The following is a 225,203-nucleotide window of genomic DNA, read 5'->3' on the forward strand; positions in this document are numbered from 1 at the left end:
GGCGCGGGTGACGCGTTCGTGGCGGGCTACCTCAGCGCGCGACTCGAGGGGCAGGGCATCGCCGACAGCCTCCGGCGCGCCAACGCCTGCGGTGCGATCGCCTGCCTCGTGCCGGGCGACTGGGAGGCCGCTCCCACGATGCGCGACCTCGCGCGATTCCTCGACGGCGGGGGCGACCCGGTACGTCGCTGAGCGGACCTCCGCCCGCGAGCGACTCTCAGTTCTGCGGCGTCTCGGGCGTTTCGGGCGTCTCGGGCGTCTCGAGCATCTCGTCGACGAGGCTGATGCCGCCCGAGGAGTTCGCCGACATCATCAGCTGCTCGATCCACTTCAGGTTTAGCTGCGGCGCCTCGGGGTCGTCGAACGTGAAGCGCAGCGGAATCGAGGGGTGCAGCCAGATCGTCGACCGCCCGTTCTCGTCGCCGTCGCTGTGCCGCCACGACAGCGTGAAGCTCTCGTTGCGGCGCAGCTTCGTGGCGATCGCCACCTTGAGGTGCGCGAGCGCGCGGTCCTCGATGCGGATCGGGGAATCGGAGCCGCCGTAGTGCAATGAACCCATGGTCGAAACGATAGTCGCGGTCGCACGACGTCGGCCGGAGCGACGGCTACCAACGGCATCCGAGTCGCGCAACCCCCTCAGGATCGGCCGGGATCGGGTCTACCGTCGAGCGCATGGACGAGCCGAGGACGAACACGAGAGCACGCATCGACATCGATGGCCGCGAGTTCCTCCTGGACGGCGACCGCGACCTGTTGGAACTCATGGGGCGTATCGAAGCCGCGGCCCGATCGGAGCCTACGTTCGTCGACATCTCCGACCGCAACGGGCTGGTGAGCGTGCTGGTCTCGCCGGGCGCTCGCGTCGTCATCTCGGTCGAGCACGTGAGCTCGGTCGCACTCGTGGAGGAGGCTCCCGTGCACCCGATCGCCGACTGGGATCTCTGAGATCAGTTGATGATCTCGGCGCGCTCGTCGCCCTGCAGCGCCGCGAGCTTGCGCCGCCACTCGGCGAGCGCCTCGGGCGCCGACCGCACCCAGTCGTCGACCTCGCGCACGACCCGCAACGGGGCGGCGCTGCGATAGGAGCGGGTGGGGTTGCCCGGGAACTTCTTGTCGGTGACGTTGGGGTCGTTCTCGAACTCCCCGGTCGGCTCGACCTCGTACACACGGGGAGCACGGTCGCCGGGGGCGAGCTCGGCTGCAAGACCCGCGCCGTTCGGCATCGCCGTGAAGTAGATGTGGTTCATGACGATCTCGGGGCGATAGTTCGAGGGGAACCCCGCGGTCAGCAGATCGCCCGGCCGCAGATCGGCCTTCGTGCCGTGGAAGAACGGTCCGTCGTCGAGTGCGTCGCTCACACCGACAGCCTATGCCGGAGCTCTCGCCCACCGATCGTGACAACCGTCAGCGCCCGACGGCGACGATGACGGCTCCGATCGCGACGGCCGCGCCGACGACGACCGCGCCGAGGGGGAGCACGTGCGAGAACCTCTCGCCGCGCCCGACCGAGCCCGGATAACGACGCGTCGCCTCGGGTGGGGTGAGCGGATCCGCGATCGTGACGGGAGCCCATCCGCACCTCGCGAGGTCCGCGACGACGGTCGCATCACGCGGGGTGAACGTCGCGACCACCGCACCCTCCCTCCGCAGGACGACCCGTGGTCTCGGCGCCGTCGCCACGCGTGACGGCAGGATCAGGTCGGCGAGCACCACGACCTCGTCCACGTCCGCGATCTCCACGACCCTGCGACGACCCCACACCCGCCGGATCACGAGGCCGTGCGCATCGACCGTCGCCTCGACGAAGGGCACGGTGAGGACGGCACCGACGACCCACAGCACGGCGGCGATGCCGCCGATCGCCAGAAGGATGCCCAGCCCACCGGCATCCGATCCCGTGCTCCGCCACGCCACACCTGCCCCGACGAGCGCGGCGACGCACACCGCCCCCGTGATCGCGAGGAAGACACGACCAGCCAGCACCGACACGGGCACCGTCCTCTCTGCGGACGACCCGATCGCCGAGGCATCCGTCCTCACCAGCATGACGGATGCCCCGCACTCATCGCTGCGGCAGCTCGACCGTCTCGTTCTCGCCCTCGTAGGGCTCGCCGGTGATCTTGGACTTCACGAAGCTGAACAGCGAGGCGATCTTCCCGCCCGGGCTGTCCCAGTACTCGGCGGATTCGGCAGTGAACTTCAGCAGGCCCACCTCGGGGTCGTCCGGCCCGTTCGTGAACCAGGCTTCGACCGTGGGGCTCCAGAGCTCGCGCACCTTCGCCGGGTCGTCGACCAGCTCCGCGGTGCCCGAGAGCGACACCCACGAGTCGTTCGAGCTGAGCGAGACGCCCACCCGCTCGTCGGCCTGCGCGTCGAGTACGAGCGTGGCGCTCTTCGACACGAGGAACCACAGGTCGCCGTCGAACTCGGCCTCCTGCACGGTGAGCGGATGCGAGACGAGTCGCCCCTCGGCGTTGCGCGTGGTGAACATCGCGAAGCGGAAGTCCTTGAGGAGCTCGGCGACCCGCTGGACGGGTGTGGTGTCGGTCATGAGAGTGTCCCTTCTGCGCCACGATTCGCGCGGCGTCCCGGCCATCCTGCGACGAGCGGATGCCGGCGCCGAGGGGGTTGCGATTCCGACCGGGAGGGCATACCGCGACGCGCGATGGTTGCGCAATCAGCGCGCGTCGCTTCTGCCAGACTGGGATGGTCGAGGGGAACGACGAGGGAGAGATCGATTCGATGACTGCAGGAGCCGCCGAAGACCTCGAACGGTCACTCGCCTCCGCGCGGGACGACGACGACTGGACCGGGGTGATCGGCATCCTGGGCTCGCGCTGGAGCGACCTCTATCAGGACCATCCGCAGCTGCTGATCCGCACGATCGAGTCCCTGCCCCCGGCCGTTCTCGAGGCGCACCCGCGCCTGCGCTTCGCCGAGGAGCACCTGCGCCGACGGTCGAACCGGATTCCCGAGCGGCGCGCCTACCCCGACATCCTCTCGGACGACCCGGATGCGCCGCCGCTCGACCGGCTCGCCGCCCTCACCGGCCGCATCGCGACCGCGCGCGGCGACGGACGCCTGGCCGACGCCGCCGCGTCCGCCGACCAGGCCGTGGAGGCCCTGCGCGCCGTCCCCGTCGAGATGGTGCCCAGCTTCGCGAACGCCCTTCCCGAGCTCCACTACCACTGGGCCGTGACGTACTTCCTCGCCAGTCGGTTCGACGATGCGCTCGAGCAGTTCGCGCGCAGCTACGACTGGGCCGAGTCGGTCGACAACCGTCTCGTGCGCACCACGTCCGGGGGCGCGAGCGCCCTCATCCACGCGCTGCACGGTCGCGGGCGCGACGCAGCTCGATGGCTCAGCCGGCTTCCGGAGGTTCCGGCCGATGCCTGGTGGGCCGCGGATGCCCCGGCCGCCGGCCGCATGGCCGATGCGGTGCTGCACATGGACCGCCTCGAAATGGACGCCGCGCGCGGCATCCTCGACGGGATCGACATCACGCTGTCGCTCGATTTCTGGGGCCCGTACTTCGCGCTGCGCGCCTACAGCACCCCGCCGGATCGGCGCGACGAGGCCCAGGTGCTGCTGTCGGAGTTCGACTCCTTCGTCTCGGGCCTCGCCCCGGAGTACGCCCAGGTTCCCGTGAACGCCGAGTACACGGCCATGGTGCGCTATCTGCTGCTTCTGCTGCTGCACCAGCCCGACCGCGCGGCCCGAGAACTCGGGAGCACCGCGCCCGATGCCGATGCGAGCGTCGTGGCGCAGACCGGTACCGCTCTGCTCGCGCGCCGTCTGCTGCAGCGCGAACAGCCCGCCGCCGCGCGCCGCCTGATCGCTCCGCTCCTGCAGGCGTCGAGCGCTCGGCCTCGCGTGATCATCCCGGCCCTCGTCATCGCCGCCGAGACGGGCTCGCCCTCGCAGCGCGACGACCTGTTGCAGCGCGCCGCGGCGCTCGCCACCTGGAACGGCCTCTACTCCGCCTTCCCTTCGGCGTCGACCGCCGCACGCCGGACGCTCGCCGACCTGATCGAGGAGCGCGGCGAGCCCGGGATCGCCGACCTCCTGCGCGGGCTGTCGGAGACGACGGCCGTCGCCGGGACCGAGGCCCTCACCCGCCGTGAAGCCGCGGTCGTGGCGTCGGCGCTGGCCGGACTCTCGAACACCGAGATCGCCGCGAAGCAGCACGTGAGCGTCAACACGGTCAAGTCGCAGCTGCGCGGCGCGTTCCGCAAGCTCGAGGTCTCGAGCCGTCAGGAGCTGATCGAGCTGTTCCAGCTCGGACGCTGAGCCGGGACGGACGCTGAGCCGGGACGGACGCTGAGCCGGGACTCAGGTGCACGGGATAGCGTCGACGGGTACGACCACCGCGATCCCCGACACCTGAGGACACGATGAGCCGCATCGCCCCCGCCCTGGAAGCATCCGCCCCCGCCTACGACGGTTTCGTCGGGTGGGTGCTGAGCCTCATCGAATCGCTCGGGGAGGTGGGCGTCGGCATCGCGATCCTCATCGAGACGTTCGTGCCGCCGATCCCCTCGGAGGCGATCCTGCCGGTCGCCGGGTTCCTCGCCTACGAGGGCCGGATGAGCGCGTGGGGCGCGTGGGCGGCGGCCACTCTCGGCGTGCTCGTCGGCGCACTGATCTGGTACGCGATCGGCGCCGCGGTCGGGCGCGACCGCACGCGTCGGATCGTCGGGCGCATCCCCCTGCTCGACTACGAGGACTTCGACAAGGCCGAGGCGTTCTTCGCCCGCTGGGGCGGCGGGGCGGTGCTCTTCGGACGCTGCGTGCCGCTCGTGCGGTCGTTCATCTCGATCCCCGCGGGCATCGAGCGCATGCCGCTGTGGAAATTCACGCTCTACACGCTGATCGGCTCGGGCATCTGGAACGCGATCTGGATCGGTCTCGGCTTCGCATTCGGCCCGGCCATCAAGCCGGTGCTCGAGGAGTGGAGCGGGCTCATCTCGAACATCGCGGTCGGGGCGATCGCGCTGCTGGTGCTGGCCTTCATCGCCGTGCGCATCCGGCGGCGGCTGCGCGAGGGCTCGACGCGACGGATGCCGCAGCCCGACGCCGAGTGACCCCTCCCCGAGCGCACCCTCCCCGCGTGCATCGATCGGTGCGAAATGTCGGTCATGGCGCCTCTTCGCCGACGTTTCGCACCGATCGATGCACGACGGGTCAGGCCTCGGCGGCGCGGGCGGCGCGCTTCGCGTCCTGGAACACCCGGATCGCCTCGTAGCGCTCCGCCGAGCGCGCCTGGCGCTTGGCGGCCTGCTCCTGACGGTTCTTCGGTGGCGCCGAGGTGACGAGTCCGTCGAGCAGACTCCGCACCGACCGCTCGATCTCGGCGATCGCCCGGTCGAACACCTCCTGGTTGGCTCGCGACGGAGCGTTCGTCCCCGAGATCTTGCGCACGAACTGCAGGGCGGCGTCGTGGCATTCGTCGTCGGATGCCGGGGGCTCGAGGTTGTTCAGGGGGATGATGTTGCGGCACATGCCAGCCAGGCTAGATCGCTGAGCGGCGGAGTCAAGGGGTGGCGGCGCGGCCACGGCATCCCGCGCATCCGACGCGCCCACCCGTTCGCACGGGTCCGCCCCTCCGAACGGGTGGTCAGCCGCGCGCGATCGCCGCGAGCTCGACCCGCGAGGTGGCCCCGGACTTGCGCAGCAGGTTCGAGACGTGGAACTTCACGGTGTTCTCGCTGACGCTGAGCGTGTGAGCGATCTCGCGGTTGCGTCGACCGGCGGCGATCAGCCGCAGAACGTCGCGCTCACGGGGACTGGCGTCGATCGCGGCGGGCAGGTCGCCGGCATCCGCGGGTGGGTCGAGGGGCAGGCGGATGCCGACCTCCGACCCCCAGCCCGGGGTCGCCGACACCGAGAAATCGCCGGAGAGGGCCGACACCTGCTCGCCGATCGAGCGCAGCGTGTCGTCGTGGGTGGTGAGGTCGCCGCGGCCGTCGTCACGGATGCCGATGAGCAGGTTGAGGCCGTCGCAGTCCCACTGGATACGCACGCGCCGGGTGTCGCCGCGGTCGACGATCGCCAGCACGGTGCTGCGCACGATGGCTCGTGCGGAGTGCGCGATGTCGCCGGGGAGAGCACGCCCGTTGGCGGGCGGCTCGACGAACTGCACGTCGAGCTCGCTGTACCGCACGAGCGGGCGCAGGTCTCCACGCAACCGTTCGAACGCCCCGGTCACCGGCTCGAGGCCCGCACCCTGCTCGTCGTTCAGGGTGCGCAGCCCCACGAGGGCACCGGCGGCGACGTCGACAGCGATCGTGCGCGCCGCCCGGTCGTCGAGGCGGGTCGAGCGGAGCGTCGCGAGCAGGGACTCCAGCGTGAGCGCGTACCGATCGCGCTGCTCGGCGAGCGCGCGGGAGTGGTCGGCGGTCAGGCGGCGCGACGTGGTCTGCGCGGTGCGGTCGGTGTGGTCGGTGGCGCTCATGGGCACCCACTCTATCCCGCCCCCTCCTTTCGGGTAGGGGGAACGGTCCCGAGGCAGGAGCGCCCCACGGTCGGATGCTGGCGAGGCTGGGTACATGCCCCTCACCGCCACCATCTCCCCGGGAGCGGCGATCTCCCTCGTCGCCAACGAGCTCCTGCACGCCGCCGAGCGCACGAGCGTCGCGAACGCACGACAGCTCGACGACCTCGCCGCCCTCCTCACCGACGCCGACCGCGTCTTCGTGATGGGCGCGGGCCGCTCGGGACTCGCTCTGCGCATGACGGCGATGCGCCTCATGCACCTGGGCCTCGAGGTGCACGTGGTCGGCGACACCACCACGCCGGCCATCGCGGCGGGCGACGTGCTGCTCACCGCGAGCGGCTCGGGCACCACGGAGTCCATCGTGCGCGCGGCCACCCGCGCCTCCGAGATCGGCGCACGCGTCGGCGTGATCACCACCGCCGAGTCGTCGCCCCTCTCCGACCTCGCCGACGTGCGCGTGCGGGTGCCCGCGGCGCAGAAGCTCGACCGCAGCGCCGAGGCGTCCGCTCAGTACGCGGGCGGCCTGTTCGAGCAGATCGTCGTCGTGATCGGCGACGGGCTCTTCCACGCGCTCTGGCAGCGCCAGGGATCGAGCGCCGACGAGCTGTGGCCGCGGCACGCGAACCTCGAGTGACCCGCACCGCCCCTCACCCCTCGAACCATCCCCAGAAGAACGGAACACCCATGAAACTGCAGTTCGCCATCGACACCCTCAGCACCGAGAAGGCCCTGGAGCTGGCCGCGGCCGCCGCGGCGCACGTCGACATCCTCGAGCTCGGCACGCCCCTCATCAAGAGCGAGGGCCTGTCGGCGATCACCGCGCTCAAGGAGGCGCACCCCGACAAGGTCATCTTCGCCGACCTCAAGACGATGGATGCCGGTGAGCTCGAGGCCGACATCGCCTTCGGCGCGGGCGCCGACCTCGTGACCGTGCTCGGCGCCGCCGACGACAGCACCATCGCCGGCGCCGTGAAGGCCGCGAAGAAGCACGGAAAGGGCATCGTCGTCGACCTGATCGGCGTCGCCGACAAGGCCGCCCGCGCCCAGCAGGTCATCGGCCTCGGCGCGGAGTTCGTCGAGATGCACGCCGGCCTCGACGAGCAGGCGCAGGAGGGCTACTCCCTCGACAGCCTCCTCACCGACGGCGCGGCATCCGGCGTCGCGTTCTCGGTCGCGGGTGGCGTGAATGCGTCGAGCATCGCCGCGGTGCAGGCATCCGGTGCGCAGGTCGCCGTCGCCGGCAGCGCGATCTACAGTGCCGACAACGTCGGTGACGCGGCGGCAGCGCTGCGCGCGGCGATCGTCTGACGGTCTCCCCACCCCTCGCGCGCCCTCTTCGGAGCGCATCGATTGGTGCGAAATGTCGACTTCCAGTCCCCAGAATCGACGTTTCGCACCGATCGATGCATTTCCGGATGCCGTCGGGCCCCGAAACAGCGAGCGGATGCCGCCGGGCCTCGACGTGCGCGCGTCAGGCCTCCGAGCGCGAGTCCTCGAGCGACGGGTAGTCGGTGTAGCCCTCGGCGGTCGAACCGTAGAACAGCTCGGGACGGGGCTCGTTGAGCTCGGCGCGCGTGCGCCAGCGCTCGACGAGGTCGGGGTTGGCGATCACGGGGCGCCCGGCGGCGACGGCATCCGCCCAGCCCTCGTCGACGAGTTCCACGGCCTCCTCACGGGTGGTCGGGGTCGCGAAACCGGAGTTGACGATGAGCGGGGCCTTCGACGCCGCCCGGATCGCCTGCACCAGATCGGCGCGCGGGTCGGCGTTGAGCACGTCGACGAACGCGAGTCCGAGGGCGGCGAGACCGTTCGCGACGGCGGTGTAGGTCGCCCGCACGTCGGCGTCGTCCTCTTCGAGCACGCCCTGGATGTTGTGCTGGGGAGAAAGACGGATGCCGGTGCGCTCCGCGCCCACCGCCGCGGCGACGGCGCGAGTCACCTCGACGGCGAAGCGCGCACGGTTCTCGGGGGATCCGCCGTAGGAGTCGTCGCGGACGTTCGACACCGGCGAGAGGAACTCGTGCACGAGGTAGCCGTTGGCGCCGTGCACCTCGACCCCGTCGAAGCCGGCCGCGATCGCGTTGCGCGCCGCCTGGGCGAACTGCTCGATCACCACGGGGATCTCGTCGAGGGTCAGCGCGTGCGCGACGGGCAGGTCGACCTTGCCCTCGGGCGTGCGGGTCTGGCCCGGAGCGGCGAGCGCACTGGGGCCGACGACACGGTCCTCACCCGAGATGAGCGGGTGCGAGACGCGTCCGCCGTGCATGAGCTGCATGACGATCGTTCCCCCGGCCGCGTGCACGGCGTCGGCGACCCGACGCCAGCCCTCGATCTGGGCGGGGGTGACGATGCCCGGCTGACCGGGGTACGACTTGCCCTCGGCCGCGGGCCACACACCCTCACTGATGATCAGGCCCTGGCCCGCGCGCTGGCGGTAGTACTCCACCATCGTGTCGGTGGGCACGCCGGCGTCGTCTGCGCGCGTGCGGGTCAGCGGCGCCATGACGACGCGGTTGGACAGGTTCAGGGCACCGAAGACGGCGGGATCGAAAAGACTCACACCGGGAGTCAAGAGGCGTCGACCCTTCCGTATTCCCGATGGCGGTTCCCGATGGCGGTGCCCGATAGCGGCGGGATCGACGGGCGTCAACCCGATGCGCCACTCCGCGCCGCCCGCCTACCGTGGGACGAGACGATCACGCCGAGGATCTCGACGACGATCGGCACCACGGGAGACGGGAACCGATGCATCCGCCGCGCACGCTGACCACCTCGATCGTGATCCCGGTGAAGGACGACGCGGATCTCCTCGCCCTCTGCCTCGCCGCGCTCGCCGGTCAGACGACGCAGGCGGACGAGATCGTCGTGGTTGACAACGCATCCAGCGACGCATCCGCCGTCGTCGCCCGCGCGGCCGGTGCCCGCGTGATCACCTGCGCCGACCCCGGCATCGGCGCCGCCGCGGCCGCCGGGTACGATGCGGCGCACGGCGATCTGATCCTTCGCCTGGATGCCGACTGCGTCCCGGGCGCGGGATGGGTGGACGAGGTCTCGCGCGCTTTCGCCGCCGCGCACGACGTCGCCGCGTTCACCGGTCGGGCGCACTTCACCGACGGCCCGAGCGCTCTCCGCGCTCCCCTGGCCGCGCTGTACCTCGGCGCCTACGCGGCCGTGACCGGGCTGGCGCTCGGACACCGTCCCCTGTTCGGCTCGAACCTCGCATTCCGCCGCGACGCCTGGCTCGCGGTGCGTGACGAGGTGCACCGCCAGGACCCCGAGGTGCACGATGACCTCGACCTCGCCTTCCACCTCGGCGAGAGACACCGCATCCGCGCGCTCCCCGGACTGTCGATGGGCATGTCGATGCGCCCGTTCACCGGCGGCCACTTCGGCCGGCGCGTGCACCGCGGCATGCGCAGCGTGCTCGTGCACTGGCCGCGCGACTTCCCGCCGCTGCGGTGGGGACGGATGCTCGCCCATCGCACCCGCCGACGCACGTCGTCGCCCCGCGGGAGCCGCCGATGAACGCCGACGCGACGCTCATCGGCCCGGCCGCCCCGCCGGAGCTGCACGTGATGACACTGAACGTGCGCCGCGCGATGGAGGGGCCGCTGATCGCGCGCGCCGATCGCTGGAGCACGCGTGCTCCCGCCGTGCATGCGCTCCTCGCCTCGGAGCGCCCGACGCTGCTGGGGCTGCAGGAGGCGCTGCCCCGCGTGATGCCGTCGATCCGGAGAGCGCTCGGCGACGGCTACCGGTCGCTGGGACGCGGACGCGGACGCGGGGGCACGGGAGAGGGCACTCCGCTGCTCTACGACGGCACGCGCCTGCAGCTCGTCGACGGCGGCCAGCGGGCGCTGTCCGACCGCCCCGACGTGCCGGGGTCGACCGGGTGGGGCAACGCCATCCCGCGCATCGCCGTGTGGGCCGAGTTCGTCGACCGCTCGACCGGGGCGCGCCTGCTCGCCGTGAACACGCACCTCGACCCGTTCTCGCGGCGATCGCGGCGCCGATCGGCCGCGGACATCGCCGCCTTCGTCCGGGAGCGGGGCATCCCCGCCGTCGTAACGGGTGATCTCAACGCCGATGTCCGCTCGGCCTCGGTGCGCGCGCTGTTCGACGGAGAACGGCTGACCGATGCCCGGGCCGTCGCCGACGTGCACCTCTCCCCGCAGTGGGGGACCTACACGCATTACCGACGCCCCCGGGTCGGGGGCCGCTGCATCGACGCGATCGCGGTCACTCCCGGCGTGCAGGTGCGCGCGGTGGGGGCGAATGCGCGCACCTTCGACGGGGTGCATCCGTCCGACCACCTCGCGGTGCAGGCGGTGATCCGCGTCGGCGCCGTCGACGCGAGCAGTGCGAGGAGAACGACACGATGAAAGAAGACTTCCTGCGCCCGCCGCGCACCGCGGCGGAATGGGCGGCCGACGGCCTGCGCGTCGTGGGGGTGCTGGCGGTGATCGCCGCGGCGGTGTGGCTGAAGCCCACCGATGCGGGCATCGCCGCCCTCGCGCTGCCCGCGCTCATGCTGCCGCGGATGCTCGGGCTGCGGCCCTGGTTCGACGTCGTCACGTGCGCCGTGGTGCTGGTCGCCGCGTGGAGCAACGTCCTCGACCTCTACCGCACGATCACGGGGTGGGATCTGCTCCTGCACTGCGTGTGCACCGGCGTGCTCGCGATCGTGCTGGCCGTCGTGATCGAGCGCACCGGGGTCGCCGCCCTCACCCGCGACGCCGGGGTGCGACCGCGCACGCCGCTCGTGATGCTGCCCCTGCTCGCCCTCGCCATCAGCGCGGTGTGGGAGATGATCGAGTGGGTGGGATGGGCCTTCCTCAGCGACGACATCTTCGTCACCTACCAGGACACGATCGGCGACATGGTCCTCGGCGGAGTCGGCGGCGTCCTCGCCGGCGCGCTTCTCGCCTGGACTCGGGTGGAGCGGAGGGGCGCGCCGACCGACGCAGTGTGAGGAACCACCGCAGTGTCGTCAGGACCCCCCGCACCGCGCCGCTGCGCACGTGAGGATCGTCCCCTCGAACGAGCCCGGCGCGGTCGACGCCGACCGACGCGCGCCGACCGCGAGGAGCGGACGATCCCGGTCGTCGACGGAGAGAGCGAATCCGCCGGTGGATCCGGCGCCCGAGGGAGCGAGGCCCGTGAGCGGGACCGCCGTGCGATCACGGCACGCCTCGTCGTCGCACGAGACGAGCGCGACGTTCGCGTCGCGGTCGATCGTGCCGATGAGCGGGCGCCCGCTCGTGTCGATCACGAAGGCGGGAATGTGCAGGAAGGCGAGGTGCTGCGCGACTTCCGTGACCACGGCATCGGCACACACTTCGTCCGCGCACGAGAAGAGCCGCAACACGTCACTCCCCCGGGCACGCGACAGGATCACGGGGGATCCATCGGCTCCCCGCTCCACCTGGGCGCCGTAGGCGAAGTCGAGGTCGTTCTGGGCCTGATCCGCCGTGGCATCCCCACCCGACGCATCCAGCGTCTCGACGGTCCACGCGCCGTCGACCGTCGCCGTCAGGAGACGGAGCGGACTCCCGTATCCGTCGGCCTCGCGCTGCACGAGCGTCACGGCGGCGGACCCGCCGTCCTCCGCGGCCACGACGTCGAGCGTGGTCGCATTCGTCGTGCTCAGGGCCCACTCGATCGAGAGCTCGGTACGGGCACTGCTCGAGCATTCGGCATCCGCGCAGAAGTCCAGCGCCAGCGTCGCGTCGTCGCCACTCCCCGGCGGGCGGATGACCGAGGCGATCACGGGCAGCGCACCGCGAGAGTCGATGGCCACCGCCATGCGGGACTCGTTGCTGCGCGCGAAGACGGAGTCCCCACCCTCGAACATGGCCTCGACGCTCGAGAGCGTCCGCACCTCACCCGGCAGACCGCGCTCCGGTGCGTCGTCCGATCCGCTCGACCCGGACATCGTCGACCATTCCGCGAGTTGCTCCGTGGAGCTGTGGGTCACGCGCAGTTCGAAGCTGCCGGAGGAATCGTCGGCCCCCTCGACCGGTATCCACGACGCCGAAAGGACCCCGCCGTCAGCGGCGCTCGCGATCGCGGACGGGAGGATCGACGCCATCTCCCGAACGGGACCGCACGCGTCGTCGTCGCACGCACGCACCGTCGCGTCCTCGCCGCCGAGACGCGAGAGCAGGACGCTGCCGCCCTGCCACCCGACGATCTGCGGCGACGTCCACACACGGTGCACGTCGGCGGCGGCGAACGCCGGGACCTGCCACGGATTCAGCGCGACCAGCGCACCCGCGAGGACCGCGGGTGCCAGGAGGACGGCCACGCCGGGCAGCATCCCGCCGCGGCCGGTGCGCGCGGGTGACCGCTCCGCACCCACCGACTCCTCGTCCGGGGTGAGCGGCGCGTCGGAGCGCAGCGCGGCCCCGCGCACCGCGACCGCAGACAGGAGCACCTGGACCACGGCGGTGGAGACCAGCGCCAGCCCCGCGGTCACGACCGGAGTCCACCAGCCGGGCGGGAGCGTCGACGCCAGCCACCCGATGACCAGCACGATGATCCCGGTCGACACGGCGGTGAAGACGAGGGCGAAGCGCGGACTGCCGAGCGGCTCGGCCGCGCGCCCCTGGAACGCCCGCGGTGACCGCCATCCTGCCGCGAGGGCGGCGCCGATCGGATGCGTGCCCGCGACGAGCAGCGGCCACGCGAGCGCCAGCGGGGCGAGCACGATGACGGCGATGAGCAGCACGATCGCGGCGCCGATGCCCAGCACGGGCTGGACGCTCAGGAGGATCGAGACCAGCAGGAGCACGCTCGCCGCGACGAGGGAGACCGCCGCTGCGATCGCCACGGCGCCCGGACGCCGAGCGGCGCGAGCCCACGCCGCTCGCGCCGGGAGACGGCGACCGTCGACGCGGGCGAGAAGCGCGGAGGTCGCGGCGGTGAGGCCGAAGGCCTGGGCGAGAGCCAGGACGACGGTGAACGCGGCAGCGCCCACGAACGCACTCGGGCTCGCGGCCACGAGGGCGGGAGCGTGGTTCACGATCGACAGGTCATCGGCCGCCACCGTGGTCGCGACGCCTCCGGCGACCGCGGCGGCCAGTGCCGACGGCACAGCGTATGCGAGCAGCGGAGAGGGATCTCCGAACGCGAGAGACACCGCCCGCGCGGGCCCGAACATCCGCCTCGTCGTCGATGAGTCCTGCATGTCGCCCCCGCTTCGTCACCGCTCACCGCGTCGGGCGAGCCTCCGAGAACCGTATCGGCGGGCCGATTCCCGCGCGATGGAGAGGAATGCCCATACGCTGGAGGATTCGGGAGGCCTCCGGAAGATCCAGGAGGCCTCCCGAACGGATGCCGCGGCTACGGCACGAGCGTGAACCTCACCTCCGTCGCGTTGCCCGCCACGTCGTGCACGGTGAGCACGTTCTCGCCGAGCACCGCTCCGAACGACCCGGGCTTCACGTTGTTCAGATCCGACCAGACGTTGTCGCTCAGGTCGGTGGAGGTGTCGTTCACCGTCACGCGGTCGATCTTGAAGGCGTCGTTCAGTTTGAACGACACCTTCGAGAAGACGCCGTCGGCGCCGATCGTGAACGCGGAGCCGGTCTTGGCCGTGACGGTGGGCGGCGTGACGTCGAGCGTGAACCGCACGGTCGTCTCGTTGCCCGCCGCGTCGCGCACGACCAGGGTGTTCGCGCCCTCCACCGCGCCGAACACCCCGGGCTTCACACCGTTGAGGTCGGACCAGACGGCATCCGTCACGTCCTTCTCGACGCCGTTGAGCGCGAGGCCTGCGACCAGCCCCTCGTCGTGCAGCTTGAACGAGACCTTCGAGTAGACGCCGTCACGGCCCACCGTCGCCCCGGCATCCGTCTTGACCGTCACGGCCGGAGCCGTGGTGTCGGTCGCAGCCGCCGTGACCGTCAGGTCGCGCAGGCGCCCGAAGTTGTCGAACGAGCCGAAGCCCACCCGCCCCTCGGGGAACGTGGTGTCGGTCGCGGTGAGCAGCGGGGTGTCGAGTCCGTCGAGGTAGACGGCCACCTCACCCGTGTCGCAGCGCACCACGCGCACGTCGTGCCACTCCTCGTCGGTGATCGCCGGCGGGGCGCCGACCGTGCCGTCCCACTGATCGTCGACCCGCACGCGGTCGGCGTTGTTCACGGTGAAGATGCCGTTGTGCGGGTAGATCGTGTTGTCCTTCGACAGGTGCACGTACGAGTACTCCGTGTCGGACTTCCACCCGAACACGATGATGACGTCGCGGTTGTTGACCGACGCCTTCTCGTCGATGCGCACCTGGGCCGAGAGGTCGAACGACCCGAGCTCGGGCCCCTCGTTCAGCACGGCGTATTCGAAGGGACGACGGATGCCGTCGTTCGGGTTCGTGCCCGCCTCGGTGAGCACGATCTGATCGCCGGGGAAGTCCCACTTCGCCGGCGTGCGCGGTGCCCAGTTCTCCTCACCCATCACGTCGGTGATCACCTGCCCGTCCGGCGTGCAGGCGGCGGGTGCCGGAGGTTCGACGGGCGGAACCGCGTAGAGCGCGTACTGCGCCGCGATCTGCTCGGCGGTCGGCACCGTGTCGAGCAGCATCACGTCGTCCATGCGACCGTGGAACGGGTTGGCCTCGCGCGTGTTCTGCGGAAAGCTGCCGCCGATCTTGATGCCCGCGGGCGTGGTGTCGCTCGTCGCGCCCCCACCCCACGGGTTCGCCGCGGTGTACCGCCCGGCGAGTTCCTCGCCGTTCATGTACAGCTTCATCTCGCCGCCGGCGAAGTCGAAGGTGGCGGCGAGATGCACCCACTGCCCCTTCTTCAGGATCTCGTCCCACGGCAGGTCGGCCGCGAACGTCCACGACCCCGCCCCGTCGACCCGGCGACCGAGGGCGACGAGCTTGAGCTCGCCGTCGACCGTGATGACCTCGAGCAGCGCGCGCACCGCATGGCCGTCGGAAGTGCCGGTGAGCACGCCCGCGAGACCGATCGCGTTGTAGACGTCGTCGGGGTTGGCGGTGCCGGAGTTCAGCGCCGGATGATCGCCGGTGGGCTTGAACCAGCCCATCACCGAGATCTCCTCGGCACCGGCGAAGTCACCGAGCGTGTCGACGCCCGCGGCGTCGTAGACCCCGGCCTTCCAGTCGTCGTTCGAGGCCGTGGTCGGGCTCATCTGCTGCGTCTGCAGCGCCTTGCCCGCCCCCGGGTACGCCCGGTCGGCGACCCGCTGCTCGACGCCGCCGTTGATCAGCGCGATGTCGGTGCCCGAGCGCCCCTGGTCGACCTCGACCGTCGGGTCGGCGCCCGGGTGGTCGAAGTCGTGGTGGGTGACGACGTTCGGCGCCAGCTCCGGCAGCACGAACGGCGACGACGGGCCCGCCTCGCGGGCGCCCGTCACCTTCCAGATCTTGCCGTTCGCCTTCGAGACGAGGTACAGCTCGCCGTCGGCATCCGATCCGAAGCGCAGGTCGACGCGCGTGTCGCCCACCAGCTCCTGGAAGGTGGTCTCCTCGCCGTCCTCGAACACGCGCAGCTGCTCGATCGTGGCGAGATCGTCGATGTCGCCCGCGTTGCGGACCATCTCGTCGGCCTGCGTCGAGAGCACCCATCCGCGCACCAGATCGGTGAACAGGTACCGGCCCTGCAGCGCCTCGATGTCACCGCGGTAGACGAAGCCGCCGTTCACGGCCACGCCCGCGTCACCGGTCTGGCCGGGGTCGCGGTTGTGGTCGTAGGCGGCGACCGGGTAGGTGAAGCCGAACTCGGCGTCGTTCTCGGGCAGCGGGAAGATCTGCCGGTTCTCGGCGAGGAACGAGCCCTCGCGCACCGACCAGCCGAAGTTGTCGCCCGGCTCGACGGCGTAGATCGACTCGACCTGCCACTCGCCGATGTGGGCGAGGTACATGGTGTGGTCGCCCTCGGGATCCCAGCTGATGCGGTGCGGGTCGCGCAGACCCACCGCGTAGATCTCGGGCAGCGCGTCCGCGTCGTCGAGGAACGGATTGTCGGCGGGGATGCCGTACGCGCCGTTCTCGCTGTCGTCACCGGTCGGGTCGATGCGCAGCACCTTGCCCTGCGGGGTGGCGAGATCCTGCGGGTTGCCGTTGCCGACGCCGTTACCGCCGTCGCCGACGAGGATGTACAGGATGCCGTGCTCGGCGGTGCCTTCGGCAGCCGTCGGGTTGAACGCGATCTGCTGCACCGTGTGCACGCGTCCGCCGAAGGGGATGCGCATGACCTCGCGGTGCGTGCCGGAGAACGTCTCCGCCGAGGGGTCGGATGCCGTCCACTCGGTGATCACGCTGTGGAACTGCGTGTTGCCGTAGGCCGGGAAGTCCGGGGTGTCCTCGGTGAGTGCCGTGCCGCCCTCGGTGTGCACGGTGTAGAAGAGCCCGTTCTCGGCGAAGTCCGGGTGGAACTCGGCCGCGCCGAGTCCGGTGCCCAGCCCTGCGCTGTTGTGGAAGTTGTCGACGAACTCGTCGCGCACATTGAGGTACGGCACGTACTCGCCCGACGCCTTGTCGACGAGGTACAGGATCGCGTTGTTGTCGGGCACCATCAGGCGGCCCGAGTCGTCGGGGACCTCGTCGAGGTGCGTGATGCGGTTGTGCCGCACCAGACGCGGGTCCTGTGTGGCCGGGGTCGTCGTCGACTCGGGCAGCTGGGCGAGCTCGGTGACCTCGATGCCCAGGCTCGAGAGCTCGGGGTCGGGCAGCGGGTTCAGCAGCGGCTCGGCGGGGGTCTCCCCGGGAGCACAGTCGCCCTCGTTGCCGGTGGCGATCGCGAGGTTCTCGCCCGTCGTGTCGACCGCGACGTCGTCGAGCAGCAGACGCCCGGTGCTGGTGGCGCCGTTCTTCCAGAAGAAGCGGTCGAGGTCGCCGTTCACGGCCTGACGGAAGCCGAACTGCTGCTCGGTGCCCTCGGGCAGGCGGGTGATCTCGTCGTAGGCCCCGCCCTGGCTGTAGACGGCGACCTTGTCGGTGGCGTTGTCGGCGACGATCCAGACGCACTGCCAGGCGTCACGCGACCAGACGCCGGCGGACTTGAACGCGTTGCCGTCGCGGACGCGCAGCACGTCGTCGTTCTGGTTGTTCACGTATGCGCGGCTGTGCGTGTAATCGTTCGGGGCGTCGACGTCGGTCAGGCCGAACGAGGTGTCGACGCTGCCCGTGCGCAGGAAGCGGAAGAACAGCGTGCCGGTCGTTCCCTCGGCGATCGCCGGGATCTCGCGGAAGGCCTGCTGCCCGCCGCCGACCGACTCGACGACCTGGTTGTTGCCGTTGAGCGGATCGGCCACGACGCGGGGAGCAGCGGATGCCGTCCACCCGTCCTGCCCGTTCAGCGCCGTGCGCTCGTAGCCCTCGAAGTCGATCACCTCGGGGAACGTGGCATCGGCCGTCGCGGGGGTGGCGGCGAGCAGGGTGCCGATCATGGCCGCGGCGATGGCGGCCGCCCCGGCTCTGCGGTGGCGCCTCCCGCCCGGTGGCACGGCATCCGTTCGCCGGTGCGCGCTCGTCGACCGTGTGTTTCGCTTCTGCATCAGAGACCTCTCAACGTCATCGTCGTGTGGTGTCGTGCCGGTGTGGTGTCGCGCTCCTCCCCGGGGCGGCACTGCAGAGGGGAGGGCGATCAGCGGTACGGAAGCGCATGCGTAAGCGCTTTCGCAACCGCTTTCGTCGAGGCTAGCGCGCAGGAGTGGGGGAGGCAAGGGCCATCTGCCGGAGACGGCGGCCCTTCGTCTCGTCGCTGCGCTCCTCGTTCAGGAACCGGTGGAAGACACCCGGTTCCTGCGCGAGCGAAGCGAGACGAAGGGCCCCACCCCGCGGTCAGCCCAGCGAGCGCGCGAGCAACGCCCCGGCGGTGTGCAGCCAGCGCGCCGGGTCCTGCATCGCGGCCTCCCCCGACCCCGCGAGCTCGGTCAGCGAGGCGTGCGCGGCGAACACCGAGGTGTCGGCATCCGCGTCGATCCGCCCGGCCACGAGGAGAGCATCGGCCCCGGCGCCGAGCGCAGTGGCCGCGACGTACGAGGGCACCTTGCCGGCGCCCGACTGCCCGTCGAACGCGCCCTCGCCGGTGATCACGACGGTGGGACCGACAGCGGATGCCTCGGCCAGCGCACCCGGGAGGCCCACGAGTTCGCCGACCTCGGCCGAACCGGCCACGAGTCGCGCACCCCAGGCCAGCAGGCCGAAGCCGGTGCCTCCGGCCGCGCCGGCACCCGGGGTTTCGGGATCAACGGGCAGCAGGGAGGCGAGTCGCGCGAGCCCCGCATCGGCGCGCGCGATCGCGTCGCCCGTGAGCCCCTTCTGCGGGCCGAACACCGCCGCCGCCCCGAGCGGACCCACCAGTGGATTCGTCACGTCGCTGAGCACGAGAACGCCACCCGGGGGCAGAGCGTGCAGCCCGGTCGGATCGACGGACGCGAGCTCGGCGAGCCCGCGGGCACCGACCGCGATCGGCGCCCCGGACGCGTCCAGGAACCGCGCGCCCAGCGCCGTCAGCATCCCGGTCCCGCCGTCGGTCGACGCACTCGACCCGATCCCGAGCACGAGGCGCGAGACCCCGGCGTCGAGGGCGGCGGCGATCGCCTGTCCGAATCCGAGCGTGTGCGCCTCCTCCCCGATGCGCCGCTCGCCGAGCAGTTCGATGCCGCTCGTGGAGGCGAGCTCGACGACACCCGTGCCGCCCGGGGCGTCGGGCGTCGCCGGCAGCCTCAGCCACGCGGCATCCGTGGGCGCACCGTCCGGACCCGTCACCCGTACCGGCACGCGCACAGCGCCATCGACCGCGGCGGCGAAGGCATCGACCGTGCCCTCTCCCCCGTCGGCCATCGGCCGCAGCACGACACGATCGTTGGGGCGCACCGAGCCCCACCCCGCCACGAGCGCGGCGGCGACGTCGGCGGCACCGATCGTGCCCTTGAAGCTGTCGGGGGCGAGGACGACGGTGTGCACGCTCTCGACCCTATGCCGGTCGAGAAGGGGCCGGTCGAGAAGGGGCCGGTCGAGAAGGGGCCGGTCGAGAAGGGGCGGCGCGAGAGTCCGCCGGCGCGAGGAACGGCGAGACGCTGCGCCCGAAGGTCTCGGCCGTGCGGCGCACGACGGCGGCCGGGTCGTCGGCCCAGATGTCGGCGTGGAAGATCTCGACCTCGATGTCGCGGTCGTACCCGGTGGCGACCACGGCCTCGGTGAGGGTGCGCAGGTCGATCACGCCCTCGCCCGGATAGTGCCGGCTGAGCAGCACGTCGGCGGGCAGCGGGGTCTTCCAGTCGCACACCTGATAGGTCGCGATGCGCCCCTCGCGTCCGGCGCGGGCGATCTGCGCGAGCACGTCGGGGTCCCAGAAGATGTGGAACGTGTCGACGGCGGCACCCACCACCTGCGCGTCGAAGTCGGCGGCGATGTCGAGCGCCAGTCCGAGCGTCGAGACCACGCACCGGTCGGTCGCGTACATCGGATGCAGCGGCTCGATCGCGAGCGTCACCCCCGCTTCTGCGGCGTAGGGCGCGAGATCGCCGATCGCGTCGCGCACCCGCTCGCGGGCTCCCGCGATGTCGCGCAAGCCCTCGGGCAGCCCGCCGGCGACGAGCACCAGCACGGCGGTCGATCCGGCAGCACCGGCAGCGGCGAGCGCCGCGGTCTCGTCGATCGCGACGCGGTTGTCGTCGAGCGAAGCACGCCGGGCGTCGCCATCGGGCACCGTGAAGAACCCGCCGCGGCAGTGCGTCGTGAAGCGCAGTCCCGAGTCGGCGAGCATCGCCGCCGCGGTCTCGAGCCCCACGGCCTGCACGGGCTCGCGCCACAGACCGATCGCCTCGATGCCGGCGTCGCGCGTGACGTCGAGAGCGGTGCGGAGGTCGGCGTGCTTGATGGTGGCCTGGTTGATCGACAGACGGGGATCGGGCGCGGTCATGCGAGCACTCCATTCATGCGAGAACACCGTTCAGCTTCAGCAGCGCTTGCCAGCGCCCGGCCGCGAGGTCGGGGTTCTCCAGCGCGCGCGCCTCGTTCGCGAGCTCGACGATGCGCGACAGGTGCGGCAGGCTGCGCGCCGAGTGCAGGCCGCCGACCATCTGGAACGCGGACTGGTGACCGTTCAACCACGACACGAACGCGACGCCTGTCTTGTAGTAGAAGGTCGGCGCTGCGAAGATCTGCCGGCTCAGCGCCTCGGTCGGGCCGAGGATCTCGAGGTAGCGGCCGGGGTCGCCGGCATCCAGCGCCTGGATCGCCGCCGAGGCCGACGTCGTCAGCGCCGCGAAGGCTCCGAGCAGCGCGTCGGAGTGCCGACGCGGCTCGGCCGCCTCGCTCACGGGCTGCGCGGCATCCGGCACGTCCGCTCCGCCGATGAGGCCGACGTAGTTGAAGTCGTCGCCGGTGAACATGCGCACGCCGTCCGGCAGGCGGTCGCGCACGGCGACCTCGGATGCCGCGTCGAGCAGGCTCATCTTGACGCCCGACACCTTGTCGGGGTTCTCGCCGATGATCTCGATCAGCACATCGGCTGCCGCGCGCCAGTCGTCCGAGCCGAAATACCCCTGCAGCACGGGGTCGAAGGCGGTGCCGAGCCAGTGCAGCACGACCGGGGTCGTCGCCGCCCCCAGCACCTCGCGGTACACCCGGCGGTAGTCGTCGGCCGACCGGGCGGCGCGGGCCAGGTGGCGCGACGCCATGATCACGGGGCCGGCGCCCTGCTCCTCGGTGAAGTGCAGCTGCGTCTTGTAGGCGTCGATGACGGCATCCACCGTGATCTGCTCGTCGTCGACGTGGTCGGTGTTGACCCCGACGACGACCGCGCCACCCTCCTCTCGGGCGACCGCGGCCGAGCGCGAGATCAGCTCGCGGGTGGCCGCGGCATCCAATCCCATGTTGCGCTGGGCGGTGTCCATCGCGTCGGCCACGCCCAGCCCCCACGCGTAGGCGTGGCGGCGGAAGGCGAGCGTCGCATCCCAGTCGATCTCGGCGGGACGCCCCGGGGTGTTGTCTCCCGCGACCTTCGGCACGACGTGCGCCGCGGCGTAGGCCACGCGGCTCCGCAACGGGCCGTCGGGGCGGGTGTAGGCGGGCGCCTCGGACAGCTCGACCTGCGAGGTCGAGCCGTCCGGGGCGAGCAGGGTGAGCGCGCCCATGGTCGTCACCCCTCGGTGAGCGGGGTCAGTTCGATCTTGCGCCCCTCGCGCGACGACGCGAGTCCGGCCTCGGCCAGCTGCACGCCGCGGGCACCCGCGAGCAGGTCGAACGCGTAGTCGGTGCCGAGAACGTACGACTCCAGGAACTCCTCCCACTGCTGCCGGAAACCGTTCTGGAAGACCTCGTTCGTCGGCACGCCGGCCCAGTCGGCCGCGTAGTCGTGGTCGTCGGCGAGGTCGGGGTTCCACACCGGCTTCGGGGTGGCGTTGCGGTGCTGGATCTTGGCACCGAAGAGCCCGACGACCGCCGAGCCGAGCGTGCCGTCGACGTGGAACTCGACGAGCTCGTCGCGGTTGACGCGCACGGTCCACGAGGAGTTGATCTGCGCGATCGCCCCGCCCTCGAGCTCGAAGATGCCGTACGCCGCGTCCTCCGCGGTGGCGATGTAGCGCTCGCCGTGCTCGTCCCAGCGGTCGGGGATGTGCACGGCCGCCTGCGCGTAGACGCTCTCGACCGTACCGAACAGGTTCTCGAGCACGTAGTTCCAGTGCGGGAACATGTCGACGATGATGCCGCCGCCGTCCTCGGTGCGGTAGTTCCAGCTCGGGCGCTGCGCGGGCTGCCAGTCGCCCTCGAAGACCCAGTAGCCGAACTCGCCGCGCACCGAGAGGATGCGCCCGAAGAAGCCCGAGTCGATCAGTCGCTTGAGCTTCTGCAGACCGGGGAGGTAGAGCTTGTCGTGCACGACACCGGTCTTGACGCCGGCCTCGCGGGCGAGGCGGGCGAGTTCGAGCGACTCCTCGAGCGACTCGGCGGTCGGCTTCTCGGTGTAGATCGTCTTGCCGGCCGCGATCGCCTTGCGCAGCGCCGTGGCGCGCGCCTTCGTCACGAGGAAGTCGGCGTAGATCTCCCACTGCGGATCGGCGAGCGCCGCATCGAGATCCGTCGTGTAGTCGGCGATGCCGTGGCGCTCCGCGAGTTCGGCGAGCTTCGTCTCGCTGCGGCCGACGAGGAGCGGCCGCACCGTCACCCTCGTGCCGTCGGAGAGTTCGATGCCGCCCTCGTCGCGGATCGCGAGGATCGAGCGCACGAGGTGCTGGCGGTAGCCCATGCGTCCCGAGACGCCGTTCATGATGATGCCGATCTCGCGCGTCTTCGCGGGAGTGGATGCGGGAGCCTCGGGAGAGGCGGTGGTGGTGAGTGACATCTCGTTCCGTTCTTCCGTCAGGGTGCTGTTCATGCGAGTCAGTTGCCGGCCGCGGCGGGCTTGCCGCCGAGGTAGAGCGCGGCGAGAGTGGGGTCGGCGAGCAGTTCGGATGCCGGGCCAGAGATGTGCACGCGACCGAGGTCGAGCACACAGCCGATGTCGGCGGTCTCGAGCGCCCGTCGCGCGTTCTGCTCGACGAGCAGCACCGCGGTTCCGGCATCGCGCATGCGCACGATCTGCTCGAACACCTTCTCGGTGGTCTTGGGGTCGAGGCCCATCGACGGCTCGTCGAGGAGCACGACCTTGGGGCTCACCATGAGCGACCGGGCGAACTCGACCTGCTTCTGCTGGCCGCCCGAGAGGAGCCCGGCGAGCTGCTTCCACCGCTCCCCCACGATGGGGAAGAGGTTCTGCACGAACTCCACGCGCTCGTGGATCACCTTCTGGTCCTTGAGGGTGAAGGCGCCGAGCATCACGTTCTCGCCGACCGTCATCTCGCGGAAGACGCTGTGGCCTTGCAGCACGTGAGCGAGGCCGTGGCGCAGCATCGACTGCGGGCCCTCGCCGGTGATGTCGCGGCCGTCGACCTCGATCTTCCCCGAGCGCGGCTTGAGCATGCCGCTCGCGACCTTCAGCACGGTCGACTTGCCGGCGCCGTTCGGCCCCACGAGGCAGACCACCGATCCCGGCGGCACCTCGACGGTCAGACCGCGCAGCACGAGCGCCGCCCGGCCGTACCCGGCCTCGATGTCGCGCAGCTCGAGCAGGTTCTTCGCTTCAGACTCCAAGGTAGGCCTCCAGGACTCGCGGGTCTTGCTGGATGATCTCGGGGGTGCCCGCGGCGATCGGACGCCCGCGGTCGAACACGATCACGTGGTCGCACAGGCTCATGACCATCTCCATGTTGTGCTCGACGATGATGAAGGTCTTGCCCTCCTCGTTGAGCTCGCGCACGAGGGTCGCGATGCGCCCGATGAGGGCGGGGTTCACGCCACCGGCGGGCTCGTCGAGCATGATCGTGTCGGGCTCGCCCATGAGCACTCCCGCCAGCTCCAACAGCTTCTGCTGGCCGTAGCTGAGGTTGCGGGCCTCGGCGTGCTCGAGGTGATCGATGCCGACGCGCCGTAGCCAACCGCGGGCCCGCTCCAGCTCCTCCGGATCGTGCGCCGAGCGCAGCTGCTGGCGGATGCTCGTGCTGCGCACCGCGACCAGCAGGTTCTCCATCACCGTCATGCGCGGGAACACCCGGCACAGCTGGAAGCTGCGGCCGATGCCCGCACGGGCGATGCGGTCGGGCGACTTGCGGGTGATCGCCTGCCCCCGGTACCGCACCTCGCCGGAGTCCGGCTTGATCATGCCGGTCACGCAGTTGAAGAAGGTCGTCTTGCCCGAGCCGTTCGGCCCGATCAGCCCGTTGACCTTGCCCTCCTGGAAGGTGACCGTGGCGGCGTCGACCGCGGTCACGCCGCCGAACCTCTTGGTCATCTCGACGGTGCTGAGGCTGTCGAGCGTGGTGGTGGCGGCGTTCATGCTGACGTCTCCTTCGCCGCGGCATCCGCTGTTCGCTTCTCGTTCTGCTCGAGGAGTTCGCCGGCGGTCACCTCGCGGATCGAGGCCTGGTCGGATTTGCGGGTGACGAGGTTGCGCACCGCGGGGATGACGCCGTCGGGCATGAAGAGCACGACGATGCCGAGCAGGATGCCGGTGGCGATGAGGTGGAACTGCGTGTCACCGAACTCGAGCTTGAAGTACTCGAGGGCGACACCCACGACGACGGCTCCGAGGAGCGGGCCGAAGAGGTTGCGCACCCCGCCGAGCAGCGCCATGAGCACCATGTACGAACCGATGAGGATCGAGAACTGGAAGATCGGGTCGAGGTCGCCGAACCACAGGGCGTAGAGCCCGCCGCCCAGCGACACGAACAGCGCCGAGAGGATGTAGGCGATGAGCTTGTAGCGGGTGGTCGGCACGCCCAGCGACTGCGCCTTGTCCTCGTCCTCGCGGATGGACTTGAGCGCGGTGCCGAACTTCGACCGGTCGATGATCCACCACACCAGCAGCGCGAACGCGAGCAGGGCGACGAACAGGTAGAAGAACACGCGGTGGTGCTCGGGGCGCAGCATGCCGGGGAACGGACGGGGGACGTTGAGTCCCTCGGAGCCGCCGGTCACCTCGCGCCAGCTCTGGAAGACCAGCAGCATGATGAGCACGAAGGCGATCGAGACGATCACGAACGACGCTCCGCGCACCCGGAGGGCGGCGATGCCGATCGGGATCGCGATGACCGCGACGAGCAGAGCGGCGAGGATCCAGGCGACGAAGCCCGGCAGCGCCAGGTACTTGATCAGGAGCGCGGTGCCGTAGGCCCCGAGCCCGAAGTACGCGGCGTGCCCCAGGGAGATGTACCCCGTGAACCCGCCCATGAAGTTCCACCCCGTCGACAGCACGGCGTAGTTGAGGATGACGACGCCGGCCGACAGGATGTACGGGTTCGGGGCGATGGTCGGGAACGAGAGGATGAGCGCCGCGCCGATGACGAGAGCGGCGAGCTTGATCCACGTCGTCGAACGACGACGGGTGGGAGCGGGCGGAGCGATGACGACCGTCTCGGTCGCGATCGGTTCGCGGCTAGAAACGCTGGGCAAGACGACCTCCGAAGAATCCTTGCGGGCGGAACATCAGCGTGGCGAACAGGGCGACGTAGAAGATCGTCTGCGCCCACGTGGGTCCGAGGGGGAGCTGCAGCAGGCTCTGCGCGACTCCGAGGACGAGCGCCGCGATGGCCGCGCCCGGGATGCTGCCGAGACCGCCGACGACGATGATCGCCATGAGCGGTCCGATCCAGTGCCAGTGCAGCGACGGGTAGATCGTGGCGTCGAGCGAGAGCGCCGTGCCGCCGATCGCGGCGGTCGCGAGGCCGAGGCCGAAGCCGTAGCCCGCGACGCGGTCGGTGTTGATGCCGACCAGCCGCGCCGCCTCCGGGTGCTGGATCGTGGCGCGCAGCGCCTGCCCGAACCGCGTGTACTTCAGCAGCACGAAGAGGCCGGCGAGCGCCACGGCCGCGAGACCGAACGCGATGAGCTTGACGACCGGCACCTGGGCGCCGAAGAAGTCGAGGCTCGCGCTGGCGTACGGCAGCGGGATGCGCCGCTGGGTGCCCGAGAAGAAGAACCCGAGCGCCCCCTCGATGATCAGCGCCACCGCGAAGGTGAGCAGCACCGACATCATGGTGAGCGTCAGCGGCTTGAGCCGCGACACCAGCAGACGCTGCATCACGACGCCGGTCACGAAGAACAGCGGCACGGTGACGACCAGCGAGATGAGCGGGTCGAGCCCGGTCTCGCGGTTGAACCACCAGGCGAGGTACGCGGCGAGGATGAGGAACGCGGAGTGCGCGATCATCACGACGCGCATGATGCCGAAGTAGAGGGTGAGGCCTGCGGCCAGGAGGGCGTAGAGCCCTCCCAGCAGCACACCGAGGATCAGGCTTTGAAGTAGCAGTGCTCCACTCACGATGTGCGGATCACCACGTCGGCTTCGGGAAGAGGAAGTCGGTCTCCTTGACGTCCTCGGGGAGGACGATGCGGATCTCGCCGCCGACCCACTGCTGGATGAGGTGGGCGCCGGTGGGCTTGCCCGTCTCGTCCCAGCTCAGGGGGCCGACCACGGTCTCCACCTCGTTGTCACGGAGCCAGTCGATGAGCTGCTGCTGGCACTCGCCCTGTTCGGCGCAGCCGACGGCCTCGACGGCCGCGGCTACGACCTGGCCGGTCGTGTAGGCGTTCGCCTCATCCTCGGCCGGCGGGTTGCCGTGCATCTCGGTGTACTTCTCGACGAACTCGATGTTGCTGGGGAACTGCGAGTCGGGCGAGTAGCCGGTGGGAGCGAGGATGCCCTCGGTCGCCCCGCCGATCGCCGCGGCGAACTCGGGGTTGGTCGGGGCGGTCGAGAACGCCGCGAGCTCGGGCTGGTAGTTCAGCTGCTGCAGCGCGATGATCAGGTTGACCGCGTCCTGGTACTGGGTGCCGCCGATCACGATGTCGGCATCCGACTGCGCGATCTTCGCCGCGATCGTCGAGAAGTCGGTCGTGTTGGGCGGGTAGACCTCGTCGACGAGGATCTCGACGCCGGCCTCTTCGAGCTTGTCGCGAAGACCGTAGGCGGTGCCCTGCGCGAAGGGGTCGTCCATCGCGGCGACGGCCGCGGTCTCGGGACGCTGGTCCTCGGGAAGGGCGAGCAGGTAGTCGGCGAGGTTGTTGTAGTGATCGTTCGCGATCGCGGGGGCGGCGTAGAAGAGGTTGTCGAAGCCCTGCTCGAACACCTCGGCCGCGGCTCCCGCCGGCTCGACGAAGAGCATGCCGTACTCCTGCGCGACACGCGCCGAGGGCACGACCAGGCGGGTCGAGAACGGGCCGAAGACCAGGTCGACGCCGTCCTGGGCGATGAGCGACTCGTAGTCCGAGACGACGCGGTCGGCGTTGGACTGGTCGTCGAGGATCTTCAGCTCGACCTGGCGACCGAGCAGTCCGCCGTTCTCGTTGATGATGTCTCGCCAGGCCTCGTAGCCCCGCTCGACGCCCTTGCCCGGCTCCGAGAAGTCGCCGGTGAGCGGCAGCGAGATGCCGATGACGATGGGGTCGTCCGATCCACCCCCTTCCGACTGGTCACCGGTTCCGGAACAGGCCGAAACCGTGAGGGCGGCGATCGTCAACGATCCGATCGCTGCGGCAATCCGTCGACCTTGGCGGCGTGCAGTCATGCGGGTGTCTCCTACGTCATCGTAAGCGAAAGCGCTTTCGTAAGCGCTTCCGCCACTATACTTGCGTGGAAGAACGAGAGCAACCCACAGCGCGATCAGCGTCGATTTTGCTCCAGGGGGAGGTTTTCGTGAAGCGTACAGGTACGCCGCGACTCGTGGACGTCGCCGAGGCGGCCGGGGTCTCCCTGGCGAGCGCCTCCCGCGCCATGAGCGGGGGTTCGGGCATCTCACCCGAGGTCGCCGCCCACGTGCGACGCGTCGCGCAGGAGCTCGGCTACGAACCCAACCTGCACGCTCGCGGCCTCGCGGGCGGGCTCGTGCCGACCATCGGACTGCTGGTGCACGAGATCGGCGACCCCTACTTCTCCGAGATCGCCAGCGGCGTCATCCGCAGCGCCACCCTCGAGAACCGCTCCGTGCAGATCGCCCAGGCCGACCGCACCCCCGAGAGCGAGCTCGCCCAGGTGCAGGCGCTGCTCCGGCAGCGCGTGGGGTCGATCATCATCGCCGGCTCCGGGTACGCCGACCCCGAGCACGAGCAGAAGATGACCGCCGCCCTCGCCGAGTTCGCGCTCGCCGGCGGCCGCGCTGCCGTCATCGGCCGCCACTACCTGCCGATCGACGCCGTACTGCCCGACAACCACCGCGCCGGCGTCTCGGTCGGCGCGCACCTCGCCGCGCTCGGGCACCGCCGCATCGGCGTCGTCGCCGGCCCGCTCGAGCTCAACACCGTCGCCGATCGCATCGCCGGACTCCGCGAGGGCATCGCGGATGCCGAGGTCGAACTCACCGTGGTGTCGAAGGAGTTCACGCGCGAGGGCGGTATCGCCGGCGCCCGCGAACTCGTCGACGGCGAATTCCGGGGCCGCGACCTCACCGCGATCGTCGGCCTCAACGACGCCATGGCCATCGGCATCCTGAGCGAACTGCGCCAGCAGGGCATCCGCGTTCCCGACGATCTGTCGGTCGTCGGCTTCGACGACATCGCGGTCGCCGCCGACGTCGCCCCCGCGCTCACCACCGCCCGCATCCCGATGTTCGAGATGGGGCAGCACGCCGTCGCACTCATCCTGCGGCCCGCGAGCGACGAGGCCCGCACCGTCAGCACCTCGCACGAGCTGATCGTGCGCGCGTCGACGGCGCCGCCGCGCGGCTGACGCCCCTCGCCGAGGAGTCACGACACGCCGCGCCTCGGCATCCGCTCGCGGCGTGTCGTGACCCCTCGCGCCGGGGAACTCAGCCGTGCGGCCAGCGCGGCACGACCAGCGGGCTCCCCGACTCGGGATCGGCGATCACCCGGGCGTCGAGCCCGAACACGTCGGCCACCAGCGCCTCGGTGATCACCTCGCCGGGGGCGCCGGTCGCGACGACCTCGCCGTCCTTCATCGCGATCACGTGATCGGCATAGCGCGCGGCCTGGTTGAGGTCGTGCAGCACGGCGACGAGCGTGTGCCCCTGCGTGCGGTTGAGCGTGCGGCACAGTTCGAGCAGCTCGATCTGATGACTGACGTCGAGGTAGGTCGTCGGCTCGTCGAGCAGCAGGATCGGCGTCTGCTGCGCCAGCGCCACCGCCATCCACACGCGCTGCCGCTGCCCGCCCGAGAGCTCGTCGACCATCCGGCCCGACAGATGACGGATGCCGGTGGCGTCCATCGCCTCGGCGACGGCGGCCTCGTCCTCGGGCGACCAGGGCGCGAACAGGCGCTGGTGCGGGTACCGCCCCCGCGTGACCAGATCGACGACGCGGATGCCGTCCGGCGCCACCGGTCCCTGCGGGAGGAGGCCGACCTCGCGCGCCACGTGCTTGGTGGGCAGATCGTGCAGGCTCTTGCCGTCGAGCAGCACGCTCCCCCGGGTCGGGGGCAGGAGCCGCGTCAGGCTCTTGAGCAGCGTCGACTTGCCGCAGGCGTTCGGCCCCACGATCACGGTGAACGCGCCGTCAGGGATCTCGACGGACACATCGGCGCACACGAGCTTGTCGGCGTAGCCGAGTGCGGCGCCATCGACCATCAGTCGGGTCATCTCTTCTTTCCCTCTCGCAGGAGCAGCCACAGGAAGTACAGTCCGCCGATCGACACCGTGACGATGCCGACGGGCAGGGGGGAATCGGGATGGATGCGCTGCGCCACGACATCGGCGAGGAGCAGCAGCAGCGCCCCCACGGCGGCGGTCGGGCCGAGCGCGAGGCCGTCGGAGCGCACCACCCGGCGCGCGATCTGCGGGGCCGCGAGCGCGATGAACGAGATCGGTCCGACGGTCGCCGTGGCGAGGGCGGTGAGTCCGACGCCGATCACGATCGCCGCCACCTGCACCGCGCGCACGTTCTGGCCGAGGGCGGTGGCGAACGGCATCCCGATCTGCATCAATCGCATCGGTCTGCTCAACGCCATCGCGGCGATCAGGAAGACCGCGGATCCGCCGAACGCCCCCAGGAACGTCGCCCACGAGACGCCCGACAGGTTGCCGGCACCCCACAGGCTCGCCATGATCGCGTCTTCGACGGTCGCCGTCAGCAGGATCCACACGTTCACCGAGGCGAGCATCGCGCTGACCGCGATCCCCACGATGATGAGCCGCACCCCGCGCACCGCCCCGCGCTTCGACGAGAGCAGGAACACGAGGAACGCGGTCGCCACACCCCCGGCGAGCGCCCCGGCCATGGTCTCGACCGAGCCGCCGCCGAGCAGCAGCATCACGACGATCGCGCCGGTGTACGACCCGGTCTGGAATCCGATCACGTCCGGCGAGCCCAGCGGGTTGCCGGTGAGGTTCTGGAAGATCGCGCCGCTCATCGCCAGGCACGCGCCGAGCAGCACCGCCATGAGGATGCGCGGCGCGCGCCACTCGAGCACGACCATCGAGGTGTAGGCGTCGCCCTGGCCGACGAGCGCCGTGAGCGCCTCGATCGGGGTGATCTGCGCGGAGCCCGAGAACACGGCGAAGACGGCGAGCAGCACGATCGCGATCCAGAGTCCTGCGCAGATGCGGGCCGAGCGCGCGTCGACGAGCAGGAACGGGCGGGAGCGCGGACCGATGCGGTGCACGCGTCGGCCGAAGTCGAGATCGGTCATCGCCTCACACCTCCGAGACGCGGAAGCGCCGCACCATGTAGATGAGCACGGGCGCTCCGATGAACGCGGTCACCACACCCACCGGCACCTCACCCGCGGTGATGACGCGGCCGAGCACATCGGCGAACCCCATGACGGTCGGCGCGATGAGCACCGAGTACGCGAGGATCCACCCCTGGTGCGGGCCGACGATCATGCGCGCGAGATGCGGGGCGAGCAACCCCAGGAACCCGATGGGCCCGGCCGCGGCCGTCGCGCCGCCCGCGAGCAGGGCGATCGCGACGAGCACGACGAGACGGATGCGGTTCGGATGCGCCCCCATCGCCACGGCGGATGCCTCACCCAACGACAGCACGTCGAGGGAGCGCGAGCTGAGCAGGGCGATGACGAGGCCCACGACGATGAACGGCACGATCGCGAGCGTCGCCTCGAGCGGCTGCGAGGCCGTGGTGCCCGCCGACCACCCGCGCATCTTCTCGAGGATCTCGGAGTGCGTCAGCAGCACGGCCGATGAGAACCCCATGAGCACCGCGCCGAGCGCGACGCCCGACAGGGTCATGCGCACGGGGTTGCCGCGGGCGGTGCCGGTGTTGCCGATCACGAAGACGAGCACCGAGGTGATCATCGCCCCCGCGAACGACCACCACATGTACTGCGAGATGTCGGTCGTGCCGAAGAACGCGAGTCCCACGACGACGGCGAGCGACGCCCCCGCGTTCACACCCAGGATGCCGGGGTCGGTCATGGGGTTGCGGGTGACGGCCTGCATGAGCGCCCCGGCGACGCCGAGCGCGGCACCGGCGACGAGGATGAGCACGGTGCGCGGAACGCGCGAGAACCAGACGGTCTGCGAGATCGCATCAGCGGGGTCGGGATGCAGGAGGGCCTGGATCACCTCGGCCGTCGGAACGGCGCGCGAGCCGACGAGCATGCTGGCGGCGAGGGCTGCGACGCAGAGGATCGCGAGCGGTACGAGCCCGACCCAGCGCCGCCCGGCGGAGGAGCGGGCGGCGGAGACGGGCGAAGAACGGGGCGAGGGCGGGCGCGGGTCCGCCCCGGACACGAGGGTGTTCGGGGCGAGCCCGGATGCCGCGGGCTGCGGGTTCATCCGACGGTCAGGAGACCTTCGTCGACGCCGAGACGAGGTCGGCGACGTCGTTCAGCCAGGCCGCGTACGTCGTGGCCGTCATGGCGCCCTTCGAGCTCCAGGCGCCGAGCTGGTCGGCCTGCACGGCGGGCAGCGCGTCCCAGAGGTCGGCGGTGAAGGAGAAGTCGTCGCCGTAGCCCTCGATGAGCAGGATGTCGGCCGGGTAGGTCGAGGCATCCTCCCAGGCGACCTGCCCCCACGGGTTGCCGGTCTCGGGGGCGTCGGCGCCGACGATGGTCGCGCCGAGCTCTTCGAGCAGCTCGGCCTGGGCGAAGCCGACGCCGGTGTACAGCATCTCCTTCGCGGGGCTGGTGAGCATGATGTTCAGTCCGCTGCCGGTGATCGCCGCACTGAAGGCATCCTTCGCGTCTTCGAGGTCGGCGTCGGACTGCACGATGGCGTCGGAGGTGACGTCGGCACCGAAGAACGCGGCGATCGTGCGGGTGTCGGCGATGCGACCGTCGATCGTCTCACTGCCCGGCAGCGGCACGAACGGGGCGACGCGGGTGATCTGCGCGTTCACGTCCTCATCGAACCACTGCCAGCCGTCGGCGGTGCCCTGACCGATGATCGCGTCGGGGCGCAGCTCGGCGAGCTTCTCGACGTCGATCTCGCCGTCGGTCCCGATCTTCGGGATGTCGGAGATGTCGGCATCGCCCATCACGAAGGGGTTGTCGCACTCGTAGCCGAAGAGGGCGACGGGCTCGATGCCGTACTCGTGCAGCGAGCTGTAGGCGTAGCAGTCCATCACGATGCTCTCGGGCTGCGCGGCGAAGTCGATCGACAGCCCCTCGAGCGAGGGGTGTTCGAGCGTGACGCCCTCCCCCGATTCCGGTTGTTCCGCGGTGTCTCCGGTCGAGGCGCAGGAGGCGAGGAGCAGGGCGGAGGCGGCGACGAGGGCAGCGAGAGAGGACCGGCGGAGCACGGCGAAGACCAATCTGTCGGTGGAAGGGGGAGCCCTTCGACCGTAACAAGAATTTAGTTAGGGTAGGTAATCCTAACTAGATCCTCGGGCGTGTCCCCTCGGCATCGCGCAGGCGGCCGTCCCGCCCGGGAGGCGGTGCCGGAAGCGGGCGACGAGTGCGTAGCCGAGCGCCGCCGCCCACGCGAACGGCGGGGTCACCAGCATCCGTCCGAGGAATCGCATCCACCGGCCGGGCTGCATCCGCAGCAGTGCAGCGAAGGCCGCGTGCCCGCGGAACCGCTGCTCCCCCACGACCAGCCAGACGTAGTGCGTGACGTCGTGGTTGCTCAGGCGGAGCGCATCGAGGTCGAGCCACTGCCAGGGCTCGGCGTCGGGGAAACGCGCGAGCCGTTTCTCGAGCACGCTCACCGCGGTCGTGCAGAACCCGCAGTCGCCGTCGAAGACGAGCAGGGGTCGCGAGCGCATGCCTCCGACCCCATCACAGCCCCCGCGGGTTCTCAACCCCCTGGCCTGCGAACCACCGGGCAGCGGATGGTGAGGTATGAGCCACAACCCCGATGACATCAAGCAGCCCCTCGACCATCTGCCCCCGCTCGATGAGCGCGATAAGGCCGTCGAGATCGACGAGCCCAGCTACCCGACTTCGAGCGAGCCCGCCGAGCACGGGAGCGTGTCGCCCGACACGGCCGCCGAGCCCGGCAAACCGAACCGGCACGGCGTCGACAAACTGCCGCCGACCTCGCGCTGAGACCCCCGCGATGGGCGGAGTTCTCGGTGTCGGGCGGATGTTTGTTCCCGGAATCTCCGCCCGACACGGAGTTCTCCGCCCAACGGGGAGGCGGGGCTGAGGCGGCGCGGAGGCGAGCAGCTCCGCCTCAGGCGTCGATCACGAGCGTCGGCGACAGCGCCCGCGAGACGCACGGGTACATCGTCATCGACGCGTCGTCACCGGTGAGCGAGTCCCGATGCTCGGGGATGCCGTCGAGCACGGTCACCGCGCAGGAGCCGCAGATGCCCCGCAGACACGAGCCCTCGACCGGCACGCCCGCACCCTGCAGCGCGCCGAGCATCGAACGCTCAGCCGGCACCTCGACCGTGACGTCACTGCCCGCGCAGACCACGGTGAACGCCTCGTTCGGCCGGAACTCGCGCGGCTTCGGCTCGAAGCGCTCCACGTGCAGACTCGCACCGCCGGGCAGGGCACCCGCGAGGTCGTCGAGCGCATCGACGAAGCGCTGCGGTCCGCAAGCGTAGACCGCGGTGCCGGGCGCGAGGCCCGCGTAGAGCTCGGCCAGATCCATCCGCCCGGCCTCGGCGCCGACATGGATCGTGACGCGATCGCCGAGGGCAGCGAGATCGTCCGCGAAAGCCACGTCCTCGCGCCGACGCACCAGATACGTCATCCGCCAGTCGGCATCCTCGGCGGCCAGATGCCGCGCCATCGCCAGGATCGGCGTGATGCCGATGCCCGCCGCGAGCAGGTGGTACGCCGGAGCATCCGACAGGGTGAAGAGGTTGCGGGGCGGGCGCACCCACACCCGGCTCCCCACCCGCAGGAACGAGTGGATGTAGTGCGAGCCCCCGCGCGAGAACTCCTCGCGCAGCACGGCGATCCGATAGCCGTGCGCATCGGCGGGGTCGCCGCACAGCGAGTACTGGCGCTCGTGCCGCGTGATGAGCTGCACGTCGACGTGCGCCCCCGGCTGCCACGGCGGCAGCGCGGTGCCGTCGGGCGCGGCGAGACGGATGCTGACGATCGAGGGCGTCTCACGGACGATCTCGCTCACGACGAGGGGGAGCATCCCCGCACGGGACCGCATTCAGTACAGGTTCCGGTAGGCGCCGGCCATCGCGTCGTCGATCACGTCGCCGACCGAGGGATCGAAGCCCGACATGCTCGCCCAGATCGTGCCCGAGGTCGGCACCTCCTCGGCGAGGTCCTGCATCTCGGCGTCCCAGAGACCCGCCCGCACGAGCGCGCGCCCGCAGTGCAGGTACACCTGCTCGGTGCGCACGACGATCGCGAGATCGGGAACCGCATGGTCCTGCTCGAGCATCGCCAGCAGCGAGGGGTCGTTCGTGACGGTCGCCGTGCCGTTGATGCGCAGCGTCTCGGTCATGCCCGGCACGAAGCACAGCAGTCCGATGTGCCCGTTGTCGATGATGTTGGTCATCGAGTCGGCGATCTTGTTGCCGAGCCGGTCGGGGATCACCAGGGTGCGCGGATCGAGCGCCCGCACGAAACCGGGATAGTCGCCGCGCGGCGAGCTGTCGCAATTGCCCGCGGCATCCGCGGTCGCCAGGCTGCAGAACGGCGAGTGCGCGAGGAAGGTCAGGCAGTTCTCATCGAGGAAGTTCGTGATCTTCTGCGTGGTCGGTGCCTCGGGTTCGCCGAGCGTCGACCTGAGGTACGCCAGATCGACGGAGGGGAAGTCGAAGCTCTCCATTCCTCCAGGCTAGCCAGGCGGATGCCGGTCGTCACCGTCGCGACGCCACAGCGTCGCCCCCACCGGCTGTGCTGAGCGCCCACCCCGATAGCGGACGAGACGGGCCTCAGTCGCCGAAGGCGGCCAGCAGTTCCGAGAACCGATCGAGGTCTTCGGCCGACCAGCGGCTCAACCGCTCGGCGAGGCGCGCCTCGTAGCGGGAGCGGGCGAGCGCGACCCGCTCCTGCGCGAGATCGGTGGCGACCAGCACACGGGCCCGGCGATCGTCGGGGTCGGGAACGCTCTCGACCAGTCCCAGCTGCTCGAGCTGGCGCACGTGACGGCTGACGGCCGACTTGTCGGTCTGCAGGCGCTCGATGATCGCGCCGGCCGAGGTCGCCTTGCCCGTCGCGATCGACGTGAGCACCTGGTAGCCGAGGGGCTGCAGATCCGGATGCACGGTGGTCGCCGCCTCGCGCCAGCTCACCCGGATGCGCGCGAACAGCCGACCCAGCTCGTGCTCGACGCGCGAGACCGCCTGGTCGATGTCGACGCTGCCGGACTGCGTGCCGGACTGCACGGCGGACTGCGCGGCGGGCGCGCCCTCGCGGGCGGGTTCGTCGGTCGAGGCGCTCATGATCGCCAGCCTAACGGCGGCGCACGACGAAGCCCCGCCGTCGACCGCCCGGCGGGGCTTCGTGCGTCACACCTCCGACAGCAGCCGGAAGACCTTGGATGCCGCGTGGATCTCCTCGGGCGTGAGCTCGGCGACCACCGCGCGCAGCCGCACGCCGTGGTCGCGGCGCAGCTCGGCGAGCGCCGCACAGGCCGACGGCGTCGCCGTCAGCACCCGCAGGCGCCCGTCGCGCTCGTCCGGACGGGACTCGATCAGACCGAGATCTTCGAGCATCCGCACCTGGCGGCTCACCACCGACTTGTCCATCTCGAACCGCTCCGCCAACTCGTGCGCGCTGACGGAGCCGGCTCGATCGATGAAGGTCAGCAGCTTGTACCCACCCACCTGCAGCTCGGGCGAGATGCGGGCGGCGGACTCCCGCCACAGCGTCCGCGTGCGGGCGAAGATGAGGTTGAGGTGCGTCTGCAGGTCACCCAGCGCGGTCTCCGCGTCGGGCGATGCGACGGCATCCGAGCCGATCATCTCAGCCCCTCGACTCCCGGCCGTCGCGTTCGAGAACGGTCGTCACCGAACCGGTCGACGGAGCAGACGGAGAGGAGGGAGAAGCGGATGCCGTGCCCGCGATGCGGATCGCACCGGTCGACATCGTCGCACCGACCTCGGCCTCGGAGACCTCGAGCACCGACTCCTCGGCCTGCTCGCGCAGCTGCTCGGCGGCATTCTTGGTCGACAGCGGCTTGTTCTTGAGGAACGCGATCGCGATGACGGCGATGACCGCGAGCGGGATGGCGATGATGAAGGCATCCGCGATGCCGTGGCCGTAGGCCCCCTCGACGATCGCGCGGATCGTGTCGGGCAGCTGACCGACCTTCGGCACGTCACCCGAGGCGAGGTGCTGCAGCGCGTCGATCTCGTCCTGCGTCGACGGCACGAAGTCCTTCAGCGAGTCGGTCATGTACCCGGCGACGCTCGTCGAGAGCAGCGAGCCCATGACGGTGACGCCGATGGTGCCGGCGATCGTGCGGAAGAAGTTCACGTTCGACGAGGCCGCACCCAGCTGCTGCGGGGCGGTGTCGTTCTGCACGATGAGCGTGAGGTTCTGCATGACCATGCCGAGACCCGCGCCGAGCACGAACATGTACACGGCCACCAGCGGGAACGGGGTGTCGTAGCGCAGCGTCGACATCAGGCTCACGCCGATCGTGGTGAGCACGGAGCCCGTGAGCATCCATCCCTTCCACTTGCCGAAGCGGCTGACGAGCTGGCCGATGATGATCGACGCGCCCATCTGGCCGATGATCATCGGGATCGTCATGAGACCCGACTCGGTCGGCGTGGCGCCACGGGCCAGCTGGAAGTACTGGGCGAGGAACACCGAGGTGGCGAACATGGAGACGCCGATCGCGATCGACGCGATGACCGAGAGCGTGAAGGTGCGGTTGCGGAAGAGCGACATCGGCACGATCGGTTCCTTGACGAAGAACTCGACGGTGATGAACGCGGCGATCGCGACGCCGGCGATGACGGCGAGCATGATGCTGGTCGACGAGTCCCACTCGAACTGGCTGCCGCCCATCGAGACCCAGATGAGGAGGGTCGAGACGCCGACCGCGAGCAGCACGATTCCGAAGTAGTCGATCGAGACCTTGCTGTCTCGCTGCGGCTTGGGCAGGTGCAGCGTGAACTGCAGGAGCACGAGGGCGAGGAGGGCGAACGGCACGCCGACGAAGAAGTTCGAGCGCCAGCCCCACACGTCGGTGAGGAGTCCGCCGAGCAGCGGGCCGCCGATGGTGCCGAGGGCCATGATGCCGCCGACGACGCCCATGTACTTACCGCGCTCACGCGGCGAGATGATGAGGGCGACCGCGATCATGACGAGCGACATGAGGCCGCCGACGCCGATTCCCTGGATGACGCGCACCGCGATGAGCATGTTCGTGTCGGTCGAGAATCCGGCGATCACGGTGCCGGCCGTGAAGAGGATGAGCGAGATCTGCACGAGGATCTTGCGGTCGACGAGGTCGGCCAGCTTGCCCCAGATCGGGGTGGAGACGGCGGTGGCGAGCAGGCTCGCGGTGATGACCCAGGTGTACTGGGACTGCGTGCCGCCGAGGTCGGCGATGATGACCGGCATCGAGGTCGACACGACGGTGCCCGAGAGCACGGCGACGAACATGCCGACGACGAGCCCGGAGATCGCGGTGAAGACCTCGCGCGGTGAGCGCACGGTGTCGTGCGCGGGTGAAGAGATGGTTGTCACAGGGGAACGCTCCAGCGTAGAAAGTTGATAAGTGTCAACCATACGCCGTTAGTTGCAAAAGTGCAACTGTTGACGGGATGCAACCACCCGCCCTGCGATCTACCCCGCGGCCACCCCCAGGATCCGCTGCAGCGTGTCGGCGGTGACCCGACGCCGTACCGGGCCGTCCTCCACGGCGAGCTCCGCGATCGTCGTGCGTCCGCAGCCCGTCGCCGCCGCGATCCGCCGCAACGACCAGCCGCGCGAGCGCAGGTCGCGGATGCGCGCGGCCGCCGCCTCGGAGTCGAGGGTCTCGGCACGCGGCGCGACTCCGGCCGCTCGGGCGAGGCTGCGTCGATGCTCGGCCCGCGCCTCGGCGCACGAGACGCCGTCATCGCCGCGCGGGCACAGGCGCCGGTCACGGCACCCCATGAAGTAACCGTTCGGGGTGCCGTGATCGATCGGCGCCCCCTCCCCCGCCGCCCGGCGCGAGACGTAGTCGTGCACGTAGCGACGACGCGACTCGGCGCAGGTCACCGCGCCCAGACGCCGGTTCGGGCACGACTGCGGGTCGCGGCATCCGCGGGCATAGCCCCAGGGCGTGCCGTGCACCTCGCGCACACCGCCCGGCGAGACGACGACCTCGTCGACGTCGCCCGAGCGCGGCACGGGCTGATCGAGCGGCATGCGCGCCAACCGGTAGTCGCCGCGCCGCCGCAGCGCCGCCTCGGCGCACGTGAGGATGTCGGAGTCGGGCCCCATCGGGCACATCGCCCGGGTACGGCATCCCGCCTCGTAACCGGCGACGCTGCCGTGCGGCGCCGACACCCAGACCGCGCGCCCGCTCATGACCGACGGGCGGCCGGTTCGGCTCGGAGCACCCGTTCTGCCGCACCGATGATCTCGTCGACGCTGCGCCGCGCGTCGATCGCGAATCCGTTCTCATCGCCCGCGAGAGGCTCGAGGGTGTCGAGCTGCGAGTCGAGGAGCGCGAGCGGCATGAAGTGCTCGGAGCGCACCAGCATCCGCTGGGCGAGCACGCGCTTGGTGGTCTCGAGGTGCAGGAAGAACACCTCGGGCGCGTGCGCGCGCAGCACGTCGCGGTAGGCGACCTTGAGCGCGGAGCAGGCGATCACGAGCCCCGGCACGCGATGCCGGGCGATCTCCTCGCCGACGGCGTCGAGCCAGGGGGCGCGATCCTCGTCGGTGAGCGGGACGCCCTGCGACATCTTCTCGACGTTGGCAGACGGATGCAGGTCGTCGGCGTCTCCGAACGGCAGCCGCAGCCGGTCGGCCAGGGCGGCACCGACCGTCGACTTGCCGGAGCCGGCGACGCCCATCACCACGACGAGCGGACGGGAGGCGGTCAGCACGGTCATCACGCCTTCCCGAACTGCAGCAGCACCTTGCTCGACACCGTCGGATCGGCGGCGGTCGCGAAGGCGTCGGCGGCGGACCGCCAGCGCTTGACGTGACTGATCACGGGCGCGATGCGCAGCGTCCCGTCGGCGAGCGCCGCGATCACCTCGTCGATCTCGTCGTTGAAGCGGAAGGAGCCGAGCAGATCGAGCTCGCGGGCGATCGCGAGCGCGACCTGCACGGGCTGCGGACCGCTGGGCAACAGCCCCACCATCGCGACCACGCCGCCACGGGCGGCCCCACGGATCGCGGTGTCGAGTCCCTGCGGACTGCCGGACGACTCGATCACCACGTCGGCGTCGATCGCCGCGACGTCGGCAGCATCGGGCTGTTGCAGCACGACATCGGCCCCGAGCTCCCGGGCGATGCGCAACGGGCGCTCGTGCAGATCGACGGCGGTGATGTGCCGCGCGCCTCGGGCCTTGAGCACCGCGACCGCGAGCAGTCCGATCGGACCGCATCCGACGACGAGCGCCGAGAGGTCGGAGACGTCGCCGATCCGGTTGACGGCGTGCCAGGCGACGCTGGCGGGCTCGATGAGCGCCGCCTCCTGCAGGTCGATCCCCTCGGGGAGGGTGCGCAGCATCCGCGTGGGCATCGCGACCCGGTGGGCGAACGCGCCGTCGCGGTGCGGGAAGCGCGCGGCCGAGCCGAGGTACCCGCCGCCCGCGATGTTGGGGCGGTCGATCGGATGCCGGACCTGCTCCTGCGCCGGGGTCGCGGGGTGCACGGCGACGCGTGCGCCCTCCCACGGCCCGCTGCCGTCGGCGGCGGCCCGCCGGACCACGCCGACCACCTCGTGCCCGAGCACCATCGGCGCGCGCAGGATCGACTCCCCCGCGGCTCCGTGCTTCCAGTAGTGCAGGTCGGACCCGCAGATGCCGCCGTAGACGATGTCGATCACGGCCTCGTCGGGGGCGGGCACGGGCTCGGCGATCGGGTCGATGCGCAGGTCGCCGGCCTCGTGGATCACGACGGCGTGGAGCGCGGCGGCCATCAGACGACCGCCGTCATTCCGCCGTCGACGAAGACGACCTGGCCCGACACGAAACGCGAGGCGTCCGACGAGAGCCACACCACGGCACCACCGATGTCCTCCGGCTCGCCCCAGCGCCCGACCGGGGTGCGTCCGAGCACCCAGGAGTTGAACGCGGGGTCGTCGACGAGCGCCTGCGTGAGCTCGGTGCGGATGTACCCGGGGGCCACGCCGTTGACGCGCACGCCGCTGCCCGCCCACTCCGCCGTCATCGCCTTGGTGAGGTTGCGCAGCCCGCCCTTCGCGGCGGTGTACGCCCCGATCGTCGGGCGGGCGAGGTCGGTCTGCACCGAGCAGATGTTGACGATCGCACCGCTCCCCCGCGCCACCATCGCACGGGCGGCCGTGCGCCCGACGAGGAAGGCGCTGGTGAGGTCGGTGCGGATGACGCGCTCCCAGTTCTCGAGGCTCACCTCCAGCAGCGGCTCGCGGTGCTGCAGGCCCGCGTTGTTGACGAGGATGTCGAGGGGGCCGGCGGCCTCGATCCCGCGGATGCCGTCGATCACGGCCTCCTCGGAGGTGACGTCGAAGACCGCCGTGGAGACGGCATCCGCTCCGAAGTCCCGGGCGAGGGCGTCCGCCGTCTCGCCCACCGTGGAGGCGTCGCGCCCGTGCACGACGACGTGGGCGCCGGCCTCGAGCAGCGAGCGCGCGATCGCGAGCCCGATTCCGCGGCTGGAACCGGTGACCAGGGCGCGACGCCCGGTGAGGTCGAAGGGGGTGCTCATGGATGCTCCGTCCCGATCAGTAGAACTCGATGGTGTCGACGACGTTGCGCTGTGGCGTGCCGTCGAGGAGGCGGGTGGCGTTGTCGGCGAACAGCTCGGCGATGCGCCCGTCTTCTCGGGCGTCGAGCGCCGCGGTGTGCGGGCTCACCAGCACGTCGGGGTGCGACCACAGGGGGCTGTCCGACGGCAACGGCTCGACCTCGAACACGTCGAGCGCGGCGAAACCCACGGTTCCGGCGTCGAGCGCCTCGAGCAGGGCGGCCTCGTCGATGACCGTGCCGCGTCCGACGTTGACGAGCGTCGCGCCCGGGCGGAGCGCGGCGAAGAAGTCGCGGCCGACGAGGTGGTGCGTGGCATCGGTGCCGGGCAGGGTCGCCACGACCGCGTCGACCTCGGGCAGCACCTCGGCGACGTCGTCCGGGTGGATGACGCGCGAGACACCCGGAACGGATGCCCCGCTGCGCGAGGTGCCGATCACCGTCGTGCCGAGGGCGGCGAGCTGGCGTGCGACGGCCTGCCCGATGCCGCCGAGACCGAGCACGAGCACCGTCTGGTCGGCGACCTGCGACATGACCCAGCGGCCGCTCCACTCGCGCTCGCGCTGCTGGCGCTGCAGCCGGGGCAGGTGCTTGGCGCCGGCGAAGACGCCGAACACCGCGAACTCGGCGAGCGCATCGCCGTGCACACCGGCCGAGGTCGTGAAGGTCACCCGCCGCAGCTCGTCGTCGGTGAGCTGCGCGGCGCGCACCTGACCGCCGCCACCGGCCGCCATCGTGTGCACCCAGCGCAGTGCCGGGTTGGCGCGCACCGTGCGGGCGAGGGCGGCGGGGTCGACGTCGGGGATGCCGTACAGCGCCTCGGCCGAGTCGATCAGCGCCTCGTAGGCGGCCTGCTGCTCGGGCGTGCGACGGAACGACGGGTCGCCGGAGAAGTCGGCGGGATGCCGCATCGGCGGCAGCAGCGTCTGATCGACGACGAGGTCGATGCGCGGCTCGCGGGCGACCAGCAGGTCGCACAGCTCGGGGGCGAGGGGCGCGGCGACGACGACGCGCAGGCGGTCGCTGGCCGTGGCGTCGCTCATCGCAGCGCCGCCACGGCTTCGGCGATCTTCTCGACCGCGGCGGTGATGGTGCCGAGGTCGGTCGCGAACGAGATGCGGAAGAAGGGCGAGCTGCCGTAGGCGGAACCCTGGATCACGGCGACGCCGGCTTGATCGAGCAGGTAGAACGTCACGTCCTGGTCGTCGGCGAGCACCTTTCCCTCCGGCGAGGTGCGCCCGATGAGTCCTGCGCAGTCGACGTAGAGGTAGAACGCGCCGTCGGGCACGAGCGGGGTGAGTCCGTCGATCGCGCGGAGACCCGCCACCGCGGCGTCGCGACGCTCGCGGTACACCGGCACCGACTCGGCGATGAAGTCCTGCGGCCCCTCGAGCGCCGCGGCCGCGGCGGCCTGGCTGATCGACGACGGGCACGAGGAGGTCTGCGACTGCAGCGTGTTGATGGCACCGACGAGGGCGGGGTCGCCCGCCGCATAGCCGAGGCGCCAGCCCGTCATCGCGTACGACTTCGAGACGCCCGACACCACGAGCACGCGGTGGCGCAGGTCGGGGGCGACCGCGGCGAGGCTCGGGGCGGGGGTGCCCGTGAACGAGATCTCGCTGTAGATCTCGTCGGAGAGCACCGACACCGCGGGGTGGCGGCGCAGCACCTCGGCGAGGGCCGACAGCTCCTCCTCGGTGTGGATCGCACCGCTCGGGTTGCCCGGGCTGTTCAGGATCAGCCAGGTCGTGCGGTCGGTGATCGAGGCCTCGAGCTGCGCGGCCGTGACCTTGTAGCCGTTCTCGGCCGACGTCGGCACGATCACGGGGGTTCCCTCGTTCGCGCGCACCATGTCGGGGTACGACACCCAGTACGGCGCGGGGATGAGCACCTCGTCGCCGGCATCCACCGTCGCCATGAGCGCGAGGAAGATGACCTGCTTGCCTCCGCCGCCGACCGTGATCTCGGCATCCGAGTACTCGATGCCGTGCGTGCGCTGCAGCGCGCCGCGGATCGCCTGGCGCAGCCGTGGCGTGCCGTTCACGGGCGTGTACTTGGTCTCGCCTGCCTCGATGGCCGCGATCGCGGCCTGCTTGATGTGCGCGGGGGTGTCGAAGTCGGGCTCGCCGACGGTGAGGTCGAGGATGCTTCGCCCCTGACCCTTCAGTTCGCGCACGCGTGCCGCGGCCGCCGTGCTGGGCGAGGGCTTGATGCGTCCGAGGCGCTCAGCGGCGCGGAACGACGACGCGGGGGTCTCGGTGCTGGCGGTCACGATGCGTCCTCGATGTCGGAGGTGAGGCCCTTGGCCTTGAGCACCTCGGTGAGGTTGCACAGCTCGATGGTCGTGCCGCCGGCCCAGTACTTCGTGATGAGCTCGGCCTCGTGCGCGTCGCGCGCCGCCGACAGCTCGGCCGCCTCGCGCACCTCTTCGCGGCGCACGACGACGATGCCGTCGGCGTCGCCCTTGACGATGTCGCCGGGGCGGATCAGCTCGCCCGCGAAGACGACGGGCTGGTTGAGCGCCCCGAGGGTCTCCTTGACCGTGCCCTTGATCGAGACGCTGCCCGAGAAGACGGGCAGGCCCAGCTCGCGCAGCTCCTGCGTGTCGCGCACACCGGCGTCGGTCACCAGCGCCGCGATGCCCTTGGCCTTGCAGGCGTTGCCGAGCACGTCGCCGAACATGCCGGCCTCGGCGAACTCGCCCGCCGAGACGATGAGCACGTCGCCGGGCTGCGCGTAGTGGATGGCGACCTGCAGCATGAGGTTGTCGCGCGGGGCGCAGACGACCGTGAACGCCGAGCCGACGAACGACATGTCGCGGTCGATGGGCGTGATGTTCGAGTTCAGTGCGCCGCGGCGACCCTGGGCCTCGTGGATGGTCGCGGCGGTGAATTCGCCCAGACGGGCGATGTCGGATGCCTCGGCGCGCTCGATCTTGGTGGTGACGTGAACCATGGTCTCGTTCCTCTTTACTCTGCGTTCTCGTTTACTCGGCGCTCGCGGCGGTCGCTGCGGACTCCACGAGCTCGGCGTCGCGGCGGTCGAAGGTGAGTCCTCCGGGCACCTGGAAGGTGGGCATGAGCTCGATGAGCCCGATGTTCACGTGCGAGGGGGCGTCGACCGCGTAGTCGATGGCCGCGACGATGTCGTCGACCGTGAGCGACTCGAAGCCCTCGTAGTAGGTCGCCCAGGCGGCGGCATCCGTCTCGGGCGTGCCGCCCAGGTTGCGCGAGAAGATCTCGGTCTCGATGCGGCCCGGGCTCAGCTCGGTGACGCGCACCCGCTTGCCGAGGGCGTCGTTGCGCAGCTGGCGCGACAGCTGGTGCACGGCGGCCTTGGTCGCGTGATAGGCCGTGTGGCCGAAGAAGTTGTAGTGCCCAGCGATCGACGAGATGTTGAGCACGTGGCCGCGGTCGCGCTCGACCATGCCCGGGTAGAGCAGGCGCAGGATCTGCATGACCGCCGTGAGGTTGACCTCGACGAGGTCGTCGAGGTCGTCGGCCGAGGCGTCGAGGATGTTGCCCGCGCGGCTGACACCGGCGCTGTTGAGCACGATGTCGGCTTCGACCCCGTCGAGCGCACGCGTGAGGGCGGCGGTGTCGCGCACGTCGAGCGCGTGGGTGATCACGCCCTTCTCGGCGAGGGCCGCCAGCCTCTGCTCGTCGCGGGCGATCGCGTGCACGGTGAGACCCTTCGCGAGGAAGAGGTCGATCGCGCCGCGGCCCACGCCGCTCGTCGCGCCGGTGACGACGGCGGTGCGGTAGTCGGAGAAAGTCATAGGAGGGTCCTTCCGGTGGTGGCTGTGGAGAGGGCGTCCAGCGCGTCGAAGACGGAGCGGACGCGAAGGCGGAGCGCTTCGAGCTCGACGAGCTCGGCGCGGGCACGGGCCGCGGCATCGGATGCCGAGAGCCGCCGGAAGCGGAGGTGCTGCCCCGGGCGCACCTGGGCGAGCACATCGAGCGAGCCGGAGGTGACGACCGCGAGCACCGGGTACCCGGCGGTGACGCCCCGCCCGCGGTGCAGCACGAGCAGTTCATCGCCCGGCGGAACCTCGACCGCCCCCACGGGAACGCCGCGCGAGAGCACCTCGCCCTGCGTCCGCCGCTCGGGCAGCGGCCCCGTCATGCGCAGCCCGATGTGGTTGCTCTTCGGGGTGACGAGATAGGGCTGGGCGAACAGTCGGTCGGCGGTACCCGCGAAGTCGTCGAGGTCGGGGCCGTCGGTGACGTCGACGATGAAGCCCGTGGGCAGTCGCGGCACGTCGAGGTCGTAGAGCTCGGCCGTGAAGTGCGCGTTGAAGACCGGTGCCGTGGCGGTGCGCAACGCGATCCGCTCGCCGACCACGAGGCGCCCGCCGAAGCCGAGCACCGAGTCGGGAGCGCAGCTGCCGAGCAGCTGCGGCACGTCGAACGACCCGCGCACCGCGAGGTAGGAGCGCAACCCGCCCTGGATCTGCCGCAGGGCGATCGCCTCGCCCGCGCGCACCGAGACCGGCTGGTTCGTGGGCCGGCCGACGCCGTCGACGGTGAGGTGCCCGTCGGCGCCGGAGACCGCGATGAGGATGTCGATGTCGGCGACGAACTCGGCGTCGAGGGCGGTGATCTCGAGCACCGGGGCGGTCTCGGGGTTGCCGACGAGGATGTTCGCGATCCGGGCCGAGCGCTGATCGAGAGCGCCGTTGACCGGCACGCCGAAGCGGGGACCCCGGCGCCGCCCGAGGTCGGTGACCTGGGTGGATCCGGCCTCGATGACCGTCAGCGCGCCGGCGTTCACCGCATGCGCGTTCCCCGCCCCGGCGTTCACAGCGCCACCATCCGGGTGCCGAGCAGGGCGTCGTACTCCGCCTGGTCGATCGCGCGGAAGCGGATCAGGTCGCCGGGCTCGTAGGGCGCGAACGGTTCCGCCGCGAGGTCGAGCACGACGAGCGGCGTGCGCCCGATGAGCGGCCAGCCGCCGGGGGCCGCGGCCGGGGTGATCGTCGCTTGGCGTCCGGCGACCGACACCACGCCCTGCGGCACGTGCGCCCGCGGGCTCGCGAGACGCGGAACGGGCAGGGGGAACGGCGGGCCGTCGAGCATGGGCGAGCCGCCGGGAGCACCGAGGCAGCGCACCACGTAGGTCGGTTCGGAGTGCAGGCGGATGACGTCGGCGACGCTGAGGCCCTGGGCATCGGCGACGGTGCGGAGGTCGAGCTCGCCGTCGGTGTCGTAGAGCACCGGCACGTCGAAGGTGCGCGGGCTGTCGGTGAGCGGGCGGTCGTGATCGAGGCCGTCGACCACGTGCGCGAGGTACTCGCCGAGACGCTCGAGCGACACCTCGGCGGGATCGATCTCGATCAGCGCCGCGTCGTAGGTGGGGATGACGCACTCGACGCCGGGCACGTGGGCCTCGTCGACGAAACGGGCCAGGTGGTGCACGAGGCGCCAGCCCGCTTCGCGGTCGGCGAGGGTGCTGGCGACGCGCAGCGCGGAGTTGCCGCTGGGCGAGATGACGACGGATGCCGATGACATGGGGTCGCTCACTCCAGCCAGTCCGCGAGCGGGGCGATCTCGACGCCCGCCGATTCGAGGCCCGCACGGATCCGGCGGGCGAGCTCCACCGCGCCGGCGGTGTCTCCGTGCACGAGCACCGTGTCGCAGGCGACGGGGATGAGCACGCCGTTACGGCTCTCGATCACGCCGTCGACGACCATCCGCACGGTGCGCCGACGGATCTCCTCGGCGTCGTGGATCACGGCGCCGGGCTCGGTGCGGCGCACCAGGGTGCCGTCGTCCTCGTAGGCGCGGTCGGCGATGCCGACGATGCCCACGCGCAGACCCGCGGCCCGGGCGGCGTCGGCGAGCTTGCCGTCCTGGGCGAGCACGATGAGCTCGGGGTCGAGGCGCGCGGCGGCGGTGGCGACGGCATCCGCGTAGTCCTCGCGCACCGCGACGAGGTTGCCGAGCCGGCCGTGCGGGGCGAGGTGGGTGACCTGTGTGCCGTGGAAGGCGGCGATCGCCTGCAGCGCACCGAACTGGTAGAGCACGTCGGTGCGCACCTCGTCGGCCGTGAGGCCCATGTCGCGACGCCCGAAGCCCTGCAGATCCGGGAAGGAGGGGTGGGCGCCGATGCCGACGCCGCGCTGCACGCAGGCGCGGACGGTCTCGTCCATGATCTGCGAGTCGCCGGCGTGGAAGCCGCACGCGATGTTGGCCGAGGTGAGCACGTCGAGGAGGGCGGCGTTGTCGCCCATCCGCCACGGGCCGAAGCCCTCACCCAGGTCAGCGACCAGGTCGATCCTGCGGGTCATCGCCAGCTCCTCTCGTCGTCGATTCCGCCGTCGGGAAAAGGCTAGGACGGTCGGCACCGGAGGGTGCAGGATCGTGCCGCTTCCGTGCCGGATACCTCGCTCAAATCCCGTGTTTCTCCGACATTCGGTTCGGTCGGTTGGCAAAATCCGTGCCAGCAATGGGTACCGATGACGGCGCCGCTTCGCTACCATCGAGCCATGGCCGTTCCCGCCCGCCGCGTGCAGCGCCGCGTCACCCTCACCGAGATCGCCGAGGCGCTCGGCGTCGCCCCCTCGACGGTCTCGCGCGCCCTCTCGAACCCCAACCGCGTGAGCCCGGCGATGTACGTGCGCATCACCAGCAAGGCGCAGGAGATGGGCTACACCTCGGCGCTCCTGCCCGCCGCCGAGAACCGCCTCGCGCGCGGCACGATCGCGCTCGTGCTCCCGAACCTCACCAACCCGTTCAACCTCGACGTGACCCGGGGCGCTCAGGCGCAGATCCGGGCGGCGAGCTACCTGCACCTTCTCGTCAGCACCGAGGAGTCGCTGCCGATGGAGGAGCAGTGGCTGCGCGAGCTCGCCCGCACCGTCGACGGCATCGTCGTGTCGTCGCCGCGCATCGATGACGAGGCCCTGCGCGCGGTCGCGCAGATCGCGCCGACCGTGGTGATCAACCGCCAGTCCCCCGGGCTCTCCGGCGTCGTGATCGACACCCCCGCCGGCCTCGCGCAGGCGGTGCACTACCTGCACTCGCTCGGACACACCCGCATCGCCTACGTGCGCGGCCCGCACGGCTCCTGGACCGACGGCACGCGCTTCGACGCGATCACGGCTGCCGCCGAGGAGGACGGCGTCGACCTCGTCGCCGTCGGCCGCTACCACGTGACCCTCGCGAACGGGGCGGCCGCAGCGGATGCCGTCGTGCTCACCCGCGCGACCGCCTGCATCTTCTTCAACGACGTGCTCGCGATCGGGGCGCTCGACCGATTCCGCCAGCTCGGCGTCTCGATCCCCGACGACCTCAGCGTGGTCGGCTGCGACGACATCTTCGGCTCGTCGTTCTCGCATCCGCCGCTGACCACCGTCACCTCGCCGGGTGAGAGCGCCGGTCGCGCCGCGGTCGACATGCTGATCGGCCGCTTCGCGACCCGCGATCGCTCCGACCGCATCGACCACATCTCGGCGCACCTCACGGTGCGGGCATCCACCGGCCCCCGCAAAGCCTGACGCCCGCTCCCTCCGTCGTTCCTCCGTGAGGGGTCAAGACACGCCCTGAACGGATGCCGCGTTGCGGCGTGTCCTGACCCCTCACGACTTCCCGGGCGCTCGAAGGGCCCGGGATGCCGAAGCTTCCCGGGCCCTCGAGGCATCCGTCGTCAGGGGACGAGGATCGACGCGGTGACCGCGTCCTTCTCCTTCTGGGTCTGCTGCACGTCGTCGACCTCGTCGAGCGAGTAGCGACGGGTCTCCTTCGCGGTGAGCGCCGCGATCACGGCGATCGCCATGAGTCCGAGCCCGAGGAGGGCCGGTCCGAACCAGTTCTGCAGGTCTTCTCCGGCGAGCGCCGTGGAGGCCACCGGGCCGATGGCACCGGCGATCGCGAAGCCGATCTGCGTGCCGACCGCGAGACCCGAGACGCGGACGCGGTTCGGGAACATCTCGGCGAAGAACGCCGGCCACGCGGCGTTGGCCGTGGAGTAGAAGAACCCGTTGCAGAGGATGCCGAGGGTGAAGATCAGCGGCCAGTTGCCCTCGCTGATCGCCCACAGGTACGGCACGGTCGTGGCACCGGCGCCCACGGCTCCGATGATGAAGACCGTCTTGCGGCCGATGAGGTCGGAGATGTACCCGGCGAACGGCGTGTAGAGCAGGGCGAGCAGGCTGGCGAGCACGGGCACCCAGAGCATGGTCGACTTGTCGAGGCCGTATCCGGTGGTCGCGAAGGCGACCGAGAACGTGGCGAACAGGTAGCTGACGCCGGCGATCATGGCGCAGGCGGCGACGCGGATGATCGTGCGCCAGTGGAAGCGCAGCACCTGCTTGATCGGCGGCAGCTGCGCCTTGATCGCCTGGGTCTCGACGAACGACGGCGGCTCTTCGAGGTTGCGGCGGATGAGGTACGCGACCACGACGACGACGGCCGAGAGCCAGAACGGGATGCGCCAGGCCCAGCCGAGCAGGTCCTCGGTCGGCAGTGCCGCGAAGGGGATGAAGACGGCGGTCGCGAGCAGGCCACCCGAGGCGGAACCGCTCGTGACGAAGCTCGTCGTGAAGCCGCGGCGGTTGTCGGAGGCGTGCTCGAGGCTCATCGAGATCGCGCTGGCCTGCTCGCCCGAGACCGACAGGCCCTGGATGATGCGGATGACCACCAGCAGGATCGGGGCGAGGACGCCGATCTGCTCGAAGGTCGGCAGGCAGCCGATGATGAACGTGCAGATGCCGATGCCGAACAGCGTCAGCATCATGACGAACTTGCGGCCGAAGCGGTCGCCGAGCGGGCCGAGGATGAAGGCGCCGAGCGGGCGGACCACGTAGCCGACCGCGAGCGTCATCATGCTGAGCAGCACGCGCACACCCTCGGGGAGCTCAGGGGGGAAGAACAGCTGATTGAGCACGAGCGCTGCGGCCGTGCCGTAGACGGCGAAGTCGTAGTACTCCAGGGTCGTGCCGACCCAGGAAGCGATGGCCGCCTTCGCGGGCGTCTTCTTGGGAATTGCAGTATTCGTCATTTCGCCTCCATTGGCGGACTCTCAACAGGTACCACGATCGAGCGTCAGGCGCCGATGTCGGGGGTGCGCGGGTCCGCTAGCTGATTCATGGGCGGCGCTTTCGCTCGCTTGAGGGAACTGTATGGATCGCCGATCCGGCAAGACAAGCGATGTGCCACAGATGTGCCACGCGACCCTTGTGATACCGCGCTTTTTCGATGGGTGCGTCATGTGATCGTCACGAACTTGCCACGAGATTTGCCAAGGATTGCCCGCTCTCGGCCCCGCATCAGAGGCGGCCGCGCGAGCCGAGACGTTACGCTCGAACCGCTACAGCCGACGGGGAGGGTCGCTTCATGAACGCAGCACCGGGATGGTACGACGCGGGCACGCCGGGGCGTGTGCGCTGGTGGGACGGCACGCAGTGGACGGCGCACGAGGCGGATGCTCCGGCTGCGGTCGCGGCATCCGCACCGCCCGTCGGCCCGACGTCGACGATCGCTGCCGGCCCCCTGCCCGGCTGGTACGTCACCCCCGCCGGCCCCGCCCGCTGGTGGGACGGGAAGAAGTGGACGGCGATGCGCACGAAGAGCGACGGCTCGCACGGCACGGACTGGGCGAGCACCGAGCAGGTGGGTTTCGCCTGGGCGTTGGGGGCCGTCTTCGCCTCGCTGGGCGCCGTGCAGTTCGTGCTCGGCACGCTCGCTCCCGGTGTCTCGTTCGCCGGAATCCCGATGCTGCTCGTGGCCGCCCTGTGGTTCGGCATCGCGATCCAGACGACCGCCGTACTGCGCATCCCGGTGCCGACCTCCGCCCCGCTGATGGCCGAGGCGTTCCGCCCGCTTCCCGGCGAGCAGGAGGGGCCCGGGGCCGGCTGGTACCCGATCACCGGCACCACCGGTCGCTGGTGGACGGGCGCGCGATGGAGTCAGTACACGAACTCGAAGTTCGGCATCCGCCCGACGTTCCACGCTCCGCAGGCTCAAGCCGCCCTGCGCTGGGTCGGCATCGGGGTGTTCGCCCTCGCGGCGATCGCTCTCACCATCGGGGTGTTCTTCATCATCGTCGGGGCGAACGATCCGTCCGACTATGCGTCGTCGGTCATCGGCTGGGTCACAGCGGTCGGTGCCGTGGTCTTCGCCGGTCTCGGGGCCGTCGTCTTCGCGATGACCCGCTACCAGACGCGCCTGCTCTTCCCGCCGAGCGAGCCGCCTCGGGTGTGACCCCCACCCGCGACGCCGGGCGCGGTCACCGTGCGTTCGCGGACAGCTCGTCGCGGAGCAGCGCCGCCCCCGCGCTGAGCGCGCTGAGCTTGCCGAGGGCGACGTCTCGCGGCAGGGGCGCCATGCCGCAGTTCGTGCTCGGCACGAGCTTGTCGGCGTCGACGAACGCGAGCGCGTCGCGCAGCGTGTCGGCGACCTGCTCGGGCGTCTCGACCGTCGTGCTCGACACATCGATCGCGCCGAGCATGACCTTCTTACCGCGGATGAGCTCGATGAGGTCGAGCGGCACGTGCGAGTTCGCCCGCTCGAGCGACACCGTGTCGATGATCGACTGCTGCAGCAGCGGGAACGACTCCTCGTACTGGCGCCACTCCGATCCGAGCGTCGCCTTCCAGTCGTTGTTCGCCTTGATGCCGTAGCCGTAGCAGATGTGCACGACGGTCTCGGCGCGCAGTCCCTCGGCGGCCCGCTCGAGCGTCGCGACGCCCCAGTCCTTGAGCTCGTCGAAGAACACGTTGAAGGCGGGCTCGTCGAACTGGATGACGTCGACACCGGCGGCCTCGAGCTCCCGCGCCTCCTGGTTGAGGATCGTCGCGAACTCCCAGGCCAGCTTCTCTCGGCTCCGGTAGTGGCGGTCCGAGAGCGTGTCGATCATCGTCATCGGGCCAGGCAGGGCCCACTTGATCGGCTGATCGGTCTGCTGGCGGAGGAAGCGCGCGTCGTCGACGAACACCGGCTTCTCGCGCCTCACGGCACCGACGACGGTCGGCACGCTCGCGTCGTAGCGATCGCGGATGCGGACCGTCTCGCGCTGATCGAAGTCGACGCCGCTGAGGTGCTCGATGAACGTCGTGACGAAGTGCTGGCGGGTCTGCTCGCCGTCGCTGATCACGTCGATGCCGCGTCGGGTCTGCTCCTGCACGGCGCTGCGCAGGGCGTCCTGCTTGCCCTCGGCCAGGGCATCGCCCTCGAGCTTCCAGGGCGACCAGAGGGTTTCGGGCTGCGCGAGCCAGGAGGGCTTCGGAAGGCTGCCGACGATCGAGGTGGGGAGAAGCGTGTTCATATCGGGTGATGCTCCGCGGCTCACGCGGCCGCGACCGGGTAGCCGGCGGCCCACTGGGCGAGCACCTCGCCATGCGGCTTCATGAAGTGCTCCTCGGTGTGCTTGCCCTGCGCGAGCGCGAGCTGGCTGCGCTCCTCGCGGTCGTAGGCGATCTGCGTCGACGAGTAGTCGTTCTGGCCGAGGCTCGGCCGGTAGATGCTCGCCGCCGCCGAGTTGGCGTTGTAGATCTCCGGGCGGTAGATCTTCTGGAACGTCTCCATCGTGGCGATCGTCCCGATCAGCTGCAGGTCGGTGTAGTCGTTCAGCAGGTCGCCCTCGAAGTAGAACGCCAGCGGCGCCACGCTTCCGGGAGGCATGAAGTACCGCACCTGCAGACCCATCCGCCCGAAGTACTCGTCGGTCAGGGAGTGGTCGTCCTGCAGGTATTCGACGCCGAGCACCGGGTGGTGGTTCTCGGAGCGGCGGTACTCCTTGCTCGTCGAGACGCTGATGCAGATGACCGGGGAGGTCGTGAAGCGCTCCCGGTAGGCATCCGAGGCGAGGAAGCGGCGGAAGAGCTTGCCGTGCAGGCCGCCGAAGTCGTCGGGCAGCGTGAACGTGCCCGCCGCCTCGGTCACGGCCGGCAGCAGCACGCTGAAGTCGTAGTCGCGCACGTAGGACGAGAAGTTGTTGCCCACGATCCCGTGGTGACGGCGGCCGGTGAGGCGATCGACGATCTGGATGTCGAGCACCTCGAGCAGCGGGAACCGCTGGTCCTCTCCCTCGGCCTCGAACTCCAGCCCGGCCGAGATGATCTCGAGCTCGAGCGTGTAGCGGTCGCGGGCCGGGTTGTCCCAGTGGGCGAGGTCGTTGAAACGTCGGTCGATCATCGTGAGCGCGTTGCGCAGGTTCTGCTGACGGTGCTCGCCGCGCGCGAGGTTCGCGAAGTTCGTCGTGATGCGCGAGTCGTCCGACGGCGAGTAGTCCTCGTCGAAGCGCGTGGTGGTGATGTGGAACGTGAAGTCGTTCGCCATGAGAGGCCCATCTGCTGGATGATCGGCCGAGAGGCCGGGGAAGTCTGTAGCTCCATCGTGCAACCAGACACCGGTTATCAGGTAACTTGCCTGGCCTATGCATCCATATAGGCTCTCCCTATGGCTCGCTCGTCCAGCGGAATCACCCTCCAGCAGCTCCAGTACTTCGTCGAGGTCGCGGCGGAGGGCTCGATCAGTGCGGCCGCCGACCTGCTCTACGTCTCGCAGCCCACCATGTCGGCCGCGATGAAAGACCTCGAGTCGCGGGCGGGGCGCACGCTCCTGCTGCGATCGGCGCGCGGCGTGACGCTCACCACCGACGGCGCGGAGTTCCTCGGTTACGCACGGCAGGTCACCGAGCAGGTGGAACTGCTCGAGCAGCGCTACCTCGGCCGACCGCCGTCCCGGCGCCTGCTCGGCGTCTCGGCGCAGCACTACTCGTTCGTGATCGACGCGTTCGTGCGGATGGTGAAGACCAGCGGCGCCGCGGAATACGAGTTCTCGCTGCGCGAGACGCGCACGTGGGACATCATCGAAGACGTCCGCACGCTGCGCAGCGAGATCGGCATCCTGTATCGCAACGACTTCAACCGCAGCGTCATCGACAAGCTGCTGCGCGACTCGGGGCTCGCGTTCCGCCCGCTCTTCCTCGCCGACCCGCACATCTTCATCTCGCGCAAGAACCCGCTGGCCGCCCGCGAGCGCGTCACGCTCGACGACCTCGCCGGGTTCCCGCGGCTCACCTTCGACCAGGGCGCGAACAACTCGTTCTACTTCGCGGAGGAGATCCTCTCCACCCTGTCGACCCCGCAGGAGATCCGCGTCTCGGATCGCGCCACCATCTTCAACCTCATGATCGGCCTCGACGGCTACACGATCTCGACCGGAATCATCAGCGACGACCTCGACCCCTCCATCGCCGCGATCCCCCTCGACGTCGACGAGCGCATCGAGATCGGGTGGATCGGCCAGTCCGCGATCCCCCTCACCGAGCAGGCGCAGCGGTATCTGGAAGAACTGCGCGCCGTGGTCTCGGACTTCGGGGTGGAGTTGATCGACTAGGCGCTCGAAGACGGGTCCGCTCGGACACGACGATGGCCAGGACCCTCATCGGGTTCCTGGCCACCGTCGCCCGGGGGGGTCTATCAGCCGACGCCGTCCATCGCCGACGTCTCGGTGTTGCCGATGCGGGCGATCACCTCGGGGCGACGCGCCTGGAGGAACCAGTAGCGGCTGAGGGCGGCGAGCACGCAGACCACGAACACGTAGGGGATGACGTTGAACGGGAAAGCGGGCACGGGGAACACGTTCGCGAAGAACACGTAGGCCATCGTGACCACGGCGATCGTGGCGCAGACCCAGACGAGGCCGTTGCGCATGCCGGCGCGCTGCGTGTAGACGACGCAGGCGATCGCGACGAGCGCGTACGCGACCATGTAGCCGTAGGTGCCCCAGGTGTTGACCCACACGAGGATCTCCATGGGGTCGGCTCCCGCGACGAGGAACACGATGTCGACGACGACGGCGAGCGCCCCCGCGGCGAGCAGCACCCGGTGCGGCGTCAGGTGGCGGTCGTGCGTGCGACCGAACCGCTCGTGCACCACGCCCTCCTTGCCCATCACGTAGACGATGCGCCCGATCACGTTCAGCGGCGCGACGACGACGGCGAAGAACGACGCCGCGACGCCGAAGGTCAGCACCGGCGCGAACCACAGCGGCATGCCGATGAGCTCAGACATGCTCTCGAGCGGGCTCGCCGCGGTGGCCAGGTCGTCGCCGAGGACGGCGATCTGCGTGTACGCCGCGAAGACGTAGAGGATGCCGACGGTCAGCGCGCTCCACATGATCGCGCGGGGAATCGCCTTGTAGGGGTTCTTCGCCTCACGTCCGAGCGCATCGGCGGACGAGAACCCGACGAACCCGAGGATGCCGAGCACCATGCCGGCCGCGATGCCCTGGAACGACGACCCCTCGGCGATCAGCTGGGCCGGATCCCAGGCCGCGGGCCCGGCCCACACGAGCGCCGAGATCAGCAGCACGAGGATGATCGCGACCGACAGAAGCTCCAGCACCAGCGAGACGCGTGCCGACAGTCGGATGCCGCGGATCGTGAACAGCGTCGCGAGCCCGCCGAGCACGACGGCGAGCCCGATGCTCCACCCCAGGCCCGAGGCGGGGATGCCGAGGAGGGTGAGGAACTGACTCATGTACGACACCGAACCCATGAGGGAGGCGGCGGCGATGCCGAAGCATCCGATCAGGAGCGTCGCGCCGGCGAGGTACGCGCCGGCCGGACCGAGGCCCTTCGACACGTAGGTGTAGAGCGATCCGGCCGAAGCGTGCTTGCGCGCGAACACCACGACGCAGTAGCCGACGCAGAGGATCACGATCGTGGCGAGGGCGAAGGCGTAGATGGTGCCGTTGCCGGCGCCGAGGAAGATCGCCGCGGCGGTGAACGCGATGACCGCGCTGGGGGCGATGTTGGCGATCGCCTGGGCGGCGAGCTCCGGTCCGCTCATCACGCCGCGGCGCAGCCCGGCATCGATCGGGACGCCGGCGGCGGGGCCGGGCGGGCTCTGGGGGGTGGTCGTGGTCACGGGGTCTCCTTCGTATCGGGGTCGGCGGAGTAGTGCAGGGAGGGGAGGGAAGAGGTCAGGGGATGAGGAGCGTGCGCAGGGCCTGGCCGGACTCGAGCTCTTCGAACGCCTCGGCGGCTTCGGCGAGCGGTCGGCGCGAGGAGATGAGCGGATCGAGGATCAGCTGACCGTCCATGTACCGGTCGACGAGCGCGGGGATGTCGATGGCCGGGCGCACCGAGCCGTAGTTCGAGCCCAGGATGCGCTGGTCGGCCTCGGCCAGTACCAGCGGCTCGAACGAGGCGCGCGCACCGGTCGGGGGAAGCCCCACGATCACCGCGGCTCCGCCGAGGCCCAGCATCTCGATGGACTGCTCGGTGGTGACGGTGCGACCGATCGCGTCGAAGGCGTAGTCGACGCCGTCGGGCAGCAGCGCACGCAGCTGGGCGACGGCGTCGCCGTCGGGTGCGACGATCTGGTCGGTGGCGCCGAACTGCGCCGCGAGGCGGGTCTTGTCCTCGCGCACGTCGATCGCGACGATGCGCTCGGCCCCGGCGAGCCGCGCACCCTGGATGACGTTGAGGCCCACGCCGCCGCATCCGATCACGGCGACGAGCGCTCCGGGTTCGACGCCCGCGGTGTTCATCACCGCGCCGACGCCGGTCGCGACCGCGCATCCGACGACGGCGATGACGTCGAGCGGTGCGTCATCGCGCACCTTGATCGCGCCGGATGCCGGAACCACGACCTCCTCGGCGAACGACGAGACGCCCAGGTAGTGGTGCACCGTCTCGCCGTCCTTGCTGAGACGGGAGGTGCCGTCGAACAGCACGCCGAGCGGCGCGACCACCGTGGCGACCTTCTGGCACCGCGCCTCGTGGCCCGAGCGGCAGTACCGGCACTCGCCGCACGGCGGCACCCAGCTGAGCACCACGTGGTCGCCGACGGCGAGCGAGGTGACGCCCTCGCCGAGCTCGGTGACGATGCCGGAGCCTTCGTGGCCCATCACCATCGGTGCCGGGGCGGCCCACTCGCCCCGCTTCACGTGCAGGTCGGAGTGGCAGACCCCGGCGGCGGCGATCTTCACCCGCACCTCTCCGGCAGACGGAGGAGCGAGCTGCACCTCGGTGTGCTCGATCGGGCTGTCGCTGTCGCGGAAGACGATGGCCTGCATGGGGCCCCTTTCGTTCGTGTGGGTCGCGCCTCATCGTAGGAACAGCGGCGCAGCGGTGTCATTCACAAAAATGACGAGTGGCGAGCATCTGAATCGACATTCCTTATACTTCGGATATGGCACGAGACCTGGCATCGATCGCTCGGCTCCTCGGCGCGACGCTCGTCGCCGGCGGCGCTCTCGGCCCGAAGGCCACTGTGGCGAGCGCCGTGCCGGTGGGCGACTTCGCCGTCGTGCCGCATCCACAGTTCGCGACGCTCGTGGTCGGCAGCCCCGACGAGATCGCGCGGGGACTCGACGACCCGGAGCGCGGCGATCTGCTGCGGCTCGCCGTGGTCGTGGCGACCGGGCCTCTCTCCGCCGTGCCGGACGGGGTCACCGCGCTGATCGCGCCCACGGTCGACCCGCCCGTCGTTCTGCCCACGCTGCAGGCGGTGCTCGCGACGGATGCCGCTGCCGAGGACCGCGCCGTTCTCGCGGCGACGAAGGTGCTCGCGCTCGCCGCCCGCCGCAGCGGAGTGGCGGGGGTGGTCGCCGAGCTGGCCCGACGTCTCGACGGGTGGGCCGTGCTGCTCGACCGCGACGCGCAGCCGATCGCCTCGGCGGGTGCCGGCGCGCTGCACATCGGGGATGCGGTCGCCGTGGCCTTCAATCGCCCGGTCCGCGTGCGCAGTCGGGCGCTGCAGGTGCATCCCGTCGGCACCGACGAGGACATGTCCGCGTTCCTCGTGGTGACCGCCCGCAGCGGCTCGACCAGCCGCGCCCGCGACCTCAGCTCGCAGGCGGCGGCGCTGCTCGATCTGCTCCTGCGCACGCACGACGGCAGCAGGACCGAACGCCTCGGACGCGCCACGATGATGCGCGTGCTGGAGGACGGCGGACCGAACGCCGTCGCGCTGGCGAAGGAGTGGGGCGTGCGCGACCGCGCCCTGGCCGCGTTCACCCTCTCGGCCCGCTCGTCAAGCGTCGACGCCGAGCGCGCCGTCATCCACTGGCTCGAAGACCTCGGCGCGCCGCATCTGCTGACCGCCGCGCAGGGGGTGGTGACGGGCTTCGTGCGCGCGGAGCACATCGACGAGATCGCGGATCGCGCGACGACGTTCTCCGTCCCCCTGCATCTGGGGCTCGGCTCCCCGTCGGCACTCGACGCCCTCGCGCGGTCCGTCGAAGAGGCGCGTCGCGCACACCGCGTCGCCGCGACCGAGGGGCGCTCCGTCGTGCACTACCGCGCGATGCCGACCGTCGACCTCGTGCTCGACCGCCTCGCACCCGGTGACGCACGCACGCTGGCCGCACTGGTCGATCCGCTCGACGACGACCTCGTCGACACCCTGCACACGTTCCTCGCCGAGAACGGCGCCTGGGGAGCCGCGGCCGCACGCCTGGGCGTCCATCGCCAGACCCTGGCGGCACGGGTGCGACGGATCGAGCACGTCACCGGGCTGTCGATGTCGAGCGCCGACGACCGTGCCGCGGCCTGGCTGGCGCTGCGCGCACGCCGCTGAAGGAACGCGACCCCTCAGCCGTCCGAGCGGCGGCGGCGCAGGCGACCGTATGCCCGACGCAGGATCCGCGCGTGGCGTTCCTTGGCGCGTTCGACGCCCGCCTCATCGCGGCGCAGCGCGCTCACCCATTCCGACACGCGCGCCGTGAACGCTCCCCAGACCAGCCGCGCATCGACGTGCAGGGGCGGCGGGGTCACGGCATCCTCGTCGTCGAGACGCCCCCTCCGCCGCAGCCGGTCGTCGACGTGCGCGAGCGTGAGCTGGGCGACCCCCACCGCGTGGCCGTTGATGATCGAGTGCGAGGCGCCCTCGATCTCCCAGCGTCGCGCCGACGCCGCCGCCGCGACGAGACGGGAGTGGAACCGGCGCGGCGAGGTCGTGTCGAACTCGCCGCGGATCAGCAGCAGGACAGCGTCGGCATCCGCGATCCGCTCGGTGATCCGGTAGCGCAGCACGTGCGGGAACACACGGACGAAATAGACCGGTCCGCACAGAAGATACGCCGACACCGCGATCATCGCGAGGTGCACCGACTCCCGCGTCGCCGACTGCGCGAATCGCACGGCCTGCCGGAAGACCGTCGCCTCCGCCTCGTTGACGACCGGGCTCACGAGCACCGCGTGCGAGAGGCCCGACCTGCGTCCCAGCACCTCGGTGACGATCTGGGACCCCATCGAGTGCCCGATCAGCACGGGGTCGTCGAGCCGGTAGTGGTCGAGCACCGCCTCGACCTGATCCGCGAAGAACGCGACGTCGGGTGTGCGCCCGGGCGCGGCCGACATCCCGGCGAAGCCGGGAAGATCGAGGGCGTAGACGTCGCCCCTCTCGGCGAGGGTCGGCGCGAGGAACTCGAAGTAGCTGGCCGCCACCCCGAGGCCGGCGACGAGCACGAATGCGCGCGACGACGCGGGATCGGCGGCCTCGACGCGCGTCACCCGGGTGACGACGCCGTCGCAGGAGACGTGATCGACCGAGAGGTCGATCGGGTCGTCGGCGTCGTGCCGGGCGTCGCTAGCGGGCATCGATCCATTCTCGTCTCCTCCGCCGCCGATCGATCACAGGCCCGCCAGCATCCGGTCGGCCGTGCGCAGCGACAGGGCCATCTGCGTCAACCCCGGATTCGCCGTCAGCGCGCTCGGGTAGGTCGAGTTGTCGCACACCCAGAGGTTGTCGATGTCGTGGGAACGACCCGAACCGTCGACCACGCCCTCCGCGGGATCGTCGCTCATCCGGCAGGTGCCGAGGGTGTGCGCCGACCGCGTGAGCACGCGGGTGCTGCGCGCGCCCGCCGCCCTCAGCAGGTCGGTCATAGTCGCGATCGCGTGATCGTCGATGGCCTTCTCGTTGGCCCCCGGCGAGAACGTGATCGTCGCCCGCGGCAGCCCCCACTCGTCCGTCTCCGACGAGAGCTCGATGCGGTTCTCGTCGGACGGCAGGCATTCCGCGTTCATCCCGATGCCGGCGCTGTACCTCGCGGCCTCCAGCTCGTCGACGAGATCGGTGCCCCATGCCCCTCCCCCGCGCACGAGCGAGGTGGCGTACGTGAAGGGCATGACCCCGAGACTCTGCAGCAGGTAGCCGCCGGCGAAGTCCGCGCCGGCGGGGCGCACGAAGTCCTCGGTGATGACCGCCGAGGGGTAGCCGCGGTATCCGCGGATCTGCTCGTCGAAACGCCCCCAGACCTGCACGGCGCCGTGGGCGAGGAAATTGCGCCCGACCTGTCCGCTCGAGTTCGCGATCCCGTTGTGCAGCAGCAGCCGGGGAGTCTCCACACCGCCGCCCGCGAGCACGAGCGCGGCGCACCGCTGCCGCCGGTCCTCGCCGTCCTCGCGGTACACGACACCGGTCACCCGCCCGCGCGCATCGCGCTCGATCGTGTGCACGACCGCATCCGGGCGGATCTCGGCGCCCGCGGCGACCGCGGCCGGAAGGTAGGTGATCGCGGTGGTCGCTTTGGCGCCGTGGCGTTCGCCCTGGTGGATCGACCCGACGTCGGTGGTGGCGTGCCGCAGACCGTGGTGGGGCTGCAGACGATCCCGCGTGAGGATCGCCGCCGGGGCGTCGGCCGCGCGGATGCCGAGAGCCGCCGCACCCGCGAGCATGAGGTCTGCCGGGGCGTTGCGCCGGGGCGGAGGGTACAGGTAGGTGCGCGAAGGGTCCCACGGGTACGGCGTGGGACCCGATACGCCGATGTCGGCCTCGACCTGCGCGACGTAGCGGATGAGCTCGTCGTGGTCGATCGGCCAGTCCGCGCCCTCACCGGTCTCGGTCCGCAGCCGCAGATCGCGGGCATCCGGACGGGGAGTGAACGCTCCCCAGTGCACGGTTCCTCCGCCGACACCGAACCCGCTGTTGTTCGGGCCGAACGCGGTCGGAGCGTCTCCGCCGCTGAATCGGCTCGACATCCAGTTGATCGCGGTCGCCTCGACCTCGTCGGGGGTGTAGTCGGCGGGATCGTGATTCGGCCCGGCTTCGAGCGCGACCACGCGCAGCCCCCGCTCCGCCAGTCTCGCCAGCAGCGGCGCGCCCCCCGCGCCGGTGCCGACCACCACGACGTCCACGATCTCGTCGCGGTCGAACGTGCGCATGCCGTCGAGGTTCATGCCGCCTCCTCCGGGTCGTCCACGACCGCACCGAGATCGGAGGGCTCCCACCCGTCGCGCAAGCCGGCTCCCAAGGCGAGATACCCGGCGAAGGAGACTTCCTCCGCACCCGTGGCGAACCCGTCGTAGCCGACCCGGGCGAGGGAGGCGGGATGACACAGCCACTCGCGCACGAGGTCGACGCGCACGTCTTCGAACCAGCGGCGCAGGTCGTCGGCATCCGCGGTGATGCCCGGAATCGCGGTGCCGGCGATCACCTCTCGGAGCACCCCGTCCCGCGCCTCGGCCCCCTCGGGCCACACCCGGGCGAGCTGGTCGAGGCCGGCGCGATACGCCTCGTCGTCCGGCAGCGCTCCGGCCGGACGCCAGCCGTCTCCGCCGCCGGCGGCGAGATCGGCGTCGACGCGCGCCGCCAGATCGATGCTCCCGCCGGGCGGCTGAGGCACCACGCGTGCGGCGACGGCGCGCAGGAGGTCCAGCTGTTCCGAGGAGAGCACCCGTGGTCGGTACGCGGGATCGTCGGGCAGTGCACGGCGCGCGAGCGTGCTCCGCACGCGCGCCGAGACCCGCGGCGAGGCGAGCAGCGTCCCCCATTCCGCGGGCACTCGCACGCTGTGCTCCGCGATCTCGTCCCACAGGTCGGTGATCGCCGCCGCCACCTCGCCGGGGCGCTCCTGCAGGAGCAGGTGCCCCGCTCCGGGCAGGGCGATGAACCGGGCGCGTGGATACACGTCGGCGAGCAGGTCCGGCTGCGCGTCAGCGCCGAGTGCCTCGTCTTCGACGCCGGCGAGCACGCGGCAGGGGAGGTCGAGCGTCCCGACGGACGCCGTGATGTCCTCGACGCTCCCCTCCTCGAGCCACCGCCGCCAGGCGAGGGGCGACATCCGGGCCACCGCGTCGACGGTCTCGCGCTGCCGCTCGGGCGGAAGCCCGCCGCCGACGTTGTCGTCGACGAAGGTCTGCGCGTCGCTCTCGGAGATGCCGCCCTCGGCGACCCAGGAGAGCATCTGCCGCCTCTTCTCGGCGGGCATCGGCTCGGGGGACGGTGGCGACGGCGCCAGCAGGACCGTGCCGAGCAGGCCGAAGATCTCGGGCTCGCCGTCGCGGATACGGGCGGCGACGGCCGCGGCGATCTTGCCTCCCATGCTGTGCCCGCACATCATCCAGGGTCCTCCGTCGGCGGCTTCCCGGATCACGGCCAGGGCGGCGTCGACCTGGGCGGCGACCGATCCCTCGGGCGCATCCGGAGCGGATCCCTGACCCGGGAGCTCCACCGCGATCACGCGGAAACGCTCGTCCAGCTCGGCCTGCAGCGGCAGGGCGGAACGGGCGTCGAGCCCCAGGCCGGGCAGCACGAACACCGTGCACCTCTCGGCGGTCACGGGGTGACCATGCCGCCGTTGACGTTCAGCGTCGCGCCCGACACGTAGCCCGACTCCTCCGAGGCGAGGAAGACGTAGGCGGGCGCGAGCTCCGCGGGCTGCCCCGCGCGCTGATACGTGTTCTCGTCGTCGAAGTGCAGCATCTGCTCGTCGGAGACGCCGTCCGACACCTGCAGAGCCGTCCAGACCGGGCCGGGCGCCACGACGTTCACGCGGATGCCGCGCTCGGCGAGCTGTAGCGCGAGTCCCTTCGCGAGGTTGTTGACGGCGGCCTTCGTCGCCGCGTAGTCGAGCCGGTCGGGCGAGGGCTTGTACGCCTCGAGGGATGCCGTGCTGATGATGCTGGCGCCGGGCCCGAGGTGCGCGAGAGCCGCCTTCGTGATCCAGAAGTTGGCGAACACGTTCGTACGGAAGGTGGCCTCGAACTGCTCGTCGCTGAGGTCTTCGACCCGCTCGACCGCGATCTGCCGGCCGGCGTTGTTGACGACGACGTCGAGGCCCCCGAGGAAGTCCACCGCCTCCGCGACCAGCCGGCGGCACTCCGCGGCCTCCGAGATGTCGGCGACCACGGCGCGTCCGCGGCGCCCGGCGTCGGCGATGAGCGCGAGCACGTGCTCGGCGTCCTCCTCCTCACCGGGCAGGTGCGCGATCACGACGTCGGCACCCTCGCGGGCGAAGGCGATGGCCGTCGCCGCTCCGATGCCCGAATCCCCGCCGGTGATGAGCGCCCGCCGGCCGGTCAACCGGGCGGTGCCGCGATAGGACTCCTCGCCGAGATCGGGGACGGGGGTCATGCGCGCCTGGATGCCGGGCTCGGGCTGATGCTGCAACGGCGGCTCGACGCGGGCGTAGCGGGTCACGGGGTTCGTCGGGGAGTGCTCATCCGATTCAGGCATGCCGCCACGTTAGGCGAACCGGCTCTCTCGTGAGGAGGGCTTGCGCTCGACCCCTCCGATAGGCCAGGGCGTCGGGTCAGATGAAGGCAGACGGTCCACCCCAGCCGCCGACCCACGCCTCCACGCGCGGATCCGAGCGCATCCGGTGCACGCCGTCGACCACCCTGCGCTCGGTGGCGAAGGCGGCCTCCGTGTCCCAGCGCTGCGCGCGACGAGCCGCGCGTCGGGAGCGCAGAACGCCGAGCGGTGCGCCGTCGACGTCCACGAGCTCCACCGTCCCCACGTCGCCGACCCCGCAACGACCGAGGAGATCCGTGATTCCCCGCGGGTCGAGGACCACCAGCGGCGCATCGACCTCCCACGTCACCCGGGCGTCGGCATCCGCTCCGTCGACACCCACGCGCGGATCGTCGATCGTGCCGGCGGCACCGGGATCGAGCACCACCCGGCTGCGCGGCAACGCCGCGAGCAGCGAATCCACCGCGATGAAGAGCGCGGCCGGCGCATGCGATCCGCGCAGCCGCAGCACGACATCGGCCGCCGCCGCCCACAGCGCCCGTGGCGCGGAGCCCGGCACGGGAATGGCCGAGACCAGACGCAGCGTCTGAGCGTTCGCTCGTTCGAGGCCGGCTCCATCGCGCTCGGCCCATTCCGGCCCGTCGTGCCACGCCACGGCCTCGGGAACATGCGCGAGGAGAGCACCGGCCCGCCACATCCGATGCGCCCATTCCCAGTCCTCCCCGCCGTAAGCGGTGAACGACTCGTCGAACCCGCCCACCTCGTCGTACAGCATCCGCGAGCAGGCGATCACCGCCCCGATCACGAAGCGGTACGACCGGTCGTCGGCGTCACGAAGATCGGCGGTGCGGGCGTACTCCTCGGCGAGCCAGGACGGCTCCGACAGCTCACGACCGACGGCGGCCTCGGCGACGGCGACCGTGGCCGGGATGCCGGAGAAGTCGGCATGGCGCCGCCGCCCCACCGTGACCGCCTCGGGCAGCAGCGCCGGGAGGCGGGTGAGCGCCCGAACGTACCCCGGTTCCGGCGAGGTGTCGGCATCGAGGAAGCAGAGGATGTCGCCGCTGCTCGCCCGCGCACCGAGATTGCGCACGGCGGAGAGGCGGAAGCCCCGGTCGTCCTGGCGGACGACGGTCACGCCCTCCGGCACATCGACGGGGTGTGGAGACCCATCGTCGGCGACGACGATCTCGAGCAGCTCCGGCGGGTAGTCCTGCGCGCCCAGCGCGTGCAGGGTGCGGGCGAGTTCGTCCGGCTGGTCGTAGTGCGCGATGATCTCCGAGACACGGGGAAGCGGATCGGGATGCACGCCGTCGCGCTCGTGCCACCGGTTGCCGACCACGTACGGCGCCCTCATGCGCCCCGCTCCGCCCACCAGCGCGTGTACGCGTCGACCGCGTCGTCCCACGACCCCGGCACCCGATCGCGACCGTGCCGGGTCGACGCCGGGTCCGCAGCCGCTCGGCGCACCGCAGCGGCGAGATCGCTCTCGTCGGCGACCGTGAGGGTTCCCGGGCGCAGCGCCGCCATCTCGTCGATGTACCGGTTGCGCATCGCCACGGGGCGACGCCCCCACCCGATCCACGAGGCCAGAGAGCCGGAGGCCGAGACGTGCCGATGTGCGATCAGCGGCACCGAGATCGCCCGCCCGCGCCGTGCGATCTCGGCGTCGTCGAGCCACCCGGTCACGTCGACGGCGACGCCCTGCGAACGGGCACGGCGGACGAACGCGGCGAGATCCTCGGCGTGCCCCTCCGAGGCGCGGCCGAGCACCGTCATCCGCTGCAGCCCCGCCGCGGCGGCCGCGCTCGCCGCCTCGTCGTGCCCCTTACCGGGGTAGAAGTACCCGAGCACGCCCACCGTGCCGTCGAGCTCGGCTCGCTCGTCGGTCGAGGATGCGAGCACCTCGACGGGCAGCGGCACCCGCGCGACCGGCCCCGCCCAGACGTCCTCCTCCCGCAGCAGCGCGCTCTCGTGCGCGCTGTTGACGACGACTCCCCGGGCCGAGCGCGCGACGAGCGCGTACGCGTCGCGGCGCCGGACGCGGTTGCGCGGACCATCCGACTCCTGCGGCACGTCGTGCAGCGTCACGCTGATCCGCAACCGCGCGGCGAGCTCGGTGAAGAGCTGGGAGGCCTCCTCCGGCGAGTCCGCCCACAGGCGATCGGTGAACTGGGCGTGCACCGTCGTGCCCGGATCGAGTCGGAGGAGGTCGGCGGGTTCGACGACCTCGACCTCGGGGTGCGCGGCGGTGACCGCGACGGCGAGGTCCCGCGAGTACACGGCGACGCCGTGGGTTCCCGGATGCGCGAGCAGGAGCGGTCTCGCGCTCACGCGGCGCGCCAGACGGCGAGAAGCGGAGCGAGCCGTTCGACGGCCGCCCGCACGAACTCCGGACGGGCGGCGTACCACTCGCGGTGCGCGGCCTCCACCTCGTCGGCGTCGAGGTCCGTCCCGTCGACGATCCAGTTCGCGCGCGGCTCCTCGGGGAGCGACCACGCCTCGACGACCTCGGGCTCGAGGGGGGCGCGCACGGCGGCGAGCAGTGGACGCCCCGGGTCGGTCGGTCCGCCGGCGACGCCCAGGACGCGCAGCACGCGTTCGCCGAGCGGGAGCCAGACGGCGTTCCCGGGATGGTTGACGGTGCGCATGTGATCGGCGGTGACATCGTCGAACAGATCGGAGATCGGGACATCGCAGCGCGTCTCGCGGGTGCGCAGGACGTCGATCGAGGTCTCTCCGACGGAGCGCACCCTCGTCGGCGGCAGCGCGGCGGCGACCGGGACGCCCGCGGCTCCCGCCAGGGTGCGGATGTCGTGGTACGGCACGAGCGGCGGATCCTCATCGATCCCGGGCACCCGGATCGCGGCCTGGAACGGATGCAGACCGGCGAACCGCACGGGCGGCAGGGTGACCACGCGAGCAGTGGTGGCCGCGGCGATCTGACGCGTCCCGAGGGGCAGGCCGCGATAGTCGTCGCGGATCGGCTGAGTGACCACCGTGTGCGCGGCGGCCACCAGCGTGTGCAGGCGCTCGGCCTCATCGCCGCTCAGGTCGTGCACGGGTGGGACGCGCACGAATCGACGACCCGGCGCGTCCATCACCCAGCGCAGGGACTCTGCCTGGCAGTTGCCCACGACGACCCCGAACGCCTCGGGCAGCGGCTCGAGGCCGAAGAACTCCGCGTAGTGCCGGCGACGCGCTAGCACCGCGGACCCGGCGGGCGCAACGGGCGTGCCCTTCTCGGCGAAGTCGATCATCATACGAACGTATACCTTCGCCCCCCCTGCTTCCTCCCCCCGGCTCTCACGGTCTCCGTGCGTGTGAGACACCTCGGTCCGGAGCATCCGCACCCCCCGAGGAAGACCTCCATCTCCACCACGACCGAGCGCATCCGCGTCGCATCGATCCCCGCCGCCCACCCCTACGTGCACGCCATCAGCGACCCGCTCCGCGTTCAGGTCCTCCCGGACCCTCCGGTACCCGGAGCCCCCTCCGGTCAGTGGTGGCCGCCGGTCGCGATGACACCCGACTGGATCGACGACAACGCCGATGCCTTCGATGTGCTGCACGTGCACTTCGGCCTCGAATCCTTCTCTCCCGCCGAACTGAGCGCGGCGCTCGACGCCGCCCGCCGGGCCGGGCGCGCGGTGGTGTACACCGTGCACGACCTCGACAACCCGCAGCTCGAGGCGCAGGGGCACCACCGGGCGCTGCTCGACGTGATCGTCCCTGCAGCCGACCGCCTCCTCACGCTCACGGTGCCGGCTGCGTCCGGGATCGAGCACCGCTGGGGCCGCGCCAGCACGGTACTCCCCCACCCGACCCTGCTCACCGGCATCCCCTCGGCGAGCGCCGCAGCCTCCGACTCGCTCGCCGATGCCGTCCGCGTCGGCATGCACCTGCGCGATCTGCGCCCCAACATCGACGCCGAGAGGGCCGTCCGCGCCGCGGTGCGCGCGGTGCGCCTGCTCGGTGACCACCGCGCAGTGCACGTCGACGTGCTGCTCAACGAGAGGGTCCGCGACGAGGCGACCGCCTTGCGGATCGCCGCCGCGATCGACGCTCCCCGCGTCGACCTGCGGCGCACGCCGCGGCTGTCGGATGCCGGGATCGAGCAGTGGCTGCGCGGCCTCGACGTGTTCGTGCTGCCCTATCGGCACGGCACGCACTCGGGGTGGGTGGAACTCTGCCACGACCTGGGCGTGCGCGTCGCCGGCACCGATGTCGGACACGTCGGAGCACAGCATCCGGCCGGTTTCTCGGTCATCGATCTCGACGACCCGCTCACGCTGGCGGATGCCGTGCGGAACACCCCGCTCACACGCGGTCACGAACGGGAGGCTCTCCTGCGTACACGCCGCCGCGAGCGCCTGGCAGAGCGCGATGCCGTGCGCGCGGCGCACGTCGCGCTCTACGCGTCCGCCATCGCGGAGGTCTCGGCATGACGCCGGTGAGCCCCCTGCGCATCCTGGTCGTCGCACCCGAGCGCCACGCGCTGCGCCAACCCCATCCCGGCGGTCTCGAGGCGGCGGTCTGGAATCGTGTGCGCTGGCTGCGGCGCCGCGGACACCGGGTCGAACTCTGCGCGGCTGCAGGGTCGGACTTCCTCGACGGCGTCCCGGAACTGCAGCTGCCGACCCCATGCTGGCGACGCGAGTCCGACGTCTCCGACACCGACTACCCCGAAGGCCACCGGCGGCGGATGGCCGAGGCGTTCGACAGGATCCGCGTGCGACTCGAGCACGCGATGACGCGGGTCGACGTCGTCGACAACCACAGCCTGCACGGCGCTCCGATCCTGTGGAGCCACGCCCCGGGCGTACCGGTGGTGACCACGCTGCACACTCCCCCGCTGCCCGAGATGGTGATCGCGGCGAATGCGCTGCCGGCATCCGCTCCGCACCGCTTCCTGGCCGTGAGCCAGTACACCGCGCGCTCCTGGTCGAGCGAGGGCGTCGACGCCTTCGTGTTCCCCAACGGGGTCGACACGACCCAGTGGAGACTCGGACCGGGCGGCGAGGACTGGGTGTGGTTCGGTCGGATCGTTCCCGAGAAGGCGCCGCACCTCGCGATCCTCGCCGCCCGCCGGGCGGGTGCGCGCATCCGACTGGCCGGCCGCATCGGCGACGAGGGCTACTTCGCCCGCGAGGTCGAGCCGCTGCTCGGCGCGGATGCGCTCTTCGTGGGTGCGCTGCGGCAGCAGGAGCTGTGCGACCTGGTCGGTTCGGCGGCGGTCGCCCTGGTCACCCCGATGTGGTCGGAACCGTTCGGCCTCGTCATGGCCGAGGCCCTCGTGACCGGTACCCCCGTGGCGGCTTTCGACTCGGGCGGGGCGAGCGAGGTGCTCGCCGGCCTGCCCGGCACGGCGGTCGTGCCCGCCGGTGACGTCGACGCCCTGGCCGACGCGGCCTCGGCTCTCGCACGGAGCTCGCGCCGGGACACCGTGCGCCGTCGCGTGCGCGAGGCGGCGACCGACCGCCACTCCCTCGCGCGGCGGCATCGCGAGGTGGAGCGGGCGATCTCGGTCGCCGCGCACAGCATTCCCGTCCCCGCAGTCCTGCCGAGTGCGCCGGCTGCGCTCGGGCTCGGCACCGTCGGCGCTGCCGTCGAGGCGGTGGGCGCATGATCGGCTGGTACGTGCATCACCACGGCTGGGGGCACGTGGCCCGTCTCCTCGCCGTGCGTCCGCACCTCGCCGATCCGGTCACCGTGTTCTCGAGCATGCCGCGGCCCGCGTCGCTCGACGATCGCACGAACTGGGTGCAGCTCCCCTCCGACGCCGATCCGGTCGTCGACGCCGATGGCGTCGAGCGTCCGGCGCACGAGCTCGGCGACGTCACCGCGGGCGGAGCGCTGCACTGGGCCCCGGTGGGGCATCCGGGGCATCGGCAGCGCCTCGCGATCATCGCCGACTGGATCGCGCGCACCGACGTGGCCGCATTCGTGGTCGACGTCAGCGCCGAGATGACCGCATTCGTGCGGCTGCTCGGTGTGCCGACCGTGGTCTTCGCCCAGCCGGGCGATCGGACGGATGCTCCGCACCGGCTCGCCTACGACCTCGCCGATCGCATCGTGGCGCCGTGGGCCGCGGACACGATCCCGGCACCGGGGCTCGTCCCTCACGAGGAACGGGTGCGCCGCGTGGGCGGCATCTCCCGTCATGCGGGTCGCTCGCGGCCCACGGGTATGGCGCCGAGCGGGGAGCGACGCGTGCTGTTCCTCAGCCGCACGCTCGACGACGAGCGCCTGCGCACGGTGATCGATCTCCTCGTCGCGGACGGATGGCGGGTCGAAACCGCCGGGGCGCGCGAGGACGACCGGGTCGACGACGTCTGGCCGCCGCTCTCGCGCGCGTCCGTCGTCGTGAGCGCCGCCGGACAGAACGGGGTCGCCGACCTCGCGGCGGCGGGTGCGCGCGCCGTGGTCGTCGTGCAGGAGCGTCCGTTCGCGGAGCAGGAGCACACCGGCCGTACCCTGCGCTCCCGGGGGCTCGCCCAGGTCGCGGGCCACGATGCCGCCCCGGAGCACCTCGTCGAGCTCGTCCGCCGCGCGCTCGCATCGACGCCGGACTGGGGCGCCTGGCAGGTGGACGGAGCGGCGGCACGGGCAGCCGCCGTGATCGAGGAGGCACGCGCGTGAGCATCCTCGTGGCCGTGATCACCCCGGCATCCGTCGACCGCCTCGCCCATCTGCACCGACTGCGACGGTTCCTGCGCGACGCGGTCGCGCCCGGCATCGAGTTGCTGCCCATCGAGGTCGGCTTGGATGCCGAGGCGCCGGGGCGGTACGACGGCGCCGTGCAGGTGCACGTGCCCCCGGGGCGTCACGGCCTGCGCGTCGGCGCCGCGCGCAACGCCGCGGCGGAGGAGGCCCTCGCCCGCGGGGCCGAGCTGCTGGTCTTCCTCGACGTCGACTGCCTGCCCTCGCCGGGCCTGCTGCACCGGTACGCCGAGGCCGCCGCTTCCCTTCCGGACGGCATCCTGTGCGGGCCCGTCACCTACCTGCGCAGCGTCGAGCGCCCGCGCGAGCCCGACGAGCTGGCCGCGCACACGCGCCCGCACCCCGGCCGTCCCGCCCCGCCGCCAGGGGAGATCGCCACGGCCCACCCCGCGGAATACGACCTGTTCTGGTCGCTGTCGTTCGCGGTGACGCCGGCGACCTGGCGTCGGCTGGGCGGCTTCGACGAACGGTACGAGGGCTACGGCGCCGAGGACACCGACCTCGGTCGGCGCGCCCGCGAGGGTGGCATCGCGCTGCACTGGGTCGGCGGGGCCGATGCCTACCACCAGTGGCACCCGGCGGGCACCCCGCCGTGGCGGCACCTCGACGACATCCTCCGCAACGGGGCGCTGTTCGCCGAGCGCTGGGGCGAATGGCCCATGCGCGGGTGGATCGAGGAGTTCGTACGGGCGGGAGCCGTCGAGGAGCACGCGGGCGGATACCGTCGCACGTCGCGGGCCTGATCCTCAAGAACGGGCGTCACCCGGGCTGGTGCACGGCGCATCCGAAGCGCAGTATCGAAGAAGGAGACACCCGGAACCGAGGAGAGGACGCCATGGCCACCGCAGCACCGCACCCGCCCGCACCCGACGCGCTGCTCGCCGACCTCGACGAGGCCGAGTGCTGGCGGCTTCTCGAAGCGACCGAACTGTGCCGGCTGGCGTTCGTCGCCCCCGACGGGCGTCCCGACATCCGCCCCGTCAACCACCTCGCCACGGGCCGCAGCATCTACGTCCGCTCGGCCTTCGATGCGAAGTTCCTGGCGATCACGGCGCGCTCCGCGGTCGCTCTCGAGGTCGACGGCGAGAGCGACGACGCGTATTGGAGCGTCGTGGTGCGCGGCGAGGCCGAGCAGGTGACCAGCGAGGCGGAGCTGCACCACGTCGGGGTCGAGCACCTCGCCTCGTGGACGCCGACGCCGAAGCAGTTCGTCGTGAAGATCGTCGCCGCGACGGTGACCGGCCGCGTTTTCCCGAAGCGACCGCGCGTCTCGCTCCCCGTCTACGCCGTGCCCCTCACGGATGCGGCCCGGGCGAAGCACCGCACCGAACGCGGCGAGCGCCCCTCCCCCATCCCGCATTTCGAGCCGCCGACGTCGTGAGCGGGGCGTGACCTCCCGGTCGTCCGGAGACGCAGAAGGCCCCCGATCTCTCGGGGGCCTTCCGGTGACGGGTCTCAGGGCACGATGACGGCGCGACCCCGGATGCTGTTCGAGGCGAGATCCTCGTAGGCCTTCGGGCCGTCGTCGAGCGAGTACGACTCGGTCTGCACGTGGATCTTGCCGGCGCGGGCGAGGTCGAGCACCTCGATCAGCTCGGAGCGCGAACCCCAGTAAGGCACGCGCACGGCGGCGTCGTAGGCGATCGAGCCGAAGCCGAGCGTCATGTTCCCGCCACCGATACCGACGATCGTGATGTCGGCCTCGAGCGCGGCGACGCTCTGCGCGAGGGCGATCGTCGGGTTCGCTCCGACGAAGTCGAACACGGCGTTGGCGCCGAGGCCGCCGGTGATCTCGCGGATCTTCTCCGTGGCGGAGGCGTCGCTGATCAGCACGTGATCCGCGCCGACCTCGGTGGCGAGGCGCAGCTTCTCGTCGTTCACGTCGAGGGCGATGACGGTGGCGCCCGAGACCGACTTCAGGATCTGGATGCCGACGTGGCCGAGCCCGCCCGTGCCGATGACGACCGCGAAGGTGCCGGCGCCGAGCTTCGGGAGCGAGTTCTTGATCGCGTGGTACGGGGTGAGCCCGGCATCCGTCAGCGAGACGTTCTGCACGGGGTCGAGGTCGCCCAGCGGCACGAGATGGCGGGCGTCGTCGACGATCATGTACTCGGCCATCGATCCCTGGCTGCCGAGACCCGGAGGACGGATGCCTTCGGCGGCGGCGTTCGTGCAGTAGTTCTCCTTGCCCATCGAGCAGTTGTGGCAGCGACCGCAGCCCCAGGGCCCGTAGACGGCGACGGCATCCCCGACCTTGAGCGTCGAGTCGACACCCTCGCCGATCTCGTGCACGATGCCGGCGCCCTCGTGACCGAGCGTCAGCGGCAGCGGGTAGCCCTGCTCGAGGTAGTCCTTCTCGGGGAGTCCCATGACGTAGTCGTCGGAGTGGCAGACGCCACCCGCGGTGATCTTGAGCAGCACCTGACCGGGGCCGGGCTTCGGAATCGGGATGTCGACGACCACCGGGGGCTTGCCGATCTCGACGTAACGGAGGGCTTTCATGTACTTCTTCTTCCTGGCATCCGAGAGGTCTGCCGCGCGGTGCGGAGGCGTGGGCTCTCGAAACCGTCCCTTCCAGTATCCGCCCGTTATGCGTCGATCCAGTCGCGCATGTCGCTCCACACCGACGTCAGAGCATCCTCGAGCGGGCTGTCCTCCGGCCCCTCGAGCCATCTGTCCATCGCGAGGTCGAAGCAGGTCACGGCGACGGCCGCCAACGTGTGCGACTGCTGAGCGTCGATGCCGCGCGCGGTCAGGGACTCTTCGATCGCCCGCCCGAGGTAGTGGCTCCGCAGGAGGTCGCGCTCGCGCAGCGCGGGTTCGCTGCGGACGATGTTGCGCCGACGCGCGATCGGCTCCCGCCAGTCGTGGATGCCGCGGCACGCCGCCGTCAGCCCCGCCCGCACCATGGCGGCACCGCTGCTCCCCGGCGGGACGGACTCCATGAAGTCGCTCACGGCCTGGGGAAGCTCGCGATCCCGGAGGAACAGGACATCGCGCTTGTCGGCGAAGTGGCGGAAGAAGGTACGGGTGGTCAGCCCCGCTGCGGCGGCGATCTGCGGGACCGTGGTTCCCGCGAAACCCTGGCGCTCGAACAGCGACATCGCGGCGGCTTCGAGCCGCAGCGCAGCATCCGGTGACCATCGGGGCATGCAGCCATGATGTCATGCCATGCCATCAGGTGTACTGTGATGACACGAGATGTCATCAATCGCGGAGAGCGGATGGGTATGAGCAAGAACACGGCGGCGTGGATCGATTCCCCGTATGCGGATCTGACGGTTCGAGAGGCCCCGATGCCCGCACCCGGGCCGGACCAGTTGCTGATCGAGGTGCGCGCGCTGGCGGTTAACCCCCTGGATGCGATCATCCAGTCCAACGGGACCGTCATGTACGGCTGGCTGCAGTACCCGGTGATCCTCGGCGAAGACGTCGCGGGCATCGTCGTCGAGACCGGAGCGAACGTCGACGGCTTCGCCCCCGGCGATCGCGTCGTGGCGTACGCGATGGGCTTGGAGAAGGGACGAGACGCCGTATCCGAGAGCGGGTTCCAGAAGTACGTCGCCGTCGACGCGAGCCTCGCCGCCGCCCTGCCGGATGCGATGGTCTTCGCGGAGGCGGCCGTTCTCCCGTTGGCGCTGTCCACGGCGGCGGCGGGTCTCTTCGAGGCCGGCCAGCTCGCGCTGGACCACTCGCACCTCGGCGACGCCGCCCGCCGCGAGGAGGTCGTCGTGGTGTGGGGCGGCGCGACCGCCGTCGGCGGCAACGCGATCCAACTCGCCCGAGCGGCCGGCTACCGCGTCATCACGACGGCATCCGCCCATAACCACGACCGGATGAAGCGATTGGGTGCAGAGGCTGTCTTCGACTATCGAGACCCGGATGCCGTCGATCGGATCATCGAAGCCGTGAACGGGTCGGTCGTGGCGGGTGTCCTCGCGATCGCCGTGGGGTCGGCCGAACCCTGCCTGAAGATCGCGCGCGCGACCGGTGCCCGGAGGATCGCGATGGCGAGCCCGCCGGTCTCGTTCTACGAACAGCCGCGCAGAGGCGGCCTCTCACTGGCGCGGATCCGCCTGTTCGCGCGCCTGGGAACGCGCACGGCTCTCCTGCAGTTGCGGAGCCGCTTGCGCGGGATCAGAGCCACGTTCATCTGGGGAAGCGCCATCGCCGCCTCCCCCGTCGGACCGGCGGTGTGGGGCGCCTATCTGCCCACGGCTCTCGCGTCGGGTGCTCATCTCCCCTACCCGGAGGCTCGCATCGCCGGGGACGACCTGTCCGCGATCCAGGGAGCGATCGATGCGCTCCGCCTCGGAGTGTCCGCGAAGAAGCTCGTCGTCTCCCTCGGTCCGACGGCGACGGGGTCCTGACCGGCAGGTCGCCCAGCAACATCACCCCGCCGGAGATCCTCTCCGACGACCTTCGCCCGCTCGTCGGCGCGAACGGCCCGGACCTGACGTCCGCCTTTTTCGCCATCAGCACCTGGGGTAACTCGACCCAGTTCCGCGAGAGCCTGATCCAGGATTCGGAGTTCCCCTTCCCCGACGACCTCCCCGGGTTCCTTCTGATCAACCAGCTCGTCTACCGCGGATCATGCAGGCCCACCGACATCGCCGATGCCATCGGCACCGGACGATCCAACGTCAGCCGCGTCGTGAACCGCCTCGAAGCAGCCGACCTGGTGCGCCGAGTAGCCGACCCCACTGACGACCGGGCTCTCATGATCGCTCTCACCCGCGACGGGCGAGAGGTGGGCCATCGCATCGTCGACGCAGCGCAGCGCCTCAACACCCCGACAGGCGAACGGTGGACCGAGCAAGACCAGACAGATCTCGGCCGACTCCTCGTCAAGCTCGCCGCAGCCCTGGACGCTTCCCCGCTACATCCACTGACGGCTGCGGCCGGAGTGCGGTTTTCCAGCTAGCCCCCGAGGACAGGCACGCCTTAGCCCGAATGGAGCCGCGCTCAGTTCCGTGTCCGCCGCTATGCTCCGCTTCGGCATGTCGCTCGACTGTGCAGCGCAAGGGTGGCCGACAAGGAGCCTGTCCCGAGATGCGAACCGAGTCCGGTCGCGGCTCCGACAGACTGGCTAATCGGCAGCGAGCAGCGCACCCATCTGCTTCGCGATCATGGTCGTCGCGAACTTGGGGTTGAGGCGCGACAGGCGATCCATGGTCGCGGCATCCGAGCCGATCGTCGCGCGGAAGCGGTCCTTGCGGATCGCGTCGACGATCACTCGGCCGGCCTCTTCCGGCGTGGTCGTCTTGTAGGCGCTGGTCTCGGCTGACGCATCGCCCGCGAGATCGACGCCCGAGTTCGCGGCGATACCGGTGCTGATCGCTCCCGGGAAGATCACCGTGACGTGCACGTTCGTGTCGAGCAGCTCGGCGTAGAGGGCTTCGGTCAAGAGCTTCACCGCCGCCTTGGACGCGCCGTAGACCGCCTGACCGGGCACCGGGGCATACGATCCCATGCTCGCGACATTGAGCAGCGACGCCTCCGGTCGGGCGAGAAGGTGAGGCAGGAAGGCCTTGCACACGTTCATCACTCCCCAAAAGTTGACGTTCATCACCTTCTCGATCTCGGAGAACGGCAAGTCGTTGACCTTGACGAACTTCTGGATCACGCCCGCGATGTTCGCGACGCCGTCGATCTGGCCGTGAGCCGCGATCACGGCGTCGGGAAGCGCCTCGATCGCATCCCGGTCGGTGATGTTCACCGCGTGCTGAGTGAATCGCGTGCCGACAGCCGCGAGTGCCGCCGTCGCGTCGAGGCCTGCGGCGTTCAGGTCGACTCCGGCGACCGAGGCACCTTGCGAGAGCAGGCGGAGAGTCACCTCGCGTCCGATGCCGTTCCCTGCTCCCGTGACGACGAAGACCTTGCCTGAGATGTCCATGTTTTCCTTCTGGGTGGGTCGGGCCGCGATCAGCGCGACTCGGAGGAGATGTCCGCGAGGATGCGGTCGAGGGTGCGGGTGATCGAGATCGTCGTCGCCGCATCGTGCCAAGGGTGCTCACCCAGGCCGGATCCGATCGCCGTGGTCACGGCCTCGAGCATCGCGCCGTAACCGTTGCCCACTCGCGGATGCCGCACCTCTTCCGGCTCGCGGAAGATGCGCTCCGCCGACCCTGCATGAACTCGGGCATCGCTGCCTGCCCAGAACATGGGATCCAGCGTGATCCAGCCACGCTCCCCGCTGATCGCTGCCGAGAGATCGAGAAAGTCCACTCCTGACCAGGCGAGCTGCGCGAAGGCACCGTCGGCGCGCTCGAGCGTGGCATGCCCCGCGAGATCCACCTCCTCGGAGAGGACTCCTCGCGCCTGCACTACGTCGGGCGCACCGAGGAACCAATGGGCCAGCGTGACCGGGTAGATCCCCCTGTCGCGCAGGATGCTTCCGCCGTCCTCCGGCCGCTCTTTGCCCGGGCGCGGGAAGAACGGGGTGCCGAAGCTCGCCCGCACGTTTCTGATCGCACCGAGCTCTCCCGCGGCGATCCGATCGATGATCTCGACGTGCAGCGGGTTGAACCGCATCCACATCGCCTCCATGAGAAATCGGTCCACCTGAGCCGCGCGGGCGAAGAGCAATTCGGCGTCAGCGGCCGAGGTCGCGATCGGCTTCTCGACCAGCACATGCTTACCCGCGTCGAGGGCCTCGAGCGTGATCGCAGTATGCGTGACGGCAGGGGTGGCGATGTAGACGATGTCGACGTCGTCGCGAGCGAACAGCGCTGCCCGATCGTCGGTCGACGACGGGATGCCGTGCCGCGTCGCGAAGTCCGACGCGCGGTCTGCGGTTCGCCCCCAGACAGCGCTGATGTCCCCGCCGATGGCGAGCAGATCGGAGACGAGGCGATCGGAGATGTCGCCGGTGCCGATGATGCCCCACCTAGGCATCGACGGCCTTCCGCTCGCGGATCGGCGCCACGGTGAGCGTCGCGAGGGCAACGAGCACGAGTGCGGCTCCCCAGACGAGCTGATACCCGCCGGTCGCTGAGACCACGACCGCAGCGAGCGCCGGTGCCAGCGCCTGACCGAGGTTCATGGCGACGATCGCGAGACCGAGATCCCGCCCTGCGCGCGCCGGATCAGGGAGCACGTCGATGAACATCGCGTTGTCGACCGGCAGGTAGATGCCGAAGGCGAGGCCAGTGATGATCACCTGGGCGAAGAGGGCCGGGAGCGTCGGCGAGATCAGCGGGATCGCCATCGACACCGCCATGAGCAGCGACGCAACGACGATGAAGGGCTTGCGACGGCCGACACGGTCGGAGAGCCGCCCCGAGATCGCCACGGCGATGAGCGTGAAGGGGATGCCCGCGAGCCCGAGGATCGGCACCATCGCCGATGCCTCAGCGGCGCTCAGCGCGGGGCGCACGTAGCTCTGCAGCATGTAGAGATTGAGCACCGTCGACGTGCTGTAGCCGAAGAAGAAGAGCACGCGCGAGATCCACAGCCACCGGTAGTTGCGGGCTTTGAGAGCACTCGCGTAGCCGAGCAGGAACGGCTTCCAGGCGAAGGGCTCACGCTCGACATCGACGGATGACGCGTCACGGTTCCGGGTGACGAAGAGCACTGTGGCGATCGCCACGAGCAGGCCGAGGATCAGATAGAAGTCCAGCCCGACGAGTCCGAACAGTGCACCGGCGCCGATTCCACCCAGGATTCCACCGATGATCGAGCCCATGCTCGTCCACGACGTCACGCGGCCGCGTCGGTCGCGCGGCACTCTGTCGGCGACCGTGGCCTGCAGCGGGTTTCCTGCGACGTTCAGCGCGAGTTCGGCGGCAGACCACAGCACGACGAGCACCACGAGCGAAGGCGCGTACCGGACAGCGACCAACAGAACGGCGCCGATCAGTCCGGCGTAGAGGATCCACGGCGCCCGGCGTCCGAGGCGGGAGCGTGTACGGTCGGACAGCACGCCGATCACCGGCTGGAGGATCATCACGATGATGGCGCTGGTCGTCGTGACGAGCGCCAGCCCGTTCGCTCGCGCTGCTTCGAAGTCAGAGAGCAGGGCGAGCTGTCTGGTCTGATCCGTCGTAGGAGTGACCTCGCCGGCAGCGACGGCGCGACCCAACTCGGTGAGAGCCTGCAGGTCGACGCCGGCGTCTGCCCCATTGAAGAAGGATCCGAACTCCAGCAGTTGGATCTGGTTCGGCATGAGGATGCCGTTCGTCGCCGCCCACACTGCCGAGACAGCCAGCGAGAGCAGCAGGTACCAGCGGATGTATCGGGAGAGCGGCTTCTTCGCGTCGTAGTGCACCCCGATGTTCGAGGTCCATCGGGATTCCTCACCGGCGCGATGCGTGATCTGCTCGCTCATGACCGAGCTCCCTGCAGCTGTGCATTCGTCATCGAAATCTCCAGACCGCCTCACTGTTGAGCCTCTTACATCAAATCAGAGATCGACGCATTCGGCAACCGATTGCCACGTTCACGGAAAGACGTCAGCGCACCGCACGGCACTCAGCTCCGAGCAGCGCGCCCTGTACTTCCCCGCACCACCAGGGTCGTCGCGAGAGGATCGTCGCTGACCGGTTCGGTCGCATCGCCCAGAGCTTCGAGGACCTTACCGACCGCGCGCTCCCCTGCGAGCTGCAACTGGGCGCGCACGGTGGTCAGCGCAGGGACGATGAGTTCGCTGCCGAAGATGTCGTCGAACCCCGCGATGCTCAGTCCGTCGGGCACGAGGATGCCGGCGGCGGACGCAGCCTGGATCAGGCCGATCGCCATGAGGTCGTTGAACGCGATGACGGCGGTCGCCCGCGATGCCTGCACTCGACGAAGAGCTTCGCGACCGCCGTCGATCGTCGGCATGTGCGGGCCGATCTCGACGACTGCCAGGCCGAGGCGCTCGGCGGCGTCGAGCATAGCTTCCCACCGTCGTCGGCTGATCCACGATGTCTCGGGGCCGGAGAGATACGCGATCGAGCGGTGACCGAGGTCGGCGAGATGGGCGACAAGGTCCGCGACACCCTGCTCCACCTCGGGGAGGACGCCGACCACGCCGTCGACCTGCCGGTTGATCAGGATGACGGGCTTGCGCTCCGCCAGCCGCAGGATCCGCTCGTCAGCCAGACGGGTGGTCGCCAGGATCAGCCCGTCGACGCTCGGCAGCAGCCGCGAGACCGCCTCGGCCTCCGCTTCACCGGACTCCTGCGATTCGGCGATCACCAGCGTGTATCCGGCCGCGGCTGCCGTGTGCTCCGCGCCGCGGACGATGCCGAAGATCACGGGGTTGGTGATGTCCGCGACCATCAACCCGATCGTGTGGCTGCGTCCGGTCGGCAGGGCACGCGCCATCGGGTTGAACTGGAAGTCCAGGCGGTCGGCGGCGAGACGGATCCTCTCCTCCGTCTTCTTGCTGATGCGACCGGGCTTGCTGAGCGCGCGCGACACCGTCGACGGGTTCACACCCGCGAGTTCCGCGATGTCGTAGATGGTCGCGGCGCCGCCGCGACGCCGGATGCGCTCCGCGAGTTCACCGGGCAGATCGTCGTCCATGGTTCCTCCCAGCTCCCAGCGTGTCATGACCGGTGCGATTCGAGCCATTCGACGGCGGCGCGGGCGAGTTCCGCGGGCGGGCGACCGACGTCGACGACGACCGCGACCTCGTCGGCGTCGAGCGCTTCGAGGGTGTCGAGTTGCGATCGAAGCAGGGAAGGAGGCATGAAGTGATCGGTTCGGCCGGCCGCGCGCTCGGCGAGCAGCTCGTCGCTGCCGTGCAGGTGCACGAACACGACACCCGGCACCCGCTCGCGGATCCGATCCCGATAGACCCGCCGGAGCGCCGAGCACGCGATCACTGACCCCGATGCCGACCGTGCGGCGAGTTCATCGCTGATGCGGTCGAGCCACGGCATCCGGTCCTCATCCGTCAACGGTGTGCCCGCGCTCATCTTCGCCCGGTTGGATGCGGGATGCAGGTCGTCCGCGTCGAGGAACTCGACGCCCAGATCGGTCGCGAGCAGGCGCCCCACTGTCGACTTGCCGGCGGCCGAGACCCCCATCACCACGACCGGGGGCGATGCGTGTGCGCTCACCAGTCGTGGACGGTGCCGTCGAGCAGCCGGTTGTAGGGCAGGTAGGCCTGCTCGTACGGGTACTTGCCCGCCTCGTCGACGTCGAGGTCGACACCCAGACCGGGCTTGTCGCCGGGGTGCAGGTAGCCGTCGGTCCAGGTGAACGACTGCTGGAACACCTGGTCGGTGCGCGACCCGTGCTGCATGTACTCCTGGATGCCGAAGTTGTGGATCGCGAGACCGAGGTGCATCGCCGCCGCCATGCCCACCGGCGAGATGTCGGTCGGCCCGTGCATGCCCGACTTGATCTGGTACATCGCCGCGTAGTCGAGAGTCTTCTTCAGGGCGCTGATGCCACCCATGTGGGTGACGGCTCCACGCACGTAGTCGATGAGCTGATCGCGGATGATGTCCTTGAAATCCCAGACCGTGTTGAAGATCTCGCCGATCGCCAGCGGCGTCGTGGTGTGCTGGCGCACGAGGCGCAGCGCCTCCTGGTTCTCGGCGGGAGTGCAGTCCTCGAGCCAGAAAAGATCGTAGGGCTCGAGATCCTTGCCGAGCCGCGCGGCCTGGATCGGCGTCATCCGGTGGTGGCCGTCGTGCAGCAGCGGGATGTCGGGGCCGAACTCGTTGCGCACCGCTTCGAACACACCGGGGAGGTGGTTCAGGTAGGCGCGGGTGTCCCAGTCCTCCTCGACCGGCTTGGCACCGCGGCGGGCGGGCTCGTGGTCGTACCGAGCCTCTCCGCCCCCGGTGTCGGCCGACTGCGAGGCGATGCCGTAGATCGCCTTGAGCGTGGGGACTCCGGTCTGTACCCGGATCGCCTTGTAGCCCTGCTCCTGATGAGCCCGGATGGAGTCGAAGAGCTCGGGCAGCTCCTTGCCCGAAGCGTGCCCGTACGCCATCAGACCCTTGCGGCTGGCACCGCCCAGCAGCTGGTAGACCGGGAGGCCGGCAACCTTGCCCTTGATGTCCCACAGCGCCATGTCGACGGCTGCGATGGCCGCCATCGTCACGGGTCCGCGACGCCAATATGCGCTGCGGTACAGGAACTGCCAGGTGTCTTCGATGCGAGACTCGTCGGCGCCGATCAGCAACGGCACCACGTGCTCGGTGAGGTAGGCGACGACCGCGAGCTCACGCCCGTTCAGCGTCGCATCACCGAGTCCGGTCACGCCGTCTGCGGTCGTGATCTTGAGCGTGACGAAGTTGCGGTCGGGACTCGTGACGATGACGTCGGCCCTGTCGATGGTCATGTGCTTCTCCTCTGCGTGAAGGCGGTAGGTCAGGCGTCCGCGCCGGGCTTGCGTCCGTCGAGCCCACGCCAGCGCTGGCGCAGAGCGAATGCGGCGGACTTCGGCCGGCGCTCGCGGGTGAAGATGCCCTTCTTGTTGCCACCGACGCGGTGCAGGCCGTTGGTCGTGGCGAAGTCGGCGAAGTTCCAGATCTGCTCACCGACGAACTGCGGGAAGCGATCGAAGACACGGTGGTACATCGCGAGCAGGTCGGTCTGGTACTCCTCGGTCCACACCTGGTCCCACACCGAATGCAGGCCCGGCATCGTGTCGGCGCCGTACTCGAGCATCATGATCGGTTTGCCCGTGCGGTCGATCCAGCCCTGGATGTCGCCCTGCAGATACATCTCGGCCGTCGCGAGGTCGCCCGCGTTGATGTACCACCCGTAGTAGCGGTTGAGGCTCACGACGTCGAACAGGTCGATGATCTGGTCGTTCTTGAAGGTCGCGAACATCACCATCGAATAGGTGATCGGGCGCGTCGGGTCGAGCTCGCGCACCAGGTTCACCAGCGGCTCGAAGTACTCGCGTGCACCGTCTTCGTTCGACGCGGGCTCGTTGGCGATGCACCACAGCACGACGGACGGGTGGTTCTTGTCGCGTCCGATCAGCTCACGCAGGTGCTGCGCGTGCGCCGCGTGCGTCTCCGCCCCGGCATACTGCTCCGAGAAGGTGGGGAACGGCGGGGTACCAGTCAATCCGCCCACGACACCCATGTTGAGCCCCACGGCCGCGGTCTCGTCGATGACCAGGATGCCGTGGCGGTCGGCGAAGTCCAGCACGTCCTCGGCGTAGGGGTAGTGCGAGGTGCGGAACGAGTTGGCGCCCGTCCACTCCATCAGCTGGAAGTCGTGCACCATGTAGGCGTCATCGTGACCCTTGCCACGGACGAACGTGTCTTCGTGCTTGCCGAATCCGGTGAAGTAGAACGGCTCGCCGTTCACGAGGAACTCCTCGCCTCGCACCGCGACCGTTCGCACACCGACTGCCACGGAGTACGTGTCGAGCACGTCGTCTCCGTCGACGGCCTCGACCGTCAGCTCGTAGAGGTACGCGGCGCCCGGCTTCCAGAGCACGACGTCGGCGATCTCGAGACGGCCCTCCGGGCCGGACGACGTCGCCACGACACTGCCCGCGGCATCCGCCAGGCTCACCCGCACGGCAGCAACGCCGACGGTCTCGACGCGGTAGTCGACGAATCCGGTCGAGCCCTCGAACGTCGTCACGACCGTGACGTCGTCGACATGCACCTGCGGCAGCGAGTACAGCGACACCGAGCGCGCGAGCCCCGCGTAGTTGTAGAAGTCGTGGAAGTACGTCTGGGTCTTGGCGCCGGTCATGCCGACTTCGATCTTTCCCGGCGGGATGGTGGTGTTCGTGAGGTCAGGGCTCACGGCCACCGTGAGCCGGAACGCGGTGCCCGGCTTCACGGCATCCGTGATGTCGATGTCGAACGGCGTGTAGCCGCCGATGTGCTCGCCGACCAGCCGGTCGTCGACGTAGACCTTCGCCGAATGGGTCGCCGCATCGAAGCGTAGGAGGATGCGCTCCCCTGCCCAGCCGCGTGGTACCTGCACCGACCGCTGGTAATAGACCCAGCCCACGTGGTCGCGGATGGCGGGATCCGTGAAGAGGTCGTTGTAACTGGCGGGGACTGCGGCCTCGAGAGGCGTGTCGAGGCGGGCGAGCCACGGCTCCTCCGGCAGGCGGGAATCGATCCCGAACTTCCACACCCCGTCGAGCTTGACGAGGTCGCGGGTCGCGGTGGCGATGGGCTTGAGCATCAAGGGCCTTTCGTGCGCTTCTTTGCGTTCTTGGTTTCAGTACAGCAGAGTTCGGAAGAAATGGCAACCGATTGCCATTCAGATGGTCTCTCCGGCGTCCGCAAGCAGCGTGCTGCCGGTCATCACCACCGACAGGTCACTGGCGCAGAACAGCACCACCCGCGCGATGTCGTCGGGCGTGCCCTGACGACCGATCAGACTCTGCGACATCGCCGAGGGCATGGTCGAGGGGTCGATGCCGGCTGCTGCCATCTGCTCCATCGCCGCAGCTGCCATCGCCATGTTCCCCTCGGTCGGCACGTAGCTGGGAGCGACACCGAGAACGCGGATCCCCTGGGGAGCGAGCTCCAGAGCGAGCTGCTTCGTGAGCCCCCGCACCGCATGCTTCGACGACACATAGGCCGACAGACCGGGCGCAGTCCCCCGGAAGCCTGCGGTCGAGACGACATTGACGATCACGCCGCCCTGCGGCATCCGACGGGCCGCCTCGCGAGCACCGTTGCGCACACCTCGGGTGTTGACGGCGAACACCTGCTCCCAGGTCTCGTCGCTCATCTCGAGCAGGGACTGGCTGGGGAAGATTCCGGCATTGTTCACCCAGACATCCGGAGCACCGACCTCAGCCGCCGCGGCGTCGGTCGCCGCAGCCACCGACGCCGAGTCGGTCACATCCATGCGCACGCCCACCGTCCGCACCGAGAAGCGCTCGCCGATCTCGTCTGCCGCCGCTCGCGAACGGCCCTCGTCGAGGTCGGCGATCACGATGCTCGCACCGGCCTCGGCGAGCCGATCCGCGATGGCACGGCCGAGGCCCTGAGCGCCTCCCGTGATGAGCGCGGTGCGTCCTGTCAGATCGATCAGCGAGCCGAGGGGGGTCGACGAGACGTCGGGGAAGGGAAAGGACATCATTGCTCCGTTTCGAATGGGTGATGCTCAGCGGACGCTGCGCACCGAGAGGGTGATGAGGAGACCGCCGGCGAAGGCGAGCGCGGCAGCGAGGAGATACAGCGCGGTGAAGTTCTCGGCGCCGGCACCGATGGCCAGCACCGCCCCGCCGAGCACCGGCGCGAAGACGCCGGGTATCTTCTGCGCGAACAGGGCGATGGCCATGTAGCGACCCGCTTCCCTCTCGCGATCGGGCAGCACGTCGAGCAGAAGGGCTTGAGCCACAGCCGAGAAGGTGGCGATGCCGAGGGAGTTCAGCAGGGTGCCCACCATGAGCGTCGGCAGGTCGTGGGCGAACGCCGAGACGCTGCATCCCGCCGCGAAGAGAGCGGCACCCGCGAGGATGAACGGCTTGCGCCTGCCTACCCGGTCACTCAGCCATCCGCCCCCGAGGGAGCCAACGGTGGCCGTCACGATGCTGGACGCCGAGACGATCGCGAGCACTCCGGCGACATCGGGCACGCGCAGCTCGAGGCGCTGGGCGACGAAGAACACGGTGAAGCTGGTGGTGAGGGTCAGCCCGGAGAAGAAGATGAAGCGCCCGAGCCAGTTCCATGCGAAGTCCGGGGCATCACGCGGATCGAAGCCGTAGCTCCGCAGCAGTCCGCCGACGGTCAGCCGCCGCTCGATCAGCATCCCCCTGCTGTCGGGGTCGTGCACCACCGCGAGGAATGCGATCACCAGTACGACACCGATCGCCGCAGGGAGCGCGAACACGAGGATGACCTGATCGCGGAAGAGTCCGACGAGGATGATGCCGACAACGGGCGCGACCTGCATGGTGACGCCGGTGAGGCCGGACACGCGGCCGCGTTGGTGCGGCGGCAGACGATCCGCCTGCCAGTTGCCGAGCGACGCAGCCGCCGTTCCCCACCCCACGGTCGAGAGCGTCCAGCCGATGGTGAGGGCGGTGAGATTCGGGGCGAGGGCCATGACCGGCACGGAGGCCGCGCCGATCAGCAGACCGATCACCGTGAACGGACGCCGCCGCCCCCAGCGGCTGCGCAGGCGATCGCTGAGGATGCCGGTGAGAGGCGCGAGCACGAGTGTGGCCGCCGAGCCGACGGCGAGGACGATGCCGAGCGCTTCGGTGCGCCCGGGCGCAAGCTGGTCGAGTCGCACGGCCAGCGAATAGGCCATCGGCACGATCATCGCCATGCCGGCCCCGAAGGTCGCGGCGACGAGCAGAGCGATCGACCACCCCGAGACATACCCCGCCGCATCCCCACCGGAGGACTCCGGAAGGGGCGCGGCGGGAGGCTGCGGGAGCGCGAGGTTGCCCTCGGGAACGCGCCCTGCAGCCTCCGCAGGGCCTTCGCCCTGTGGATCGTCGACGTCGACGGTCATCTGCCCGGCCTCTGTCTGCGGCTCCGGTCAGGCCAGACCGTTGCGCTTCGCGACCTCGCCCAGCCAACCGAGACTCGGCTTGGGGGTGCGCACGAACGTCTCCCGATCCACGGCGATCAGACCGAAGGTCGGAGCCCAGTGACCCCACTCGAAGTTGTCGAGCAACGTCCAGTGCAGGTAACCGCGCACGTCGATGCCCTCCTCGATCGTGTCGGCGAGTCCGCGCAGCGCGGCATCCGTGTACCGGATCCGCTGGGTGTCGTCGGCCGTGGCGATGCCGTTCTCGGTCACGATCACGGTGACGCCCTCGGAGACCTCCCACGCGTGACGCACGGCCATGGCGAGCGAGTCGGGGCGGAACGCGGTGCCGACCAGCGTGTTGTCGGGGTGCGGCGGGTGCGGCACGAGCCCGTCCGCATCGACCTCTTGCGACGAGTACGCCTGCACGCCGACGAAGTCGTCGCCGCGGGATCCCTCCCAGTAGACGTCTTCCTTGCCGTAGCGGATCTGCTTCAGCTTCTCCTCACCGCCGGGTGCGGCGGTGAGCGCGCCTGCGGCGATGGTCCAGCCGACCTTGGCGTTCGTCTTGGCGCGCACGATCTCGCGGGCGGCATGGTGGATCTCGACGAACGCGCGCCCGATCTCGGGGTCTGCGTCCTGCAGGAAGGAGCCGTGCTGCTTCTTCTCCTCCTTCTTCTCCGCAGGTGCGTCGCTCTCGACTGCATCCGCCTCGACCGTGGGGCTCTGCCACTGTCCGCCCTGAGCGGCCATGCGACGCATCGCTGTCATGATGGCGGCCTGCATGTTCGGCTCGTTCATGGTCGCGACCCACTCGACGCCGTCGAGGATCGTGGTGGCCTGGGTCACGAAGCTGAGGAACCGATCCTTGGCCTTCGGCGACGTCCACCCGCCGTCGTTCGCGAACCACCGCGGCGTCGTGAAGTGCTGCAGCGTGACGAAGGGCGTGACACCGCGCGACAGGCAGTAGTCGATCACGCGACGGTAGTGCGCGAGCTCTGCGCGAGAGAACTGGCCTTCGACCGGCTCGATGCGCGACCACTCGAGGCTGAACCGGTAGGTGTCGAGGCCGGCGTCGGCGAGCAGGTCGATGTCCTCGCGGAAGCGGTGATAGCTGTCGACGGCGTCGCCTGAGGGCTCCATGCCGGGCATGGTCAGCTCGCGCTCCCACCAGTCGCTGTTGACGTTGTTGCCTTCGATCTGGTGTCCGGCGGTGGCGGCGCCCCAGAGGAAGCCGGTGGGGAAGTTCGTCATTGAGGGATCCTCTCGATCGGAGCAATCGTGACAACCGATTGCCAGCCAAAGGTAACATAAAATTAGAAAGCTCTCACTATTTTGATCGTCGGAGGTATCGATGGCCCAGTACGCCAAGACCGCGGCCGTCCGCCGCGGCATCCTCGACGCCTGCTTCTCGATCTTCGGGGAGTCGGGGTTCCATGGAGCATCGATGGCCGAGATCGCCCGCCGCGCAGGCATCAGCCACACCGGGCTCCTGCACCACTTCCCCCGCAAAGAGGATCTGCTCATGGCCGTTCTCGCACTGCAGGACGAGCGCAGCGCCGACTATCTGGCCCGCAATGAGGCCTTGAGCACAGGAGCCGATCCGCTCGATGTGCTCCGCGGCATGGCCACGACATGATCGAACGGGACCAGCGGGTCGGCCTCGTAGAGCTGAGCGCCGTCCTCACCGGCGAGGCCACAGCGCCGGCCCACCCGGCCCACGACTACTTCGAGACGCGATACCGCAACATCCGCTCGTTCATGACCCGCCTGTTCACCCGACTCCGAGACGAGGGGCGCCTGTCGACCGACCTGCCCCCGACACACCTCGCAGCGATCACGATCGGCGCGATGGACGGGCTGCACACGCAGTGGCTCTTCGACCGTTCGGCGATCGACGTCGATGCCTGTGTCACGTCGCTGATGTCGACCTTCGTGCCTGAGCTGCGGTCCCGCCCGCGGGACTGATCACTCCGCAGCGGCACCCGATTCGTACTCGAACCGACTGACGACGACCTGGTCTCCGAGAGCCTCGACACCGATGACCCTGCCCGTGAATCCACCGGCGACCTCGGTCGACAGATAGCGGCCGTCGAGCGCGGCCAGCTCGATGAAGCCCTCCGCCGAAGAGAGACCGGCGCGCAGCAGATCGGGACCGCGACGCGCGCCGCGCTCAGCTTCGAACTCCGTGGCTCGGATCTCGAGCACCGCATCTGCCGGAGCCTCTGCCCGCGCGACCACGTCGCTCAGCGGCCCGATGACGATGCGTGCGCGCACCTCTGCGCCGAGGCGTTCGATCAGCAGCTGGTGCGCGTCGTCCATGCGCACCGAGAGCGCGACGTCGCCCGTAGCGTGCAGGCGGGCCGACCAGAGTTCGTCTTCGGCACGCACCGCGAGCAGCCGCTCGGCAGTCTCGGCGGGCGCATCTCTCCCCCGCTCGAGGACCAACCCGTCGGTGCTTGTGCGGGCGAACGACGACGGCGAGATTCCCGGCGAGATCCACCGCGGATGCAGTTCCTCGCCTCGGAACTCCTCGACGAACGAGGTCTCGGCGAGCGGGACGTCGTAGCGCTCCTCGTCGATCACCGGCCAATCCTCGACCCAGTCCACCCCCGCGAGGAACGTCTCCCGCCCGTTGGTGTGCCAGCGAGGGAATGTTCCCCGCGGCCGTGTCGCGAGGAACACGAGCGCCCAGGATCCGTCGGCGAGCTCGACGAGATCGGAGTGCCCCGTCGACTGCACGGCCGCGCTCGTGCTGCGATGAGTGAGGATCGGGTTCGTCGGCGCAGGCTCGAAGGGTCCGCTGATGCTCGAGGATCGCGCGATCGTCACCATATGGCCGGGCCCCGTGCCGCCCTCGGCGACGAGCAGGTACCACCACTCTCCTCGGCGGATCAGGTGAGGCCCTTCGGCGTGCGCGCCGCCGGTTCCCGCCCACAGCGGCCGCGGCTCCGACAGCACCTCGCCCGTCAGCGGATCGATGACCGCCTGCGAGATGCCGCCGCGCATCACGTCGCTCCACGTCACGAAGCAGGTGCCGTCGTCATCCCAGGCGATGTCGGGGTCGATGCCGATGAGACCGGCGACGTAGACGGGATCGCTCCACGGGCCTGAGGGGTCGTCGGCATGAGTCAGGATGTGACCGCGGCCGACCTCGTGGATGTTCGTCGTGATCATCCAGAACCGCCCGTCGTGATGCCTCAGCGTCGGGGCGTAGATCCCGCCGCTGGCGCCCGCGAGTCCGGCGCGCACTTCGAGGTGCTCGGGCCGATCGAGGATGTTGCCGATCTGCGTCCACGAGACCAGATCACGGGAGTGGAACAGCGGCACGCCCGGCGAGTACTCGAAGCTCGAGTTCGCGAGGTAGTAGTCGTCGCCGACGCGGCAGATCGACGGATCCGGGTGGTAACCGGGGATGATCGGATTCTGGATCATGATGCCTCCATGATGCGGCGGCGCTCGAGGCGCCGCTCCCGCTGACGGGAGGGGTCGGCGACCGGCGCCGCGAGCAGCAGCTTCTGCGTGTAGGGATGGTCGGGGGTCGAGGTCACATGCTCGGCCGCTCCGGTCTCTACCAAGTCTCCGCGGTACAGCACTGCCACCCGGTGACTGATGTGGCGGACGACCGAGAGGTCGTGCGACACGAAGAGATAGGCGACCCCGGTCGCCCGCTGGATCTCGACGAACAGATCGAGCACGCGCGCCTGGGTCGAGAGATCCAGAGCAGACACCGGCTCGTCGCACACGATCAGGCGAGGCTCAGGAGCCAGCGCGCGCGCGATGGCGACACGCTGACGCTGACCGCCCGAGAACTCCCGGGGCAGTCGCTCGACGGCATCCGAGGGCAACCCGACCTGGTCGAGCAGGGTCTTGACCCGCGAGCGGGCATCCTTCGCCGTCGCGCCCTGGATCACCAGCGGCTCGGCGAGGATGTCGCCGATGGTCATCGACGGGTTGAGCGACGTGTACGGGTCTTGGAACACCACCTGGATGTCACGAGACAGGCGACGACGATCGCGAGGTGAGATTCCGGCGATCGACGTCCCGTCGAACCGGATGTCGCCGCCGGACGGCTTCACCAGGCCCAGCACCGCGCGTCCGATCGTGGTCTTGCCCGATCCGGATTCGCCGACAAGCCCCAGGGTCTCCCCCGGCGCGACGCTGAGCGAGACGCCGTGCAGCACCTCGACCGGCTTGGCCCGCCATCCCCGTCCGGGGAAGGCGACACGAAGCTCATCGACCTCGAGAAGGCTCATCGGTCTGTCCTTTCATCGGAGGCCGCGACGGGCGGATCGGTGCGGACCGTGCTCTCGTCGAGGATCGCACCGAGCAGCATCTTCGTGTACTCGTGCGTCGGGTGCGAGAACACCTCCGCAGCGGTGCCGGACTCGACGATCACGCCATTCTGCATGACCGCGATGCGATCGCAGAGGTCGGCGACGACGCCGAAGTTGTGGGTCACCAGGAGGATCGCCATGTCGAGCTCGGACTGCAGGTCTCGCAGCAGGTCGAGGATCTCGGCCTGCACCGTGACGTCCAGCGCGGTCGTCGGCTCGTCGGCGATCAGCAGCTTCGGCCGGCTCGCGACGGCGCCGGCGATCAGCACACGCTGCGCCATGCCGCCCGAGATCTGATGGGGGTACGAATCGAAGGTGCGCTGCGGGTCGGCGATGCCCACCCTCTCGAGCAGCGCGAGCACGCGGGCGGATGCCTCCGCGCGGGTCACGCCGAGCGCCGACCGCACGCCCTCGACGAGCTGTGCTCCGACCTTGTACGACGGATCGAGGTTCGACATGGGTTCCTGGGGGATGTACGCGATCTCCTTGCCCCGGAGCGGACGCATCTGCGCATCCGTGAGTCCGACGAGCTCGCGTCCGTCGAAGCGGATCGATCCGCGGGTGATGACGGCCTCGTTGGGCAGCACCCCCAGCGAGGCGAATGCGGTCTGCGACTTGCCCGACCCGGATTCGCCGACCAGCCCCACGATCTGCCCGCGGGCGATCGACAGATCGACACCGCGCACGACTTCGTTCAGCCCGCCGCTCGGACGTGGATAGGCGATGGCGAGGTCGTTGATCTCGAGGAGTCCCGTCCTCGCGGCTGTCGCCTCTCCCGCGCTGTCGAGCACGCGCTGACCGCGTCCGACCTTGGCGGGTTTCGGCATGGAGCCCTCGAGGATGTCGCGGAGAGCGTTGCCGAGCAGCACGAGCGACGCCGTGATGACGCCGAGCAGGAGACTCGGCCAGAGGAACTGCGTGGGGGCGATGTAGAGGTTGCGGAAACCCGAGGAGATCATCGATCCGAAGCTCGGGATCTGCAGCGATCCGACGCCGAGGAAGGCGAGACCGGACTGCACGGCGATCGCAGAACCGGCCATGAAGGCGGCGGCGATGATGATCGGCCCTCTCACGACGAAGAGCACGTGGCGACCGAGGATGCGCAGGTTGCCGAGTCCCGACACCCGGGCGGCATCGACGTAGAGCTCGTTCTTCACCCCGAGCACGAGGTTGCGGACGATGCGGTAGATGCCCGGAGACAGCAGCACGCCGAAGATCAGCATCGTGAAGCGGTAGTCGCCGCCGGTGACCGGCATCAGGATGATCAGCAGCAGGATGCCGGGGAACGTCATGATGAGGTTGAACAGCCACTCGGTGGTGGCTCGCGTGACGGTACCGAAGTAGCCGCCGATGAGGCCGGCGACCACTCCGACGAGCAGAGCCACACCGGCTCCGATCAGAGCCGAGATCGCTGCCGTGTTGATCGAGTGGAGCAGCCGCGACAGGATGTCGCGCCCGGCCTCGTCGGCACCGAGCAGGTACCCGGGGGTGCCGACCGGCGCATTGATCATCGAGAGCTCGGCGTCGTTCGGGCCGTGCGGCGCGAGCCACGGCGTGAGCAGCCCGAGCAGGAAGATCACGGCGAGAAGCCCGAGCGTCACGACGGCCTGCGGGTCGCGCAGAATGCGGCGCCAGGTCGACGTGCGGGTCTTCGCCGCGTTCTCGAGGGTGACGAGCAGCTCGGTGCTGGGAGGCGTCACTGTGCCGGTGGTGGTCTGGGGTGGGCGTTCGTCGCTCAATGGACTCTCGCTTTCGGGTTCAGCCAACCGTTGGCCAGGTCGGTGAGGAGGTTGACGACGGTGACGAGCAGCACGCCGAAGGCGGTGATGCCCATGATCACGGGGATGTCGCCCTGCAGGGAGGCGTTGAACGCGAAGCTTCCGTAGCCGGGTAGCGCGAACACGTTCTCGATGATGAGTGCACCGCCGAACATCTGGATGAACTCCAGCGACATCACCGTGAGCGCGGGGCTCGCGGCGTTGCGCAGAGCGTGCTTGATGACGATCGAGGTCGTCGACGATCCCCGTGTGCGCAGGGTTCGGATGTAGTCGCGACGGAGCTCGTCGATCATCCTGCCTCGCACCTGGGCCGCCATGTTGGCGACTCCGCCGATGGTCAGCACGATGACGGGGATCGTGATGCTGCGCACCCATGCCCCCGGGTCCTCGGCGAACGGCGTGAACCCGGTGGCCGGAAGCCACTTGAGCTGCACCGCGAACACGACGACGAGGACGATCGCCAGCAGCAGGCCGGGAACGATGTAACCGATCAGGGAGATCCCCTGGGCGATGCGGTCGACGACTCCGCCGCGCGATGCCGCCCAGACACCGAGGAACACGGAGAGGATCACCGTGAGGATCAGGGCGGGAACGATGATCGAGAGAGTGACCGCGAGCCGCTGGAGCACCGACGGACCGACCGGCAGCGATGTGTACACCGAGACGCCGAAGTCGCCCTGCACCGCGTGGATCAGCCAGTCGAAGTACTGCACGAGGACGGGTCGATCCCATCCCTTGGCAGCGATCAGATCGTCGACCACCTCGGGCGTCGCCGACGTGCCGAGGATGGCCTGAGCCACGTCGCGGAACGAGGTGCTGAGGAGGAGGAAGGTGATGAGGGTGACCAGTATCGCGAGTACGACGCCGGCGCCGAGTCGGCGGAGGATATAGCTGAGCATCAAGAGACTCCCGGTGTGTGGTGGGGATGCGGCACGCCGCATCCCCACCCGTCACTCACTCGGTGACGTCGAACTGTCGGATCGTGGAAAGGGTGTTCGCCTTGCCGACGTACGTGATCCCGTCAGCGGTCGCCCACGTCGCGCCGATGTAGGCGATCGGAGCGACGAGCGCCTGATCGACGACGTATTCGTTCAGTTCCTTGTAAACGGGGAGAGCATCCGCGAAATCGACGGTGTTGTCGATCTCGTTGAAGTAGCCGTCGAGCGTCGAATCGGTGTACCCGGTGGGGTTGCCGAATCCGGCAGCACCGATCGTGGTGGCGAGATCGGCGGAGTCCGAGTTGAATCCGAGGATCTGGTAGTACAGCCCGTAGTCACCGGAGCGAGCAGCTGCCTGCGCCTGCTGCGGCGGCACGGTCACCCACTCGAGGCTCAGACCGATGTCGGCGAACGCCTGGGTCAGCACGGGCTCGATCGTGGTGCTGAGGAAGGTGCTCGGGATCTGGAAGCTCTCTCCGGCGTAGCCTGCCTCTTCGACGAGCTCCTTGCCCTTCTCGGGGTCGTACTCGTACGCGTCGTTGAGCTTCTCGTCGTAGATCTCGCCGAACGGGCTGACCAGTTGCGTCGTGGCGATGCCCACTCCGCTGAAGATGCCCTTGAGCACGCCCTCGCGGTCGATCGCCATGTTGATCGCCTGACGCACCTTCACGTCGCCGAGAGCCGGGAACTTCTCGCCCGCGCGGTCGAGGATGTTCAGGTAGCCCACGGCCACCGCATCGTTCACCGTGATGGTGAACTTGCTCGTGTCGAGCTGCGAGACGACCTGCGACTGCACGGTCGCCGCGTTGAGCTCACCGGCCTGCAGCGCGTTGAGAGAGGCGGTCGGGTCCTGCAGCACCTTGACGGTCAGCGTCTTGAACGGCACGTTGTCGGCGTCCCAGTAGTCGTCGCGCTTGACCAGGACGTAGCTGCTGCCGGGGACCGTCTTCTCGACGTCGAGCGTGAACGGGCCCGAGCCGACCGGATCTGTGGCCGTGCGCTCCTCGTCCATCGTCGCCGGGTCGCCGATGGCACCAGGACCCTGGGCGAGGTTGTCGAGGAACTGGGGGTCGAACGCCGAGAAGCTGATGACGGCGGTCATGTCGTCTTCGGCCACGACGTCGGTGACAGCCGCGAGTCGACTCTGCACGGCGCCCGGAGTCGCCTTGGAACGCAGGAGCGTCGCGGCGACGGCGGCAGCATCCACCGGGTCTCCGGAACTGAACGTCATGCCCTCTCGGAGCGTGAGCGTCAGCTGTGTGCCGTCTTCGTTGTACTCCCACTTCTCAGCGGCGCCCGGAAGCAGCTCTCCCGTCTCCGGGTCTTTGCGCAGCAGGGTGTCGAGGACCGACGACCAGACGAACATCTGCTGCCCGTCGACGATCTGTGCCGGGTCGAGCGAGTTGGGCGCGGACACCGCGGCGACCGCGAGGTCCTTCTCCACGACGGTCGACGACGAGTCGTCCGGCGCGGGCTCGCTGCCTGCGGCGCAGCCTGTCGCTACGAGCGCGGTGATGAGCAGCGCGGCGGGTAGAGCCACGCGGCGACGATGCTTACGGGTATTCCACATTGTTCATACTCCTTTGGATGAAACGACTTGATGCGCAATCGCTTGTCACTACGGGTGAAGCGGACGAGGACGGCGGCGTCTGCTGTCAGTAAAGCAGGGTTTCAGCAAGATGACAACCGATTGCCAACTTGTTACCGAAGCGTAAGATCCGCAAGAGACCGGCGGCCCGCGAGCACCGCATCGACGAACACCTCATCGGCACCGAGCGCAGGGCTGAGGTCGGCGACCGCGCGTTCCACCCCTGCACGGTCCGATGCCCCGCCGTCGATCGCCAGCCACGCAGCGACGACCGCCGCGCACGCAGCAGCGGTTCGGCCCGCCGCGCGTTCACGCTCGGCCACCGGAGCGATGCGCACTCGCATCTTGGTGTCTGCGTCAAGTGCGATCTGCGCGAGAAGGTGCCGGATGCGGGGGTTCCGGAACCGCTCGAGCAGCGCCGTACGGTACTCGGGCAGCTCGAGCTCTGCCGGAAGATGCCGGCAGGCCTCATCCCAGTACGCGTCGACGGCACCGAGACACTCTGCGTCGGCTATCGCCTCGGAGACGGTGAGATGCCCCCGAAGCCGACCGAGCGACGCGAGCAGGGTATGAGCACCGTTCAGCAGCCAGAGCTTCCGTGCCTCCCACGGTTCGAGGTCGCCGGTGAATCGGGCTCCCGCCGACTCCCACTGCGGTCTGCCGGAGGGGAACTCCCCGGCGATGACCCAGTCAGAGAACGGTTCTGCGACGACCGGCGCCCGATCCCCATAACGCTGCGAGAGCTCGGTCGTCTCCTCGTCCGAGAGCCGAGGGGTGATCCGATCCACCGAGCTCGACACGAACGACACGTGCGCATCGATCCAGTCGACGAGCCCCGGCACCTCGGTCGCGACCGAGTGGACCGCCTGGCGCAGAACGCCACCGTTCTCGGGGAGGTTGTCGCAGGACACCAGCGCAAGCGCGCCCGACCCCGCGCGGCGGCGCGCCTCGAGACCGAGCACCAGACGACCGATAGCGGTGGACGGACGGGTGTCGGAGAGATCGGTGTCCTTCGACTCTGAGAGGAGCGTCCGATCGAGGGGCAGCGCCTGATCTGCGTACGCGGCCTCGGTGATCGTCAGGCTGACGACTGCCGTCGCTGGAGCGGCGACGTCAGTCAGGAACCCGGAGATGTCGGTGCCAGGATGCGCGCGGACGATGCTGCCGATCCGCTCGGCCTCGTCCCCTGCCGTCGAGCGCACGACCAGCGTGTACAGACCGTCCTGCGCCGAGAGATCCTCTGCGAGTCCGGCGCTTCGCCCGGTGTACGCCGCGATCCCCCATTCAGACGCGTCCGACGCATGGGCCGTGTACCAGGCCAGATGAGAGCGATGGAAGGCCCCGAGACCCATGTGGACGATCCGCACGGGCGGGGCCGGCGACGTACGCACCCCGAGTGTCCCCCCGCTCACAGCTTGAACACCCGCTTCGGCTGCGGGCCGACGATGTCGTCGATGATCGCGGCGGCCGATTCCTCGTCCACACGTCCCTCGACCACCAGCCGCGCGAGGAACGCGGCATCCGCTCGGCGAGCGGTGTCGTGCCGCGCGGGGATCGACAGGAACGCTCGGGTGTCGTCGATGAAACCCGACCCGCGTGAGAATCCCGCTGTCTCGGTCACCGCAGAGCGGAACCGCGCCATCGCATCGGGAGCGTCGAGGAACCACCAGGGCGCGCCGATATAGACGCTCGGATAGAAGCCGGCCAGCGGAGCGATCTCCCGCGAGTAGACGGTCTCGTCGACCGCGAACAGCACGAGGTGCAGATCGCGCTCGAGCCCGAACCGCTCGAGCAGGGGCCGCAGGCCGCCGACGAAGTCTGTTCGTCGGGGGATGTCATGCCCGGTGTCGGCGCCGAAGCGTCGGAATGTCTCGCTGCTGTGATTGCGCACCACCCCCGCATGCACCGTCATGACCAGGCCGTCGTCGACACTCATCCGGGCCATCTGCAGCAGCATGTGCGCGCGGAACGCCTGACGATCTGCGGCGTCCGCATCTCCCGACATGACCCGGGCGAACAGCGCCTGCCCCTCGGCTGCGTCGAGTTCGAGGGTGTCGGGCACCTCGACGCCATGGTCGGCCGATACGGCGCCGTGCTCGATGAAGTACTGCCTCCGCCGTTCGAGCGCTGCGAGGTAGCCGGCGAACGTACTTGGCTCGCCCGTCACGTCGAGAAGTCGCCGCACGTTCTCGGCGAACCCCACCGCATCCGGATCGAGATAGCGATCGGGACGGAACGTGGGCACGACCCTGCCGACCTCGCCCTCTGCGGCGAGCGCCGCATGCCCCGCCAGATCGTCGAGGGGATCGTCGGTCGTCGCAAGCACCTCGATGCCGAAACGGTCGAAGAGTCCGCGGGGGCGCATGCCCGGCTCGAGGAGCTTCGCCGCGATGTGGTCGTAGGTGTCGTCCGCGGTCGCGGCCGTGAGCGGCATCCGCAGATCGAGCACGTTCTCGAGCGACTCGCTCAGCCAGTACCCCGACGCGGTGCCGACGAAGAGGTGCCAGCGCTCGGCGAACAGCCGCCACACCTCGCGCGGGTCGGCGGGCGACCCGCCTACGCCGAGCTCATCGAGCCCGACGCCCGAGGCATTCAGGAGGCGCGTGACGTAGTGGTCGTGCGTGATCAGCAACGATGCGGGATCGGCGAAAGGACGATCGTCGACGAGCCACTCCACCGGCACGTGGCCGTGTGGCGAGACGATGGGCGCGGACGAGACGCGCTCATACAGGGACCGGGCGACGGACCGCGTCGCCGGGTCGGCAGGAAGAAGGCGGTCGCGGTCGCGACCCACCAGGGATACGTTGGGCATGTCAGTTCCTCTCAACCGTGCCAGCGAGTACGAAGGGCGTGAGCTGCGGCTTTCGGCCGTCGGTCACGGGTGAAGATGCCTTTCTTGTTGCCGTCGACGCGGAAAGCGCTCCCGGGCGTGTGGAAGTCAGCGAAGTTCCAGACCTGCTCGCCGACGACCGCCGGAACGCGGTCGAAGACTCGGTGGTACATCTCCAGCAACCGGAGCTGATACTCCTCTGTCCAGGGCTGGTCGTAGACCGAATGCGTGCCGGCTACCGTGTCTGCACCGTATTCCGTCATCACCAACGGCTTGCCGTAGGTGCTCTCCCATCCGCGCAGCTCGGCCTCGAGGTGACGCTCTGCACTGCGCAGATCCCCTCCGTCGGTGTACCACCCGTAATACCTGTTCAGGCAGATGACATCGAAGAGGTCAGCGATGCGGTCCGTAGCGGGAGTGGCCCGAATGAGGTTCGCGAAAGTCACGGGGCGATGCGGGTCGAGCTCGCGCGTGAGCGACACGAGCGGCTCGAAGTACGGACGAGCCCCCTCCTCGAACGACGCGGGTTCGTTGGTGATGCACCACATGACCACACTCGGGTGATTCTTGTCCCTCGCGATCAGTTCCCGGATCGCTTGCGCGTGAACCTCTCGCGTCTCGTCCCCGAATCCCTCGGGTCCGAAGGTGGACCTCGTGGCCCCGGTGCCCATGCCCGCGCCGATGGCGAGATTCAGACCGACGGCCGCCGTCTCGTCGATCACGACGATGCCGTGGCGATCGGCATACTCCAGCACGTCCTCGGCATACGGATAGTGCGACGTGCGGAAAGAGTTCGCCCCCGCCCAGCGCATCAGATGGAAGTCGTGGACCATGTACGCGGGATCGTGCCCTTTTCCGCGCACCGGAGAATCCTCGTGCTTGCCGAATCCTCGGAAGTAGAACGGCTCGCCATTGATGAGGAACTCTATTCCCCTCACTTCGACGGTGCGGATGCCGACGGGGAGGGTATAGACATCCCGAACACCGCTGGTGCTCACCGCCTCGACGACGACGTCGTAGAGGTACCCTGCTCCCGGCCGCCAGAGGTTCGCGTCCGGGACGCGGATCTCGCCGGAGGACCCTCGCCCCTCCGCCACCTGGTGCCCGTCCGCATCGCGCACCAGCACCGTGACCGCTGCGGCGGCATCCGACGTGACTGTCTCGTACCGCAGGATGCCGTCAGTCCCGTCCACGTCGGGAATCACAGTGATGTCCTCGACGTGCTCGGACGGAACTGCCGCAAGCCACACCGAACGCGGGAGACCTCCGTAGTTGTAGAAGTCGTGCAGGTAGCGCTGCTCTCGGCGCCCATCTTCGGCGATCGTCACGAAGCCTGGGGGCAAGGTCGCCCGCGAAAGCTCGTTGTCGACGCCGATCGTCAGGCGGAACTCTTCCCCGGCCCTCACCTGATCGGTCACGTCGGCATCGAAAGGAGTGAACCCGCCTTCGTGGGTGGCGACCAATGCGTCCCCCGCGTAGACCCGAGCTCGGTGCGATGCTGCCTCGACGCGGACCAGAATGCGCGCATCACCCCAGCCCTGCGGTACACGAACCACGCGCTGATACCAGACCCAGCCGACGTGGTCGCGAATCGCCTGATCGGCGAAGAGGTCGTCATAGCTGGATGGCACTGGCGCCTCGAGGTCGGTCACCAACGGCGTCGACCACGGCTCGGGCACCTGAGCATCGGCCACAGCGAAACGCCACAGACCATCCAGATTGACCAGTTCTCGAGTGGGGACCACTGGGGTCGCAGCATCTCTCGCATCCTCTCCGGGGCGTCCGCCCTGACGTCTCCGATAGACAATCACGGTTCGGCGCATTTGGCAAGCGGTTGCCAAATGCGCCGGCGCGGCGAGCGCGCGCGTGGCGCGTCCCCTGCCCTACGATCGGGGAACCGGATGCCGGTCTAGCGAGGAGAACCGCACACCATGTCGATGGACGACCCGACCACACCCGATGAATCGCCTGGCAGCGGCGGCACCTCTCCCCGCCGAGCCACCATCTACGACATCGCGCAGCGGGTGGGCCTCAATCCCTCGACCGTGTCGCGCGCCCTGAACAAGCCGGGTCGCACGAACGCGGCGACCGAGGAAAAGATCCGCGCGGCAGCCGCTGAGCTCGGCTACCGCGCCAACCCGATGGCGAGAGCTCTCCCCACCGGCCGGTCAGGCACCTTCGCTGTCGTGCTCCCCGACATCACGAACCCGGTGCACTTCGACCTGATCCGCGGCGCGGAGCAGGTCGCCCGCGCCGGCGGCTTCACCCTCGTCGTGTCGGAGACCGAGGCCGCAGCAGACATCGAACGGGAGACCATCGAGGCTCTGCAGTCGTCCGTCGACGGTCTGCTCGTCGTCGCCTCGCGACTCGACGATGCAGCCCTCGCAGACCTGGCTCGCGTGAAGCCGATCGTGGCGGCCAACCACTCGGCGCCCTCGCTGCCGAGCGTGATCCCCGACCTGGCGATGGGGCTGACCGCTGCCATGGATCACCTCCGCGATCTCGGACATCGATCCGTGGCGTACCTCGGCCTGAGCGGCCTGCAGATCAATCGCTCCCGGTGGGAGCTCACGCTCGACCTGGCGATGTCGCGCGACATCTCTCTGGTGGAGATCGCCGTGGAGGCCCCGGCCGTAGAGGCAGGTGCGGATGCGCTCCGGCGCGTGCGCGCCAGCGGCGTGACCGCCGTTCTGGCCTACAACGACCTGGTCGCTCACGGTCTGCTCCGAGCAGCCCGTGGCGCCGGCCTCACTCTGCCCGAAGCGTTCAGTGTGATCGGGTTCGACGACATCTTCAGCGCCGAACTCGCCGTTCCGGCGCTGACGACGCTCCGCTCGCCGCTGCGCGAGATCGGCACACGGGCGATGGAGACACTGATCGACCCCGAGCGGAATCGCATCCCGTCGAAGGTCGTGCTGCCGCTCGATCTCGTCGTGCGCGAGTCGACCGCGCGACCCGTCGAGTGAGGCCCTACTCCACCGAATGCCCTGCGGTCAGGCCGCGGGAGCGGCAGAAGGCACGGCGAGCTCCCCGGTGAGGTACTGCGCGCGCCCGAAACCGAACGACCAGTCCTGAGGGCCGTTCTCGACGTACCCGATGAAGACGTCCTCGCCCGCGACGCCCACCGCAGCGAGTCGGGCTGCGATCTCGGCGTACAGGTTCTGCTTCATCTGGTCGCTGCGCCCGCGCTGGGTGAAGATCTGGATGATCACGGGATCGGTCCGATCGAAGCCGAGGCCGGCGTCCTCCGCGATGATGGTGGTCGCCGATCGCGAGGTGACCACCTGGAATCGGTCGCGAACCGGAATGCCGTACACCTCGACGATCGCGTCGTGGATCGCTTCCGAGATCTCCTGGGAGTTCGAACGGGCGTCGCTGTGGTCGATGCGTACGAGTGGCATAGTTCCTCCTGAGTATATGTCCTGACATTCTCACATGTCTCGAATCGGTCCGTCAAACTCTTGCGCCCGGTCTTCCCTCCATGCAAGAATGTCTTTACATGGAACCCCGTGTTGTGTTCCTCACCTTCACTCGCCGAAGCCCACCGCTCGGCGATTCCACGCAAAGGAGCGTCCTCGTGTCGAATGCCCGCATCACCAGACCGTCGTCGGTTGTGACCGGCGGCACCGCAGGGCGGGGGTTCCTCGCTCGCCTCACGGTGATCTCCACCCTCGGCGGCCTGCTCTTCGGTTACGACACCGGAGTCATCTCCGGTGCGCTGCTGTACATGCGCGACGACCTCGCGATGTCGACCGGAGAAGAGGCCTGGGTCGTCAGCGCACTCCTCTTCCCCGGTGCCGCATTCGGCGCGCTGCTGGGTGGGCGCATCGCCGATGCGCTCGGACGCAAGCGCAGCCTTCTCGTCTGCGCCGTGATCTTCCTCATCGGAGCCATCGCCTGCGCGATCGCCCCGAACGTCACGATCATGGTCATCGCGCGCATCTTCCTCGGGTTCGGAGTCGGCGCGGCCGCCGTGGCGTGCCCCCTCTACCTCGCCGAGATGGCGCCGGCCGACAAGCGCGGCCGCATGGTGACGATCAACGAGCTGATGATCGTCACAGGTCAGCTGCTCGCCTTCGCGATCAACGCACTGCTGGCTGTCTTGATCAGTGACACGCACGTCTGGCGCATCATGCTGGCGGTGGCGTCGATCCCGGCGTTCATCCTCCTGATCGGAATGCTGGTACTCCCGGAGTCTCCCCGCTGGTTCGGCGCCCGAGCCCGCCTCGACGAGGCACGACTCGTGCTCAGCAAGAGTCGTACGCCTGACGAGGTCGAGACAGAACTCGCCGAGATCGCGCAGAACGCGAGCGTCGAGGGCGATCAGCGTCGCCACGCATGGCGGGCACTGCGCGACAACCGCTGGATGCGACGGCTCTTGTACGTCGGCTTCGGTCTCGCCACGGTGCAGCAGGCTACCGGCATCAACACGGTCAACTACTACGCCCCCAGCATCCTCACCCAGACGGGCCTCGGCGATCAGGCCGCCCTCATCGCGACGATCGGCGTCGGGCTCACCAGCGTCATCATGACGATCGTCGGAATCTGGTTGATCGGATTCATCGGACGACGCAGGATGCTGGCCATCGGATTCAGCGGTGTGGTCGGCTCACAGGTCGTGCTCTCCCTGGTCTTCCTGCTGCCCCAGTCAGACGGGGTCAGCTACCTGATCCTCGCGGCGATGATGCTCTTCGTCGCCTTCGTGCAGGGCTTCATCGGCACCGTCGTCTGGCTGCTGCTGAGCGAGATCTTCCCACTCGCGATCCGAGGCCTCGCCATGGGCCTCGCCGTGTTCGTGCTGTGGACGGTGAACGCGTTCATCTCCTTCGTCTTCCCGCAGATCGTCGAGGGCATCGGATCCACCTGGACCTTCGCGCTGTTCGCGGCGATCAATGCGGTGTCACTCTGGTTCGTGCTGACTCAGGTGCCTGAGACCAAGGGGCGCTCGCTCGAAACGCTCGAGACCGACTTCCGCACCCAGGCGATCCGCACGATCCCTCGCCGAGAGCGCCTCGCAGGGCGCTGATGCGTCGCCTCTGAGAGGGGGTGGGGAGCCTGACCGGCTCCCCACCCCCTCTCTTCGTGCGCCGGCCACAGAGAAGCCCCCTCCTCGAGATCGAGAAGGGGGCTTGTCGGCGCGACGCGACTCGTGCGCGGGACCTCAGCCGATCAGTTCGCGCAGCCTCTGCAGCTGGAAGCGTGAGACCTCGTCTGCCCGCTCATCCTCGGCGAAGACGTTCGAGACCAACAGCGCATCGGGGCGATCGAGATAGCCGGTCGCCCGCAGCGCGTCGAACAGCTCGATCCAGTTCACGTCGCCGTCGCCGATCTGCAGGTGCTGGTGCACGCGGACCGCGTTGCCGGGTGGGTTCGAGATGTAGCGCAGGCCGTGTGACCGATGGTGGTCGAAGGTGTCGGCCGCGTAGACCGCGCCCAGTCGCTCACCGATCTCGGGAAGCAGGGTCGCCGCCCGGTCGCCGTAGTGGAACGTGTGAGACGCGACGTACACGAATCCGACGGCCGCCGAGTTCAGCCCGCGGATGACCCGCCAGGCCTCGAGCCCGTCCTCGACGAAGTCGTCGGGATGCGGGTCGATGTTCAGGCGCACCCCCTCACGCTCGAGCAGGGGCAGCAGCTCTTCCATCGAGCGGTAGAACGCGTCCTCACTCTCCTCCTGGAGCTCCGGTCGACCCGAGAACTCCGTATTCAGCACCGGGGCGTCCAGAGCGACGGCCAGCTCGATGATGCGCCGCATGTTGCGCACGGCCGCCGTGCGCTCCCCCTCGACGGGAGACGAGATGCGCTGCACCGGGAGCAGCGCGGGGATCGCCACACCGGCGTCCGCCGCGCGCTTCTTGAGCGCGGCGGCGAGCGCGTCATCCGCCTTCGGATGCCGGAAGAACGGAGCGAAATCGGCGTGCGGCGTGAGGTGCAGATGCTCGTACCCGAGACGCGCGGCGACGTCCGGGAAGTCGAGGAGCGCGTGATCGTGGTGGTACGGCGTGGGGTCGAGTGCGATGCGGACCATGTCGGTTCCTCTCCGGCTCAGGCGTAGAACGCAGGACGCTCAGCAGCCTCGACGGGAACGATACCGCCGTCGAGCGCCTTGACCCCCGCCTCGCACGCGAGCGCGACCAGGTATCCGTCCCAGGCATTCGGACCGTCGACGAGGCGGCCGTCCTTGACGGCGTTCACCCACCGCTGGATCTGGCGGTCGTACGCCTCCGCGAAGCGCGTCGTGAAGCTCGTGTGGTCCTTGATCGAGAACTGCCCGTCGCGCCACTGCTGCAGGCCCGACGGCTGCCCGATGCGGGCGATGCCCTTCTCGAACACCGCCTCGGTGCCGACCTGGTAGCCGAACTGCACGCTCACGTTCATCTCGACATCGACGAGCACACCGTTCTCGAGCTCCATGATGACGAGGATGGGCTCGCGCAGGTGCTCGGGAGTGAGGGTGTTGCGCCGCGGGAACTTGATCTCGACCGACTTCACAGCGGACCCGGCCAACCACGGGATGACGTCGAACTCATGCACGACCGAGTCGGTGATGAGCATCGTCTGCGAGTAGCTGTCGGGCACGGAGGGGTTGCGGTGCACGCCGCGCACCATGACCAGATCGCCGGCGTCGCCCGAGGCGATCAGTTCGCGCAGGGCCGCGTACTCAGGGTCGAAGCGGCGCATGAAGCCGATCTGGATGTGCGGCTTGTCGAGCTTCTGCTCGCGCTGGATAATGTCCCACGACGTGGCGGAGTCGGGCGTGAGCGGCTTCTCGCACAGGATCGGAAGACCGGCCTCGAGTGCCGGCACCAGAACCGGCTCGTGGAACTGACCCGGGGTCGCGATCAGCACGGCGTCGAGTGCCCCTGCGGCGATCGCGTCTTCGACACGGCTGAAGGTCGCGGCTCCCGGAGCCTTCTCCGCGGCCGCCGCCGCGCGCCCGGGATCGGGCTCGACGATCGCCGAGACGACGGCGCCCGAGATGCGATGGGTGATGCGCGCGATGTGATCGGCGCCCATGAGTCCGGCGCCGACGACGCCGATACGGAGGTCAGAGGTCATGAGTTCAGTGCTCCAGAAGAGAAGGGATCAGTGGATGCGGGCGAGATGGGTGCATCCGAAGATGTGCTCGCGTGTGCGCTGGGCGATGGGGAACGGGTAGTCGACGTCGCAGCCGTACATGTCCTGCTCGACGATGGCGAAGATCTCGGAATCGATCGCGGCGACCGCGTCGATGATCGGCCCGAGATCGGGCACACCGTGCGGCGGCTCGATCATGATGCCCTGCGTGACGGCATCAGCGAAAGGAACGTCGTTCTTCAGCACGTCGAAGAGCAGCGAGGTGTCGACCTGCTTGAGATGCAGGTAGCCGATGCGCTCGGGGCGCTCCTGGATGAGCTTGACGTTGTCGCCGCCGTAGTAGGCGAAGTGGCCGGTGTCGAGGCACAGGTTGGTGTACCGCTCGTCGGTCTCGTCGAGGAAGCGCACGACCTCACGCGTGGTGCCCACGTGGCTGTCCGCGTGCGAGTGGAACTGCTGCTTGACACCGAATTCCTCGAGCAGAGCCTTGCCCAGGCGGTCGTGGCCTGCGGCGAGCTTCTTCCACTGCTCGTCGGTGAGGGTGCGCGCCTCGAGCACCTCGCTGGTCGCATCGCTGCGCCACAGGTCGGGGATGACGACGAGATGCTCGGCGCCCAGCTTCGATGCGAGTCCGGCGACGGCGAGCGCCTGGTCCCAGGCGCGCTGCCACTGGTCGTCGCCCTTGTGGAATCCGGTGAAGACGGTGCCCGCAGACAGCTTGAGTCCCCGCGAGCCGAGTTCGTCCTCGAGCTGATGCGGGTCGGTCGGCAGGTACCCGTACGGGCCCAGCTCGATCCACGAGTACCCGGCGGCGACGACCTCGTCGAGGAAGCGCTGCCAGGGCACCTGCTTCGGGTCGTCCGGGAACCAGACGCCCCAGGAATCGGGAGCGGTGCCGATGCGCAGACCCGGGTTGGCGCCTGCGGCCGCGGATGCGGTCGGGGTGGTGTCAGTCATGTCAGTTCTCCGTTGAAGTCAGCCGAGGAGCGGACGCTGGTGCGCCTGCTGTGCGAGGTACTCGGTGCGCGCCTGCTGCGTGCTGGCGAGCGTGGAGACCTCGGGGACGGGCACGTCCCACCATCCGTCGCCGTCCGGCGCATAGATGAGCGGGTCGCTGTTGATGTGGATGAAGGTCGATGTCGCCGACGCCTTCGCCTCGGCGACAGCTGCCGACAGCGCGTCGATGGCCCCGGCGCCCGGCTCGATCTCGATCACGTCGAGTCCGTAGCTGCGGGCGTTCGCGGCGAGATCGATCGGCAGGGTCTGCTCGCCCTGGAAATTACGCGCCTGAGGGTCGTACTCGCGATACCAGGTGCCGAAACGGTCGGAGCCGACCGTCTCGGAGAGGTGCCCGATCGACGCGTAGCCGTGGTTCTGGATGAGGACGAAGATCACCTTGATGCCCTCGGCGACGGCCGTCACGAGTTCGGTGTTGAGCATCAGGTACGAGCCGTCGCCCACCATGACGATGACGTCTCGGTCGTCGCCGTCGGCGACCAGCCCGCGCTTCGCGCCGATTCCGCCCGCGATCTCGTACCCCATGCACGAGAACGCGTACTCGACGTGATATCCGAGGGGATCGCGCACTCGCCACAGCTTGTGCAGGTCTCCGGGCAGCGAGCCTGCGGCCTGGACGATGACGTCTTCCGGTGCGGAAGCCGACTGCACGGCGCCGATGATCTCGGGCTGGCCGGGCAGCGCGAGTCCTGACGGCGCGAATGCCGCGTCGACGCTGGCGTCCCAGGCTGCCTTCTCGCGGGCGATGCGCTCGGTGTACTCCGGAGAGATCTCCCATCCCTCGAGCTCGATGGCGATTTCGCTCAGCGCCTCGCGAGCATCGGCGATGACCGGCAGCTGCGAACCGTGCTTGTAGGCGTCGAAGGATGCGATGTTGATGTTGACGAACACGACGTCGGGGTTCTGGAAAGCGGTGCGGGAGGCGGTCGTGAAATCGCTGTAACGCGTGCCGATGCCGATCACGACGTCGGCATCCGCCGCGATGCGGTTCGCCGCCAGAGTGCCGGTCGCACCGACGCCGCCGAGGTACTGCGGGTGATCCCAGGCGAGGGAACCGCCGCCGGCCTGCGAGGTGCCGACGGGGATGCCGGTCACCTCGACGAGTGTGCGCAGGTGATCTTCGGCACCGGAGTAGAGCACGCCTCCTCCGGCGACGATGAACGGACGCTTCGCCGAGCGGATGGCGGCGACTGCCCGAGCGAGCGCCGCGCGCTCGGGCAGCGGCCGGCGCAGGTGCCATTCGCGATCCTGCAGGAACTCGAGCGGCACGTCGATGCGCTCGGCCTGGACGTCCTCCGGCAGCGCGATCGTGACCGCTCCGGTCTGCACCGGGTCGGTCAGAGCACGCATCGCGCCGAGCGCGATCGAGTACAGCTGCTCAGGGCGCTGAACCCGGTCGAAGAACACCGACAGCGGCCGGAAGGCATCGGTCACCTGGATGCCGGGGTCATGCGGGTGCTCGAGCTGCTGGAGAACGGGATCGGCCACGCGGGTGGCGAACGTGTCGCTCGGCAGCAGCAGCGCGGGAAGCCGGTTCGAGGTCGCCAGGGCTGCCGCGGTCAGCATGTTCGCCGCACCCGGTCCGACGGAGGCCGCGGAGGCGAGAGTGCCTCTGCGCCGGTGCATCCGGGCGTAGCCGACGGACTGGTGGACCATCGCCTGCTCGTTGCGCGCCTGGTAATAGGGCATCAGGTCGGGCTGCTCCACATTGAACTGCTTGAGCGCCTGGCCGATGCCGGCGACGTTGCCGTGTCCGAAGATGCCGAACATGCCCGCGACCGTGCGCTCGCGGATGTCGCCGTCGACGGTCCACTGGTGTCCGAGGAACTCGACCAGCGCCTGGCTGACGGTCATCGTCTTCGTGTTCGCCATCAGGGCTGGCCTTCCTTGTCGTTCTCGTGCTCGTAGGGCAGCCGGGAGTCGAACTCCTGACCGTCCCAGGTGTCGCGAACCCACGCATGAGCGGGATCGTCGCTGATCAGCCACGTGCGTTCCGGGTCGGGACCCGCCATGACGTTGAGGTAGTAGAGGTCGTACCCTGGGGCCGCGACCGCAGGGCCGTGATAGCCATAGGGCACGAGCGCGATGTCACCGGTGCCGACCATCGCGTTGATCTCGATCTCACCCGCGGGCGAGGAGTAGGTGCTGAACATCCCGAAGGCGCCGTCAGCGGCATCCTGGCGTCCGCCCGAGCGCGACGGGGCGCTTTCGAAGTAATAGATCTCCTCGAGTCGCGACTCGTGACCCGGCTTGTGCTCGTCGTGCTTGTGCGGAGGGTACGACGACCAGTTCTCGGCCGGGGTGATGACCTCGCAGACGATCAGCCGAGCGGCGTCCAGCGCCTGCGGAGTGCCGAAGTTGTGCACCTGACGGCTGGAGCGCCCCGCCCCGCGGAGCTCCACGGGCGTCTCCTCAGCCGCGATGTACTGCCAATCGCGACGCTCGGTGGTCGGCGCTTCGGTGACCGCGACGCGGCCTTCTCCACTGATGGTCGCCGTCGTGCCGATCGACAGATACAGCACGTCGGTCGGCCCGTCGAACACCGACGCACGACCGTGCAGTCGAGTGTGCCACTCACCGGGGTGATGGTGGTGCGCGATGCGGAACGATCCGGCCAGCGGCACGATGATCCGCTCGACGTCGAGGGCCGTAAGCTCGAGCTCGTCGCCCTCCGTCAGTTCGGCGATGCGGATGCCGGTGTGCTGCCACCCGGCGAGCGAGGCGTCGACCACGCTCTGCCATCCGTCGCGCGCGAGCTCGCCCCGACGGTGGAACCAACGTTCTTCTGCAGTGCTCATCTTCGTGCTCTCAGAGACTGGGATGCCGCCTCGCTCCCCCGCGGGGCGGCATCCGGATCGTGTCAGTTGTTCTGCGGGAATCCGAGGTTGATCCCGCCGTGCGTGGCCGGGTCGAGCCAGCGGCTGGTGATCGCCTTCTCCCGCGTGAAGAAGTCGAACCCGTGCACACCGTACGCCTTCGCGTCGCCGAAGAGCGAGGCCTTCCAGCCGCCGAAGGAGTGGTACGCGACCGGCACCGGGATCGGCACGTTGATGCCGATCATCCCGACCTCCACCTCGCTCTGGAAGCGCCGGGCGGCGCCTCCGTCGTTGGTGAAGATGGCGGTGCCGTTGCCGAACTCGCCCGAGTTGATCAGGTCGAGACCCTCCTGGAAGGTCTGCACCCTCACGACCGAGAGCACCGGGCCGAAGATCTCCTCGGTGTAGGCGCGCGAGGTGATGGGGATGTCGTCGATGAGGGTCGGCCCGAAGAAGAAGCCGTCCTCGTGGCCGTCGATCTTCAGGCCACGGCCGTCGACGACGATCTTCGCGCCGTCGGCTTCTGCGATGTCGACGTACGAGGCGACCTTGTCGCGGTGCACATCGGTGATCAGGGGGCCCATATCGGGCTCGACGCCGTCGACACCCGCCCCGTTGCCGATGCGCAGGTTCGCGATGCGCTCCGAGACCTTGGCGATCAGTTCATCGGCGACGGGCTCGACGGCCAGCACGACCGAGATCGCCATGCAGCGCTCGCCGGCGGCGCCGTATCCGGCGTTGACGGCCTGGTCGGCGACCAGGTCGAGGTCGGCGTCGGGCAGCACCAGCATGTGGTTCTTCGCGCCGCCGAGAGCCTGCACCCGCTTGCCGTTCTTCGACGCCGTCTCGTAGATGTACTGCGCGATCGGCGTCGAGCCCACGAATGAGATCGACTGCACGACCGGGCTGTTGAGCAGACCGTCGACAGCGAGCTTGTCGCCCTGCAGAACCGTGAACACGCCGTCGGGAAGACCCGCTTCCTTCCAGAGCTGAGCGAGCCAGAGGGCAGCCGAGGGGTCCTTCTCGCTCGGCTTGAGTACGACCGCGTTGCCTGCGGCGATCGCGACCGGGAAGAACCACATCGGCACCATGGCGGGAAAGTTGAACGGGCTGATGATGCCGACCACGCCGAGGGGCTGCTTGAGCGAGTAGACATCGACTCCGGTCGAGGCGTTCTCGCTGAATGCGCCCTTGATGAGGTGCGGGAATCCCGTGGCGAGTTCGACGACCTCCTGGCCGCGGAGGATCTCGCCCATGGCGTCGGAGACGACCTTGCCGTGCTCGGCCGTGATGATCTCGGCGAGCTCGCGCTTGCGGGCGTTCAGCAGCTCGCGGAACGCGAAGATGACGGTCTGACGCTTCGCGATCGAGTAGGTCTTCCAGACCTGGTACCCGCGCTGGGCGGACTCGATGGCGGCATCGATCTCGGCCTGGTCGGCCAGCGCGACGTGCGCCTGCACTGCTCCGGTGGCGGGATTGTAGACGGGCGCGGTGCGCCCGCTGCTCGACGGGCTGTCGGCGCCGTCGATCCAGTGGGAGATGGTGCGAGTTTCAATGGTGCTCATGGCTGTTCCTTCGTGGATGGGGAGTTCAGCGGGCGGAGGCGGCGACGCCGCGGACGAGGCCGGCCGCGGCGTCGACGGCGGAGACGACGTCGCCGTCCGGCGGATACAGGAGGGTGCGGCCGACGGTGAGCCCGCGCACGCCGGGGAGAGTCAGAGCGTCCTCCCACGCGGCGAACGTCTGGTCGGGATCGGCACCGGAGTCGCCGCCGAGAAGCAGCGTCGGCATGGTGGTCGCCGCCATCACGCGCTCCATGTCCTCGACGACGGGGAGCTTCATCCACGTGTACGCAGACGACGCGCCAAGGCCGGCCGCGATGGCGATCGAGGCGATGACGGCATCCGTCGAGAGGTCGTTGACGATGTGGCCGTCTTTCCAGCGGCTGAGGAACGGCTCGAGCATGATCGGCAGCCGAGCTCTCGCCGCCGCGGTGACGGCGTCGGCCGTCGCCTGCAGCGTGGGTGCGGTTCCGGCATCGTCGAGGTTGATCCGGATCAGGGTCTTCGCGAAATCTGCGCCGATCGCTGCGAGCTCGTCGACCGTATATGCGCCGTAGCGGTCGTCCATCTCGAACGTCGCGCCGCGCAGACCGCCTCGGTTCATCGACCCGACGACGATCTTGTCGTCGAGCAGTCCGAGGGCAGCCAGGTCGTCGATGATGTCCGGAGTGCCGAGCACTCCGTCGACACCCGGGCGCTTCAACGCCGTGGCGAGCCGATCGAGCAGGTCGTACCGATCGGCCATCGCCATGGGGTCGGAGCCCACGGCGAGAGCGCCACGGGCGGGGTGGTCAGCGGCGACGATGAACAGCTTTCCGTCGACCCCGAGCAGGTCGCGGCGGCGGCGGTCGCGCAGTCGCGTCGCGATCTCGTGCGGCGCTGAGGCGCGCAGATCACGGAGACGGGAGAAGTCGTCTGCCGAGAGGGTGATGCCGGTCATCCTCGGGCTCCTTCGAGTAGTTGCTGCACCTCGGACGCGGTGGGCATGGCGGTCGAGCATTCCAGTCTGGAGGCGACGATCGCCCCGGCGACGTTGGCGAATCGGAGGATCTCCTCGAGGCCCCACCCGGAGAGGAGCCCGTGACACAGTGCCCCGCCGAATGCGTCGCCTGCGCCGAGACCGTTGACGACGTCGACGAAGTGGGGCGGCACCTCGACCGTCTCGTCGGCCGTCTTGGCGAGCACGCCCTTCGGTCCCTGTTTGACGATGGCGAGGCGCACGCCGCGTTCCAGAAGAGCATCCGCGGCTCGGAGAGGCTCGGTCTCGCCGACGGCGACCTCGCACTCCTCCCGATTGCCGACGGCCACGGTGACGTGCTCGAGAGCGCGCCCCACCTGAGCGGTCGCCTCAGTCGGGTCGGCCCAGAACATGGGCCGGTAGTCGAGATCGAGTACCGTGTGGTCTGCGCGACCGCGCATCGCCCACGCATCGAAGTGCGTCTGGCGGCTGGGCTCCTGCGAGAGACCTGTCACCGTCGCCCAGAGGACGCCGGCTGCACGGATGGCATCGGCGTCGAGCTGATCGGACGTGATGTTGAGGTCCGGTGCCTTCGGCTCGCGGTAGAAGTACAGCGGGAAATCGTCGGGAGGGAAGATCTCGCAGAAGGTGATGGGCGTCTTCAGATCCGGATCGACGGCGACGGCCGAGTCGTCGACACCAAGTCGCGTGAGCTCTCGATGCAGATAGCGACCGAAGGGGTCGTCGCCCGTCCGGGAGACGAGCTGCACGGCCCGGCCATAACGAGCGGCGGCCACGGCGACGTTCGCCGCGCTTCCGCCGAGGTACTTGCCGAACGTCGCCACGTCCTCGAGACCGACGCCGCTTTCGAGGGGGTAGATGTCGACGCCGAGGCGCCCGAGGGCGACGACGTCGAAGGTCTTTTCTCCGGTCATACTCCTGTGTACAACTTTCCTGATCGCGATGGACGGGATATGTCCTAACAATAACACAAGGCTCGATTCTCGCAAGGGCCCGCGCGCCTGGCTCTCGCGCTCTGAGGTGACAAAGTCCGCGGGAGGTAATATTGTCGCGACAAACGAGGGAGACCACGAGATGGCGACGACGGACGGCGTATGGCCGGACCACCTGTTCCACGATCTGGACCGCACAGGGCCGATTCCCCTGTACTTCCAGGTGTCGAGCAGGCTCGAGGCGGCGATCCGATCGGGCGAGATCCCGCCGGGTGCGCGCCTCGAGAACGAGATCGCGATCGGTGAGCGCCTGGGACTCTCTCGCCCGACCGTTCGGCGGGCGATCCAGGAGCTCGTGGATCGGGGCCTCCTCGTACGTCGCCGCGGAATCGGCACGCAGGTGGTGCAGGGGCAGGTGACCCGCCAGGTCGAGCTGACCAGCCTCTTCGATGACCTGCAGAGCACGAAGCACAGCCCCGGAACGACGGTGCTGCTGCACGAGCTCTCCCCCGCCCCCGAGAACGTCGCCGAGCACCTGAGCGTCCCAGCGGGCGCCGAGGTGCTGCACATCCGCCGCCGTCGCACCTCCGACGGCAGCCCCGTGGCGATCCTCGAGAACTGGTTCCCCGCCGATATCGCCGAGATCACCCGGGAGCAGCTGGAGGATCAGGGCCTCTACCAGATTCTGCGCAGTCGAGGCGTGACGATCCGCGTCGCGAAGCAGCGGATCGGCGCCCGACGGGCTCACGACGATGAGGGCAAGCTGCTCGACATCGATCGCGACGGGCCGGTGCTGCAGATGGAGCGCACCTCGTTCGACGGCGCCGGCCGCGCGATCGAGTTCGGAGTGCACATCTACCGACCCGATCTGTACAGCTTCGAGACCACGCTGGTCGCCAAGTAGCGCGACCGGCTCGCCCTCACCGCAGCAGCATGCTGATGGTGTTGCGGAGCGTCGAGGCGACGAGCTCATCGTCGAGCTCCGCGACCTTGTCGCAGAAGATCTCCGAGCAGTACCAGCTGTCGTACCCGGTGGAGCGGACAGCGTCCACCCATTCCTGCAGCGGGATGTCGCCCGCACCGGTCCATACGTTGCGAGAGACTCCCTGATCGGGGATCTCCCCCGCGGGCACATGCAGGCCGTCGCAGACGTGCACGGCCGCGATCAGATCGGCGGGCAGCGCCGCGACGTCCTCCGGCGCGTCGCCCGATGCCCAGAAGTGCCAGAAGTCCACACACAGCCTCACGTTCGCCCGGTCGATCCGCTCGAAGATCTCGAGTGCCTGCGACACGCGGTTGATCGGCGACCACGCCAACGGCTCCAGATACAGACCCACCCCGTGATCGGCTGCGATGTCCGCGGCGAGCGCGACCCGGTGAGCCGTCTCGGCCAGCGACTCGGCGTCCGTCAGGCCGAGCGAGCCGCGATAGCGCAGGTCGCCGGGCGTCAGCGTCCCTGCGCGAAAGTCCTTGACGACCTGCACGTCGACCGGCCCCGTGCACATCTGCACGAAGGGAGCGCCGATCACTTCGGCCACCTCGGCCAGCCGAGTGGCATCGCGGACGAACCGGTCGTGAGGTGCCTCCTGGATCGCTCCCACTCCCGAGACGGCGAACCCGTCGAGCGGACCCACGAGGTCGCGCGCCGTGTAGCCGGCGTCGAGGAACCGGAACAGCTTCGGCGTCTGCAACTCCACCGCATCGAATCCGGCCGACTTCGCGACGGCGATGTCTCGCAGGGTGGTGCCGTGGAAAGAAGCGGTGGAATTCATCGAGATCTTCACTTGCCCACCCTATAGGTCCGAATGTCAGAACATTCTATTGACTTCTTGCTAGGTGCTGGATACGCTCAGCGCACCAATGACGGTAGCCGGAACCCGCCGGCGCAAGAAAGGATCACGACGTCGTGACACTCACACACAGCTCCCGCACCGGGATGGCCCTCGTCGCCGTCGCCGTGTCGGCCCTCGCCCTGGCGGGTTGCTCCGCCGCCGCCTCCGACGGCTCGACCGACGCATCCAGCGGTCTCGAGAGCGGCTACGGCTCTCTCGCCGAGAACCGCAACGCCTACTTCTTCACCTACTACAACCCGGCGGGCGATCCCTTTTGGGCCCAGATCCTGCAGGGCGGCGAGGATGCCGCCGAACTCGGAGATCTGACGCTCACGCACCAGACCGCAGAGGGCGACCCCGACAAGATGGTCGACCTCGTACAGACGGCGATCGCCACCGACCCCTCCCTGATCTTCATGCCCTTCAACGAGGGCGAGAAGTGGGTGGGCGTCGCCTGCGACGCCGCCGAGGCGGGCATCACCGTGGTCGCCTACAACGTGCCGGCGCCCGAGTCGGCCGCAGACTGCGTCTCAGGCTTCGTCGGTCAGGACTTCTTCGAGGTCGGGGAGATCGTCGGCGAACGGCTCGTCGAAGAGGCAGGCCTCGGAAGCGGAGACAAGGTCCTGCTCCCGGCCGAAGAGCCCGAGCAGGCCTACGCGATCAACCGGGGCGGCGGCGTGCAGTCCTCGCTCGACGAGGTCGGCGCGAAGGGCGAGTTCCTGCGCACCTCGGGCAACGACGAGGAAGCGCTCAACTCCCTGACCGCCTGGCTCACGGCCAACCCGGATGTCGCCGCGATCGCTCCTCTCGGCGGCACCCCGCACCGGAACATCGTCGCCGCTATGGAGGCGGCCGGAGTGAAGGTGCCGGTCGTCGGCTTCGACACCTCGCCTCAGGTCGTCGCGGGCATCAAGAGCGGCGACATCATCGCGACCGCCGACCAGCAGGGGTACGTGCAGGGGTTCCAGTCCGTCACGCAGGGAATCCTCTACATCGACTTCGGCCTCTCCCCCGCCAACATCAACTCCGGCGGGCGCGGCCTGATCGACGAGTCCAACGTCGATCTGCTCGAGAACGACAAGCTCAAGGGCGTCCGTTTCTGAGAGCTCGACTCGCGGGGGCCGCAGCCTGGGGTGCGGCCCCCGCCTCCTTCTTCCTCACTTCCCGAAAGGCATGAGATGTCTCAGCCCACAGAAAGACCGCGCGAGCACGTCCTGACTGCTCCCGCCCCGACCGAGACCATCGTCACCGGGCGGATGCTCGGCGACAGCACCCCGCGGACGTTCGGCGATTCCCTCCGCGAGAGCATCCGCTACAGCCGAGGCCGCGGCGCACTCGAGATCGGCGTGATCGTCGCCCTGGTGCTCATCGGCTTCATCATCGCCGGCTCGGTGGCCCCCGCCGCCTTCCCCTTCCTCTCTGCGAGCAATCTGTCTGGAGTCATCTCGCAGAGCATCCCCGTGCTCGCGCTGCTCGGCCTCGGCGCCGGCATCCTGATGGTGGCCGGCGAGTTCGACCTCTCGCTCGGCGCGAACGTCGGCTTCACCGCGATCGTCTTCATCAACGTCTCCGAGAGTGTCGGCTGGGGCTGGGGCATCGTCGCCGGCCTCGCCACCTCCACCTCCATCGCCCTGATCAACGGACTCATCGTGGTGCTCACCCGCATCCCGTCCTTCATCGCCACACTCGGCATGGGGTTCTTCTGGGTGGGCGCGAGCATCTTCGTCAACGGCACCTCTCCCGCCATCCTCGTCGACGGCAAGGATGACGTTCTCGTCACAGTGTTCGCCGGCGACTTCGGCTTCTTCCGGTCGCAGTTGGTCTGGCTGGTCCTGATCGGCCTCGCCGCGTGGGCGTTCCTGCATCGCCACAAGCTCGGCAACCACATCTTCGCGGTGGGCGGCAACGCGTCTGCGGCCAAGGCGATCTCGATCAAGCCCAACTCCGTGCGCCTGCTGGCCTTCGGAGTCTTCGGCCTGCTCGTCGGTTTCGCGTCGATCCTGATCTCCGTCCGCACCGGCTCCATGCAGCCGGGCAGCACCGATGACTACACGCTCATGGCGATCGCTGCCGCCGTCGTCGGCGGCACCTCGCTCAACGGCGGTCGCGGGTCGGTCATCGGCATGATCATCGGCGCCGCCCTGATCCGACTCATCGAGAACGGCCTGATCCTCGCCAAGGCACCGGGCTTCTACATCCAGCTCTTCGTCGGCCTCATCATCGTGATCGCCGCCGTCTTCAACAAGCTCATGGAAGGCAAGGCATCATGACCTCCGATTACCTGCTGCGTCTCGAGGGCGTGACCAAGAAGTACGGTGCGAACACCGTGCTGAAAGACGTCTCGTTCGACATCGGCCGCGGCGAGGTCGTCGGCCTGCTCGGCGACAACGGCGCAGGCAAGTCGACCCTCGTGAAGATCATGTCGGGTGTCGTGCCGATGACCTCGGGGGCCTACTACTGGGACGGCGCCGCCGTGCCGACCGTCAACCGACCGACCACCGAGTCGCTGGGCGTCGAGACGATCTTCCAGGACTCCGCCCTCGTCGATCAGATGTCGATCACCCGCAACATCTTCATGGGCAGAGAGATCACGAACCCTCTGGGCTTCATGAAGCTGAAGCAGATGGACGCCATCGCGACGAACATCCTCGACACCGTCGTCACGATCGAAGGCATCAAGAGTTCGAAGCAGCTCGTCTCGTCGCTCTCAGGAGGACAGGCCCAGGCCGTCGCGATCGCGCGTGCGGTGCACTTCAAACGGAGCCTGCTCATCCTCGACGAGCCGACGTCGGCCCTGGCCGTGCGTGCGACCGAGGCTCTGCTCGACTACCTCCGTCACCTCAAGACCGAGGGCGTGAGCTCGGTTCTCGTCACCCACAACCTGCACCACGCCTACAAGGTCTGCGATCGGCACATCGTGATGAATCACGGCAGGAAGATCCTCGATGTGCGCCGCGAGGACACCAGTGTCGAAGAGCTGACCGCGGCGGTGGTCGAGGGGCAGATCGGGGTCGACCGCTTCCGCGCCGGAGTGGGCATCTGACCGGCATCTCAGAGGTGAGGCCCCGCACTGCAGTGCGGGGCCTCATTGCATCTCGATGACGTGCGACGCTATCTGAGGATCACCCGCCGTTGGACTGCCGGATGCCCTCCCCGTAGGCCTCGAAGGTGTGCACGAACCCACCGGCTGGGCCGCTGACCACCACGTAGCCATCCGTCGTTCCCGGCGCGATGGCGATGTTCGTCGCCGACTCGAGGCCCTCACCCGGCACGCGGATCGTACCGATCTGCTCTCCGGTCTTCGCGAACACCACGATCTCGGCCTTCTCGTGGAACATCTGATAGATGTTCCCCTCGGCGTCGACCGCGGTCGAGTCGATGCGTCCGATCCCGCCGTCGACGTGGATCGCGGGATACGCCGAGACGACGCGGGTGCGCGTCTCATCGAGGGCGAAGTAGTCGATCCGGTTCGCGTTGTACTGCGCGACCCAGAGCCCCGCATCCTCTTCGTCGAAGACGACGCCGTTCGGGGAAGGAAGGTCGCCCGCGAGGGTCGACGCCTGCCCGTCGGCGCCGATCCTCACCACACGCCCCGGGGTCTCCCACCCTGGACCGTCCATGCCGCGGGTGTCGGTCACGAACATCGTGCCGTCGGGATGGAACGTGATGTCGTCGGGCAACATCGCGATGCCGTCGACGTCGCCCGAGAAGTGCACCTGCGGGTCTTCTCCCTCCGCCGTGATGCTCACGACACCACCGCCGAGGAAGTCGGTGAGATACAGGCGCCCGTCGTTCGGATGGAACTGCGCCGAGGTGAACGCGCTCGTCTCATCGGTGAAGACCTGGTCGACGTCGCGCTCGTCGACGTCGACGCGCAGGACTTTCGCCTCCCCGGCGGGCGCCATCACGTCGACCATGAACAGCGACCCGTCTTCGTGAAAGGTCGGCCCCTCGAGCAGCGTCCCTCCGGTGAGCTCATGCGGCTCCGTCACCTGGAGCAGCTCTTCCGAGCGCTGTTCCGCAGCGGGCCCGTCCGATGGAGCGTCGGTCTGCGCCGCATCCGGAGCCGCCGGCGCGCACCCGACGAGCAGAGCCACCACACCGATCGCACCTGCCGCGGCCGCCAGCGCCGCCCTCACGCCGACACCCCGATCTCCGACGACTCGCGCACGCATTCGTCCGCATCGTCGACCACGAGCAGCTCCGCCATGTCTCCCGCACGCCACTCGCGCAGGAGTCGATGGAAGGCCACCGGCCCCGGGGAGTACGTGAGTCCGCCGATCGTGCGTGAGCCCTCACCGTTGTAGTAGCCCGGCGTGCACTGGGCCTGGAAGTCCGAGACGTCCCTCGAGGTCTCGGCAACAGTGCGGCACCAGGCATCCTCGGCCTCAGCGGTCGGCTCGATGCGGCGAGCGCCGACCCGCTCGGCCCGCTCGATCACCGCGGCGATGTGCGTCGCCTGCTCCTGAAGGATGTGCACGAAGTTCACCGAGTTCGCGTTCTGCATCGGTCCGAGCTGGAACAGATTCGGGAAGCCATGGGTGGTGAATCCGTGCAGCGTGCGCGGGCCCATCCCCCAGGCTTCGAGAAGGGCTCGACCTCCCCGCCCGGACACGGGCAGGGTGCCCGACACCACGCCCGAGACTCCGACATCGAATCCGGTGGCGAAGATGATGCAGTCGACCTCGTATTCTGCGTCGCCGACCACGATCGACGTCTCCGTGAGCGCCGTGATGCCGTGCGTGTCGGCCGTGTCGACGAGGGTCACGTTCGGGCGGTTGAACGCCTGCAGGTAGAGATCGCTGAACCCCGGCCGCTTGCACATGTACCGGTACCAGGGCTTGAGGGCGTCTGCGGTGGCGGGGTCATCGACGGTCGCATCCACTCGAGCTCGCAGAGAATCCATCTTCGCCGCATCGTCGAGCTCCTCCTGCAGCAGGCGGTCCTGCTCCGATACAGCACCGTCGACACTGCCGGAGAGGATGCTCCGTTGCAGCCGGTTCGTCGAGGTCCACCCGTCCTGCACGAGCGATTCGACGGGCTCGCCGGCCAGCACCTCGAGGAAGTTGTCCATCCGCTCGCGCTGCCAGCCCGGCGCGAGGGTGTGCGCCCAGTCGGGATCCGTCGGACGGTTGTCGCGCACATCGACGGTCGAGGGCGTGCGCTGGAACACCAGGAGCTCGCGTGCATGCTCGGCAAGGTGCGGGATCACCTGCAGCCCGGTCGCACCGGTGCCGACGACCGCGACGCGCTTGTCGGCGAGCTTCGTGAGATCCCCGTCGGCGGAGCCGCCGGTATAGGCGTAGTCCCAGCGGCTGGTGTGGAAGGTGTGCCCGGTGAAGCGCTCGATCCCCGGGATGCCGGGGAGCTTCGGCTGCGTCAGGGTTCCCGAGGAGGTGATCACGTAGCGCGCGCGGAAGACATCACCGCGGTCGGTCTCGACGACCCACTCGGATGCATCCTCATCCCAGGTCAGCCCGGTCGCGCGCGTGTGGCCGACGAAATCGCGGTAGAGGTCGTAGTGTTCCGCGATGCGCACGGCGTGCTGACGGATCTCCTCGCCCGGCGCATAGCGCCTGCTCGGGATGTATCCGGTCTCTTCGAGGAGCGGCATGTAGACATACGATTCGATGTCGCAGTGGATGCCGGGGTAGCGGTTCCAGTACCAGGTTCCACCGACGTCACCCGCCTCGTCCATGAGGCGAACCGAGCCGATGCCGGCGTCTCGCAGCCCCGCACCGGTGAGCAGCCCGCCGAAGCCCGCCCCGATGACCAGTGCCTCGACGCGATCCCGCAGCGGCTCGCGCTCCACGCGTGGCGTGTACGGGTCCTTGGCGTAGTAGCCGTACTCGCCGAGAGTCGACCGGTACTGGGTCGCCCCGTCGGGGCGGATGCGCCGATCGCGCTCCTGCGCGTACTTCTCCCGCAGTGCCCGCAGACGCGCGACCTGCTCCTGGGTGGCCTGTGCCTGGTCGGTCATGGTTCCGTCCTCCTGTCGCCGGGGCTCGGGCGCAGGTCGACGCGAACTGGGGACGGCGTGAACCTGAACCCGACACGACCCCGGATCGGTTCCTTCCCAGAAGGTTAGCTCGAAGCTAAGTAAATATCCCTGGGAATCGCCTCGGAGCGCGTTACGGTACTGAGGTGAGCGATGACCGGAGGCGTGCGGAGGCATTGGAGAACATCGATGCCCTCACGCTTGCGGTATCGGTGCGCTCGCTTCCCCGCATGATCGGCTCCCTGCTGAGCACGCAGCTGACGATCCAGCAGCTCAAGGTGCTGACATCCATCGTCGTGTCCGACCACAGCACGATCAGTGGCCTCGCATCGACGTTCGAGGTCTCTCTGGCCACGATGTCGAAGCTCGTCGAGCGGCTCGTCGACCAGGGGCTCGTCGAACGACTGACGGATGCAGTCGATCAGCGTGTGCGGCGCCTGGTGCCCACGGCTCTCGGGCGTGACGTCATCGGGAAGATCATGGCGGCGCGCCCCGAGATGGGCGCCGACATCCTCGACGGGCTGACGATCGACGAGCTGGAATCCCTCGCCCTCGGCCTGCGCGCGATCAATCGGGAGCTGCAGGCCGCGGCGACGCACGACGATTGATCCACGCCGTCAGCGGGCGCCGGAGAACCCGCCCGCGCCGGCGAAGGATCCGGGTCCTGCTGCCCGCGTCGTCCCGTCGGGGAAGACCACGGTCGCGCGACTCCCTGCCGGGATGTCCGCCTCGACCACCAGCTCGTCCCCCTCGACGCGCCACTCCACGCGGATCCGCCCCTGCGGAGTGTCGAGATGTCCCTTCGCCCAGCTGACGCCGCCGCCGGGGAGCGGCGCGATCGTGAACGCCTCCCACGCGGCCGAGTCCGCATCCTGACGCAGCCCGAGGGTGTGCGTGTGGAGGAAACGGATCACCGCACCCTTGCTGTAGTGGTTCAGCGACTCGTGGGCGACGCCCTCGTCGTCGATCCCCTCCCAGTCCTCCCAGATGGTCGTCGCTCCCCTGTCGATCATGTACATCCACGAGGGAGCGCTGCGCTGGAAGAGCAATTCGTAGGCGACGTCGGCGTGCCCGCTGTCGGCGAGAACCGGCAGCAGGTCTCCCGTCGAGAGGAATCCGGTGCCGAGATGGGTGCCGGCGTCGCGGATGAGTTCGACGAGGCGCTGCGCAGCGGTGGCACGAAGCGATTCCGGGATGAGACCGAACGAGAGCGCCCGCACATAGGCGGCCTGGGTGTCCTGCGCCGTACGCCCGTCGTCCGTGACGAACTCGGAGCGCCACGCGTCGAGCACGCGCTCGGCGATCGCGGCATACTTCTCCGATTCGCCCGTGCGACCGAGTACGGCCGCGGCATCCGCCAGGATCCGAGTCGAGCGATACAGGTAGGCGGTGCCCACCTCTCCCTTGTCGGCCATGAACCAGGCCATCGGGTTCATCTTGATCGGATCCAGGCGCGAGCCGTCCTCCGCCTTGGCGACGGGCTCGGTCCATTCCCCCCAGTGGAACGTGCCGTCCCACAGATACTCCTCGTGCGACTGCGGCTCGGCCGAACGCTCGACGCGGGAATGATGCCGATTCGCGCGCGCGGCCCCGAGCTCCCACTCCACCCACCGCACCATCGCGTCCCAGTTCTCTTCGAGAACGCGAACGTCGCCGTATGCGGTGTACATCTCCCAGGGGACGAAGGTGATCGCGTCACCCCACCCGGAGGAACCCGTCATCATGGCGAACTGGTCGTCGAGCTTGTGCTTGATGCGACGGCCGTCGGGCGAGAAGTTCGCGATCCGACCGTCGTCGAGCTGATCATCACGCACCGACTGCAGCCACTTGCGAGTGAACCCGAGCACGTCGTACAGGCGCGCAGCGGTCGGCGCGAACACCTGGTAGTCGCCCGTCCACGCCAGGCGCTCACGGGTCGGGCAGTCGGTCGGCACATCCACCGCGTTGCCGCGGAAGCTCCAGTCGGCGATGTCGTGCAGCCGGTTGAGGTCGGGATCACTCGACTCGAAAGATGCGGTGCGACGCAGATCCGTCTGCACGATGCGCATCTGCGCCGTCGTCGGGTCGAACGGAGCGCCTTCGCGCGTGACCCGCGCGTACTGGAAACCGTGAACCGTATGACGCGGCTCGAAGATCTCTCCGCCTCCCGCGGAGACCACTTCGTCGTGCTGCACGAACACCACGTCAGGCTCGCCCGGCTTGGTGGAATCGAGGTGTGCGGTGCTCACGTCACCGTCGGGCCCGACGTACTCGCCGTAGTCGATAACCGTGCGCGTTCCCACCGGGCCGAGATCGGTGAGCCGCAGCCAGCCCGAGGCGTTCTGACCGAAGTCGAGCACCCAGGTGTCGTCCGCGACATGATTCGCGATCACCGCGTCGCGCGTCTCGACGACCCGGATGGGCGGAGCCGGCGACCACGAGATCGACGGACCTTCGACCGCGCCGACGATCACGGCTTCCGCAGACCCGGCATCCGCACGGAAGTCGGTCGTCTGCCCGTCCATCAGGTCGGCGCGGATCACTCTGGACCGAGCGCTGGTCCAGTCTCCGTCGGTGCGGATCACCGGTCGCGAGCCGTCGGAGAGCTCGAGGTGCAGTTCAGCTCGCGCTGCGAGAGTGGTGCCCCACCCGGCCGGCAGACGGAACGCCCCGACCTGCCCGCGGTACCAGCCGTCGGAGAGCTCGATCTCGAGCGAGTTCGCGCCATCGGTCAGCAGGCGTGTCACGTCGGCAGCCTGGGCGTAGAGGGTGCGGTCGTAGGACGTCGACCCCGGCGACAGCTCGGCCGTGCCGACCCGCTCGCCGTTGATGCGAGCGTCGTAGACGCCGAGTGCGGTCGAGTACAGCCGCGCCGAGACGATGCCACTGGCGTCGAACGCGTGAGCGAGCGCGTGTGCACCCCGCGCGCCGTATCCGGGATCGTCGAGCTCGACCGGGCTGATCCACTCGGCGGTCCAGTCCGCGTCGAGCAGTCCGCACTCGAAGGATGCCCAGTCCGACGATTCCGAGACTGTGTCGCCGCCCACAGCGCGCACCCGCCATCGCACCCGCTGACCGCTGGACAAGGGGCGCCATGGCCACTCGATGAAGAGGTGTGCGCCGGACTCGAGGGACACCGGGGCCTGACGTTCGCCGTCGACGACCGCCTCGAGCTCGAACCCGGTCTCCGCGCCCGCCCCGATCGGAACGGTGAACGACAGCCGGGGCGTTGCCTCCGAGACGGTGAACTCGTCGCCCCCGCTGTCAATCCGCAGGTCATACGGCGCAGTGGGCACGGATGACGGGTTCGATGCGAGCGTCATCTCAGCGCACTCCCTTGACCTTGAACATGATGATGAGACCGCCGACGAGCGCGAACACCGCGCCGATCAGATACAGCAGCGTGTAGTTCTTCTCGGCTCCCACCGCCCCGATCGTGATGATCAGCGGCGCGATCAGCGGAGCGATCGCACTGGGGATCTTCTGGGCGAAAGCGACGACCGCCATGTAGCGGCCGGACTCGGCGCGATCGGGGATGATCGCGTAGACGATGGCCTGGTCGACGGTGGCGAACACCGCGATCGCGAGCTGCATGAGCACGGCGCCGATGATCAGCTGCGGCAGCGACCATGCGAAGGCCTCGGCGAGCGCACCGCCGATGAAGATGAACGCGGCGATCAGCACGAAGAGTCGACGTCGCTTGAGCTTGTCCGAGAGGAAGCCTCCGAGCAGCGCACCACCGGCCGCGGCGACGACTCCGAGCATGCCGACGGTGGCGACGACGCCCGCGACCTCGCGCACCGGCAGGTCGAGACGCTGGGCGTAGAAGAACGTGCCGAAGGTCGTGTTGAAGTAGAGGCCGATGAAGAACACCATGCGGCCGACCCAGTTCCAGGCGAAGTCCGGGTACTTGCGAGCGTTGAAGCCGTAGCCCGCGATGACCTTCTTGAGCGTGACGCTCGAGTCGACGACCAGGTCCTTCGAGCTGCCCTCCTTCTTGAAGGTCGGGAGCAGGACGAGCAGGACCACGCCGATCACGGCGGGAACGAAGAACACGAGGAAGGTGCTGTACGACACGGCGTAGGCGATGCCGATGCCGAGCACCGGCGCGACCTGCGTCATCAGACCGGTCAGGGCCGAGACCTTGCCGCGCTGCTCCTCGGGCAGCTTGTCGGCCTGCAGAGTCTGGATCGCCGCGCCAGCGGTCGACCAGCCGGTCATGGCGACGACCCAGCCGGCACCGACGAGCAGCAGGTTGGGGGCGAAGCCGATGATGACCGCGCCGACGATGCCGAGCGCAGCACCGAGGAACAGGAACGGCGTGCGTCGACCGAAGCGCGACCGGGTGCGGTCGCTCCAGATGCCGATCATGGGGCTGAGCACGAGGAAGATGAGTTGCGCCGTGCCGGTCACGTAGCCGAGCACCTCTTCATGACCGGGGGCGAGCTCGGTGATGCGCAGCGCGAGGCCGTAAGCCAGCGGCACCATCATTGCGATGGATGCACCGAAGTTGGCCAGCATCAGGCAGAAGATGTATCCGCCACTGACCTTGGCGGTCGGCTCGGAGCCGACGGGGGTTCCTTCCAGCGGAGCGCCGTCAGGCGTGTTCCCGCCTATCGGCTGTGCCGCAGCGATCGAGTCGATCGTGTCGCTGCGGTCGAATTCACTCTTGGTCACCTGGACTCCTTCATCGTTCAGTGATCCGCGGCGCCCGTCAGTGGGCGTCCTTCGCGAGATGTGGTCGAAATCCGTTTGGCAACCGATTGCGATCCTGAGCGATAGTAACCACTTTGGTAACAGAAGGCAAAAGTGAGAGAGTGAGAACATGACGTCGCCGCTGACAGCCGAGCCCTCCCCGCGCCGCCGAGGACAGAGTGCTTCCACCCCGGCGAGACGCGCCGAGATCGTCGAGGCCGCACTCGCGAGCTTCGCCGAACACGGCTACGAACGGGCGTCACTGCGCGACATCGCCAGTCGCGCCGGCCTCACCCACGCGGCGCTGCTTCGCCATTTCTCCGGCAAGGAGGAACTGCTGCCGGCGGCCCTCGCCCAGCGGGAGGAGCACGAGGAAGACCTCGCCGCTCGGATGATGACGACACGTGTTCCCGGTGAGCAGATACTCAGCGCCGTGCTGGCCGACGAGTTCGCGCACCCCGACTTCCAGCGCAATTGGATGGCGCTCACTGTGGCCGCCACGAATCCCGAGCACCCGGCCCATGAGTTCTTCCTCGGACGACGCGAGCGCATGCGTTCTCGCTTCACGGACGGCCCCCTGCCCACCAAGGAGGACGAGCTGCTGACAGCGGACGAGAAGATCACCCTCGTCCTCGCGATGGTCGACGGTCTCCGTATTCAGGCGCTGCTCGACCCGTCGCGAGATGCCCTCGGGCTGCTGGCGACCTTCATGAAGCTCATCGCCGCCCAGCCGCCGGCCGAGTCGTCGAAGAGCGGCCAGTGAGCGAGCGCCCGCTCAAGGCGATCCAGCAGATCCAACTCGGCACTGTGCTGTCGACCGAGCAGCAGGCACGCGAGACGCTGGGGCTGCTCGAGCGTGCCGGGTTCGAGGGCATCGAGCTGAACGGCTTCATGACCCGCCCGACGCCCCTGTTCGTTCGGGCGCTGACGAGAGCATCCGGGATGCCGGTCGGCCGCGGCGGCCGACTCGATTGGCCGGAGCTCATTCGCAGCACATCACTGAAGGTCATCGGCCTCCACGAAGACCTCGGCGCTGTCGAGCGCGAGCCGGACGCCGTGATCTCCAGAGCGTCGAGGTTCGACACCTCTCACGTCGTCATCACCGGGATGCATCGGTTCGACTACACCGACGAGGCACAGGTGCGAGATCTCGCCCTGCGCCTCAACGCTGCGGGGCGAGTACTCGCCGCCGGCGGCGTCTCCCTGCTCTACCACAATCACAATGTCGAGTTCCGTCGTCTGCCCTCGGGCCGCACGGCATTCTCCGCCCTCATCGCAGAGACCGATCCGGCCGCCGTCAACTTCGAATTCGACTGCTATTGGCCGACCGCGGCAGGTGTAGACGCCCTCGCTCTCATGCGTGAGCTCGGCGAGCGTGTCGTGCTGTGCCACATCACCGACCGCGGCACCCGCCGCCGAGGATCATCGCTGACCCCGATCGACAAGGCGGATGCCGTCGAGCTCGGCCTCGGGAACATGGACATCCCCGCGTTCATCGAGCAGGCGAAACGCGCGGGAACCCGGGCTGTGATCCTCGAGACGCACCGCAATTGGATCGAGGGGTCGCCGATCAGGAGCTTCGAGACGAGCGCGAAGGTGCTCAATCGCCATCTCGGACAGCGTTCGCCCCATTGACCGACAGCGTCACCGATTCCGCCGAGGCAGGATCATCGGTCGCCGGGGATGGCTGAGTGATCCTCGCCGAACCAGGGAAATCTGCACCAGAAATGCACCACGCCCCGCCCGGGATACGGAAAAACCCCCGATTTCTCGGGGGTTTCCATGGCGGTGACGGTGGGATTTGAACCCACGGTAGGGGGTTACCCTACACAACTTTTCGAGAGTTGCACCTTCGGCCGCTCGGACACGTCACCGCGGACAAGCTTACGACACCGCGCGCCCGCGCGCGAATCGAGACGACTCACCGGCACCCTCACCAGGCCGCGGCGACCTCCGCGTGCGTGCGCAGGATGCCCTCGGTCGATCCGGCCGGCGCGCGGCCGATGCCGCACTCGGTCGCGACGCCGAACGTCGGAACGTACGTCCGGGCCGCGGCGATGCGGCGCTCCGCGCCCTCGGCGCCGTCTTCACGGTGCACGAGTCCGAGGTACAGCTCGTTCACCGGCAGCAGGTCGGCGAGCGGGGCGAAGTACCCCTCGTCGTCTCGGTCGATCGGCACCGGCAGGTGCAGCCACGTGAACGCGCGATCGGATGCCTCGGCCACCGCGTTCGCATACGCCACGAGGTGCGAGGTGTCGGTCGGCTCGAAGAAGTGGTGCTCGCCCGCATCGCCGTAACAGAGGTGCACGCCCACCTCGACGTCGGCCGGCACGGCGTCGACGAGCGTCGCCAGCCGCGCGACGAGACCGGTGAAGACGTCGCCGTCCCACCAGGCATCCATCAGCGCGCCGTATCCCGACGCACCCTCGATGATTCCCATCTCGCTCGCGACGTCCCACTGGATCGCGAGGTCGCCGTGCGGGATGGCCTCGGCGATCTCGTCGAGTTCGCGCAGCATCGCGGCGGTGTAGTAGACCTCGAACGCCTCGCGATCGGCGCCCTGGAAGAACGACGAGATGACCGCGAGCGGCGTCGGCAGCGCGACCTCGAAGCGCGTGCCCTCGGCGATCACGCCCTCCTCGCGCAGACGGCGGAACACCTCGTACGACTCGATCGCCGCCGACGCATAGCCGAGCGGAGGGATCGCGATGGTCGACGGGTCCACGCCCTCGGCGAGGCGCAGCCCGCGAGCGTCGATCCCCGCACCGAACGGGATCGGCTCGTCACCCACACGCTCGATGCCCTCGGCCTCGCCGAGCACGTCGGGCTGGAACATGATCCAGTGGAACCGCTTGCCGACCTCGCCGTCGGGAATGCGCCGGAGGCGATCCCCGAGCAGCTCCGATGCCGTGCGCATCGTCGTCTCGGCGTCGTCGAAGTTCACACTGCCCACGAGAAGGGCGCCCTGTGGCTGCGTCATGACCTCAGGGTAGCCGCGGCATCCGACATCGGTCCCGTCCGGTTAAGCACGGTGACGTCCCCGGCGGGCACCGGACCGCCAAGTTAGGATGGCCTCAGGGAAACCGAAGGAAGGATGCACCATGGCATTCATCACCTCCGATGCTCTGGCCGAGACCGGATACGTCGTGCTCGACGACCACGATCAGGCCGCCGACCCCGCCGAGTGGCTCGACCTCGAGTACATCCCCTGGCGGTCCTCCGGCATCACCCGCTTCGCCCCGCTGGCCAGCTACGCCGGCGACCTCGAGTGCAACGGCTTCTGGAACCACACTCCCCCGCGCACCGACAAGCACGGCGTGTGGGTCGAGCCGCAGGTCGCGCTCGCCCCGACCCTGCAGGCGCGGGCGCTCGAGCCCGGTGCCGCGGTCGGCCGCTGCCGCGTGATCGAGCTGCAGCCCAACGAGTACCCCGACGCGGTCTACAACCTCCACCAGGACGACAACAACCGCCTCAACGACGAGGGCACCGGCTGGGTCGTGCGCGGGTACTACAACCTCACCGACGACCCCGACTCGATGCTCATCCTGCGCAGCGACCGCTTCGACCCGGCCACCGAGATCCGGCTGCCCCTCGGTGCGGGCTCGCGCATCATCGTCGACACCCAGCGCTTCTGGCACGCGGTGTGGCACCGCGGCAGCGCCCCGCGCTACGCCCTCATCACCTCGTGGACCTCGGGTCCCGAACTCGACGCCTACATCGCCGCGAACCACGGCGATCCGCACCCCGCGACCGTCGACCTCGACCCCGCGTTCGTGGACGCCGCGCAGGTCGAACTGCACCGCCGCATCGAGGAGCGCCGCCGCGCCTTCGAGGCGCAGGGCATCGTCATGGAACCCCCGACGCCCCTGCACATCTGACGCTGCGCCCTTCGTCACCTCGGTTCCTGAGCGAGCGCAGCGAGACGACGGGCCGCCCATCCGCTCATCTGCACGGACAGGCCCCGTCTGCACGACCGTATGCCGCATCTCGCCGTGCAGACGTGATCACTCCGTGCACGTGAGCGCGGCATCCGCTCGCCCCCCGCTCATCGCGGCATCCCCCGCATCCGCAGGGAGAAATGACACGTGCAGGAAGATCGGCCGATTCGCCCTGCACATGTCACTTCTCCCTGCAGGTGGCCGGCCCGACCGGTCGACGGACGGATGCCGCGGCGCCCGCGCACGCGCGAACCCGTCAGACCGTGCGCCCACCCTCGAGCCGCACGACCCGGTCGACCGACCCGGCGGGCGGCGCGATGTGCGAGATCAGCAGCACCGACTGCTCGCCCGCGGCACCGAGCAGGTCTCGCAGCAGGGCGTCGGAGGCATCCGGATCGACGCCGGCGGTCGGCTCGTCGAGCACGAGCACCGGGAATCCCCGCAGGAGCGCGCGCGCCAACGCCAGCCGCTGCGCCTGCCCGCCCGACACGAGCGCGCCGCGGTCGCCGACGCGGGCATCGAGTCCTCCGCGCTCCTGCACCCACTCCGCCAGCCCGACCCGTGCGAGCACGGCGAGCAGTTCGTCGTCGGTCGCGGTGTCGCGGGCGAACAGGAGATTCTGACGGATGTCCTCGTCGAACAGCTGCGGGCTCTGCTCGCACAGCCCGACCACGCTCCGCAGCGCGGGCCCCGCGAGCGACGACGCATCGACATCGCCGACGAGGTACGAACCCTCCGCCCGCAGGAAACCCACGAGCACCGCGGCGAGCGAGCTCTTGCCCGCGCCGCTGGGGCCCGCGACGAGCACACGCTCCCCCGGCTCCAGGTCGAGAGACACCCCGCGCAGCGCCGGAGCACCGCCGGGCCAGGATGCCGCCACATCACGCAGCCGCAGCGCGGGGACGCCCGTCGGCGCCGCGTCGTCTCCCGCGTCGGAGCGCAGCTCGTCCGGCATCCGCTCGGGCAGCACGTCGACGATGCGCGCCGCGCTCGACCGCACGCTCCGCCACGATGCCGCGGCGATCGGCACCGCCCCGAACACCTCGAAGACGACCATCGGCACGAGCACGACGACCGCCAACCAGGGACCGTCGATCGCGCCGGTCGCCAGGCCCGGCGAGGCGGCGGCGACGGCCCAGACGGATGCCGCGCCCGCAACGGCCGAGACGACACCGGCGGCTGTGGCCTGCGCGAGCGAGGCGCGGGTCACGACGCGGCGGAGCGCGGCATCCGCTGCCGTCACCCGTTCGCGCGCCTGCGGCTCGGCCCCGTAGGCGAGGAGCACGTCGAGGCTGCCGAAGTAGTCGACGAGCGCGGCCGAGAGGTCGGCGCGACGATCCGAGACGAGGGCCTCGGCGCGCGAGCCGAACAGCCACCCCATCCCGATCGCGGCGGCGCCCGCGACGATCAGGCAGGCGAGCAGGGTGAGGGCGGCGATCGGCGAGACGAACGCGATGAACACGACCGCGCCGACGGCCACGAGCCCGGAAACGCCCAGCGGCTGCACGACGCGCAGGGGCAGGTTCTGCAGGTTCTCGACGTCGTCGACGAGCGCCGAGAGCACCTTGCCGCGGTCGGTGCGGCCGAGTCCCGCGGGCGAGAGCGGGATGAGGCGGCGCACCATGTCGGCGCGGGTGGTGGCGAGCTGGCGGAGCGCGGCGTCGTGCCCGCTGAGACGCTCGAGGTAGCGGGTGACGGCACGCGAGACCGCAAAGAACCGCACCCCGACCACGGCGATCGACAGCGGAACGAGCGAGTCGACGATCGAGGCGCTGACGATCAGCCAGCCGCTCACGGCGAGCAGGCTCACGGCCGCGGCGGCCGACAGCATGCCCCAGATCAGACCGGGGGTGAAGCGGCCGAGCGGCGGCTGCGCGAGACGCAGCACCTCGCGGATGCGCGCGGCGCGGCCGGCATCCGGGCGGCCGGCGTCCGGGCGACTCGTGTCGGGGTGAACGGCGGCGCTCATGCGTGCACCCCCAGTGCGACGACGAGATCGGAGATCTCGCGGGCCGTGCGACGGTGCGAGACGAGGAGGATCGTGGCCCCGGCATCCGCCCGCTCGCGCAGCGACGACCACAGGCGCTGCTCGGTGTCGGGATCGAGGGCGCTGGACGGCTCGTCGAGCAGGAGCACTCGACGAAGGTCGCCGGCCTGCCGGTAGAGAGCGCGAGCGACGGCGACGCGCTGCGCCTGTCCGCCCGAGAGGCCGTTGCCCTGCACGCCGAGCTCGAGTTCCGGATCGAGGTCGGCGCACGCCGCGTCGAGCGCGCCGCGCACGCGGGCCTCATCGGGCTCGGCATCGCCGAGCGACACGTTCGCGGCGATCGTGCCCTGCATCAGACCGGGTGTCTGGCCGGCCCACGCCGTCCAATCCGCCGGCGACAGCTCCCGCACGTCCACCCCGCCGAGCGTGGCCGCGCCCTCGAACGCCACTGCTCCGCGCAGCGCCGCGAGCAGACTGGTCTTGCCCGACCCGCTCGGCCCCTCGATCAGAGTGATCGTGCCGGGTTCGGCGGCGAACGACACCGGCGGCAGATCGCGCACGCGCAGGTTCTCTACGGTCAGGCCGGGCGCGGCGTCCGTACCCAACTCAGGAAGAATGCCGGAAACGGGCCCCGAAACCCCGGAATCGGCGCTGCGCCGCTCCGTTGTTCCTGAGTTGGGTACGGCCCCCGCCCGGTCCCCCGCCTCGTCGAGCACCGCGAAGATGTCCTCGGTCGCCGCGACCCCCTCGGATGCGGCGTGGAACTGCACCCCGACCTGCCGGATCGGCAGGAACGCCTCGGGCGCCAGCAGCAGGACGAAAAGTCCGATCTCGAGCGACAGGTCGCCCGACAGCAACCGGAACCCGACCGCCACCGCGATCAGCGCGACCGCGAGCGAGGCCAGAAGCTCCATCGCGAAACCCGACAGGAACGAGAACCGCAGCACCTTCATGGTCTCGCGGCGGTAGTCGTCGGCCGTGGACTCGATGCGGTCGGCGGCGCGGCGCTCGCGCCCGAACAGCCGCAGCGTCGAGAGCCCCTGCACGGTGTCGGCGAAGCGCACCGCGAGCCGCTGCAGCGTCTGCCATTGCTTCTGCTGCACGGTGCGCGTCGCGATGCCGATGAGGATGAGGAACAGGGGGATCAGCGGCAGGGTGACGGTGGCGATCAGCCCGCTCTCCCAGTCGAACCACCACATGATCGCGAGCAGCACGGGCGTCGCGATCGCGGTCATCACGAGCTGCGGGATGTACCGCGCGAAGTACGAGTCGAGCGCTTCGAGTCCGTGCCCCGCGGTCACCGCGAGCCCGGCCTGGTTGCGCTGCGCGAGCCACGACGGCCCGAGCTTCCCGACGGCGCGGATGAGGGCGCCGCGCAGCTGCATCCCGGTCTTCGCCGCGGCCCGCGTGCCCGCGGCATCCGAGGCGGCGATCAGCAGCCCGCGCAGCAGGGCGGTGCCGAGCAGGGCGAGGAGGGATGCCGAGACGTCGCGGCCCGCGATGGCCCCGGTGACGGCATCCGTCAGCAGCCAGGCGAAGACGATCACGACCGCCGTCTGGACGACGCCGATCAGCGCGGATGCCGCGAGGAATCCCCTCGCGGCACCCGCGTAACGCAGCAGTCTCGGGTCGACGGGTTTCACGCGTGCGCCGGAGCCCCCTCGATGGACGAGCGCGTGACGCGCTTGCGGAAGACCCAGTACGTCCAGGCCTGGTAGGCGATGACGAGCGGGGTGGCGATCAGCGCCGTCCAGCTCATGATCTCCAGCGTATATTGCGTGCTCGAGGCGTTCGCGATCGTCAGGCTGTAGGCCGGGTCGATCGTCGAGGGCATCACGAACGGGAACAGCGCGGAGAACAGCATGACCACCGCGAACAGCACCGTCAGCATGCCGCCGATGAACGCCCAGCCGTCGCGGCGCACGAGCGAGAATCCGACGGCGGCGATCAGGCTGACGGCGGCGAGCGCCCCCGCGCCGATCACGAGCCACAGCAGCGGAGCCTCGCGGTTCATCGCGATCAGCACGGTCCACACCACGGTCGCCGCGGCGGCGAGGATCGTGGGTCCGGCGGCGAGCTTCGCGAGTCGGTGGGCGTCCTCGCGCACGGGGCCGTCGGTCTTGAGGGCGACGAACAGCACGCCGTGCAGGAAGAACAGCAGCAGCGTGGTCACACCGACCATCAGCGCGTACGGGTTCAGCAGCGAGAAGAAGCCGCCCACGAAGATGTGGTTCTCGTCGAGCGCGACGCCCTGCACGATGTTGCCGAACGCGACGCCCCAGAGCAGGGCCGGCACGACCGAGCCGATCACGATCATCCGGTCGAAGCCCTGCTTCCACTTCTTGCTCTCGCGCTGGTGGCGGTACTCGAACGAGACGCCGCGCAGGATGAGCGCGAGCAGGATGAGCAGCAGCGGCAGGTAGAACCCGCTGAACAACGTCGCGTACCACTCGGGGAACGACGCGAACAGTACGGCACCGGCGACGATCACCCAGGTCTCGTTGAGGTCCCAGACCGGACCGATGGTGTTGATGACCTGACGGCGCGAGACGTCGTCCTTGCCGAGGAAGGGCAGTGACATGCCGACGCCGAAGTCGAAGCCGTCGAGCACGAAGTAGCCGACGAAGAAGAAGGCGACGATGAAGAACCAGAGCGTTGCGAGATCCATGGTGTTCCTTCCTCTCAGTACACGACCGACGGCAGCTGGGCCGTCTCCTCGTGGGGTTCTTCGGTGGTGTCGGGCCCCTTCTGGGCGGCCCGGATGATGAGGCGGATCTCGACGACCGCCAGCGAGGCGTAGATCGCGGTGAAGGCGATGAGCGAGATGAGCACCTCGAGTCCGCTCACGCCCGGCGAGACGCCGTCCTGCGTGGTCATGAGTCCGAACACGATCCAGGGTTGGCGCCCCATCTCGGTGAAGACCCAGCCCATGATGTTGGCGGCGAGGGCGAGCGGGAACGACCAGATCGCGATCTTCCACATCCACGGCGCGGGCTCGCGCTTGGCGTTCTTGCGGGTGATCCAGAGGCCGACGAGAGCGACGAGGGCGGCGGCGATGCCGAGGCCGATCATCCAGCGGAACGCCCAGTAGGTGACCCAGAGGATCGGGGCGAAGTCGGTGATGCCGGTGTCGGCGAACGTCGTCAGGTACTCGGCGTTCAGGTCGTTGATGCCGTGCACGCACGCGTCGAAGGAGTGCGTCGACAGCAGCGACAGCAGGTACGGCACGCGGATCGAGAACAGCTCCGAGCTGCCGTCGGGTGTGCCGAGCGTGAAGATGCTGAACGAGGCGTCGTAGCCGCAGACGGTGTTGAACGTCGCCTCCGCCGCAGCCATCTTCATGGGTTGCGCCGCGTACATCGCGAGGCCGAGCTGGTCACCGGTGAGCACGACGCCGGCGGTCGAGACGATCATCGCCCAGAGGCCGAACTTCAGCGAGATGCGCATGGTGTCGAAGTGCTGGCGACGGGCGAGGTGCCAGGCCGAGACCGAGATGACGACACCGGCGGCGAACATCAGCGCGCCGAAGATCGTGTGCGGGAAGGCCGCGAGCGCGACGGGGTTGGTCAGCAGCGCCCAGAAGTCGGTGAGCTCGGCGCGGTTCGTCTCGGGGTTGTAGACGTAGCCGACCGGGTTCTGCATGAACGCGTTGGCGGCGATGATGAAGTACGCCGAGAGGATGCTGCCGATCGAGACGCACCAGATGGTCGCGAGGTGCAGCTTCTGCGGGAGCTTGTCCCACCCGAAGATCCAGAGGCCGATGAACGTCGCCTCGAAGAAGAAGGCGAGCAGACCCTCGAAGGCGAGCGGTGCGCCGAAGACGTCGCCGACGAAGCGGGAGTAGTCCGACCAGTTCATGCCGAACTGGAACTCCTGCACGATGCCGGTGACGACGCCCATGGCGAAGTTGATGAGGAAGATCTTGCCGAAGAAGCGCGTGAGGTGCAGGTACTGCACCTTGCCGGTGCGCACCCATGCGGTCTGGAAGATCGCCGCCACGAGCGCCATGCCGATCGTGAGCGGCACGAACAGGTAGTGGTAGACGGTCGTCAATCCGAACTGCCATCGTGACAGGACCAGGGGGTCGAGCCATTCCATGGAGCACTCCTCTTTCTCAGCCTGCTGCCACGCTAACGACGGGCCTGCCGCCCTCGCGGGGCTGCGGGCCGTGAATAAAACGGATGCTCGCCTAGGCGGCGGACATCTCCGTCAGACGCAGCTGCACGGTGCAGTCCGCCGGGAGGGCGGACGTGCGCACGGCATCCGCAGAGATCGGCCCACCCGCTTCGGTGAGCACCCCCTGCATGAGGCCGAGGTGCACGCTGCAGAGCATCGGACGGTCTTCCGCGCGGCCCGCGGCATGCGGGCACGGGCTGAGATCGACGGTGAGCTGCACGTCGTCGACGACGGGCTCGAAGCCGCTCTCTTCCAGGTGTTCGATGAGTGCATCGAGTTGATAGGTCGCGTCGCGACCGAGATCGGACGCCGCGCCCGGCATGACCCGGCGCAGGAGGTCTCCACGGCGGGCCGCGGCGCTGACCTTGTCGCGCGCGATGGGGCTGGAGGCATCCGCCATCCCGGTCGCGGCGCTGTAGAGGGTGCGGGGGCGTCCGCGGGTGGTGCGGTGCTCGGTGGCCGCGATCACGTATCCGCCCTCGATGAGGCGCTGCAGGTGCTCGCGCACGGTGTTGGCGTGCAGGCCCGTGGCCTCGCACAGTTCACCGATCGTGCGCTGCGCACGCGTCTGCACGAGGTGCAGGAGCTGCACTCGCGAGTACGTGGAGATCGGCCCGCAAATGGGCCCGGCGCTGGCCATGACTCCAGTATGGCCCGCGGGGATCGGCGGATGAAGCCGTTCGCGATAGGGATGTCGGATGCCCGCGATAGCCCGGTCGCATGGGTGTCCGAGGCCCTCGCGACCGACGCGTGCGCCGCGATGTCGGATGCCGCGGCTAGCCTGGCTGAATGGCCACCCGTCGTCCCGCCCCGCCCGCGTACGTCTGCACCGAGTGCGGGTGGACGACCGCCAAGTGGGTGGGCCGCTGCGGCGAGTGCCAGCAGTGGGGAACGGTGCAGGAGCAGGCGACGCAGACCGGCATCGTGCAGCGTGTGAGCGCGCAGGCTCCCCTGGCGGCGAAGGCCGCGCGTCCGATCACGCAGATCACCACGACCGATGCCCCTCGCCGCACGAGCGGGGTCGGCGAGTTCGACCGCGTGCTCGGCGGCGGCATCGTGCCCGGGGCGGCGATCCTGCTCAGCGGCGAGCCGGGAGTGGGCAAGTCCACGCTGCTGCTCGAGGTCGCGGCGAAGGCCGCGCACGCCGGGCGGCGGGTGCTCTACGCGAGCGCCGAGGAGTCCCCCGCGCAGGTGCGTCTGCGCGCCGAGCGCACCGGGGCGCTGCACGACGAGCTGTACCTGGCGAGCGAGACCGATCTCGCCACGATCCTGGGCCACATCGACGAGGTGCAGCCGCAGCTGGTGATCGTCGACTCGGTGCAGACCGTCTCCTCGGCGATGATCGACGGCGCGGCCGGGCAACCCAGCCAGGTGCGCGAGGTGGCCTCGACGCTCATCCGCGTCGCGAAGGACCGTGGACTGCCGATCATCATCGTCGGGCATGTCACGAAAGACGGTCAGGTCGCCGGGCCCCGTGTGCTCGAGCACCTGGTCGATGTCGTGTGCCACTTCGAGGGCGACCGGCAGACGTCGCTCCGCTTCATCCGCGCGCTCAAGAACCGGTTCGGCCCCACCGACGAGGTCGGATGCTTCGAGATGACCGGCGACGGCATCGCCGAGGTTCCCGACCCCTCCGGGCTGTTCCTCTCGCAGGGGGCGACCGAGCCCGGCACGTGCGTGGCCATCTCGCTCGAGGGGCGCCGCGCCCTCCCCGTCGAGGTGCAGGCGCTCACCGTGCCCACGCAGGCCCCGAACCCGCGGCGCGTCGTGCAGGGCGTCGATGCGGCGCGGGTCGCGATGGTGCTCGCGATCCTCGAGCGGCGCGCGGGAGTACCGACCAGCAACCTCGACGTGTACGTCTCGACCGTGGGCGGAGTGCGCTTCACCGAGCCGGCCGCCGACCTGGCGATCGCGATCGCGGTGGCCGGGTCGATCCGTCAGATCTCGGTGCCGCGCACGGTGGCGGCCGTCGGCGAGCTCAGTCTGGCCGGCGAGATCCGCCCCGTGACCCAGTCGGCGCAGCGCCGATCAGAGGCCGCGCGCCTGGGCTACGAGCAGGTCGTCGACGACCGGTCGAAGACGCTGCGCGCCGCCCTCACCGATGTGAAGGCGCGCAGCGGCGGGGGCGGTCGACGCGACGAGCGCGACATTCCGCCGTTCTGAGGACAGTGCGGCGGGAAGCCGTCGGGAAGCCGTCAACGGCGCGGTGTCGCGCGGCTCAGGCCTCGAGCGCCTTGAGCAGCTCCTGCGGCGAGGCCTGCATCGGGTGAGGACCGGCGATGTCGAGGAACACGGTCGTGATCGGATGCGTGCCGAGGAACTTCCGCAGCCACTCGGCCGTGTAGATGCCGACGCCCGGAGGCAGGTTGTCGGGCTTGTTCTTCGCGTCGCTGAACAGCAGCAGGGCGAGGTCGCCGCTGTTCGGATCGCGGTAGGTCCACACCTCGCCGGTGTCGAGCGGGTTGTCGCGTGCGCCGGGCTTCACCAGCGGCACGACCGTCGTGCCGTTGCGCAGCGCGAGGGCGACCGCCGCGACGTCCTGCTTCTCGAGCGCCAGTGCCAGGGCATCCGATCGGAAGTCCTCGGGTGCCGGCTTCTGCTTCGCGCTCTTCGCCTTCTTCGCTGCCATGCCTCCAGCCTAGGCGCGCGAGAAACCACATTCGCCGCGAAACATCACGTCTGGCGTGGTGTCTCGCGGCGAAAGCGACGTCTCGACGCGGGCGAAGCCTGCGGAAACGATTGGGGCCCTCTCGAGTCCCACATTGGGGACTGGGGTACTCGAGAGGGCCCTCGGATTCTCGAGCGGCGGTGTCGAAGCGCTGGGGACGCTGTAAGTCGACGCCACTGGGGATGGCATGGTGCCGCATGAATCAGAGAATCGACTTCAATGGTATCCCAAAGAACCAGCCCTGTCAGCCGTTACCGATGCATCAGAGCTTTTCGGAACAATAAACCGGGACTTATACGCTTTTCGAAGCGTTCCGAGCCGAAGACGGTCGGAATCGACTCAGTAGAGCAGGATCTGCTGCGTGGATACGCTGGCGAATCCACCGATCGACACGGCGACGTGATACGACGCGCCGCCGCCCGGAGCCCGCTGGCGGTTCTCCTGCTCGCAGGTCTCGACGCTCGATCGCGTGCGATCCCAGGTGACCGGATCCTTGCTCGTGACGGTCGTTCCCGCGGTGAGCGTCGCGATCATGCTGCTCGGGTTCTGCTGGCAGTCGGTCGAGCGCCACCACACGTCGGAGCCGCTCGAGACCGTGATCGACTGCATGGTCGAACCGACGTCGAGCGTGCAGTCGCTCGAGCCTTTGTTGGTGAGCGAGATCGACAGCTTCGGCAGCACACCGTCGGTGTACGATTCGGCGTCGGCGACGGCCTTCACCTCGATGTCCTTCGCCTGGCACGCCACGATCGCGGGCGCCTGCGATGCGTCCGGCACATCCTCCGGAGCCTCGTCCGGCGGAAGCTGCGGGTTGGACGCCTCGGCATCCGGACTCGCGACCGTGCCGGGGGTCGGGGTCGACGCGGTCGACGAGGTCGTCGGGGTGGGCTTCGGGGTGCTCTCGGACGCGGCCGAGGCCCACGGCTGGGCGAGCAGCAGCCACACGCCGATACCGATCGCCGCGAGCACGAGGATCAGCCCGCCGAGCAACACGATGCGCCGACGACGATAGACGGCTGCGGACTGACGGGGCATGGGTTCCAGGCTAGTTCAGGTGCTTCAGCATCCGCGTGTTGCCGAGCGTGTTGGGCTTGACGTGCGCGAGATCGAGGAATTCCTCGACACCCGCGTCGCCGCTGCGCAGGAGCTGCGAGTACACGTCGGGATCGACGACCTGCTCGCCGATGGTCGTGAAGCCGCGGCGCGTGAAGAACTCGACCTCGAACGTCAGGCAGAACAGCCGCGAGAGTCCGAGCGTGACCGCGTTCTGCTCGAGGCGGTCGACGATCGCTCGCCCCACCCCGTGGTGCAGCCAGGCATCGCTGACGAGCAGCGTACGCACCTCGCCGAGGTCTTCCCAGAAGACGTGGAGCGCGCCGCAGCCGATCAGCTCGCCGTCGGCCTCGGCCACGACGAACTCCTGCACGGCGCCGTAGAGCACGGCGAGGTCCTTGCCCAGGAGGATGCGCTGCTCGACCATCGGCTGCAGCAGATTGCGGATGCCGACGATGTCGGCGCTCCGCGCCGGCCGGACGATGTAGTCGCTCACCCCTCCAGCCTAGAACCGCCGCCTGCCTGCGACCTTGAAGCGGGCACAGGAAAGGGGGCGGATGCCGAAGCATCCGCCCCCTCCTTCGTCTCGCTCCGCTCGCTCAGGAGCCGAGGTCGACGATCAGGTCACTCCCCGCTGGCGATCGCCAGGTCGGGGGTGCCGGAGATGTCGCCGCCGGTGTTGACGCCGACCGAGACCGGGCCACCCTCGCGCGGGCCGTGCTCGAACAGGAACTCCCCGTCCTTCGCGTCGACCTTCACGTGGTCGCCCGAGTCGAGCTCGCCGTGCAGGATCTTCTCCGACAGGCGGTCTTCGACCTCGTGCTGCATCGCGCGACGCAGCGGGCGGGCACCGAGCGACGGGTCGAACCCGATCTCGATGAGACGCTCCTTGGCGGCCTGCGACAGCTCGATCGTCATGTCGCGGTCGAGCAGCCGCTCGCTGAGGCGCTTGGTGAACAGATCGACGATCTGCACCAGCTCCTCCTTGTTGAGCTGCGGGAACACGATGATGTCGTCGACACGGTTCAGGAACTCGGGCTTGAAGTGCCGCTTGAGCTCTTCGTTCACCTTGCCCTTCATCCGCTCGTAGGTCGTGGCGTTGCTGCCCTCGATCTGGAAGCCGACGGGACCACCGGCGATGTCGCGCGCACCGAGGTTCGTGGTCATGATGATGACGGTGTTCTTGAAGTCCACCACGCGACCCTGGCCGTCGGTGAGCCGACCCTCTTCGAGGATCTGCAGCAGCGAGTTGAAGATGTCGGGGTGGGCCTTCTCGATCTCGTCGAAGAGCACCACGCTGAACGGCTTGCGACGCACCTTCTCGGTGAGCTGGCCACCCTCTTCGAATCCGACGAACCCGGGAGGGGCACCGAACAGACGCGAGACGGTGTGCTTCTCGCCGAACTCGCTCATGTCGAGCGAGATGAGGGCGGCTTCGTCGTCGAACAGGAACTCGGCGAGCGCCTTGGCCAGCTCGGTCTTTCCGACACCCGTGGGGCCGGCGAAGATGAACGAGCCCGAGGGACGCTTCGGGTCCTTGAGGCCGGCGCGCTGACGACGGATCGTCTTCGACAGGGCGGCGATGGCCTCTTCCTGACCGATGACGCGCTGGTGCAGGGCCTTCTCCATGAAGACGAGTCGCGAGGACTCCTCTTCCGTCAGCTTGAAGACGGGGATGCCGGTGGCCTGTGCGAGCACCTCGGCGATCAGACCTTCGTCGACCACCGCGGAGGTGGCGACGTCGCCCGCACGCCACTGCTTCTCGAGGCGCAGACGCTCGGCGAGGAGGCTCTTCTCCTCGTCGCGGAGGGCGGCGGCCTTCTCGAAGTCCTGCTCTTCGCTGGCGACTTCCTTCTGCTCGCGCACCTTGGCGATCTTCTCGTCGAACTCGCGCAGCTCGGGTGGGCTCGACAGGATCGACAGACGCAGGCGTGCGCCGGCCTCGTCGATCAGGTCGATGGCCTTGTCGGGCAGGAAGCGGTCGGAGACGTAGCGGTCGGCGAGGTTCGCCGCCGCGACGATCGCGCCGTCCGTGATCTGCACCTTGTGGTGCGCCTCGTAGCGGTCGCGCAGACCCTTGAGGATGTTGATCGCGTGCGGCAGGCTCGGCTCGTTGACCTGCACCGGCTGGAAGCGGCGCTCGAGGGCGGCATCCTTCTCGAAGTGCTTGCGGTACTCGTCGAGCGTGGTGGCGCCGATGGTCTGGAGCTCACCGCGGGCGAGCAGCGGCTTGAGGATGCTGGCCGCGTCGATCGCGCCCTCGGCAGCACCCGCACCCACGAGGGTGTGGATCTCGTCGATGAAGACGATGATGTCGCCGCGCGTGCGGATCTCCTTGGTGACCTTCTTCAGGCGCTCCTCGAAGTCACCGCGGTAGCGGGAACCGGCGATGAGCGAGCCGAGGTCGAGCGAGTACAGCTGCTTGTCCTTCAGCGTCTCGGGCACATCGCCCTTGACGATGGCCTGCGCGAGGCCCTCGACGACGGCGGTCTTGCCGACGCCGGGCTCACCGATCAGCACGGGGTTGTTCTTGGAACGGCGGGAGAGGATCTGCATGACCCGCTCCGCCTCCTTCTCGCGCCCGATGACCGGGTCGAGCTTGTTGTCGCGCGCGGCCTGCGTCAGGTTACGACCGAACTGGTCGAGAACCTGCGAGCCGCCCTGCGCGCTCGGGGTGTCGTTGCTCTGCGCGCCGACGGCGGCCGGCTCGCGGCCCGGGGCGCCCGAGAGCAGCTGGATGACCTGCTGGCGCACCTTGTTGAGGTCGGCGCCCAGCTTGACGAGCACCTGCGCGGCGACGCCCTCACCCTCGCGGATGAGACCGAGCAGGATGTGCTCGGTGCCGATGTAGTTGTGGCCGAGCTGCAGGGCCTCGCGGAGGCTGAGCTCGAGCACCTTCTTGGCGCGGGGGGTGAAGGGGATGTGGCCGGTCGGCTGCTGCTGACCCTGGCCGATGATGTCCTGCACCTGCTCGCGCACCGCGTCGAGGGAGATGCCAAGGGACTCCAGCGCCTTGGCGGCGACGCCCTCGCCTTCGTGGATGAGACCGAGCAGGATGTGCTCGGTACCGATGTAGTTGTGGTTGAGCATCTTCGCCTCTTCTTGGGCGAGGACGACCACACGACGGGCTCGGTCCGTGAATCTCTCGAACATTGTCAACTCCTTGGTTCGCACGTTCCCTGTGGGTGCGAGCGCTTGTATACCGAGAGTAACGACCGCGGATGCCGTGTATGCCCGTGTTCGCCGTCGGCATAGTGCGGTGACGCCCCGCTACGGCGCCGATGGGACGGAAGGGTTGACGTCTTTATCGAGAGTCGATATGTTAACGGGAATCGATAACAACGATCATCGATAAGGAGTGGACATGAGCATCTCGCATCAGAACCGACCGTCGCGCGGAGACCGCTGGTCGATCGCCGCCTTCTCGCTCGCCGGCGGCGCGATCGCCGCGTGGATCGGCGTCAGCGCCGTGATGCGCATCATCGTGCTGGCGGGCGGCACGAACGTGCCGGTGACGCTCGAGTTCGTCGACGGGGTCGCCGACGTCGCTCTCACCGACGGCTCGGCGACGGTGCCGATGGAGCTCGACCGCGGCATCCTCGTCGCCCCGCAGCTCACGCCGATCGCGATCGTTCCCGGCATCCTGGGCCAGCTCGTGCTGATCATCACGGTCGTGACGGTGGTCGGATGCCTGCTGCTGCTCGCGCGCAGCATCCTGAGCGGTCACGTCTTCAGCCGCCGCAACTCCGCCCTCGTCTCCATCGCCGGCATCACCGGTCTGATCGGCTTCGCGGCCGTGCGGTTCTTCGACAACATGCTCGCGAACGCCACGGTCTCGCTCATGACCGAGAATCGTCTCGACACTGCGGTGCTCACGGTCGAGCCGTTCACGTGGATCTTGGCCGCGTTCATCGTCGCCGTGATCATGACCGCCTTCACCGTGGGCGATCGCCTGCAGCGCGACAAGGCGACGCTCGAGAAGGAGACGGAGGGACTCATCTGATGGCCACCCGTATCTCGCCCCGTTCCGAGATCGCCGACGCGGTCACCGTCATCTTCTACGCGGTCGCCTCGGTCGTGATCATCGGCATCGCCACCTGGCTGCGCGTGCTCACCACCTTCCGGGAGGACGGCATCGCGTGGACCATCCCCATCGACGCGATGCCGGTCGAGGCCACCGGCGACTCCGGGGCGGTCTCGGTCTCCGGCATCGCCGAGGAAGTGGTGGTCTACGCGTCGGGCGTCAACGCCGTCTCGATCGCGGCCATCGTCGCGTCGATCGCGCTGTGGGCGCTGTCGGCGCTGCTGATCATCGGCTCGGTGATCCTGCTGGCCGGGAACTTCCTGCGCGGGCGCTTCTTCGTCGACGCGAACGTGCGGGCGCTCGTGGCGACCGGGTGGACCCTTGTGATCGCCCCGATCGCGATCGTGCTCTTCGACACGATGGGCCGCAACGGAGTGCTCAGCGCCATCGGCGTCAGCCCCGGCGAGCCCGCGCATCCGCTCGAGTTCTGGTCGATCCTCCCGATCTTCGCGATCGGAATGGCCGTCGGACTCATCGCTGTGGCCTTCCGTCGCGGGATCCGAACCCAGCGAGAGAACGAGTCCTTGCAGAAGGAAACCGAGGGTCTCGTATGAGCCCCGCGGAGAACGACGACGAGCTCACCGGCATCCACTGCCGCCTCGACGAACTGCTCGCCGACCGCGGCATGACGCTCACCGAGCTCAGCGCGCGCGTGGGGGTGAGCATCGTGAACCTGTCGGTGCTCAAGAACGACCGCGCCCGCGCCATCCGCTACTCGACGCTGCGGGCGATCTGCGACGCGCTCGACTGCGAGGTCGGCGAGCTGCTGGTGCTGGCCGAGCGCCCCTAGAACCGGGGCGGCTGCGGCGGCGCGGGCTGCGGGGCGAGGGGCTCGACGACGACCGCGGTGCCGTACGCGCAGATCTCGGTGAAGTTCTGGATCGACCCGGCGTCGAAGCGCATCGCGACGATCGCGTTGCCGCCGCGCTGCTGGGCCTCGGCCCACATGCGCCCCATGACGACCTGCCGGGCCTCGTACATGACCTGGGTGTACTCGGGGATCTCGCCGCCGCCGAGCGAACGGAAGCCCGCGGCGAACCCCTGACCGAAGTCGGTCGAGCGCACCGTGAGGCCCATGACCTCGCCGAGCACCTGCGTGATGCGGTAACCCGGAATATCGTTCGTCGTCACCATGAACATGAGGCCATCGTGCCAGAGCACGGAGCCATTACCAGAAATCATGATGGGTATATATCCCCATCCAGATATTCCTATCAATGGGCTGAGAGCCGATAACCTGGCCGCATGATGAACTTCGACCGGAAACTGCGCACCCGCTCCCGCCTGCTGCTGGCCCTGCCCGCCGCGGCCCTCGCCCTCTCGCTCGCCGCCTGCGGTGGCGCGAGCCGTCCGTCTCAGGCCGACGTGGCTTCGGGCCTCACCCAGTACTTCGAAGACGCCGGCCAGGGCGACATCCTCAATGAGAAGGCCGCCGACTGCTTCGCCGGTTACCTCGTCGACTCGGAGCTCAGCAACGAGACCCTCAACTACCTCGCCAACGGCGAGGACAAGCAGGCCAACCAGGACGACTACACCCTGGTCCAGAAGGTCCTCACCGACAACATGGAGGAGTGCCTCGCTGCGGGAGAGTGATCCTCCCCGTCTGACCTCCGGTCGGATCGACATCGAAGGATGACGGATGCTGCGGCATCCGTCATCCTTCGTCATTTCCGCCCAGGGAATTCTCAGACAGACCTAGCGTTGAACGTTCTGGCGTGTATATCGGCATGCCGCAATCTGTTCTGGAGTTCCCCCGCAATGAGTACCACCGCTCGCGCGCAGAAGGCGCCTGATACCCGCGGACCGATCCGGAAGCTGCTGACGTCGTTCGGCTTCCAGATCCTCGCCGCCCTCGTCCTCGGCATCGCCGCCGGCCTCATCGGCCGCCAGCTCGGCGCCACCGCCGAGAACCCGAACGGCCTCTCGGCCACCCTCGACACCATCGGCAGCTCGTACGTGACGCTGCTGCGCGCTGCCGTCGTGCCCCTCATCTTCACCGCCATCGTGGCGAGCATCTCGAACCTGCGCCGCGTGCAGAACGCCGCCCGCCTCGCCGGCCAGACGCTGCTGTGGTTCGCGATCACCGCGTTCATCGCCGTCGTCATCGGCATCGTGCTCGGCCTCGTCATCCAGCCCGGCGCCCGCGCGGGCGAGGGGCTCGAGCCCGGCGAGCCCTACACCGTCGGCACGTGGTGGAACTTCCTGCTCGGCCTCATCCCGCAGAACTTCCTCGGCATCGGAGTGAGCAGCTCGTTCGACGCCGAAGCCGGCGCCGTCTCGTCGAGCGTCAGCTTCAACATCCTGCAGGTCATCGTCGTCGCGGCCGTCGTCGGCATCGCCGCGCTCAAGGCGGGCAAGAAGGCCGAGCCGTTCCTCGTCTTCACCGAGTCGCTGCTCAAGGTCATCCAGCGCGTGCTGTGGTGGATCATCCGCATCGCCCCGCTCGGCACCTTCGGCCTGATCGGCGCCGCCGTCATCAAGTACGGCTGGGAGAAGCTCGCCTCGCTCGGCTGGTTCGCGATCGCGATCTACGTCGGTCTCGCGCTCGTGCTCTTCGTCGTCTACCCCGTGCTGGTGAAGACCCACGGCCTGTCGATCAAGCAGTACTTCTCGGGTGTCTGGCCCGCCGTGCAGCTGGCCTTCGTCAGCCGCTCGTCGATCGGCACCCTGCCGCTCACCGAGCGCGTCACCGAGCGCAACCTCGGCGTGCCCCGCTCGTACGCCTCGTTCGCCGTGCCGTTCGGCGCCACCACCAAGATGGACGGCTGCGCCGCGATCTACCCGGCCATCGCCGCGATCTTCGTCGCGCAGTTCTTCGGCATCGAGCTCAACTTCGTGCAGTACCTGCTCATCGTGATCGTCTCGGTCGTCGGTTCCGCCGCGACCGCCGGCACCACGGGCGCGGTCGTCATGCTCACGCTCACGCTGTCGACGCTCGGCCTGCCGCTCGAGGGCGTGGGACTGCTGCTCGCGATCGACCCGATCCTCGACATGGGCCGCACCGCGGTCAACGTCGCGGGCCAGGCGCTCATCCCGACGATCGTCGCCAAGCGCGAAGGCATCCTCGACGAGCGCCTCTACAACGCGCCGCGCGAGGGCCTCCCCTTCGCCGAGGACGATGACGACGACGCCCCCGAGGCGGATGCCGGCACCACCGCCGCACCGGAGCCCGCCGCCACGCGCTGAGCGCCACCCGCCGCATCACCGAACGAGCGCCCCGTCCTCTTCCAGGACGGGGCACTCTCGTTCGTCAGCGGGATGCCGCGGCTACGCGCGCTCGCCCGGACGGGTCGCCCCGCGGGTGTCCATGGCGAGCTCCTCGGCATCCATCGCCGCGATCAGCTCGCGCATGACCTCCTCGTCGAGGTTGCCCTTGTCGCGTTCCTCGAGGAGGATCTCGCGGCGCACCTGCAACCAGCCCTTCGAGAGGGCGACGAGGTCGTCGTACGACGGCTTGGCGACCGAGTCCTCGACCTCCTGCGCCTCGTCGGTGTCCTTCTCGACGCGGTTCATGCGCTTGGCGAAAGCGTCGAAGATCGAGAGGTCGACCTCGCCGTACTTCTCCTCCCACTCCACGCGCTTCTCGGCGAGGAACGCCTTGCCGGCCCGACGACTCTTCTCCTTCACCGCGGCGAGGGCCTTCTCATCCTCGGCGTGATCGACGTCGCTGGCGATGCCGAGCCGGCGGATCAGCATCGGCAGCGTGAGCCCCTGCAGCAGCAGCGTGCCGACGGTCACGATGAACGCGACCACGACGATCGCGTGCGAGGCCCGCTCGTCGAGGGTGGCGAGGTCGGCCGCGGCGAGCGCCGTCGCGAGCGTGACCACGCCGCGCATGCCCGCCCAGGAGATGACCGCGTTGTCCTTCCAGGTGAGCTGGAGGCCCGCCATCCGCTCGCGCACGATCTGCGTGCGCAGCTCGTCGGGGGTGTATTGGCCCCAGCGCCGCGACTGCTTCTGCCGCTTCTGGAACTCTCCCGATTCGACCCCCCGATCCCAGCGGGCGAGGCGCCGACGGTCCTGGAAGTTCGCCCAGGCGTTGGCCGGGAAGATGAACAGCGGGCGCACGATCAGCACGACCACGAGCACGGCGCCCGAGAGCAGCAGGATCTCGCCGATCGATTCGGCGCCGAGGTCGCTGACCACGCGCGGCAGCTGCAGACCGATGTACGCGAACACGAAGCTCTCGAGCAGGAAGTCGGCCGAGAGCCAGATCGGCTTCTCCTGCTGACGGGTCGTGTAGTCGGTGCGCGGAGCGTTGAAGCCGACGTACAGGCCCATCGCGACGACCGCCAGTACACCCGAGCCGTTGAGGTGCTCGGCGATGGCGTAGGCGCCGAAGGGAGCGAGCAGGCCGAACGTACCGATCACGACGGGGTCGGAGATGCGCATGCGCAGTTGGTGCAGCGCGACGCCGAACACCAGGCCGATGCCGACACCCACCGCCACCGCGACGATGAACTGCCAGATGCCGCCCCAGACGCTCACGGTCGCGCCCGCGAGGATCGCCGCGAACACCCGGTACAGAGTCAGCGAGGTCGCATCGTTGATGAGGCTCTCACCCGACAGCACCGTCATGATGCGGCGCGGCAGGCCGAGCTTGCGGCCGATCGCGGCGGCCGAGACCGCATCGGGCGGAGAGACGATCGCGCCGAGCAGCAGCGCCCCGGGAAGGCCCAGATCGGGGAAGATCCACCACGCGATCAGACCGACGGCGATCGCCGTGATCAGCACCAGCCAGATGCCCAGGCGGCGGATCTGCGGCAGGCTGCGCCGGAACCCGACGAACGAGACGTCGAGGGCCGCCGAGTACAGCAGCGGCGGCAGCACGAGGTTCAGCAGCAGGTGCCCGTCGGCACGCAGCTCGGGCACGAACGGAAGGAACGACACCGCGAGCGCGACGACCGTGACGAGCAGCGGGGCGGGCCACCCGCGCCAGCGGGCGATGGCCGCCACGACGACGGCGCCGACGAGGACGTAGAAGATCTCGGCATCCATCCGGCCAGATTAGCGCCCGCGCCGGGCGTCACCGCTCGTCGAGAGTGTCGCGCAGGTCGGCGTTCCGGTCCTGCAGATCGGCGTTCTCGTCCTGGAGGTCGAGCACCCGGGCGATGCCCGCGATGTTGATGCCGTCGTCACGCAACTGCGCCGCCCTCCGCAGGCGATCGATGTCGTCGTCGCTGTAGCGCCGGGTGCCGCCGTCGCTCCGCGCGGGCGTCAGCAGCCCTTTGCTCTCGAACAGGCGGAGGGTCGCCTCGGGCAGGTCGACGAGCTGCGCGGCGACGGCGATGCCGTAGAGCGGGGTGCGCGAATCGCGATGCGGCATCCGGTTCTCCTTCGAGACGTCGGGACTTGCGGAAGTGGCTGGATTTGTTCTATAAAAAATCTACAGCAAGTGATGCAGATCTTCTGCATCGGCCATCGAGCCCGAGAGGGCCGTACGAAAGGAGACACCATGGCACTCACCTTCGATCCGTTCAGTCAGCTCGACCGCTTCGCCGCGAGCGTGCTCGACTCCGTTCGCGCCCCCCGGTCCATGCCGGTGGACCTCTATCGCGACGGCGACCGTTACATCCTGCACGCCGATCTGCCGGGCGCCGATCCCGGCTCGATCGACGTCGATCTCGACGGTGCACAGCTGACCATCCGCGCCCAGCGCACCGCCGACAGCCAGGAGGGCGTGCGCTGGCTCGCTCGCGAGCGGGGCGCCGGCACGTTCCTGCGCCAGTTCACGCTCGGCGAGGGTGTCGACCTCGACAGCATCAGCGCCTCCTACGAGAGCGGCGTGCTGTCGGTCATCATCCCCGTCAGCGAGCGTGCGAAGCCGCGCAAGATCACCGTCGAATCGGCCGACCAGCGGCAGGCGATCGACGCCTGATCCTCTCGGGGGCGCGCGATCGCGCGCCCCCGAGTCCTCCTCCCCTTCACACGGAAAGGAATGTCACATGCCCACCTCGCCCGCACTCGACCGCTTCCTGGCCGAGATGGAGTACCCGGCCACGAAGGACGACCTGCTGCGCGAAGCCGCGCGCGACGGCCTCGGCCCGGACGACCGCGCACTCCTCGCCGACCTCCCCGAGCAGAGCTACAGCGCCGGCTGGAGCATCCGCTACCGACTCGCGCGCCGATCGCTGGAAGAGGCGCTCACGCCCCGCAGTACGCCCATCGCGGCCTGACGGCGGCGCGTTCCCGGCGCGCTTCCCGCGCCTCCCCGCGCGTCCGCGCGATCGGGGCCCGGGGCGCCGGGAATGCCCCGCCGCTCCCCCCGGTTGCAGCAGGGGATGAATGACGTCGCACTCTCCGTCCTCGACCTCGTGCCCGTGCGCACCGGTCAGACCAGCGCCGAGGCCATCCGCGCCTCCCTCTCGCTCGCCGAGATCGCCGACCGGCTCGGCTATCGCCGTTACTGGTTCGCCGAGCACCACAACATGCCGGCCGTGGCATCCACCACTCCCCCGGTGCTGATCGCCGCCGCCGCGACCCGCACCTCGAGCATCCGCCTCGGCTCCGGCGGCGTCATGCTGCCGAACCACGCGCCGCTCATCGTCGCCGAGCAGTTCGCGGCCCTGGCCGCGATCGCCCCCGGGCGCATCGACCTCGGCCTCGGGCGCGCACCCGGCAGCGACCCCGTGATCACGCAGTTGCTGCGCGGCTCGGGCGTCACCAGCGACGTCGAGCAGTTCCCCCGCCACGTGCAGGACATCGCCGCGCTCGTCTCGAACGAGGGGGCGACCGTGCGCTTCACCTCCGGCGGGGAGTACACGGTGCGTGCGACGCCCGCGGCGACCGACGCCCCCGAGGTGTGGCTGCTCGGCTCGAGCGACTACTCGGCTCAGCTCGCGGCATCCCACGGCCTGCCGTACGTGTTCGCCAACCACTTCTCGGGCGAGGGCCTCGAGCGCGCGCTCGATCTCTATCGCACGAACTACCAGCCGAGCGAGGAGCACCCGACGCCGCGCACCTTCCTGACGGTCAACGCCGTCGCGTCACCCACCGTCGAGGAGGCCGAGGCGCGCGCCCTGCCGCAGCTGCGCATGATGTCACGGCTGCGTCTGAACAAGCCGCTCATCGCTCTCGAGACGGTGGAGGAGGCGCTGGCCGCCGAATCGGATGCCGCGACCGATCAGGTCGTGCAGGCCGCCCGCTCGCGCTGGTTCGTCGGAACGGGCGAGTCCGTCGCCGCCGAGGTGCGCGAGTTCGCGAGCCGCTGGGGCGTCGACGAGGTCATGCTCTCCCCCGTCGCCGGAGCCTACGAGTCCGAGCCCGCCGACTCGGCCGCGGGCCGCGCCCAGACCCTGGAGCTCGTCGCCGCAGCGCTGTAGACGCGCGCGACGGAGGTCTGGCGCACCGGGCCCGGCGGGCGTAGCCTCAGCCCTGGAGAGGAGTTCGATGATGAGCACCAGCACCACACTCGGCCTCTGGGTGGCCTACGGCCCGAACGGCGTCGTCGGCAGCATCCGTCACGACGACGAGGGCTATCGGGTGACGATGGCGGGGGCGGATGCCTCGGCCGGAACCTACCCGTCGCTCGCCGTTGCCAAGAGCGCGCTCCACGCGCGCATGCGGCCGGGCAGCGACTGGCCGAACTTCCGGGAGCACTGACCCGCGCCGGACGGAGCCGGAGGGCCGAGGGGGCTGAGTGGGCGCGATCCGCGCCGGAGGGGGCTCAGGCCTCGGGCTCACCCGAGACGATGCCGCGCAGCCAGTCGCGCGCCTCGACGAACACGTCGTCGGCGTAGCGATCCGGGTAGTGAACGATCTGACGGTCGGCCCGCGGGTACGACCCGAGGAACACCACGCGCGGGCTGAACCGTCGGATGCCGAGCAGCGCGTCCGCCATGCGTTCGTGCTCGATGTGGCCGTCGGCGTCGATGACGAAACGATAGCGGCCGAGTTCGTCGCCGATCGGGCGCGACTCGATGAGCGACAGGTTGATGCCGCGGGTCGAGAACTGCTCGAGCATCTCGAGGAGCGATCCCGGGTGGTCGTGGGGCAGCTCGACGATGAGCGAGGTCTTGTCGGCACCGGTCGGCGCGGGCGGCGCGGTCGTGCGCGAGACGAGCACGAAGCGGGTGACGGCGTTGGCGTTGTCGCCGATGCCGGAGGCGAGCACGTCGACGTCGTAGTGGTTGACGATGCCGGGGGCGGCGATCGCGGCCTGGGCGGGCAGGCTGCCGTCGAGCACGCCGATCGCCGAGGCGACGTTGCTGGACGCCGGAACGTGCGAGTGCGCGGGGATGTTCGCGCCGAGCCATCCGTGGCACTGGGCGTAGGCGACGGGGTGCGCGGCGATGACCGACACCTCGTCGAGCCTGGTGCCGCGCGGGGCGACGAGCACGAAGTTCACCTTCACGAGGTACTCGCCGATGATGCGCAGACCGGGGAGGGTCGCGAGGGCGTCCTGCGTGGTGGAGACGCCGCCCTCGATCGAGTTCTCGATCGCGATCATCGCGGCGTCGCTGCGGCCCTCGAGCACGTCGGCGAGAGCTTCGCCGACGTTGTGCACGGCACGCCACTGCTGGCCTCGGGCTTCGGCGACCTGGTCGAGCGCCGCCTCCGTGAACGTTCCGGCGGGTCCCAGATAGCTGTAGGTACGGCGTTCGGTCACGCGTTTCACCTTAGCCCTCCGCGTCAAGGCTCCGACGCGAAGTTTCCTCTCGGGCCGGATCGGTGCAGACTGAACTCATGACGAGCCGTGCCGGCCTCCCCGCGGAGGAAAGTGACCTCATCGATGTCGACGAGTTGATCGCCGCCTACTACGACCGCATCCCGCGCCCGGATGTCGCCGCCGAGCGCGTCGCGTTCGGCACCAGCGGCCATCGCGGGTCGTCGCTCGGCGGCAGCTTCAACGAGGTGCACATCCTCGCCACCACGCAGGCGATCGTCGACTACCGCGCGGGCCAGGGCATCACGGGCCCGCTCTTCCTCGGTCGCGACACGCACGCGCTGTCGCTGCCGGCCGAGCGCAGCGCGATCGAGGTGCTCGTCGCGAACGGCGTCGACGTGCGCGTCGACTCCCGCGACTCGTGGGTGCCGACCCCGGCGCTCAGCCACGCGATCCTCACGTACAACCGCGCCCTCGCGGCATCCGAGGGCAACACCGGCCGCGCCGACGGCATCGTCGTCACCCCCTCGCACAACCCGCCCCGCGACGGCGGCTTCAAGTACAACCCGCCGCACGGCGGCCCGGCCGACACCGACGCCACCGGCTGGATCGCCGACCGCGCGAACCAGCTCATCGAGGCGAACCTCGAGGGCGTGAAGCGCGTGCGCTTCGCCGACCTCGACGCCGACACGATCGGCAGCTACGACTTCCGCGACGCCTACGTGCGCGACCTCGCGTCGATCATCGACGTCGAGGCGATCCGCCGCGCGGGTGTGCGCATCGGGGCCGACCCGTTGGGCGGGGCATCCGTGGAGTACTGGGCGCTCATCAAGGAGGTCTTCGACCTCGACCTCACCGTCGTGAACCCCGAGGTCGACCCGACCTGGCGCTTCATGACGCTCGACTGGGACGAGAAGATCCGCATGGATCCGTCGTCGCCGTCGGCCATGGCCTCGCTCGTCGCCAAGAAGGGCGACTTCGACGTGCTCACCGGTAACGACGCGGATGCCGACCGCCACGGCATCGTCACCCCGGATGCCGGTCTCATGAACCCGAACCACTACCTCGCCGTCGCGATCGACTACCTGTTCTCGCACCGCACGGAGTGGCCGAGGGATGCCGCGATCGGCAAGACGCTCGTGTCGTCGATGATCATCGACCGCGTCGCGGAGTCGCTCGGCCGTCGCCTGCTCGAGGTCCCGGTCGGGTTCAAGTGGTTCGTTCCCGGTCTGCTCGACGGCTCGGTCGCGTTCGGCGGCGAGGAGTCGGCCGGTGCGTCGTTCCTGCGCTTCGACGGCTCGGTGTGGTCGACCGACAAGGATGGCATCCTGCTGTGCTTGCTGGCCGCCGAGATCATCGCCGTGACGGGCAAGTCGCCGTCGGAGCGCTATGCCGAGCTCGAGACCGCGTTCGGTTCGTCGGCCTACCAGCGGGTGGATGCTCCGGCGACGCCCGAGCAGAAGGCGACGCTCGCGAAGCTGGCGCCCGAGTCGGTGTCGGCGACCACGCTGGCCGGCGAGGAGATCACCGCCAAGCTCTCGCACGCCCCCGGCAACGGCGCGGCGATCGGCGGCCTCAAGGTGCAGACCGAGCACGCGTGGTTCGCCGCGCGCCCCTCGGGCACCGAAGACGTCTACAAGCTCTACGCCGAGAGCCTGCGCGGCCCCGAGCACCTCGCTGAGGTGCAGGCGGAGGCGCGCGCGGTGGTGTCGGCGGCGCTGGGGGCGTAGGTTTCGATCGGTTTCGAATCGCTCACTTTGTCGCCTTCGTGGCCCGGGAGGCGACAAGGTGAGCGAAATCCCATGTACCCACGTGATGGATCACCCTCACTCGAGGTGGTGGCGAGGTACTTCGCGTTGTTTCCAAAGTAGCGTTCGACCTCATTGCGAACTCTCGCAGGCTAGAGATGTACATGGTTCACCTAGGACACGATTCAAGTGCGGTCTGGATCCGTTCGCGGCGTCACGATCATGAACCGTAGGGACTGAACACGAGGAGGCGGCTCCGTGAATACCTCCACGACGAGGTGGTACCCACCCCGGAAGTAGTCCCGCTCAAAGCTCTCTTCACTGGCCGGGAACTCACTCTCTTTGTCTCGTTGCCAGCCCTGCTCTGCCAGCCACGGCTCGAGGTCGTCCGCGATCTCGGTAGGCGTTCGGACACCCTCCGACTTCAGCTCGACGTACCGATTCCAGTAGTAGTACTTCGGCCACTCCTCGTAGTCGTCGTTCGCCGCTCGAACACCACCACCGGGGCTCGCTTCCGACTCGGGATCGAGCTCTGACGCCGGGATCTGCTCAAGGATCTCCTCGCCCCATCGGTCCGCCTGAGAGATGAACTCGTCCAGTTGTTGTTCCTGAACCACTACCTGTTCCTCCGCACTCATCCCACCGCACCCCGTCAACACCACCAGCGAGACGAGTATGCCCGCCGCAAGTAGACGAGCACGCCCAGAGAGGAGACACGGGTAACGAACGGATGCCGTCACGGACTATCCGGATCGGTCTGCGGCGTCACGATCTTGAAGTTGATCGCCTGCGCCATGGGCGGCTCTTCGGTGTAGACCTCCACGATGAGGTGGTATCCATCGCGGAAGTAGTCGCGCTCGAAACTCTCTTGACCTGCAGGAAACTCAGCTTCTTCATTACGCTGCCAGCCCTGTCGCTGCAGCCACGGTTCGAGGTCATCAGCGACGGCCGTTGGCGATCGCGGTCCGTCCGGCAAGAGGTCAACGCCCTGGAACCAGTAGTAATAGCGCGGCCACTGCTCGTAATCATCGCCCGCTCCTCGGGAGCCCCCCATGTTCGGGTAGATCTCCTCCACCTCCGACACAGGGATCTGAGCGACGATCTCCCCGCCCCAATCATCCGCCTGCGCGATCAGTGCTTTCAGTTGCGCTTCCTGCACCGCAACCTTCTCTTCCGCGCTCATCCCAGCACACCCCGTCAACACCACCAGCGAGACGAGTACGCCCGCCGCAAGTGAACGGGCACGCCCCGCGCAAAGACGTGGGCACGGGACGGATGCCGTCACGGACGATCCGGATCGGTCTGCGGCGTCACGATCATGAACGCGAGCTTCTGCGCATGAGGCGGCGGGACGGTATACACCTCGACGACAAGGTGGTATCCATCCCGGTAATAATCACGCTCGAAACTCTGCTCGCCCGGAGGGAACTCAGACTCCTCGTTCCGCTCCCACCCCTGACGCTCCAGCCACGGCTCGAGATCATCAGCCACCTCAGACGGCGCACGTGCACCCTCAGCATTCAACTCGACGATCTGGTCCCAGTAGTAGTACTTCGGCCAGTCGTCGTAATCGCTCACCTTGCGCACGCCACCGATGTTGTACGACTCCGCCGCCGGCTCGATCTCCGCCACCGGAATCTGCGCGACGATCTCACCACCCCAAACATCACCCTGCGCGACAAAATCCTTCAACTGCGCTTCCTGCACCGCAACCTTCTCCTCCGCACTCATCCCGGCACACCCCGACAGTGCAGAGGCAACCAGGACGATACTCACGGCTGTGGCTGCAGTCCGAGTACTCGAAACGGTCAACCCCATGCTCATCGATCGGGGTCGGTGTACGGCGTAACGATCGAGAGGCGCAGAGACTGCACCCGGGGAGGGGGCTCCGTGAACACTTCGATAGCGAGACGGTAGCCCTCACGGTGATAATCGCGCGTGAAGCTCTCCTCGCCGGGCGGGAATTCGCTGGCGGCGTTTCGCTTCCAGCCCTGCTCTTCCAGCCAGGGTTCCAGATCATTCGCCATGTTCGTGGGGGTGCGGGGTCCGTCTGCTCGTAGTTCGACGATCGTCGCCCAGTAGTAGTACTTCGGCCACTCGGCGTTGTAGTCGCTTACCTGGCGTACGCCACCGTAGTTGACGTACTCAGCGCCGGGTTCGAGTTCGGCTTCCGGGATCTGTGCGAGGATCTCACCACCCCATCCATTCGCTTGGTCAGTGAAATCCTGCAACTGCACTTCCTGCACCGCTACCTTCTCCTCCGCACTCATCCCGATGCACCCGGTCAACAACAGCGCGCACAGGCCCAAAGCGGCGAGTGCGACACTGCGCATTCTCTGAATAGTCATCCGTCAACCTCCTCCAAGGTGCGGGATGAGACAAGCTCCTCAGGTTTTGCTGCACCGGAACCGGGAACATCGACCATCACCGGCGCGAAGCCGCCTCGGAACTCGACGTCATCTGGGTGATAGAGCGACACCGACTCCCCCTTCACTGCCCGGGTGATATTCCTCATTGATGTACTCAGAGGGTCAAAGACGGAGGTATGACTTTCGCCACCTCCGGTGCTCTCAATCGTTCCGCTACTCGGGTCGCCTGCAATGACGTACCCCGTCTCCAGCCGAACGACTCCGTCTGCGGTCAATGGATTGGTCAGGCCATGACCGATATTGCCAAGTACGAAGCCTTGATTCCAGCCCACGATCGCATCGTTTCTCGATTGAAGAGCGAAATGCGGGACGTCCTTCGTCTCTGGAAAGTCTTCGATCCCGTCGACGTGATGCCCAAGTCCCGCCGGAGCGACGTACACCACGCGATCCGCTTTCAGCCCCAGGTATTCGGCGCCTCCCAACACTGCAGCGCCGTAGCTATGCCCGATCGGCACCACATCCGTTCCGCGTTCGATACCGAGGCTATTGACAAAGGTTGCCAGCCGGGCCGCAGCGACGTCGGCGAATCCCTGCTGCGCCGCCTCGTTGAGGTGACTCGAATCGTACTGCGGCATCGGCGCACCGTGCCACGTGAAATAGCCTGACCGCGCTCCGGAGTTGAACATGAGGTTCTTCCCCTTGTCGAGGTCTGTTGTGAAGCCCGCCAGTCGGGACGTCGTGCCCGGAATGACCACGCCCACCTGATCCATCCAGGCAGGCACGTCGCCTGTTACCGGGTCGAGTATCCCTTGGAAGGTGATGTAACTGTCTCGGAGAGGATTGAACCCGACCAGAACGGTGCCGTTCTGAGAGATCCTCCGACCGTTCTCGTCAAACACCAGATACACGCCGAAGGGTTGACCTTCGACCTGGTCGTCTTGGCCGTCGTCGCCCTTCTTCGTCGTGTAATTCTCGTTCCGGTCGCCGAGCATCGCGTCGATGCTCTTCGCCTCGCCCTCCATGTCGGCGATGATTCCTGGGAGATCACCCGCCTGACGGTCTGCGACGAAGTCGATCACGTCGACGCGCGTGCCCAGCTTCTCGAGAAGCTTCAGCATCTTGATGTTCTTCTCGAGCTCGGCACGATGAGCCTTCGCGGTGATCACGTTCGCCGTATTGCGATCGCGCAGTGGAATCCCCTCGAGGTTGCCGATCAGCATCGGGAAGTCCGTGATCAACTTCTCCCGTTGTTCCGGCGTCATCGCGTCCCAGACGGCGCGGATCGCCGCCGGGTCCTTCAGCTTCGCGAGATCCACGGCCGACACCGACTGCACACTGCCGTCCGGCATCCTGACCGATACAGACACCCCGGCCGACACGTGCGGCACCGACGGGATCGCCTTTCGGGTCGACACGTACTCGGAGCGAACGGTGCCGATGCTCGAACTCGCTGTCGCGTCGATCCCTCGTCGTTCCTCATCCAACCCGACCAGCCGCTGCTCGGATGCCGCGACCGTATCCTCCGCATGGTCGACGGCACGCTGGAGCCCCCGGCTGGAACGCATGTAGTCGTCGGCCTCACCACTCGACGCATCGTACGAGTCGAGTGCTTCCTGCTTCATGACGACCGTCGCCTTGGCGTCGGCCAGCGTGATCCTCTCGTTCCGCGTTCGCGTCGCGATCTCCTCCATCTGCACGCCGAGGCTTTCCGCTGCGTCACCCCACGAAAGGTCCGCGGCCTGCACCAGACCCGCCGGCGCCAGCGCCGCCTGGATCACCGCCACGAGTCGGTCGATCGACACCGCGTTGCCCGACTGGAGGCCCAGTCCGGACGACGCCTCGATCAGTTTCGCTCCGACATCCGCGCCGAAAGTCCGCCCTCGCAGATCGGCCCCGACGTCCCGCACGGTCGCGGAGTCACCCGCGAGCGCCACATCTCCTGCCGTCATCTCACCCCTCCTATGCGCCCGGCACCTGGGAAGCGATCTGCGCGTCCAGCAGCTTGAACAGCGACACCAGCTCGGTGCACGCCTTGCCCTGTCCGATCATCGCCTCACTCATGGCCTGCGCCACGGACTTCCGCTCCGAATGCGCACCGGTATGCGCACCATCCGGGCCGGATGCGCCCGAACCGAGTTCACCCGGAACCGCCTTCTCCGACGTCACTACCGAGGCAGCCGTCGACAAAGCAGAGGCCGCAGCCTCCAGCGATCCGTAATCGACCTTCATCGCTCATCCCCCCAACTCGAGCGAGGCGTGCCTCAGAGGTGCACCACTGGGCACACCCGAGAGACACGCCTCGTCATCGACGGTGCTCGATCGCGATCAGTTGATCTTCGAGGCGATCTGGGAGTCGAACTCGCGACCCGCGTTCGCCGTGCCGCTGATGAACGCCGAGATCTCGGTCAGCTGGGCGATCACGGTGTTCGCGCTCTGCGTGTAGCGCGTGTAGGCATCGTTGAACTTTCCCGACGCCTGGTCGGTCACGAAGCCCGAGGCCACGAGCCCCTGGATCTTCGTCTGCATGCCCTGCAGCTTCTGCGTGATCTCTTCGCGGCCGGCGTCGAGATCCTTCGCCGCCGCGTCCATCTCGTCGTAGCTGAGCTTCACATTCGCCATGACAACATCCTCCGATTTCTCGGCACGAGATGATTTCTCGCGTCCCCGATCGGTTACATTAGCCGAACGCGTTCGCAAAATCGCCACTTCTGGCGATATACCAATTCGGGACGCGGCCGACAGGGGGGTCTGTGAGGCTCAAATTCACGCTGTTCGAAACCGGGAACGACGGTCAGAATCGCGCGCGCGACATCGTCGTGACGGCCGACGTCACCGCGACGGTCGCCGACCTCGCCCGCACCATCATCCGCGCCGGAGCGGGCGACGGACGACTACTCCCGCATGCCCTCGACCGGACGGCGTCGCTGACGATCCTCGTTCACCGTCGCGGCGGGAGGGCCGTCGTTCTCGACCCCGCCGATCCGATTGGCATATCGGGCGTGCAGGCCGGAGCGGTTATCGAGGTAATTCGCGAGCAGGATGCCGGAAATGCGGAGCGAATGGTCGAGCCAGCGGGATATATCGACGTTCTCGACGGGGCGCAATCCGGTGCGCGATATACCATCATTCAGGGTGAGAACGGTATCGGCCGCGAGCGCACGAATCGCGTCGAATTGCATGATCGCAGCGTCTCCCGGCACCACCTCGAGATGACCGCGTTCGGATCGATCCGCAGCGTGCGAGACCTCGGTTCCGCCAACGGCACCGACCTCGTCACGGCATCCGGCGAACTGCAGCGCCTGACGGCCCCGACCCAGCTCTCGCACCCCACCGTGCTGCGCCTGGGCGACGTGCACCTGCGCATCCATCCCGTCGCCACCGGCGGACCGGGCGCGCCCCGGGCCCGCGCGACCGTGCGCCATCAGCGGTCTCCCCGGGTCGATCCCGTACATGCGCCGACGCCGCTCGAACTACCCTCGCCGCCCACCCCGGCCGAGCCCTCGCGCTTCCCGCTCGTCGCGATGGTGGCGCCTCTCGCCATGGGTGCGGCTCTCTTCGCCGTCACCCAGTCGGCCCTCAGCATCGCCTTCGTCGCGCTGTCGCCGCTCATCATGATCGGCAGTTGGCTCGACGGCCGCGTCGGACAGCGCCGCCGACTGAAGAAGCAGCGTCGCGAGTTCACCGAGACGCTGGCGACCGTGCGCGACGAGGTGACGCGACGCCACGAGATCGAGCGTCCCGCTCGCCAGCAGGAGAGCGTGCCGCTCGCCGACTTGCTCACCGCGGCTCGCGACCGCACTCCGGTGCTCTGGACGCGACGGTCGGAGCACCGCTCGTACCTGGAAATCCGCCTCGGCAGCGGCGAGCTGCCCAGCCGCACCGTGCTCGACCTCCCCTCCCGCGGATCCTCCTCGACCGAGGACTGGACCCAGGTCGAAGACGCCCACACCGCGCTGTCATCGATCGCCGACGTTCCGGTTCTCGAACGCCTCGACCTGAGCGGGTCGCTCGGCATCGCCGGAGAGGGCGTCTGGGCCGATTCGATCACGCGCTCGGTGCTCGTGCAGCTCTTCGGGCTGCACTCCCCCGCGGACGTGGTCTTCACGGCCTTCCTGCCCGACGCCGAGACGAACGCCCAGGCAAGCGCCCAGACCCACGCAGGCACGGATGCCGCGACGGGCAGGCACACGGAAGCCGACTGGGACTGGCTCAAATGGGTGCCGCACGCCGATTCGGTCTACAGCCCGATCCGCACCCCGCACCTCACGGCGACCGCGCGCGACCGGGCGCTCCTGCTGACGGAGCTCGAGGGGATCATCGCGACCCGCACGGCATCCGCCTCGTCACGCACGATCCGATCGCGGGACCAGTCCCAGGCATCCGACACCGACTCCCGACTCGCCGCCGTGCAGAAGCAACCCCTGCTGCCCACGATCATCGTGCTCGTCGTCGCCGGCGACGACGACGCGGAGCAGGACCTCACCCGCCTCGTGGGCCTCGCCGAGGACGGACCCGACGTCGGCGTGCACGTGATCTGGGCGGCACGCTCGATGGCCGATGTCCCGGCCGCCTGCCGCACGACCGTCGACGCGACCACGACGCCGACGACCGCGCATTTCGTACGCTCGGGAACCGTCGTGACGCTCGACACCGTCGAACGTGTGGACGTGCCCGAGGCCGAGGCTTTCGCCCGCAGTCTCACTCCCGTCGTCGACGCCGGCGCTCGAGTCCTCGACGAGAGCGACCTGCCCCGGAGCGTGAAGCTCGCCGACATCGATCGGCGCAACCTGCTCGACGACCCCCGCGAGGTCATCGCCGGCTGGGAGAGCACCGACTCGCTCACGAGCCGTTGGACGCCGGGCGCCGAGCGCGACCCCGGCACCCTTCCCGCCCGCATCGGCCAGAGCGACGCCGGAACTGTCGAGATCGACCTGCGCACCCACGGCCCTCACGCCCTCGTCGGCGGCACGACAGGCGCGGGCAAGTCGGAGTTCCTGCAGACGTGGATCCTGTCGCTCGCCGCGGCGTATTCCCCCGACCGCGTCACCTTCCTGCTCGTCGACTACAAGGGCGGGGCGGCCTTCGCCGACTGCGTGGCCCTGCCCCATACCGTCGGCCTCGTCACCGACCTCGACCAGCACCTGGTGCGCCGCGCGCTCACCTCACTGCGGGCCGAGCTGCGTTACCGGGAGGAGCTCCTCAACGAGCACGGAGCGAAGGACCTCTCCGGTCTCGAGCGGCGCTCCGAGGTCGCCGCCCCGCCCCTCCTGCTCATCGTCATCGACGAGTTCGCCGCCCTGGCGAAGGAGATCCCGGAGTTCGTCGACGGCGTCATCGACATCGCCCAGCGCGGGCGCTCGCTCGGGCTGCATCTCATCATGGCGACGCAGCGCCCCGCCGGTGTCATCGGCGACAACCTGCGCGCCAACACCAACCTCCGCGTCGCGCTGCGCATGGCCGATGCGAGCGACAGCAACGACGTCATCGGAATCGCGGATGCCGCGCACTTCGCCCCGGAGACGCCGGGGCGGGCCGTGGTCAAGATCGGTGCCGGCCGGGTCGTGCACTTCCAGACCGCCTACCTGGGCGGACGCTCCGACGGCCAGCGCCGTGATGCCATCGACCTGAGCGACCTGAGGTTCGGGCACGCCCGACCGTGGGCCATCGCCCCGGAACGCGCCGGCGGAGACACGGGGGCCGCGGCATCCGCTCGTGACATCGAGCGCCTGGTGCGCAACATCCAAGTCGCCGCCGACACCCTGCGACTCGAACGCCCTCGCAAACCCTGGGTCGATCAGCTGCCCGCATTCATCGCCCTGCCCGGCGAAGCCGCGGGCAGCGCCACCGACTCCGATCTGCTCATATCGGTCGGTCGCGTCGATGACCCCACGCAGCAGCGTCAGACCGATCAGATCGTCGACCTCAAGGCAGCCGGCAATGTCGCGATCTTCGGTGCGCCCGGCGCCGGGAAGACCACGGCACTCATCACCTTCGCGATCGCAGCGATCCTGCGCGACGAGAGGACGCGGATCTACGGCATCGATGCCGCGAGCGGACGACTGGCCACGCTCATCGGGCTGCCCGCCACCGGCGACATCGTGCCGGCCGACGACACCGATCGCGCCGTGCGCCTGCTCGGAATGATCCGCGACCTCATCGACGAGCGCGAGAACGATCGGTCTCCGGCCTCGCCCGTCATCCTCCTGCTCGACGGATTCGGGGCCTTCCGCGATCTGTACGAGCACCACGGACCCGACACCGGCATGTTCACCGCACTCGTCGACATCCTCCGCGCGGGGCGGCACGTCGGCGTGCACGTGGTCCTCGCCAGCGAGCGCGCGATGTCGCTGCCGAGCGCCATCGCGGCGAGCATCGGCGAGACGTTCGTGCTGCGCATGCTCGCCGACCACGACTACGGCATGGTCGGCGCATCGGCCGACATGCTGCGCACCGCCCCGGCAGGACGGGCCATGCATCTCTCGTCCGAGCGGGAAGTGCAGTTCGCCATGCCCGCATCCGCACCCGACGACGAGGCCCTCGACACCGCACTCGTACACATCGCGCAGACACTGCGCTCCCGCGGGATCGAGAACGCACCCGGCATCCCGGAAGTCCCGACCTCGCTCGCGCGACACGAGCTGCCCCGCGCCGCAAACCCCCAGGCGTTCGCCGTCGAGACCACTCGCCTCACCGCCGTCGACGTGCCCCTCACCGGCATGATGCTGGTCACGGGACCGGCGGGATCAGGGCGCACCACTGCGGTGCGCAGCATCCTGGCCGCCCGGCACGCGCACGCCGCGAAGCACGGCATCTCGCTCGATCTCGCCCTGCTCTCACCGCGTGCGTCGACGCTGGCCCACGACGTCGCGTGGAGCCATCGCGGCGACTCCGCGCAGGATCGCCCGGATCTCATCACGGCGCTCATCGAGGCGCTCGGCGGGACGCCGCGGTCGTCAACGGCGTCGCTGCTCTCGGCGATCCCGCTGATCGGCAGCACCGGCGCTGCCGCCGACGAGCCCGAACCGGCCCGAGCGCAGCTCGCGTTCCCTCGTGCCGGGCATCAGGGCATCGTGGTCATCGAGGACGTCGGCGGTTTCGACGGCAGCGGTGACGAGTCCGCCCTGGCGACGCTGCTCAAACTGCTGCGCCGCAGCGACCTCACCGTGATCGTCGAGGGCGAGAACGCCACGCTCACCTCGGTCTGGGAACTCGCGAGCCCCCTCCGCGGCGCGCGATGGGGACTCGCGCTCCAGCCCGATGCCAACGACATGCCCAGCGTCTACACCGCGAACTTCCCCCGCGCCCGGCGCGCGGACTTCCCGCCCGGTCGGGGCTTCCTGGTGCGGGGCGGCGCGGTGACGGGCGTCCATGTCGCCCAGCCGTAGCGGGGGGGCTGAGGGCCCGGGGTCAGCGGGCCCGGGGTCAGCGGGCCGTGGTGCTCGAACGCACGACCAGCGACGTCGGGACGACCGACGTCGCAGGCGCCTCGGCCTCGGCATCCGTTCCCCCCTCGATCTCGGCGACCAGCGCGGCGACCGCGCGGTCGGCGAGGGCCGCGAAGTCCTGCCGGATCGTGGTGAGCGGCGGGCGGTAGTTCGCGGCATCCGGCACGTCGTCGAACCCGACGACCCCGACATCGGTCGGCACCCGGCTGCCCGCGTCCTCCAGACCGCGCACGAGTCCGAGCGCCATCTGGTCGTTGGCGCAGAAGACGGCGGATGCCGCGGCCAACGACCCTGCGGCGGCATGCCCGGAGTCCGACGACCAGTCGCCGCGCACGACGGCGGGGGGACGGATGCCGTGGGCGACGAGCGTCTCGCGCCAGCCGCGTTCGCGCTCGGCGGCGGCGAAGGAGTCGGCGGGTCCGGCGAGGTGGTGCACCGTCTCGTGGCCGAGATCGAGGAGGTGCCGGGTGGCGGCGGCGGCTCCGCCGGCGTGATCGCTGTGCACGGCGCGAAGGCCGTGATCGGCGATCGCATCGACCACCACGAGACGCAGCCCCGTGGGGCGCGCGGCGGCAGGCACGAGCGCGGAGGCCTCGTTGAGCACGATCGCGCCGTCGACCTCCTGCTCGGCCAGTCGATCGAAGGCCGCGTCGACCCCGGCGGATCCCGCGGCGGCCGTGACGACCGTGAGGGCGTAGCCGCGTTCGGCTGCGGCTTCGGCGGCGGCCTGCAGCATCCGCGAGTTGCCGACCGTGGCGAGCGTCGTCACGACCAGGCCGATGGTCTGCGAGCGCCCGGTGCGCAGCGCACGGGCGGCGCGGTGCGGGCGGTAGCCGAGGTCGGACATGGCCCGCTCGACCCGGGCGCGGGTGGCGGGATCGACGCGCGGGCTGTCGTTGACGACGCGCGAGACGGTCTGCCCCGACACCCCGGCGCGAGCGGCGACCATCGCCATCGAGACGCGGCCCGACATCGGTCGCGGAGAAGAGGTGGGGTCGTTCACTCCTCCATGTTGACGTAATCACGGCCGCGGATCTACCATGTTTACGTGAACACGCCTGAATCTGCGGAGATGCGCACCTCGACTCTGAGCGCCGGCATCGTCAAGCGCGCGACGCTGCTCGCCGACGGCCGCGACATCATCTACTACGACGACCCCGATACGACGCTCGGCGCCGAGCGCGCCGTCGACGCCCGCACGCTCGATCCGCGGCCCGCCACCGCGACCATGCGGCAGGACGTGCTCACCGGCGACTGGATCACCGTGGCGGCCAACCGGCAGAACCGCGTCATGATGCCGAGCGCCGACGCCGACCCGCTCGCCCCGCAGACCCCGACCAACCCGTCGGAGGTGCCCTCGCGCTACGACGTCGCGGTGTTCGAAAACCGCTCCCCCGCGTTCGGCCCCGCCCTCGCCGAGGCGGTCGGCACCGCCCCCGCGGCGAGCGACGCCCCCCGCGGCCTCGACGACCTCGACGCGCTCGGGCTCGGCCGCACCCGCACCTCGGTCGGCCGCTGCGAGGTCGTGTGCTTCAGCCCCGAGCACTCGGGATCGTTCGGCACCCAGTCGGTCACCCGCGCCCGCACCGTGATCGAGGCGTGGGCCGACCGCACCGCCGCGCTCTCGCAGCTGCCCGGCATCCAGCAGATCTTCCCGTTCGAGAACCGCGGGGAAGCGATCGGCGTCACGCTGCCGCACCCGCACGGGCAGATCTACGCGTACCCGTACGTCACCCCGCGCACGGCCAAGCTGCTCGACTCGATCGACCGCACAGCGCCGGACCTCTTCGCCCGCATCCTGGAGTTCGAGCAGGCATCCGAGCGGGTCGTCTTCCGCGGCGAGCACTGGACCGCCTTCGTGCCCTTCGCCGCCCGCTGGCCCCTCGAGGTGCACCTGATGCCGCACCGCCACGTGCCCGACCTCGCCGCCACGACCGAGGCCGAGCGCGACGAACTCGCCCCGCTCTACCTGCGTCTGCTGCGCGGTGTCGACGCGCTCTACGACACCCCCACCCCGTACATCGCCGCCTGGCACCAGGCACCCGTGAACGTCGGCCGCGACACCGTGCGCCTGCACCTGCAGCTCACGAGCCCCCGCCGCGCCGCCGACAAGCTCAAGTTCCTCGCCGGCTCCGAAGCCGCGATGTGGGCCTGGGCCGCCGAGGTCACCCCCGAGCAGGGGGCGGCCCGCATTCGCGGCGCCATCGCATCCGCCGAGGCCGCAGCCGCGGCATCCGCCCCGACCTCCGAGGAGACCCCCGCATGACCGTCACGGAGACCACCGCTCAGGATGCCGCGCGCGCACTGTTCGTCGAGCTGACCGACCGCACCCCCGACGGCATCTGGTCGGCACCGGGTCGCGTCAACCTCATCGGCGAGCACACCGACTACAACGAGGGCTTCGTGCTGCCGTTCGCGATCCCGCACCGCACGGTCGCCGCCGTCGGACTGCGCGACGACGCCCGCATCCGCGTCGTCTCGACGTTCTCCGACGAGACGGTCGAGGTCGGGATCGACGAGCTCGACGGGCTGTTCCCGACCCTTCGACGGGCTCAGGGACCCAGTGAGGAGGCGCCGGCCGTTCCGGAGTGGGCCGCGTACCCGCTCGGCGTCGCGTGGGCGCTGCGTCTCGCGGCTCCCGAGGGCGCGTTCCGCGGGGTCGACATCGCGATCGCCTCCGACGTGCCCGTGGGTGCGGGGCTGTCGTCGTCGGCGGCCATCGAGGGCGCGACCGCGACCGCGCTGAACGACCTCTGGCACACCGGACTCGACCGCACCGCGCTCGCCCGCGTGGGCCGCCGCGCCGAGAACGAGGCGGTCGGCGCTCCCACCGGCATCATGGACCAGATGGCATCGATGCTCGGCGAGACCGATGCCGCGATCTTCCTCGACTGCCGCTCTCTCGAAGCGCAGCTCGTCACGGTCGGCGTCGCCGAGGCGGGTCTCGCGATCCTCGTCATGGACACGCGCGTCAAGCACGCCCACTCCACGGGCGGCTACGGAGAGCGCCGCGCCTCGTGCGAGCTCGGCGCCGAGATCATGGGTGTGCCCAGCCTCCGCGACGTGTCGACCTCCGACCTCCCCCGCGCCGAAGAGCTCATGGACGACGTGACCTTCCGCCGTGTGCGGCACATCGTCACCGAGAACCAGCGCGTGCTCGACACGGTGCGGGTGCTGCGCGAGCAGGGCGCCCGCGCGATCGGCGACCTACTGGTCGCCTCGCACGCCTCGATGCGCGACGACTTCGAGATCTCGGTGGCCGAGCTCGACACGGCCGTCGAGGCCGCGCTGGCCGCCGGCGCGCTCGGCGCGCGCATGACGGGCGGCGGATTCGGCGGCGCGGCGATCGCGCTGATCGAACAGGATGCCGTCGAGGCCGTGTCGGATGCCGTGACCGCGGCCTTCGCCGACGCGGGCTTCACCGCCCCGCACCTGTTCACGGTCGTGCCGTCGGCGGGCGCGCACCGCGACGCGTGACCGGCGCTGTATCGGTGACGGCGGCGCCGGAGTCCACAGCATCCGCCTGAGAGAATCGAACCCGGAGTCGCGCGGTCGTGCGCGGCCGGAGAGGAACGCAATGTCCTGGATCGTCACCGGCGGCGCCGGCTACATCGGCTCGCACGTCGTCCGCGCCCTCGCGGATGCCGGGCTCACCCCGGTCGTCCTCGACGACCTGTCGAGCGGTGTCGCCTCGTTCGTTCCGGAGGGCGTGCCCTTCGTGCAGGGCAGCATCCTCGACCGCGACCTCGTCGAGAAGGCGCTCCGCGACCACGACGCCCAGGGCGTCATCCACGTCGCCGGCTACAAGTACGCCGGCGTCTCGGTGCAGCGCCCGCTGCACACCTACGCGCAGAACGTCGAGGGCACCCGCGTGATCCTCGAGGCGATGGAGGCCGCGGGCGTCGCGAACATCGTCTTCTCGTCGTCGGCCGCCGTCTACGGCACCCCCGACGTCGCCCTCGTCGTCGAGGACACGGCCAAGAAGCCCGCGAGCCCCTACGGCGAATCGAAGCTCATCGGCGAATGGCTGCTGCGCGACCAGGCGGTCGCCACCGCCGAGTCGGCGACCCCGCTGCGGCACACCTCGCTGCGCTACTTCAACGTCGTCGGATCGGCCGACCCGACGGTCTACGACGTCAGCCCGCACAACCTTTTCCCGATCGTGTTCGAGGCGCTGCTCGAGGGGCGCACCCCGCGCATCAACGGCGACGACTACGACACCGAAGACGGCACCAACGTGCGCGACTACGTGCACGTGGGCGACATCGCCGCCGCGCACGTCGCCGCCGCGCAGCGTCTCGCCGCCGGTGAGCCGATCGAGCCCGCCTACAACCTCGGCTCGGGCGACGGCCTCAGTGTGAAGCAGATCATGGATGCGATGGTGCGCGTCACCGGCGTCGAGTTCGCCCCCGAGATCGGCCCGCGCCGCCCCGGCGACCCCGACCGCATCGTCGCCGACGGCACCCTCGCCGCCCGCGACCTCGACTGGCGGATGCGGTATTCGGTCGACGAGATGGTGCGTACGGGCTGGGAGGCTCGGGTTTCTTCTTCTTAGTTTCTTGTGGGGCGAGCTCCGGGATGCCGCCGTCACTCGCAGAACGGGCGCCCTCCCCGCAAGCGGGTCCCCTCCCGATGCTCGCGCCGGCGGCATCCCTGCGCCCGCCAGTGGCATGCGTCGGCTCGCGTCCATCTTTCTGGGGGAGTAGCTGGCTCGCGCCGGCGGCATCCCTGCGCCCGCCAGTTGCATGGCAGTAGGGGCGGGTACGAGCGCTCTCAGCTTGCCGGGTTAGCGGCGGCCAGGTCGCGGGTGCGGATGGGGTAGAGGAAGAAGCAGATCCAGGCGAGGGCGACGAAGCCGACGGGGATGACGGCGAGCATCAGACGGATGCCGCCGTCCACCGCGTCGGGCTGCGCGTCGCCGAGCGCGGCATCGAACCCGGATGCCGTGAGCACCCACGCGGCGACGATCGCCTGCAGCACCACGGAGCCGCGCACGATGAAACCGTTGACCCCGAAGTAGGCGCCCTCCCGACGGTGCCCGGTGCGCACGGCATCCTCGTCGATGATCTGCGCCAGCACGACCTCGAGAAGCTGCAGCAGACCACCGACGCCGATGCCGACCGCGACGCCCACGAGGGCTGCGGCGAGGATGCTCGTCGGGGCGAGGAACCCGAGCACCGAGAGGCCGAAGACGGCCACGCTCCACAGCAGGGCGGTGCGCGGGCTGGTGCGACGGACGACCGCGCTCCACAGCACGATCGCCGGGATGGCAGTCACGAAGATCGCGCCCAGCAGGATGCTGCCCTCCCCCTCGGGGGCTCCCAGCGAGTAGCGCACGTAGAAGGGGAGTGCGGCGAGGATCACGGCGATCGCCGTCTGGATGAACAGCGAGCCGATCACATAAGGCACGAAGGCCCGGTTCGCGAACGTGTACCGCATCTGCATGCCGAACGGCAGCGGCGCCGCGACGGATGCCTCGGGCACGCGCCGCTCGACCATCCCGCCCGTGAACGACCAGACGAGGAACGCGAGGCAGACCGTGCCGAGCACGATCGCCATGCCGTGCCAGCCGATCGGCGAGGCGTAGAGCAGCGGTGCTCCGGCGGTGCCGAGGATCATGCCGAGGATCGCGAAGATCTGCCGGGGGACGTTGCCCCGCGCACGCTCGTCGGTGGTGCGGAAGATCTCGGGGAACAGGGCCGAGATGTTGAGCACGACCACCACGTAGGCGATGTCGTACACGGCCACAACCACGAGGAACCAGGCGATGAGGCCCGCGGTGGGCAGCTCCGGCGGCATCCACACCAGCGCGAACGCCACGACCAGCGGGACGATCCCGAGGCCGATCCACGGGATGCGGCGCCCCCACGGGGTGCGCAGGCGGTCGGAGATCGCCCCGACGAACGGGTTGAGCACCGCGTTCAGGATGCCGTGGGCGATCATCGCCGCGGCCACCCACCCCGCCGGCACCGCGAGGTGCGAGACGTAGAAGTAGACGATGAACGCCGAGAAGGTCTGCGCCATCAACTGGGTCGGGAACCCGGAGGCCCCGAACGCGATCGACTGCGCCCGGGTGGGGGCGGCGTCGAGCCGTCGGTCGCGCAGACGCTCGGTGAAGGTGGTCATCGTGCGGTGCCCCTCTGCAGATCGCGCAGCGCCCGCCAGCCGATGCGCACGAGCCCTTCGTCTTCGATCACCCGGAGCACGACGGGGTCGGCGAGCAGTTTCCGCTCGAACTCGCGCTTCGGCGAGGCGAAGTCCACGGCGGCCCGCAGCTCCTCATCGTCGACCATCGGATGCAGGTAGATCTCGGTCACTCCCGCGGGCACCGCGCGCAGCAGCGTCACGAAGCCGTCGCGCACCTGCTCGTAGGTCTCCTCCGCCGCAGTGCCCTCGCCGACGAGTTCGAAGGGGTGCGACCACAGCCGGTCGATGATCTCGACACCGAGCGAGTCGGCCGCGGCGGCGGCGCGCGCGAGCTTGTCGCGCAGCTCGGCATCCGATTCTGCGCCGTCCATGCGGCGCGGAAGGCGGAACGGGAGGCCGTTCGCGGCGGCCAGCGCGAACACCTGCTCGAGGAAGTCGCGACCGGTCGCGAGGCCGTATACCGAGCCCATGTGGTTGTCGAGGTGCGTGACGTCGACGCCGGCGTCGAGCGCGGTGCGCAGCTGCGCGGCGATCTCGGCGGCGACCTCGTCGTACGCCGCGCGGGTCTCGACCGCGACGACGTCGACGGGGAAGAATCCGTCGCCGTCGATGAGTGAGGCAGCGGCCGTGAGCGGGCGCCAGCGGTAGCGGGTCCACTCGCTGGTGAGCACCAGATGCACGCCGACGTCGAGGTCGGTGCGGGATGCTGCGAACGCGAAGGCCTCGGGCGACCACGAGCACGGCACCATGATCGTGGCGGAGTCGACGTGGCCGGCATCCAGCAGCTCGGCGATCGCGACGTTGGCCGCATGGCACATGCCGAAGTCATCGGCGTTGAGGATGATGGCGCGGGTTCCGGGGGCGTGCCCCAGCCGTTCGATCAGGTCGGAGGGTGCGGTCATCGTCGGGTCCTGTCAGAAGTGCCGGTCACCGGCCGGGCTTTTCGGGTGTGGTGAGAACGCGGGCGAAGAGCGTGGCACGCAGGGCGGATGCCGCTTCGCCGACCGCGCCGACGAGCGGCGCCTCCGGGCCGACGCTGGAGACGACGAACCGCAGCGGAAGGCGGGCGGAGTACTGCTCGGCGACCTGATGGATGATGTCGACGAGCACGGGGTGCGCGGCCTGCCCACTGAGGATGAACGCTTCGGGATCGAGGACGAGACCGATGCTGCCGGCGACGAGCGCGAGGCGTTTGCCGAGCTCGAGCGCCATCTGCATCGCCGCCTCGTCGCCGGCCGCCGCGGCATCGAGGTGCTCTTCGAGGGGCGCGTTCTGGTCGCGGCCGTTGACGAGCGCGAGGTCGGCGACGACCTGGTCGTTCACGACGGGGGCACCGACGGGCAGGGGCGTTTGCGGCAGGTACATCACTTCGCCCGCCACTCCGGAGAACCCGCGGTGCAGGGCGCCGTCGATCACGATTCCGGCGCCGAGACCCTCGTCGAGCAGCAGCAGCGAGAAGCTCGACAGCTCGGCGCCTGCACCGGCGGTGAGTTCGGCGAGGGCGGCGAGATTCACGTCGTTCTCGATGCGCACGGGGCAGCCGAGCCGGTCGGTGAGAGCAGAGCGGAACGCGCCGCCGTCGGGCCCCTGGTCGTTGCGGATGCTGCCGTCGGCGGTCACGATACCGGGCACGCCGATCAGCGCGAGGTGCAGGGGGCCGGCGACGGTCGCATTGCAGCGGTCGATGAGCGCGGCGATGTGCGCGACCCGGGTCTCGTTGTCGTCCTTCCGCGGGAAGTCGCCGTGCGCCTCGGCACGCACCGCACCGGTCGCATCGACGAGCACGACGTGCGCCGCGCGGTGGTCGACGTGCACGGCGGCGGCGAATCCGAGGTGCGGGTGCAGTCCGACCTTGCCGGCGGCCGGCCCGCGCGAGCTGCGGTCGACACCGTCGGGCGCGACGGCGCCGGCGCTCTCGAGCATGCGCAGCACCTGCGTCACGGCGGTGCGCGACAGCCCGGTGGCCTCCATCAGATCGGTGCGCGTCTGCGGACCTTCGCTGGCGAGCGTCTCGAGGATCGCGCGCCCGTTGATCGAGCGCAACAGTGTCTGCGGTCCGGCGAGGGGCCTGCTCATCGCGCTCCGGTCGGTCTTTCTGTGAGACGTTCGATTGGTGAGAGTGGCCGATCCCCCATCGGCTTCATCGAGCATGGCATACCGGAGACCGCAGGTCGACACTTCGTGTCGCATTCGGGTGTGCGGCGCGCGCCGAGCACCGAGACATCATTTCGAGCGCGAACCACCACGCGAGGCGGGATGCCTCGTGCCGGAGATGGTGTCTCGACGGGGCGCGCTCAGTCCAACGCGCTCATCACGTGCTTGATGCGGGTGTAGTCGTCGAAGCCGTACTGCGAGAGGTCCTTGCCGTAGCCGGAGTGCTTGAACCCGCCGTGCGGCATATCGGAGACGAAGGGGATGTGCGTGTTGATCCACACGCACCCGAAGTCGAGGTCGCGCGAGAACCGCATCGCCCGGGCGTGATCGGTCGTCCAGACCGACGCGGCGAGCGCGTACGGGACGTCGTTCGCCAGCTCCAGCGCCTCCTCGTCGGTGGAGAACGACTGCACCGTGAGCACCGGCCCGAAGACCTCGCCCTGCACGATCTCGTCGTCCTGCCGCACCCCCGACACGATCGTCGCGGGCCAGAAGTAGCCGCGATCTCCCTGCCGCACGCCCCCGGTCTCCACCCGCGCGTGCGCGGGCAACCTCGATACGAATCCCGACACCTGCTCCAGCTGTGCGGCACTGTTGAGCGGGCCATAGAGCACACCGTCCTCGCGTGGGCCGCCGGTGCGGGCATCCGACTCCGCCCGCGCGACCAGCGCCGCCACGAGCTCGTCGTGCAGGGACTCGTGCACGAGCACGCGCGTCGCCGCGGTGCAGTCCTGCCCGGCGTTGAAGAACGCACCGGTCACGATCCCCTCGACCGCCTTCGACACCGAGGCATCCGCGAAGACGATCGCCGGGGCCTTGCCGCCGAGCTCGAGGTGCACGCGCTTGACGTCGTTCGCCGCCGACCGCGCCACCGCCATGCCCGCGCGCACCGATCCGGTGATCGCGACCATCTGCGGTGTCGGATGCTCCACCAGCGCGACGCCGGTCTCGCGGTCGCCCAGCACGACGTTCAACGTTCCGGCCGGGGTGTGCAACGCCACGATCTCGGCGAGCAGCAGCGTCGACAGCGGGGTCGTCTCGGCGGGCTTGAGCACGACGGTGTTGCCCGCGGCGAGCGCCGGGGCGATCTTCCACACGGCCATGTTCAGGGGGTAGTTCCAGGGCGTGACCTGCCCGATCACGCCGATCGGCTCGCGGCGCACGAACGACGTGTGCCCGGCGAGGTACTCCCCCGCCGCTCGCCCCTCGAGCGACCGCGCGGCACCGGCGAAGAACCGCAGCTGATCGACCGACTGCATGATCTCGTCCTCGACGAGGCTCGCGCGCGGCTTGCCGGTGTCGCGCGACTCGAGATCGGCGAACTCCTCGGCACGCGCGGCCATGTCGTCGGCGATGCGGAAGAGGGCGAGCTGCCGGTCGGCGGGCGTAGTGTCGCGCCACAGCGGGAAGGCAGCGGATGCCGCGGCGTAGGCGGCATCGACGTCACCGGCATCCGACACCGGGAGGCGGCCGTACTCCTCCTCGGTGGCGGGGTCGATGAGCGGAAGGTCGCCTGCGCCGGACACGGGGACGAACCGACCGCCGATGAAGTTCTGCAAGCTCTCAGTGCGCATGCGGCCACAGTAGCGCGGCACTTTCGGAATCGGAAGGCCCGGAAGCCACCGACGACTGAATCGGTTGCACCACCGGCATCCGCCTGTCAATATCGACGCATGGGCACGAAGACACAGCCGGTGCTGGACGACATCTCGAAGCGGATCATCGAGCTGCTCCAGGAGGACGGCCGGCGCCCCTACGCCGAGATCGGGCGGGAGGTGGGTCTCAGCGAGGCCGCCACCCGCCAGCGCGTGCAGCGCATGACCGATGCCGGAACGATCCAGATCGTCGCGGTCACCGACCCCCTGCAGCTCGGATTCCACCGGATGTCGATGATCGGCATCCGCGTCACCGGCGACCCGCGTGCGGTCGCCGAGCAGCTCACCGAGATCACCGAACTCGCCTACGTCGTCGTCACCCTCGGCAGCTTCGACATCCTCGTCGAGGCCGTGTGCGAGAGCGACGCCGACCTGCTCGAACTGATCGCGACGCGCATCCGCACCATCCCCGGCATCGTGCACACCGAGAGCCTGCTCTACGCCGGGCTCTATAAGGACCTCTACAACTGGGGAACGCGCTGACCGCGCGCCTCATCCACTGAGAGAACCAACTGAGGAACAAGGGAGCGCGTATGGGAACCACCGTCTTCGAACGCCGTCGCCCGCAGGACTCCGTCATCGACGAGTCCCTGCGCGACACCTCGTTCGCCGTGTTCTGGCTCGACGACGTGCAGCGCACCGAGTACCCGACACTGACCGGTGCGATCGAGGCCGACCTCGCGATCGTCGGCGGCGGGTACGCGGGGCTGTGGACCGCGATCCGCGCCAAGGAGCGCGACCCCGACCGCCGGGTCGTGCTCGTCGAGGCGTCGCGCGTCGCGTGGGCGGCCTCCGGCCGCAACGGCGGGTTCTGCGAGGCGAGCATCACCCACGGCCACGAGAACGGCGTGAACCGCTGGCCCGACGAGATCGCGCAGCTCGAACGGCTCGGGCTCGAGAACCTCGACGGCATCGCCGACACCGTCGCGCGCTACGGGATGGATGCCGAGTTCGAACGCACCGGGCAGCTCGCCGTCGCGGTCGAACCGCACCAGGTCGAGTGGCTGCGCGAGGAGGAGGGGTTCCTCGACCAGGATGCCGTGCAGGCCGAGGTGCACTCCCCCACGTTCCTCGCAGGCGCGTGGGAGCGCGACACCACCGCCCTCGTGCACCCCGCCAAGCTCGGGCTCGAGCTCGCCCGCGTCGCGACCGACCTCGGCGTGGAGATCTACGAGCGCACTCTCGTGCAGGACATCCTCGGCGACGGATCGGGCGCGATCACCGTCGAGGCCCGCGACGGCCGGGTCGTGGCGGATGCCGTCGCGCTGGCCACGAACGTCTTCCCCTCGCTGCTCAAGCGCAACCGTCTGATGACGGTGCCCGTGTACGACTACGTGCTGATGACCGAGCCGCTGAGCACCGAGCAGCTCTCCTCGATCGGGTGGCGGAACCGGCAGGGCCTCGCCGACAGCGCCAACCAGTTCCACTACTACCGGCTCACCGCCGACGACCGCATCCTGTTCGGCGGCTACGACGCGGTCTACCACTACGGCGGCAAGGTGCGCCCCGAGTACGAAGACCGGATGGAGAGCCACCGGCGGCTCGCCTCGCACTTCTTCACCACGTTCCCCCAGCTCGAGGGGCTGCGCTTCACGCACCGCTGGGCCGGGGCGATCGACTCGTCGAGCCGCTTCTGCGCGTTCTTCGGCACCGCACGCAAGGGCCGGGTGACCTACGCCACCGGGTTCACCGGACTCGGTGTGGGCGCGGCGCGGTTCGCCGCCGACGTCATGCTCGACAAGCTCGCGGGCGAGGAGACCGAACGCACCGCGCTGCAAATGGTGCGGCAGCGCCCGGTGCCCTTCCCGCCCGAACCCGCCGCCGCGGTGGGCATCAACCTCGTGCGCGCCGCGATGGATCGCGCCGATCACAACGGGGGCAAGCGCAATCTCTTCCTCAAGACGCTCGACGCGCTCGGCATGGGATTCGACTCGTGAGCGACACGATCCCCGACGAGGGGCTCACCCCCGAACCGGCCGAGGGGCTCACCCCCGGCACGGGAGCGGATGCCGCGACCCTCGCGCTCGTGCACGTGCCGCTGCCGGCATCCGACGTCGTCTCGGGCGACCCGACCACCGCCGTGCACCCGCTCGCCCTGCTCGGGGGCACCGAGATCGGCATCTGGGAGATGACGCCGGGAACGGCATCCGACACCGAGACCGACGAGGTCTTCGTCGTGCTCTCGGGCCGGGCGCGCATCGCCTTCGACGACCCCGATCTGCCCGATCTCGACGTCTCCCCCGGCTCCGTCGTGCGCCTGGCCGAGGGCCAGCGCACGGTCTGGACCGTCACCGAGACCCTGCGCAAGATCTACATCGCCTGAGACGAGCCGATGCTCGGGCTCAGCCGACGCGGGTGACCTCGGCGTGCGGCATCCGCTCGCGCATCACCCGGATCGCCTCGGGGTTGTCGTCGACCAGCACGCTGTCGCGCCCCAGCGCCGACGCAACCGCGCCGGTCGTGCCGCTGCCGGCGAAGAGGTCGAGCACCCGGTCTCCGGGACGGCTCGACGCCCGGATGATGCGTCGCAGGATGCCCTCGGGCTTCTGCGTCGGATACCCCGTCTTCTCGCGCCCGGTCGTCGGCACGATCGTGTGCCACCACACATCGGTCGGCAGCTTTCCGCGCGCCGCCTTCTCGGGCGTGACGAGGCCGGGGGCCATGTAGGGCTCGCGGTCGACCTCATCGGAGTCGAAGAAGTACGCGCGCGGATTCTTCACGTACACGAGGATCGTGTCGTGCTTGGTGGGCCAGCGGCTGCGCGACTTCGCGCCGTAGTCGTAGGCCCAGATCAGCTCGTTGAGGAACGAGTCGCGTCCGAACACCGCGTCGAGCATCACCTTCGCGTAGTGCGCCTCGCGGTAGTCGAGGTGCAGGTAGAGCGTGCCGTCGTCGGCGAGCAGTCGCCACGCCTCCTCGAGACGCGGCATGAGGAAGTCGCCGTAGTCGTCGAAGCGGTCGTCGTAGGTGCGCAGCATCCCGCGCACCCGCTCGTAGCGGTGGCCGTGGAAGCCGTGGCGGATCTCGGTGGGCGCGGTCTCGGGGACCGGCTGCTCATAACTCCGGACGGATGCTCCGGACTCAGCCGATTCCGGGTCGATTTTCCCCTCGGCATCCGATTCTTCCGGAATTGTGCGCGTCCGCGTCGCGGTGACGATCTGCCGTTCACGCGCGCGGCCCGTGTTGAAGGGCGGATCGAGGTACACCAGCGTGAACGAGGCATCGGGCAGCGCGCGCACGGCGGCGAGGTTGTCGCCCTCGAGGATCGACACCGACCCGACCCGCACCGGTGCGATGGAGACGTCCTGTTCGATCGGGACGGGCGGAGTGGGTACCGGGTCGGTCACGGCACCCGGTGCAGCCACGCGTCGGTCGAGAACTTCGTCTCGACCAGCTCCTCGGCCGCAGCGTACTCGTCGTCCGCGACCGTGCCGTCCTCGGCCGCGGTGAGCGAGCGGAAGGTCTCGATGAAGCGGTCGATGATCTCCTCGCGGCTGAGCCCGGTCTGGCTGCGCAGCGGGTCGACGCGCTTGGCCGCCGACGTGGTGCCCTTGTCGCTCAGCTTCTCGCGGCCGATGCGCAGCACCTCGGTCATGACCTGGCCGTCGAGGTCGTACGACAGCGAGGCGTGGTGGAGCACGCCTCCGTTGGCGAGACGCTTCTGTGCGGCCCCGCCGATCTTGCCGGTCGAACTCGCGATGTCGTTGAGGGGGCGGTAGACCGCATCGATGCCGAGCGAGCGCAGCGCCTGCAGGGCGAAGTCGTCGAGGAACGCATACGAGTCGGCGAACGTCATGCCCGCGACGAGGGATGCCGGAACGTACAGCGAGTACGTGATGATCTGCCCCTCGGGGATGAGCATCGCGCCACCGCCCGAGATGCGGCGCACGACGTCGAAACCGTGGCGCGCGGCACCCTCGGGGTCGACCTCGTTGCGGTACGACTGGAACGATCCGATGACGACCGCCGAGCCGTCCCACTCCCAGATGCGCAGGGTCGGGCGACGCCGCCCCTCGCCCACGCGCGAGGTGAGCACCTCGTCGAGCGCGAGATTCATGGCCGGCGAAACCGCCTTGTCGTGCACGATCTCCCAGTCGAAGTCACGCCAGCCGGGAGCGGTGACGAGCGCGCGTCGCACGACGGTTCCGACGGCCTCCGGCGTGAAGCCGAGAAGCTGAGCCCCCTCGGGGAGCGCATCGCGCACGGCGGTGGCGATCACGGAGGCATCCGATTCGACCGGCAGGCCGTTCACGGCGTCGTTGATCGCCTCGAGCGCCGTATCGGGCTCGAGGAAGAAATCGCCTGCGAGCCGGAACTGCGCGATCCTCCCGTCGTCGACCTCGAGGTCGACGACGACGAGCTTTCCCCCTGGGACCTTGTATTCACCGTGCACCTCCCCAGCCTACGGCCGACCGGGGTTGTTGGTCGCGGTCGAAGTTGTGGGGCCCTTCGACAAGCCCAGGGACCCAGTGACGCGGAGCGGGGCCCTTCGACAAGCTCAGGAACCCGGTGAGGGACAACGGGCGCAGGGACCCAGGTCCAGAAACTGGGTCGCTGAGCCTGTCGAAGCGTCCCCGCACGCGAAACGGGGTCAGCGGCCGAGGACGACGGCGCGCTCGCCGGCGCGGATGGGTGCCGTGAAGCGGTTGCCCGCGGGCGGGAGCGGGCACACGAACTGGTCGGAGAACGCGCACGGCGGCAGGTACGCCCGGTTGAAGTCGACGACCGCGGTGCCGTCGTCATCGGGCTCGTCGATCGCGAGGAAGCGGAACGGGAACGTCTCGATGCCGTTGGTCCCGTCGGCGAACACGGCACCGAGGCCACCGCGCACGTTGCGCGTCACGGTGAGCTCGTGCGCGACCCCGCGGATCTCGAACCGCAGCCGCCCGGCGATCGGCGCCTCGTGCTGGTCGCCGTCGATCGCGACGATCGTGATCGACTCGTCGGTGGCGGGCTCGAACGTCGCCGGCAACCGCCACGCGGGATCGGGACGGTAGGCGTCGATCGCGCTGAACCGCTCGCGCTGCGGGCGGGCCGGGTTGAACACCCGCAACGCCACGGTCTCGCGCCGCGGGAACACCCGCAGTTCGCGTCGCCCGAAGCGCAGCGCCTCGCCCCGGCGCAGGGTGACGGTGGCCCCGGCGACCCCGAGCTCGGTGCCGCGGATCTCGCCCTCGGCACCGACCGCCCAGAGCCCCGGCACGTTCTCGACCGCGGCGGGTTCGGAGATCAGCCAGTTCGTGGACTCCAGGGCCGACGGGCCGTAGTCGGCACCCGCCACGCGTTCGCGTTCGTCGTGCCACGCACGCCAGTCGCTCTCGAAGCTCATCGGACCCTCCTCCCGTCGCGAGGAGGGTCGTGCGGGGGCACGTCTCCTCGGATGCCCGCGGAATGTTGCCCTGAATCTACGGCGGGGGCGGAGCATCCGTCGGGCCGGTGTCATGCACCTTCACCCGACGTCATCCGGCGTCATACCGGCACTCGTGGGGGCGACCCCACCGCGAGAACGCTCAGCGCCGGGGGATGTGCGTGTCGAGCCAGGCGAGGGTGTCGGCGCGCACCTCGTCCTGCTGCAGCTCGGCGAAGATCTCGTGCCGGGCATCGGGGTAGACGAGGGTCGTCACATCGGTGAAGCCCGAGCGGCTGCGGTACTCGTCGGCGAGCTTGTGCACGCTGCGGGGGCCGCCGACCGGGTCGTCGCGCCCGACGAGCAGCAGAAGGGGGATGTCACGGCCACCCGTCGTCCGCAGGTCTCGGCGCGGGCGCCCGTAGAGCTTGGCGGCCTCGATCGGCCCGAACAGCTTCAGCAGCGGCTCGCCCGTGGTGAGCGGGTCGATCTCGAATGCGGCCCACACCTCCGGGTCGCGGCTGAGCCACTCGTAGCCGGTGGCGTCGGGCCCCGCCCAGCGGGCGTTGAGGGGCGCAGCGCTGAGCGATCCCGGCATCCGCAGTGCCGACCCCGACAGGATCACGGCATCGAACGCCTCGGGATGCTCGTTCAGCAGCATCTGCGCGAGGAACGATCCCCACGAGTGCCCGAGCAGCACGAGCGGCAGGTCGGGGTTCTCGTCGCGGATGATGCCGGTCAGCTGCCAGACGGCATCCTTCGCGGCGCGCAGCCCGCCCTTGCCCAGCCGGCCCAACCGCGCGGGACCGCCGTGCTGGCGGATGCCGGTGCGGCCGTGGCCGCGGTGGTCGTCGGCGTAGACGGTGAAGCCCGCCGCGGTGAGCGCGGCGATCAGCGCACCGTAGCGACCCGCGTGCTCGCCAACCCCGTGCAGCAGTTGCACGACACCCCGGGGCGTCGTGGCCGCCGGGTGCACGTCGTAGACGATGGCGATGCCGTCGGCATCCGTGAACTCTCGGGTATCCGTCACGCTGCGAGCCTACCGACCGTGGGCGCGGCTCACAGCCCGAGGGCGGAGCGAACCGCGAAGGCGGTGTCGCGGTCGGTGACCTCGTACCCGCCCACGCCGTCGGAGGCCGACCCCATGCGCACGCCGCCCTCGGCGGTGACGGTGCGCTTGGCCGAGAAGTGCAGGGCGTCGACTCCGGTACCGGCGAGCTCGGCGGCGTTCACGGCGCCGACGCCGCTGCCCGCCATGATCTGGATGCGTCCGTCGGCGCGGGCGACGAGCGCGCGGAGGGTGTCGATGCCGTCGATCGCGGCGGATGCTCCGCCCGAGGTGAGTACGCGTCGCAGACCGAGCGCGATCGCGGCGTCGAGGGTCGCGAGCGGGTCGGGGCTGACGTCGATCGCGCGGTGCAGGGTGACCGATGCTCCGTCGGCCGCATCGCGCAGCCGGGCCATGGCGTCGACGTCGAGCACACCGTGCGCATCGAGAGCACCGATCACGACGCCGTCGGCCCCGGCCTCGATCGCGCGACGCACGTCGCGCTCGCAGATCGCGATCTCCTCGTCGGTGTAGTGGAAGTCGCCGCCGCGCGGGCGCACGAGCACGTGCACCTCGACATCTGCCTCGCGCGCCGCCTCGACCGACAGTTCGAGCGTGGCGGGCGACGGGGTGAGGCCGCCGAGCGCCAGCGCGGTCGCGAGTTCGACGCGCGCGGCACCGACCTCTCCGGCGATGCGCACTCCGGCGGGATCCTGCACGGCGATTTCGAGAGCGGGCGTTCGGGTCACGCGCTCCATTCTGCCGTTCCCGCCCCGCGCGTCTATTAATTAGATAGACTAACTAAGTAATGACTTCGCCTGACGACTCCCTCCAGCTCACCGCCACCGAGTTGCGCATGGCCACGTTCCGGCTCGCGCGACGCCTGCGCTGCGCCCGCGCCGCCGACTCCATGAGCGATGCACAGCTCGCCGTGCTCGCCGATCTGCGCATGAACGGTCGCCGTACCATCTCGACCCTCGCCGAGCGCGAGCGGGTGACCGCCCCCTCGATGACGAACACCATCAACGGCCTCGAGGAGCAGGGCTACGTCACCCGCGCCGTCGACGAGGACGACCGCCGCCGGGTGCAGGTCGAGATCACGGATGCCGGCGCCGAACTCGTCGTCGAGACCATCCGCCGCCGCGACGTGCTGCTGGCCGACATGCTCGCCGACCTCGACTTCACGGAGGGCGAACTCACGACGCTGCGCGAGGCGAGCATCCTGATGCGACGGGTGACCGACCGATGAGCGCGATGTTCCGTTCGTTCGCGAACATCAACTACCGCATCTGGTTCGCCGGCGCCCTCGTCTCGAACGTCGGCGGCTGGATGCAGGCGACCGCGCAGGACTGGGTCGTGCTCACCGAGCTCACCGACAACGACGCGGCGGCCATGGGCTTCACCATGGCACTGCAGTTCGGCCCGCCGCTGGTGCTAGTGAGCCTCACCGGATGGGTGGCCGATCGGTTCGAGCGTCGCCGCATCCTGCTCGCGACCCAGAGTGCACTGCTGCTGCTCGCGATCGCCGTCGGCATGCTGCTGTTGAACGGCCTCATGACCCTGCCGATGATGTTCGGGTTCGCACTCGGGTTCGGCATCGTGAACGCCTTCGACGCCCCGGCGCGCCAGGCCTTCGTGTCCGACATGGTGTCGGCATCCGACACCTCCAACGCCGTCGCCCTGAACTCGGCCTCGTTCAACCTCGCGCGCATGATCGGGCCCGCCGTCGGCGGTCTGCTGATCGTGGCGATCGGGTCGGGCTGGGTGTTCATCGTCAACGCGGCGACGTTCCTGGCGATGATCCTCGCGCTCGGCCTGTTGCGCACGAGCCTGCTCGCGAAGCGGCCCAAGAACCGCGGGCGGGGTGGACTCGCGGCGGGCTTCCGCTACGTGTGGGGCCGCAGTGACCTGCGGGTCGTGTTCGTGACGGTGTTCCTGATCGGCGCGTTCGGCATGAACTTCCCGATCTTCGCCTCGACCATGGCCCTCGAGTTCGGGGCCGGAGCAGACGGCTACGGCGTGCTGTCGTCGATCCTGGCGATCGGCTCTCTCGCCGGCGCCCTGCTCGCCGCGCGGCGCGATCGGGCGCGGGTGCGCGTCGTGATCCTCGCGGCCGGAGGCTTCGGCGTCGCCGCGTTCGTGTCGGCCGCCATGCCCACCTATCTCACCTACGGCATCACACTGATGTTCACCGGGTTCATGATCGTGACGCTGCTCACGACCGCGAACGGCTACGTGCAGATCACGACCGATCCGGCGCTGCGCGGGCGCGTGCTGGCTCTGTACATGGCGGTCATCATGGGATCGACCCCGGTGGGCGCACCGATCGCCGGATGGGTGGCGGATGCCTTCGGTCCCCGCACCGCGATCATGCTCGGCGGTACGGCGGGGCTCGTCGCCTGCGCGATCGGCGCCATCTGGGTGTTCACGTCCGGGCGTCTGCATCGCGACGAGAATCGACGCTTCCTGCTCACGCTCGACGAGACCCGCCCCCTCAGCGTGATCGACGAGGTCGACCCGGTGGAGTTCAGCGACGAGGCCGCGGTCACCACGCCCATCCGCCGCCCGAAGGACCCCGAGGCGCCGTAGGCCCCGGCATCCGTCGCGACATCCGTCACGGCATCCGTCGCGTGCGCGTGCGCAGAACCGCACGGACCGGTGCCGAATGTCGACTCCGGGCGTTCATCACCGGCATTTCGCACCGATCGGTGCAGGGACAGCGGAACGGGTGCGGTGAGTGCAGTAAGGCGAGCCTTGTCAATGGGGTCTTCGGATGCCGTGACCCGCGCGTAACGTCGCGCCCATGGACGAGAACACGGAACACACCCCGCACGCGGAAGACCCGGCCGAGGGCGCGGAGCGCGTCGGCGTTCCGGAGTCCGGACAGGGCGGCGCCATCCAGGGCGACAGCTCTCACGGCGACTCCCCGCGCGGCGCTCTTCAGGGCGATGCCGACGAGGACGCCCCGGGCGACGAGCACGGCAACCAGGGCGCAGCCCAAGGCGGAGCGCTCCAGGGCGACAGCTCGCACGGCGACTCCCCGCGCGGCGCCATCCAGGGCGACGCCGGGCCCGATCGCGAGGCGCCTCTCGGAGGCGACGAGACCACGGAGCGACAGCTCCAGGCCGACAACGAAGCGGAAGAGGACACGCTGAAGCTCCTCGACCCCGATAACCCGCCCGCGTAGTCCCCAGCTTCGCCGGCGCGCGCGTCATCCCCCGTGACGCACGAACCACCCCCTCGAGAGCGAGCCACCCGCATGCGGGAGGCCCCGGAGGGGGTGGTTCGCGCTGTGGGCGGGTGCGGGCTCAGCGCAGGGGCGGCCACTCGTCGAAGCGGTACGTGAGTCCGAGACCGAGATCCTCGTCGGCCTCCCCCAGCTCCTGACGGATGTCGTACGTGTCGCCCCACCACGAGGGGCTCTCGATCGCGACGACCAGCCGGTCGACGTTCTGCCGCTGGTCGACCTCGAGGGTGAAGCCGTCGGCATCGGTCCACCCGTAGCCGCGCTCGGACGGCCTCCAGCCGAGTTCGCTCAGCCGGGAATCCCATGCGTCGTCGTACGAGTCGAAGCCGGTGGGCGTCGTCTCCAGGGCGAATCCGACCTCGAAGACGTAGCACTCGGCATCCGATCCCCCGCAGGCGCCGTACGACGAGGCGAAGGCCGGTCCTCTCACCCAGCCGCCGTTCTCGTCGCGCACGCGCCAGTCGTCCTCGGCGATCATCTCTCGCACCTCCGAGAGCTTCTGCTGCGTGAGGGTGTAGTTCACCTCGGCACGGTCGGCCTGCGCGGAGATCGGCAGCGCCTCGACCTGCGCCACCGTGTCGCCCGCGGCATCCGTCTGCAGCGCCGTGACCTGCACGCCGAGCGCCACCGCGCCCACGAGCAGAGCGGGCACCAGGAAGGCCACGTTCCACGACACCGCGTCCCAGGCGCCGCCGCGGGTCGGCGCTCCCGGGCGCGGCGGCGGCTGGGCGATGCCGAGCAGCAGCACCGCGAGCCACGACAGCGCCGCGATGACGACCGCCCCTACGAAGATCCCCTGCTCGTAGGTCGACGAGAGCCGGGCGGGAACGAGGCTGCCGAGCAGCGTCTCCAGCGGCCCCGAGTCGCCGGCGTCCTGCATCGTGACCGTGAAGGCGACCCACGCCCACCAGTTCACGAACAGCAGCCAGACGAGCGGGGCGGGAGTGGTCGTGTGCCCGCGCTTGCGCAGGATGAATCGCGGCAGCAGGCCGAGCAGCCCCATCGCCGGGATGAAGATCGGCGACGTGAACATCAGGATCAGCGTGCCCCACCCGCCTCCGCCGAGGAACCCGTGGAACACGAAGAACACCGGCAGCAGCCAGCTCATCACCGGCCAGAGCGCCCAGACGAAGCCGCGGATGCCGCCCGATGTCGGGCGCGGTTGCGGTGCGGGCAGGTGCCAGGGCGGCGCTCCGGCCGCCACGGCATCAGGATTCTGATATGCCATCGGTTCCCCCTCCGCCGACAGCCTAACGATGTCGGCGTCGACGGAGGGGACGACGTACGGATGCCGCGGCGCTACGCGCCCAGCACGACCCGGAGCTGTTCGACCGCCCAGTCGAGCTCGGTCGCGCGGATCACGAGGGGCGGGGCGATGCGGATCGTCTGGCCGTGCGTGTCCTTCACCAGAACACCGCGCTCGAGGAGCTTCTCGGCGATCTCGCGACCGGTGCCCTTCGCGGGATCGATGTCGACACCCGCCCAGAGACCGGCGATGCGCACCGCGGTGACACCGTGCCCGATGAGCGGTTCGAGTGCCGTGGCGAGGTGGGCGCCGAGGGCGCGGGCGCGCTCCTGAAACTCGCCCGTCTCGAGCATCTCGACCACGCGCAGACCGACGGCCGCCGCGAGCGGGTTGCCGCCGAAGGTCGAGCCGTGCTCGCCCGGACGGATGACACCCAGCACGTCTTCGTTCCCGACGACCGCCGACACCGGCAGCAGTCCGCCGCCGAGGGCCTTGCCGAGCAGGTAGAGGTCGGGCACGACGCCCTCGCGATCGCTCGCGAACGTCTCGCCCACGCGGCCGAGTCCCGACTGGATCTCGTCGGCGATGAAGAGCACGTTCTTCTCGTCGCAGATCTCGCGGATGCGACGCAGATACCCCTCGGGCGGGATCACGACGCCGGCCTCACCCTGGATGGGCTCGACGAGCACGGCGGCCGTGTCATCCGTGATCGCGGCGGCGATGGCATCCGCGTCCCCGTAGGGCACGATGTCGAAACCGGGCGTGTACGGGCCGAAGCCGTCGCGCGCCTGCTCGTCGTCGCTGAAACTGACGATCGTCGTCGTGCGGCCGTGGAAGTTGCCGGCCGCGACGATGATGCGGGCCTTGCCGTCGGCGATGCCCTTGACCCGGTAGCCCCAGGCGCGCGCGACCTTGATGCCGGTCTCGACCGCCTCGGCGCCCGTGTTCATCGGCAGCACCAGGTCTTTGCCGGCGAGCTTCGCGAGGGCGGCGGCGAACGGCTCGAGCCGGTCGCTCTGGAACGCACGGCTGATGAGTGTCACGCGACCGAGCTGCTCGGTGAGGGCAGCGACGAGCGCCGGATGCCGGTGCCCGAAGTTCACGGCCGAGTAGGCGGCGAGCAGGTCGAGGTAGCGCTTGCCCTCGACGTCCGTCACCCACGCACCGTCTCCGCGCGCGATGTTCACCGGCAGCGGGTGGTAGTTGTGGGCGACGTGCGTGGTTGCCGTCGCCACCGCGTCGGTCGTCACTTCGCGCCCCGCAGTTCGAGCGTGCAGCACTTGATGCCGCCACCGCCGAGCAGCAGCTCGGAGAGGTCGACGGTGATCGGGTTGTAGCCGCGCTCGCGCAGCTGCTTCTCGAAGCCCTTCGCGCGCGGCGAGATGATGACGTTGTAGCCGTCGCTCGCCGAGTTGAGGCCGAAGACGGCGCCGTCCTCGTCCGACACGAGGATCGCGTCGGGGAAGCGCTCCTCGAGGATCGCGCGGCTCGCATCGTCGAAGGCGCCCGGCAGGTACGCGATGTTGGCGCGCTCGGGGCCGCCGTTCTCGATGCCCTGCACCGGGTCGAGCACCGCGATGGCCGTGTCGAGGTGGTAGAAGCGCGGGTCGGTGAGGTTGAGGGAGACGACCTCGCGGCCGAAGACCTCGCCGACCTCGCGGTGGCTGTCTCCGGTCGACCGGAAGCCGGTGCCGGCCAGGATCACGTCGCCGACGAGCAGGAAATCGCCCTCGCCCTCGTTGACCTCCTTCGGCATGACCGTGTCGTAGCCGGCCCGGCGGAACCACTCGGCGAACGCGGGCGCCTCGCCCTGGCGCTCGACGAAGCGGAACTCGGGCACGTACGCGCGGCCGTCGATGAGGAATCCGCCGTTGGCCGTGTAGACCATGTCGGGGTATCCGGCGAGCGGCTCGATGAGTTCGACCTCGTGGCCCAGTTCGATGTAGAGGTCGTAGAGCTTCTGCCACTGCGCGACCGCGTTGGCGGTGTCGGTCGGCTTCGACGGCTCCATCCACGGGTTGATGGAGTAGTTGACCGTGAAGTGCTCGGGCTTGCACATCAGGTAGCGGCGGTGGTGCGCGGTGCGCGCGGGGGCGGATGCCACGGCGGTCTCAGGCGTCGACATGGATGCTCCTCGAATGAACGGGTGCGGCGGACGCTGTCCAGGGGCCCGGCGGAAGTTCGACCCGGGACTCTTCTCAGAGCGGGGACGGGGAAGATGCGACTCGGGCACGCCGGTTTCATTGTGCCATCCGTGGGCTGTGGGGGGCCAGAGCGCCGGGGGTTCGGTTGATTCGCGTTTCGAATCGCCGGGGTTCCTCCGGTGAGGGGTGCTCGCGCTCGATCACCGCGCGCGGCGACATGCCGAGCGACATCCGGCACTGGCGACCGGCGCCCGGCGTCCGGCATCCGCACGCAGCGGAGGAGTTCACACGCATTGCAGGATGCTTCGCGCGAAACGCTCCTGCAGTGTGGGAGATCTCCTCCCTTACGTGAGAGACCCAGCCCTCAGATCACCTCGGCGAAGACCGGGTCGGGATTGCCGAAGCGGTGGGCGGTGATCGAGATCGCCTGCTCGTGCACGAAGGGCAGCAACTCGATGCGACCGGCCGAGGTCACCTCGCCGTCGTAGACCGCGAGGTCGGGATCGCCGTCGACCGCGCGGGCGAGCGCCGCGTGCGCCGCCGCCACCGCGGGGCGCGATCCGATCAGGCGGATGCGCGCGGCCCGGGCCGTGAGCACCCCTTCGCCGTCGGCATCCGATTCCGATCCCGAGCCGCTCACGCGCGCGAGCCACTCGTCATCTGTCTCGAGGAACACCGCCGCGTCGAGATCGCCGAGCGCGTGGCGCACTCCGGCCGGCAGCCCCGCCGAGACCGACAGCACGAAGCCCGCACCGGCCCGCACCGCGGCGAGCACCGTGCGCAGCACCTCCTGCAGCGGAGCATCCGCCGTCGCCCGCAGCTCGACGGGCAGCGGGCGGTACCGGAAGAGGTTGCGTTCGACGCCCAGCCGCGAGACGTCGCGCACCTGGCCGAACTCGCGGTCCCAGGCGAGGGCGTCCGACAGGGCCGACCGCCGCAGCCACTCGAACGACTCGAAGTCGAGAGAGGGCTGGGCCGACTCGATCAGGGCGGTGATGCGCGAGTCGAGGCCGCGCAGGTGCAGCGTGCTCGACGGGGTGGATCCGGGACGCGAGCGCCACGATCCGAGGCCGATGAGGTAATTCGGACCGCCGGCCTTCGAACCGGGACCGACCGAGGAGCGCTTCCATCCCCCGAACGGCTGACGCTGCACGATCGCCCCGGTGATGCCGCGGTTCACGTAGAGGTTTCCGGCCTGCACGGTATCGAGCCACGTCGCGAGATCGCCCGGGTCCTGGGTGTGCAGGCCCGCGGTCAACCCGTAGGCGACGGCGTTCTGCATCTCGATCGCGGCCGACAGCGTCGGCGCGTACATCACGCCCAGCACCGGCCCGAAGAACTCCTCCAGGTGGAACCGCGATCCGGCCCGCACGCCGACGCGCACTCCCGGGGTCCACAGGCGTCCGCTACCGTCGTCGTCCGCCGAGAGCGACGGTTCGATGAGCCACTTCTCGTCACCCTCGAGCTGCGACAGCGCCCAGGCCAGCTTGCCCTGCGGCTTCTCGATGACGGGCCCGACCTCGGCGAGCGGGTCGGTGGGCCATCCGACGTGCAGCGAGCGCACGGCATCCGACAGCTGCCGGGCGAAGCGCTGCGAGCGGCCGACCGGCCCGACGAGGATCGCGAGCGACGCCGCCGAGCACTTCTGCCCCGCATGACCGAAGGCGCTCTTGACGAGGTCGGCGACCGCGAGGTCGAGGTCGGCGGAGGGGGTGATGATGATCGCGTTCTTGCCGCTGGTCTCGGCGAGCAGCGGCAGGTCGGGGCGCCACGAGCGGAAGAGCGCCGCCGTGTCCCACGACCCGGTCAGGATCACGCGATCCACCGCCTCGTGGGTGACGAGCTGCTGGCCGAGCGCGCCCTCCTCGATGTCGACGAGCGCGAGCACGTCGCGGGGCACCCCCGCCTGCCAGAGCGCTTCAGCGATCACGGCGGCGCACCTCCGCGCCTGCGGCGCCGGCTTGAAGATCACGCCCGATCCCGCGGCGAGCGCGGCCAGCACTCCGCCGGCGGGGATCGCGACGGGGAAGTTCCAGGGCGGGGTGACGACCGTGACGGATGCCGGAACGAACGCCGCCCCCGCGATCGCATCGAGCTCGCGCGCGGTCGCCGCGTAGTAGCGGGCGAAGTCGACGGCCTCGCTGACCTCGACGTCGGCCTCGGCGAAGACCTTGCCGGTCTCGGATGCCGCGACCTCGATCAGTTCGCCGCGACGGGACTCGAGTGCGGCGGCCGCCCGCAGCAGCACCTCGGATCGATCGGCGGCGGGGCGGGAGCCCCAGGAGGGCGCGGCATCCCGCACCGTCGCGACGATGCGCTCGAGCTCGTCCCCCTCATCGATGCGGGCCGTGGCGAGGGTGTCGTCCCCGGCGGTCGAGGTGGCGATGCGTTCGCGGATGCCGCGTGCCCACTCGCGGTTGGCGGGGAGCGCCGGGTCGCTGTCGACCGCGTTCGTGAAGCCGGGCGCACCCGCCGTCTCGTCGACCAGCTCGCGGGGCGCGTAGACCGCGGTCTCGAGGAACGGCTCCCCGTCGAACCCGTCGTCGCCGGTCGATCCGCGCGAGATGCCGAGCACGGCCTTCGTGAGGTCGACCTCGGGCTGCGGGGCCGCCGGCAACGGACGCACGGACTCGTGCATCGGGGCGAGCCGGTCCTGACGCCTGCGGGGCCCGGTGCGCAGATTCGGGTCGGTCGAGCGGTCGAGGGCGTCGAGGAAGCGATCCTGCTCGCGCTCGAACAGGGTCTCGTCCTCGCCGAGCTGGAATGCCGCCGAGAGGAAGTTCTCGCTCGACGCGTTCTCCTCGAGACGGCGCACGAGATAGCTGATCGCGACGTCGAACTCGGCGGGTGCGACGACCGGCACGTAGAGCAGCACGGGGCCGACCTCGCGCGAGACCGCCTGCACCTGCCCCTGAGCCATGCCGAGCAGCATCTCGAACTCGACCTGGTCGCGCACTCCGCGCTCGCCCGCGAGCAGCCAGGCGTGGGCGATGCCGAACAGGTTGTGCCCGGCGATGCCGAGGTGCACGGCCTCGGTGCGTTCGGGCTGCAGCGCCCAGTCGAGGCAGCGGAGGTAGTTGGCATCCGTGTCGAGCTTGGTGTCGTAGGTCGCCGGAGTCCACCCGTGCATGGTCGCCTCGACGCGCTCCATGGCGAGGTTCGCGCCCTTGACGAGACGGATCTTGATGGGGGCGCCGCCGTGGGCGACGCGGTCCTGCGCCCAGGCGGTGAGCTCCTGCAGGGCGGGCAGGGCGTCGGGCAGGTACGCCTGCAGCACGATGCCGGCATGCAGGTTCGCCAGGCGCGGGTCCTCGAGGATGCGCGTGAACACCGCGATCGTCAGGTCGAGGTCGCGGTACTCCTCCATGTCGAGGTTGATGAAGGTGGGGGCGCCTGAGCCTGTCTCCCCCTGGGTCCCTGAGCCTGTCGAAGGGCCCGCCGCCGTCAGGTACAGCGGCAGCAGCCGCTCGACCACCCGGTCGACGACCTCGTCGAACGCCCACATCGAGATGTGGCTGACGACGGCCGAGACCTTGACCGAGACGTAGTCGACGTCGGGGCGGCGGATCAGATCGTGGATGCCGTCGAGCCGGCGCTGCGCCTCGCCCTCCCCGAGCACGGCTTCGCCGAGCAGGTTGAGGTTGAGTCGGGCGCCCGACTCGCGGATCTTCGCGATCGCCGGGCCGAGCTTGGCCGGGCGGGCGTCGACGACGAGGTGCCCCACCATCTCACGCAGCACGCGGCGGGCGATCGGAACGGTCGGGGCGGGGAGCACCGGGGCGATCCCGCCGCCGAGCTTCACCGCGCCGCGCAGGTACCAGGGCAGGAAGTCGGGCACGATCGGCGCGATCCGATGCAGACGGGATGCCGCCGCGCCCAGGCTCTCGGGCCGCATCACACCGTCGACGAAACCGAGCGTGAAGGGCAGGCCGTTCGCGTCGCGCAGCACCCCGGCGAGGCGTGCGGCGGCGGGATCGACGTCGGCCGCCGCGGCCTCGATCACCCATCGACGGGCGAGCTCGACGGCCCGGTCGGCCAGAGGAGCGGATGCCGCGGCATCCGAAGAAGGAGACGACGACTCTGCCATGTCTCTCACCCTAGGGCGGGGGCGGTGTCTCGGCCCGCTGGCTCGCCCGTGATTCCGCGGGTGGCGCCCTGTCAGTTCCAGACGCTCGGAGCCTGATCGCGCACGGGCGGCAGGGCGGATGCCGCGGCCCACTCGTGCACCCACGCATCGATCTCGGGCACGCCCTCGGGCTTGCCGACCGCGGCGAACAGCTCCTCGTTCGACACGGTGCCGCCGGAGCGGCGCAGCATCCGCGCCCGCACGATCGCCCGCGCGTAGATCTGACCCTTCACGACCGCGCGGTGCTCGAGGAACAGCGCCCGATCGTCGTGCCCGATGAACCGCGACTGCACCTCGAACCGCTGCCACGGCACGAGCGACCTGCGGAAGGTCACCGTTTCGCTCGAGACCACCGCGTACCAGCGGTTGTCCTTCATCGCGTCGAACAGCCCGGTGCGGATGAGCAGATCCCAGCGCCCGAGGTCGAACAGCGACAGGTAGCGGCCGTTGTTCATGTGCCGCAGGACGTCGATGTCGGTCGGCAGGGTCGTCAGACGGATGCTGCCCACCGCCGTCGGATCGAGGGTCTTGCCCCGCCGCACGCGGGAGCGGGCACGGAAGATCACCAGGAGGGTGCGCCAGATCACGTTCACGAGGAATGATCGTATTCATCCGCGCACGATCCGCGAAGATCATTGTCGAGATCCTCCATGCCCTCGTGGGCGGCCATCGACGGCATCCGCTCGATTTCCGGATAGCGGATGCCGCGCGTAGAGTCACGAACATGAGCGCCGAAGCCCAGCCCGAAGTCATCGTCCGTCCGGTCCGTGATGTGGACGCGGAAGCCCTCGGTCGCGTGCACGCCCAGTGCTGGCACGAGACCTACGACCACCTGATCAGCAAGGCCGCCCTCGAGAAGGTGTCGCCGCGCCGCATGGCCGAGCTGTGGACGCACTGGGCCTCACAGGGCCCCGACTTCACGATGCGCGCCGCCCTCGTCGACGGCGAGATCGTCGGCTTCGCCGGCTCCGGTCCCGCCCGCGACAAGGACGCCCCGGCGCTGCGCGAGCTGTACTTCATCTACCTGCTCGATGCCTGGCACTCCACCGGCATCGGCCAGAAGCTCTTCGACGCCACCGTCGAGAAGGACGCCCCGCTCTACCTCTGGGTCGCCGAGGACAACCCCCGCGCGCACCGCTTCTACGCGCGCAACGGCTTCACGCTCGACGGCGCCACCCACACCGAACCGTTCCTCGGCGAGACGCTGACCGAGGTGCGCTTCACGCGCTGAGCATCCGTTCCTCGGGCGCCGAGACCCACCACGATCGTCGAGACCCATCACCGCCCACGTCGGGCGTGATGGGTCTCGACGTTTTCGGTGGGTCTCGACGCTTTCGGGGGTCGCGGCGATCGCAGGGGTGCGCGGGGCTACCGCCCCGACACGTTGCCGAAGACCTTCGCGATAGGGGCGAGCACCAGGGGGCGAGCCGCCACCCACGCGCCGGCGATCACCACGAGCGACACCACGAACACCCAGAAGCCCGTCCACGTCACGGCATCCTGAGACGCGTACATGTGGTTGAGGTTGCGCAGGAATCCGGTCAGCATCACCAGCGCCACGTGCGCGATGATGAACGCCACGAAATACAGCATGATCGGGAAGTGCAGCGCCCGCGCCCACTCCACCGGGTACGCCTTCGAGAGCTTCTCGGCCTTCTTGGGCCACAGCCCCGACATCCGGAAGCCGGTGATCGCCGCCAGCGGGGCAGCGATGAAAACGGTCGCGAAGTAGGCGAGCTGCTGCAGACTGTTGTAGTTGTTCCAGCCGTTCTCGTGCGGCCAGTCGAACGACACGTACTGCAGGGCCGCCGACAGCGCATTCGGGAAGACCTCCCAGCTCGTCGGCACGATCCGCACCCAGTGCCCGGTGACGATCAGCAGCACCACGAACACGACACCGTTCACGAGCCACAGGATGTCGAGCGCCTGATGGAACCACAGCGTCAGGCTGATCTTGCCCTTGGGATTTCCCCGCGGCGCCCAGAACACGGTCGGCCGCTTCTCGGTGCGCACCCGCAGACCCGAGCGGATGATCAGCACCATCAGGAACACGTTGAAGAAGTGCTGCCACCCGACCCACGGCGCGAAGCCCGGCTCGACGGCGATCGGCGAGGTGTACTCGCCGGGGAACGCCGCGAGGAAGTCCTGCATGAACGGGAAGCTCAGCAGCGTGCGCACGAGCGCGACCGCGGCCGCCGCGAGAACACCGAGGGCTGCGGCACCGAACAGCACGGCGATGCCCTGCGTCCAGGTCGGGCGCGGACGAGCGGATGCGGCGGGCAGCGTGATGTGACGCGGCGCGCGGCCGTTCCAGGCCGTGGGAGGGCGGGGCGGGGCGGTCGCGGTGACGACGAGTGCCGCGCGGGGGGACGCTTCGACGAGGTCATCGACCCGATCCTGCTCAGCGACCCCGTCCTGCTCAGCGGGCCCGTCGGGTTCGACGGGACGAACCTGGGTCCCTGAGCCTGTCGAAGGGCCCCGCCCCGCGACGGTGCCGGCCGGCGGCCAGGGCTCGCCGCCCGGAGTGCGCGGGAGACCACGGCGGATGCCGGACGTGACGGGAGTCTCGTGGGCGGACGCTTCGACAGGCTCAGCGACCCGGTTTCGTTCAGCGACCGATTCCTGCTCAGCGACGGGCTCTGGATCAGGGACCGGGTCAGCGACCGGCTCGGACACCTGGGTCCCTGAGCCTGTCGAAGGGCCCCGCCCCGCGGGAGCTCCGACCGGTGGCCACGGCTCTCCACCCGGCGTGCGCGGGAGTCCGCGACGGAGGGAGCTCGGCGTCTCGTGGGGGGACGCTTCGACAGGCTCAGCGACCCACTCCGTCTCAGCGGGAAGAACCTGGGTCCCTGAGCTTGTCGAAGGGCCCCGCTCCGCAGAAACCTGGGTCCCTGAGCCCGTCGAAGGCACCCACCCCGCCGAGGCGCCCGCCGGCGGCCAGGGCTCTCCCCCGGGTACGCGCGGCAGACCGCGACGCAGCATCCGCCCCTCCTGAGCCTCGGAGACCATGGACTCCCCTACTTCCGGGCCTCGAGGGCGGCGATCACCTGAGGCACGATCGTGAACAGGTCGCCGACGATACCGAAATCGGCGACGTCGAAGATCGGGGCCTCGCCGTCTTTATTGATCGCCACGATGGTCTTGGAGGTCTGCATGCCCGCGCGGTGCTGGATCGCACCCGAGATGCCGAGCGCGACGTACAGCTGCGGCGACACCGAGACGCCGGTCTGCCCGACCTGGTGCGACTGCGGGATGTACCCCGCGTCGACGGCTGCGCGCGAAGCGCCGACCGCGGCCCCGAGAGCGTCGGCGAGTTCCTCGACGAGCACGAACTTCTCCTTCGAGGCGAGTCCGCGTCCACCCGAGACGACGCGGGTCGCCCCGCGCAGTTCGGGCCGCGACGAGGCCTGCTCGACGGCTTCGATCGGGCCGACGGATGCCGCGGCGACCCCCGACCCGGCGACGTCGAGCACCTCGACCGAGGGGGAGGCGACGGCCTCGGCCCGGGCATCCACCGCGCCCTGACGCACCGTGATGACCGGCGCGCCGTAGGTGGGAGCGGAGTCCACGAGGTACGCGCCGCCGTAGACGGAGTGGTGCGCGACCACGCCCTCGTCGTCGCGCGACACCCCGATCGCGTCGACCGACAACGCGAGCCCTGCGCGCACGGCGAGACGGGCGGCGGCGTCGCGTCCGGCGATCGAGTTCGACACGAGCACCGCGTCGGGCTGCACCCGCTCGAACGCGGCCTGCAGGGCGTCGACCACGGGCACGGTGAGGACGGCGGCATCCGCATCGGCCGTGAGCACGACGGATGCTCCGAGCGCGGCGACCTCGGCGGCGGCATCGGAGGAGCCGCCCACGATCACGGCGACCGGCGCACCGATCGTCGAAGCCGCGCCGAGCAGCGCGGCCGTACTCGAGGCGGGAGCACCGGCAGGGTCGACGTCGACGAGCACGAGGATCGGGTTCTCGGGGTAGCCCATGTCACACCAGCCTGTTCTGCACGAGGTAGTCGACGAGCTGCTGGGCGGCATCGCCCTCGTCGGTGATCTTGACCCCCGCCGCACGCGGGGGCTTCTCGGCGACCGCGGTCACGATGGTGCGCGGCGCCGCGGAGGGATCGGCCGAGACGTCGAGGTCGGCGAGCGAGAGCACTTCCACCGGCTTCTTCTTCGCGGCCATGATGCCCTTGAAGTTCGGGAAGCGGGCGTCCGGCAGCGCCTCGGTGATCGAGATCACGGCCGGCAGCGCGGCGCTCACCGTCTGCGACCCGAAGTCGGTCGCGCGGGTTCCGGTGACGGCATCCGCGCCGATCTCGACCGTCGTGAGTGCCGTCGCCTGCGCCCAGCCGAGGTGCTCGGCGAGCATCGCGGGGATGACCCCGCCCGAGCCGTCGGTCGACAGGTTGCCGGTGATGACGAGGTCGGGGGCGCCGCGGCGGATCGCGGCGGCGAGCACCTCGGCGGTGAGACCGAGGTCGGCGCCGGTGAGCTGCTCGTCGGCGATGTGCACTGCGGATGCCGCGCCGATCGCGAGCGCACGTCGCACCGTGGCGGTCGACCCCTCGGGGGCCATCGAGATGGCGACGACCTCCGTGCCCTCGCTCGCGTCGGCGTGGCTCAGGGCGACCTCGAGGGCGCGCTCGGTGATCTCGTCGAGCACCACGTCTCCGGCGGCCCGATCGGCCAGCCCGGTCTCCAGGTTCAGCTTGCGGTCGCCGTAGGTGTCGGGCACCTCTTTGACCAGGACGAAGATCTTCATCGATTGCTCCTCACGACTGTGTCGATTCTAGTCCTGCGGCACTGCGTCTCAGCTTCGATGAAACTGAGAACCAGCGGTGACGGCATCCGCTCGGCGGCGCGCGCGCCGAGTACCGTAGAGGCGTGGCCCGTCCCCGCCCCCTGCCCGTGGATCCGCTCGCCGAGGCGAAGCGGCAGTGGCTCGCGCACGGATGGACGGATGCCGCCGACGGCATGGCCGTCGTGACCTCGGTCATGCGGGCGCAGCAGCTGCTGCTCGCCCGCGTGGATCAGGCCCTCAAGCCCTTCGCACTGAGCTTCGCGCGCTACGAGGTGCTGCGCCTGCTCGCGTTCAGCCGCGAGGGGCGCCTGCCCCTGTCGAGCGTGGTGGCACGCCTGCAGGTGCACGCGACCACCGTCACCAGCACCGCCGACCGTCTCGTGCGCGACGGGCTGATCGTGCGCGAACCGCACCCGCACGACGGCCGCGCCGCCCTGCTCGCACTCACCGTGGCCGGTCGCGACCTGGTCGAGCGGGCCACCGCCGCGCTCAACGCCGACGTGTTCGCGTCTCCCGGCATCGATCGCGACGACGCGGCCGAGCTCGTCGCGATCGTCGCGCGCCTGCGCAAGGATGCCGGCGACTTCACCGACCCCCGCCCGACCCCGGAGCCCCTCTGACATGGCGCAGTTCGTGCTCGAGACCGTGATCGCCGCTCCCGTCGACGCGGTGTTCGCGGCATCCCTCGATCCCGAGCTGCACGTGCGATCGATGGCGGCGCACGGCGAGACGATGGTCGAAGCTCCCGCCGGCGGGGCGTTCAGCGAGGGCTCGACGGCCACCTGGCGGGCGCGGCACTTCGGCATCCCGTTCCGGTTGCGGTCGCGGGTGTTCGACATCGATCCCCCGCGCGGGTTCCGCGACCGGCAGATCTCGGGGCCGTTCGGGTCGTTCCTGCACGTGCACTCGTTCGCGGAGCATCCGCGGGGCACCCTCATGCGCGACGTCGTGACGTTCCGCTCGCCGTTCGGCCCGATCGGGCGCGCGGTCGACGCACTGTTCCTGCGCGAGTACATGCGTCGCGTGATCGCCGCGCGCAACCGCACCCTCGTGGCGGAACTCGAGAACCCCTGATCCCGGCGTACCCTGTGCGCATGAGCGAACTGCGCATCCACACGACCCTGCCGGCGGGCGGCCCGGCGACCGCCATCGTCCTCACCGATGAGCAGGTCGAATCGTTCGGCGCGGGCAAGGCCTTCCCGGTGGCGGTGACGATCGGCGAGCGCACCGCACGACTGCGTCTCAGCCGCATGGGAGGGCGCAACCTCATCGGCCTGAGCAAGGCGTCGCGCGCCGAACTGGGCGTCGAGATCGGCGACGAGGTCGACGCCGTCATCCGCCTCGACGCCGCTGAGCGCACCGTCGACGAGCCCGCCGAACTCACTGCCGCCCTCGACGCCGACCCCGCGCTGCGCGCCGCCTTCGACACCCTCGCCTACTCGGCCCGCAAGGAGCACGCTCGCGCGATCGCCGAGGCCAAGCAGGAAGCCACCCGCGAGCGCCGCCTCGCCAAGATCGTCGAGTCGCTGCGGGGCTGAGGCGGGCGCGGGAGTCATCTGTTCCGGAAGTCGGGCTGCCGCTTCTCACGGAACGCGGCCATGCCCTCCTTCTGATCCTCGGTGTCGAAGAGCAGCGCGAACGCCTGCTTCTCGTGCGCGAGGCCGTCGGTGAGCGAGGTCTCCATCGCGGTGTCGAGCGCGGCCTTCGCGGCATAGAGCGAGGGCAGCGACTTCGACGCGATCGCCTCGGCGAGCGTCGTCGCCTCGGCGAGCAGATCGGATGCCGGCACCAGCCGCGAAACCAGACCGATCCGCTCGGCCTCCTCGGCGCCGATGATCCGCCCCGAGAGCACGAGTTCGGCGGCCTTGTAGTACCCGACCGCACGGATGAGCCGCTGCGTTCCTCCCATACCGGGGATCACGCCGAGGTTGATCTCGGGCTGCCCGAACTTCGCGGTGTCGGCGGCGAGGATGATGTCGCACATCATCGCCAGCTCGCATCCGCCGCCCAGTGCGAAGCCCGCGACCGCCGCGATCACGGGCGTGCGCACGGCCGCGAAGTCGCTCCATGCGCCGAAGTGGTCGGTGGCGAGCATCTCGGCCGACGACATGCCCTCCATCTCCTTGATGTCGGCACCCGCGGCGAAGGCCTTCTCGGACCCGGTGACCACGATCGCCCCCACGCCCTCATCGGCGTCGAACGCGACCGCTGCGGCCGTGACCTCCTCCGACACCCGGCCGTTCAGGGCGTTCAGCGCCTGCGGTCTGTTCAGGGTGATCCACCCCACGCGTCCGCGCTGCTCGACCAGGATCGTCTCGTATTCGGTCATGTCTCTCCTTCGTCGCGTGGTCTTCAGTATCGCGCCCGCGTCCCTCGTCTCGCTCCACTCGATCAGGAGCGGGGTGCGGAGTCGCGGATCTCGGTGATGATGCCGGAGAAGTCGCGGCCGGCGCCGTCGCCCGCGGCGTAGGCGGCGTAGAGCTGCTGGGCGAGCCGACCCATGCGGGCATCCGTCGAGGTCTGCTCGATCGCCTGCAGGGCGAGCCCGAGATCCTTGGCCATCAGCGCACCGGCGAAGCCCGGCTGATAGTCGCGGTTCGCGGGACTCGTCGGCACCGGACCCGGCACGGGGCAGTTGGTGGTGATCGACCAGCACTGACCGGATGCCTGCGACACCACGTCGAACAGCGCCTGATGTTCGAGCCCCAACCGCTCCCCCAGCACGAACGCCTCGGCGACGGCGATCTGCGACACGGCGAGCACCATGTTGTTGCACACCTTCGCCGCCTGGCCGAGCCCGGAACCGCCGCAGTGCACGATCCTCTTACCCATCGCCTCGAGCAGCGGAAGGGCAGCGGCGAAGTCCTCGTCGCTGCCGCCCACCATGAACGCGAGCGTGCCGTTCTCGGCTCCCACGACCCCGCCCGAGACGGGAGCGTCGATGTTGCGGTGCCCCGCGGCGAGCGCGAGCGCGTGCGCCGCGCGCGCCTCGTCGACCGCGATCGTCGACGATTCGATGAACAGCGTGCCGGGCCGGGCCGCCGCGAGCAGCCCGCCGTGGTACGCGTCGAGCACGTGCTTCCCGGCGGGGAACATCGTGATGACGGCATCCGCATCGGCTGCGGCGTCCGCCCCGCTGGCCGCGATCGGGATGCCGGCGGCCCGCGCCGCATCCGCTGCCGCGGGCACCGGGTCGAACCCCTGCACCTCGTGCCCGGCCTTCACGAGGTTGACCGCCATCGGCAGGCCCATGTGGCCGAGACCGAGGAAGGCGATGCGGCTCATGATGCGCTCCGCATCGAAGCCGATCCGGAGGGCCGCAGCATCTCGCGCCCGACGATGAGCCGCATGATCTCGTTCGTGCCCTCGAGGATCTGGTGCACCCGCAGGTCGCGCACGACCTTCTCGATGCCGTAGTCCTGCAGGTACCCGTAGCCGCCGTGCAGTTGGAGCGCGCGGTTGGCGATGTCGAACCCGGCATCGGTCGCGAAGCGCTTGGCCATCGCGCAGCGCATCGTCGCGTCCGGCGCCTTCGCGTCGACCGCCGCCGCGCCGTCGCGCACCATGAGGCGCGCGGCCTGCAGTTCGGTGCGCATGTCGGCGATCTGGAACAGGATCGACTGCTTCTCGGCGAGCGGCTCGCCGAACGCGACCCGCTCGTGCACGTATCGCACGGCCCGGTCGAGCGCCCACTGCGCGCCGCCCAGCGAGCAGGCGGCGATGTTGAGGCGTCCGCCGTTGAGGGCCGACATCGCGATCGCGAAACCGCGCCCCTCCTCGCCGAGCAGAGCGGATGCCGGCACCCGCACTCCGTCGAAGATCACCTGGCGCGTGGGCTGCGCGTGCCACCCCATCTTCTTCTCGAGGGCGCCGAAGCCGAGCCCCTCGGCATCGCCGGGGACGAGGATGGCGCTGATGCCACCGGCACCGGGGCCGCCGGTGCGCGCCATCACGACGTACACCGCGGCCTCGCCCGCGCCGGAGATGAACTGCTTCACGCCGGTGAGCACGTAGTCGTCGCCGTCGCGCACCGCGCTCGTGGCGATGTTCGCGGCATCCGATCCGGCGCCCGGCTCGGTGAGGCAGTAGCCGCCGAACTCCGCCATGGCGGTGAGATCGGGCATCCACCGGGCGATCTGCTCGTCGCTGCCGTAGGTGTCGATCATCCACGCCACCATGTTGTGGATCGAGATGTACGCCGCGACCGCGGGGTCGCCCTGCGCGAGCTCCTCGAAGATCGCGACGGTGTCGGTTCGACTGAGCCCCGTGCCGCCGGATTCCTCGCGCACGTAGATGCCGCCGAGGCCCAGCTCGCCGCCGCGGCCCAGCGACTCGCGGGGGAAGATGTGCTGCTCGTCGCGCTCGAGCGCGTGCGGGGCGAGCTCGATCTCGGTGAACTCGCGCACGGCCTCGAGGATCGCGTCGCGCTCGTCGGCGGTGAGGGGAGTGGTCACGTCGGTCATGGTCATCATCGACTCCTTGATCCTGGGTTCCTGCCCTTCGACAGGCTCAGGAACCGCAAAAGATGTGGTCAGTGCATCGTGGGGATGACGAAGCTGGCACCGTCGCGGATGCCCGCCGCGGGCCAGCGGCTCGTCACCGTCTTGGTCTTCGTGTAGAAGCGGAAGGCGTCGGCGCCGTGCTGGTTGAGGTCGCCGAACCCGCTGCGCTTCCAGCCGCCGAACGTGTAATAGGCGATGGGCACCGGGATCGGTACGTTCACCCCGACCATGCCCACCTCGACCCGGGCCGCGAAGTCGCGGGCGGCGTCGCCGTCGCGCGTGAAGATCGCGACGCCGTTGCCGTACTCGTGCTCCGAGGCCATGCGCAGCGCCTCCTCGTAGTCGGCGGCGCGGGCGATCACGAGCACCGGGCCGAAGATCTCCTCGCGGTAGATCGCCATGTCGGTCGTGACGTGGTCGAACAGCGTCGGTCCGAGGTAGAACCCCTCCTCGTGGCCGGCGACCGTGAAACCGCGGCCGTCGGCGAGCAGCGTCGCGCCCTCGTCGACGCCCTGCTGGATGTATCCCTCGACCCGTTCCACCGCGGCGCGGGTGACCAGGGGTCCGTAGTCGACATCGGCCGCGAGTGACGGCCCGACCCGCAACTGCCCGACGCGTTCGAGGAGCTTGGCGGCGAGAGCATCCGCCGTCTGCTGCCCGACCGGTACCGCCACCGAGATCGCCATGCACCGCTCACCGGCCGATCCGTACCCCGAGCCGATCAGCGCGTCGACCGCCTGATCGAGGTCGGCGTCGGGCATCACGATCATGTGGTTCTTCGCGCCGCCGAAGCATTGCGCGCGCTTGCCGTGCGCCGCTGCGGTGGCGTAGATGTACTCGGCGATCGGCGTGGATCCGACGAATCCGATGGCGCGGATGCGGTCGTCGGTGAGCAGCGCATCGACGGCCTCCTTGTCGCCGTGCACCACGTTGAGCACGCCGGCGGGAAGCCCGGCTTCGAGGAAGAGCTCGGCGAGGCGCACCGGCACCGAGGGGTCGCGCTCACTGGGCTTGAGCACGACGGCATTGCCCGCGGCGAGCGCCGGGCCCGCCTTCCAGAGCGGGATCATCGCGGGGAAGTTGAACGGGGTGATCGCGGCGACCACGCCGAGGGGCTGGCGCATCGAGTAGACGTCGATGCCCGCGCCGGCGCCGGTCGAGTACTCGCCCTTGAGCAGGTGCGGGGCGCCGGCCGAGAACTCGATGACCTCGAGCCCGCGCTGGATGTCGCCCTTCGCGTCATCGACGGTCTTGCCGTGCTCGCTCGCGAGCAGCTCGGCGAGAGACTGCATCTCGCGCTGCACCAGATCGAGGAAGCGCAGCAGCACACGGGCGCGCTTCTGCGGGTTGGTGGCGGCCCACTCCTGTTGGGCGGCCTCGGCGTTCGCGATCACCGCGCGCACCTCGTCGGCCGAGGCGAGCGGCACGCGGGTCTGCACGGCGCCGGTGCTGGGATCGAACACGTCGGCGAAGCGCCCGTCAGCCGGCGTGAGGTGCGATCCGCCCACGAAATGCGGGATGGTACGAGTCATTGTGCGACGTCCCTTCGTGCCATCGTTGGCACATCGCGAGTTTACTTCGATCCCCGCGTATTTACTAGGGCGTCCATGCATCTCACGGCCACCCCTCCCGAAAAGCGCACTGATCGATCACGAATGCCGGGTATCGAGCCCCAGAATCGACATTTCGCACCGGTCGGAGCAGCATCCGGATGTTGAGGCGGCGTTCACCGGCCGGTCACTTCGGCGAACTACAACTACAGATGCGCGGACGACTCAGACCGGATCGGGAAGTCACAGGATTCCGCGCCTCGGGCGCCAAGCGCCCGCAGACCCCCGCCGAATCGGGTCGGCGGGGGTCTTCTCCGTCTTCCGGACGCGTCAGCCGCGGTATCCGCCGTCCATGACTCAGGACGAACGGCGCCGATCGGCCGATTCGGGCCCGGTTCGCGGCCGATTCGGCGCATCCGTCCTGAGTTATGCCCCCTCACGCACTCGGGACGATGACGACCTTGCCGCGCAGCGTGCCGGCTGCGGCGGCCGCGTGCACCGACGCGACCTCCTCGAGACCGACGCGACGCGACGCCACCACCCGCAGCGACCCGTCGTCGACCAGGGCGACGAGATGCGCGAGCTGTTCGGGGTCACTGCGCACGTATACGGTCTCGCCGCGCACGCCTCGGCCCTCGTCGCCGGGCGTCGGCATCCACGCGGTCGAGCTGACCACGAAGCCGCCGTCACCCACCAGTGAGACGAGCGCCGCGAACTCCTCGGGCTCGATCGGCGCGAGATTCAGCAGCACGTCGACCGGAGCCCCCACCCCGTCGCGCACCGAACCCCCCGTGTGATCGACGACCTCGTCGGCGCCGGCAGCCTCGACCGCGGCACGGCTGCGCGGGCTCGCCGTCGCGATCACGAACACCCCCGCGTGCTTCGCCAGCTGCACGGCGTACTCACCGACCGTTCCGCCGGCGCCCACGATCAGGATGCGCTGCCCCTTCTGCAGCCCGGCGACATCGAACAGCGCCTGCCAGGCGGTCAGTGCGACCGACGGGAGCGCCGCGGCATCCACCAGATCTCCCACCGCGGGCGCGGCGACCAGCAGATCCGCGGGCGCGACGACGTACTCGGCATCCGCGCCGTCGTCGGTCATCGAGAGGAATCCGATGACCCTGTCGCCGATCGCCCGACCGTCGACGCCGACCCCGATCGCGTCGATCGTGCCGGCGACGTCGTAACCGGGGGTGTGCGGGAGCGCGACGGGAAACGGGAGGGTTCCCCCGCGGATGCCGCCGTCGGCGGGGTTGAAACCGGCGCCCGCGACGCGGATGCGCACCTGCCCCTCGCCCGGCTCGGAGACTTCGACCTCGTCGACGCGCAGGACCTCGGGGCCGCCGAGCTGGTGGAAACGTGCTGCCTTCATGATGACTTCCTTCTCGATTCAGATGCTTCGAAGTTGAAGCACTTATCGAACCGTAGCACTGCTTCGATATCGAAGCAACTAATTCGAGATCGAAACACCTACACTGGAGAGCATGGCCGCCGACACCCCTCCCCTCGACCCCGCCGAACTCGGTGCGTACTTCGCACTGATCGAGGTGAGCAGCCTGCTGCGGCACGCCGTCGAACAGCAGCTGAAGGAGACCGGAGACCTCAGCTACGTGCAGTTCCAGCTGCTCGCGACCCTCGGGGATTCACCGAACGGCAGCGCCCGCATGACCGCGCTGGCCGATGGCATCGTGCTCAGCCGCAGCGGCCTCACCCACCAGGCCGGCCTGCTCGAGAAGAGGGGCCTGGTGACGCGCGCCCCGTCGCCCGACGATGAGCGCGGCGTGACGCTCACGATCACCGACGCCGGGCGGGCCGTGCTCTCCGCCGTCTTCCCGGGGCATATCGGCGAGCTGCGAAGGTTGTTCCTCGCGCCGCTCGACGCCGACGACGTCCGCTCGCTCACCGCACCGCTCGAGAAGGTGCGCGAGCACATGCGCCGGATCCCCCCGCGCTCGGCCGCGCCCCGCCGCCGCAGGACGGCCGAGTAGCCCTACAGCCTCTCGACGATCATCGCGTTGGCCATGCCGCCGCCCTCGCACATCGTCTGCAGCCCGTAGCGACCACCCACCGCGTCGAGGTGATCCACGAGTGTTCCGAGCAGGCGCGTGCCCGACGAGCCGAGCGCATGGCCGAGCGCGATCGCGCCGCCGCGCGGGTTGAGCCTGGCCGGGTCGGCACCGAGCTCGGCCGCCCAGGCCAGCGGCACCGACGCGAACGCCTCGTTCACCTCGTACGCATCGAGGTCGTCGATCGTGAGGCCGCTGCGGTCGAGGATCCGCCGGGTCGCCGGGATCGGCCCCGTCAGCATCATCAGCGGGTCGTCGCCGACGACGGCGAACGAGCGGATGCCGGCGCGCGGAACCAACCCGAGCGATTCGGCTCTCTCGGCGCTCATCAGCAGCGCGGCCGAGGCGCCGTCGGTGAGCGGCGAGGAGTTGCCCGGGGTGATCCGCCAGTCGAGGTCGGGGAAGCGCGCGGCGAGCGCGTCCGTGCGGAAGGCCGGGTTCAGACCCGCGAGCCCCTCCGCCGTGGTTCCCGCTCGGACGGTCTCGTCGGTCACGGCATCCGGCGCTTCGACGACCCCGACGACCGTGCGATCGAAGAAGCCCGCGGCCCAGGCATCCGCCGCCCGCCGGTGCGACTCGGCGGCGTAGGCGTCGAGCGCGTCACGGTCGAGCCCCCAGCGCTGCGCGATCAGCTCGGCCGAGACGCCCTGGTTCACCAGCCCCTCGGGATACCGGGCGCGCACGCGCGGTGACATCGGGGAGCCGCCGGCCGCCGACGATCCGAGGGGCACCCGGCTCATCGACTCGACCCCGCCCGCGATCACGATGTCGTAGGCGCCGGCCATGATCCCCTGCGCCGCGATGTGCACCGCCTGCTGGCTCGACCCGCACTGCCGGTCGATCGTCGCCCCCGGCACGCTCTCGTCGAAGCCCGCGGCCAGCACCGCCTGGCGCGCGATGTTCGTCGACTGGTCTCCCACCTGACTCACGCAGCCGAGCAGCACGTCGTCGATCTGACGCGAGTCGAGGCCGTTGCGCTCGAGCAGCGCCTGCAGCACTCCGGCGGCGAGATCGACCGGATGCACTCCCGAGAGCGCACCCCCGGGCTTGCCGCGCCCGACCGGGGTGCGGACGACATCGACCAGAACGGCTTCGCTGCGCGTGCTCATTCCCCCATTCTGCGCCGATCGCTGCGCCCGCGCCGTAATCCGCCCGTCACACGCCGCGAATAGAATCGACGACGCGCCATCACCCCGGCGCACCCCGCACGCAGGCCCGCGACCCGGGCCGCCCGCTCTCTCGAGGACCCCACCATGTCCAGTGATCCCATCACCGTGTCCATCCGCCGTGAAGTCGACCCCGCCCGCATCGCCGAGGCGACCGCGTGGGTGCAGACCGGCGTCAACCTCGCCAACAAGTACCCGGGATTCCTCGGGTCGGGCTGGGTGCGGTCGGGGGATGAGACCAACGTCTGGCACATGCTGTACCGGTTCGCCGACGAGCAGACGCTCACCGCGTGGGAGGACTCCGGCGAGCGCGGCTGGTGGCTGTCGATGGGCGAGGGCTTCGTGCGCAGCGAGCGCTCGCGCCGCCGCACCGGAATCGAGGGATGGTTCGACGAACCGACCACCGGCACGATCACGGTGCAGACGACGGATGGCCGGGCCGAGGTCGCGGTCGTGAACGCCCCGCCGCGGTGGAAGCAGGCGGTGTCGATCTGGCTCGGGTTCTTCCCGGTGAACCTCGCCTTCACGTACGCGATGTCACCCGTGCCGGGATGGGATGCACTGCCGATCTGGCTGCGGGTGCTCGTGACCACCGCGGTGCTGACACCGATCATGGCCTACCTCGTGCTGCCCTGGGTGACCCGGCGCCTGCGCCACTGGCTGGCGCGCTGAAGTCAAGGGACACCCCCGGGAGCGGATGCCGTGGCACTGTGGTGACATGCGCATCGCTCTCACCGGATCATCGGGCAAGCTCGGCCGCGTCGTCGCGAGGGAACTCCGGGCGAACGGGTACGAGGTCATCGGGATGGACGTCACGGGGGTCCGCGGTCCGGACTTCGTGCAGGTCGATCTGACGGACTACGGGCAGGTGGTCGACGCGTTCACCGCGGTCGGCGACCGGCACGACGGCATCGACGCGGTCGTGCATCTCGGCGCGATCCCCGCTCCCGGCATCCGCAGCGACGTCGCCACCTTCCACAACAACATGCCGGCCACGTTCAACGTGTTCTGGGCGGCGGTGCGCCTCGGCATCCGTCGCATCGTCTACGCGTCGAGCGAGACCGTGCTGGGGCTGCCGTTCGACGTGCCGCCGCCCTACATCCCGGTCGACGAGGACTACCCTCCCCGGCCCGAGTCGGTGTACTCGCTGGTGAAGACGCTCGAGGAGCAGCTGGCGACCGAGCTCGTGCGCTGGCACCCGGGCGTGTCGATCACCGCGCTGCGGTTCTCGAACGTCATGGACCCCGAGGACTACGCCGCGTTCCCCGCCTTCGACGCCGATGCGACGCTGCGCAAGTGGAACCTGTGGGGCTACATCGACGCCCGCGACGGCGCCCAGGCCGTGCAGCGCGCCCTCGAGGTCGCGGCCCCCGGGTTCGACAGGTTCATCATCGCGGCCGCCGACACGGTGATGTCGCGGCCGAACGCCGAGCTGATCGCCGAGGTCTTCCCCGGCGTGCCGGTCACCCGCGACGTCGGGCCGAACGAGACGCTGCTGTCGATCGACCGGGCGCGGCGGGTGCTGGGCTACGACCCGCAGCACTCCTGGCGCGACGAGGTCTGACGCGCCTGCGGCAGGCACTCGACAGGCTCAGCAACCCAGCTCTGGTCTCAGCAACCCCGACGGCATCCACGCGCTACCGTCGAGGCATGAGCCGCCCGCCCCGCGCACTCCGGATCCCGCTCGCCGCCGTCGCGACGTTCGCCCTGCTGTCCGCCCTCGCCGGCATGATCGGCCTGACCGTCGGCGGCGGCATGGGCGTGCCGACGGAGTGGCTGGAGGGCACGGGCTTCGACTCGTACGTGTGGCCGGGGGTGATCCTGGGCGTCGTCGTCGGGGGCGTGCAGGTGCTCGCGCTGGTCGCGCAGTTCGGCCGGTTCGCGCTCGCGTGGGGTATGCACGCGGCGGCGGGCATCACGATGATGATCTGGATCTTCGTCGAGATCGCGATCCTGCTCGTGTGGTCTCCACTGCACGGCATCTTCTTCGCGACCGGTCTGATCCAGACGGTGCTGGCCGTCCTGGCGCTCGGGGCATGGCCGCGGCCGTTCTTCGCGCGGGATGCTCCGACGAGCTCAGCAACCCAGTTCTAGACACGTGGCGGGTGCTTCGACAAGCTCAGCAACCCAGTACTCGGCTCGCAACCCAGTTCCGAAACCTGGGTCCCTGAGCCTGTCGAAGGGCCCCACCCGCAGAACGCCTACAGCCCGAGCCGCTCCAGATACGGGTTGACGAGACGCCGCTCCGGGTCGAAGCGCGCGGCCAGCGCAGCGAAGTCGTCGAAACGCGGATACCGTTCGCGCACCTCGGCGGCGTCGAGCGTGAACACCTTGCCCCAGTGCGGGCGGGCGGTGGGCGGCAGCGCCGCTTCGAGCGTCGGCAGGAACGCGCGCACGGCTGCTTCGTCGGGCTTCCAGGTGAAGTGGATGCCGACGGCATCCGTGCCGTGCGACGAACTCAGCCAGAGGTCGTCGGCGTTCACCGTGCGGATCTCGTTCACCAGCAGCAGCGGAGCGATCTGCCCGGCGAGCGAGCGCACGGCCTGGATCGCGGCGACGGCGTCGGCACGGGGCACGAGGTACTCGCTCTGGATCTCGGCACCGGCCGAAGGGGTGAACTCGAGCTTGAAGTGCGCGAGCCGCTCGAACCACGGCCCGGGCGCGCCGAGCTGTTCGGTGCACGCGACGGGGTCGACGCCGAGGATCGGATGCCGCTTGCTCGCCGCGGCTTCGGCCCCCAGGCTCTCGAACAGGGACTCGCGGGCGGCCTCGCGCGCCTCGGGGAGGCGCTGCTTGACCCAGATCTGGTCGGCGACGTCGGTGTGCTGCCAGGTCGAGAAGATACTGACGCTGGTGCCGATGCCGGTGACCGCTTCGAGGTCGGTGAGGATCGCGTCCCACGACGGGTGCTCGAAGACGTGCTGCGCGACGTCGTAGGTCGGCTCGACGTCGAGGGTGAGGTCGACGACCGCGCCGAGGGCGCCGAGACTCACGACCGCACCGTCGAAGTCGACGTCGCCGCGACGCAGCTCGCGCGTCTCGCCACCCGGGGTGACGATCGTGAGGGCGCGCACGGCACTCGCGAGAGAGCCGATCGCGTCACCGGAGCCGTGGGTTCCGGTGGCGACGGCACCGGCGACGGAGATGTGCGGCAGCGAGGCGAGGTTGGCGAGCGCGAGCCCCTCGGCGGCGAGCAGCGGGGCGATGTCGCCGTAGCGCAGTCCTCCGGCCACCCGCACGGCGTCGCGCTCCGGGCTCACCTCGAAGACCGCGGGCAGTCGGTCGAGGGCGATCAGCGCACCCTCGGTGTCGGCGATGTCGTTGAAGCAGTGGCGCGAGCCCAGCATCCGCACCGGTCCGCCCTGCGCGAGCAACGCCCGCAGCGCGTCGATCGACGTCGGGTGCTCGACCCGGGATGCCCGATAGGTGAGGTTGCCCGCCCAGTTGCGTTCGTTGCCCATCGCGCCAGCATAGCCAGGAGCACATCCTCTACAACGATGTACTGCGGCGGATGACGACCCCGCCGGTAGGCTGACCGCATGACGACGATCCCGCCGCGCCGCGCGACGATGAAAGACGTCGCCGCTCTCGCCGGCGTCTCGCCGAAGACGGTCTCGAATGTCGTCACCGGCACCGTCCCCGTGAACGACGACACGCGCTCCAAGGTCGAAGCGGCGATGGCGCAGCTCGACTTCGTGCCGAATCTCAGCGCCCGCGGGTTGCGCAAGGGACGCTCGGGGATCATCGCCGTCGCCCTCCCCGATCTTGCGACCGCGTTCTCGGCCGAGCTCGTGCACCGCATCGTCGAAGCCGCGCACGAGCGGGGGCTGGCCGTGCAGATCGAGGAGACGGCATCCGAGCCCGAGCGTGAGAAGGAGCTGGTCTCCCGCGCCCGCGCCCACCTCGTCGACGGCCTGATCCTCAACCCCATCCGTCTCGAGGACAGCGTGCTCAAGTACGCCGACCGCCTGCCGCCGCTCGTGGTGATCGGCGAGGTCGAGCAGAACCGCGCCGATCATGTGCGCATCGACAGCCGGCTCGCCGCCGCCGACGCCACGCGGCACGTTCTCGCGCGCGGCGCCCGGCGGATCGCGGTGGTCGGCGCCGACGACGACCCCTCGGTCGCCACGGCGACGAGCCGCCTGCGACTCGAGGGCGTGCACGACGCACTGCGGGAGGCCGGCATCCCCCGCGACCCCGCGCTCGAGGTCAATCGCCTGCCGTGGGAGATGGCGGGCGGGGCGGATGCCGTGCGCACGCTGTTCGAGCGCGGTGTCGCCTTCGATGCGATCGTCGCCTTCACCGACTCCCTCGCCCTCGGCGCCCTGCACGCCCTGCACGACCGCGGTGTACGCGTGCCGGAGGACGTGATCGTCACGGGCTTCGACGACGTCGAGTTCTCGAAGTACACCTCGCCCTCACTGACGACCATCGCGTTCGACCGTCGGGCCTTCGCGGTCGCCGCCCTCGGCCTGCTCGAGACCCGCATGGACGACCGGGCCGCTCCCCCGCGGGCGCTGACACTGTCGCATCATCTCCTCGAGAGAGACAGCACGAAGGCCGCACCGCTCGGCTACCGCCCTTAGGCGCCTGCATCCGTTCGGATCGCACGCTTGCGCCCGCGATTACATCGATGTAATGATGAGGCGTCCACCATCCGGTCACGAAGGAGTGACGATGACGCCCCCGCTCGATCTGTCCCGCCGGCAGTTCCTCACCGCCGCCACGCTCACCGCCGGCGCAGCACTGCTCGCCGGCTGCTCCCCTCTCTCCCCCACCGGCTTTCGCACCGAGACCCTCCAGTTCTGGCACCTGCTCTCGGGAGGCGACGGCGTGACGATGTCGTCGCTGCTCGACGGCGTGAACTCGGCGCAGTCCGACTACCGCATCCGCCCCACCGTGCTCGCCTGGGGCACGCCGTACTACACGAAGCTCGCGATGGCGGGCGCCGGCGGACGCGCCCCCGACGTCGCGATCATGCACGCCACCCGCGTGAACGGCTGGGCCCCCGGCGGGCTCCTCGACGCCTGGGACGTCGACCGCCTCGCCGAGCTCGGCGTCGATCGCTCCACCTTCCCCGGCCCGATCTGGGAGAAGGGCTTCGTCGGCGACCGGCTCTTCAGCGTCGCCCTCGACGCCCACCCCTTCGTGCTCATGTTCAACACCGACATCTGCGACGCCGCGGGGGTGCTCGACTCGGACGGCACGCTGCGTGAGACCTCGTCGCCCGAGGAGTTCGTCGACCAGCTCCGCGAGGTCGGCGCCCAGGCTCCCGATCACGCCCTGTCGTTCGGCTACCTCGGCGATGGCGCCCAGATGTGGCGCCTGTTCTACGGCCTCTACGCGCAGCACGGCCTGCAGATCGAACTGCCCGTGGGCGGCAAGGCCGTGATCGACAAGGATGCCGCGGTCGAGGCGCTCCGCTTCATGCAGACGCTCCTCGACGGTGAGATCGCGGCCGCGCGCGCCGACTACGGCGGAGCCGTGGCCGAGTTCGCGACCGGCAAGAGCGGCATGCTCATGACCGGTGTCTGGGAGCTGCGCACGATGCAGGCCGCGAACCTGCCGTTCGATGCGACCACGATCCCGACCCTCTACGGCACACCGGCGGTGTACGCCGACTCGCACTCCTTCGTGCTGCCGCACCAGGCGAACGCGAACGACGAGCGCCGCGACCTCGTGTACCGCTTCGTCGCCGACATGCTGAAGGACTCGTTCCAGTGGGCCGAGGCCGGGCACATCCCCGCTTACCTCCCCGTGACCTCATCGCCCGCCTACGACGACCTCGTGCCCCAGGCGCACTACGCCTCGGCCGCCGACCACGTCGTCTACGACCCGACCGCGTGGTTCACGGGCTCCGGCTCGAGCTTCCAGGGCGAGTTCGGTGCCGCGGTGCAGAACGTGCTCCTCTCGGGCGCCGATCCGGCCGCCGCGATCGACCGCTTCGAGGCGCGCGTGAACACGCTGCTGCGCCAACCCAATCCGGCCGACCCCGAAGGGACGTGGAAGTCATGACCTCGACCGCCACCCGCACCCTCGTCACCGGCGGGGCATCCGATTTCCGTCTCCGCCGCGCCGGCTCCCGCAAGCGCGAGCAGCTCATCAGCTGGGCTTTCCTGGTTCCGTTCCTCATCGCCTTCGTGCTGTTCCTGGCATGGCCGATCCTGCACGGCATCTATCTGAGCTTCACCGACCAGTCGCTCACGGGCGCCGGCGGAGGGTTCGTCGGCTTCGCGAACTACGCCGAAGCCCTCGTCGATCCCGTCATGTGGCAGTCGATGTGGAACACGGTGTGGTTCACGCTGCTGTCGACCGTGCCGCTCGTCGCCGTGGCGCTGCTCATGGCGGCACTCGTCGACCGCGGCCTGCCCGGGCAGTGGCTCTGGCGACTGTCGTTCTTCATGCCGTACCTGCTCGCGTCCACCGTGATCTCGCAGATCTGGGTGTGGATCTTCAACCCGCAGATCGGCGCGGCCAACAACATCCTGAAGTTCTTCGGTCTCGAGCCGATCGCGTGGCTGCAGAACTCCGACACCAACATGCTGTCGATCGTGATCGCGACGGTGTGGTGGACGGTCGGGTTCAACTTCCTGCTCTACCTCGCGGCCATGCAGAACATCCCGCCGCAGCAGTACGAGGCGGCATCCCTCGACGGGGCCGGCGCCTGGCGCCAGTTCTGGTCGATCACGCTCCCGCAACTGGGACCGGCCACGGTGCTGATCCTCATCCTGCAGATCCTCGCGTCGCTGAAGCTGTTCGACCAGGCGTACCAGATGCTCGGCGGTGTCGCGAGCGACACCACGCGCTCGATCGTGCAGTACATCTACGAGGCCGGCTTCGTGAACTACCGCTTCGGATACTCCGCGGCGATCTCGTACGTCTTCTTCGCCCTCATCGTCATCATCGGCGTCGCGCAGGCCCTGGTCACGCGTCGCAAGAAGGAGCAGTGATGTCCTCCGCCACCCTCATCCCCACCGAGCCCGCCTCCGACGACCACACCCGCACGCTCACCGTTCCCCGCCACCGGCGCACCGCGCGCCCGAAGCTCCCCGGCCAGAAGCCGTTCTCGCCGCTGCGCATCGCCGCGTTCGTGGTGCTGGCGCTCCTCGCGATCGGATGGCTGCTGCCGTTCCTCTGGGCGGTCGCGACCGCCTTCAAGACCGAGACGGATGCCGCATCCGGCGATCCCGGATGGATCGGCGCGAGCGGCCCCACCTTCGAGGCGTTCACGGCGATCCTCTCGCAGGGCAACGTGTACGTCTGGGCGCTCAACAGCCTGTGGACCTCGGTCGCCGTCACCCTCATCACGCTGACGGTCTCGGCTCTGGCCGCCTACGCCTTCTCGCGGCTCGACTTCACCGGCCGCAAGTGGCTGTTCGTCGTGATCATCGCCTCGATCGTCGTGCCGCCGCAGGTGCTGATCATCCCGCTGTTCTACGAGATGCTCGCGTTCAACCTGATCGACACGCACTGGGGCCTGATCCTGCCGCAGGTCGTTGCCCCGGCGATGGTGTTCATCCTCAAGAAGTTCTTCGACGCGATCCCGATCGAGCTCGAGGACGCCGCCCGCGTCGACGGTGCCAGCCGCCTGCGCATCTTCTGGTCGATCGTGCTGCCGCTGTCGCGGCCGATCCTGGCATCCGTGGCGATCTTCGTGTTCATCGGGGCGTGGAACAACTTCCTGTGGCCGTTCCTCGTCATCAACGACACCACGCTCATGACGCTGCCGGTCGGGCTCCAGACCGTGATCAGCGCCTACGGCGTGCAGTACGCACAGGTCATGGCCCAGGCCGTGCTCGCCGCGCTCCCGCTCATCGTCGTGTTCCTCATCTTCCAGAAGCAGATCGTCAAGGGAGTCGCGACGAGCGGCTTCGGCGGTCAGTGATCCCGCACCCCCGCACCCCGGCATCCGCCGCAATCAAGGAGAGCAATGTCTCACGCCCGCATCACCATCGACCGCGACTTCACCATCGCCGACGTTCCCCGGAGGCTCTTCGGGTCCTTCGTCGAGCACATGGGGCGCTGCGTGTACACCGGCATCTACGAGCCGGGGCACCCGCAGGCAGATGAACGCGGATTCCGTCAGGACGTTCTGGCCCTGGTGAAGGAGATGGGGCCGACGGTCGTGCGGTACCCGGGCGGCAACTTCGTCTCGGGCTACCGCTGGGAGGACGGCGTCGGCCCGGTCGAGGAGCGCCCGGTGCGCATCGACGGCGCCTGGCACACGATCGAGACCAACGCCTTCGGCCTGCACGAGTTCATGGACTGGGCGAAGGAGGCCGACGTCGAGGTGATGGAGGCGATCAACCTCGGCACCCGCGGCGTCGAGGAGGCCCGTGCACTCGTCGAGTACGCCAACCACCCGGGCGGCACATACTGGTCGGACCTGCGCCGCAAGAACGGCGCCGAGCAGCCCTTCGACATCAAGCTGTGGTGCCTGGGCAACGAGCTCGACGGGCCGTGGCAGATCGGCGGCAAGACCGCTGCCGAGTACGGCCGTCTCGCGCAGGAGTCGGCCAAGGCCATGAAGCTGGTCGACTCGTCGATCGAGCTCGTGGCGGTCGGGTCGTCGAGCAGGTCGATGCCGACGTTCGGGTCGTGGGAGCACACCGTGCTCACCCACGCCTACGACGAGGTCGACTTCGTCTCGATGCACGCGTACTACCAGGAGCACGACGGCGACACGGAGTCGTTCCTCGCGGAGTCGGTCGACATGGACGGCTTCATCGAGGGCGTCATCGCGACGGTCGACGCCGTGAAGGCCGCCGGCAAGCACACCAAGCAGGTCGACATCTCGTTCGACGAGTGGAACGTGTGGGATCAGCGCAAGTACAACGACGTCGAGGCGGGCGAGATCGCGAAGTCCGGCTGGCGCGAGCACCCGCGCCTCATCGAAGACACCTACTCGGTGACGGATGCCGTCGTCGTCGGCACCCTGCTCAACAGCCTGCTGCGGCACGGAGACCGCGTGCGCATCGCCAACCAGGCGCAGCTCGTGAACGTGATCGCGCCGATCCGCTCGGAGGAGAACGGCCCGGCCTGGCGCCAGACCAGCTTCTGGCCGTTCGAGCGGATGGCGCGGCTGGCGACGGGACGCATCCTGCGCCTCGCCGTCTCGGCCTCGCAGATCGCGACGAAGCGCTACGGCGATGTCGACTCGGTCGATGCGGCCGCCACGTGGGACGAGGAGACCGGACGCCTGGTCGTGTTCGTGGCCAACCGCTCACTCGACTCGGCGAACGACCTGACGATCGACCTGCACGGCCTCGGCGACCTCCGCGTGCGTCAGGCCGAGACGCTCACGATCCCCGAGGGCGGTGACCGACGGACCGCCAACCTCGAGACGACCCCCGACACCGTGCACATGGTGCCGCTCGCCGCCGCCGAGATCGTCGACGGCACGGTGCGCGCGACCCTGCCGGCCCTGTCGTGGTCGGTCATCGAGCTCGAGGTGACGCGCGCCTGACCCCCTGGGTCCCTGAGCCCTGTCGAAGGGCCCCAGCCCACGAAAGGCCCGGCATCCATCTCGGATGCCGGGCCCTTTCGCATGCGAGAGCGGATGCCGCGACTACTCCCAGACGACCTGCGGGGTCTCCGCGGCGAAGTCGACCTTCGGGGACAGCATCCCCGCGCCGAGGAGCACCTCGAACGCACCGCGCTCACCCGCGGCATTCTGCCCCTCGAGCGTGATGTCGGTGCGGAACGACTCGTAGGTCGAAACGACCGCGCGGTCGCTGACCTCTCCGACGAGGGCGGCGAGCGACGCCTCGCCCTCGGCGGTGAGGGCGCGGGTCACGGTTCCGTCGACGGGGCTGAAGCCGTCCTGCTCGAGGCCGGTGACGTCCATGCCGCAGGGGGTCGCGAGAGTCTTCATCGCCAGGCACTCGCGCAGCGAGGCGGTGACCAGTTCGCGGAACGATGCCACCCCCGTCTCGCTCAGCACGGGACGCAGCATGCTCGCCGCCTCTTCGCTCTTCTCGTCCGCGACGAGAAGCGTCGTCTCGCCCTCGATCGTGAACTCTTCGAGGCTCGTCGCGAACTCGTACATGCCCGGGAAGGCCAGGGCGTCCTCCGAGATCTCCACCCCGTTCACCGTGAGGCCGATGTCGTCGAACCCGTAGGTCGAGATTCGCGCGCCTCCGTTGTACATGGTGATGTCACCGTCGTACTCGCTCTGGTACATCTCGAACTCGCGCGTCACCTCGGTGCCGCCGACCGTGAAGGTCGCGGGCACGACGACGTCGCTGTACTCGCCCTCCTCGGCCTCGCCGACCTCGATATCGTCGATGGCGCCCAGCTCGAGGGAGGCCGCGAGCACTTCGTCCGTGAGGAGCGCATCACTGTAGGACGAGGTGTCGACGTACTTCCGCGCCGTCTCGGCATCGCCCTCCGAAAGTGCGGTGAGGTACTCCTCGACCCACTCCTCCGGGGTGGCCGCGGGCTGCGCGGGCTCGCCGTTCGAGCCACCTCCGGCGTCACCGCCGCGACCCGCCAGCGGGATGATGATGGCCAGGGCGATCACGAGCAAGACGACGACTCCCGCCGCGATGATGCCGATGAGCGCACCGAGCGGAAGCTTCTTGTTCGGGCCGATCTCCGGCCCTGCCGGCGGAAAACCCGGCGCGGACTGGCCGTAGGGCTGTCCGGGTGCAGGCTGGCCGTAAGGCTGGCCCGGCACGGGCTGACCGTAGGGCTGTCCGGGTGCAGGCTGGCCGTAAGGCTGGCCCGGCGCGGGCTGACCGTAGGGCTGGCCCGGCGCGGGCTGGCCGTAGGGCTGTCCGGGTGCGGGCTGGCCGTCGGTCAGCCCCGGAGCGGGCTCGCCGGGTGCGTTCGCCGAGGCGTGGCCGGGAGCGTGCCGCGGATCCGCGGGCGGGAGGGAGTGTCCGCCGGGGACGTACTCCGAGCCATCCGGGCCGGTCGGCGGCGTGGTCGGGGGAGCGTCCGGGCCGTCCGACGGGGTGGGCGGCGCGGGCGGTGGCGTGCGGACCGCGTCCGACGCGGAATCGGCCGCCGCCGGGTCGTTGGGCTGGGGAGTCTCCGGTGTCTCGTGTTCACTCACAGATACAGCATAATGTCCTCGTTTGCGGCATATCGGGATGCCTGGCATGCCCCGCCGGAGCCATCTCCGTACGAGGCGCTCACTTCTCGAATGCGAACCGCGCGACCTGCACGAGGGTCGCCCCCGAACCACGACGCACGAACCGCCCGCGTCCCGGCACCATCTGCTCGGCGTACACCTTCGCCAGCAGCGGGCCCTCGCCCCGATCACCGCTCATCACCAGCGTCGATCCGCCGGTGTCGCGCAGCGCCTGCAGCGACGTGTCGAACATCGCCCGCGATGCCCCCAGCACCGGCCGGGTGAGCACGACGTTCAGGCCGAGGTCGCGCGCCGAGGCGAGGTACGGCAGCAGCGGCCGCAGCGGCTCGGTGCCGCCCGCCGCCAGCACGTCGAAGTCGTCGATCACCACGAGAATCCTCGGCCCCGATGCCTTCGCCGCCTGCCGCTTGTCGAGCTCGATCGCGATCGACTCCGCGAGCTGGCGCGCCAACGGAGCGGTGGCGGCGTGCCCACCGAGGTAAGGCTCGGGCACCTCGTCTGCGAGATCGCCGCGCACATCCATGAGTGCGATCACCAGGTCGTCCGGTGTGTGGCCCGCGAGCGCGCCCCGGACGATGCCCCGCAGCACGGTCGTCTTGCCGCACCCGGTGTCTCCGAGCACCATCAGGTGAGGGTCACTACGTGCGAGGTCGAGCGAGAACGCCTTCATCGTGTCCTGCCGCAGCCCCAGGGAGATGATCGACGGATCGATCCCGGCATCCGCAAGCGTCTGCGGGTCGAGGTCCTCCGGGAGCAGCCGGATCGGCGCCGCCTCCGGCCCCGCCCACGACTCCGCGGACTGCCGCGCGAGCGCTTCCAGCATCTCGCCGACGCCCACCGAGTCGTCGTCCTCGAGCACCGGCAGCGCCACCTGCGCGAACTCCGAGGCATCCGTCAGTGCGCGCCCTGGTTCATCGCGCCGCAGCGACGACGAGAGCTTGCGCGAGACCTGCGAGTCGCTCGGGTCGTTGAGCCCCAGTTCGATCCGTGTGCCGATCACTCCCTGCTGCGGCGAGCGCAGATCGTTCCAACGATTGAGCGTGACCACGACGTGGATGCCGAAGCTGCCGCCGCGATCGAGGAGACGCTGCAGCGCACCCTCGTACTCCTCGAAATCGGTACGCAGCGTCGCATAGCCGTCGACGAGCAGCACGACATCGGCCGAGGGCAACTGCGGGAGTTCCCCGGCGGTGTGCCGGCGACGCAGCTCATCTACCGAGTCGATCCCCTCTGCGCGGAACGCCTGCTCGCGCACCTCGAGCATGGTCGTGAGTTCTTCGAGCACGCGACCCACGCGCTCCCGATGCCCGCGCGTCGCGACACCACCCACGTGCGGGAATCCCTCGATGCGTGCTAGGCCGCCGCCGGTGAGGTCGAGTCCGTACACGCTCACCTGGCGCGGTGTACGGGTCACGGCGATCGACGCCGCAACCGTACGCAGGAAGGTCGAGCGACCGGACTGCGGTGCGCCCATCACGCTGACGTGCCCGCCGGAGCGGGTCAGATCGAGCCTCCACGGCTGCTGCCGCTGCTGCACCGGCTCATCGAGCAGACCGATCGGAATGCTCAGCCCCGCGGCATCCTCGATCGCACCGCTCGAGGGCAGCAGCCCACCGAGCGTGACCCGCGTGGGTAGGGGCGGTAACCAGACCGGACGCGTGCGGACCGCGCCCTTCGCCAGCCCCTCGACGGCTACGTCGACCACTGTTCGCTCGGGCGGCAGGTTCTGCGTCGCGGAGATCTCCTGCACCGCCGCGGCCCCGTCGGCCTCGACCTCGGGGAACGGCTGCACGACGTCGTACGCGGAGATCATCCTCATCCGTGGCACCTCGGTCGTCTCGACCGGCCGATCCCGGAGGTCGACGACGGGTCCCGAGACGTAGCCCGCGCGCAGTCGGGTGTAGATCGAGGTGTCGACCTTGAGGTAGGCGTAGCCCGGGATCGCCGGCAGGTGGAACGCGTCCTGCGTGTCGAGCACCATGGCGCTCTCGGCCGCCGAGAACGTCCGCAGTCCGATCCGATACGACAGGTAGGTCTCGAGACCGCGGAGCTTGCCCGCCTCGATCCGCTGGCTCGAGAGCAACAGGTGCACACCGATCGAGCGGCCGATGCGTCCGATCGTGAGCAGCAGATCGACGAACTCCGGCTCCGCGGTGAGGAGCTCGCCGAACTCGTCGATCACGAGCAACAGATGGGGCAACGGCGGCAACTCGGGGCGACTGCGTCGGAGCTGCCGGTACTGCGTGATCGATGCCGAGTTGTCGGCGGCCTTCAGGAGCTGCTGGCGGCGCACGACCTCCCCGTTGATGCTCGCGCGCGCCCGCTCGGTGAGCTGCGGATCGTCGGCGAGGTTGTCGATGATCCCGGCGACGTGCGGGAGACGTGCGAACGGTGCGAACGCCGCCCCGCCCTTGTAATCGACGAGGATCATGCTGAGGTCATCCGGCCCGTGCGTGGCCGCGAGCCCGAGCACGAGGGTGCGCAGCAGCTCGCTCTTGCCCGACCCCGTCGCACCGATGCAGATGCCGTGCGGCCCCATACCGAGCTGCGCGGATTCCTTGAGGTCGATGAGCACCGGAGCGCCCGTGTCGTCGACTCCGATCGGCACGCGGAGGAAGTCCGCGGAGGAGCGCGGCACCCACGCCTGACGCGGATCGATCTGCGCCACGTCGCCGAGGCCGAGGAGTTCGCCGAGGTCGGGCGCCACCGCATCGGTCGCCTCCGCCGCCGTCGCCCTGCTCATCCGCAGCGCAGCGAGCGGACGCGCGACCGTCTCGAGCAGCGCCTGCCCGACGGCGTCCGCCGCGCAGAGCACCGGGTCCCCCGGCTCGGCCGGGTTCTCGATCGCGCAGCCGGCCGCATCGACCGCGACGCGGGCGACGACGTGCTCGGGCTCCTTGAGGCGATCGTCGACGATGTGCACGATCGTGATGCCGAGGTCGGCGGCGTCGAGCACCGGGTCCCAGCGCGGCGGAGTCGTCGCGTACCCGTCGCCCTCATCGACGAAGAGCACGAGCCGCACCGGCCGGATGCGGCGTCCGGCCCGGCGTGCCGCCGTCGTGGCGGCCACACGATCCCGCAGTTCCGGCGCGATCAGAGCGAGCAGGTCGTCGAGCGTCGGCGCGATGCGGCGCGCCAAGGGCTGATCGGCGGCAGGGCGCGGCGCTCCTGCGTGCGGGAGCAGGTCGAATCCGCGCCAGTCGCCGAGGGCGGATGCCGGGACCACGGCCGCGAGGTGCACCTCGTCGGGAGAGTGGAACGTCGCGATCTGCACCGCGATCGATCGTGCCACCTGCAACGCCCGCGTCCGGTCGCCGACGATCGCGTACTGCCCGCCCGTCGAGAGGTCGATCGTCGCCGGCATCCCCTGCACCACTCCCGCGGAGCGCACCACACGCTCGGCGGCCGCCTTCATGATCGGGTCGTACGGCTGCACCGGATTCGATTCCTCGGGCAGCACCACCGGGAGCACCGCGAGGTCGCCGGTGCCGATGCGCACCTGCAGGAAGTCGGGGTCGGAGGGGCGGCATTCCCAGCGACGCGCCGGGTCGTGCCCGAGCTCGACGAGCGCCGAGGGCGACGGATGCCGGGTGAGCGCCGCCCGCCGCACGTGCGCCACTCGGTCGCGCTGCTCGGCGCGGACGTGCTCGAGGTGGTCGAGATAGCGTTCTCGCTGCATCCGACGCTGACGTGCCGCGTTTCCGCGCGTCGTGAAGGCCATGCCGATGCCGCCGACCAGAGCGACGACGAGGATCACCGCGCCGATCACGACGAACATCGGGTTACCCCGGAGGAGCACCATCATGGTGATCGACGAAAGGCTGCCGACGATCGGCAGCACCGACTGCAACGGGAAACCGGCGGCGTTGTCGTTGCTCGCCGGCGGCGCGGTGAGCACGATGCCCTCCGGGGGTTCCGCCGGGAGGACGGCCCGAGCAGGACGATGGACGATGGACTGCGTCATGCGTCGACCTTCCCGATGAGGGTCCCCGCGAGACGAAGCAGGGCCTGGCGCGCCCGGAAGGATCGCGCCGGCTCTCCCCCGGCCAACCCCGTATCGTGCGGCACGACGATCACCGGCTGCTCGGTCTGCGCCGCGATCACCGCGGGAACCCGTCGCGATTCCCTGCTCGCATCGACGAGGGCGACGACCGCCCGCGGACTCCCCGGCAGGGCATCGATCGCCTCGACCACGACCCGGGCCAGTTCCGCCCCCTCGCGCCGTGCGGGGGCGACGACGCAGACCGCATCGCAGAGCCCGGCGATCTCGCCGATCTCACGATCGGGATCACGCGGACCGAAGTCCGCGATCACCACGTCGTGGAAGCGCATGATGGGTGAGACCTCACGCTCCCACGCGGCGACCGGGCGGGCCCCGGCATCCGACGGCCGGGCCCCGAGCACACCCGACGTCATCTGCAGCAGCTGCCGAGCGTCGCCGCTCGTGCGGAACAGGCGTCGGTCCCGACGCGGTGATGTCTCGACGATCCCGAGCCGCCGGGCAAGATCGCCCCCGGGCGAGAGGTCCGCGACGAGCGGTGGAGCAGCGCGCCGTCGAGCGACGAGGCGTCCGATCTCACCCGCGACGGTCGTCGCACCGGCTCCGGCGGAGAGCTGGACGAAGCCGATCCGACGGACCGTGCTCATCGGTCGGGTGATCGCCGCGTCCCACGCCGCGAACCGGGTGAGGAGCGCTGCACCGCTGCCGAACATCGCCACGGAGATCGCCCCGCGGTCGAGCGGCATCACGCGCCCCCTCCGAACAGTGCGAGCAGATCGGCGTAGATCCCGAAGACCCCCACCGCCATCGGCACGATCGCGATCACGGCAGCGGTCTCCAGTGCGTCGCCGAGGGAGCGGAGCCGCGCTCGCTGATGCGCTTTCGGGCGGGCGAGCCCGGCGATGGCCGCTGTCACGCCGATCACCACGGCACCGGCGACGACGGTCCACCCGAGCGAACCGTTCACGATCAGGGTCGCCGCGGCGACGGCGGCGATGCCGATCCCGGCCGCCCAGAGCAGGAAGCCCTGCGACCGGAGCGGGAACGCCCGCGATCGCAGCAGCACCACAAACGCGAGCGACGCCGCGAGGAGCCTCGGCCAGACGGCATCCGTCATCCAGAGGACGATGCCGCAGAGGACGAGCACCGCGGCCAGCACCGCCACGACCCAGTCGAGGGTGCGATACGCGTCGGACACGGCGCCCAACGCGGCGGGTCTCGGCAGATCGGCGCTCTCGGCCGCCCGATGGTCGAGGCCCGTGAGACCGGAGGCCGAGAGCGCGAGCCACGGCACGAGTCCGAGGAGCACGGCGGCGACGACGCCGATCACCGCGGCGGCCTGATCGTGGCGCATGCCCATCGCCAGTGCCGTCAGCAGCGGCACCGTCAGCACGATCCCCAGGGCACCGCCGACCATCGCGCCACGCGAGCCCCGCGCGACCCCTCCCCCGATCAGGAGCACCGCCGACCAGGCGAGCGTGACCCAGAGAGCGGTGATCGGAAGGACGGATGCCGGGTGCGTCGCGGCCTGCGCAGCCGCCGCGTGCAGCGCGGCAGGCGCGCCCGCCCCCACCGCCGCGGTCGCCATGACGGCCGCCGGCCGACGTCGACCGAACAGACCGAATCCCACGGCGCAGACGAGAAGCAGGCCGAGCAGACCGAAGCGCGCGGCGCCGCCGGCGACGCCGTCGAACGGCACCGCGATCGACGCGGCAGCCGCGGACAGCGCGACGACGACCGCGCTGACGGCGGCCCTCGATGCGTCGCTCCAGCGGTCGTTGCGGTTCTCGAGCTCGTCGGCGAGCACGTCGACCACGTCGATGACCATCGGTGGCGGCGGCGCGGAGTCGAACGGGAGCAGGCGCAGCACCGAACCGTCGACGAGACTCTGCTCACGGGCGGAGCGCTCGAGGTCGAGCGAGTCCCCGATCGCGGTGACGAGCGCGAGGGGGCGTCCGCCGGCACCGGAGGGTTCCGCCAGGGCATCGATCAGCTGCGGCAGCAGACTGCCGAGCGGGTCATCGCTCGACACCGCGATCTCGACGCGCCGAGACGAACCCCGAACGCTCAGGCGCGTGTAGTCGCTCACACCGGCTCCTCTTCGATGATGCTGATCGACGCGTTCTGCCGCGCCTTCCCGGCCGCCTGCGCCTGGAGCAGGTCGGTGACGAACGAGATGCCGACGCACACCGCGCAGGCGAGCGCCGCCACGATGAGGGAGGCGATGAATCGGCGGACATTGTCGTTCACCGTGCGTCGATCCGAGATGCGCCCGTGCAGCAGTGCCGAACCGAGCCGGAAGCGCTGCGTGCGCGCCTCCTCGATGAGGGCGCGATCGCGGAGGTCAGGCATAGTGCCCTCCTCGGGAGTCTTCGTCGCATTCATCGGCCACATCAGAGGCACCCCGGCGATCCCGGCGGGAGCCGGCGATCGTGAGGCTGCGATCCCCCAGCCGGAGCACGGCATCCGCGGGCATGCGCGTCGGCACGAACGGGTCGAGCGACGCGCATTCCACGCCGACCTCCATCGCCGTCCCGTTGGCGGAGCCGAGGTCGGTGACCCACACGCTCTCGCCGTCCCATTCGAGCCGGGCGTGTGTCTTCGACAGCGTGCGCGAGAGGTCCGGCCAGGAGAATCGCTGCTCGCCCCGGGCATCCGTCGTCGGGTTCCTGCCGACCACCAGAGCGCGCGCGAACGGGAGTCGCTGACCCGAGTCCAGCAACGCGACGGTGTTCGTCGCCGGCGCGGGCGGATGCTGCGCGGCGGCGCGCTCGGGGAACCGGTAGAGCGCCACAGCGGAGGAGATCGGATCGCGACCGCGACGGATGTCGAGCACCCGGAGCCGACGACCGACGAGGTCGGCGACGAGGAGGCGTCCGGAGGGGCATCCGCTCGATCGCTCGACGATGCGGAGCCCGAACATCCGGGCGCCGAGCGTACGCCCGTCGTAGGCGAGGGCGATCACCTGACCGCCTGCGATCCCCAGCGCGAGCAGCACGAGCCCCGCACCCGCGAGAGGCTCCCCTGCCGCAGACGTCAGCACGGCGCAGATCATCGGCACGAACACCGTGAGGGTGTCAGATACCAGGGCGGGACACCATGCCCTGGTATCGGCTCGCACGCTGTAGACGAACGCGTCGAGGCCGCCATCCGTCTTTCCAGCCGTGCTCATGACCCCCCTTTATGGAGTGCGCCCCACGCGCGCCCACGGTCGGCGAGTTTATACATATGAGGACACCTCGCGATGACCACCTGTGGATAAGGGTGTCGGCACGGGCATCGGCGACGACCGCGACCGCGCTGTTCACGAGTGGGATTCCGAGGGCATTCTCGAGGTCGAACACATCGATGGTGTACGGAACTTCAGTTCGGAGGGCGGGATCGTCCACGACAAGCCCCACGGCAATGGACCGGAGGTCACGGAGCGCGGATTCGCGACCGACGGGCACAACGCACAGCGCTCGAGTCTGCCCTACTACCGGGTGAACCCGGGTCAATTGCTGCTGAGCCCCGTGTGGGCGGCGTCGCACCCCTGGGAGGCACCCGCCGTCGGCTACCTCGACCCCGATTCGCAGTCGTTCACGCAGTCTGTCGTCGATGTAGCCCACGCAGCCGAGAATCCGCGCTCGGGCGAGTAACGTCCTCATCCATCGGAGAAAGAGTTTCAGGCGCGGTCTGTGGATAACTTCCGCGTCATCGCAGGCCGCCCTGTTACTCTCTCCTCGCCCATCGGGGGCGATGGCGTCTTCGCGACCGCGAGGACGGGAGGGCGATGAAAGGAAGACCGGAGCATGAAGTTCGATATGGGGGCCGAGACGCTCAGCGTCCTCGGCAAGCAGACGTCGGGATCCAGCGACGACCTCGGCGCGCTCGTGAAGCAGCTCGTGGTCGCCGCCGACCCGCTGATGCAGGTGCACGCGGGTGCGGCGAAGGCCGCATTCGACAGCTTCAAGGGCCGCACCGATGAGGTCGCCGCCGAGCTGAACTCGTCACTCGCCGCTGTGCTCGGAGGAATCTCGGGCATGGACCGCGCGTTCCGCGAGGGAGAGTCCGAGATGGTCGATCAGACCCGTGGGGCCGAGAGCGGTGCGTCGTTCGAAGCCGCCCGCTTCGGCGGATCGCGCTGAGAAGAAGGAGACAGAAAATGGCATACGAAGATCGTCGCGCCTACAGCGTCGCCGCCTCGCAGGAGGTCCAGGGAGAGTTCAACCGCGTCTCGGGTCTGCTCGAGAGCCTGATCGCCGACCGCGACAAGGCCGTGCAGAACGCCATGGCCGACTACTCCGCCGATGGGGTCTCCGAGGAGTACCGCGGCAAGGAGCTGCGGTGGAAGAACGCCGCCGACGAGGTGCGCAACATCATCACGCTGCTGCGCAGCACGATGGAGAGCAACGACGGCACCGCCTCGCAGGCGGGTGCTCGCGCACGCGCGGCCGTCGAGAACATCGGCTGACGCCCGCGAGCGGATGCGTCACCGAGAGAGCCTGGGTCCCTGAGCATGCCGACGGGCCCCAGGCTCTCTCACGCGTAAAGGGGCATCAGCCCGCGACGTGCCGCTCGTCCGGGCCGACGTACTCCGAGAGCGGGCGGATCAGCGCGTTGGCACCGGCCTGCTCGATCACGTGCGCCGTCCACCCCGTCACCCGCGCCGCGACGAAGAGGGGCGTGAAGGTGAGGGTGTCGAACCCGATCAGGTTGTACGCCGGACCCGAGGGGTAGTCGAGGTTCGGGTAGATGCCCTTGCGTGCGACGAACTCCGACTCGAGCGCGTCGTACAGCGCCGCGACCTCCGGCTTGTCGAAGTGCTCGACGAGCGTGTCGAGAGCCGCCTTCATGGTCGGCACCCGCGAGTCGCCCTTCTTGTACACGCGGTGCCCGAAGCCCATGATCTTGCGCTTCTCGGCGAGGGCCTTGTCGAGCCAGGCCTCGACGGCATCCGCCGACCCGATCTCGTCGAAGATGTGCAGCACGGCTTCGTTCGCTCCGCCGTGCAGCGGACCCTTGAGAGCGCCGATCGCCCCGACGACGGCCGAGTACAGGTCGCTGAGCGTCGACGTGATGACCCGCGCCGTGAAGGTGGAGGCGTTGAACGAGTGCTCGGCGTAGAGGATCATCGACCGGTTGAACGCGTCGACGACCACGGCATCCGCCTCTTCGCCGAACGTCATCCAGAGGAAGTTGGCCGAGTAGTCGAGGTCATCGCGCGGCTCGATGAGCTCCTGCCCGCGGCGGCGGCGCTGGCCGTAGGCCACGATCGCGGGGAGCGCCGCGAACAGGCGGATGCTGCGCTCGAGGTTCTGCTCCGGGCTGCCGCCGGCATCCAGCACCGATCCGCCCGCACCGGGGTCGGACGCTCCGATCAGGCTGACCGCCGTGCGAACCTCGTCCATCGGGTGCGCGTCCAGCGGTACGAGGTCGATCGCGGCCCGCACGTTGTCGGCGAGAGCACGGTGCCGTCGCTCCTCGACGCGGAACGCCGCGAGCTCCTCCGGCGTCGGCAGCTCCCCGTGCCACAGCAGGTACGCCACGGCCTCGAACGACTGCGTGGCGGCGAGTTCCTGCACCGGGTATCCGCGGTAGAGCAGGCTGTTCGTCTCGGGATTGACCTTCGAGATGGAGGTCGTGTCGACGACGACCCCAGCGAGGCCCTTCTTGATGTCCGGTTCGGTCATGCTCACTCCTTCGTGTGCTGCTTCGTGTGCTGCGGCGCTCAGCGACCGGGCTGGTCGAGCGTGAAGTTGAAGACACCCGAGTCGAAGTGGTTGTACGACTCGTAATCGATGAGCTCGTAGAGATCCGCGCGATGCTGCATCTCTCCGAGCATCGACGTGAGATGCCCGTCCGTGTTCAGCGTATCGAGCGCGCGGCCCGCCGCGCCCATCGCGGTGCGCAGCAGCGACACCGGCCAGATGACGATGCTGACGCCCGCGCTCTGCAGCTGAGACGTCGAGAAGAGCTCGCTCTTCCCGAACTCGGTCATGTTGGCGAGGATCGGCACGTCGAGCGCGTTCGCCATCGCCTCGAACTCCGAGAGCTCGCGCATCGCCTCGGGGAAGATCGCATCCGCACCCGCATCCACGAGCGCCTTCGCGCGGTCGATCGCGGCATCCAAGCCCTCGATCGCCCGGATGTCGGTGCGCGCCATGAGCAGGAAGTTCTCGTCGCGGCGCGCATCGGCGGCGGCGCGGATGCGCTTGATCGCCGTGCTCTCGTCGACCACGCTCTTGCCGTCGAGGTGCCCGCAGCGCTTGGGGTTCACCTGGTCTTCGATGTGCATGCCGGCGAGTCCGGCATCCTCGAGCTCCTGGATGGTGCGCGCGACGTTCATCGGCTCGCCGAACCCGGTGTCGGCATCGACGATCGCGGGCAGATCGGTCATGCGGGCGATCTGCTTGGCACGGCCGGCGACCTCGGTGAGCGTCGTGAGTCCGATGTCGGGGAGCCCCAGGTCGGCCGAGAGCACGGCGCCCGAGATGTAGACGCCCTCGAAGCCCTTCTCAGCGATCAGGCGCGCGCTCAGCGGATTGAACGCACCGGGGAAACGCAGCAGCTCGCCGCTCGCGAGGCGCTCGCGCAGCACGCGGCGCTTCTCGGCCGGGGTGGTGGTGGAGTACAGCATCAGAAGAGGCCCTTCGGAGCGTCCGCGGCGTCGAGCAGGCCGGGCTTC

212 protein-coding genes and 1 tRNA gene (2 of these 213 cut by a window edge) are annotated in these 225,203 nt (G+C 69.6%); 71 read left to right on the forward strand and 142 right to left on the reverse strand.

The features are described from left to right. Positions 1-192: the final stretch of a sugar kinase gene (locus ACZ5Y9_RS15105; RefSeq protein WP_464471703.1), read on the forward strand. The gene continues 765 nt to the left of window position 1, outside the view; 192 of the gene's 957 nt are visible here — the last part of the coding sequence; its start codon lies beyond the left edge, outside the window; its stop codon occupies positions 190-192. Between the two features lie 25 nt (positions 193-217). On the opposite strand, the gene ACZ5Y9_RS15110 is transcribed toward ACZ5Y9_RS15105, so the two are convergent. Beyond that, complete coding sequence (locus ACZ5Y9_RS15110; RefSeq protein WP_247633928.1) at positions 218-559, reverse strand: DUF7882 family protein; 342 nt, start codon at positions 557-559, stop codon at positions 218-220. Positions 560-672: 113 nt separating this feature from the next. On the opposite strand from ACZ5Y9_RS15110, the gene ACZ5Y9_RS15115 reads away from it, so the two are divergent. Further along, a complete protein-coding gene (locus tag ACZ5Y9_RS15115) occupies positions 673-945 on the forward strand; it encodes a hypothetical protein (RefSeq protein ID WP_247624631.1) in 273 nt (90 codons plus the stop codon). 2 nt (positions 946-947) lie between these two features. On the opposite strand, the gene arr is transcribed toward ACZ5Y9_RS15115, so the two are convergent. From arr to ACZ5Y9_RS15130, 3 genes are read right to left on the reverse strand one after another with little or no spacing between them, the layout of a single operon-like run. Then, the gene (gene arr, locus ACZ5Y9_RS15120; RefSeq protein WP_247956833.1) at positions 948-1,358 is read right to left on the reverse strand and encodes an NAD(+)--rifampin ADP-ribosyltransferase; all 411 of its coding nucleotides are present in this window, start codon (positions 1,356-1,358) and stop codon (positions 948-950) included. Between the two features lie 46 nt (positions 1,359-1,404). Further along, positions 1,405-2,046 carry a hypothetical protein gene (locus tag ACZ5Y9_RS15125; RefSeq protein WP_464471704.1) on the reverse strand — a complete coding sequence of 214 codons (642 nt, stop codon included), beginning with the start codon at positions 2,044-2,046 and terminating at the stop codon, positions 1,405-1,407. Positions 2,047-2,062: 16 nt separating this feature from the next. Continuing rightward, positions 2,063-2,551 (reverse strand): pyridoxamine 5'-phosphate oxidase family protein, encoded by a 489-nt coding sequence (locus ACZ5Y9_RS15130; protein ID WP_247624628.1) that lies wholly within the window; start codon positions 2,549-2,551, stop codon positions 2,063-2,065. A gap of 191 nt (positions 2,552-2,742) precedes the next feature. Here ACZ5Y9_RS15130 and ACZ5Y9_RS15135 point away from each other — a divergent pair, with 191 nt between their 5' ends. Together ACZ5Y9_RS15135 and ACZ5Y9_RS15140 are read left to right on the forward strand one after the other, a co-directional pair. Continuing rightward, on the forward strand, positions 2,743-4,290 hold the full coding sequence (locus ACZ5Y9_RS15135) for a helix-turn-helix transcriptional regulator (RefSeq protein WP_464471705.1): 1,548 nt from the start codon (positions 2,743-2,745) through the stop codon (positions 4,288-4,290). A gap of 104 nt (positions 4,291-4,394) precedes the next feature. Then, complete coding sequence (locus tag ACZ5Y9_RS15140; RefSeq protein ID WP_464471706.1) at positions 4,395-5,084, forward strand: DedA family protein; 690 nt, start codon at positions 4,395-4,397, stop codon at positions 5,082-5,084. Between the two features lie 100 nt (positions 5,085-5,184). On the opposite strand, the gene ACZ5Y9_RS15145 is transcribed toward ACZ5Y9_RS15140, so the two are convergent. After that, positions 5,185-5,502, reverse strand: a complete 318-nt coding sequence (locus ACZ5Y9_RS15145; protein WP_247624625.1) for a DUF2277 domain-containing protein — start codon at positions 5,500-5,502, stop codon at positions 5,185-5,187. 115 nt (positions 5,503-5,617) lie between these two features. Continuing rightward, the gene (locus ACZ5Y9_RS15150; RefSeq protein ID WP_464471707.1) at positions 5,618-6,454 is read right to left on the reverse strand and encodes a helix-turn-helix transcriptional regulator; all 837 of its coding nucleotides are present in this window, start codon (positions 6,452-6,454) and stop codon (positions 5,618-5,620) included. 94 nt (positions 6,455-6,548) lie between these two features. Here ACZ5Y9_RS15150 and hxlB point away from each other — a divergent pair, with 94 nt between their 5' ends. Continuing rightward, positions 6,549-7,130 carry a 6-phospho-3-hexuloisomerase gene (hxlB, locus tag ACZ5Y9_RS15155; RefSeq protein WP_247624624.1) on the forward strand — a complete coding sequence of 194 codons (582 nt, stop codon included), beginning with the start codon at positions 6,549-6,551 and terminating at the stop codon, positions 7,128-7,130. 50 nt (positions 7,131-7,180) lie between these two features. Beyond that, positions 7,181-7,804 (forward strand): 3-hexulose-6-phosphate synthase, encoded by a 624-nt coding sequence (hxlA, locus tag ACZ5Y9_RS15160; RefSeq protein ID WP_247624623.1) that lies wholly within the window; start codon positions 7,181-7,183, stop codon positions 7,802-7,804. A 163-nt stretch (positions 7,805-7,967) separates the two neighbouring features. Here hxlA and ACZ5Y9_RS15165 read toward each other — a convergent pair whose 3' ends face one another. Continuing rightward, on the reverse strand, positions 7,968-9,056 hold the full coding sequence (locus tag ACZ5Y9_RS15165; RefSeq protein ID WP_464471708.1) for an alkene reductase: 1,089 nt from the start codon (positions 9,054-9,056) through the stop codon (positions 7,968-7,970). 185 nt (positions 9,057-9,241) lie between these two features. On the opposite strand from ACZ5Y9_RS15165, the gene ACZ5Y9_RS15170 reads away from it, so the two are divergent. Genes ACZ5Y9_RS15170 through ACZ5Y9_RS15180 form a run of 3 tightly spaced genes read left to right on the forward strand, consistent with a single transcriptional unit; the run spans position 9,242 to position 11,468 of the window. Then, a complete protein-coding gene (locus ACZ5Y9_RS15170) occupies positions 9,242-10,021 on the forward strand; it encodes a glycosyltransferase (protein WP_464471709.1) in 780 nt (259 codons plus the stop codon). Further along, positions 10,018-10,878 (forward strand): endonuclease/exonuclease/phosphatase family protein, encoded by an 861-nt coding sequence (locus ACZ5Y9_RS15175; protein WP_464471710.1) that lies wholly within the window; start codon positions 10,018-10,020, stop codon positions 10,876-10,878. Before ACZ5Y9_RS15170 ends, ACZ5Y9_RS15175 begins: the two co-directional genes overlap by 4 nt. Continuing rightward, entirely contained in the window at positions 10,875-11,468 is a 594-nt protein-coding gene (locus ACZ5Y9_RS15180) for a DUF2238 domain-containing protein (RefSeq protein ID WP_464471711.1), read from the forward strand. The genes ACZ5Y9_RS15175 and ACZ5Y9_RS15180 overlap by 4 nt, the downstream gene beginning before the upstream one ends. 18 nt (positions 11,469-11,486) lie before the next feature. On the opposite strand, the gene ACZ5Y9_RS15185 is transcribed toward ACZ5Y9_RS15180, so the two are convergent. From ACZ5Y9_RS15185 to ACZ5Y9_RS15235, 11 genes are all read right to left on the reverse strand, one after another. After that, complete coding sequence (locus ACZ5Y9_RS15185; protein WP_464471712.1) at positions 11,487-13,592, reverse strand: hypothetical protein; 2,106 nt, start codon at positions 13,590-13,592, stop codon at positions 11,487-11,489. A gap of 248 nt (positions 13,593-13,840) precedes the next feature. After that, positions 13,841-18,013: a PQQ-dependent sugar dehydrogenase gene (locus ACZ5Y9_RS15190; protein WP_464471713.1), complete on the reverse strand. Its 4,173-nt coding sequence runs from the start codon at positions 18,011-18,013 to the stop codon at positions 13,841-13,843. 286 nt (positions 18,014-18,299) lie between these two features. Continuing rightward, positions 18,300-19,427: a glycerate kinase gene (locus tag ACZ5Y9_RS15195; RefSeq protein WP_247624616.1), complete on the reverse strand. Its 1,128-nt coding sequence runs from the start codon at positions 19,425-19,427 to the stop codon at positions 18,300-18,302. 10 nt (positions 19,428-19,437) lie between these two features. Beyond that, on the reverse strand, positions 19,438-20,385 hold the full coding sequence (locus ACZ5Y9_RS15200) for a sugar phosphate isomerase/epimerase family protein (protein WP_464471714.1): 948 nt from the start codon (positions 20,383-20,385) through the stop codon (positions 19,438-19,440). Positions 20,386-20,398: 13 nt separating this feature from the next. Further along, positions 20,399-21,601: a dihydrodipicolinate synthase family protein gene (locus ACZ5Y9_RS15205; RefSeq protein ID WP_464471715.1), complete on the reverse strand. Its 1,203-nt coding sequence runs from the start codon at positions 21,599-21,601 to the stop codon at positions 20,399-20,401. 5 nt (positions 21,602-21,606) lie between these two features. After that, positions 21,607-22,809, reverse strand: coding sequence for a Gfo/Idh/MocA family protein (locus ACZ5Y9_RS15210; RefSeq protein ID WP_247624613.1), 1,203 nt, complete (start codon positions 22,807-22,809; stop codon positions 21,607-21,609). A gap of 38 nt (positions 22,810-22,847) precedes the next feature. Beyond that, entirely contained in the window at positions 22,848-23,597 is a 750-nt protein-coding gene (locus tag ACZ5Y9_RS15215) for an ABC transporter ATP-binding protein (RefSeq protein WP_247624612.1), read from the reverse strand. Continuing rightward, the gene (locus tag ACZ5Y9_RS15220; protein ID WP_247624611.1) at positions 23,587-24,339 is read right to left on the reverse strand and encodes an ABC transporter ATP-binding protein; all 753 of its coding nucleotides are present in this window, start codon (positions 24,337-24,339) and stop codon (positions 23,587-23,589) included. The genes ACZ5Y9_RS15215 and ACZ5Y9_RS15220 overlap by 11 nt, the downstream gene beginning before the upstream one ends. Next, complete coding sequence (locus ACZ5Y9_RS15225; RefSeq protein ID WP_247633910.1) at positions 24,336-25,454, reverse strand: branched-chain amino acid ABC transporter permease; 1,119 nt, start codon at positions 25,452-25,454, stop codon at positions 24,336-24,338. Before ACZ5Y9_RS15225 ends, ACZ5Y9_RS15220 begins: the two co-directional genes overlap by 4 nt. Next, the gene (locus tag ACZ5Y9_RS15230) at positions 25,438-26,322 is read right to left on the reverse strand and encodes a branched-chain amino acid ABC transporter permease (RefSeq protein ID WP_247624609.1); all 885 of its coding nucleotides are present in this window, start codon (positions 26,320-26,322) and stop codon (positions 25,438-25,440) included. The genes ACZ5Y9_RS15225 and ACZ5Y9_RS15230 overlap by 17 nt, the downstream gene beginning before the upstream one ends. A gap of 10 nt (positions 26,323-26,332) precedes the next feature. Further along, positions 26,333-27,568: an amino acid ABC transporter substrate-binding protein gene (locus ACZ5Y9_RS15235; RefSeq protein ID WP_247624608.1), complete on the reverse strand. Its 1,236-nt coding sequence runs from the start codon at positions 27,566-27,568 to the stop codon at positions 26,333-26,335. A 128-nt stretch (positions 27,569-27,696) separates the two neighbouring features. Between ACZ5Y9_RS15235 and ACZ5Y9_RS15240 the strand changes: the two genes are divergently transcribed. Further along, positions 27,697-28,725: a LacI family DNA-binding transcriptional regulator gene (locus ACZ5Y9_RS15240; RefSeq protein ID WP_247624607.1), complete on the forward strand. Its 1,029-nt coding sequence runs from the start codon at positions 27,697-27,699 to the stop codon at positions 28,723-28,725. 79 nt (positions 28,726-28,804) lie between these two features. Here ACZ5Y9_RS15240 and ACZ5Y9_RS15245 read toward each other — a convergent pair whose 3' ends face one another. The 5 genes from ACZ5Y9_RS15245 to ACZ5Y9_RS15265 all read right to left on the reverse strand — a co-directional run bounded on the left by ACZ5Y9_RS15245 (position 28,805) and on the right by ACZ5Y9_RS15265 (position 33,176). Beyond that, complete coding sequence (locus ACZ5Y9_RS15245) at positions 28,805-29,590, reverse strand: ABC transporter ATP-binding protein (protein WP_247624606.1); 786 nt, start codon at positions 29,588-29,590, stop codon at positions 28,805-28,807. After that, positions 29,587-30,639, reverse strand: a complete 1,053-nt coding sequence (locus tag ACZ5Y9_RS15250) for a FecCD family ABC transporter permease (protein WP_336641808.1) — start codon at positions 30,637-30,639, stop codon at positions 29,587-29,589. Before ACZ5Y9_RS15250 ends, ACZ5Y9_RS15245 begins: the two co-directional genes overlap by 4 nt. A 4-nt stretch (positions 30,640-30,643) precedes the next feature. Next, the gene (locus ACZ5Y9_RS15255) at positions 30,644-31,747 is read right to left on the reverse strand and encodes an iron chelate uptake ABC transporter family permease subunit (RefSeq protein WP_464471716.1); all 1,104 of its coding nucleotides are present in this window, start codon (positions 31,745-31,747) and stop codon (positions 30,644-30,646) included. Positions 31,748-31,754: 7 nt separating this feature from the next. Next, the gene (locus ACZ5Y9_RS15260) at positions 31,755-32,711 is read right to left on the reverse strand and encodes an ABC transporter substrate-binding protein (RefSeq protein ID WP_464471717.1); all 957 of its coding nucleotides are present in this window, start codon (positions 32,709-32,711) and stop codon (positions 31,755-31,757) included. A 72-nt stretch (positions 32,712-32,783) separates the two neighbouring features. After that, on the reverse strand, positions 32,784-33,176 hold the full coding sequence (locus ACZ5Y9_RS15265; RefSeq protein ID WP_464471718.1) for a thiol-disulfide oxidoreductase DCC family protein: 393 nt from the start codon (positions 33,174-33,176) through the stop codon (positions 32,784-32,786). Positions 33,177-33,252: 76 nt separating this feature from the next. Between ACZ5Y9_RS15265 and ACZ5Y9_RS15270 the strand changes: the two genes are divergently transcribed. Beyond that, positions 33,253-33,459, forward strand: coding sequence for a hypothetical protein (locus ACZ5Y9_RS15270; protein WP_247624601.1), 207 nt, complete (start codon positions 33,253-33,255; stop codon positions 33,457-33,459). Between the two features lie 127 nt (positions 33,460-33,586). Here ACZ5Y9_RS15270 and ACZ5Y9_RS15275 read toward each other — a convergent pair whose 3' ends face one another. From ACZ5Y9_RS15275 to ACZ5Y9_RS15350, 16 genes are all read right to left on the reverse strand, one after another. Continuing rightward, the gene (locus ACZ5Y9_RS15275) at positions 33,587-34,513 is read right to left on the reverse strand and encodes a PDR/VanB family oxidoreductase (RefSeq protein ID WP_464471719.1); all 927 of its coding nucleotides are present in this window, start codon (positions 34,511-34,513) and stop codon (positions 33,587-33,589) included. Positions 34,514-34,531: 18 nt separating this feature from the next. Then, complete coding sequence (locus ACZ5Y9_RS15280; protein ID WP_247624599.1) at positions 34,532-35,158, reverse strand: MSMEG_1061 family FMN-dependent PPOX-type flavoprotein; 627 nt, start codon at positions 35,156-35,158, stop codon at positions 34,532-34,534. A 106-nt stretch (positions 35,159-35,264) separates the two neighbouring features. Then, positions 35,265-35,774 carry a MarR family winged helix-turn-helix transcriptional regulator gene (locus tag ACZ5Y9_RS15285; protein ID WP_464471720.1) on the reverse strand — a complete coding sequence of 170 codons (510 nt, stop codon included), beginning with the start codon at positions 35,772-35,774 and terminating at the stop codon, positions 35,265-35,267. 66 nt (positions 35,775-35,840) lie between these two features. Beyond that, positions 35,841-36,296 (reverse strand): MarR family winged helix-turn-helix transcriptional regulator, encoded by a 456-nt coding sequence (locus ACZ5Y9_RS15290; protein ID WP_247624597.1) that lies wholly within the window; start codon positions 36,294-36,296, stop codon positions 35,841-35,843. A 1-nt stretch (position 36,297) separates the two neighbouring features. Beyond that, the gene (locus tag ACZ5Y9_RS15295) at positions 36,298-37,950 is read right to left on the reverse strand and encodes a DHA2 family efflux MFS transporter permease subunit (RefSeq protein WP_464472749.1); all 1,653 of its coding nucleotides are present in this window, start codon (positions 37,948-37,950) and stop codon (positions 36,298-36,300) included. 183 nt (positions 37,951-38,133) lie between these two features. Then, entirely contained in the window at positions 38,134-38,862 is a 729-nt protein-coding gene (locus tag ACZ5Y9_RS15300; protein ID WP_464471721.1) for a hypothetical protein, read from the reverse strand. Next, complete coding sequence (locus ACZ5Y9_RS15305) at positions 38,859-39,392, reverse strand: gluconokinase (RefSeq protein WP_464471722.1); 534 nt, start codon at positions 39,390-39,392, stop codon at positions 38,859-38,861. Before ACZ5Y9_RS15305 ends, ACZ5Y9_RS15300 begins: the two co-directional genes overlap by 4 nt. Further along, positions 39,392-40,429 (reverse strand): zinc-binding dehydrogenase, encoded by a 1,038-nt coding sequence (locus tag ACZ5Y9_RS15310; protein ID WP_464471723.1) that lies wholly within the window; start codon positions 40,427-40,429, stop codon positions 39,392-39,394. The genes ACZ5Y9_RS15305 and ACZ5Y9_RS15310 overlap by 1 nt, the downstream gene beginning before the upstream one ends. Beyond that, a complete protein-coding gene (locus ACZ5Y9_RS15315) occupies positions 40,429-41,196 on the reverse strand; it encodes a glucose 1-dehydrogenase (protein WP_464471724.1) in 768 nt (255 codons plus the stop codon). The genes ACZ5Y9_RS15310 and ACZ5Y9_RS15315 overlap by 1 nt, the downstream gene beginning before the upstream one ends. Before the next feature lie 16 nt (positions 41,197-41,212). After that, positions 41,213-42,277 (reverse strand): D-2-hydroxyacid dehydrogenase, encoded by a 1,065-nt coding sequence (locus ACZ5Y9_RS15320; RefSeq protein ID WP_247624591.1) that lies wholly within the window; start codon positions 42,275-42,277, stop codon positions 41,213-41,215. Next, positions 42,274-43,506, reverse strand: a complete 1,233-nt coding sequence (locus ACZ5Y9_RS15325) for an aspartate transaminase (protein ID WP_464471725.1) — start codon at positions 43,504-43,506, stop codon at positions 42,274-42,276. Before ACZ5Y9_RS15325 ends, ACZ5Y9_RS15320 begins: the two co-directional genes overlap by 4 nt. Next, a complete protein-coding gene (locus ACZ5Y9_RS15330) occupies positions 43,503-44,189 on the reverse strand; it encodes a 4-carboxy-4-hydroxy-2-oxoadipate aldolase/oxaloacetate decarboxylase (RefSeq protein ID WP_247633893.1) in 687 nt (228 codons plus the stop codon). The genes ACZ5Y9_RS15325 and ACZ5Y9_RS15330 overlap by 4 nt, the downstream gene beginning before the upstream one ends. Positions 44,190-44,220: 31 nt before the next feature. After that, a complete protein-coding gene (locus tag ACZ5Y9_RS15335) occupies positions 44,221-45,012 on the reverse strand; it encodes an SDR family oxidoreductase (RefSeq protein WP_400444758.1) in 792 nt (263 codons plus the stop codon). Beyond that, the gene (locus tag ACZ5Y9_RS15340) at positions 45,009-46,037 is read right to left on the reverse strand and encodes a 5-oxoprolinase subunit C family protein (protein ID WP_464471726.1); all 1,029 of its coding nucleotides are present in this window, start codon (positions 46,035-46,037) and stop codon (positions 45,009-45,011) included. The genes ACZ5Y9_RS15335 and ACZ5Y9_RS15340 overlap by 4 nt, the downstream gene beginning before the upstream one ends. Next, complete coding sequence (locus tag ACZ5Y9_RS15345) at positions 46,034-46,756, reverse strand: 5-oxoprolinase subunit B family protein (RefSeq protein ID WP_464471727.1); 723 nt, start codon at positions 46,754-46,756, stop codon at positions 46,034-46,036. Before ACZ5Y9_RS15345 ends, ACZ5Y9_RS15340 begins: the two co-directional genes overlap by 4 nt. Next, on the reverse strand, positions 46,753-47,523 hold the full coding sequence (locus ACZ5Y9_RS15350) for a LamB/YcsF family protein (protein ID WP_464471728.1): 771 nt from the start codon (positions 47,521-47,523) through the stop codon (positions 46,753-46,755). Before ACZ5Y9_RS15350 ends, ACZ5Y9_RS15345 begins: the two co-directional genes overlap by 4 nt. A gap of 198 nt (positions 47,524-47,721) precedes the next feature. On the opposite strand from ACZ5Y9_RS15350, the gene ACZ5Y9_RS15355 reads away from it, so the two are divergent. After that, the gene (locus ACZ5Y9_RS15355; RefSeq protein WP_464471729.1) at positions 47,722-48,732 is read left to right on the forward strand and encodes a LacI family DNA-binding transcriptional regulator; all 1,011 of its coding nucleotides are present in this window, start codon (positions 47,722-47,724) and stop codon (positions 48,730-48,732) included. 149 nt (positions 48,733-48,881) lie between these two features. Here the strand turns inward: ACZ5Y9_RS15355 and ACZ5Y9_RS15360 are convergent, their stop codons facing one another. Next, the gene (locus ACZ5Y9_RS15360) at positions 48,882-50,234 is read right to left on the reverse strand and encodes an MFS transporter (RefSeq protein ID WP_464471730.1); all 1,353 of its coding nucleotides are present in this window, start codon (positions 50,232-50,234) and stop codon (positions 48,882-48,884) included. A 335-nt stretch (positions 50,235-50,569) separates the two neighbouring features. Here ACZ5Y9_RS15360 and ACZ5Y9_RS15365 point away from each other — a divergent pair, with 335 nt between their 5' ends. After that, entirely contained in the window at positions 50,570-51,436 is an 867-nt protein-coding gene (locus tag ACZ5Y9_RS15365; RefSeq protein WP_464471731.1) for a DUF2510 domain-containing protein, read from the forward strand. A gap of 25 nt (positions 51,437-51,461) precedes the next feature. On the opposite strand, the gene ACZ5Y9_RS15370 is transcribed toward ACZ5Y9_RS15365, so the two are convergent. Together ACZ5Y9_RS15370 and ACZ5Y9_RS15375 are read right to left on the reverse strand one after the other, a co-directional pair. Beyond that, positions 51,462-52,499: a methionine synthase gene (locus ACZ5Y9_RS15370; protein WP_464471732.1), complete on the reverse strand. Its 1,038-nt coding sequence runs from the start codon at positions 52,497-52,499 to the stop codon at positions 51,462-51,464. Between the two features lie 20 nt (positions 52,500-52,519). Continuing rightward, positions 52,520-53,512 (reverse strand): DUF1852 domain-containing protein, encoded by a 993-nt coding sequence (locus ACZ5Y9_RS15375; RefSeq protein WP_464471733.1) that lies wholly within the window; start codon positions 53,510-53,512, stop codon positions 52,520-52,522. A gap of 120 nt (positions 53,513-53,632) precedes the next feature. Here ACZ5Y9_RS15375 and ACZ5Y9_RS15380 point away from each other — a divergent pair, with 120 nt between their 5' ends. After that, positions 53,633-54,574 carry a LysR family transcriptional regulator gene (locus tag ACZ5Y9_RS15380; protein WP_464471734.1) on the forward strand — a complete coding sequence of 314 codons (942 nt, stop codon included), beginning with the start codon at positions 53,633-53,635 and terminating at the stop codon, positions 54,572-54,574. A gap of 83 nt (positions 54,575-54,657) precedes the next feature. Here the strand turns inward: ACZ5Y9_RS15380 and ACZ5Y9_RS15385 are convergent, their stop codons facing one another. Continuing rightward, on the reverse strand, positions 54,658-56,031 hold the full coding sequence (locus ACZ5Y9_RS15385) for an APC family permease (RefSeq protein ID WP_281731597.1): 1,374 nt from the start codon (positions 56,029-56,031) through the stop codon (positions 54,658-54,660). Positions 56,032-56,164: 133 nt separating this feature from the next. Next, positions 56,165-57,262 (reverse strand): alcohol dehydrogenase catalytic domain-containing protein, encoded by a 1,098-nt coding sequence (locus ACZ5Y9_RS15390; RefSeq protein ID WP_247956871.1) that lies wholly within the window; start codon positions 57,260-57,262, stop codon positions 56,165-56,167. Between the two features lie 116 nt (positions 57,263-57,378). On the opposite strand from ACZ5Y9_RS15390, the gene ACZ5Y9_RS15395 reads away from it, so the two are divergent. Then, positions 57,379-58,767 carry a helix-turn-helix domain-containing protein gene (locus ACZ5Y9_RS15395; RefSeq protein ID WP_464471735.1) on the forward strand — a complete coding sequence of 463 codons (1,389 nt, stop codon included), beginning with the start codon at positions 57,379-57,381 and terminating at the stop codon, positions 58,765-58,767. A gap of 14 nt (positions 58,768-58,781) precedes the next feature. Here ACZ5Y9_RS15395 and ACZ5Y9_RS15400 read toward each other — a convergent pair whose 3' ends face one another. The 7 genes from ACZ5Y9_RS15400 to ACZ5Y9_RS15430 all read right to left on the reverse strand — a co-directional run bounded on the left by ACZ5Y9_RS15400 (position 58,782) and on the right by ACZ5Y9_RS15430 (position 66,926). Continuing rightward, on the reverse strand, positions 58,782-59,789 hold the full coding sequence (locus tag ACZ5Y9_RS15400) for an alpha/beta fold hydrolase (RefSeq protein ID WP_464471736.1): 1,008 nt from the start codon (positions 59,787-59,789) through the stop codon (positions 58,782-58,784). 33 nt (positions 59,790-59,822) lie between these two features. Then, a complete protein-coding gene (locus tag ACZ5Y9_RS15405; protein ID WP_464471737.1) occupies positions 59,823-61,370 on the reverse strand; it encodes a GMC family oxidoreductase in 1,548 nt (515 codons plus the stop codon). Further along, positions 61,367-62,752 (reverse strand): alpha/beta fold hydrolase, encoded by a 1,386-nt coding sequence (locus ACZ5Y9_RS15410; RefSeq protein WP_464471738.1) that lies wholly within the window; start codon positions 62,750-62,752, stop codon positions 61,367-61,369. The genes ACZ5Y9_RS15405 and ACZ5Y9_RS15410 overlap by 4 nt, the downstream gene beginning before the upstream one ends. Continuing rightward, complete coding sequence (locus ACZ5Y9_RS15415) at positions 62,749-63,648, reverse strand: SDR family oxidoreductase (RefSeq protein ID WP_247633875.1); 900 nt, start codon at positions 63,646-63,648, stop codon at positions 62,749-62,751. Before ACZ5Y9_RS15415 ends, ACZ5Y9_RS15410 begins: the two co-directional genes overlap by 4 nt. A gap of 76 nt (positions 63,649-63,724) precedes the next feature. Next, complete coding sequence (locus tag ACZ5Y9_RS15420) at positions 63,725-65,023, reverse strand: glycosyltransferase family 2 protein (RefSeq protein ID WP_464471739.1); 1,299 nt, start codon at positions 65,021-65,023, stop codon at positions 63,725-63,727. Further along, on the reverse strand, positions 65,020-66,000 hold the full coding sequence (locus tag ACZ5Y9_RS15425) for a hypothetical protein (protein WP_464471740.1): 981 nt from the start codon (positions 65,998-66,000) through the stop codon (positions 65,020-65,022). The genes ACZ5Y9_RS15420 and ACZ5Y9_RS15425 overlap by 4 nt, the downstream gene beginning before the upstream one ends. Then, the gene (locus ACZ5Y9_RS15430; protein WP_464471741.1) at positions 65,997-66,926 is read right to left on the reverse strand and encodes a WcbI family polysaccharide biosynthesis putative acetyltransferase; all 930 of its coding nucleotides are present in this window, start codon (positions 66,924-66,926) and stop codon (positions 65,997-65,999) included. Before ACZ5Y9_RS15430 ends, ACZ5Y9_RS15425 begins: the two co-directional genes overlap by 4 nt. A gap of 57 nt (positions 66,927-66,983) precedes the next feature. On the opposite strand from ACZ5Y9_RS15430, the gene ACZ5Y9_RS15435 reads away from it, so the two are divergent. The 5 genes from ACZ5Y9_RS15435 to ACZ5Y9_RS15455 all read left to right on the forward strand — a co-directional run bounded on the left by ACZ5Y9_RS15435 (position 66,984) and on the right by ACZ5Y9_RS15455 (position 71,770). Further along, positions 66,984-68,114 carry a hypothetical protein gene (locus tag ACZ5Y9_RS15435; RefSeq protein WP_464471742.1) on the forward strand — a complete coding sequence of 377 codons (1,131 nt, stop codon included), beginning with the start codon at positions 66,984-66,986 and terminating at the stop codon, positions 68,112-68,114. Continuing rightward, positions 68,111-69,295 (forward strand): glycosyltransferase, encoded by a 1,185-nt coding sequence (locus ACZ5Y9_RS15440; RefSeq protein ID WP_464471743.1) that lies wholly within the window; start codon positions 68,111-68,113, stop codon positions 69,293-69,295. The genes ACZ5Y9_RS15435 and ACZ5Y9_RS15440 overlap by 4 nt, the downstream gene beginning before the upstream one ends. Beyond that, positions 69,292-70,308, forward strand: coding sequence for a glycosyltransferase (locus ACZ5Y9_RS15445; protein ID WP_464471744.1), 1,017 nt, complete (start codon positions 69,292-69,294; stop codon positions 70,306-70,308). Before ACZ5Y9_RS15440 ends, ACZ5Y9_RS15445 begins: the two co-directional genes overlap by 4 nt. Next, positions 70,305-71,132 (forward strand): galactosyltransferase-related protein, encoded by an 828-nt coding sequence (locus ACZ5Y9_RS15450; RefSeq protein ID WP_464471745.1) that lies wholly within the window; start codon positions 70,305-70,307, stop codon positions 71,130-71,132. Before ACZ5Y9_RS15445 ends, ACZ5Y9_RS15450 begins: the two co-directional genes overlap by 4 nt. 92 nt (positions 71,133-71,224) lie before the next feature. Next, positions 71,225-71,770: a pyridoxamine 5'-phosphate oxidase family protein gene (locus tag ACZ5Y9_RS15455; protein ID WP_464471746.1), complete on the forward strand. Its 546-nt coding sequence runs from the start codon at positions 71,225-71,227 to the stop codon at positions 71,768-71,770. 74 nt (positions 71,771-71,844) lie between these two features. Here the strand turns inward: ACZ5Y9_RS15455 and ACZ5Y9_RS15460 are convergent, their stop codons facing one another. Further along, positions 71,845-72,891, reverse strand: a complete 1,047-nt coding sequence (locus ACZ5Y9_RS15460) for an NAD(P)-dependent alcohol dehydrogenase (RefSeq protein ID WP_404597361.1) — start codon at positions 72,889-72,891, stop codon at positions 71,845-71,847. An 86-nt stretch (positions 72,892-72,977) separates the two neighbouring features. Next, entirely contained in the window at positions 72,978-73,541 is a 564-nt protein-coding gene (locus tag ACZ5Y9_RS15465; protein ID WP_464471747.1) for a TetR/AcrR family transcriptional regulator, read from the reverse strand. Positions 73,542-73,619: 78 nt separating this feature from the next. Between ACZ5Y9_RS15465 and ACZ5Y9_RS15470 the strand changes: the two genes are divergently transcribed. Continuing rightward, positions 73,620-74,759 (forward strand): zinc-binding alcohol dehydrogenase family protein, encoded by a 1,140-nt coding sequence (locus ACZ5Y9_RS15470; protein WP_464471748.1) that lies wholly within the window; start codon positions 73,620-73,622, stop codon positions 74,757-74,759. A gap of 239 nt (positions 74,760-74,998) precedes the next feature. Further along, the gene (locus ACZ5Y9_RS15475) at positions 74,999-75,313 is read left to right on the forward strand and encodes a MarR family winged helix-turn-helix transcriptional regulator (protein ID WP_464472750.1); all 315 of its coding nucleotides are present in this window, start codon (positions 74,999-75,001) and stop codon (positions 75,311-75,313) included. 165 nt (positions 75,314-75,478) lie between these two features. Here the strand turns inward: ACZ5Y9_RS15475 and ACZ5Y9_RS15480 are convergent, their stop codons facing one another. The 10 genes from ACZ5Y9_RS15480 to ACZ5Y9_RS15525 form a co-directional block, all read right to left on the reverse strand. Then, positions 75,479-76,285, reverse strand: coding sequence for an SDR family NAD(P)-dependent oxidoreductase (locus ACZ5Y9_RS15480; protein ID WP_464471749.1), 807 nt, complete (start codon positions 76,283-76,285; stop codon positions 75,479-75,481). A 29-nt stretch (positions 76,286-76,314) separates the two neighbouring features. After that, positions 76,315-77,337, reverse strand: a complete 1,023-nt coding sequence (locus ACZ5Y9_RS15485) for a Gfo/Idh/MocA family protein (RefSeq protein WP_464471750.1) — start codon at positions 77,335-77,337, stop codon at positions 76,315-76,317. Continuing rightward, positions 77,279-78,718, reverse strand: coding sequence for an MFS transporter (locus ACZ5Y9_RS15490; protein ID WP_285364556.1), 1,440 nt, complete (start codon positions 78,716-78,718; stop codon positions 77,279-77,281). The genes ACZ5Y9_RS15485 and ACZ5Y9_RS15490 overlap by 59 nt, the downstream gene beginning before the upstream one ends. 143 nt (positions 78,719-78,861) lie before the next feature. Then, complete coding sequence (locus ACZ5Y9_RS15495) at positions 78,862-79,899, reverse strand: LacI family DNA-binding transcriptional regulator (RefSeq protein ID WP_187250228.1); 1,038 nt, start codon at positions 79,897-79,899, stop codon at positions 78,862-78,864. Positions 79,900-79,922: 23 nt separating this feature from the next. Then, positions 79,923-80,438 (reverse strand): gluconokinase, encoded by a 516-nt coding sequence (locus ACZ5Y9_RS15500; protein ID WP_464471751.1) that lies wholly within the window; start codon positions 80,436-80,438, stop codon positions 79,923-79,925. Next, positions 80,435-81,673 (reverse strand): D-mannonate dehydratase ManD, encoded by a 1,239-nt coding sequence (gene manD / locus ACZ5Y9_RS15505; protein WP_056514692.1) that lies wholly within the window; start codon positions 81,671-81,673, stop codon positions 80,435-80,437. Before manD ends, ACZ5Y9_RS15500 begins: the two co-directional genes overlap by 4 nt. Positions 81,674-81,702: 29 nt before the next feature. Further along, positions 81,703-83,496 (reverse strand): beta-glucuronidase, encoded by a 1,794-nt coding sequence (gene uidA, locus ACZ5Y9_RS15510; RefSeq protein WP_464471752.1) that lies wholly within the window; start codon positions 83,494-83,496, stop codon positions 81,703-81,705. A 78-nt stretch (positions 83,497-83,574) separates the two neighbouring features. Continuing rightward, the gene (locus ACZ5Y9_RS15515; RefSeq protein ID WP_431738618.1) at positions 83,575-84,402 is read right to left on the reverse strand and encodes an SDR family NAD(P)-dependent oxidoreductase; all 828 of its coding nucleotides are present in this window, start codon (positions 84,400-84,402) and stop codon (positions 83,575-83,577) included. A 27-nt stretch (positions 84,403-84,429) separates the two neighbouring features. Next, entirely contained in the window at positions 84,430-85,788 is a 1,359-nt protein-coding gene (locus ACZ5Y9_RS15520) for an MFS transporter (RefSeq protein ID WP_464471753.1), read from the reverse strand. Positions 85,789-85,815: 27 nt separating this feature from the next. Next, positions 85,816-87,060 (reverse strand): glycoside hydrolase family 1 protein, encoded by a 1,245-nt coding sequence (locus ACZ5Y9_RS15525; RefSeq protein WP_464471754.1) that lies wholly within the window; start codon positions 87,058-87,060, stop codon positions 85,816-85,818. 100 nt (positions 87,061-87,160) lie between these two features. On the opposite strand from ACZ5Y9_RS15525, the gene ACZ5Y9_RS15530 reads away from it, so the two are divergent. Together ACZ5Y9_RS15530 and ACZ5Y9_RS15535 are read left to right on the forward strand one after the other, a co-directional pair. After that, the gene (locus ACZ5Y9_RS15530; protein ID WP_464471755.1) at positions 87,161-87,445 is read left to right on the forward strand and encodes a TetR/AcrR family transcriptional regulator; all 285 of its coding nucleotides are present in this window, start codon (positions 87,161-87,163) and stop codon (positions 87,443-87,445) included. Beyond that, on the forward strand, positions 87,442-87,774 hold the full coding sequence (locus ACZ5Y9_RS15535) for a TetR family transcriptional regulator C-terminal domain-containing protein (RefSeq protein ID WP_464471756.1): 333 nt from the start codon (positions 87,442-87,444) through the stop codon (positions 87,772-87,774). The genes ACZ5Y9_RS15530 and ACZ5Y9_RS15535 overlap by 4 nt, the downstream gene beginning before the upstream one ends. Here the strand turns inward: ACZ5Y9_RS15535 and ACZ5Y9_RS15540 are convergent, their stop codons facing one another. From ACZ5Y9_RS15540 to uidA (ACZ5Y9_RS15575), 8 genes are all read right to left on the reverse strand, one after another. Continuing rightward, the gene (locus ACZ5Y9_RS15540; RefSeq protein ID WP_464471757.1) at positions 87,775-89,241 is read right to left on the reverse strand and encodes a glycoside hydrolase family 43 protein; all 1,467 of its coding nucleotides are present in this window, start codon (positions 89,239-89,241) and stop codon (positions 87,775-87,777) included. It lies immediately after the preceding gene. Beyond that, positions 89,238-90,062, reverse strand: a complete 825-nt coding sequence (locus tag ACZ5Y9_RS15545; RefSeq protein WP_464471758.1) for an ATP-binding cassette domain-containing protein — start codon at positions 90,060-90,062, stop codon at positions 89,238-89,240. Before ACZ5Y9_RS15545 ends, ACZ5Y9_RS15540 begins: the two co-directional genes overlap by 4 nt. Then, positions 90,059-91,843, reverse strand: coding sequence for a dipeptide/oligopeptide/nickel ABC transporter permease/ATP-binding protein (locus ACZ5Y9_RS15550; protein ID WP_464471759.1), 1,785 nt, complete (start codon positions 91,841-91,843; stop codon positions 90,059-90,061). Before ACZ5Y9_RS15550 ends, ACZ5Y9_RS15545 begins: the two co-directional genes overlap by 4 nt. Positions 91,844-91,878: 35 nt before the next feature. Continuing rightward, complete coding sequence (locus ACZ5Y9_RS15555; protein ID WP_464471760.1) at positions 91,879-92,820, reverse strand: ABC transporter permease; 942 nt, start codon at positions 92,818-92,820, stop codon at positions 91,879-91,881. A 55-nt stretch (positions 92,821-92,875) separates the two neighbouring features. Further along, positions 92,876-94,399, reverse strand: a complete 1,524-nt coding sequence (locus ACZ5Y9_RS15560) for an ABC transporter substrate-binding protein (protein WP_464471761.1) — start codon at positions 94,397-94,399, stop codon at positions 92,876-92,878. Between the two features lie 161 nt (positions 94,400-94,560). After that, complete coding sequence (locus ACZ5Y9_RS15565) at positions 94,561-95,799, reverse strand: mannitol dehydrogenase family protein (protein WP_464471762.1); 1,239 nt, start codon at positions 95,797-95,799, stop codon at positions 94,561-94,563. Between the two features lie 56 nt (positions 95,800-95,855). After that, positions 95,856-97,259, reverse strand: coding sequence for a glucuronate isomerase (uxaC, locus tag ACZ5Y9_RS15570; protein ID WP_464471763.1), 1,404 nt, complete (start codon positions 97,257-97,259; stop codon positions 95,856-95,858). An 11-nt stretch (positions 97,260-97,270) separates the two neighbouring features. Further along, positions 97,271-98,971 carry a beta-glucuronidase gene (uidA, locus tag ACZ5Y9_RS15575; protein ID WP_464471764.1) on the reverse strand — a complete coding sequence of 567 codons (1,701 nt, stop codon included), beginning with the start codon at positions 98,969-98,971 and terminating at the stop codon, positions 97,271-97,273. Between the two features lie 237 nt (positions 98,972-99,208). Between uidA (ACZ5Y9_RS15575) and ACZ5Y9_RS15580 the strand changes: the two genes are divergently transcribed. Continuing rightward, entirely contained in the window at positions 99,209-100,243 is a 1,035-nt protein-coding gene (locus tag ACZ5Y9_RS15580; protein ID WP_464471765.1) for a LacI family DNA-binding transcriptional regulator, read from the forward strand. 27 nt (positions 100,244-100,270) lie between these two features. On the opposite strand, the gene ACZ5Y9_RS15585 is transcribed toward ACZ5Y9_RS15580, so the two are convergent. Next, entirely contained in the window at positions 100,271-100,678 is a 408-nt protein-coding gene (locus tag ACZ5Y9_RS15585) for a tautomerase family protein (RefSeq protein ID WP_464471766.1), read from the reverse strand. A gap of 176 nt (positions 100,679-100,854) precedes the next feature. Between ACZ5Y9_RS15585 and ACZ5Y9_RS15590 the strand changes: the two genes are divergently transcribed. Beyond that, positions 100,855-102,303 carry a sugar porter family MFS transporter gene (locus tag ACZ5Y9_RS15590; RefSeq protein ID WP_464471767.1) on the forward strand — a complete coding sequence of 483 codons (1,449 nt, stop codon included), beginning with the start codon at positions 100,855-100,857 and terminating at the stop codon, positions 102,301-102,303. Positions 102,304-102,438: 135 nt separating this feature from the next. On the opposite strand, the gene ACZ5Y9_RS15595 is transcribed toward ACZ5Y9_RS15590, so the two are convergent. From ACZ5Y9_RS15595 to iolC, 8 genes are all read right to left on the reverse strand, one after another. Further along, positions 102,439-103,305, reverse strand: a complete 867-nt coding sequence (locus tag ACZ5Y9_RS15595) for a sugar phosphate isomerase/epimerase family protein (protein ID WP_464471768.1) — start codon at positions 103,303-103,305, stop codon at positions 102,439-102,441. A gap of 17 nt (positions 103,306-103,322) precedes the next feature. Beyond that, positions 103,323-104,336: a Gfo/Idh/MocA family oxidoreductase gene (locus tag ACZ5Y9_RS15600; protein ID WP_464471769.1), complete on the reverse strand. Its 1,014-nt coding sequence runs from the start codon at positions 104,334-104,336 to the stop codon at positions 103,323-103,325. Between the two features lie 27 nt (positions 104,337-104,363). Continuing rightward, positions 104,364-105,311: a sugar phosphate isomerase/epimerase family protein gene (locus tag ACZ5Y9_RS15605; RefSeq protein WP_464471770.1), complete on the reverse strand. Its 948-nt coding sequence runs from the start codon at positions 105,309-105,311 to the stop codon at positions 104,364-104,366. A gap of 18 nt (positions 105,312-105,329) precedes the next feature. Beyond that, the gene (iolD, locus tag ACZ5Y9_RS15610) at positions 105,330-107,243 is read right to left on the reverse strand and encodes a 3D-(3,5/4)-trihydroxycyclohexane-1,2-dione acylhydrolase (decyclizing) (RefSeq protein ID WP_464471771.1); all 1,914 of its coding nucleotides are present in this window, start codon (positions 107,241-107,243) and stop codon (positions 105,330-105,332) included. Continuing rightward, positions 107,243-108,169, reverse strand: coding sequence for a 5-deoxy-glucuronate isomerase (gene iolB, locus ACZ5Y9_RS15615; protein ID WP_464471772.1), 927 nt, complete (start codon positions 108,167-108,169; stop codon positions 107,243-107,245). The genes iolD and iolB overlap by 1 nt, the downstream gene beginning before the upstream one ends. Positions 108,170-108,231: 62 nt before the next feature. Then, on the reverse strand, positions 108,232-109,752 hold the full coding sequence (locus tag ACZ5Y9_RS15620; protein ID WP_464471773.1) for a CoA-acylating methylmalonate-semialdehyde dehydrogenase: 1,521 nt from the start codon (positions 109,750-109,752) through the stop codon (positions 108,232-108,234). A 25-nt stretch (positions 109,753-109,777) separates the two neighbouring features. Beyond that, entirely contained in the window at positions 109,778-110,689 is a 912-nt protein-coding gene (locus tag ACZ5Y9_RS15625) for a Cgl0159 family (beta/alpha)8-fold protein (RefSeq protein WP_464471774.1), read from the reverse strand. Beyond that, the gene (gene iolC, locus ACZ5Y9_RS15630) at positions 110,686-111,642 is read right to left on the reverse strand and encodes a 5-dehydro-2-deoxygluconokinase (RefSeq protein WP_464471775.1); all 957 of its coding nucleotides are present in this window, start codon (positions 111,640-111,642) and stop codon (positions 110,686-110,688) included. The genes ACZ5Y9_RS15625 and iolC overlap by 4 nt, the downstream gene beginning before the upstream one ends. 160 nt (positions 111,643-111,802) lie before the next feature. Between iolC and ACZ5Y9_RS15635 the strand changes: the two genes are divergently transcribed. Continuing rightward, the gene (locus ACZ5Y9_RS15635; RefSeq protein ID WP_215169499.1) at positions 111,803-112,564 is read left to right on the forward strand and encodes a GntR family transcriptional regulator; all 762 of its coding nucleotides are present in this window, start codon (positions 111,803-111,805) and stop codon (positions 112,562-112,564) included. Positions 112,565-112,580: 16 nt separating this feature from the next. Here ACZ5Y9_RS15635 and ACZ5Y9_RS15640 read toward each other — a convergent pair whose 3' ends face one another. After that, positions 112,581-113,444, reverse strand: coding sequence for a sugar phosphate isomerase/epimerase family protein (locus ACZ5Y9_RS15640; protein WP_394194514.1), 864 nt, complete (start codon positions 113,442-113,444; stop codon positions 112,581-112,583). A 122-nt stretch (positions 113,445-113,566) separates the two neighbouring features. On the opposite strand from ACZ5Y9_RS15640, the gene ACZ5Y9_RS15645 reads away from it, so the two are divergent. From ACZ5Y9_RS15645 to ACZ5Y9_RS15655, 3 genes are all read left to right on the forward strand, one after another. After that, positions 113,567-114,595 (forward strand): substrate-binding domain-containing protein, encoded by a 1,029-nt coding sequence (locus ACZ5Y9_RS15645; RefSeq protein WP_157534334.1) that lies wholly within the window; start codon positions 113,567-113,569, stop codon positions 114,593-114,595. 75 nt (positions 114,596-114,670) lie between these two features. Continuing rightward, on the forward strand, positions 114,671-115,762 hold the full coding sequence (locus ACZ5Y9_RS15650; protein WP_464471776.1) for an ABC transporter permease: 1,092 nt from the start codon (positions 114,671-114,673) through the stop codon (positions 115,760-115,762). After that, positions 115,759-116,535: an ATP-binding cassette domain-containing protein gene (locus ACZ5Y9_RS15655; protein ID WP_464471777.1), complete on the forward strand. Its 777-nt coding sequence runs from the start codon at positions 115,759-115,761 to the stop codon at positions 116,533-116,535. Before ACZ5Y9_RS15650 ends, ACZ5Y9_RS15655 begins: the two co-directional genes overlap by 4 nt. 79 nt (positions 116,536-116,614) lie before the next feature. Here the strand turns inward: ACZ5Y9_RS15655 and ACZ5Y9_RS15660 are convergent, their stop codons facing one another. Both ACZ5Y9_RS15660 and ACZ5Y9_RS15665 read right to left on the reverse strand, forming a co-directional pair. Next, complete coding sequence (locus ACZ5Y9_RS15660) at positions 116,615-117,631, reverse strand: SMP-30/gluconolactonase/LRE family protein (RefSeq protein WP_464471778.1); 1,017 nt, start codon at positions 117,629-117,631, stop codon at positions 116,615-116,617. Further along, complete coding sequence (locus ACZ5Y9_RS15665; protein WP_464471779.1) at positions 117,628-119,472, reverse strand: flavin-containing monooxygenase; 1,845 nt, start codon at positions 119,470-119,472, stop codon at positions 117,628-117,630. The genes ACZ5Y9_RS15660 and ACZ5Y9_RS15665 overlap by 4 nt, the downstream gene beginning before the upstream one ends. 164 nt (positions 119,473-119,636) lie before the next feature. Here ACZ5Y9_RS15665 and ACZ5Y9_RS15670 point away from each other — a divergent pair, with 164 nt between their 5' ends. After that, positions 119,637-120,098 (forward strand): MarR family winged helix-turn-helix transcriptional regulator, encoded by a 462-nt coding sequence (locus ACZ5Y9_RS15670; RefSeq protein ID WP_464471780.1) that lies wholly within the window; start codon positions 119,637-119,639, stop codon positions 120,096-120,098. 9 nt (positions 120,099-120,107) lie between these two features. Here the strand turns inward: ACZ5Y9_RS15670 and ACZ5Y9_RS15675 are convergent, their stop codons facing one another. Together ACZ5Y9_RS15675 and ACZ5Y9_RS15680 are read right to left on the reverse strand one after the other, a co-directional pair. After that, complete coding sequence (locus tag ACZ5Y9_RS15675; protein ID WP_464471781.1) at positions 120,108-122,792, reverse strand: family 78 glycoside hydrolase catalytic domain; 2,685 nt, start codon at positions 122,790-122,792, stop codon at positions 120,108-120,110. Between the two features lies 1 nt (position 122,793). After that, the gene (locus ACZ5Y9_RS15680) at positions 122,794-124,146 is read right to left on the reverse strand and encodes an MFS transporter (RefSeq protein WP_464471782.1); all 1,353 of its coding nucleotides are present in this window, start codon (positions 124,144-124,146) and stop codon (positions 122,794-122,796) included. 148 nt (positions 124,147-124,294) lie between these two features. Here ACZ5Y9_RS15680 and ACZ5Y9_RS15685 point away from each other — a divergent pair, with 148 nt between their 5' ends. After that, the gene (locus ACZ5Y9_RS15685) at positions 124,295-124,927 is read left to right on the forward strand and encodes a TetR/AcrR family transcriptional regulator (protein ID WP_464471783.1); all 633 of its coding nucleotides are present in this window, start codon (positions 124,295-124,297) and stop codon (positions 124,925-124,927) included. Continuing rightward, the gene (locus tag ACZ5Y9_RS15690; protein ID WP_464471784.1) at positions 124,924-125,799 is read left to right on the forward strand and encodes a sugar phosphate isomerase/epimerase family protein; all 876 of its coding nucleotides are present in this window, start codon (positions 124,924-124,926) and stop codon (positions 125,797-125,799) included. The genes ACZ5Y9_RS15685 and ACZ5Y9_RS15690 overlap by 4 nt, the downstream gene beginning before the upstream one ends. 148 nt (positions 125,800-125,947) lie before the next feature. Here ACZ5Y9_RS15690 and ACZ5Y9_RS15695 read toward each other — a convergent pair. Further along, positions 125,948-126,038: transfer RNA gene (locus ACZ5Y9_RS15695), tRNA-Ser, on the reverse strand. A 59-nt stretch (positions 126,039-126,097) separates the two neighbouring features. Next, on the reverse strand, positions 126,098-127,144 hold the full coding sequence (locus ACZ5Y9_RS15700) for a hypothetical protein (RefSeq protein WP_464471785.1): 1,047 nt from the start codon (positions 127,142-127,144) through the stop codon (positions 126,098-126,100). 121 nt (positions 127,145-127,265) lie between these two features. Between ACZ5Y9_RS15700 and ACZ5Y9_RS15705 the strand changes: the two genes are divergently transcribed. Next, on the forward strand, positions 127,266-128,042 hold the full coding sequence (locus ACZ5Y9_RS15705; protein ID WP_464471786.1) for a hypothetical protein: 777 nt from the start codon (positions 127,266-127,268) through the stop codon (positions 128,040-128,042). A gap of 316 nt (positions 128,043-128,358) precedes the next feature. Here the strand turns inward: ACZ5Y9_RS15705 and cydC are convergent, their stop codons facing one another. From cydC to ACZ5Y9_RS15730, 5 genes are all read right to left on the reverse strand, one after another. After that, the gene (gene cydC, locus ACZ5Y9_RS15710) at positions 128,359-130,071 is read right to left on the reverse strand and encodes a thiol reductant ABC exporter subunit CydC (RefSeq protein WP_464471787.1); all 1,713 of its coding nucleotides are present in this window, start codon (positions 130,069-130,071) and stop codon (positions 128,359-128,361) included. Beyond that, positions 130,068-131,732 (reverse strand): thiol reductant ABC exporter subunit CydD, encoded by a 1,665-nt coding sequence (gene cydD, locus ACZ5Y9_RS15715; RefSeq protein ID WP_464471788.1) that lies wholly within the window; start codon positions 131,730-131,732, stop codon positions 130,068-130,070. Before cydD ends, cydC begins: the two co-directional genes overlap by 4 nt. Then, complete coding sequence (gene cydB, locus ACZ5Y9_RS15720) at positions 131,729-132,757, reverse strand: cytochrome d ubiquinol oxidase subunit II (protein ID WP_464471789.1); 1,029 nt, start codon at positions 132,755-132,757, stop codon at positions 131,729-131,731. The genes cydD and cydB overlap by 4 nt, the downstream gene beginning before the upstream one ends. Positions 132,758-132,771: 14 nt before the next feature. Continuing rightward, positions 132,772-134,187, reverse strand: a complete 1,416-nt coding sequence (locus tag ACZ5Y9_RS15725; RefSeq protein WP_247624553.1) for a cytochrome ubiquinol oxidase subunit I — start codon at positions 134,185-134,187, stop codon at positions 132,772-132,774. A gap of 91 nt (positions 134,188-134,278) precedes the next feature. Further along, the gene (locus ACZ5Y9_RS15730; RefSeq protein WP_464471790.1) at positions 134,279-134,905 is read right to left on the reverse strand and encodes a helix-turn-helix transcriptional regulator; all 627 of its coding nucleotides are present in this window, start codon (positions 134,903-134,905) and stop codon (positions 134,279-134,281) included. A gap of 149 nt (positions 134,906-135,054) precedes the next feature. On the opposite strand from ACZ5Y9_RS15730, the gene radA reads away from it, so the two are divergent. After that, on the forward strand, positions 135,055-136,428 hold the full coding sequence (gene radA / locus ACZ5Y9_RS15735) for a DNA repair protein RadA (protein WP_404597353.1): 1,374 nt from the start codon (positions 135,055-135,057) through the stop codon (positions 136,426-136,428). 55 nt (positions 136,429-136,483) lie between these two features. Here radA and ACZ5Y9_RS15740 read toward each other — a convergent pair whose 3' ends face one another. From ACZ5Y9_RS15740 to ACZ5Y9_RS15755, 4 genes are all read right to left on the reverse strand, one after another. Continuing rightward, positions 136,484-136,894 (reverse strand): dehydrogenase, encoded by a 411-nt coding sequence (locus ACZ5Y9_RS15740; protein ID WP_247624550.1) that lies wholly within the window; start codon positions 136,892-136,894, stop codon positions 136,484-136,486. Positions 136,895-137,272: 378 nt separating this feature from the next. Then, entirely contained in the window at positions 137,273-137,968 is a 696-nt protein-coding gene (locus ACZ5Y9_RS15745) for a hypothetical protein (RefSeq protein ID WP_464471791.1), read from the reverse strand. A gap of 10 nt (positions 137,969-137,978) precedes the next feature. Next, positions 137,979-138,482: an amino-acid N-acetyltransferase gene (locus tag ACZ5Y9_RS15750; RefSeq protein ID WP_247624548.1), complete on the reverse strand. Its 504-nt coding sequence runs from the start codon at positions 138,480-138,482 to the stop codon at positions 137,979-137,981. Between the two features lie 128 nt (positions 138,483-138,610). Next, positions 138,611-141,139, reverse strand: a complete 2,529-nt coding sequence (locus ACZ5Y9_RS15755) for an ATP-dependent Clp protease ATP-binding subunit (RefSeq protein ID WP_247624547.1) — start codon at positions 141,137-141,139, stop codon at positions 138,611-138,613. 211 nt (positions 141,140-141,350) lie between these two features. On the opposite strand from ACZ5Y9_RS15755, the gene ACZ5Y9_RS15760 reads away from it, so the two are divergent. The 3 genes from ACZ5Y9_RS15760 to ACZ5Y9_RS15770 are packed head-to-tail and all read left to right on the forward strand — an operon-like array spanning position 141,351 to position 142,860. Further along, on the forward strand, positions 141,351-141,989 hold the full coding sequence (locus ACZ5Y9_RS15760) for a hypothetical protein (protein WP_464471792.1): 639 nt from the start codon (positions 141,351-141,353) through the stop codon (positions 141,987-141,989). Further along, positions 141,989-142,624, forward strand: a complete 636-nt coding sequence (locus ACZ5Y9_RS15765) for a hypothetical protein (RefSeq protein ID WP_464471793.1) — start codon at positions 141,989-141,991, stop codon at positions 142,622-142,624. Before ACZ5Y9_RS15760 ends, ACZ5Y9_RS15765 begins: the two co-directional genes overlap by 1 nt. After that, complete coding sequence (locus ACZ5Y9_RS15770) at positions 142,621-142,860, forward strand: helix-turn-helix domain-containing protein (protein WP_247624544.1); 240 nt, start codon at positions 142,621-142,623, stop codon at positions 142,858-142,860. The genes ACZ5Y9_RS15765 and ACZ5Y9_RS15770 overlap by 4 nt, the downstream gene beginning before the upstream one ends. On the opposite strand, the gene ACZ5Y9_RS15775 is transcribed toward ACZ5Y9_RS15770, so the two are convergent. Then, the gene (locus tag ACZ5Y9_RS15775; protein ID WP_247624543.1) at positions 142,857-143,252 is read right to left on the reverse strand and encodes a YbjQ family protein; all 396 of its coding nucleotides are present in this window, start codon (positions 143,250-143,252) and stop codon (positions 142,857-142,859) included. The genes ACZ5Y9_RS15770 and ACZ5Y9_RS15775 overlap by 4 nt on opposite strands. Before the next feature lie 63 nt (positions 143,253-143,315). Between ACZ5Y9_RS15775 and ACZ5Y9_RS15780 the strand changes: the two genes are divergently transcribed. Next, positions 143,316-143,663, forward strand: a complete 348-nt coding sequence (locus ACZ5Y9_RS15780; RefSeq protein WP_247624542.1) for a hypothetical protein — start codon at positions 143,316-143,318, stop codon at positions 143,661-143,663. Between the two features lie 165 nt (positions 143,664-143,828). Then, positions 143,829-145,256: a dicarboxylate/amino acid:cation symporter gene (locus ACZ5Y9_RS15785; RefSeq protein ID WP_464471794.1), complete on the forward strand. Its 1,428-nt coding sequence runs from the start codon at positions 143,829-143,831 to the stop codon at positions 145,254-145,256. A gap of 81 nt (positions 145,257-145,337) precedes the next feature. Here the strand turns inward: ACZ5Y9_RS15785 and ACZ5Y9_RS15790 are convergent, their stop codons facing one another. Beyond that, positions 145,338-147,068, reverse strand: a complete 1,731-nt coding sequence (locus tag ACZ5Y9_RS15790) for a cation:proton antiporter (RefSeq protein WP_464471795.1) — start codon at positions 147,066-147,068, stop codon at positions 145,338-145,340. Positions 147,069-147,096: 28 nt separating this feature from the next. Then, a complete protein-coding gene (locus ACZ5Y9_RS15795; protein WP_464471796.1) occupies positions 147,097-147,396 on the reverse strand; it encodes a MerR family transcriptional regulator in 300 nt (99 codons plus the stop codon). 129 nt (positions 147,397-147,525) lie between these two features. On the opposite strand from ACZ5Y9_RS15795, the gene ACZ5Y9_RS15800 reads away from it, so the two are divergent. The 4 genes from ACZ5Y9_RS15800 to ACZ5Y9_RS15815 all read left to right on the forward strand — a co-directional run bounded on the left by ACZ5Y9_RS15800 (position 147,526) and on the right by ACZ5Y9_RS15815 (position 149,672). Then, positions 147,526-147,948, forward strand: a complete 423-nt coding sequence (locus ACZ5Y9_RS15800; RefSeq protein WP_247633847.1) for an Hsp20/alpha crystallin family protein — start codon at positions 147,526-147,528, stop codon at positions 147,946-147,948. Positions 147,949-148,015: 67 nt separating this feature from the next. Continuing rightward, complete coding sequence (locus ACZ5Y9_RS15805; RefSeq protein WP_247624537.1) at positions 148,016-148,246, forward strand: DUF2795 domain-containing protein; 231 nt, start codon at positions 148,016-148,018, stop codon at positions 148,244-148,246. A 105-nt stretch (positions 148,247-148,351) separates the two neighbouring features. Continuing rightward, complete coding sequence (locus tag ACZ5Y9_RS15810) at positions 148,352-149,392, forward strand: LLM class flavin-dependent oxidoreductase (protein ID WP_247624536.1); 1,041 nt, start codon at positions 148,352-148,354, stop codon at positions 149,390-149,392. 70 nt (positions 149,393-149,462) lie between these two features. Continuing rightward, positions 149,463-149,672 (forward strand): methyltransferase, encoded by a 210-nt coding sequence (locus tag ACZ5Y9_RS15815; protein WP_247624535.1) that lies wholly within the window; start codon positions 149,463-149,465, stop codon positions 149,670-149,672. A 64-nt stretch (positions 149,673-149,736) separates the two neighbouring features. Here the strand turns inward: ACZ5Y9_RS15815 and pheA are convergent, their stop codons facing one another. Continuing rightward, positions 149,737-150,687, reverse strand: a complete 951-nt coding sequence (pheA, locus tag ACZ5Y9_RS15820; RefSeq protein ID WP_464471797.1) for a prephenate dehydratase — start codon at positions 150,685-150,687, stop codon at positions 149,737-149,739. A 68-nt stretch (positions 150,688-150,755) separates the two neighbouring features. Between pheA and pgm the strand changes: the two genes are divergently transcribed. Next, the gene (gene pgm / locus ACZ5Y9_RS15825) at positions 150,756-152,405 is read left to right on the forward strand and encodes a phosphoglucomutase (alpha-D-glucose-1,6-bisphosphate-dependent) (RefSeq protein WP_464471798.1); all 1,650 of its coding nucleotides are present in this window, start codon (positions 150,756-150,758) and stop codon (positions 152,403-152,405) included. Between the two features lie 203 nt (positions 152,406-152,608). Here the strand turns inward: pgm and ACZ5Y9_RS15830 are convergent, their stop codons facing one another. The 8 genes from ACZ5Y9_RS15830 to ACZ5Y9_RS15865 all read right to left on the reverse strand — a co-directional run bounded on the left by ACZ5Y9_RS15830 (position 152,609) and on the right by ACZ5Y9_RS15865 (position 157,971). Next, the gene (locus ACZ5Y9_RS15830; protein WP_464471799.1) at positions 152,609-153,163 is read right to left on the reverse strand and encodes a hypothetical protein; all 555 of its coding nucleotides are present in this window, start codon (positions 153,161-153,163) and stop codon (positions 152,609-152,611) included. Then, positions 153,160-153,606, reverse strand: coding sequence for a hypothetical protein (locus tag ACZ5Y9_RS15835; protein ID WP_247624531.1), 447 nt, complete (start codon positions 153,604-153,606; stop codon positions 153,160-153,162). The genes ACZ5Y9_RS15830 and ACZ5Y9_RS15835 overlap by 4 nt, the downstream gene beginning before the upstream one ends. A 98-nt stretch (positions 153,607-153,704) precedes the next feature. Continuing rightward, complete coding sequence (locus ACZ5Y9_RS15840) at positions 153,705-154,199, reverse strand: hypothetical protein (RefSeq protein WP_464471800.1); 495 nt, start codon at positions 154,197-154,199, stop codon at positions 153,705-153,707. Between the two features lie 44 nt (positions 154,200-154,243). Beyond that, on the reverse strand, positions 154,244-154,771 hold the full coding sequence (locus ACZ5Y9_RS15845) for a hypothetical protein (protein ID WP_464471801.1): 528 nt from the start codon (positions 154,769-154,771) through the stop codon (positions 154,244-154,246). Next, positions 154,768-156,741 carry a hypothetical protein gene (locus ACZ5Y9_RS15850; RefSeq protein ID WP_247624528.1) on the reverse strand — a complete coding sequence of 658 codons (1,974 nt, stop codon included), beginning with the start codon at positions 156,739-156,741 and terminating at the stop codon, positions 154,768-154,770. The genes ACZ5Y9_RS15845 and ACZ5Y9_RS15850 overlap by 4 nt, the downstream gene beginning before the upstream one ends. A 10-nt stretch (positions 156,742-156,751) precedes the next feature. Next, positions 156,752-157,021: a hypothetical protein gene (locus ACZ5Y9_RS15855; protein ID WP_464471802.1), complete on the reverse strand. Its 270-nt coding sequence runs from the start codon at positions 157,019-157,021 to the stop codon at positions 156,752-156,754. A 96-nt stretch (positions 157,022-157,117) separates the two neighbouring features. Continuing rightward, entirely contained in the window at positions 157,118-157,411 is a 294-nt protein-coding gene (locus ACZ5Y9_RS15860) for a WXG100 family type VII secretion target (RefSeq protein ID WP_247624526.1), read from the reverse strand. A gap of 272 nt (positions 157,412-157,683) precedes the next feature. Next, positions 157,684-157,971: a hypothetical protein gene (locus tag ACZ5Y9_RS15865; protein ID WP_464472767.1), complete on the reverse strand. Its 288-nt coding sequence runs from the start codon at positions 157,969-157,971 to the stop codon at positions 157,684-157,686. Between ACZ5Y9_RS15865 and ACZ5Y9_RS15870 the strand changes: the two genes are divergently transcribed. Then, positions 157,852-162,177 (forward strand): FtsK/SpoIIIE domain-containing protein, encoded by a 4,326-nt coding sequence (locus ACZ5Y9_RS15870; RefSeq protein WP_464471803.1) that lies wholly within the window; start codon positions 157,852-157,854, stop codon positions 162,175-162,177. The two genes, ACZ5Y9_RS15865 and ACZ5Y9_RS15870, sit on opposite strands and share 120 nt — an antisense overlap. Positions 162,178-162,214: 37 nt before the next feature. Here ACZ5Y9_RS15870 and ACZ5Y9_RS15875 read toward each other — a convergent pair whose 3' ends face one another. Next, positions 162,215-163,192 carry a LacI family DNA-binding transcriptional regulator gene (locus ACZ5Y9_RS15875; RefSeq protein ID WP_464472751.1) on the reverse strand — a complete coding sequence of 326 codons (978 nt, stop codon included), beginning with the start codon at positions 163,190-163,192 and terminating at the stop codon, positions 162,215-162,217. 117 nt (positions 163,193-163,309) lie between these two features. On the opposite strand from ACZ5Y9_RS15875, the gene galT reads away from it, so the two are divergent. The 3 genes from galT to galE all read left to right on the forward strand — a co-directional run bounded on the left by galT (position 163,310) and on the right by galE (position 166,792). Continuing rightward, a complete protein-coding gene (gene galT, locus ACZ5Y9_RS15880) occupies positions 163,310-164,503 on the forward strand; it encodes a galactose-1-phosphate uridylyltransferase (RefSeq protein WP_464472752.1) in 1,194 nt (397 codons plus the stop codon). Further along, the gene (gene galK / locus ACZ5Y9_RS15885; protein WP_464471804.1) at positions 164,500-165,714 is read left to right on the forward strand and encodes a galactokinase; all 1,215 of its coding nucleotides are present in this window, start codon (positions 164,500-164,502) and stop codon (positions 165,712-165,714) included. The genes galT and galK overlap by 4 nt, the downstream gene beginning before the upstream one ends. Before the next feature lie 100 nt (positions 165,715-165,814). Continuing rightward, on the forward strand, positions 165,815-166,792 hold the full coding sequence (gene galE, locus ACZ5Y9_RS15890; protein ID WP_247624524.1) for a UDP-glucose 4-epimerase GalE: 978 nt from the start codon (positions 165,815-165,817) through the stop codon (positions 166,790-166,792). Between the two features lie 218 nt (positions 166,793-167,010). Here galE and ACZ5Y9_RS15895 read toward each other — a convergent pair whose 3' ends face one another. From ACZ5Y9_RS15895 to ACZ5Y9_RS15910, 4 genes are all read right to left on the reverse strand, one after another. After that, positions 167,011-168,363, reverse strand: a complete 1,353-nt coding sequence (locus ACZ5Y9_RS15895; protein ID WP_464471805.1) for an MFS transporter — start codon at positions 168,361-168,363, stop codon at positions 167,011-167,013. Further along, complete coding sequence (locus ACZ5Y9_RS15900; protein ID WP_464471806.1) at positions 168,360-169,286, reverse strand: polysaccharide deacetylase family protein; 927 nt, start codon at positions 169,284-169,286, stop codon at positions 168,360-168,362. Before ACZ5Y9_RS15900 ends, ACZ5Y9_RS15895 begins: the two co-directional genes overlap by 4 nt. Before the next feature lie 25 nt (positions 169,287-169,311). After that, on the reverse strand, positions 169,312-170,460 hold the full coding sequence (locus tag ACZ5Y9_RS15905; protein WP_464471807.1) for an ROK family transcriptional regulator: 1,149 nt from the start codon (positions 170,458-170,460) through the stop codon (positions 169,312-169,314). A 218-nt stretch (positions 170,461-170,678) separates the two neighbouring features. After that, on the reverse strand, positions 170,679-172,112 hold the full coding sequence (locus tag ACZ5Y9_RS15910; RefSeq protein WP_464471808.1) for a gamma-aminobutyraldehyde dehydrogenase: 1,434 nt from the start codon (positions 172,110-172,112) through the stop codon (positions 170,679-170,681). A gap of 99 nt (positions 172,113-172,211) precedes the next feature. On the opposite strand from ACZ5Y9_RS15910, the gene ACZ5Y9_RS15915 reads away from it, so the two are divergent. The 3 genes from ACZ5Y9_RS15915 to ACZ5Y9_RS15925 are packed head-to-tail and all read left to right on the forward strand — an operon-like array spanning position 172,212 to position 174,516. Next, a complete protein-coding gene (locus tag ACZ5Y9_RS15915; protein ID WP_247624519.1) occupies positions 172,212-172,676 on the forward strand; it encodes an Lrp/AsnC family transcriptional regulator in 465 nt (154 codons plus the stop codon). A gap of 50 nt (positions 172,677-172,726) precedes the next feature. After that, positions 172,727-174,130, forward strand: a complete 1,404-nt coding sequence (locus ACZ5Y9_RS15920) for an NAD(P)/FAD-dependent oxidoreductase (RefSeq protein ID WP_464471809.1) — start codon at positions 172,727-172,729, stop codon at positions 174,128-174,130. Continuing rightward, positions 174,127-174,516 (forward strand): cupin domain-containing protein, encoded by a 390-nt coding sequence (locus tag ACZ5Y9_RS15925; RefSeq protein ID WP_464471810.1) that lies wholly within the window; start codon positions 174,127-174,129, stop codon positions 174,514-174,516. The genes ACZ5Y9_RS15920 and ACZ5Y9_RS15925 overlap by 4 nt, the downstream gene beginning before the upstream one ends. 19 nt (positions 174,517-174,535) lie before the next feature. Here ACZ5Y9_RS15925 and ACZ5Y9_RS15930 read toward each other — a convergent pair whose 3' ends face one another. The 5 genes from ACZ5Y9_RS15930 to ACZ5Y9_RS15950 all read right to left on the reverse strand — a co-directional run bounded on the left by ACZ5Y9_RS15930 (position 174,536) and on the right by ACZ5Y9_RS15950 (position 179,337). Next, positions 174,536-175,465, reverse strand: coding sequence for a DNA-methyltransferase (locus ACZ5Y9_RS15930; protein WP_464472753.1), 930 nt, complete (start codon positions 175,463-175,465; stop codon positions 174,536-174,538). Between the two features lie 71 nt (positions 175,466-175,536). After that, positions 175,537-176,586, reverse strand: a complete 1,050-nt coding sequence (locus ACZ5Y9_RS15935) for a lipoate--protein ligase family protein (protein ID WP_247956914.1) — start codon at positions 176,584-176,586, stop codon at positions 175,537-175,539. A 198-nt stretch (positions 176,587-176,784) separates the two neighbouring features. Then, on the reverse strand, positions 176,785-177,522 hold the full coding sequence (locus ACZ5Y9_RS15940; protein ID WP_336641718.1) for a DUF1684 domain-containing protein: 738 nt from the start codon (positions 177,520-177,522) through the stop codon (positions 176,785-176,787). Positions 177,523-177,703: 181 nt separating this feature from the next. Further along, positions 177,704-178,570: an alpha/beta fold hydrolase gene (locus tag ACZ5Y9_RS15945; protein WP_247624514.1), complete on the reverse strand. Its 867-nt coding sequence runs from the start codon at positions 178,568-178,570 to the stop codon at positions 177,704-177,706. 29 nt (positions 178,571-178,599) lie between these two features. Continuing rightward, positions 178,600-179,337: a copper homeostasis protein CutC gene (locus ACZ5Y9_RS15950; RefSeq protein ID WP_464471811.1), complete on the reverse strand. Its 738-nt coding sequence runs from the start codon at positions 179,335-179,337 to the stop codon at positions 178,600-178,602. A gap of 59 nt (positions 179,338-179,396) precedes the next feature. Between ACZ5Y9_RS15950 and ACZ5Y9_RS15955 the strand changes: the two genes are divergently transcribed. From ACZ5Y9_RS15955 to ACZ5Y9_RS15965, 3 genes are all read left to right on the forward strand, one after another. Then, entirely contained in the window at positions 179,397-179,837 is a 441-nt protein-coding gene (locus ACZ5Y9_RS15955; protein ID WP_464471812.1) for a MarR family winged helix-turn-helix transcriptional regulator, read from the forward strand. 5 nt (positions 179,838-179,842) lie between these two features. Beyond that, positions 179,843-181,177 carry an MFS transporter gene (locus tag ACZ5Y9_RS15960; RefSeq protein ID WP_464471813.1) on the forward strand — a complete coding sequence of 445 codons (1,335 nt, stop codon included), beginning with the start codon at positions 179,843-179,845 and terminating at the stop codon, positions 181,175-181,177. Between the two features lie 214 nt (positions 181,178-181,391). Continuing rightward, positions 181,392-181,775: a hypothetical protein gene (locus ACZ5Y9_RS15965; protein ID WP_247624510.1), complete on the forward strand. Its 384-nt coding sequence runs from the start codon at positions 181,392-181,394 to the stop codon at positions 181,773-181,775. Positions 181,776-181,896: 121 nt separating this feature from the next. Here ACZ5Y9_RS15965 and ACZ5Y9_RS15970 read toward each other — a convergent pair whose 3' ends face one another. The 5 genes from ACZ5Y9_RS15970 to ACZ5Y9_RS15990 all read right to left on the reverse strand — a co-directional run bounded on the left by ACZ5Y9_RS15970 (position 181,897) and on the right by ACZ5Y9_RS15990 (position 189,944). Beyond that, a complete protein-coding gene (locus ACZ5Y9_RS15970; RefSeq protein WP_464471814.1) occupies positions 181,897-183,063 on the reverse strand; it encodes a hypothetical protein in 1,167 nt (388 codons plus the stop codon). Positions 183,064-183,134: 71 nt separating this feature from the next. Beyond that, complete coding sequence (gene rocD / locus ACZ5Y9_RS15975) at positions 183,135-184,331, reverse strand: ornithine--oxo-acid transaminase (protein ID WP_247633827.1); 1,197 nt, start codon at positions 184,329-184,331, stop codon at positions 183,135-183,137. After that, the gene (gene ddaH / locus ACZ5Y9_RS15980) at positions 184,328-185,206 is read right to left on the reverse strand and encodes a dimethylargininase (protein ID WP_247956922.1); all 879 of its coding nucleotides are present in this window, start codon (positions 185,204-185,206) and stop codon (positions 184,328-184,330) included. The genes rocD and ddaH overlap by 4 nt, the downstream gene beginning before the upstream one ends. A gap of 383 nt (positions 185,207-185,589) precedes the next feature. Beyond that, complete coding sequence (locus tag ACZ5Y9_RS15985; protein ID WP_464471815.1) at positions 185,590-189,312, reverse strand: proline dehydrogenase family protein; 3,723 nt, start codon at positions 189,310-189,312, stop codon at positions 185,590-185,592. A gap of 71 nt (positions 189,313-189,383) precedes the next feature. Further along, on the reverse strand, positions 189,384-189,944 hold the full coding sequence (locus ACZ5Y9_RS15990; protein ID WP_247624505.1) for an acyl-CoA thioesterase: 561 nt from the start codon (positions 189,942-189,944) through the stop codon (positions 189,384-189,386). Positions 189,945-190,075: 131 nt separating this feature from the next. On the opposite strand from ACZ5Y9_RS15990, the gene ACZ5Y9_RS15995 reads away from it, so the two are divergent. Continuing rightward, positions 190,076-190,582, forward strand: coding sequence for a GNAT family N-acetyltransferase (locus tag ACZ5Y9_RS15995; protein ID WP_247633817.1), 507 nt, complete (start codon positions 190,076-190,078; stop codon positions 190,580-190,582). Positions 190,583-190,719: 137 nt separating this feature from the next. On the opposite strand, the gene ACZ5Y9_RS16000 is transcribed toward ACZ5Y9_RS15995, so the two are convergent. From ACZ5Y9_RS16000 to ACZ5Y9_RS16010, 3 genes are all read right to left on the reverse strand, one after another. Next, on the reverse strand, positions 190,720-192,027 hold the full coding sequence (locus ACZ5Y9_RS16000; RefSeq protein WP_464471816.1) for a cytochrome b/b6 domain-containing protein: 1,308 nt from the start codon (positions 192,025-192,027) through the stop codon (positions 190,720-190,722). A 341-nt stretch (positions 192,028-192,368) separates the two neighbouring features. Continuing rightward, the gene (locus tag ACZ5Y9_RS16005) at positions 192,369-193,337 is read right to left on the reverse strand and encodes an electron transfer flavoprotein subunit alpha/FixB family protein (RefSeq protein WP_464471817.1); all 969 of its coding nucleotides are present in this window, start codon (positions 193,335-193,337) and stop codon (positions 192,369-192,371) included. A gap of 1 nt (position 193,338) precedes the next feature. Then, a complete protein-coding gene (locus tag ACZ5Y9_RS16010; protein ID WP_464471818.1) occupies positions 193,339-194,115 on the reverse strand; it encodes an electron transfer flavoprotein subunit beta/FixA family protein in 777 nt (258 codons plus the stop codon). A gap of 122 nt (positions 194,116-194,237) precedes the next feature. Here ACZ5Y9_RS16010 and ACZ5Y9_RS16015 point away from each other — a divergent pair, with 122 nt between their 5' ends. The 3 genes from ACZ5Y9_RS16015 to ACZ5Y9_RS16025 are packed head-to-tail and all read left to right on the forward strand — an operon-like array spanning position 194,238 to position 195,692. After that, complete coding sequence (locus ACZ5Y9_RS16015) at positions 194,238-194,774, forward strand: MarR family winged helix-turn-helix transcriptional regulator (RefSeq protein WP_247624500.1); 537 nt, start codon at positions 194,238-194,240, stop codon at positions 194,772-194,774. A 1-nt stretch (position 194,775) separates the two neighbouring features. Beyond that, positions 194,776-195,228 (forward strand): SRPBCC family protein, encoded by a 453-nt coding sequence (locus tag ACZ5Y9_RS16020; RefSeq protein ID WP_247624499.1) that lies wholly within the window; start codon positions 194,776-194,778, stop codon positions 195,226-195,228. A gap of 20 nt (positions 195,229-195,248) precedes the next feature. Then, complete coding sequence (locus ACZ5Y9_RS16025) at positions 195,249-195,692, forward strand: YdeI/OmpD-associated family protein (RefSeq protein WP_336641702.1); 444 nt, start codon at positions 195,249-195,251, stop codon at positions 195,690-195,692. A 14-nt stretch (positions 195,693-195,706) separates the two neighbouring features. On the opposite strand, the gene ACZ5Y9_RS16030 is transcribed toward ACZ5Y9_RS16025, so the two are convergent. The 5 genes from ACZ5Y9_RS16030 to ACZ5Y9_RS16050 form a co-directional block, all read right to left on the reverse strand. Next, positions 195,707-196,483, reverse strand: coding sequence for an enoyl-CoA hydratase-related protein (locus ACZ5Y9_RS16030; RefSeq protein ID WP_464471819.1), 777 nt, complete (start codon positions 196,481-196,483; stop codon positions 195,707-195,709). Between the two features lie 62 nt (positions 196,484-196,545). Beyond that, positions 196,546-197,439, reverse strand: a complete 894-nt coding sequence (gene mmsB, locus ACZ5Y9_RS16035) for a 3-hydroxyisobutyrate dehydrogenase (protein WP_464471820.1) — start codon at positions 197,437-197,439, stop codon at positions 196,546-196,548. Beyond that, entirely contained in the window at positions 197,436-198,623 is a 1,188-nt protein-coding gene (locus ACZ5Y9_RS16040; RefSeq protein ID WP_247624495.1) for an acyl-CoA dehydrogenase family protein, read from the reverse strand. Before ACZ5Y9_RS16040 ends, mmsB begins: the two co-directional genes overlap by 4 nt. Positions 198,624-198,685: 62 nt before the next feature. Then, on the reverse strand, positions 198,686-200,188 hold the full coding sequence (locus tag ACZ5Y9_RS16045; RefSeq protein WP_464471821.1) for a CoA-acylating methylmalonate-semialdehyde dehydrogenase: 1,503 nt from the start codon (positions 200,186-200,188) through the stop codon (positions 198,686-198,688). A 454-nt stretch (positions 200,189-200,642) separates the two neighbouring features. After that, a complete protein-coding gene (locus ACZ5Y9_RS16050; RefSeq protein ID WP_464471822.1) occupies positions 200,643-201,578 on the reverse strand; it encodes an NADP-dependent oxidoreductase in 936 nt (311 codons plus the stop codon). 112 nt (positions 201,579-201,690) lie between these two features. On the opposite strand from ACZ5Y9_RS16050, the gene ACZ5Y9_RS16055 reads away from it, so the two are divergent. Next, positions 201,691-202,194 (forward strand): MarR family winged helix-turn-helix transcriptional regulator, encoded by a 504-nt coding sequence (locus ACZ5Y9_RS16055; protein ID WP_247624492.1) that lies wholly within the window; start codon positions 201,691-201,693, stop codon positions 202,192-202,194. A gap of 2 nt (positions 202,195-202,196) precedes the next feature. Here the strand turns inward: ACZ5Y9_RS16055 and ACZ5Y9_RS16060 are convergent, their stop codons facing one another. Then, the gene (locus tag ACZ5Y9_RS16060; RefSeq protein ID WP_247624491.1) at positions 202,197-203,381 is read right to left on the reverse strand and encodes a thiolase family protein; all 1,185 of its coding nucleotides are present in this window, start codon (positions 203,379-203,381) and stop codon (positions 202,197-202,199) included. A gap of 144 nt (positions 203,382-203,525) precedes the next feature. Here ACZ5Y9_RS16060 and ACZ5Y9_RS16065 point away from each other — a divergent pair, with 144 nt between their 5' ends. From ACZ5Y9_RS16065 to ACZ5Y9_RS16075, 3 genes are all read left to right on the forward strand, one after another. Next, positions 203,526-204,110 (forward strand): antibiotic biosynthesis monooxygenase, encoded by a 585-nt coding sequence (locus tag ACZ5Y9_RS16065; protein WP_336641695.1) that lies wholly within the window; start codon positions 203,526-203,528, stop codon positions 204,108-204,110. A gap of 46 nt (positions 204,111-204,156) precedes the next feature. Then, positions 204,157-205,002 (forward strand): NAD-dependent epimerase/dehydratase family protein, encoded by an 846-nt coding sequence (locus tag ACZ5Y9_RS16070; protein WP_247624489.1) that lies wholly within the window; start codon positions 204,157-204,159, stop codon positions 205,000-205,002. Between the two features lie 86 nt (positions 205,003-205,088). Continuing rightward, a complete protein-coding gene (locus ACZ5Y9_RS16075; protein WP_247624488.1) occupies positions 205,089-205,532 on the forward strand; it encodes a hypothetical protein in 444 nt (147 codons plus the stop codon). Between the two features lie 107 nt (positions 205,533-205,639). Here the strand turns inward: ACZ5Y9_RS16075 and ACZ5Y9_RS16080 are convergent, their stop codons facing one another. Further along, positions 205,640-206,899: a D-arabinono-1,4-lactone oxidase gene (locus tag ACZ5Y9_RS16080; protein WP_464471823.1), complete on the reverse strand. Its 1,260-nt coding sequence runs from the start codon at positions 206,897-206,899 to the stop codon at positions 205,640-205,642. Between the two features lie 78 nt (positions 206,900-206,977). Between ACZ5Y9_RS16080 and ACZ5Y9_RS16085 the strand changes: the two genes are divergently transcribed. The 5 genes from ACZ5Y9_RS16085 to arfA all read left to right on the forward strand — a co-directional run bounded on the left by ACZ5Y9_RS16085 (position 206,978) and on the right by arfA (position 212,904). Next, on the forward strand, positions 206,978-208,024 hold the full coding sequence (locus tag ACZ5Y9_RS16085; RefSeq protein WP_247624486.1) for a LacI family DNA-binding transcriptional regulator: 1,047 nt from the start codon (positions 206,978-206,980) through the stop codon (positions 208,022-208,024). 91 nt (positions 208,025-208,115) lie between these two features. Next, positions 208,116-209,453, forward strand: a complete 1,338-nt coding sequence (locus ACZ5Y9_RS16090) for an extracellular solute-binding protein (RefSeq protein WP_464471824.1) — start codon at positions 208,116-208,118, stop codon at positions 209,451-209,453. Further along, positions 209,450-210,388 (forward strand): carbohydrate ABC transporter permease, encoded by a 939-nt coding sequence (locus ACZ5Y9_RS16095; RefSeq protein WP_247624484.1) that lies wholly within the window; start codon positions 209,450-209,452, stop codon positions 210,386-210,388. The genes ACZ5Y9_RS16090 and ACZ5Y9_RS16095 overlap by 4 nt, the downstream gene beginning before the upstream one ends. Next, on the forward strand, positions 210,388-211,323 hold the full coding sequence (locus ACZ5Y9_RS16100; protein ID WP_464471825.1) for a carbohydrate ABC transporter permease: 936 nt from the start codon (positions 210,388-210,390) through the stop codon (positions 211,321-211,323). The genes ACZ5Y9_RS16095 and ACZ5Y9_RS16100 overlap by 1 nt, the downstream gene beginning before the upstream one ends. Positions 211,324-211,368: 45 nt before the next feature. Then, complete coding sequence (arfA, locus tag ACZ5Y9_RS16105) at positions 211,369-212,904, forward strand: arabinosylfuranosidase ArfA (protein ID WP_464471826.1); 1,536 nt, start codon at positions 211,369-211,371, stop codon at positions 212,902-212,904. Positions 212,905-213,006: 102 nt separating this feature from the next. Here the strand turns inward: arfA and ACZ5Y9_RS16110 are convergent, their stop codons facing one another. The 6 genes from ACZ5Y9_RS16110 to ACZ5Y9_RS16135 all read right to left on the reverse strand — a co-directional run bounded on the left by ACZ5Y9_RS16110 (position 213,007) and on the right by ACZ5Y9_RS16135 (position 221,708). Continuing rightward, on the reverse strand, positions 213,007-214,497 hold the full coding sequence (locus ACZ5Y9_RS16110) for a hypothetical protein (protein WP_464471827.1): 1,491 nt from the start codon (positions 214,495-214,497) through the stop codon (positions 213,007-213,009). 79 nt (positions 214,498-214,576) lie between these two features. After that, complete coding sequence (gene eccCa / locus ACZ5Y9_RS16115) at positions 214,577-218,500, reverse strand: type VII secretion protein EccCa (RefSeq protein ID WP_464471828.1); 3,924 nt, start codon at positions 218,498-218,500, stop codon at positions 214,577-214,579. Then, positions 218,497-219,282, reverse strand: a complete 786-nt coding sequence (locus tag ACZ5Y9_RS16120) for a P-loop NTPase family protein (protein ID WP_464471829.1) — start codon at positions 219,280-219,282, stop codon at positions 218,497-218,499. Before ACZ5Y9_RS16120 ends, eccCa begins: the two co-directional genes overlap by 4 nt. Next, a complete protein-coding gene (locus ACZ5Y9_RS16125) occupies positions 219,282-220,625 on the reverse strand; it encodes an EsaB/YukD family protein (protein ID WP_464471830.1) in 1,344 nt (447 codons plus the stop codon). The genes ACZ5Y9_RS16120 and ACZ5Y9_RS16125 overlap by 1 nt, the downstream gene beginning before the upstream one ends. After that, complete coding sequence (locus ACZ5Y9_RS16130; RefSeq protein ID WP_247624477.1) at positions 220,622-220,888, reverse strand: hypothetical protein; 267 nt, start codon at positions 220,886-220,888, stop codon at positions 220,622-220,624. Before ACZ5Y9_RS16130 ends, ACZ5Y9_RS16125 begins: the two co-directional genes overlap by 4 nt. Beyond that, complete coding sequence (locus tag ACZ5Y9_RS16135; RefSeq protein ID WP_464471831.1) at positions 220,881-221,708, reverse strand: FHA domain-containing protein; 828 nt, start codon at positions 221,706-221,708, stop codon at positions 220,881-220,883. The genes ACZ5Y9_RS16130 and ACZ5Y9_RS16135 overlap by 8 nt, the downstream gene beginning before the upstream one ends. Positions 221,709-221,790: 82 nt before the next feature. On the opposite strand from ACZ5Y9_RS16135, the gene ACZ5Y9_RS16140 reads away from it, so the two are divergent. The 3 genes from ACZ5Y9_RS16140 (at position 221,791) to ACZ5Y9_RS16150 (ending at position 222,989) form a co-directional block, all read left to right on the forward strand. Then, complete coding sequence (locus ACZ5Y9_RS16140) at positions 221,791-222,174, forward strand: hypothetical protein (RefSeq protein WP_464471832.1); 384 nt, start codon at positions 221,791-221,793, stop codon at positions 222,172-222,174. A 153-nt stretch (positions 222,175-222,327) separates the two neighbouring features. Beyond that, positions 222,328-222,663 carry a hypothetical protein gene (locus ACZ5Y9_RS16145; RefSeq protein ID WP_247624474.1) on the forward strand — a complete coding sequence of 112 codons (336 nt, stop codon included), beginning with the start codon at positions 222,328-222,330 and terminating at the stop codon, positions 222,661-222,663. 17 nt (positions 222,664-222,680) lie between these two features. Further along, complete coding sequence (locus tag ACZ5Y9_RS16150) at positions 222,681-222,989, forward strand: pore-forming ESAT-6 family protein (RefSeq protein WP_247624473.1); 309 nt, start codon at positions 222,681-222,683, stop codon at positions 222,987-222,989. A gap of 85 nt (positions 222,990-223,074) precedes the next feature. On the opposite strand, the gene ACZ5Y9_RS16155 is transcribed toward ACZ5Y9_RS16150, so the two are convergent. The 3 genes in view from ACZ5Y9_RS16155 to ACZ5Y9_RS16165 are tightly spaced (at most 38 nt apart) and all read right to left on the reverse strand, a layout consistent with a single transcriptional unit that may run on beyond the window. Then, positions 223,075-224,208, reverse strand: a complete 1,134-nt coding sequence (locus ACZ5Y9_RS16155) for a bifunctional 2-methylcitrate synthase/citrate synthase (RefSeq protein ID WP_336641679.1) — start codon at positions 224,206-224,208, stop codon at positions 223,075-223,077. Between the two features lie 38 nt (positions 224,209-224,246). Beyond that, on the reverse strand, positions 224,247-225,155 hold the full coding sequence (gene prpB / locus ACZ5Y9_RS16160) for a methylisocitrate lyase (protein ID WP_247956958.1): 909 nt from the start codon (positions 225,153-225,155) through the stop codon (positions 224,247-224,249). Further along, a protein-coding gene (locus tag ACZ5Y9_RS16165) for an MmgE/PrpD family protein (protein ID WP_464471833.1) crosses the window boundary here: on the reverse strand, positions 225,155-225,203 show its 3' end. It continues 1,478 nt past the right edge of the window; only the last 49 of its 1,527 coding nucleotides appear in the window; the start codon falls outside the window, past its right edge; it ends in the stop codon at positions 225,155-225,157. The genes prpB and ACZ5Y9_RS16165 overlap by 1 nt, the downstream gene beginning before the upstream one ends.

This window comes from Microbacterium sp. T3-8 (genome assembly GCF_055398145.1).

Bases quoted from the DNA above. Each gene is read 5' to 3' on its own strand.
- ACZ5Y9_RS15555 (WP_464471760.1), bottom strand. From the start codon at position 92,820: ATGCTCAGCTATATCCTCCGCCGACTCGGCGCCGGCGTCGTACTCGCG.
- ACZ5Y9_RS15430 (WP_464471741.1), bottom strand. From the start codon at position 66,926: ATGATCGACTTCGCCGAGAAGGGCACGCCCGTTGCGCCCGCCGGGTCC.
- ACZ5Y9_RS16010 (WP_464471818.1), bottom strand. From the start codon at position 194,115: ATGAAGATCTTCGTCCTGGTCAAAGAGGTGCCCGACACCTACGGCGAC.
- ACZ5Y9_RS15960 (WP_464471813.1), top strand. From the start codon at position 179,843: ATGTTCCGTTCGTTCGCGAACATCAACTACCGCATCTGGTTCGCCGGC.
- ACZ5Y9_RS15180 (WP_464471711.1), top strand. From the start codon at position 10,875: ATGAAAGAAGACTTCCTGCGCCCGCCGCGCACCGCGGCGGAATGGGCG.
- ACZ5Y9_RS15375 (WP_464471733.1), bottom strand. From the start codon at position 53,512: ATGGCGAACGACTTCACGTTCCACATCACCACCACGCGCTTCGACGAG.
- ACZ5Y9_RS15420 (WP_464471739.1), bottom strand. From the start codon at position 65,023: ATGAGGGCGCCGTACGTGGTCGGCAACCGGTGGCACGAGCGCGACGGC.
- ACZ5Y9_RS15530 (WP_464471755.1), top strand. From the start codon at position 87,161: ATGGCCCAGTACGCCAAGACCGCGGCCGTCCGCCGCGGCATCCTCGAC.
- iolC (WP_464471775.1), bottom strand. From the start codon at position 111,642: ATGACCGGAGAAAAGACCTTCGACGTCGTCGCCCTCGGGCGCCTCGGC.
- ACZ5Y9_RS15205 (WP_464471715.1), bottom strand. From the start codon at position 21,601: ATGGGCGCGCTCACCCTGCTCGCCCCGGACGGCTCGACCTCGCAGGTC.
- ACZ5Y9_RS15965 (WP_247624510.1), top strand. From the start codon at position 181,392: ATGGACGAGAACACGGAACACACCCCGCACGCGGAAGACCCGGCCGAG.
- ACZ5Y9_RS15785 (WP_464471794.1), top strand. From the start codon at position 143,829: ATGAGTACCACCGCTCGCGCGCAGAAGGCGCCTGATACCCGCGGACCG.
- ACZ5Y9_RS15310 (WP_464471723.1), bottom strand. From the start codon at position 40,429: ATGGCCGCCGCGCTCCACGCCGTCGTGATCCACGAGGCCGGCGACCTG.
- ACZ5Y9_RS15445 (WP_464471744.1), top strand. From the start codon at position 69,292: ATGATCGGCTGGTACGTGCATCACCACGGCTGGGGGCACGTGGCCCGT.
- ACZ5Y9_RS16020 (WP_247624499.1), top strand. From the start codon at position 194,776: ATGGCGCAGTTCGTGCTCGAGACCGTGATCGCCGCTCCCGTCGACGCG.
- ACZ5Y9_RS15290 (WP_247624597.1), bottom strand. From the start codon at position 36,296: ATGATCGGCTCGGATGCCGTCGCATCGCCCGACGCGGAGACCGCGCTG.
- ACZ5Y9_RS15995 (WP_247633817.1), top strand. From the start codon at position 190,076: ATGAGCGCCGAAGCCCAGCCCGAAGTCATCGTCCGTCCGGTCCGTGAT.
- ACZ5Y9_RS15370 (WP_464471732.1), bottom strand. From the start codon at position 52,499: ATGAACACGCTTCTCCCCACCTCGATCGTCGGCAGCCTTCCGAAGCCC.
- ACZ5Y9_RS15970 (WP_464471814.1), bottom strand. From the start codon at position 183,063: ATGGCATATCAGAATCCTGATGCCGTGGCGGCCGGAGCGCCGCCCTGG.
- ddaH (WP_247956922.1), bottom strand. From the start codon at position 185,206: ATGTCGACGCCTGAGACCGCCGTGGCATCCGCCCCCGCGCGCACCGCG.
- ACZ5Y9_RS15580 (WP_464471765.1), top strand. From the start codon at position 99,209: ATGTCGATGGACGACCCGACCACACCCGATGAATCGCCTGGCAGCGGC.
- ACZ5Y9_RS15835 (WP_247624531.1), bottom strand. From the start codon at position 153,606: ATGAGCGCGGAAGAGAAGGTTGCGGTGCAGGAAGCGCAACTGAAAGCA.
- ACZ5Y9_RS15910 (WP_464471808.1), bottom strand. From the start codon at position 172,112: ATGCGCACTGAGAGCTTGCAGAACTTCATCGGCGGTCGGTTCGTCCCC.
- ACZ5Y9_RS15625 (WP_464471774.1), bottom strand. From the start codon at position 110,689: ATGACCGGCATCACCCTCTCGGCAGACGACTTCTCCCGTCTCCGTGAT.
- ACZ5Y9_RS15585 (WP_464471766.1), bottom strand. From the start codon at position 100,678: ATGCCACTCGTACGCATCGACCACAGCGACGCCCGTTCGAACTCCCAG.
- ACZ5Y9_RS15390 (WP_247956871.1), bottom strand. From the start codon at position 57,262: ATGCAGGCCATCGTCTTCCGCGACAGCGACAGCCCGATCGAGCACACC.
- ACZ5Y9_RS15125 (WP_464471704.1), bottom strand. From the start codon at position 2,046: ATGCTGGTGAGGACGGATGCCTCGGCGATCGGGTCGTCCGCAGAGAGG.
- iolD (WP_464471771.1), bottom strand. From the start codon at position 107,243: ATGGCGAACACGAAGACGATGACCGTCAGCCAGGCGCTGGTCGAGTTC.
- ACZ5Y9_RS15725 (WP_247624553.1), bottom strand. From the start codon at position 134,187: ATGGAATGGCTCGACCCCCTGGTCCTGTCACGATGGCAGTTCGGATTG.
- ACZ5Y9_RS15765 (WP_464471793.1), top strand. From the start codon at position 141,989: ATGGCCACCCGTATCTCGCCCCGTTCCGAGATCGCCGACGCGGTCACC.
- hxlB (WP_247624624.1), top strand. From the start codon at position 6,549: ATGCCCCTCACCGCCACCATCTCCCCGGGAGCGGCGATCTCCCTCGTC.
- ACZ5Y9_RS15675 (WP_464471781.1), bottom strand. From the start codon at position 122,792: ATGACGCTCGCATCGAACCCGTCATCCGTGCCCACTGCGCCGTATGAC.
- ACZ5Y9_RS15770 (WP_247624544.1), top strand. From the start codon at position 142,621: ATGAGCCCCGCGGAGAACGACGACGAGCTCACCGGCATCCACTGCCGC.
- arfA (WP_464471826.1), top strand. From the start codon at position 211,369: ATGTCTCACGCCCGCATCACCATCGACCGCGACTTCACCATCGCCGAC.
- ACZ5Y9_RS15380 (WP_464471734.1), top strand. From the start codon at position 53,633: ATGGCTCGCTCGTCCAGCGGAATCACCCTCCAGCAGCTCCAGTACTTC.
- ACZ5Y9_RS15805 (WP_247624537.1), top strand. From the start codon at position 148,016: ATGCCCACCTCGCCCGCACTCGACCGCTTCCTGGCCGAGATGGAGTAC.
- ACZ5Y9_RS15665 (WP_464471779.1), bottom strand. From the start codon at position 119,472: ATGACCGACCAGGCACAGGCCACCCAGGAGCAGGTCGCGCGTCTGCGG.
- ACZ5Y9_RS15790 (WP_464471795.1), bottom strand. From the start codon at position 147,068: ATGGATGCCGAGATCTTCTACGTCCTCGTCGGCGCCGTCGTCGTGGCG.
- ACZ5Y9_RS15110 (WP_247633928.1), bottom strand. From the start codon at position 559: ATGGGTTCATTGCACTACGGCGGCTCCGATTCCCCGATCCGCATCGAG.
- ACZ5Y9_RS15855 (WP_464471802.1), bottom strand. From the start codon at position 157,021: ATGAAGGTCGATTACGGATCGCTGGAGGCTGCGGCCTCTGCTTTGTCG.
- ACZ5Y9_RS16090 (WP_464471824.1), top strand. From the start codon at position 208,116: ATGACGCCCCCGCTCGATCTGTCCCGCCGGCAGTTCCTCACCGCCGCC.
- ACZ5Y9_RS15355 (WP_464471729.1), top strand. From the start codon at position 47,722: ATGGCCGTTCCCGCCCGCCGCGTGCAGCGCCGCGTCACCCTCACCGAG.
- ACZ5Y9_RS15330 (WP_247633893.1), bottom strand. From the start codon at position 44,189: ATGGTTCACGTCACCACCAAGATCGAGCGCGCCGAGGCATCCGACATC.
- ACZ5Y9_RS15520 (WP_464471753.1), bottom strand. From the start codon at position 85,788: ATGACCGTCGACGTCGACGATCCACAGGGCGAAGGCCCTGCGGAGGCT.
- ACZ5Y9_RS15795 (WP_464471796.1), bottom strand. From the start codon at position 147,396: ATGCCGCATCGCGATTCGCGCACCCCGCTCTACGGCATCGCCGTCGCC.
- ACZ5Y9_RS15955 (WP_464471812.1), top strand. From the start codon at position 179,397: ATGACTTCGCCTGACGACTCCCTCCAGCTCACCGCCACCGAGTTGCGC.
- ACZ5Y9_RS15150 (WP_464471707.1), bottom strand. From the start codon at position 6,454: ATGAGCGCCACCGACCACACCGACCGCACCGCGCAGACCACGTCGCGC.
- manD (WP_056514692.1), bottom strand. From the start codon at position 81,673: ATGACCATCGACAGGGCCGACGTCATCGTCACGAGTCCCGACCGCAAC.
- ACZ5Y9_RS15845 (WP_464471801.1), bottom strand. From the start codon at position 154,771: ATGACTATTCAGAGAATGCGCAGTGTCGCACTCGCCGCTTTGGGCCTG.
- ACZ5Y9_RS15250 (WP_336641808.1), bottom strand. From the start codon at position 30,639: ATGACCGATCTCGACTTCGGCCGACGCGTGCACCGCATCGGTCCGCGC.
- ACZ5Y9_RS15190 (WP_464471713.1), bottom strand. From the start codon at position 18,013: ATGCAGAAGCGAAACACACGGTCGACGAGCGCGCACCGGCGAACGGAT.
- ACZ5Y9_RS15470 (WP_464471748.1), top strand. From the start codon at position 73,620: ATGAGCAAGAACACGGCGGCGTGGATCGATTCCCCGTATGCGGATCTG.
- ACZ5Y9_RS15145 (WP_247624625.1), bottom strand. From the start codon at position 5,502: ATGTGCCGCAACATCATCCCCCTGAACAACCTCGAGCCCCCGGCATCC.
- ACZ5Y9_RS15285 (WP_464471720.1), bottom strand. From the start codon at position 35,774: ATGAGCGCCTCGACCGACGAACCCGCCCGCGAGGGCGCGCCCGCCGCG.
- ACZ5Y9_RS16005 (WP_464471817.1), bottom strand. From the start codon at position 193,337: ATGGGCTACCCCGAGAACCCGATCCTCGTGCTCGTCGACGTCGACCCT.
- ACZ5Y9_RS16030 (WP_464471819.1), bottom strand. From the start codon at position 196,483: ATGACCGAATACGAGACGATCCTGGTCGAGCAGCGCGGACGCGTGGGG.
- ACZ5Y9_RS15245 (WP_247624606.1), bottom strand. From the start codon at position 29,590: ATGACCCGACTGATGGTCGATGGCGCCGCACTCGGCTACGCCGACAAG.
- ACZ5Y9_RS15700 (WP_464471785.1), bottom strand. From the start codon at position 127,144: ATGACGCAGCCACAGGGCGCCCTTCTCGTGGGCAGTGTGAACTTCGAC.
- ACZ5Y9_RS16145 (WP_247624474.1), top strand. From the start codon at position 222,328: ATGAAGTTCGATATGGGGGCCGAGACGCTCAGCGTCCTCGGCAAGCAG.
- ACZ5Y9_RS15650 (WP_464471776.1), top strand. From the start codon at position 114,671: ATGTCTCAGCCCACAGAAAGACCGCGCGAGCACGTCCTGACTGCTCCC.
- ACZ5Y9_RS15495 (WP_187250228.1), bottom strand. From the start codon at position 79,899: ATGGACGACGATCTGCCCGGTGAACTCGCGGAGCGCATCCGGCGTCGC.
- ACZ5Y9_RS15740 (WP_247624550.1), bottom strand. From the start codon at position 136,894: ATGGCAGCGAAGAAGGCGAAGAGCGCGAAGCAGAAGCCGGCACCCGAG.
- ACZ5Y9_RS15465 (WP_464471747.1), bottom strand. From the start codon at position 73,541: ATGCCCCGATGGTCACCGGATGCTGCGCTGCGGCTCGAAGCCGCCGCG.
- ACZ5Y9_RS16150 (WP_247624473.1), top strand. From the start codon at position 222,681: ATGGCATACGAAGATCGTCGCGCCTACAGCGTCGCCGCCTCGCAGGAG.
- ACZ5Y9_RS15600 (WP_464471769.1), bottom strand. From the start codon at position 104,336: ATGACCTCTGACCTCCGTATCGGCGTCGTCGGCGCCGGACTCATGGGC.
- ACZ5Y9_RS15905 (WP_464471807.1), bottom strand. From the start codon at position 170,460: ATGAGCAGGCCCCTCGCCGGACCGCAGACACTGTTGCGCTCGATCAAC.
- ACZ5Y9_RS15405 (WP_464471737.1), bottom strand. From the start codon at position 61,370: ATGAACCTCGACGGCATGCGCACGTTCGACCGCGACGAGATCGTGGAC.
- ACZ5Y9_RS15235 (WP_247624608.1), bottom strand. From the start codon at position 27,568: ATGACTGCACGCCGCCAAGGTCGACGGATTGCCGCAGCGATCGGATCG.
- iolB (WP_464471772.1), bottom strand. From the start codon at position 108,169: ATGAGCACTGCAGAAGAACGTTGGTTCCACCGTCGGGGCGAGCTCGCG.
- ACZ5Y9_RS15360 (WP_464471730.1), bottom strand. From the start codon at position 50,234: ATGACGAATACTGCAATTCCCAAGAAGACGCCCGCGAAGGCGGCCATC.
- ACZ5Y9_RS15480 (WP_464471749.1), bottom strand. From the start codon at position 76,285: ATGGACATCTCAGGCAAGGTCTTCGTCGTCACGGGAGCAGGGAACGGC.
- ACZ5Y9_RS15440 (WP_464471743.1), top strand. From the start codon at position 68,111: ATGACGCCGGTGAGCCCCCTGCGCATCCTGGTCGTCGCACCCGAGCGC.
- ACZ5Y9_RS15115 (WP_247624631.1), top strand. From the start codon at position 673: ATGGACGAGCCGAGGACGAACACGAGAGCACGCATCGACATCGATGGC.
- eccCa (WP_464471828.1), bottom strand. From the start codon at position 218,500: ATGACGCAGTCCATCGTCCATCGTCCTGCTCGGGCCGTCCTCCCGGCG.
- ACZ5Y9_RS15850 (WP_247624528.1), bottom strand. From the start codon at position 156,741: ATGACGGCAGGAGATGTGGCGCTCGCGGGTGACTCCGCGACCGTGCGG.
- ACZ5Y9_RS15175 (WP_464471710.1), top strand. From the start codon at position 10,018: ATGAACGCCGACGCGACGCTCATCGGCCCGGCCGCCCCGCCGGAGCTG.
- ACZ5Y9_RS15385 (WP_281731597.1), bottom strand. From the start codon at position 56,031: ATGAGCGGACCGGAGCTCGCCGCCCAGGCGATCGCCAACATCGCCCCC.
- ACZ5Y9_RS15130 (WP_247624628.1), bottom strand. From the start codon at position 2,551: ATGACCGACACCACACCCGTCCAGCGGGTCGCCGAGCTCCTCAAGGAC.
- ACZ5Y9_RS15280 (WP_247624599.1), bottom strand. From the start codon at position 35,158: ATGGAGAGCTTCGACTTCCCCTCCGTCGATCTGGCGTACCTCAGGTCG.
- ACZ5Y9_RS16050 (WP_464471822.1), bottom strand. From the start codon at position 201,578: ATGAAGGCAGCACGTTTCCACCAGCTCGGCGGCCCCGAGGTCCTGCGC.
- ACZ5Y9_RS16060 (WP_247624491.1), bottom strand. From the start codon at position 203,381: ATGAGCACGCGCAGCGAAGCCGTTCTGGTCGATGTCGTCCGCACCCCG.
- ACZ5Y9_RS16095 (WP_247624484.1), top strand. From the start codon at position 209,450: ATGACCTCGACCGCCACCCGCACCCTCGTCACCGGCGGGGCATCCGAT.
- ACZ5Y9_RS15620 (WP_464471773.1), bottom strand. From the start codon at position 109,752: ATGAGCACCATTGAAACTCGCACCATCTCCCACTGGATCGACGGCGCC.
- radA (WP_404597353.1), top strand. From the start codon at position 135,055: ATGGCCACCCGTCGTCCCGCCCCGCCCGCGTACGTCTGCACCGAGTGC.
- ACZ5Y9_RS15865 (WP_464472767.1), bottom strand. From the start codon at position 157,971: ATGCAATTCGACGCGATTCGTGCGCTCGCGGCCGATACCGTTCTCACC.
- ACZ5Y9_RS15220 (WP_247624611.1), bottom strand. From the start codon at position 24,339: ATGAACGCCGCCACCACCACGCTCGACAGCCTCAGCACCGTCGAGATG.
- hxlA (WP_247624623.1), top strand. From the start codon at position 7,181: ATGAAACTGCAGTTCGCCATCGACACCCTCAGCACCGAGAAGGCCCTG.
- ACZ5Y9_RS15210 (WP_247624613.1), bottom strand. From the start codon at position 22,809: ATGTCACTCACCACCACCGCCTCTCCCGAGGCTCCCGCATCCACTCCC.
- ACZ5Y9_RS16055 (WP_247624492.1), top strand. From the start codon at position 201,691: ATGGCCGCCGACACCCCTCCCCTCGACCCCGCCGAACTCGGTGCGTAC.
- ACZ5Y9_RS16080 (WP_464471823.1), bottom strand. From the start codon at position 206,899: ATGGGCAACGAACGCAACTGGGCGGGCAACCTCACCTATCGGGCATCC.
- ACZ5Y9_RS15655 (WP_464471777.1), top strand. From the start codon at position 115,759: ATGACCTCCGATTACCTGCTGCGTCTCGAGGGCGTGACCAAGAAGTAC.
- ACZ5Y9_RS15920 (WP_464471809.1), top strand. From the start codon at position 172,727: ATGGGAACCACCGTCTTCGAACGCCGTCGCCCGCAGGACTCCGTCATC.
- ACZ5Y9_RS16040 (WP_247624495.1), bottom strand. From the start codon at position 198,623: ATGACCATGACCGACGTGACCACTCCCCTCACCGCCGACGAGCGCGAC.
- ACZ5Y9_RS16130 (WP_247624477.1), bottom strand. From the start codon at position 220,888: ATGCCTGACCTCCGCGATCGCGCCCTCATCGAGGAGGCGCGCACGCAG.
- ACZ5Y9_RS15135 (WP_464471705.1), top strand. From the start codon at position 2,743: ATGACTGCAGGAGCCGCCGAAGACCTCGAACGGTCACTCGCCTCCGCG.
- ACZ5Y9_RS15275 (WP_464471719.1), bottom strand. From the start codon at position 34,513: ATGCTCCCCCTCGTCGTGAGCGAGATCGTCCGTGAGACGCCCTCGATC.
- ACZ5Y9_RS15455 (WP_464471746.1), top strand. From the start codon at position 71,225: ATGGCCACCGCAGCACCGCACCCGCCCGCACCCGACGCGCTGCTCGCC.
- ACZ5Y9_RS16025 (WP_336641702.1), top strand. From the start codon at position 195,249: ATGAGCGAACTGCGCATCCACACGACCCTGCCGGCGGGCGGCCCGGCG.
- ACZ5Y9_RS15335 (WP_400444758.1), bottom strand. From the start codon at position 45,012: ATGACTTTCTCCGACTACCGCACCGCCGTCGTCACCGGCGCGACGAGC.
- ACZ5Y9_RS15810 (WP_247624536.1), top strand. From the start codon at position 148,352: ATGAATGACGTCGCACTCTCCGTCCTCGACCTCGTGCCCGTGCGCACC.
- ACZ5Y9_RS15140 (WP_464471706.1), top strand. From the start codon at position 4,395: ATGAGCCGCATCGCCCCCGCCCTGGAAGCATCCGCCCCCGCCTACGAC.
- ACZ5Y9_RS15460 (WP_404597361.1), bottom strand. From the start codon at position 72,891: ATGAAAGCCCTCCGTTACGTCGAGATCGGCAAGCCCCCGGTGGTCGTC.
- ACZ5Y9_RS15860 (WP_247624526.1), bottom strand. From the start codon at position 157,411: ATGGCGAATGTGAAGCTCAGCTACGACGAGATGGACGCGGCGGCGAAG.
- ACZ5Y9_RS15755 (WP_247624547.1), bottom strand. From the start codon at position 141,139: ATGTTCGAGAGATTCACGGACCGAGCCCGTCGTGTGGTCGTCCTCGCC.
- ACZ5Y9_RS16100 (WP_464471825.1), top strand. From the start codon at position 210,388: ATGTCCTCCGCCACCCTCATCCCCACCGAGCCCGCCTCCGACGACCAC.
- ACZ5Y9_RS15270 (WP_247624601.1), top strand. From the start codon at position 33,253: ATGAGCCACAACCCCGATGACATCAAGCAGCCCCTCGACCATCTGCCC.
- ACZ5Y9_RS15895 (WP_464471805.1), bottom strand. From the start codon at position 168,363: ATGACCACCTTCACCGAGCGTCTGCGCGACCGACGGCTCGACGCCGCC.
- ACZ5Y9_RS16155 (WP_336641679.1), bottom strand. From the start codon at position 224,208: ATGACCGAACCGGACATCAAGAAGGGCCTCGCTGGGGTCGTCGTCGAC.
- galK (WP_464471804.1), top strand. From the start codon at position 164,500: ATGACCGTCACGGAGACCACCGCTCAGGATGCCGCGCGCGCACTGTTC.
- mmsB (WP_464471820.1), bottom strand. From the start codon at position 197,439: ATGAGCCGCATCGCCTTCCTCGGTCTCGGCCACATGGGCCTGCCGATG.
- ACZ5Y9_RS15870 (WP_464471803.1), top strand. From the start codon at position 157,852: ATGGTCGAGCCAGCGGGATATATCGACGTTCTCGACGGGGCGCAATCC.
- ACZ5Y9_RS15730 (WP_464471790.1), bottom strand. From the start codon at position 134,905: ATGGCCAGCGCCGGGCCCATTTGCGGGCCGATCTCCACGTACTCGCGA.
- galE (WP_247624524.1), top strand. From the start codon at position 165,815: ATGTCCTGGATCGTCACCGGCGGCGCCGGCTACATCGGCTCGCACGTC.
- ACZ5Y9_RS15305 (WP_464471722.1), bottom strand. From the start codon at position 39,392: ATGACCGTGCTGACCGCCTCCCGTCCGCTCGTCGTGGTGATGGGCGTC.
- ACZ5Y9_RS15900 (WP_464471806.1), bottom strand. From the start codon at position 169,286: ATGACCGCACCCTCCGACCTGATCGAACGGCTGGGGCACGCCCCCGGA.
- ACZ5Y9_RS15815 (WP_247624535.1), top strand. From the start codon at position 149,463: ATGAGCACCAGCACCACACTCGGCCTCTGGGTGGCCTACGGCCCGAAC.
- uxaC (WP_464471763.1), bottom strand. From the start codon at position 97,259: ATGCCCAACGTATCCCTGGTGGGTCGCGACCGCGACCGCCTTCTTCCT.
- ACZ5Y9_RS15350 (WP_464471728.1), bottom strand. From the start codon at position 47,523: ATGACCCGCAGGATCGACCTGGTCGCTGACCTGGGTGAGGGCTTCGGC.
- ACZ5Y9_RS16085 (WP_247624486.1), top strand. From the start codon at position 206,978: ATGACGACGATCCCGCCGCGCCGCGCGACGATGAAAGACGTCGCCGCT.
- ACZ5Y9_RS15800 (WP_247633847.1), top strand. From the start codon at position 147,526: ATGGCACTCACCTTCGATCCGTTCAGTCAGCTCGACCGCTTCGCCGCG.
- ACZ5Y9_RS15365 (WP_464471731.1), top strand. From the start codon at position 50,570: ATGAACGCAGCACCGGGATGGTACGACGCGGGCACGCCGGGGCGTGTG.
- ACZ5Y9_RS15295 (WP_464472749.1), bottom strand. From the start codon at position 37,950: ATGTTCGTCGCCGTGCTCTCGGGCACCGTCGTGTCGACCTCGATGCCG.
- ACZ5Y9_RS16065 (WP_336641695.1), top strand. From the start codon at position 203,526: ATGTCCAGTGATCCCATCACCGTGTCCATCCGCCGTGAAGTCGACCCC.
- ACZ5Y9_RS15605 (WP_464471770.1), bottom strand. From the start codon at position 105,311: ATGACTGACACCACCCCGACCGCATCCGCGGCCGCAGGCGCCAACCCG.
- ACZ5Y9_RS15915 (WP_247624519.1), top strand. From the start codon at position 172,212: ATGGGCACGAAGACACAGCCGGTGCTGGACGACATCTCGAAGCGGATC.
- ACZ5Y9_RS15540 (WP_464471757.1), bottom strand. From the start codon at position 89,241: ATGATCCAGAATCCGATCATCCCCGGTTACCACCCGGATCCGTCGATC.
- ACZ5Y9_RS15705 (WP_464471786.1), top strand. From the start codon at position 127,266: ATGGCATTCATCACCTCCGATGCTCTGGCCGAGACCGGATACGTCGTG.
- ACZ5Y9_RS15685 (WP_464471783.1), top strand. From the start codon at position 124,295: ATGACGTCGCCGCTGACAGCCGAGCCCTCCCCGCGCCGCCGAGGACAG.
- prpB (WP_247956958.1), bottom strand. From the start codon at position 225,155: ATGCTGTACTCCACCACCACCCCGGCCGAGAAGCGCCGCGTGCTGCGC.
- ACZ5Y9_RS15545 (WP_464471758.1), bottom strand. From the start codon at position 90,062: ATGAGCCTTCTCGAGGTCGATGAGCTTCGTGTCGCCTTCCCCGGACGG.
- ACZ5Y9_RS15535 (WP_464471756.1), top strand. From the start codon at position 87,442: ATGATCGAACGGGACCAGCGGGTCGGCCTCGTAGAGCTGAGCGCCGTC.
- ACZ5Y9_RS16075 (WP_247624488.1), top strand. From the start codon at position 205,089: ATGAGCCGCCCGCCCCGCGCACTCCGGATCCCGCTCGCCGCCGTCGCG.
- ACZ5Y9_RS15415 (WP_247633875.1), bottom strand. From the start codon at position 63,648: ATGCCTGAATCGGATGAGCACTCCCCGACGAACCCCGTGACCCGCTAC.
- ACZ5Y9_RS15985 (WP_464471815.1), bottom strand. From the start codon at position 189,312: ATGGCAGAGTCGTCGTCTCCTTCTTCGGATGCCGCGGCATCCGCTCCT.
- ACZ5Y9_RS15320 (WP_247624591.1), bottom strand. From the start codon at position 42,277: ATGAGCGACGCCACGGCCAGCGACCGCCTGCGCGTCGTCGTCGCCGCG.
- ACZ5Y9_RS15595 (WP_464471768.1), bottom strand. From the start codon at position 103,305: ATGGTCCGCATCGCACTCGACCCCACGCCGTACCACCACGATCACGCG.
- ACZ5Y9_RS16135 (WP_464471831.1), bottom strand. From the start codon at position 221,708: ATGAGCACGGCTGGAAAGACGGATGGCGGCCTCGACGCGTTCGTCTAC.
- ACZ5Y9_RS15255 (WP_464471716.1), bottom strand. From the start codon at position 31,747: ATGAACCCGCAGCCCGCGGCATCCGGGCTCGCCCCGAACACCCTCGTG.
- ACZ5Y9_RS15515 (WP_431738618.1), bottom strand. From the start codon at position 84,402: ATGTCCTTTCCCTTCCCCGACGTCTCGTCGACCCCCCTCGGCTCGCTG.
- galT (WP_464472752.1), top strand. From the start codon at position 163,310: ATGCGCACCTCGACTCTGAGCGCCGGCATCGTCAAGCGCGCGACGCTG.
- pgm (WP_464471798.1), top strand. From the start codon at position 150,756: ATGACGAGCCGTGCCGGCCTCCCCGCGGAGGAAAGTGACCTCATCGAT.
- ACZ5Y9_RS15875 (WP_464472751.1), bottom strand. From the start codon at position 163,192: ATGGCGATGGTCGCCGCTCGCGCCGGGGTGTCGGGGCAGACCGTCTCG.
- ACZ5Y9_RS15745 (WP_464471791.1), bottom strand. From the start codon at position 137,968: ATGCCCCGTCAGTCCGCAGCCGTCTATCGTCGTCGGCGCATCGTGTTG.
- ACZ5Y9_RS15940 (WP_336641718.1), bottom strand. From the start codon at position 177,522: ATGAGCTTCGAGAGCGACTGGCGTGCGTGGCACGACGAACGCGAACGC.
- ACZ5Y9_RS16120 (WP_464471829.1), bottom strand. From the start codon at position 219,282: ATGCCGCTCGACCGCGGGGCGATCTCCGTGGCGATGTTCGGCAGCGGT.
- ACZ5Y9_RS15200 (WP_464471714.1), bottom strand. From the start codon at position 20,385: ATGACCGCGCCCGATCCCCGTCTGTCGATCAACCAGGCCACCATCAAG.
- ACZ5Y9_RS15300 (WP_464471721.1), bottom strand. From the start codon at position 38,862: ATGAGCGGGCGCGCGGTCTGGGTGTCGGCGCCGCACGGCAGCGTCGCC.
- ACZ5Y9_RS15400 (WP_464471736.1), bottom strand. From the start codon at position 59,789: ATGCCCGCTAGCGACGCCCGGCACGACGCCGACGACCCGATCGACCTC.
- ACZ5Y9_RS15265 (WP_464471718.1), bottom strand. From the start codon at position 33,176: ATGCGCTCGCGACCCCTGCTCGTCTTCGACGGCGACTGCGGGTTCTGC.
- ACZ5Y9_RS15780 (WP_247624542.1), top strand. From the start codon at position 143,316: ATGATGAACTTCGACCGGAAACTGCGCACCCGCTCCCGCCTGCTGCTG.
- cydC (WP_464471787.1), bottom strand. From the start codon at position 130,071: ATGAGCGCCGCCGTTCACCCCGACACGAGTCGCCCGGACGCCGGCCGC.
- uidA (WP_464471752.1), bottom strand. From the start codon at position 83,496: ATGCTCAAGCCCATCGCCACCGCGACCCGCGACCTCGTCAAGCTCGAC.
- ACZ5Y9_RS15635 (WP_215169499.1), top strand. From the start codon at position 111,803: ATGGCGACGACGGACGGCGTATGGCCGGACCACCTGTTCCACGATCTG.
- ACZ5Y9_RS15775 (WP_247624543.1), bottom strand. From the start codon at position 143,252: ATGATTTCTGGTAATGGCTCCGTGCTCTGGCACGATGGCCTCATGTTC.
- ACZ5Y9_RS15315 (WP_464471724.1), bottom strand. From the start codon at position 41,196: ATGAGCACCCCCTTCGACCTCACCGGGCGTCGCGCCCTGGTCACCGGT.
- ACZ5Y9_RS15170 (WP_464471709.1), top strand. From the start codon at position 9,242: ATGCATCCGCCGCGCACGCTGACCACCTCGATCGTGATCCCGGTGAAG.
- ACZ5Y9_RS15490 (WP_285364556.1), bottom strand. From the start codon at position 78,718: ATGAGCGAGCAGATCACGCATCGCGCCGGTGAGGAATCCCGATGGACC.
- cydB (WP_464471789.1), bottom strand. From the start codon at position 132,757: ATGGATCTCGCAACGCTCTGGTTCTTCATCGTCGCCTTCTTCTTCGTC.
- ACZ5Y9_RS15565 (WP_464471762.1), bottom strand. From the start codon at position 95,799: ATGGGTCTCGGGGCCTTCCATCGCTCTCATCTGGCCTGGTACACGGCC.
- ACZ5Y9_RS16045 (WP_464471821.1), bottom strand. From the start codon at position 200,188: ATGACTCGTACCATCCCGCATTTCGTGGGCGGATCGCACCTCACGCCG.
- ACZ5Y9_RS15525 (WP_464471754.1), bottom strand. From the start codon at position 87,060: ATGACGAACTTCCCCACCGGCTTCCTCTGGGGCGCCGCCACCGCCGGA.
- ACZ5Y9_RS15760 (WP_464471792.1), top strand. From the start codon at position 141,351: ATGAGCATCTCGCATCAGAACCGACCGTCGCGCGGAGACCGCTGGTCG.
- ACZ5Y9_RS15395 (WP_464471735.1), top strand. From the start codon at position 57,379: ATGGCACGAGACCTGGCATCGATCGCTCGGCTCCTCGGCGCGACGCTC.
- ACZ5Y9_RS16070 (WP_247624489.1), top strand. From the start codon at position 204,157: ATGCGCATCGCTCTCACCGGATCATCGGGCAAGCTCGGCCGCGTCGTC.